Genomic DNA, 227,406 nt, shown 5'->3' with positions numbered 1-227,406 from the left:
GCTCTGCGAGGCAGGTCGGCGACCAGTTCGTCGAGCTCGTACTGGTTCTGCGCGCGCAACGCCTGATCCACCCTGCCGACGAAAGTGTCGTGAGAGATGCGTCCCTCGACTGCGCGGTCACGGAGCTCGTTGATCGCGCGATCACGTTCCCCGTCGGATGCGCGGAACGGGGGATGCGTCGAGCTCATTCCCTGAGTATCGGCCTGAGGAGCGTTCCCTGTCCAGAATACGAGGATCTCTTGCGATACGCATACTGAGTATGCATACTCAGTATCCATGTCGATCAGACACGGAATGCTGGCACTCCTGAGCGCTGGGCCACGTTACGGCTACCAGCTCAAGCAGGAGTTCGAGGCGTCGACGGGGGCGACCTGGCCCCTGAACATCGGCCAGGTCTACACGACGCTCTCGCGCATGGAACGTGACGGACTGGTCGAGCCCGGCGGCGCCGACGACCAGGGGCGATCCGTCTACACGATCACCGAGGCCGGTCGGGAGGACCTGGAGCGATGGTTCAGCACCCCCGTCGCACAGTCCGACCGGCCTCGGGACGAGCTCGTGATCAAACTGGCCATGGCCGTCGCCGCCCGGGACACGGACGTGGCCGCCGTCATCCTCACCCAGCGCACTGCCACCATGCGCGCGCTGCAGGAGCTGACCAGGGCCAAACGGGCCCACACCGGCGGGCTGGCACAGCGGCTCGTCCTCGATTCGACGATCTTCAAGGCCGAGGCGGAACAGCGCTGGCTGGACCATTGCGAGGCCGTTCTCAAGGAGAAGAAGGCATGACCGTGGTGAGTCTGCAGGACGTGGCCCGCGTGCACGAGGGGGTGCACGCGCTCAACGGGGTGAGCCTCGACCTCTCGCCCGGCGAGCTGGTCGCGGTGATGGGCCCGTCGGGCTCCGGCAAGTCGACCCTGCTCAACCTCGCCGGGGGGCTCGACCGGCCCACCTCGGGGCGCGTCGTGATCGAGGGACGCGACCTGGCCGAGGTGGGCGACCTGGCCGCGCTGCGGCGCCGTAGCGTCGGATATGTCTTCCAGGACCTCAACCTCATCCCCGCCCTCACCGCGGCCGAGAACGTGATGCTGCCCCGCGAACTCGACGGCGTGCGCACCCGGCAGGCTCGCCAGGAGGCCCTGGCCGTGCTGGCCGAGGTGGCGCTCGACCACATCGCCGACCGCTTTCCCCAGGAGTTGTCCGGCGGCCAGCGCCAGCGCGTGGCGATCGCCCGCGCCCTGGTGGGGGAGCGCCGCCTGCTGCTGGCCGACGAGCCGACCGGCGCCCTCGACACCGCCACCGGCGACGAGATCCTCCAGTTGCTCCGCGGCCGCTGCGACGCCGGGGCGGCCGTCCTCCTGGTCACCCACGAGCCCCGGTACGCCGGCTGGGCCGACAAGGTGGTCTTCCTGCGCGACGGCGAGATCGCCGACTCGACCGCGGTCCCGCTGGAGAGCGCCCGATGAGCGCCTTCCGCGCCGCGCTGCGCATCTCGCGAAGGGACAGCCTGCGCGCCAAGGGACGCAGCGCGCTGGTCATGGTGATGATCGCGCTGCCGGTCCTCGTCTTCACCGCCCTGCTGACCGGCATCGACACGAGTCACGTGAGCCTCCGCGAGGGCCTGGCCACCCGCCTCGGGTCGGCCGACGCCCAGATCATGACGCAGCACATCCGCCGGCCGGTCGTCCAGAACATCTCCGGAGACGTCGCCTACTCCGCCGACGGCGACGGCGCGGACGCCGAACTCGGCGAATGGAAGATCGAACAGCTCCCGGCGATGGTGCGGGGCCGCCTGATCACCTACGACAGAGGCTCGGTCGACGTCCGCACCGGCGCGACCTACATGAACGTGTCCGCGCTCGAGATCGACCTGCGCGACCCCATGACCCGCGGTATGCGCGAACTGACCTCGGGTCGCTTCCCTGCGGCGCCCGGCGAGGTCGCGGTCTCGGCCGCGCTCGCCGGCAGGGGGATGCGGCTCGGTGAGACCCTCCACGTGAGCAGGCAGTACCGGCCGGTGAAGGTGGTCGGCGTGGTCGCGCACCCGTTCGAGCCCCACAGGACCGAGCTCGTGGCCACGCGCGGCACCATCCTGTTCGACAAGCGCGACGGCCAGGGGACCGGTTTCCTCCTCGACGCCGACGCCCCGGTGCTCTGGCCCGCCGTGGAAAAGCTCAACCAGACCGGCCTGGCCGTGCACTCGCGCGCCGTCATCACCGACCCGCCGCGCGGCACGTCCTACGAGCGCACGTTCAGGGAGGCCGACGACCGCACCGTGATCAACGTCATCAGCCTCGGCGCGGGCGTCGTCATGATCGTGCTGGAGACCGTACTGCTGGCCGGGCCCGCCTTCGCGGTCTCCCTGCGGCGCCGGCGCAGGGAACTGGCCGTGTATGCCGCCCAAGGAGCCTCGCCCGGCCACCTGCGCACGATCGTCCTGGCCGACGGCCTCCTCCTGGGCGGGATCGCGACCGTCGCCGGCCTCGTGCTCGGCCTCGCGGCGGGCGTGGCGGGACCGTCGACCATGCCCTTCGTGTCGACCGCGGGCCCGATCGACATCCCATGGCTGTATGTGGCGGGCATCGCCCTGCTCGGCCTGGCCAGCGGCGTCATCGCCGCCCTCGTGCCGGCCGTCCAGGCCGCCCGGCAGTCCCCCGCCGAGGTGCTCGCCGGACGCGAGGACGTCATGCCGCGCGAGCGTGCCGGCAAGCCCGTGCTCGGGCTGGTGCTCGTGCTCGCCGGTCTGGTCGCCACCTACTTCGCGCTCCGGTCGCTCTTCACGATGATCCTGGCCGCCGCCGTGCTGGTGCAGCTCGGGCTGGTCGCGCTCATGCCCTGGCTGGTCCGCCGCAGCGCGGGCCTGGCAGCGCGGCTGCCGCTCGCGTTGCGCCTGTCCGTCCGCGACGCCACCCGCCATCGCGTCCGTACGGCTTCCGCCGCCGCCGCCGTCATGGGCGTGACCACCACGCTGGTGGCGGTGGGCATCGCCTTCACCAGCCTGGACGCGCACTCACGCGACAGGTACGGCGCCAGGATGCCCCCGGGCACGGTCTCCGTCTCGGCGCTCACCGCGGACGACCGGGGCTGGGCGGAGCTCCGGGCGACGGTGGAGAAGCGGTTCTCGGGGACGACGTTCGTGCCCGGCTACGCCGTACACACCAAGAGGGGGCGGATCGGCAACCTCGGTGTTTCTGAACCGATGAAGGTCTGCGATGAGTGTCACCAGGCTTTCACCCTGCACGAGGTATCGATCGGCGACGCCGACCTGCTCGCCCTCGCCCTGGGCCGCAGAGACGCCAAGGCCGAGGCGGCCCTTGCGGAGGGGAAGGCGATCGTCTTCCGCCCCGAAGAGGTGAAGGACGGCGGGCTGGAGCTCGAGTTCCTCGGCGAGAGCGGCGGGGCGGCGTCGAACATCCGGGTTCCCGCGGTCCTGGTGCGCCCGTCCGACAAGCTGCTCCAAGGGGCGCTGGTCCCGCCCTCTGCCCTGACCAAGGCCGGTTACCAGGTCAGCCCCCGCCGCCTCTACGCCGCCTACACCCCCGCCGACCCGACGGCGTTCCAGAAGGAGATGGAGTCGCTGGCCTGGGGCGTCTTCGCCCGGGTGGAGACCGGGTACCGCAACGACTTCGAGGCGTTGTTCCGGGCCATGGCCGTGGCGGCGCTGGTCCTGGCACTCGGCGGCACCTTCGCCGCCACCGGGCTGGCGGCGGCCGACATGCGTCGCGACCTGGACACCATGTCGGCGGTGGGCGCCCCGCCCGTCACCAGGCGGCTGGTCGTCGCCGCGCAGGCGGCCTACATCACGCTGCTCGGCACCGTGGTGGGCCTCGGGGCGGGGACGGTCACGGGCGTCGCGTTGGCCTGGTCGGAGATCTCCAACGCTGCTGCCGGCGAGGAGCCGGAGCCGACGAGCCTGAGCCACATCGTCTTCCCGTGGCCCCTGCTGGCCGTCACGGTGATCGTCCTGCCGTTGGTGGCGGCGGTGATCGCCGGAGCGTTCACCCGCACCCGGCTCACACTGTCACGCCGCATCGCCTGAGTTATCCACAGAACCCCGTTCTGCCCTTCGGCCCCCTCCGCCCGGCTGTCACAGTCGGTCACCAACCGGTGACACCTGGCGGAGGGGGTTCTAGCATGATGACCATGGCGCAGATCTGGACCATGATCGGCCTCATGGGTGCCGCTCTGGCCACCATGATCGGCCTGTGTTTGCGTACCATCAGGGCCGAGATCAGCGGCCTGGCAGGCGAGACGAGAGCCGAGATCGGCGGCCTCCGCAATGAGATGCGTGCCGAGTTCAGCGGTCTGCGGAACGAGATGCAGGCCGGGATCGGCGGTCTGCGGAACGAGATGCATGCCGAGATCGGCGGCTTGCGTAAGGAGATGCACGCTGAGATCGGTGGCTTGCGTAAGGAGATGGTGGCGGAGTTCGCGGGTGTGCGGAATGAGATGCATGCCGAGGTCGGTGGGTTGCGGCATGAGATGAATGTGCGGTTCGACCATGTGGATCGGCGGCTGGACAAGCTTGAGGGGCTTGACCGTGAAGTCCACGCGCTCACCCTCAAGGTCTCCGGCTGGCAGCCGCCACCGCCCAAGGAGACCGACGAGGACTAGGCCCGGCGGGTCACCCGGATCTTCGACTGCTTGTGCCGGAGGGTCTCCCAGTCGGCCATGAAGACGGCGTCCAGGTCGTGGCGGTCGGCCAGGGCGACGAGTGTCTCGGTGCGGTAGTAGAAGTCCTCCCGCAGCACCTGGTGCTCCTTGCCCTCGGTGCGGTCGAAGGTGAAGTCGAACCACCCCTCGGGCTTCATCACCCGCCCCACGTGCCGGAAGCACTCCTCGATGACCTCCAGCGGCGAGTGTGAGAAGACGCTGTGGGCGTGCACGACGTCGAAGTGCGCGTCGGGCAGGAAACCCAGGCGCAGGTCGCGTACCGGTGTCAGGTGGGGCAGGCGGGACTGCAGCCCGTGTGTCACCAGGGTCTCCTGGGCGGCGACGAGGATGTCGGGGGAGATGTCGAGGCCGTAGTAGTTGCCGGGATCCAGGTAGTCGATGAACAGGCGACCGGCCCGCAGGTTGCCGCAGCCGATCTCCAGCATGCGGTGCTCGGGGCTCAGGCCGTGGCGGACCAGGTAGTCGAACTGCATCTGGCCCAGCCTCATCCAGCGCTCGTGTGACTTGGAGCCCACGGCAGCCTCGGCGCTGCGGGCGGTGTCGGACTTCATGACCGCCCGGTAGTAGGCCACGTGGTCGTCGGTGCGCAGGCGCAGCCAGGTGTCGCGGCTCAGGCGCCGCAGGTGGGGGAAGATCCGGTCCGGATGCCTCAGGGCATAGCGGGCCTGGTGGTAGAGGCTTGATCGGTCCATGGGACGTCCCTCGGCAGGCGGTACTTCAGTGTCATGAAAACAGACAACAGGATGATTACCGAGGGCACCACGGTCTGACCGAGCAAAACTGCGGTAACCGCAGTGTCAGGTTGTGTGACCGGGCGGCTCGGATCCGACTCGATGAAGCCGCCGATCGACAGCACCGTCCCGAAGAACAGCGCGCCGAAGGAGGCGATGCCGCTCTCGATGGCCGTCCACAGCCCGGTGAACACCCCGGCGCGCCGTTTGCCGGTGACCGCGGCGTCCACCGCGACCACGTCGGCCAGCATCGAGAACTGCAACAGCTGGACCCCCGCGATGCCCGCACCGACCAGGAGCAACGTCACATGCGCGAAGACCGGCCCCAGCACGGGCGTGGCGGCGGCCAGCGCCGTCCCGCCCGCGTAGATCATCGCGGCCAGCACCATCGCGCCGCGCTTGTCGAAGCGCTTCGACAGCCAGACCCAGAGCGGCATCGTCAGCAGCATCGGCCCGACCAGCACCGCGAAGAGCGTGGTGGTCGCCTTGGGGTTGCCGACCGTGTACGCGGCGAAGTACGGCGCGGCGGCCAGCATCATGCTGACGGCCAGCATCTGGGTCGAACTCAGGGCCAGCAGCCAGATGAAGGCCCGGTTGCGCCGGACCGCCTTGAACTGCTCCCACAGGCGGCCGCCGTCGGGTTCGGGGGCGCCGGTCATGGGGGCGCGGGCCGTACCGAAGAAGGAGCCGAGCATCGCGGCGAACATGATCACCGCGATCGTCACCGCCATGAGGCGGTAGCTGCCGAGGGTGCCGTTCTCGCCCTGGCTGTTGACGATCGAGGGCGCGAGGATGCCGCTGATGGCGGTGGCGGCGCCGATGAAGACCATGCGCCACTGCAGCAGCGAGGTGCGCTCGTGGTAGTCCTCGGTCATCTCGGCGGGCATCGCCTTGTACGGGACCTCGAACAGCGCGTACGCGGTGGCGGCGAGCAGGAAGCAGGCGCCCACGTAGAGGGCGGCGGGCAGGCCGCGCAACGGCGGACCGGCGAAGACGGCGACGAAGGCCAGCGGCAGCGTGAGCGCGCCGGCCAGCATCCACGGACGGCGCGGCCCGAGGCGCGATCGGGTGCGGTCCGACCAGCGGCCCACCAGCGGGTTGATGACCAGGTCCCAGACTTTGGGCGCGGCCACGATCGCACCGGCCAGCCAGGCGGGCACCGCCAGGAAGTTGGTCATGTAGTACAGCAGCAGCAGGCCGGGGACGGCGGCGAAGGTGGCCGTGCAGAAGGAGCCCACGCCGTAGCCCAGCCGCACGCCGCGCGGGACCGTGGGGGCGTTCGCCGCCGATGCGATCATGCCTCACATTCAAACCTACCGAGCCCTTGCTCGGTAAGGCCCAACGCCCGGAACCGGCGTCCGCCCGGTCCCGGGAGAACGCGCTCAGTCGGTGACGTCCGCGCAGACCACGTGCGCGCCGATCTCCACCATGCGCTGCTCGCTGCGCGCGTCGGCCACGCGGGCCATCAGGATCGGCGCCCCGCTGGCGGCGAACTGCGGCAGCCTGGCCCGAGCGCCCCTGTGGAGGTCGCGCACCACGTCCTCGGCCGCCGACATGTGCACCTTCACGTGCAGCATGATCCCGGTCGCGCCGGACGCGGTGCGGGCCTCGGAGATCCACACGTGGTGCACGAGCGGGTAGTCGCCCAGCAACTGGGCGATCGCCTGGCGCAACGCGGGCAGGATGGGATGGGTGCAGCGCCGGTATCCGGGATCCACCTGCTGCATCGGCCCGGACAGGTGGGGGCGCGGCGCCGGGATCCACGGCTGGGCGGGCGCCTCCGGCATCATGGCGGTCTTGTGCGCGGGCCGGAACATGTCCCCGCCGCGCGAGACCGTCGCCATCGCACCCGTCGCGTAGGCCGCCGGGGCGGCGGCCGACAGCACCGGTGTGGGTCCCGTCCTGGTGGATCGCAGGAAGCGCTGCAGATCGTCGATCGGTACGGCTGCCGCGGCGGGCCCGGCAGCGTCGATCACGATCTCGCGCACCCCGGTGACCCGCTGGATGTCCAGGATGGTGTCGGCGTCGCACGCCGAGAGGGAATGGCTGCCTCGATGCCGGGCGTAGGTCATCGGGCTGGTGTACCCGAGCAGTACTCGGTCACCTGCCTGTGTCGTGCCGAGCACGACTGATCGGTCTGGCCGCACGGCAACGAGGACTCCACCATCACTGAGGGCGCCGAGCAGGCGATGGGGACTGCCATGCTGGGCGAGCACGTCGGCGAGAGCGGGGTTCCCGATGCTCATATGACGAACCATAGGTAGTTGGCCACGGCTTATCAGGCTAATAGCGAATAAATCTCCCGATCAAGACAAAGATGGCCACGGGATGGATGAGATTCCCCGGAGCGGGGTACTCGTCACCCTCGTATCCCCCGTCCCAGCTGCGGTATCAGCGTGCTGTACGTCTCAGATCCCAAGACCCTCGTGAACGCGTTCACAAGCGCGGATACACTCTGAGGGATCCCGAGGGGCCCGCCGCAGTGCCCCTCCACAGCCCGCCGCATGCCCTAAGGATCCACTGTGAACAAGCCCGTCGTCCTGGTCGCCGAGGAGCTGTCCGAAGCAGGCCTCGCCGTGCTCGCCGCGGACTTCGAGGTCCGTCACACCGACGGCGCCGACCGCTCCCAGCTTCTGCCCGCCATCGCCGATGTGGACGCGATCATCGTGAGATCCGCCACGCAGGTGGACGCCGAGGCCATCGCCGCGGCGCCGAAGCTGCGTGTGGTCGCCCGCGCCGGTGTCGGCCTCGACAACGTTGACGTCGATGCGGCCACCAAGGCCGGTGTCATGGTCGTCAACGCGCCGACCTCCAACATCACCAGCGCCGCCGAGCAGACGATCGCGCTCATCCTTGCCTCCGCCCGCAACACCGCCCAGGCCCACTCGGCGCTGAAGAACGGGGAGTGGAAGCGGTCCAAGTACACCGGCGTCGAGCTGGACGAGAAGGTCGTGGCCATCCTCGGCCTGGGCAAGATCGGCCAGCTCGTGGCCCAGCGCCTGCAGCCGTTCGGCGTCGAGCTGATCGCCTACGACCCCTACCTGCCGCCGGCCCGCGCCGCGCAGATGGGCGTGCGGCTGGTGAGCCTGGAGGAGGCCATCAAGCAGGCCGACTTCATCACCGTGCACCTGCCCAAGTCGAAGGAGACCCTCGGTCTCATCGGCGACAAGGAGCTGCACGAGGTCAAGCCGAGCGTACGGATCATCAACGTCGCCCGCGGCGGCATCGTGGACGAGGGTGCGCTCTACTCCGCGATCAAGGAGGGCCGGGTCGCCGGCGCCGGTCTCGACGTGTTCGCGAAGGAGCCCTGCACCGACAGCCCGCTGTTCGAGCTCGACCAGGTCGTCGCCACCCCGCACCTCGGCGCCTCCACGCACGAGGCCCAGGAGAAGGCCGGCACGCAGGTCGCGCGGAGCGTGAAGCTGGCGCTGGCCGGCGAGTTCGTGCCGGACGCGGTCAACGTCCAGGGCGGCGCGGTCGCCGAGGACGTCAAGCCGGGCCTGCCGCTGGCCGAGAAGCTGGGCCGCGTCTTCACCGCGCTGGCCGGCGAGGTCGCCACCAAGCTCGACATCGAGGTGCGCGGCGAGATCGCCTCCCATGACGTGCGCGTGGTCGAGCTGGCGGCGCTCAAGGGCGTCTTCGCCGACGTCATCGAGGAGCAGGTCACCTACGTCAACGCGCCGCTGCTGGCCAAGGACCGCGGCATCCACGTCGAGCTGGTCACCAGCTCCGACAGCCCCGACTGGCGCAATGTCGTCACCGTCCGCGGCGTCCTGGCGGACGGCCGCCAGGTCTCGGTGTCGGGTACGCTCTCCGGCCCCCGCCAGGTGACGAAGATCGTCGAGGTCAACGGCTACGAGATGGAGATCGAGCCGACCGCGCACCTGTCGTTCTTCACCTACACCGACCGCCCCGGCATCGTCGGCGTGGTCGGCCGCCTGCTCGGCGAGCAGGGCATCAACATCGCCTCGATGCAGGTGGCCCGCGACACCAAGGGCGGCAAGGCGCTCATCGCGCTGACCGTCGACTCGGCCATCCCGGCCGACGTCGTGGACCAGATCATCGCCGAGATCGGCGCCGACAGCGGCCGCTCGGTGGACCTGGAGGACTAGCCCGCAGCGAAAGGCGGCCGTCGTGAACGCGGCGGCCGCCTTTCGTGTCTCAGCATGCGAGATGCTAGGACATCCAACGAGATACCGGGGTACGCTGGCGGCAATGCGCCAGGTTCTCGTACTTATTACCTGCCGCGGCGGGGCCTGTTAGGGCAGGCTGACCACTCGCCGCGGTGTGTGGCGTTGCGTCGGCCGTTAAGACCCTTCTCTCCCACCGGATCCGTGACCCGGATCGGTTGGACCAGGCTCGGTCCGACCCGTGACCGGGGTCCGGCCTCCTTCTCGAAGTACGCCCGCGTTATGAGATGAGTCGCATCATGTACGAGATGTATCCCTGGAACCCCGCCGACGAGCACGAGGAAGAGGCGGCCGAAGCCGTCCAGTTCGCCCTGGACCGGCGCGACAACGGCGGCGCCCCCTCCCGCTAGAAGTTCAGGCGGTAGAACGTCGCCATTTTCCTGAGGGTGGGAATCAGCCGCCCCAGGCCCGCCAGCAGGCGGTACTTGAAGCCGAGCGCGGAGTATCCGTCGAGGTCGAGGGCGCTCATCGTGGTCACGCACCGCAGCCTGGGATGAATCGACTCCAGCTCGGCCACGGAGTCGGTTCCCCAGTGGACCTTGGCGCCCGCGGTCTGCATGGCCTTGTTCAGCTTCTGCAGCTTCATGCCCCGGCGGCTGAGCGTCTCGAAGACGAACTGGCCGCGCGGGAAGCGTTCCACGATCGCGTGGAAGAGCGCGCGTCCCTCGTCCTCGCGCAGGTAGTAGACGAGACCTTCGGCGACGACCAGCACCGGCCGGTCGGCGGGCACCTGCTCCAGCCAGGCCAGGTCGGTCACCGACGAGCCGATCGCCGCGTAGTTCTCGCGCCGCGGGTAGAGCTTCTCCCGCAGCTCGATCACGTCCGGATAGTCCACGTCGAACCACCGCACGCCCGGCCCCGGATCCAGCCGCCACGCGCGGCTGTCGAGGCCACAGCCCAGGTGGAGAACGGTCGCCTCCGGGTGCGTGGCCAGCCATTCCTTGGCCCACACGTCGATCTGCCGCGCCCGCAGCGCGACCGTGTACTCCTCGCCGGGCCGCAGCCCCGTCCGGCGGAAGTCGAAGTCGATCTGCCCCACGACCTGGAGGGCCATCGTGTCGTGCAGGATCGAGGCGGACGACCTGGCATCCAGGGCCCGCCCCCACAACGTCGCCAGCAGCGTGGCCCGCTCACCACTGAGCCGTACCTTCGTCGCCATGCCCGCCAGGCTAGATCGCGGCGTGGGCCAGTGCGAGGGCTCCCAGCAAGGGCGCGTCGTCGCTGAAGCGCGCCTGCCGTACCTCCGGCGCGAAGGGTACGGCCCGCCGCACCTCGGCCACCAGCCCTGGCATGATCACGTCAGCCGCCCCCATCATCCCGCCGCCCACCACGAGGCGCTCGGGATCGACCATCACGCACAGGTTGGCCACGCTGACCGCCAGCAGCCGCAACGCCTGCGTCACCAGATCCCCCACCACGTCGTCGGAACCGGCCTGGGAGTAGTGGGTGAGGAGGTGGGCGGTGGTGACCGGACGGCCCAGCAGGGCCGAGGCGCGCCTGGCCAGGCCGCTGCCCGACACCCGCTCCTCCAGCGGCACATGACCGTCGGCGAACGCCGGTTCACCCGGCTCCACCTGGAGGTAGCCGATCTCGCCCGCCGCGCCGTGCGCCCCCGGCACCACGGCGCCGCCGACGATCAGGGCCGCGGCCAGGCCGGTGCCGAGGTTCAGGTAGAGGCCGGTGGAGACGCCGCGCAGCGCGCCCCAGCGCAGTTCGGCGGCGGCCGCGGCGTTCACGTCGTTGTCGATGGCCACGGGGATGTCGCCGAACTCCTCGGCCAGCAGCCTGGGCAGTTCCAGGCCGTCCCAGCCGGGGACGTTCGGCGACAGCCGTACCACGCCGTCGCGGATCACCCCCGTGGTCGAGAAGCCGACCGCGGCCGGATGCCGGTCGAGGCGGCGGGCGGCGGCCAGCGCCCGCGCGAGCGCGTCGGGGCCGGTGTCCAGGCGCTCGCGCGCGGTGACCTCGGGCCCGTCGGCGCCGGAGACCCCCACCGCGATCTTCGTACCGCCGACGTCGATGCCCAGCACCTGGCTCACCTGATAGGACCCTTTCTGGCGAGGGAGTCGATGGCGACCGCCAGTGCGAGCACCGCGGCCGTGACCATGAGGCGGACCGAGGAGTCCACACTGAGCAGGAACATACCGCTGGTGATCGACTGGATGACCAGCACCCCGAGCAGCGCGGCGTAGGCCCGGCCGCGCCCGCCGAACAGCGAGGTGCCGCCGATGACCGCCGCGGCGATCGCCATGAGCAGGACGTCGCTGCCGCCTGACTGCTGGTTGACCGCCGACAGACGGCTGGCCGCCAGGACCCCTCCGGCCGCGGCGAGCGTCGAGCCGAGCATGAACGCCAGGATCCGGATCCTGGTCACGTTGATGCCCGCGCGCCTGGCCGCCTCGGCGTTGCCGCCTACCGCGTAGACGTGCCGGCCGAAGGCGGTGTGCCGCAGCACGAGGTCGAAGCCCACCACCAGCGTGCCGAAGATGACCAGCAGCAACGGCACGCCGCGGTCGGCCGACATGATCAGCACGCCCGCGCCCAGCAGCACCGCCAGCCCCGCCGAACGTGCCCCCAGCCACCACACGGGCGTGACCGGCAGCCCGGCCCGCGACCGGTGGACCCGGTTCAGCAGGCTCACGCCGCCGGAGCCGAGCACCAGCCCCGCCACCACCAGCCACGACAGCCAGCCCGGCAGCCAGGTGTCGCTCAGCTTGGAGATGAAGCCGGTGAACGGCAGGTTGATCGTGCCGCCCTCCCGCAGCAGGTAGAGCAGCAACCCCTGCCAGCCCATCAGCCCGGCCAGCGTGACCACGAACGACGGCATCCGCAGCCGGGTCAGCATCAGCCCGTGCAGCAGCCCGATCGCCGCCCCCGCCACCAGCGCGAGCCCGATCGAGGCCAGCGGATGCCAGCCCTGCTTCACGTTGACGATCGTCATGACCGTCGCGCACAGCCCGCTGACCGATCCGGCCGACAGGTCGATCTCGCCCAGCAGCAGCACCATGATGATGCCGAGCGCGATCGTGCCGGTCGCGGCCATCTGCAGGGCCAGCGTGGTGAGGTTCTGCGCCGAGAGGAACCGGTCGTTGAGCGTGCTGAAGATGATCGCGATCGCGACGAGCGCGCCGACGACCGGCCACGCGCCGATGTCACCGCGCTTCAACACCTTCATGGGGTACGGCGTGCGCAGCGTCGTGTCCGGGTTCATGCTCCCGCTCCTGTGATGGCGGCGACGATCTCCTCCTGGGCGGCGGTAGCCGTACCGAAGACTCCCGCGTTGCGGCCCAGGCGCAGGACGGCCACCCGGTCGCTCACCGCGCGCACGTCGGCCAGGTTGTGTGAGACGACCAGCACCGCGAGCCCGCGCTCGCGCAGCCGTCCGATGAGCGCGAGCACCTGCGCGGTCTGCTCCACGCCGAGCGCGGCGGTCGGCTCGTCCAGGATGACCAGGCGCGGCGAGCCGAGCAGGGCCCGCGCGATGGCCACCGACTGCCGCTGGCCGCCGGAGAGCATCGCGACCGGCACCCGGATGTCGCGGATGCGCACGTCGAGCTGGCCGAGCAGGTCGCGGGTGGCGCGCTCCATCCGGATGTGGCGCAGGAAGCGGTCCTCGGCGCCGAGGAAGAGGTTGCCGACGACGTCGAGGTTCTCGCACAGGGCGAGGTCCTGGTAGACGGTGGCGATGCCGAGGGCCTGGGCGTCGCGCGGGCCGCCGATCCTGACCGGCGCGCCGTCCACGGCCATCGTGCCCGCGTCCGGGATGACCACCCCCGAGATGGTCTTGACCAGGGTGGACTTGCCCGCGCCGTTGTCACCCATGAGCGCGACCACCTCGCCGGGACGCAGGTCCAGGCTCGCCCCGTCGAGGGCCTGGACCGCGCCGTACCGCTTGGTGATCCCCGATGCGGAGATCATCTACTGGATGCCGTTCTTCTCGCAGGCCGCCTTGATCTCGGCGGTGCAGATCTGCTCGACCGTGTAGAACTTGTCCTTCACGATCGTGTCCTTGACCTTGTCGGCGGTGACCGGGATGGGGTCGAGGAGGAAGGCCGGGATGTCCGCGGTGCCGTTGCTGACCTTGGCCGGGGCCTGCGGGGTCTCGCCGTTGGCCAGGGCGACGGCCAGCTCGGCGGACTTCTCCGCCTCGGCCCTGATGTTCAGATAAATGGTCATGTGCTGTTCGCCGGTGAGAATGCGCTGGATCGCGGCGAGTTCGGCGTCCTGGCCGGTGATCGGCGGCAGCGACGCGTACCCCGCGCGCTTCATCGCCGCGATCGCCCCGCCCGCCATGCCGTCGTTCGCGCTCAGCACACCCACGATCTTGTCCCGGCCCAGCGCCGTGATCGCCTGCTCCATCTGCTGCTGCGCCTTGTCCGGGCTCCAGTCCGGCGTGTCGAACTCCCTGCCCACCTTGACCTTGCCGTCCAGAACGCTCTTGGCGCCCTTCTTGTAGTCGGCCGAGCTCGGGTCGGTGGGGGAGCCGTGGATCATCACGATCTCGCCCTTCGCCGCCGTGCCCTTGGCGTTGAGCGCGTCCAGCAGCGCCTGCCCCTGCATCTCGCCCACCCGCACGTTGTTGAACGACACGTAGTACGCGTAGTCGATCCCCGAGATCAGCCGGTCATAGGCGATGACCGGGATCTGCTTCTGCTTGGCCTGATTGACCAGCGGCGCCACGGCGGCGGCGTCCACGGCGTCCAGGACCAGCACGTTCGCGCCCTGGGTGATGGCCGCCTCGACCTGCTGTTGCTGCTTGGCGGCGTCCTGGTCGGCGTTGCTGTAGAGGATCTCGCAGGTCGCGCAGAGCGCCTTGACCTTGGCCTCGAACAGGGGCCGGTCGAAGGCCTCGTACCTGGTCGTCTTGGATTCGGGCAGGAAGAGGGCGATCTTCTTGGCCGCCTGTCCTGTCTGTTCTGTCTGTTCGGCTTGGGAGGGTTGGGCGCTCGCCGTCGTACCCGCGCCGCCGCCGCCGCCGCCACACCCCGCCAGCAGCAGCATCGCCGCTGCGACGGGGACCATCACTCCTCGGTGCATCGCACATCGTTCCTCTCGAGTGCAGCCAGACCCCCGGGTCCACGTACCTTCCAACCAGCCCTTCTCCACCGGCCCACCTGTGCCGGACCTGCCGTCCTTTGGCGGCCGCGCTCGACCTTGCCCTCTTGCCCTGCGCTGTCCTTCCTTGCTTGGGCTCCTCCGTGCCTGGCCTTCTCGCGTCTCGCGGAGTTGTCCCTTGCCCGGCGCGTATCAGGCGGACGTTCCTTTCCGGGGAACGGTGGATCGGGATGGTGGAAGGTGGTTGGTAAGAAAGGTAATTTACTATCCCGGGCGTTGGCTAGAGTCTGCCGTGAAGGGGAGGTCGCGGTGCGAAGCGAGCTGGGAAACCCGCGGTTGCTGCGGGTCATGAACGAGCGGCGCCTACTGGACCAACTCCACCGGGAGGGCCCCGCGTCCAGAGCCGACCTCGCCAAGGTCACCGGCCTGTCCAAGCCCACCGTCTCCGCCGCCCTGGCAGGACTGGAAGAAGACGGACTGGTCCACCTGGTAGGCGAGGTGTCCGGCCGCCCCGGCCCCGTAACCTCCCTCTACGACGTGAACGCCGCCTCGGCCCACGTCGCCGGCATCGACATCGGCCGCGACTGGATCCGGGTGGCGGTGGCCGATCTCCGGGGGACGTTCGCCGGCCGTACCGACGGACGGAACACCGCACGCACGTCGGCCGAACTGGCCGAACTCGTCGCCCGCCTGGCCCGCGCCGCCGCCCACGAGGCCGAACTCGACTGGTCCGCGATCGTCTGCGCCGTCGTAGGCTCCCCGGGCGTCTACGACCAGAACGCCGGCCGCCTGGACCTCGCCCCCAACCTCCCGGGCCCCGACCTGGCCGACCGCCTGCGGGCCGCGCTCAACGTCGACCTGGTCATCGAGAACGACATCAACCTCGCCGCCGTGGGCGAACACGCGTACGGCGAGGGCCGCGGCAAGTCCAACTTCGCCCTGGTCTCCATCGGCACCGGCGTGGGCATGGGCATAGTCGTCAACGGCGAACTGTACGTGGGCGCCAGGGGCGCCGCCGGCGAGGTCTCCTACCTCCCCGCCACCGACGACCTCCCTACCCCTGATGCCGCGCCTGGCCCCAACACCGCGCCTGGCCCCTACACCCGGTCCGCACCCGCCGCGCGGTCTGCGCCGGATGTTCCGCTCGTTCCCGACGCGGGGTCCGTGGGTGAGATGCCGTCCGCACCCGACGTTCGGCGCGCCTCCGAAGCGGGGTTCCCCGACACCCAGCGCCCGCCCGACACCCAGCACCCGCCCGGCACGCGGCCCGCTCCGGATCGGCCGTCCGAGGTTTCGAGTGCCGGATCTGTCACTGGGGCGTCGGCCCAGGCCGCGGGGGAGGTGTTCCCTGGCGTGGACCAGGGGGATGCGAGTGTGCGGGAGCACGGGGCAACCGAGACCGTTGCCGCGGCTCCGGGAGTGGTACGGGCGGCGCGGGCCGCCGGACTGTCCCTGGGAACGGCCAAGGAGATCTTCGCCGCCGCGGAACGGGGTGATCAGGCAGCGCTGTCGGTCGTGGCGGCGGAGGGCCGGCGGATCGGCGGGCTGCTCGTGGCGGTGGCCGCCGTCCTGGACCCGGAGGTGATCGTGCTCTCCGGCGGCGTGGGACACAACCTCGACCTGCTGGGCGACGCCATCCAACGCCGAATCGGCGAACTGGGGCCGCTCCGGCCCACGATCGTGGCCAGCGCTCTGGGTGACAGTGGCGTGTTGCTGGGCGCTGTCGCCCATGCGAGGGGCCGCGCCTGGGACCTGATCTTCTCCACCCGTATGGGCTGAGATCAGCGGGGTACCGCCGGTAAGTGCGCTCGTTGCGGCGGCCGGCCATCCCCGCTGGACGACCGTGTCCGGGGGTGGGCCGCGACAGGGCCCGCGCGACAGAGACCGTGGTCTCTCCCGTGCGTGGATCCTCCCGCGCGTGAGAGAGAAGCCACGCACGGGAGGAACCACGACAGAGCCCGCCGCGACGGGCCGGCGGAATCGGCGTTGTCAGACGACGATCAGGAGACGACGCGCGTCACAGCGTCGCGGTGGGCATGACGGGTGCGGGCGCCTGGCGGAGTTTTTCGAGCCGGGTGGTGAGTTTGACGCCCGCCGGATCCGGACGCACGGCGCCCACGAAGGCGCGGCGGCGCCAGGCGCTCAGCTTTTCCTCCTTGACCACATCACCGGTACGCGGCGAATGCACCATGTGCCCAGGCCGGGAGATCATGCCCACATGCCCCAGCCCCGAGAAGAAGACCAGGTCACCGGGCTTCAGGTTCTTCCAGCTGATCTTTCTGGAGAACGCCGAGTACTGCTGGGCGGCGGTTCGGGGCAGTTCGATGCCCGCGCTTTCGTAGGCGCGGAGCATGAGGCCGGAGCAGTCGTAGCCGCGTTTGGTGGTGCCGCCCCAGACGTACGGGGTGCCGCGCTTGTCCATGGCGTAGGCCAGGGCCTTCTGCCAGCCGGGTTCGGGGGTCCGCTGCTCCTGGATCTCCTTGAGGCCCTGGCTGGTCAGCGTGACGTCATAGGGGTCGACGGTGTTGACGGGAGAAGCGGGAGAAGCGGGGGATGCGGTGGCGGGGGATGCGAGGGTGGCCGCGGTGACACCGGTGACGGTGAAGAGCACAGCGGTCGCGATGATGCGAGACAGGGGAATGTCCTTCCACACGGCCTACCGGGTTAGCTGTCGGGCTCGGGCCTGGAAGTCGCCCTACGACGTGGTAAACGCCGATTCGCCCCAATGGGGGAGGTGGGTCCCCGGCTCCGCACTACGGTGCGCGGATTAGGCTGGTGGGACTCTAACGAAACAGTCAAAAGCGTGCAAATCGGGCAAAATGCAGTGTCCGAGAAATGAGATGGGTTGCTCGGCAGGCGAGACGAACCGGTAAGGTACCGCCCATGGAGTCGCGTAGCATTCGCCTGGCCGTCATCCCCGGAGACGGCATCGGTACCGAGGTCGTGACCGAGGGCCTCAAGGTTCTCGGGGCGGTCGGTCCCAAGTTCGACATCACCGAGTACGACCTCGGCGCGGACCGCTACGCCAGGACCGGCGAGGTCCTGCCCGACTCCGTGCTGCAGGAGCTGCGCGGCTACGACGCGATCCTGCTCGGCGCCGTCGGCGACCCTCGCAAGGTTCCGCCCGGCCTGCTGGAGCGCGACCTGCTCCTGCGCATCCGCTTCGACTTCGACCACTATGTCAACCTGCGCCCGGTCAAGCTGCTGCCCGGCGTCGCGACGCCGCTGGCCGACACACCGGCCGAGAACATCGACATCGTCGTCGTCCGTGAGGGCACCGAGTCGCTCTACGCCGGCACCGGCGGGGCCATGCGCAAGGGCACGCCGTACGAGGTGGCCACGCAGGAGTCCATCAACACCGCCTACGGCGTCGAACGCGTCGTCCGCTACGCCTTCGCCAAGGCGCAGAGCCGCCCGCGCAGGAAGCTCACGCTGGTCCACAAGACCAACGTGCTCACCTTCGCCGGTGACCTGTGGCAGCGCACCTTCGACCGCGTGGCCGGGGAGTACCCCGAGGTCACCACCGACTACGTGCACATCGACGCGGCCACGATGTTCTTCGTCAACCAGCCCGAGCGCTTCGACGTGATCGTCACCGACAACCTGTTCGGCGACATCATCACCGACCTCGGCGCCGCGGTGGCCGGTGGCATCGGCCTCGCGGCCAGCGGCAACATCAACCCCGAAGGCGCCGCGCCGAGCATGTTCGAGCCGGTCCACGGCAGCGCGCCCGACATCGCCGGGCAGAGCAAGGCCGACCCGACCGCCACCATCCTCTCGGTCGCCATGCTCCTGGACCACCTCGGGCTGACCGCCGAGGCCGCCCGCGTCGAGCAGGCCGTCGCCGACGACATCGTCGAGCGCCTCTCGCACACCGCCGCCCGCACCACCAGGGACATCGGCGACGACATCGCCGCCCGAGTATCCGGCGGCGCCTGACGCCGCAGGCCACCGGCCCACGAGCGGCCCGCCGTACCGCGGAACGTGAGATCCCCCACCGTCGGGGCCTCACCACAAGTCTGCGGAGGTACGGCGGGCAGCGCGCGAACCCGCAGCTCGTGAACACCCGGTACCGACCTGACAAGCGGCCCAGGCGCCCCCAGCGCACTCGCGGCCGCCTGACCACCCACGCCCGGTGGCTCGCGAGAGCCTCCGGGCGTTTTCGTTGCGCCCTAACGGTCGTCCTTTTAGATGCAGTAAGTTCCCTCTACCCGATCCGGCGCAGAATGGATGCAGGGTAGTCCTCAGAGAAAGAGAAGGATCTCCGTCATGACCACCTCTCAGAAGCTCAGCTTCGACGTGCAGCTATCCGACCACGCTCGCACCGCGGCAGAGCGCGAGGCGGTACTGGCGAGCCCCGGGTTCGGGAAGGCCTTCACCGACCACATGGTCTCGATCGACTACACCGAGGGCACCGGCTGGCACGACGCCCGCCTCACGCCGTACGGACCGCTCACGCTCGACCCCGCGACCTCCGTCTTCCACTACGCGCAGGAACTCTTCGAGGGCCTCAAGGCCTACCGGCACGCGAACGGCTCCATCGTCACCTTCCGCCCCTACGCCAACGCCGCCCGCTTCAACCACTCCTGCGCGCGCATGGCCATGCCGGAACTGCCGGAAGACACCTTCGTGGAGGCGCTCGAACTCCTCGTCCAGGCCGACCGCGACTGGGTCCCCACGACCGACGGCCACAGCCTCTACCTGCGCCCGTTCATCATCGCCACCCAGGTCGGCCTCGGCGTCAACTACCCGTCAGAGAACTACCGCTTCATGGTCATCGCCTCACCCGCCGCCTCGTACTTCAGCGGCGGCGTCAAGCCCGTCTCCGTGTGGCTCTCGACCGAGTACACCCGCGCCGCCCCCGGCGGCACCGGCGCCGCCAAGTGCGGCGGCAACTACGCCGGAGCCTTCGTCGCCCAGCGCGAGGCCGTCGCCCAGGGCTGCGACCAGGTCGTCTGGCTCGACTCCCACGAGCACCGGTACGTGGAGGAGATGGGCGGCATGAACCTCTTCTTCGTGTACGGCGACCGCCTCCTCACCCCCGCCCTCACCGGCACGCTCCTGCCCGGCATCACCCGCGAGTCCATCCTGAGGCTCGCCGGCGACCTCGGCCTGAAGGCCGAAGAGGGCCGCCTGTCGATCGAGGAGTGGCAGGCCGGCTGCGAGTCGGGCGAACTGACCGAGGTCTTCGCCTGCGGCACCGCCGCCGTGGTGACGCCGGTCGGCTCTGTCAAGGGCGCCGACCGCGCCTGGACCGTGGGCGACGGCACCCCGGGCCCGGTCACGATGCGCATCCGCGACGAACTCGTCGGCATCCAGTACGGCACCCGCCCCGACCCCCACAGCTGGATCCACAAGATCAGCTAACGCCCATGCTGCCCCGCACCCGTGGGGCAGCACCCCTGCGCCCGTACGTCCAGCGCGGTCGGCTGCCCCCTTCACCCCTGACAGGGTGCCGCGACCACGGCACGGCTTGATGGTCGCGCCGGACGCCCACAGGACCGCGTGGGCGTGCTGGATGCCCGGTAACCGAGACATCCGTCGACCGAACGCCTGGTGGGCTGGCCGGAGGAACCCGGATGGACAGGCGTTGACAAGGCGGGGAACCGGTCAATTCTTGCGGATCAGGGTGAGGCCGTCGGAGATCGGGAGGATGGTCGTGGTCACGCGGGGATCCTGCATCACCATGTCGTTGAACTCGCGGATCGCCACCGTGGTCTCGTCGTTTCTCGACGGGTCGGCCACGTAGCCGGTCCACAGGGTGTTGTCCACCATGATCAGTCCGCCGGGCCGCAGGCGTTCCATGAGCAGTTCGTAGTAGGCGGGGTAGCCGGGCTTGTCGGCGTCGATGAAGGCCAGGTCGACGGAGCGCTGGAGGGTGGGCAGGGTTTCGGTGGCGGGGCCGAGGGTCAGGGTGATGCGGTCGGAGACGCCCGCGTCCTCCCAGTAGCGTTTGGCGATCGCGGTCCACTCCTCGCTCACGTCGTAGCAGTAGAGGTGCCCGCCGGACAGGCCACGGGCGAGGCAGAGCGACGAGTAGCCGGTGAACGTACCCACCTCGACCGCCACCGATGGGTCGACGAGCTGGGCGAGCATGGTGAGCAGGCGGCCCTGGGAAGCGGAGATCTGCATGCTGGCCTGGTCGCCGGTGGCCGCGCGGGTCTCGATGGCGAGTTGCTCGAGGAGCGGGTCGGGACGGGTGGTGTGTTCGTGGATGTATTGGGCGATCGGCTGGTCGAGCACGAAGTTCTTCATGGCGTCATTGTCGATCAGCCGGAGGTCTCGGCGTCGTTGAGTCTGGCCGTGTCGAGGATGAGGTTCCATGGGTCGGGCATGGCGAGCGGCGCGCCCATGGTGACTTCGACGAACACGGTGTAGCCGTCGGCGGATGGGCGGGTGAACAGGCTGGCCGTCGACTTGGCCGGGTCAATGCGGAGGAAGGCGGGAACCTTCGCGGCCGCGTAGGCCTTGGGCTTGATGACGTAGTCGTCGTGGACGCTGCTGGGAGAGACGACCTCTACGACCAGTTTCGTGTCGTCGGCGTGCACCTCGTCCTCGCCCCACATGCGCGGGCGCTTGGAGACGATCACGAGGTCGGGGATGAACCTGTCGTTCTGGGTGCCGAGAAACAGCTTGATGTTGGTCCAGGGCCGCCAGTCCTTCTCCACCAGGAAGCCGGTGATCTGGAAGAGCAGCAGCGCGATGATGTTGTTGTGGAGTCCGGTGGGCACGGGGTTCACCACGATCCGGCCGTCGATGAGCTCGACACGATGCTCGGGGAACAGCCTGCATGCCGCCCGGTAGTGCTGGTCAGACGGATGCTCTTCGGCAGTGGGACGCGCGAGAAGCTTGGCCATGGTTCCATCATCCCCTCCTGAGAGATGAACGCAATGTGATTGCCGCGCGACCCAAGGTAATGCCCACGAAAAGACATCGCAAGCTTGTTCGAATAACTGGCCAATATGTCGCAAATGATAGGGTCGCCTGCGATGAACAAGAGGCTGGTGGCGGCATGTGTTGCCGCGTGTGTCGTGCTTGCCGTCGTCGCCGTCCTGGCCTTCGCGGAACCGGGTGGCAAACAGGGCGCCTACCAGCTCACCCGCCAGCCGGACGGCTCGATGGTCCTGGCCAGGCCGGGGGTGACCGCGCCCGTCCTCGATCTGTACGAGGACTTCGACTGCCCGGTCTGCAAGCAGCTCCACGCCGCTGTGGATCCCACGCTCCAGCGCCTGGCCAAGGCGGGCAGCGTGAAGGTGGTCTTCCACCCGGTGACGATCTTCCGGGACGAGCCGATGCGTTCCAACAGTGTCCGCGCGGCCGCCGCCGCCCGTTGCGTGCCCGCGGCCAACTGGCTGGCCTTCCGCGACCAGCTCTACGCCATCCAACCGGCCCCGCACGGCACCGCCAGCGGGTTCACGCCGGACGAGCTGGTGGGCGCCGCGCGCAAGGCGGGCGCCTCGGTGGACGAGTGCGTGGCCACGCAGGCCTTCGCCAAGCAGCACGTCAGCCAGAACGACGGCGTCCGCCTCGACGGGACTCCGACGGTGCTGTTCAACGGCCAGATGCTGGGTGACGTCGCCTTCGACCCGAAGGCTCTGGAGCAGCTCATCACCGGCGGCGACGGCGTCACCGTCTGAGCTCCGTACAAAGAATGTCCCAGAACGTGAGACCAGCGTGCCAGATGGTGAATCCATGTGGCACACTCGGCATCACCATGTTCTACGGTCTGCTCATTATCGGCAGGCGCGCTGGCTGACAAAGGACACCGCCAGCGCGCAGACCTCTCACGTCCGTGAGGGGTCTTTTTCATTTCCTCGGGAGACCAATCAGATGGCCGACGACCGCTTCCACGTGTACGACACCACGCTGCGCGACGGCGCACAGCAAGAAGGCCTCAACCTCACGGTGGCCGACAAGCTGTCGATCGCGCGCCACTTGGACAGCCTGGGCGTCGGTTTCATCGAGGGGGGCTGGCCTGGCGCCAACCCCAAGGACACAGAGTTCTTCAGGCGGGCTCAAACAGAGCTCGACCTGAAGCACGCGCAGCTTGCCGCGTTCGGCGCGACCCGCCGGGCAGGCATGAAGGCAGCCGATGACCCTTTGGTCGCCGCACTGCGCGAATCCGGCGCGCCGGTCGTGACTCTTGTCGCCAAGAGCCACGACCGGCACGTGGAGCTGGCCCTCCGCACCACCCTCAGTGAGAACCTCGCGATGATCCGCGACACCATCTCTCATCTGAAAGCGGAGGGCCAGCGGGTCTTCCTCGACGCCGAGCACTTCTTCGACGGGTACAAGTCGAATCCAGCCTACGCTCTCGAGGTCCTCAGGACCGCGGCCGAGGCCGGGGCCGACGTCGTGGCCCTGTGCGACACCAACGGCGGCATGCTCCCCGACGAGCTCGCCGAGGTGGTGAACGCGGCCGTCCAGACCAGCGCCCGCGTCGGCATCCACTGCCACGACGACACCGGCTGCGCGGTCGCGAACACGCTGGCCGCGGTGAAGGCGGGCGCGACCCACGTGCAGGGCTGCGCCAACGGTTACGGCGAGCGCTCCGGCAACGCGAACCTGTTCACGGTCGTGGCGAACCTCCAGCTCAAGCGCGGCTTCGACCTCGTGCCGCCGGCCGCGCTCCAGGACATGACCCGGATCGCCCACGCGATCACCGAGGTCACCAACGTCACCCCGAACTCGCACGCCCCCTACGTGGGCATGTCCGCCTTCGCGCACAAGGCCGGCCTGCACGCCAGCGCCATCAAGGTGGACCCGAACCTCTACCAGCACATCGACCCCGCCGCCGTCGGCAACGACATGCGCATGCTGGTCTCCGACATGGCCGGGCGGGCCAGCGTCGAGCTGAAGGGCCGCGAGCTGGGCTACCAGCTGTCCGCCGAGACCTCCAAGGAGCTGGTCGACCGGGTCAAGGAACTGGAGTCCCAGGGCTACACGTTCGAGGCCGCCGACGCCTCGTTCGAGCTGCTGCTGCGCGACACCCTGCACGGCGAGCGCAGGCGCCACTTCGAGGTCGAGTCCTGGCGCGTGATCGTCGAGCGCACCAAGGGCGGCGAACTCGTCAGCGAGGCCACCGTAAAACTGCACGCCAAGGGCGAGCGCATCGTGGCCACCGGCGAGGGCAACGGCCCCGTCAACGCCCTCGACAAGGCGGTCCGCCTGGGCCTGGAGAAGCTCTACCCCGAGCTGGCCGCGGTCGAGCTGATCGACTTCAAGGTCCGCATACTCGAAGGCACCCACGGCACCGACGCCATCACCCGCGTCCTCATCACCACCAGCGACGCGACGGGCGAGTGGGCCACGGTCGGCGTGGACGAGAACATCATCGACGCCTCCTGGCAGGCCCTTGAGCAGGCCGTCACCTATGGTCTGCTGCGCGCGGGCCGCGAGTTGTAGCAGGCCGTAAAGGGCCGCGTGTTAAGGACTTTTGGGGGTACGGCGCCGCCGTACCCCCAAAGCCGTTACTTGCTGATCCGGACCGCGTCGGCGATCACGAGGCCGACGCCGGACGTCCAGCGGCTCACCCCGACCACGTTGTAGTCACCGGCGTTGAGCGAGAACGTGCCGATGCTCCGCCACCCGCCCCCGCCGGAACGCTGGTCGACGTAGACCGTCTGGTTGCCGCCCGAGGCGGCCACGATGTACGGGGCCGAACTGTTGTAGCCGGGCAGTGCCGGGTACCAGACCTCGACCTTGTAGGTGCCCGAGGTGGGGATGTTGGCCTTGTACCAGGCCGGGTCGCTGGCGGCGACGGGCTCGGCGTAGCGGTAGTCGGGCCCGTGGCGCTGGGTGGAGTACGTCGAGGTGCCCCAGTTGGCGCTGGAGCTGAACCGGTCGGCGGTCGTGTTGTCCACGATGGTGGACCAGGTGGTGCCACCGCCTCCGGTGACGTACTGCATGTACTTGTTCCAGTCCCAGTGCCGGCCGGGGTCGGTGTGGGTGGCGCCGGGGACCTCGTTGTGCCCGATGATGCCGGTGCGCGTCTTCGGGATGCCGTACTTGTTGCACAGGTAGGCGGTCAGCGCCGCGGAACTGCGGTACATGGCGTCGGTGAACCACGAGGGGTTGTCGACGAAGCCCTCGTGCTCGATGCCGATGGAACGCGTGTTGTAGCTCCAGTTGCCGGCGTGCCAGGCGACGTCCTTGTCACGGACCATCTGGGTGACCGCGCCGTCGGAGGAGCGGATCACGTAGTGGGCGGAGACGTTGGCGCTCGGGTTCTGGAACCAGGAGATGGTGCCGGCGTACGAGCCCTGCGTGACGTGGATGATCACGCGGTCGATGTTGTAGCTGGACTCGCGGCTGGAGGCGGTGTAGTTGCCGGAGTTCGCGGCGACCCACGCGGCCGGCGGGTAGTCGGGGCTGAGGGCGGCCATCGCGGTGAGATCCTGTGCCTGTTCGTACGCGCCGCGCTCGGCGGTGACCATCTGGGCGGGAACGCTGATCTGCTCGGCGCCCGCGGTGCCGGTCAGGCCCTTGCCAAGGAAGTCGTAGACGGTGTCGGCGTACAGGCGGGCGGTGGCCGGGTCGGCGGCGTTGCTGTACTTGGCGACGACCGGGTACCAGGCGCCGAGCGCCGCGTCGGCGGCCAGCCCGAGCTCGTCGGCGTAGGCGCGCAGCACGGCCGCGCCGCCCTTGACGTTGGCCGCGGCGTCGCGCTTGAGCGCCCGCGTGGACAGGCCGGTGAGCTCGGCGGCCTTCTCCAGGACCTTGGCGGTGGGGTTGCTGACCAGGTGCATGACGCCGTAGCCGCCGCTGGCGCTCGGCGCGCCGGCGTGCCCGTCGAAGTGGGTCTCGGCGTAGGCGATGGTGGCCAGCAGGTCGCGGGGCACCTTGTAGGTCTGCGCGGCCTGGGCGAAGGCGTCGCCGAGCGGGGCGGCCTGCGCGCTCGCGCGGGCGGTCGTGGTGGGCAGGACGAGGGTGAGCATGGCGATCATGCTCGTCACGAGCAGCACTAATCGGGGGGTTCGAGTAGCCCTCATGGCCGCAAGATACGACTATCCCTGACAGATGTCGATAATTGACATCACTCCGGGTTTACTTGAAACTTTCCGTCGCCCTCGTGTTCAGAAGACCACGGACACGCCGTTCACCTTCACCTTGCCGCCCGAGCAGGACACCTTCGGCGCGTCGGTGCCCGGCACGACCACCGTCACCAGCTCCTTGGCCGCCGGCGAGACGACCACGCTGGCCGGCTTCTTCGACAGGTACGTCGGCGAGACCCAGCCCCGCTTGCCGCCCCGCTCCACCTTCTGCCCGCCGACCGGCTTGCACCCCGCCAACTGCACCAGCGTGACCCGGTACTTCCCGTCACCCAGCACGACCTTGCCGCCCCCATTGGAGACGACCGTGAGCGAAGGGTCGAAGCGCCACAGGTTGCGCACCTTCTTCCCGCCGCCCGCACTGTCGCGCACCGCCATCACGTCCTCGCCGTGATTGACGAACACACTTCTGGTACGCCCGACGCCGTACGCCTTGTCGGCGACCCGGAAAGTCTGGCGGCCGGAGCCGTACGTCGCCTTGGTGAGCTTCGTGGCGGTACGCGGCCGGAACCGCGCGCCCTCGACCATGGGCACGTTGTGCGCCTCGGGGGAGAGCGTCCAGTAGCGGTAGGCGCTCTTCTCGTAGGAGTGGAACCCCGCGTCGACCAGGATGTCGCGCCCGTCGGCGTAGTAGGTGACGCCCATGTGGTCCTCGTGCCCGTGGAACTTCATCCCCGGCCCGAACCGCAGCGAGTAGTACGCCGCCTCCTTGGTCCAGTCGGTCCGCCCGAAGACGTAACCCGCCCGGTAGACCTTGACCTTCTCCTTGGGCGTGCCGGTCTCCATCTTCGGCTCGGTTTCGGCGCTGCCGTCGCCGATCGGCACCATGTAGCCGCTGGGCTCGGTGGAGTGGGCGACGAACGACTTCAGCGCCTCGGTCCGCTTGGCGATCTCGCCGGGCACCTTGCGGTCGCAGTCGCGCATGTTGGTCATGGCGACCTGGAGCCTGCCGTACACGTAGACGGCGTAGCGCGGCGCCTGCTCCATGAGCGCGCCCTGGGAGTCCACGTCGAGCTTGACCGTGCCGGTCAGCCGCTTGATCGCCAGCGACGCCCAGTCGCGCCGTTCCAGCCGGCAGCCGATCGCCATGAGCGCGATGTCCTGGTCGATGCCGTGGTTGTGCCCCTTCTTGTACAGCCGGGCGTCCGACAGCAGCTTCGCGTGCTCCTTCAGGCTGCCGGTGAGCCAGCCGTCCTTGACGTGCATGCTCAGGCAGACGAGCGCCTGCGTGCGCAGCGACGTGGGGTGGTCCTTCCAGACATACGGCTTGGTACGGCTCGCCCCGCGCTTGTTGCTCGCCACCCAGTCCTTGGTGATCTCCTTGGCGCGCTCCAGGTAACGTGCCTCACCGGTGTTCTCGTAACCGACCATGAGAGTGCCGACCCAGCGCAGCGAGTGGAAGACGAACTCCCACGACCTGTTCCGGTACGGGCTCGCGCCCCAGTTGATCTTCTTGCCGAGCTTGTACGCCGGCTGCCCGACCAGCGAGATCTCCCCGTTCATCACGTCTTCGGCGGTGGGCGTGCCCGGGATCCAGTCGCCCTGGCACTGAGCGGTGCGCTTCACCTTGTCGGCGGCCTGCGCGGGAGCCCCGAGCCCGGTGGTGGCGAGCATGAGGGCAAGAGGGATCGCGAGGCGGCGCACGCCGGTGTCCTTCCGAGGGTGTCTTCACGGGAGCGAGACATGCTCTCGGACCGGCGATCAAGAGGTCAAGCCGGGTGCGCGATCGTTAGCGGCTCGATGCCATGCTGTCTTCGTGAACTACGCAGACATCCTGATCCCGGACACCGCCGCCTGCCGTCTCGCGCTTGAGGTCGCGACCGAGTTTCACACGCCGTCGCTGCTCAACCACTCCGTCCGCGCCTATCTGTTCGCCGCGGCCTACGGTCAGGAGCACGCCATCCCCTTCGACGCCGAACTGCTCTACGTCTCGGCGATGCTGCACGATCTGGGGCTGACGAAGGAGTTCGACAGCCACACGGTGGCCTTCGAGGCGGCGGGCGGAAACGTGGCCTGGGTGTTCGGCGCCGGCGCGGGCTGGCCGGCCGAGCGCAGGAAGCGGGCGGCCGAGGTGATCGTGCGCCACATGTGGGCCGAGGTGGACGTGAACGACGACCCGGAGGGCCACCTTCTGGAGCTCTCCACCGCCATGGACATCTCCGGCCGCCAGACCGACGAGATTCCCGAGCCGGTCAAGCACGAGGTCCTGCGGCTCTACCCGCGCCTGGACCTCGTCGAGGAGTTCACCGCGAGCATGACCGAGCAGGGGACCCGCAAGCCGGACAGCGTGGCCGGGGGCTTCGTCCGCGCCGGGTTCGGTGGCAAACTCGCCGCCAACCCCCTGAATTTCCTGTCCGCGTGATTTAGGTTTGTCCCGTGATCGATAAAACTGTGTCCCATTCGCCGAGAATCTGGAACTACTGGCTCGGGGGCAAGGACAACTACGAGATCGATCGTGAGATCGGCGACCAGTTCGCGCGTGTGTTCCCGGAGATCGTGCCGATCGCCCAGGAGTCGCGGGGCTTCCTGACCCGTGCCGTGACGTTCCTGGCGGGCGAGGCCGGGATCCGGCAGTTCCTGGACATCGGCACCGGCCTGCCCACGGTCAACAACACGCACGAGGTCGCCCAGCGCGTGGCCCCGGAGGCCCGCGTCGTCTACGTGGACAACGACCCGATCGTCCTGGCCCATGCCCGCGCGCTGCTCGTCGGCAGCGAGGAAGGGCTCACCCAGTACATCGAGGCCGACCTGCGCGAGCCCGCGGCGATCCTGGCCGGGGCCAGCGAGACCACGCTCGACCTGTCGCGCCCGGTGGCGCTGATGCTCCTCAACATCCTCGGACACCTGCCCGACTACGACCAGGCCAAGGCCATCGTGGGCACGCTGGTCGACGCGCTGCCCTCGGGCAGTTACGTGGCGATCGCCGACGGCACCAACGTCATCAAGGGCCCCGAGTTCGAGGCGGCCATCGCCATCTGGAACCAGAGCGGCTCCGTCCCGTACCACCTGCGCCATCCGGACCAGATCGCCGGCTTCTTCGAGGGCCTGGAACTGCTGGAGCCCGGCGTCGTCTCCTGCCCCGGCTGGCGTCCCTCCGGCACGCCGGGTCCGGTCGTGGACGAGTTCTGCGGATTGGCCCGCAAGCCGTAGGAGGGGGCGAAGCCCCGCGCGCATAGGGTTGGCACATGGCTGTCGTGAAGATCAACGCTCTGACCGTTCCCGCCGAGATGCGCGAGGACCTGGAGAAGAGGTTCGCCAACCGCGCCGGGATGGTCGACTCGGCCGACGGGTTCGAATGGTTCGAGCTGCTACGGCCGCTCGAAGGGACCGACCAGTACCTCGTGTACACGCGCTGGCGCAGCGAGGAGGACTTCGTGGCCTGGCAGCAGGGCCCCGCCTTCCAGCGCGGCCACGCCCAGGCAGCGGAAGCCGCCAAGTCCCAGGGCGCCCAGGGCCACGGCCACGGCCAGGGCGGCCCCGCGGCGACAGGCTCACAGGTCTGGTCATTCGAGGTAATCCAGAGCGCCGGCCCCAAGAGCTAGCCACACACCACCGCCCCACCGCCCCACCCGACCGCCGCGATGGCGCAGCGCTCGGGTGGCCGGCCAGGGGCCCGGTTGGCGAGACAGCGGGCTCCGGCACGACGGCAGAACCACCGGCACAGCGGCCAAGGGCGGGTGGCTGCGGGATTTCACGAGGCCCGCAGCGACGTCAGGAGACGGCGACAGGCGGCGGGGATTGTGAGGGTTTCCCAGCGCGCTCAGGTGGTGACAGGCGGCGGGGGGTTCTGCGGGCTTCCCAGCGCGCGGAGGCGGGGGCAGGCGGCGAGGGCTGTGAGGGTTTCCCGGGGCGCTGAGGCGGCAGGCGGCGGGGGTTGTGGGGGTTTCGCGGCGCGCGGAGGCGTTGTCAGGCGGCGGGGGTTCTGCGGGTTTTCCCAGGGCGCCGAGACGGCGGGGTGTGTCGCGGTGGTGGGCGGCGCCGGGGGACGGCGGCCGGGGTGGGGCATGGGAACCGGTTCACGTGGGCCGTTGCGGCGGGGACCACGTCCGACGTGAGAAGCGACCCCCACGATCGGCCTGAGCCCGCGACGGCGGGTGGCGGTAGGGAGGCTTGCCGTAACAGAAAAAGAGACAGAAGAACTTTATGAGAGAGTAGTCCCGACCGGATTCGAACCGGCGCTACCGCCTTGAGAGGGCGGCGTCCTGGGCCACTAGACGACGGGACCTTCATGACTTGTGGCAGTGGTAGTCCCGACCGGATTCGAACCGGCGCTACCGCCTTGAGAGGGCGGCGTCCTGGGCCACTAGACGACGGGACCCTGACCACAAGTGATTTCGCCGGGTCTCCCCGGCGACGCAGGTAACTCTACCGCACCCCGAGGAGCACTCCAAACCGCTTAAGAGCCCATGAGATCGGGCCGGTACCGCCGGATCCAGGCCCCCATCGGCCCCCGCTCCCACAACGGATCAAGCTCTCCCAGCGGGATGGCGACCTCGGGCCGCCCGGTCGCCGGATCGACGGGAACGGCGGCCAGTCGCGCGCGCATCCACCCCGGCAGCCGCTCAGGTGTACGGCGGGTGCCCCAGCCGATGAGACCGGTCGCCCGCAACGGCTGCGCGCGCACCCGCAGTCCCCCCACCCGCCCGATCCGGCGCGGATCGGCACTCTGTGTCTCCACCACGCCCACCCGGGTGATGTCGGCCCACAGCAGGCGTACGAAGAAGCCACGCGCGTCGGTCAGCTCCACGCCCGCGTCGGAGAACCGCACGACGGTCCCCGAGACCAGCCTGCGGTGCTTCACCACGAGGACCCCCACCAGCGCCCCCGCGGCGAGCAGTCCCAGCAGCACGCCGCCGACGGTGGACCCGGAGAGGATGGCGCCCAGCAACAGGCAGACGAGGAAGAAGAGCAGCAGCGGTCCGGCGAAGGCCAGCGCGAGGCGGGGGAAGGAACCCGGGCGAATACGAAACTCTTCCATAAGCAGAAAACGGATGCCCCGGTGAGAGGACATCCGTCAAAGCTGGGGTACCAGGACTCGAACCTAGACTAACTGAACCAGAATCAGTCGTGCTGCCAATTACACCATACCCCACCGAAACGAACCCCTTCGGAGCTCGCCTTGGCGACGTCCGAAAGAATAGCCCAGCTTGGCGGTCACCACCAAAACGATTGCCGAACCGGGCGTCGGCGGCACCCGGCAGCCCCCGTGACATGCCAAGCTGAAGGAGGACAAAACCACCGCACGAGGAGCTCGAACGTTGGCAGAGAACCCGTTCTTTTCACCCAGCAGCCTGCCCTATCAGCTGCCTGACTTCGGGGCTATCCGGGAGGAGCACTACCTCCCCGCGTTCGAGCGCGGCATGAGCGAGCACCTGGCCGAGGTCGCGGCGATCGCGAACAGCGAACAGGCGCCCACGTTCGACAACACGATCGCGGCGCTGGAGCGCTCTGGCCGTGTGCTCGGCCGCACGGGCATGGTCTTCTTCAGCATCGTCTCCTCCGACTCCACCGACGGCATCATGGCCATCGAGAAGGAGATCTCGCCGAAGCTGACCAAGCACAGCGACGAGATCCGGCTCGACCGCGCGCTGTGGGCGCGCATCAAGCAGGTCAACACCTCCGACCCGGAGGAGTCGTGGCTGCTGGAGAAGTACCGCGAGGACTTCATCAGGGCCGGCGCCGACCTGTCAGAGGGCGACCAGGAGCGGCTCAAGCGGCTCAACGAGGAGCTCTCCACCCTGTCCACCGACTTCTCGCAGAACCTGCTCAAGGCGGCCAAGGAGTCCGCGCTGGTCGTCGAGGACGCCGCCGAGCTCGACGGCTTCGACGAGGTGCGGCTGAAGGCGCTGGAGAAGGACGGCAAGTACGTCCTGCCGCTGCTCAACTTCACCAACCAGCCCGGCCTGGCGCAGCTGACGAACCGGGAGACCCGCCGCAAGCTGTACACGCTGTCGGTGGAGCGGGCGCCGGCGAACCTGGAGCTGGCCGTCCGGATGGCCACCCTGCGCGCCGAGCGCGCGAAGCTGCTCGGCTTCCCGAGCCATGCCTCCTACAGCGTCGCCGACCAGACGGCCAAGACGGCCGAGGCGGTCGAGGAGATGCTCGGCCAGCTCGTCGGCCCCGCCGTACGCAACGCGAAGAAGGAAGCGGAGGCGCTGGCCGAGCAGGCCGGGTTCGCGATCGAGCCGTGGGACTGGTCGTTCTACACCGAGAAGGTGCGCGAGGCGAGGTACGACTTCGACGCCGACGCGATGCGCCCCTACTTCGAGCTCGACCGGGTCTTCCGCGACGGCATCTTCCACGCGGCCGGCCGCCTGTACGGGCTGCGCTTCACCGAGCGGACCGACCTGAAGGGCTATCACGAGGACGTCTCGGTCTGGGAGGTCGCCAACGAGGACGGCTCGCAGCTCGGCCTGTTCCTGCTCGACCCGTACGCCCGCCCGACCAAGCGCGGCGGCGCGTGGATGAACAACCTGGTCGACCAGTCCTACTTGTTCGGCGAGTTGCCCGTCGTCATGAACAACCTGAACGTCACCAAGCCGGCCGACGGGCCGACGCTGCTGACGTTCGACGAGGTCAACACGGCCTTCCACGAGTTCGGGCACGCGCTGCACGGCCTGTTCTCCGCGGTGCGCTACCCGAGGGTGTCGGGCACCAACGTGCCGCGCGACTTCGTGGAGTACCCGTCGCAGGTCAACGAGATGTGGGCGACCTGGCCGGAGATCCTCGCCAACTACGCCAAGCACCACGAGACGGGCGAGCCGATGCCCGCCGAGCTCGTGGAGAAGATGCAGGCGACGGAGAAGTTCAACCAGGGCTTCCAGACCGTGGAGTACCTGGCCGCGACGCTGCTCGACTGGGCCTGGCACAAGCTGGCCGCGGGCGAGACGGTCGAGGACGCGCGGGCGTTCGAGGCCGCGGCCCTGGAGTCGGCCGGGATCGCCTTCCCGCTGGTGCTCCCGCGCTACCGCACCAACTACTTCGCGCACATCTTCTCCGGCGGCTACAGCGCCGGCTACTACTCCTACATCTGGAGCGAGGTGCTCGACGCCGAGAGCGTGGAGTGGTTCAAGGAGAACGGCGGCCTGAAGCGCGAGAACGGCGACCACTTCCGCCGTGAGCTGCTGTCGAAGGGCGGCAGCCTCGACGCGCTGACCGCCTTCCGCAACTTCCGCGGTCGCGAGCCCAGCATCCGCCCGCTGCTTGAACGTCGCGGATTGGTGTAGAAAGTCCCTTCTGAGGGGGTACGGCGGGGCCTGCCGTACCTCCTCACCTCTTTTCCGCCCCCAGTTCGTTCCTGAGCCACTCCCGCTCGGCGGCGCCCGTGGCCCGCGCGACCAGCAGCATCCCCCGCCGGTAGGGGTCGGTTTCGTCCTCGGCGCGCACCGGCCGCTCGCCGTCGTAGAAGAAGCTGGCCGGGGTCTCCAGGAAGTCGAGCCTGCGCCGTAGCACCCGCGCCCGTTCGGCCGCGTCCGGCAGCGCCGACAGGAACGTCAGCAGCGCGAAGAACCGCGTCTGGTCGCTGATCTCGATGTCGGTGGGCTCGCGCAGGCGGCGCAGCAGTTCCTGCCTGCCCTTGTCCGTCAGCGTCAGCACGAGCCGCCGCGCCGCCGCCGTGCCCTGTTCCTCGTGCCGCTCGACCAGGCCCTTGGCCTCCAGCCGGGCGATGGCCGGGTAGAGCGCACCGTCGCTGACCGGGCGCAGGTGGCCGCTGAGCGCGTTGAGCCTGGCTTTGAGCTCGTAGCCGTGCATCGGCCGCTCGTCGAGGAACCCCAGGATCGTCAGGGTCAGGTCACCGCCGCTTGCCATGGGCGCATCGTATCGCTATACCTCTAAGCGAGTTATAGCGAATCGAGGTATGCATGATCCGGCTGGCGTTCCCCATCTACGTGGAGTTGCTCACCGCGGTCGTCGCGGTCAGCGTGATCGACCTGCTCTGGGTCTCCGGCCTGGGAGAGGGCGCGGTAGCGGCGGTCACCGTGGCCACGACCACCGAGTACCTGGCGCTCGGGCTGTTCCTGGCCGTCCAGACCGGCATCACCGTGCTCGTCGGCCGCCGCGACGGCCGCGCGCCGCTTGCGCCCCTGGTCAGGACCGGCTGGCTGCTCTGGGCCGCGGTCAGCCTGGCCGTGGCCGTCCCCGGCGTCCTGCTGCGCGAACCCCTGGCCGCCCTCCTCGCCGCCGACGCCCCCACCGCCGCGCTGACCGCCGGCTACTACCTGATCTCCCTGGCCGGCCTGCCCGTCTTCTTCGCCCAATGCCTGGTGGACGGCGTGCTCAAGGGCAAGGGCAACACGCGGACCCCGATGCGCAACGCGCTGATCTGCAACGCCCTGGTCATCGTCCTCGACCCGCTGTTCATCTACGGACTCGGCATGGGCGTCCAGGGCGCCGCGCTGGCCACCGTCCTGGCCCGCCTGGCCACCCTCGGCCTCGCCCTGATCTCCCTGGTACGGCAGGCTCCGGCCGACGCCCCGGGCCGCGCTCCCGCGTGGGAGATCGTGCGCACCGGCCTGCCCATGTCCGGCGACTTCCTGGCCCGCGCCCTGGTCGGCATGGTCCTGGTGGACGTGGTCGCCGGGTTCGGAGTGGCCGCTCAGGCCGGTTACGGCATCGGCTCGAAGATCATGCTGGCCGGCGTTATGGTCTTCTACGCGCTGCGCCAGGCCACGATGATCAGGACGGCCCGCTCCGAGCCGGCCGGGCGGCCGCTGCTGCTCGGCCTGGGCGCCGGTGTGGCCGTGGCGGCGGTGCTCAATCTGGTGGCCGCGCCGGTCGCCGGATGGTTCACCGCCGATCCCGGCCCGGCGGTGGAGTTTCTACGCTGGATGACGCTCTACCTGGTGCCGTTCGGCGGGCTGATCGCCGCCGGCGGGGTTCTGCAGGCGAGTGGGAGGGGCGGCCGCCTGCTGGCCGCCACGCTGGCGGGCTTCGCGGTGCAGTTGCCCCTCGCCTACACGCTGAGCTCGTTGCTCGGCGTCACGGGGGTGTGGGTGTCGATGGCCGCCGGGGCTCTGGTGAGCCTCGGCGGCGCCGTACTCACGCCTGGAGCTTGGCCAGGGCGGCGCGCAGGCGGTCCTGGGAGCGCTCGCGGCCGAGAACCTCGATCGACTCGAACAGCGGCAGGCCCACGGTCCGGCCCGTGACGGCCACGCGGACCGGCGCCTGCGCCTTGCCGAGCTTCAGCCCGTGCAGCGCGCCGACCTCCTCCAGCGCGACCTTGAGCGACTCGGGGTCCCAGCTGACGTCCGCCAGGCGCTCCAGGTAGCCGGTGAGGATCTCCACGGGGGAGTTCTTCATCGCCTTGTCCCAGGAGGCCTCGTCGAAGGCGGGCTCGGGCAGGAAGAGGAAGTCGACGTTCTGCCGGATCTCCGACAGCACGGCGATGCGCGTCTGGGCCAGCGGGGCGACCTTGCTGAACGTCTCGCGGTCCCAGCTCGGGTCGAGGTAGGCGGCGCAGCGCTCCTCGAAGGTCTCCAGCGGCAGCGCGCGGATGTACTCGCCGTTGAAGGCCCGCAGCTTCTTCTCGTCGAAGAAGGCGCTGGCGGAGTTGACGTTGTCCAGCTTGAACAGCGGCATCATCTCCGACCACGGCATGATCTCGCGGTCGTCGCCCGGACCCCAGCCCAGCAGCATGAGGTAGTTGACCATCGCCTCGGCCAGGTAGCCCTCGTCGCGGTAGGACTCCAGGGCTACTTTGTCGCGGCGCTTGGACAGCTTCTTGCGCTGCTCGTTGACGATCACCGGCAGGTGCGCCCAGACCGGCGGCCGCTTGCCCAGCGCGGGCCAGAGCATGACCTGCTTGGCCGCGTTGCCCAGGTGCTCCTCGCCGCGGATGACGTGGGTGATGTCCTGGGTGATGTCGTCGACCGCGTTGGCCAGCACGTAGAGCGGCGAGCCGTCGGTGCGGGCGATGACGAAGTCCTCCTGCGCGTCGTTGGGGAACTCCACGCGCCCGCGGATGACGTCGTCCACCACCGTGACGCCCTCGTCGGGAGTGCGAAAGCGCGTCGCGCCCGAGGTCAGGCCGCGCTCGCGGCAGTGCCCGTCGTAGCCCTTGTGCTCGGAGCCGGTGCGGGCCACCAGGTCCTCGCGGGTGCAGTCGCAGTGGTACGCGCGGCCGTCGGCGAGCAGCTTGGCCACGGCCTCGCGGTGCTGCGGCTCGAAGGCCGACTGGAAGTAGGGGCCCTCGAAGGCCGGGTTGGTGCCGTTGACGCCGATCCAGTCGAGCGCGGAGATGATGCCCTCGGTCCACTCCGGCCTGTTGCGCGAGGCGTCGGTGTCCTCGATGCGCAGCACGAACTGGCCGCCCGACTGCTCGGCCAGCGCCCAGTTGAACAGCGCGGTGCGGGCGCCGCCCACGTGGAACATGCCGGTCGGTGAGGGCGCGAAGCGCACCCGCAGGTCAGTCACGGGAAACCACCTTGTTCGTGAGTGTGCCGATGCCCTCGATGCCGACGCTGACCTCGTCGCCGACCTCCAGCGGGCCCACGCCCGCGGGGGTGCCGGTCAGGATCACGTCGCCGGGGATCAGCGTCATGACGGCGCTGACGTAGGCCACCAGCGCGGGGATGTCGTTGATGAGCTGGTTCGTGCGGCCGCTCTGGCGCACCTCGCCGTTGACCGTCGTGGTCAGCGCGAGGTCGCTCGGGTCGAGGTCGGTCTGGATCCACGGCCCCAGCGGGCAGAAGGTGTCGAAGCCCTTGGCCCGGGTGAACTGCACGTCCTTCTTCTGCAGGTCGCGGGCGGTGACGTCGTTGGCGCAGGTGTAGCCGAAGATGACGTCCTTGACCCGCTCGACCGGGACCTCGCGGCACAGGCGGCCGATGACCACGGCCAGCTCACCCTCGTAGTCGACACGGTCGGACAGCGACGTCGGGTAGGCGATGGGCTCGCCGTGGCCGATGACCGAGGTCGACGGCTTGAGGAAGATGAGCGGTTCTTCCGGGACCTCGTTGCCCAGCTCGGCGGCGTGTTCGGCGTAGTTGCGGCCGATGGCGATCACCTTGCTCGGCAGCATCGGGGACAGCAGCTTCACCTGGGCCAGCGGGAAACGCTCGCCGGTGAACTGCACCTGGTTGAAGGGGTGCCCGGCGACCGCGGAGACGACCTCCTCGCCAGGGCCGCCCTCGACCACGCCGAACGAGACGCCTTCGCCTGTGGAGAACCTCGCTATACGCACCAGACAAGGCTATCGCCGACGTGCCGGGGCTCGGCCCACGTTGGTCCGTGGCTCATCCAGTGCAAGTCAGGACTTGTCAATAAATCCAGCTCATGACGCATTTTTCCCGGTATGTCGGAAATTTAGGCTGCATAGCAGTCACTACATGCTGTGATACTTCAATTCTCGGGGGTGACGATCGTGTCGGAAGCCACGGTCAAGGAGACGCCGGCCGTACCGCGGGCACGGACCCAGAACGGCTCCGCCAGCGGCGCGCTCGACAGTGACAATGGCACCACGACCATCGACGACGCGGTCGTGGCCAAGATAGCCGGGCTCGCCGCCCGCGAGGTCAACGGCGTGTTCGACATGGGCGCGGGCGCCGCGCGCGCCATGGGGACGGTGCGGGGCATCGTCGGCGCGGACAAGAGCGTCACACAGGGGGTCTCCGTCGAGGTCGGCGAACGCCAGGCCGCCGTCGACCTGGACCTCGTCGTCGAGTACGGCACCGCCATCCCCGACCTGGCCGGGGCGGTGCGCAAGAACGTCGTCTCGGCGGTCGAGCGCATGTGCGGCCTGGAGGTCACCGAGGTCAACATCAAGGTCGACGACGTGCACGTGCCGGGCCAGAGGTCCGAGGAGACGCCCAAGAAGGAGCCCCGGGTCCAATGACCGACGCGCGGGCGATCGCCGAGAAGGCGCGCGGCGTCCCGGGGGTGGCCGGCCTGTCCGGCGGCCCGTTCGGGACCGTGTCCACCTATCTGCCGGGTGAACGCCTGGTCGGGGTGGCCGTGCGTGACAGCGGCGTCGAGATCTCGATCGTCGCCCGCAACGGGCATCCGCTGCCCCAGCTCGCCGCGAAGGTCCGCCGCGAGGTGGCGGGCCTGGCAGGCGGGCGCCCGGTCAACATCCGCATCGACGACCTGGAGGAGACCTCATGACGAACCACCCGCTGTCCATCATCGGCATGGCCGTGGGCATGGTGCTCGGCCTCGCCGGGGCCTTCGGCGGCATCGGCGCGTTCCTGCTGGTGCTGCTGCTCGGCGCGCTCGGCTTTCTCATCGGCCGCCTCGCCGAGGGCGGCGAGGTGAACGTCGCCCATCTCACCGTGAGACGCAAATGACCGCCACCGAGGCCACCGCGGTCGAGGCGGAGACGCCGGCCGACGTGCTGCTGCCGGCCCAGCGGGTGCCGGCGGAGTCGCGCGGGCGCACCACGATCACCGACCGGGCGGCCACCCGCATCACCTGCGAGCTGGCCGGGACGCTGCCCGGGATACGCGCGGTCGCCGAGCACGACGGGCTGCCGTGGACGCGCACCACGGCCGCCCGGGTGGACGGCGACCAGGTCAGGGTCAGGCTTTTCGTCACCGTCGGCTACCCGGCGCCGCTGCGCTCGACCGCCCGCCGCGTGCGCGAGGAACTGACCGGCGAGCTGGCCCAGATGACCGGGCTGCGCGCGAGCGAGATCGACGTCATCGTCACGCACCTGACGACGGAGGACGAGGGGGCGGCCCCGTGAGCGCCGCGCCGGGGGACCGGGAGGCGCTCAAGGAGTTCCGGCCCCAGCGCACGGTTCCGGCGGTGATCGTGGCGGCGCTGCTGGTCGCGCTGGGCGCGGTCGTGGCCGCCGAGGTGATCTCCTGGCTCTTCGGGCGCCCGCTCGGCTGGCTGCCGGCCCGGAACCTGCTGGAGTGGGGCTCCGCCACGCTCTGGCAGAGCCCGGCCGTGCTGATCGGCGGCATCGTGGTGACGCTGATCGGGCTGGCGCTGCTGGTGCTGGCGTTCGTGCCCGGCCGGCCGAGGATGGTCCCGCTGCACACCAGCGACCCGCAGCTCGTCATCGGGGTCCGGCGGCAGAGCTTCTCCGACACGCTGGCCCACGCCGCGGGGGAGGTGCCCGGTGTGCGCTCGGCCGTCGCGGCGCTGCGCGGGCGTACCGTCGCGGTCACGGCGACCACCAGCGGCTGGAACGACGCCGCCACCGGCGAGCAGGTCCGCGAGGCCGTGCTGGCGAGGATCGAGGGGCTCGCGCCGGTCCAGCGCTACAAGGTGTCCGTCCGGCTCAAGGAGCGATCGTGAACCGCACCACCCGCCGCGGCAACCGTCTCGGCCTGGCCCTGGTCGGGCTGCTGCTGGCCGTACTCGGGGGCGCGGCGGTGGCCAGGAGTCTCGCGCTGATGCCGCAGAACTGGGCGCCGGCCGCGGAGCCGCTGGTGAACGGGCCGGTCAGGGAGTTCTTCGCCTTCTCCTGGGCCTGGTGGCTGCTGGCGCTCGGCGGGATCGTGCTGGTCGTGCTGGGGTTGCGGTGGCTGGCCGTACAGGCGAGGCGGTCGAGGTTGTCGTCGCTGCGCCTCGACAGCGGACCCGACGGCGTCACGGAGATCTCCGCGAGCGGCGTGACCGAGGCAGTCGCGGCGGAGGCCGCGGAGAGCCCCGCCGTGCTCAGCGCCAGCGCCGACCTGGCTGGCTCACCCCGCCGTCCAGAGGTACGGCTGCGCCTGGTCGCCGACGAGCGCGCCCCGATCGACGAGATCAAGGAGCACCTGGCCGGCGTGGCGATCCCGCACATGCGCCAGGCCCTGGAGACGGACCAGCTGCCCGCGGTCGCCCGCGTGAGCCTGAAACCGCCCTCCGCCCGCTGAGTCTTCCGGGGCGGAGGGCGGCCGGGGTCAGGCGGTGGAGCGGGCCTTGAACAGGGCGCGCTTGGCCGCCTTGGCGACCTGCTTGTCCGGGTGGACCTGGGAGATCAGGTCGAGAAGCTCCTCCACGTGCGCGTGGGGGATCTTCCAGATGACCTCCAGGAGGTTGTTCAGGAGCTCGGGCCCGATGTCACGCAGGCTGCTCACGAACTCGGCGCGGCCCAGACCCGCGGAGATGGTCCACATGTCCAGGATGAGCCAGTGGGTGTCGTCCTGGGTGGGCTCGGGGGCGTCCGGGACTTCCAGCTGGCTGAGATGGGTGGCGGCGTAGGGGCGCAGCGCCGGGTGGTTCAGCGCCTCCTGCCAGGCGGGGACGGCGGCCTCGCCCAGCGTGCCGACCACGCTGGCGGCCTGTACGCGGACCAGGGCGTCGTTGTCGTCCTGCGCCGCGGCCGCCAGGAGTTCCTCGGCGGCCCGGCCCGGCTCGCGCAGCTCCATCCACGCGGCGAACTCGGCGTCGGCCTCCTCCTCCGGCAGCTCGGCGCTCAGCGTGAGCAGGTCGAGGGCGCTCATGGACTCGATGGCGGGCCGTGCGTCCACCTCGATGTCGGCGTCGTCGGCCAGGTGCACGACGCCTTCCACGCCGAGCGGGGTCAGCGTGACCTCGGCGGAGACGGTCACCATGCCGTAGCCGACCAGCCAGTCGAGCACGGGGGCGAGCGGGTCGCCGCCGTAGTGGCCGGCGGCCGCCGCCCAGGCCTCGGAGCCGAGCTCGTCGATCTCGGCGGCGGCCTCCTGCAGCTCGCGCCTGAGGCCGTCGAGCTCGCGGGCGCCGCCGGCCAGCAGCAGCCGGATCAGCAGCCCGCGGGTGAGGCCGGCCAGAGCCATGGTGAGATCGTCGTCGTCGAGCTCGGGGTCGCCGTAGTCGACCGAGTGCAGGCCCAGCATCCACGCGTCGAGTACGTCCTCGTCGTCGTCGAAGGGCCAGCTGGCGGTGTCGTCGTCGACGCTGACGGTGTCGTCGCCGGCGGGCTCGATGAACTCCAGGTCGACCGCGAGGTTCCAGATGTTCCACAGCTGCGGGACGTCCTCGCCGGCCTGCGGCTTCGGCAGCCCGACCACGTCGAGTGCCTCGATCACCTCGTCGTCGGACAGCAGCGCCTCGTCGCCGACCCGGCGCCCGGTGCCGACCCAGACCGACAGGTCACGGGCCTTGGCGATCAGCGGTACGGCCCGCACCGCTCCGGCCAGCTCGGAGTCGGGGCTGAGCCGGATCGTGTCGAGCTCGGCGAGGCGGTCGGCGAACGGCTCGAAGTCCCCGAGATCGCCGCCTTCCTCCTCGTCGTCCTCGTCAGCGTCGTCGTCGCCCTCTTCGTCGCCGATGAGGTCCTCCATCAGATCGATGAAATCCTCCTCGACGTCGGCGAGCTCGCCGAGGAGGTCGGCCAGCGCGTCCGAGCGCTCGCTCAGGCGGCCGGACTTCGACAGGAACGTGAGGTAGGCGTCGAGCGCCGGGACCATGCCGTCGGCGGCGGCATCGGGGTCGTCCACCACCTTGGGCATCTGTTCGAGCATGACCCCCCGCACGTTGGCACGCGTCCAGGTGCCGACGTTGGAGGAGAAGGTGATGCGGTGCCAAAGAGCGGCGGGTCCCACCAGTTCGGGGGAGCTGTCGGGGGCGTTGGTGCGCGCCCAGACGATGAACTCTTCGAGCAGGGGTCGCAGCTCAGTGGCGGCTACCTCGATGCGATCTGTCACCCACTCAGGCTAGTGCGCCCGGGACGCGCTCGGCTCCCCAAATAGACGGTTTAGCTGATCATGGCACCTCAGGAGGAACGGCGCATCGACTCGGTGATCCGCTCGGCCGCCGCCATCACCGGCACGGCGTGCAGCCGGCCGGGCGCGCGGGTGAGGCGTTCGATGGGTCCGGAGACGGAGACGGCGGCGATCACCTTGCCGCCGCTGCCCCTGATGGGGGCCGAGACGCTGGCCACGCCCTGCTCGCGTTCGCCCACGCTGTGGGCCCATCCGCGCCGGCGCACGCTGGCCAGGGTGGCGGCGGTGAACTTGGCCCCGCGCAGCCCCCGGTGCAGCCGGTCGGGCTCCTCCCAGGCGAGCAAAATCTGCGCGGCGGACCCGGCGGTCATCGGCAGCGCCGACCCGACGGGCACGGTGTCGCGCAGCCCGCTGGCGCGCTCGGCGGCGGCCACGCACACGCGCTCGTCACCCTGGCGCCGGTAAAGCTGGGCGCTCTCGCCGGTCAAATCACGCAACTGGGTCAGCACCGGCGCCGCGACGGCCAGCAGCCGGTCCTCGCCCGCCGCGGTGGACAACTCCGACAACCGCGGTCCGAGGACGAATCTGCCCTGCGTGTCGCGCGTCACGATGCGGTGGTGCTCCAGCGCCACGGCCAGGCGGTGCGCCGTCGGCCTGGCCAGACCGGTGGCCTGAACCAGCTGCGCGAGCGAGGCCGGTCCGGCCTCCAGGGCATTGAGCACGAGAACGGCCTTGTCCAGTACGCCGACTCCGCTAGAGTTGTCCATACACCGATACTGCCGTCTCGACATATGAGAAAGCAAGTCGGCGCGGAGTCTCAAGGAGGAGATCAATGGGCCGCACACTGGCGGAGAAGGTCTGGGAGCAACACGTCGTACGGCGCGCGGAAGGCGAACCCGACCTGCTCTTCATCGACCTTCACCTCATCCACGAGGTGACCAGCCCGCAGGCGTTCGACGGCCTCCGCATGGCCGGACGCGAGGTGCGCCGGCCCGATCTCACCATCGCCACCGAAGACCACAACGTGCCGACCGTGCTGGGCCCCATCAGCGACCCGGTCTCCAAGACGCAGGTCGAGACCCTGCGCAAGAACGCCGCCGAGTTCGGCGTCCGGCTGCACCCGATGGGCGACGCCGGGCAGGGCGTCGTGCACATCATCGGCCCCCAGTTCGGCCTGACCCAGCCGGGCATGACGATCGTGTGTGGCGATTCTCACACCTCCACCCACGGCGCGTTCGGCGGCATCGCCTTCGGCATCGGCACCTCCGAGGTCGAGCACGTGCTGGCCACCCAGACGCTGCCCGCCTACCGGCCCAAGACGATGGCGATCGAGGTCTCCGGCGAGCTGCCCGTGGGCGTCACGGCCAAGGACCTGATCCTGGCCATCATCGCCAAGATCGGCACCGGCGGCGGCCAGGGCTACATCGTGGAGTACCGGGGCGAGGCCGTCCGCAAGCTCTCGATGGAGGGCCGGATGACCGTCTGCAACATGTCGATCGAGGCCGGCGCCCGCGCGGGCATGATCGCTCCGGACGAGACCACGTTCGCCTACCTCAAGGGCCGTAAACACGCGCCCACCGGTGCCGGCTGGGACACCGCGGTCGAGTACTGGAAGACGCTGAGGACCGACGACGACGCCGAGTTCGACAAGGTCGTGGAGATCGACGCCTCGGTGCTCACACCGTTCGTCACCTGGGGCACCAATCCCGGGCAGGGGCTGCCGCTGGGCGCGGCCGTACCGGATCCGGCGGAGATGGCGGACGCGACCGAGCGGGCGGCGGCCGAGCGGGCGCTGGAGTACATGGGCCTGACCGCGGGCACGCCGCTGAGCGAGATCGAGGTCGACACCGTCTTCGTCGGCTCGTGCACCAACGGCCGCATCGAGGACCTGCGCGCCGCCGCCGAGATCCTGCGCGGACGGCAGGTGAAGACGCGCACGCTGATCGTGCCCGGTTCGATGCTGGTCAAGCTGGAGGCGGAGAAGGAGGGCCTGGACAAGGTCTTCGAGGCCGCCGGGGCCGAGTGGCGGCAGGCCGGCTGCTCGATGTGCCTGGGCATGAACCCCGACACGCTCCAGCCGGGCGAGCGCAGCGCCTCGACCTCCAACCGCAACTTCGAGGGCCGTCAGGGCAAGGGCGGTCGCACCCATCTGGTGTCACCGCAGGTCGCCGCCGCCACCGCCGTAACCGGCCGCCTGACCGCGCCCGCCGACCTGGCCGTCACGGCCTGACCGCAGAGGACCACGCACATGGACGCCTTCACCACCCACACCGGCACGGCGGTGCCGCTGCGCCGCAGCAACGTCGACACCGACCAGATCATCCCGGCCGTCTGGCTCAAGCAGGTCAGCCGCACCGGCTTCGAGAAGGGCCTGTTCTCCGCCTGGCGCGAGGACCCCTCCTTCGTCCTGAACAACCCCGTCCACGACGGCGCCTCCATCCTGCTCGCCGGTCCCGACTTCGGCACGGGCTCCTCGCGCGAGCACGCCGTCTGGGCCATCCAGCAGTACGGCTTCCGCGTGGTGATCGCCGCCCGCTTCGGCGACATCTTCCGCAACAACTCCACCAAGATGGGCCTGCTCCCCGTCATCCTGGACGCCAAGGTCGTCGAGGAACTGCAGGCGGCAGTCGAGGCGGACCCGGCCACCCAGATCGCCGTCGACCTGGTGGAACGCGAGGTGCGCCTCGGCCAGGACGCGTGGAGTTTCGAGATCGACGACTACACGCGCTGGCGGCTGCTGGAGGGCCTCGACGACATCGGGCTGACCCTGCGTCACGCCGATGACATCGCCACGTACGAGAATGGTCGGCAGCCATGGCTGCCGACGACCGTCTAGACGACGACCTGGAAGACGACGAACTGGCGCGGCGGTTGCGCGAGGCGCACCGCCGCGTCCGCATGCTCCCCGCCGACGAGAAAGAGCGTGTCGCCCGCAGATACCTGGCGATCTGCGACCTGGCCAAGCGCGATCCGGAGCGCGCCGCCAGCCGTCTGGAGGCCTTCATCGAAGGGCTCGACGACACGCCACGCGGTCAAGAAAACACGGCCGGTGATTGAGTTCCCCCGGAAAGCCCCTTAATTTCGAGCGCGTAAGGGGTTTCTACGTGAGGCGAGTGTGCTGGAACCCCGAGCCGTAACAGGGGGATAGATGAACAAGCGGGAACTCGTCGACGCCATCGCTGACCGGGTGGGCGACAAGAAGACGGCCACCGAGGCCGTGAACGCGATTATCGACGCCGTCCAGAAGGCTGTGGCGAGCGGAGACAAGGTCTCGATCACGGGCTTCGGCGCGTTCGAGATGGTTCACAAGCCTGCGCGCACGGCCAGGAACCCGTCGACCGGTGCGGAGATCAAGGTGGCCGAGAGCTGGGCGCCTAAGTTCCGTCCCGGCTCCGACTTCAAGGAGCTGGTGAACGCCGGCGGCAAGAAGGCGTCGAAGAAGAAGTAGTCACTTCTGCGTGATGGCCCGGATCCCGCTTCTGAGCGGGGTCCGGGCCCTCGCGTTTCAGGGCATCGGGAAGGTCGAGAGCGTGATGAACGTGACCTCGCCGTCGGCCACGGCCAGGTTCACGCGCTGGCCGGAGCGCAGCAGCAGGAGCGGTCCCGCGTCGAAGGCACGGGTCGGGAAGTCGAGGACCGTGCCGTCGTCGAGAAAGACCGTTCCCGAACGGGTGGCCGGGTCGTAGGTACGCACTGTCGCCTGCACGCGACCAGCGTAAATCGTTTGACCCGGGCGGGCGAGCCCCGGAGGATCGAGACCCATGCGCCTTCGGGGGAATGCCGACTTTTCGCGATTCGCGGTGGCGAACGCCGTGACCCAGGCCGGCACGCAGGTCACGTTCGTCGCCCTCCCGCTGGCCGCGGTGCTCACCCTGGACGCCGGGCCGTTCCAGCTCGGGCTGCTCACCGCCGCCGAGATGATCGCCTTCCTGCTGGTCGGGCTGCCCGCCGGGGTCTGGGTGGACCGGCTGCGCCGCCGTCCCATCCTGGTGTGGACCGACCTGATCCGCGGCTTCGCGCTGCTGAGCATCCCGGTCGCCGCGTGGCTCGGGGTGTTCTCGCTGGTCCAGCTCTACCTGGTCGCGCTGGTCATCGGCTTCTGCACGGTCTTCTTCGACGTCGCGCACATGAGCTTCCTGCCCGCCGTCGTCGGCAAGGACGGGCTCGAACGCGGCAACAGCGTCCTGGAGGCCACCAGCAGGATCTCCATGCTGGCGGGACCCGGCCTCGGCGGCCTGCTCGTGCAGTGGCTCACCGCGCCGTTCGCCCTGCTGGCCGACGCCGTCAGCTATCTCGCCTCAGGGGTACTGCTGTCGCGCGTACGCGTCCGGGAGACACCAGCGCCCAAGCAGGCGGGACGGCGGCTGCGTCGGGAGGTCGCCGAAGGCGTCAGGTACGTCGTCGCCGAGCCCGTCCTCCGTGTCATCGCCCTGCTCGGCGCGCTGGTACAGCTCGGCAACGGCATCTGGTTCGTCGGCCAGCCGCTCTACCTGATCAAGGAACTGGGCGTCGGCGCCGGGCTCTACGGCCTGATGCTGTCCGTCGGCGCCGTCGGCGGGCTGGCCGGAGCGGCCTTCTCCACCCGGATCATCGCGCGCTTCGGCGTCGGACGCACCATCACCGGGACGGCGGCCGTGGTCATGGTGCTCAACCTGCCCCTGACGCTGGTCGCCGACGGGTGGCGGCTGGCGTTGTTCCCGGCGTTCACCCTGCTGGCCGGGGCGATCGGCGTGGTCTTCAACATCACCCAGGTCAGCTACCGCCAGCGCACCACACCCGAGCACCTGCTCGGCCGGGTCAACGCCAGCATGCGCTTCCTCATGTGGAGCGCGGTGCCGATCGGCGGACTGCTCGGCGGGGCGCTGGGGGAGTGGGCCGGCGGGCGCGCGGTGTTCGTAACCGGCGTGCTGCTGGTCGCCGCCGCACACCTGCCCGTGGTCCTGTCCCGCCCGATCCGCCACCTCAACCTGACCCCAACCCCCTAACCTTCACCCCCCGCCTCGCGCCTCGCGCCCGCGCCTCGCGCCCCGCGCTTCTCACCCCGCGCTTCTCACCCCGCGCTTCGCGCCCCGCGCGTCTCGCCCCGCGCGTCTCGCGTCGCCCCGCGCGTCTCGCGTCGCGTCTCGCGTCTCGCGTCGCGTCTCGCGTCTCGCCTTGCGCGTTCCCCCTCGCGCCCCGCTTCGCGTCTCGCGTCTCGCGTTTCGGCCCCCTGACCCCTCACCTCTCGCCGGGGCTAGGCGCCCAAGGCTGGTCTGCTGTCTTGGCTGGTTTCGGGGGTTTGGACCACTTGGCCGGTCATGGTGGGCCGTTGCGGTGGGGACCACGTCCGACGTGAGAAGCGACCCCCACGATCGGCGCCGGCGCACGACGGCGGGTGGGGGTGGGGCGGCTCGCCGTAACCTCAAAAAGGGCCGTAGCCTCAAAAAGCGGGTGGCAGTTTCATCAAACGCACCACGGCGGCAGTGTGGCGGCCCAGGCCGAGCAGGATGGCTGCGCGCAGGTCGTCAGGGGTGTCGACGTCGCGGCGGACCGAGTCGATGCCCGTGAGCTCCAGCTCCTTGGCGCCACCGGCCAGATGCTTGGCCCGCGACTCGCCGCCGAAGCGGGGGGTGAACGGGACGCCGGGCCGTACGCCGTAGAAGGTGGTGCCGACGTCGAGGGCGTCGGGCACGAACGCCTGGTCGTGGTCGGCCGCCGCCGTCAGCACCGCGGCCAGCTCCGTCGGCCGCAGCGTGGGCAGATCGGCCTGAAGGGCGCCGACGGGCTCGTGCGGCGCCAGCCGTACGGCATGGGCGGCGCCCGTGCGCAGTGCGGTGTTGAGGCCGCGGTCGGGATCGTGCACCACCTCGGCGCCGAGGGCGCCGAGCGGACCGGCGGCGGCGGGATCGGCCGTCACCACGACTACCCGCGCCACGAGCGGGCAGGAGAGCGCCGCGGAGACGGTGTCGCAGGCGACCGCGACGGCGAGCCGGGTGCGGTGGGGACCCGTGGCGGCGGCCAGCCGGGTCTTCGCCGCGACCAGCGTCTTCACCGGGATGACCAGTGACCAGCGGATGCTCATAGGCTTAAGTCTCGTGCCTCGACATCCCGTGCGGCCAACCGGGAGACTTGAGACGCATTCCGTACCTGTTGGAGGAGACCATGAGCCGCCCCGTGCGACCATCGCGCTTCTGGGAAACCCTCGCGGTGGTGATCGTGAAGCCGCTGTCGTGGCTCCTGGTCAAGAAGGACTGGCGGCACGGCGAGCGCATCCCGCGCACCGGCGGCATGATCATCGCCACCAACCACCTGTCGTGGGCCGACCCGGTGCTCCTGGCCCACTTCCTCTACAACAACGGCCGCTGGCCGGTCATCCTGGCCAAGGCCGGGCTGTTCAAGGTGCCTGGGCTCGGGGCGGCGGTGCGCGGGCTCCTGGCCATCCCGGTCCAGCGAGGCAGCAGCGACGCGGCCAAGTCGCTCAGCTACTCGGCTGAGCGGCTGCGGGACGGCGCGGTCGTGCTCTTCTACCCGGAGGGCACCGTCACGCGCGATCCCGGCCTGTGGCCGATGGCGGGCAAGACCGGCGCCGCGCGCCTGGCCCTGGAGAGCGGCGCCACGGTCGTCCCGGTGGCGCACTGGGGGGCCCAGGAACTGCTGCCCTATGGGGAGAAGCGGCCCCGGCTGTTCCCGCGCAAGACATTCCGGGTCTCGGTGGGGCCGCCGGTCGACCTGTCCAAGTACGCGGGCCGGCCGGCACACGCCGACGTGCTGCGCGAGGCCACCGCCGACATCATGGCGGCGATCACCGTTCAGCTCGCCGAGCTGCGCGGCGAGAAGGCTCCGGAAACTCCCTTCGACCCCGCCGGGCGGTGAACGCATGACCAAGACCGCTGTGTTCGGCACCGGATCGTGGGGGACCACGTTCGCCATGATCCTGGCCGAGGCGGGCAACGAGACGGTGCTCTGGGGGCGCAGGCCCGAGCTCGTCTGGGCGATCAACTCGACGGGGGAGAACCCCGACTACCTGCCCGGCATCACCCTGCCCGCCTCGCTGCGTGCCACGGACTCGGCGGCCGAGGCGCTGGACGGGGCCGACTTCGTGGTGCTGGCCGTACCGTCGCAGACTTTGCGCGGGAACCTGGCCACCTGGCGCGAGCACATCCCCGACGGCGCGGTGCTGGTCAGCCTGATGAAGGGCATCGAGCTCGGCACCACCAAGCGGATGAGCGAGGTGATCCGCGAGGTCGCCGGCGTGCCGGAGGAGCGCGTGGCGGTCGTCTCAGGGCCCAACCTGGCCAAGGAGATCGCCCAGCGCCAGCCCGCCGCGACCGTCGTGGCCTGCACCGACGAGGCCGTGGCCAAGCGGCTGCAGGACGCCTGCCACCTGCCGCCGTGGTTTCGCCCGTACACCAATCTCGACGTCGTGGGCGTGGAGCTGGGCGGCGCGGTCAAGAACGTGATCGCGCTGGCCGTCGGCGTCGCCGTGGGCATGGGCATGGGCGACAACGTGGCCGCCATGATGATCACCCGAGGGCTGGCCGAGATCTCCCGGCTCGGCGCGGCGCTCGGCGCCGACCCCCACACCTTCTCCGGCCTGGCCGGCATGGGCGACCTGGTGGCCACCTGCACCTCGCCGCTGTCGCGCAACCGCACGTTCGGCGAGAACCTGGGCCGCGGCATGACCCTGGAAGAGGTGATCGCCGCGACGCGCCAGACGGCCGAAGGCGTCAAGTCCTGCGAGTCGGTACTGGAGCTGGCGCGCAAGCACGACGTCGAAATGCCGATCACCGAGGTCGTCGTGGGTGTCGTGCACGACGGCATGTCGCCCAGGGAAGCGGGGATGTTGCTGATGTCGCGCTCGCCCAAACCCGAGCGTTACGGCGTCTGAGCGGCTGTCTCCGGTAGATTCGGACACCATGAGCAAGCCACGCGTCGCCGTCGTATTCGGAGGTCGCAATTCCGAGCACGCCGTCTCCCTCATGGGGGCGGGCAGTGTTCTGGACGCGATCGACAGGACCAAGTACGAGGTGATCCCGATCGGGATCGCCCAGGACGGCAGGTGGGTGCTCGCCACAGGCAGCCAGCGCTTCGCCATCGAGGCGGGCGAACTGCCCGTGGTCGACACCTCGGGGGCCGCGCTCGCCCTGCCCGCCGACGGAGGTTCGCTGGTGGCCTACGACCCCGGCAGCATCCCGGTGGAACTGGGCTCCGTCGACGTGGTCTTCCCGGTGATGCACGGCCCGTTCGCCGAGGACGGCACCATCCAGGGACTGCTGGAGATGGCCGGGGTCCGCTATGTCGGCTCCGGTGTGCTGGCCAGCGCGGTCGGCATGGACAAGGCGTACATGAAGACGGTCATGGCCGCCGCCGGGCTGCCCGTCGGCCGCTACGTCGTCGTACGCGACCGCGACTGGCGGCTCGACCGCGACCGGGTGCTCAAGGAGGCCGAGGAGCTCGGCTGGCCGGTGTTCGTCAAGCCGGCCCGCGCCGGCTCCTCCCAGGGCATCTCCAAGGCGCACGACCGCGCCTCGCTGGAGGCGGCCGTCGAGGCCGCCCGCGCGCACGACCCCAAGGTGCTCATCGAGGCCGCGATCGTCGGCCGCGAGATCGAGTGCGCGGTGCTGGAGTCGCTGGACGACGATCCCCCCGCCGCCTCGCGGCCCGGCGAGGTACAGGTCGAGGGCGGGCAGGCGTTCTTCGACTTCGAGGCCAAGTACTACCCCGACCAGATGTCGCTGACCGTGCCCGCCGACATCCCGGCCGAGGTGGCAGAGGAACTGCGCGCCATGGCGGTGCGCGCGTTCGAGACGCTGGAGTGCGAGGGCCTGGCGCGGGTCGACTTCTTCTACACGGCCGAGGGCAAGCTGATCTTCAACGAGATCAACACGATGCCCGGCTTCACCTCGCTGTCGGTGGCGCCGCAGCTCTGGGCCGCCTCCGGGCTCGACTACCCGGCGCTGGTGGACCGGCTGGTGCGGCTGGCGCTGCGCCGTTCACCCGGTCTTCGCTGAGGTGACCCGGCCGATCGCCCCGGACAGCCGCGCGAGGATCTCCGGGGCGACGTGCCCGGCCGCGATCGTGGTCTCGACATAGGCCACGTCGGTGATCGCGGTGAACAACGTGCTCCGGTCCGGGTCGGCGAACCAGCCGACCCCGTCGATCTCCTGCAACTGGTCGGTCGGCGCCATCCTGGCCGGCCGTCCGACGCCGCAGCGCACCGCGATCTCGCCCTCGCCCCAGACGGCGACGTAGGGCGACTCGGGGCTGGAGGTGGTGCGCTCCTTGCCGCCCAGCGTCTGGGGCAGGAGCGGGCCGAGCTTGGCGCACGCCGTGGCCGCCGCACCCTGCGGCGCGGGCGGTTCCATCTGTACGGCGCCGCCGCATCCGGAGACAACCAGCAGGACGAGGAGGACGGCGGCGGCGCGCATGAGGGAAAGGCTCTCTGGCTCTAGATGTGGACGATCGGGCACGTAAGAGTACGTGTGATTCCCTCCACCGCCTGAATCTGCGCCACGACCAGTTTGCCGAGCTCATCGACGTTGCGGGCCTCCGCGCGCACGATCACGTCGTAGGGGCCGGTCACGTCCTCGGCCTGCGTGACCCCGGCGATGCCGGCGATCTCGCGGGCCACGGTCGCGGCCTTGCCCACTTCGGTCTGAATAAGGATGTAGGCCTGCACCATGACGTCCTCCAGGGCGAATTGGATCAGCGCCGAAGGGCCACCGTACCCTTTCCCGGCCGGTGTGCGGGAGTGTGGCCGGTCGCCCGGGTTCGCACCTGCGTGACCCGGCGTGTCCTGCGTGTGATTCAGCATACGTAGGCACCCTGGCGGGCAGGTGAAGCAGGCCTCCACATACCGTGTTTGCACAGGAGGTGCACCATTAGAGTCGGAAATTTCGGTGAGTTTAGGGTTATATCCCGAATCTCCGGACAGTTGCCCCAGGGGCCCGGCGTACTGCTCGGCCCCGGAGACGACGCGGCCGTCGTCACCGCGCCCGACGGCCGGGTCGTCGTCTCCACGGACCTCCTCGTGGAGGGCCGCCACTTCCGCCGTGACTGGTCCTCCGGCTACGACGTCGGCCGCAAGGCCGCCGCCCAGAACCTCGCCGACATAGCCGCCATGGGCGCCACCCCCACCTCCATGGTCGTCGCCCTGGGCATGCCCGCCGACCTCCCCCTGTCCTGGGTGGACGAACTGACGCTGGGCTTCCGGGACGAGTGCGCCCTGGTCGGCGCGTCGGTAGTCGGCGGCGACCTGGCCCGCTCCGACACAGTGGTCATAGGCGTAACCGCCCTGGGCACCTTGTCCGGCCAGGCCCCGGTAACCCGCTCCGGCGCGAAGCCCGGCCACCTGGTCGCCATATCCGGCCGCCTGGGCCACGCCGCCGCCGGCCTGGCCCTCCTGGAATCCGCCCACCTCCCCACCCCCGCTCCCAAACCCGAGCCCACGACCCCACCTGCTGCCACCCGCGCTCCCACGAGCCCACCCACTCCCGGGTCCACGCCCCCACCCCTCGCCACTCCCGCCCCCGCTCCTGGGTCCGCCAACACATCACCCTCCGCCCCGGACCCCACCGAACCCGCTTCCGAGCTAGCGGGTCCGGCCTCCACCGCCAAGGGCGCCGCCGCCGCGGCCTCGGGCTCCGCCCCCACAGACCCGGCCTCCGCGCCCGCCACCCCCGGCTCCACGTCCACCGCCTCCGCGCCCACGGGTACCGGCTCCTCTGTTCCCGGTGTTGCGGGGTCGGGGCGTGCCGGCGCTTGGTCGGCCGGCTCGGGCTCGCGTGGCGCCGCTTCCCATGCGGTTGTGTCCGGGGAGGCGGGGGCTGGAGCGGTGGGGGTGGAAGGGCTGTTGCTGGAGGCTGTGGAGGGGCATCGGCGGCCTCGCCCGCCGTACCGGAGCGGGCCTGAGGCGGCGCGGCTCGGGGCGAGCGCGATGATGGACGTCAGCGACGGCCTCCTCCAGGACCTGGGGCACATCGCGAAGGCGAGCGGCGTGCGGATCGTGCTGGATCCGGCCGCGTTCGCGGTGGACGAGCCGGTGCTGGCCGCCGCCAAGGAGCTCGGGGCCGACCCGCTCGACTGGGTACTGGCCGGGGGTGAGGATCACGCGCTGGTGGCGGTGTTCCCTCCGGAGGTACGGCTGCCGCCCGAGTGGCGAATCGTGGGCCGGATCGAGGCGGGCGAGGGCGTCACGGTTACGGGGCGTGACGATGGACCACGGGGTTGGGACCACTTCCAGGGATGACTTGTCCCGTTTTACGTAAAATTTTCAGGGAATGAGTAGTGACTCCCGTGAAAGCTGTGACAAAGGCGTAGTAAAGGTGTTATGAAGATTGGCGGCCACTGTAACCGGCAGAAAGGGCAGCCATGGGCCGCCACGGCACAGGTGGATCCGATGACGGCAGTGATTGGGGGATGAGCAGGCCGGACGACTCACAGGAGGAGGACCTCAGGTCCACCACCGATCCAGCCGCCGCCTGGTCAGCAGCCCCGGATCCTTCGGCCACCAGCTCCTTCTTCGCCATCAACGACCAGGAACCGGGCTGGCCGGCACCCCCGGACCAACTAGAGGTCACGGGCCAATGGTCCCCGCAACCGGGCACCCGCCCCGGCCACCCCACGGGCGACCCCACGATGGGCCGCCCCGGCGCGGACCCGATGGCGGGTCACCCTGGCATGGACCCCATGGCGGGTCGCCCCGGCATGGACCCGATGGCAGGCCGACCCGGCCCCGGCCCGATGGACGGACCCGCTCACACGGGCCCGATCCCCGGAGGCGCGGGCATGGGCGCCGCATCAGGTCATCCCGGCACAGGCTCGACACCCGGCTATCCCGCCGGTGACCCCACGATGGGCCACCCTGGCGCGGACCCGATGGCGGGCCACCCTGGCATGGACCCGATGGCGGGTCGCTCTGGCGTGGACCCGATGGCGGGGCGGTCCGGGGGTGGTTCGGTGATCGGGGCCTCTGGGACCGATCCGTTCGAGACCACCGGGGCCTTTACCCGTCCCGACGCCTTCGACGGCTTTCAGGGGGCGGCTCCGGGGCAAGGGCCCGCCGGGCGTACCCCTGAGCCGTTTGAGACCACGGGGGCCTTCGCTCCGCCGCCTCAGCCCTCCGCCCCTGGACCTTTCGATCGGTCGGTAGGTGGCGGGGTCTTTGAGCGGCCGCACGACGAGACCCAGCGCTTCGGCGAGCGGCCCGGGAGCGACGGGAACACGGCGGCCTTCCCGTCGGACCCCTTCGCGGGGCAACCCCCAGCAGCGGGCCAACCGCCTCTCGCTGGCCAACCCCCGGCCGCTGGCCAACCCCCGGCCGCTGGCCAACCGCCGATCGCGGGGCAGCCGCCCTTTGCGGGGCAGGACGGCTCCGGTCCCTTCCCGGGCCAAGGGCGTCCCGCCTCGGACCCGTTCGCGGCGCAACCGCCGGATCCGTTCGCGGCTCAGGACGACGCCACGGCGCAGCACACCGGCCCCCAGCCCTGGGACACCGGCGGCATGCCGCCCGAACCCGGCGACATCAAGGTGGCCGGTTCCCCGACCGTCGTCTCGCCGATGCCCGCCTGGGCCGAGAGCAATGACGGCTTCCTGGGTTCCGGCTGGTCGTCCGAGGGTGACCTGCCCCAGGAACCCCAGGGCAAGAGCAAGCGCGGCCGCCGCAAGCCGCCGCCCCGTGGTGACGACCTGCCCGGCGGGCCGCCGTCCGGTGGCAGGGCGCGGGTGGCGCTGTTGTCGGTGGCGGCCGTGGCCGTGGTGCTCGGCGGTACGGTCGCCGGCGTCAAGATGATGGGCGCCTCCGGCGAATGCAAGCAGGGGAGTTGCGCGGCCGTCCAGCAGTCGGGGAACAACGGCCAGCCCGTTCCGTCGGTCAGCGATCCGGGTCCCGGCGAGGGGGAACCGGATGAGGAGCAGGTGACGGAAGAGCCCGAGGAGGCGACGCCTTCGGAGTCGAAGCGGCCGACGCCGACGTTCAGCGCGCGTGCGCCCCGCCGTACCCCGACTCCCAAGCCCACCCCGACCAAGACGAAGCAGAAGAAGACCACGCAGCCCACCGAGGACGCCGAGCCCACGCCGCAGTCCACGGTGACCGAGGAGCCGACCTCGGAGCCGACCAGTACGGCGGAGCCGAGTTCGGGCACCTTCCCGACCGACGCCGGGGTGCCGAACCCGCAGAACACGCAGTCCTCGGGCCTCAGGCAGGCGCCGGGCGGCAGCGCGGTGAACATGCGGTTCGACGTGACGAAGCAGGGCCTCACCAGCTACCGGGCGAGTGTCGACGTGGTCAACGCCTCCACCGAGACGATGGGCGGCCTCACCGTGTCGCTGCCGGTCTCCGGCCGGGTCACGGACGTGGACGGCGCCGGCTGGACCCAGGACGGCCAGCTGCTGATCATCGACGTCTCCCAGTCGCTGGCGACCGGCGCGACGGCGAGCGTGACGTTCACCGCGATCGGCAAGGGCAAGGCGCCGGAGAGTTGCGGGCTGGTCGGCGGGGAGTGCTCGCTCAGCTGAATGATTGGATGGGGGACATGACGGTTGTGACCCCTCCACGCGTCCTGACCGTCGCCGGATCCGACTCCGGCGGCGGTGCGGGCATCCAGGCCGATCTGAAGACCATGCTCGCCCACGGCGTGCACGGCATGAGCGTCATCGCCGCGGTCACCGCGCAGAACTCCCTGGGTGTCCAGGGCTACTGGGAGCTGCCGCCGGAGGCCGTACGCGCGCAGCTCGACTCCGTGCTGGGCGACATCGGCGCGCAGGCCGTCAAGACCGGCATGCTGGCCTCGCCCGCGCTGGTCGAGCTGGTCGCCGAGGTGCTCGGCGAATACGACGCGCCCACGGTGGTGGACCCGGTCGGGGTCTCCAAGCACGGCGACACGCTGCTCGTGCCCGAGGCCGTGGAGTCGCTCAAGACGCGGCTGCTGCCGGTGGCCACCGTGGTCACGCCCAACCTCTGGGAGGTCGAGCAGCTCACGTCGGTGAAGGTCGAGGACGAGGACGGTCTGCGCCGCGCCGCCGACGCGATCCTGGAGCTGGGGCCCACCTGGGCGCTCATCAAGGGCGGCCACCTGCCGGGCGAACCCGTCGACCTGCTGACCGACGGCACGGCCGAATACCGGTTCCGCGCCGAACGCCACGACAACCGCCACACCCACGGCACCGGCTGCACGCTGGCCTCCGCCATCGCCTCCCACCTGGCCCAGGGCGAGGAGATGCCGGTCGCGGTGGCCAAGGCGAAGGAGTACGTGACCGGCGCCATCGCACGCGGCTTCCCGCTGGGCGACGGCATCGGCCCGGTCGACCACGCATGGGAATGGCGCGCACGGTCCGCTCCAACGCGCTGACGGCCGGACATCACGAAAGCCCGGCGCTCTAGGGGTGCGCCGGGCTTCTGCGAGAAAAGTTGGGTTAGCGGGTGACCTTGCCCGCCTTGATGCACGAGGTGCACACGTTCAGCTTCTTCGGCGTGCCGCCGATGACCGCGCGAACCGTCTGGATGTTGGGGTTCCAACGACGACGGGTGCGGCGGTGCGAGTGGGACACGTTGTTGCCGAAGGTCGGCCCCTTGCGGCAGACATCGCAGACGGAAGCCACGGTATCGCTCCTTAAAACAGTCGATGTAGCCCTGTCCGCTGATGCATTCCGGGCGGAGGGCATGCCGGGACAACCGGCTAGCCAGACGAGAATATCTGATCCGCACCAGTGGGCGCGAACTCAGCACTGGACGCCCCGGCGAACGGGGATATTCTCCTCCATTAACGGTAGCGCATTCACGGAGGTCGGATCGCCCACATGCAGGTCTTGGAGCCGCCCGCGGTGCGGCGTTGGTCACGGCTGGCGGCGGACTCGCTGGGCCGGGCCAGGGCGGAGATCGACGCGCTCAACGTCTTCCCCGTCGCGGACGGTGACACGGGCACCAACCTGTACCTGACCATGCTGTCGGCCGCCGAGGCGGTCGAGTCGCTGCCCGACGACGTGGACGGGGCCGTGGTCTGGCAGACCCTCTCCTACGGCGCGATGGTCGGCGCCCGCGGCAACTCCGGCGTCATCGTCAGCCAGGCGCTGCGCGGGCTGGCCGAGGTGCTGAAGGGCGGCTCCGACCTGCGGACGGCGCTGGTCAGGGCGGCCGAGCTGGCCAGGCAGGCGGTGGCCAGGCCCGTCGAGGGGACCGTGCTCAGCGTGCTGTCGGCCGTGGCGGTAGCCGTACACGATCTGGACGGTGACCTCGAAGAGGTCGCCAGGCGGGCGGCGGGGCAGGCGCGGGCGGCGCTCAGGCGCACCCCCGAGCAGCTCGACGTGCTGGCGCGCAGCGGCGTGGTGGACGCGGGCGGGGCCGGGCTGGCGATCATCCTGGAGTCGCTGGAGGCGGTGATCACCGGCACCCACACGCGGCGCTTCGAGGTACCCGCCCCGACCGGGCGCGTGACGCCGATGGCCGAGGTGGGCGCGGGCTACGAGGTGATGTACCTGCTCGACGCCGAGGACGAGGCGGTGGCCGGGCTGCGCGCCGAGCTCGACGCCATGGGCGACTCGCTGGTCGTGGTCGGCGGCGACGGGCTGTGGAACGTCCACGTGCACGTCGAGGAGGCCGGTCCGGCGATCGAGGCGGCGCTGAAGGCGGGACGCCCGCACCGGATCAGGGTGACCTACCTCGCCGAGCGTACGCACAGAGGCGGCGCCGGCAGAGGCGTGGTGGCGGTCGCGGCGGGCGACGGGATCGCGGCGCTGTTCGAGGAGTGCGGGGCCGTCGTGGTACGCCGCGAGCCCGGCACCAGCCCCTCCCTGCCCGAGATGCTGGCCGCGATCCGCGAGGCGGGCGGCGAGGTCACGGTGCTGCCGAACGACGAGAGCGTGGGCGACGTGGCCGCCGCCGCGGCGGAGATCGCCCGCGAGGACGGCGTCACGGTCAGCGTGCTGCCCACCAAGGCCACCGTGCAGGGGCTGGCGGCGCTGGCCGTCCACGACCCGCTGCGCCGCTTCGACGACGACGTGGTCGCGATGACCGACGCCGCGGGACACACCCGCCACGGCCACATCACCGTCGCCGACCGCGAGGCCGTCACCAGCGCGGGCCTGTGCCGTCCCGGCGACGTGCTCGGCCTGATCGACGGCGACGTCGTGCACATCGGCGCCGCGCTCGACGAGGTCGCCACGCTCGTGGTGGACCGGATGCTGGCGGGCGGCGGCGAGCTCGTGACCCTCGTCACGGGCAAGGATGCTCCGGTACGGCTCGCGCCGCACGTGGAGCGGCACCTGTCCACGTCCCGCCCCGACGCCGACCTGGTCGTTTACCCCGGCGGCCAGGGCGGCTACCCACTGCTCATCGGCGTGGAATGATTCCTGTCGGTCACACGCGGTAGAACATATGACCGTGAGCCGATTCGACGAGCCGTTGACCAAGGCGCTCGACCCGAAGACAGCCAAGCTCCTGCACAGCGTGCTCGGCCTGGAGACGGTGGGCGACCTGCTGCGCCACTATCCGCGCCGCTACGCCGAGCGCGGCGAACTGACCTCGCTCGACATGCTGGAGGTCGACGAGCACGTCACCGTGGTCGGCGAGGTCACCCGCGCCATGCGCAAGCCCATGCGCAACCGCGGCGGCACCTGGCTGGAGGTCGAGGTCGTCGACGGCACCGGCAAGAAGATCTACCTGTCGTTCTTCGGCAAGGGCTCCCACGTGGCCGAGTCCCGCCTGAAGCCGGGCAGACGCGGCATGTTCGCCGGAAAGGTCGGCGCGTTCGGCTCCCGCGCCACCCCGCGCTGGCAGCTGACGCACCCCGAGTTCGAGCTGTTCGACGAGAGCGAGACCAGCGCGGAGGAGTTCTCCACCGCGCCGGTGCCGATCTACCCGGCGGGCAAGGACCTCACCCCCTGGGCGATCAGGCGCGCGATCGGCATCGTGCTCGACACGCTCGGCCCGCTCGACGACCCGCTGCCCGCCGGCCTGCGCGCCCGCCACGGCCTGGCCGACCTCGGCGACGCGCTGGTGGCCATCCACCGGCCGAAGGACTTCGGCGAGGTGCACCGGGCGCGCGACCGGCTGAAGTTCGACGAGGCGTTCGTGCTCCAGGCCGTGCTGCTGCAGCGCAGGCAGGCCGCGACCGCGTGGCCGGCCAAGCCGCGTCCGCGCAGCTCCGGGGGCATGCTCGACGACTTCGACGCCCGCCTGCCGTTCTCCCTGACCGAGGGCCAGGCCGCGGTGGGCGAGGAGATCGCCGCCGACCTCGCCCTGCCCCACCCGATGCACCGCCTGCTCCAGGGCGAGGTCGGCGCGGGCAAGACGGTGGTGGCGCTGCGCGCGATGCTCCAGGTCGTCGACGCGGGCGGCCAGGCCGTCCTGCTCGCCCCCACCGAAGTACTGGCCCAGCAACACCACCGCTCCATCACCGCGATGCTCGGCGACCTCGCCACCGGCGGCATGTTCGGCGGCACCGCGGTCACCCTGCTCACCGGCTCCATGGGCGCGGCGGCCCGCCGCGCGGCCCTCCTCGACGCGGCCTCCGGTACGGCCGGCATCGTCGTCGGCACGCACGCCCTGCTCCAGGAGCACGTGCAGTTCGCCGACCTGGGCCTGGTCGTCGTCGACGAGCAGCACCGCTTCGGCGTCGAACAGCGCGACGCCCTGCGCGAGAAGGCCGGCGGCGGCAGGCCCCACGTCCTGGTGATGACCGCCACCCCGATCCCGCGCACGGTCGCCATGACCGTCTTCGGCGACCTGGAGGTCTCCACGCTGTCGCAGCTCCCCTCGGGCCGCGCCCCGATCACCACCCACGTGGTTCCGGCGGCCGAGAAGCCCCACTTCCTGGAACGCACGTGGCAGCGCGTGCGGGAGGAGGTCGGCCTGGGCCGCCAGGCGTACATCGTCTGCCCGCGCATCGGTGACCTGGAGGGCGACGAGGGCGACCTGGAGTCGGTGCCGCCGTCCGACGAGGAACGCCGGCCCCCGCTGGCGGTCCTGGAGGTGGCCGAGATGCTGGCCGAGGGCCCGCTGCACGGCCTGCGCCTGGAGGTGCTCCACGGCAAACTGCCGCCGGAGGAGAAGGACGCGGTCATGCGCGCCTTCACCCGAGGCGAGGTCGACGTGCTGGTGGCCACGACGGTCATCGAAGTGGGCGTAGACGTGCCCAACTCCTCCGTCATGATCATCATGGACGCCGACCGGTTCGGCGTCTCCCAGCTCCACCAGCTCCGCGGCCGGGTCGGCAGAGGCGGCCTGCCGGGTTTGTGCCTCCTGATCTCGGAGTTCCCCGAGGGCACCCCGGCCAGGGCCCGCCTGGACGCGGTCGCCTCGACCCTGGACGGTTTCGAACTGTCCCGCGTCGACCTGGAACAACGCCGCGAGGGCGACGTCCTGGGCGCGGCCCAGTCCGGCAAGCGCTCATCGCTGAAGATGCTCCAGTTGCTACGCGACGAGGACGTCATCGAAACCGCCCGAGCCGAGGCGGCCGCCTTCCTGGAAAAGGACCCCGCCCTGACGTCCCACGAGGGCCTACGAGCCGAAATAGCCCGCCTCCTGGCCGACGAAAAAGCCACCTATCTAGAAAAGACCTAACCCCCCAACCCCGGCCACCGGGCGCCGTGGGGCGGATCGGGACGGCATGCACGTAGCGCCAGGAAGCCCTGACAGGCGGCACCACGCCCAGAGGGCAGCCAAGCCGCCGGCACGGCCAGAGGAGGCCGTGTGGGCGCTTGGGTCGTGTGCGGTGGTGGAAAGGGGCCTTGAGGGCCGGACGGCGGCCCCGGGGCGTTGAGCGGGCGGTGGTGCACGGTGGGTGGTGCACGTATCGCCGTTGTGGCGGGGACCACGTGCGACGTGAGAAGCGACCCCCACGATCGGCGGAAACCCACGATGGCGGGTGGCGGTAACCCGGCTTGCCGTAACGGCGAAAGGGCGTGAAGAACCGACGAGCACGCCGAAAGCCTGAGAAAGCGAAAAGGCCCAGCGGCGGGGACGGCCTCCCCCCGAATGCCGTCCCCGGCTGGGCCCACCCTCGGGTCAGGTGCCGAGGGATCCGGCGTGCGGAAGGGCTCACGATCACGCCGGTCGGCCTCCATTTGGGTCACCTCGAAGGCCGCAGTCATCATCATGCGGGCCCGCCCGCCCCAAGGGAACGACCCTTGCGCAGTCGAGGCCGACACTTGTCCACTCTTGACCTGCGGTGACATGGGGAACAATGGCCCTCATGACTCGGATCATCGCGGGGAGCGCGGGTGGGCGTCGGCTGGCGGTTCCGCCGGGGCGCGGGACGCGACCTACCAGCGACAGGGCAAGGGAAGGGATCTTCTCTACCCTCGGTTCACTTCACTGGCTGGACGGGGCGCGGGTGATGGATCTGTTCGCGGGTTCCGGGGCGGTCGGGCTGGAGGCTTTGTCGCGTGGGGCCGTCCACGCGCTGCTGGTGGAGTCGGACGCGAAGGCGGTCCGGACGATCAGGGCGAACGTCGCGGCGCTCGGGCTGGACGGCGCTCAGGTGGTGCACGACCGGGTGGAGCGGGTGCTGGCCAAGCCGGGGGAGGAGCCTTATGACGTGGTGTTCGCGGATCCGCCCTATGCGGTGGCGGATGACGAGGTTCTGGAGGTTCTGGCCCGGCTCAGGGACAACGGCTGGCTGGCGGAGGACGCCCTGATCGCGGTTGAACGCGAGAGCAGGGGAAATGCCCTGGTATGGCCGGAAGGCTACGTTGAGGAGAGGGTCCGTCGATATGGTGAAGCGTCCGTTTGGTACGGTCGCGCCGCCAGGGACCCGTAAGCCTGGGAGGGCATCTTGCGGCGCGTTGTCTGCCCGGGGTCGTTCGACCCCATCACCAACGGTCATCTCGACATCATCGGCCGGTCCGCCCGGCTCTACGACGAGGTGACCGTCGCGGTGCTCATCAACATCGAGAAGAGCAGCCTGTTCACGGTCGACGAGCGGATCGACGTCCTGCAGACCGTGACCAAGGAGTATCCGAACGTCAAGGTGCGGAAGTTCCACGGCCTGCTGGTCGACTTCTGCAAGGAGAACGACATCCCCGCGATCGTCAAGGGCATCCGGGTGGTCAGCGACTTCGACTACGAGCTGCAGATGGCGCAGCTCAACTATCGCCTGTCCGGGGTCGAGACGCTGTTCATGCCGACCAACCCCGAGTACTCTTTCCTCTCGTCCAGCAGGGTCAAGGAGATCGCCCGCTACGGCGGGGACGTATCCGGCCTGGTCCCGGATCTGGTGCACAAGCTGCTCATCGAGCGGCTCAGGGGCTGACCAGGGCCTGGTATTCTTTCTATTCGGCCTTGTACGACGGCGATCGTTTCGCCATGCCTAGCGAGAGCAAGGATGACTCAGCACCTCGACCCCCGCTCCCCATGGGTGATCTCTACCCACGACCTGGGCAAGCGACCGGGCACGATGCTGGAGCGCCGGCTCTCGCTCCCGGCACCGGCGGATCTCGGCGTCGACATGATCGGTGTCCCCAAGGACGCCGAAGTCGAGCTGGATCTCCGGTTCGAAGCAGTGATGGAAGGCGTGCTCGTCAGTGGCACGGCGCGGGCCCCGCTGGCCGGGGAGTGCGCCCGCTGTCTCGACCCGATCTCCTCGGGCATCGAGGTGGCGCTGCAGGAGCTGTTCTTCTACTCCGACGAGGACGCCTCGGAGGAGGATTCGCTGCTCGACGGGGAGCTGCTCGACCTCGAGCCGACGTTCCGCGACGCGGCGGTGCTCGCACTGCCGTTGAGCCCCATGTGCGGTGACGACTGCCAGGGGCTCTGCGTGGAGTGCGGGGCCAGGCTGGCTGACGCCGGCCCGGACCACCGGCACGAGAAGATCGACGTCCGCTGGGCGTCGTTGCAAGGTCTGGTTACCGAGAACGATAACGATCAGGAGAAGTGACGTGGCCGTCCCGAAGCGAAAGATGTCGCGGAGCAACACCCGCGCCCGTCGCTCCCAGTGGAAGACGACTGCTGTCGCGCTGGTGAGCTGCCCGCAGTGCCGTTCGCCGAAGCAGCCGCACATCGCCTGCCCGAGCTGCGGTACGTACAACCGCCGTCAGGTCGTCGAGCCGTCTGCCTGATTCGCAGAGTTGACGTGATGCCGACCGGGTGCAATTGTGCCCCGGTCGGCGTTAACGTCTGAGATGCGTGCGGTGGCGGTTCGCCCGCGGCCGTGGTGGACGCCGGGACACCATCCCCGACGCCCACCACGTTTTCGGGCATCTTCCACAGCCATCGCGCCATGTGAAGGTGTCCGAGGAGGAAACACGTGGGCGCAGGTCCCAAGCCGGTGGCCGTGGAGGTCGCCAGAGACGAACTGGAACGAGTCCTTTCCGCACGACTCGCTTCCGACATCCTTGAGCGGGCGCTGACGCACCGCTCCTACGCGTACGAGAACGGCGGCCTGCCCACCAACGAGCGCCTGGAGTTCCTGGGCGACTCGGTGCTGGGCCTGGTCGTCACCGATACGCTCTACCGCAACCACCCCGATCTGCCCGAGGGCCAGCTGGCCAAGCTGCGGGCCGCGGTGGTCAACATGCGCGCGCTGGCCGACGTGGCCAGGTCCCTGGGCCTGGGCCGCTTCCTTCGCCTCGGCAGGGGCGAGGAGGGCACCGGCGGGCGCGACAAGTCGTCCATCCTGGCCGACACGCTGGAGGCGCTGATCGGCGCGATCTACGTGGACAAGGGCCTGGAAGAGGCCTTCCGCGTCGTGCACGTGCTGTTCGATCCGCTGATCGTGCGCTCGGCCTCGCTGGGCGCCGGCCTCGACTGGAAGACCTCGCTGCAGGAGCTGACTGCCTCGGAGGCACTCGGCGTGCCCGAGTACCACGTCGAGGAGAGCGGCCCCGACCACGCCAAGTCGTTCACCGCGGTGGTGCGCGTGGGCGGCGAGTCCTACGGCTCGGGCACCGGTCGCAGCAAGAAGGAGGCCGAGCAGCAGGCGGCCGAGGCGGCCTGGACCCGCATCAGGGCGCGTCGCGAGCAGCGCGAGAGCCAGCCGGCCGGTTAGGGATGCCCGAACTGCCCGAGGTCGAGGTCGTCCGCCGCGGCCTCGCGGAATGGGTCACCGGGCGGGAGATCGCCGACGCCGAGGTGCTGCATCCTCGCGCCGTCCGGCGGCACCTGCCCGGGGCCGACGAGTTCGCCTCGCGGCTGAAGGGCCGCACGATCGTCTCGGCCGAGCGCCGCGGCAAGTACCTGTGGCTGCCGCTCGGCCCCGACGACGCGCTCATGGCCCACCTGGGGATGAGCGGCCAGCTGCTCGTGGTGCGCCCGGACTCGCCGCTGGAGAAGCATCTGCGCGTACGGCTGCGCTTCGCCGACGGCGGCCCCGACCTGCGCTTCGTCGACCAGCGCACGTTCGGCCACGTCATGGTCACGCCGATGTCCGGCGGAGTCCCCGAGCCGATCGCGCACATCGCGCCCGACCCGTTCGAGGACTCCTTCGCCGACGCGGTCTTCGCCCGCAAGCTGAAGGCGAAGAACACCGAGGTCAAGCGGGCGCTGCTCGACCAGTCGCTGATCAGCGGCGTCGGCAACATCTACGCCGACGAGGCGCTGTGGCTGGCCAAGCTCCACTGGGCCCGCTCGACCAGGACCCTCACCCAGCCCAAGATCACCGAGCTGCTCGCCGGGGTGCGCGCGGTCATGAGCTCCGCCCTGGCGCAGGGCGGCACGTCCTTCGACAGCCTCTACGTCAACGTCAACGGCGAGAGCGGCTACTTCGAGCGCTCCCTGGAGGCCTACGGCAGGCGCGACCTGCCCTGCTCGCGGTGCGGCACCCCGATCAGGCGTGACCCGTTCATGAACCGCTCGTCCTACTCCTGCCCGACGTGCCAGCGTAAGCCGCGCTGAGCACGGCCATCACCGTCGCGAACCACAGCACGGCCGGCAGCGAAACGCCGTCCACGATCCGCCCGCCGACCAGCGCGCCGGCGGCGATGGTGGCGTTGAACACCGACGACACCCAGGCCATGCCGGACTCGCCGCCGCCCGCCTTGATCATCCAGAGCTGGCTGGTGACGGAGACGCCGCCGTAGGCCATGCCCCACAGCACGACCAGGAGAAGCGGGTCGCTCGTCAGGGGCAGTGCCGCGGTGGCCACGGCGATGAGCAGGGTCAGCGTGATGATCACCTGCTTGGGCCGCGTGGCGGCGAGCGCGCCCGCGGCGAAGTTGCCGGCCACGCCGGCCAGGCCGTAGGCGAGGAGGGTGAGGCTGATGTTGGCGCCGCTCTGCTCCAGGAACGGCCGGACATAGGTGTACGCGCCGAAGTGGCCGATCACGACCACGCCGATGACGATCAGCACGGCCCGCATGCCGGGGTCGCGCCAGACGCCGCCCAGGCTCACCGTGCTCTCGGCGGGCAGCGATGGAAGCAGGACCAGGAGCGCCGCGGTGACGACCAGGGCGAGCAGCGCCATCACCCCGAACGCCCACCGCCAGTCGGCCATGGAGGCGATCAGCGTGCCCGTGGGGACGCCGAGCACGGAGGCCACGGAGACGCCACCCGCGATCATGGCGGTGGCCCGGCCCACGGAGCCCGGCGGCACCAGCCGTACGGCGAGGCTCGCGGCGAAGGCCCAGTAGCCGCCGATGCTCACGCCGGTCACCACCCGGGCCGCCATCATCACCGTGAAGTTGGGCGCGAGCGCCGCCACCAGGTTCGACAGCACCAGCAGCGCCATGAGCCCGGCCAGCAGCATGCGCCGGTCGAGCCCGCGTACGCTCATGGCCAGCACGGGCGCGGCCACCGCGGCGACCAGGCCGGGCGCCGACATGGTCAGCCCGGCGACGCCGGTGGAAACTCCCATCGCGCCGCTGATCGGCGTCAGCAGCCCGATGGGCATCATCTCGCTGGTCACCACGATGAAAATGCCCACGGCCGTGGCGAGGACGGCGGGCCAATATGCCCGGGATGTGTCAATCGTCGTCATGGTCCAAGCCTGTGAACGAGCGCACGCGGGAACAATGCCGAAGATCGAATCCTTGGTTTAGCTGGACTAAGGAGTGCCGTGGAGTTCAGACAGCTGGAGACGTTCGTCGTGGTGAGCGAGGAGCTCCATTTCGCCAAGGCCGCCGAGCGGCTGTACCTGTCTCCCGGCCGGGTCAGCCAGATCGTCCGCTCGCTGGAGGACTCGATCGGCGCCCGGCTCTTCGAGCGGACGAGCCGCCGGGTGCGGCTGACCCCGCTGGGCGAGCGATTCCTCGCCGACGTACGCCCCGCCTTCGAGGGGCTGCACGGCGCGGTGAACCGCGCCAGATCGGCCGCCAGGAGCGTGTACGGCGTGCTGCGGGTCGGATTCCTCAGCACGCCGGGCGAGGTCGTCACCGGGGCGGTGCGCGCCTTCGAGCACCGTTTCCCCGAGTGCGCGGTCGAGCTGGTCGAGGTCCCGCTGTCCGATCCGTTCGGCAAGGTGCGCGAGGGTGTGGTGGATCTCACGTTCACGCTGCTTCCGGTCGCCGAGCCCGACCTGGAGACGAGCGTGGCGCTGAACCGGGTGCCGATGCAACTGGCCCTGTCGCCGGCGCATCCGCTGGCCCGGCGCGTGTCCATCGACGCAGAGGAGCTGGCCGGAGTGCCGCTGGTCGGGGTGGAGGGCCCGGCGCCGCGCTGCTGGAGGGAGCTGACGGCCCCGGTGACGACGCCCGGCGGCCTGCCCATCCCGTCGGCCGGAGAGGTTTCCACGAGCCAGGAGGGCCTGACCGAGGTCGCGCTGAACCGCGGGAGCATGTTGTTCTGCACCCCGACGGCGGCCTATCTGGGGCGCGACGACGTCACGTTCGTGCCGGTCACGGGCCTGCCGGACTCGGTGCTCGGCCTGGTGTGGCAGCGTACGAGGCGCACGACGGCGATCACCGCGTTCGCCGAGCTGGCTGCCGACCGAAATGCCGGAGAAGTGGCAGTAAATCTACAGAGAGTGACCGGATGAATGGGCGATGACACGCGGCTGACGGCCTGGGTAAGGGGTCGTGTCCAGGGTGTCGGCTTCCGCTGGTGGACCCGCGCGCGGGCGCTTGAGCTGGGGCTGGCCGGGTGGGCGCGCAACATGGACGACGGCCGGGTGGAGGTCGTCGCGGAGGGGTCCAGGGAGTCCTGCGTCAAGCTGCTTGAGCTGCTGCGAGGTTGCGACACGCCGGGCAAGGTGACGGGAGTAGTGGAACGGTGGAGCGAACCCCGAGGTAGTTTGGTTGGGTTTATGGAGAGGTAGACCCTTTCGTTAAACCCCCCAAATAGGGTATATTTGTATGTCGGGAGTGCCCATCGGTGCGTCTCTGCGGTGCGTTCGACTTGACCGCCCACACTGCCGGTGCGACTCTTGTTAGGTACCACGCGCACCCCTCCCGCGGAATAGAAGTGCGCGAACCAGTCTGGTCACTCAGCGTGGAGGACCCTTAACCATGGCGAAGGCTCTACTAGGCCACGTCGGCGGTCCTGACCCTCGGATGGTCTCGGAGATGCGCCGCCTGCAACAGCGTATTCGGGATCTGGAGGCAGAACTCATCCGGCTCCAGGCCCAGAATGACGCTCTTGCGGCGCAGACCCGTGATGAGGCACGGGGCCGTATGCAGGAGCGCGAGCCGGCACTCACCTGAGTGGTCGGAGCGCTACATCTAGGGACGTCTCGGAGAGGCGTCCCTTGCTATTTGTCCACATTTCTGAAGAAGTTCACGTTGGTGGTCCGCGAGTGCGCAGACACGCGCGGATAACCGCCCTCACCCGCCTTGCCGTATCGCACACTGGTTCTTAGCACGAGCCCAAGGGCAGAGACCAGTAGGCTTTCCGGAACGCGGTCGACGGGAGGGGGTCATCAGGTGTACCTGAAGACCCTCACCCTGCGTGGATTCAAGTCGTTCGCCTCGGCCACCGCACTGCGTTTCGAACCGGGGATCACCTGTGTCGTCGGACCCAACGGGTCCGGCAAGTCCAATGTCGTCGACGCCCTCGCCTGGGTCATGGGCGAGCACAGCGCCAAGTCGCTGCGCGGCGGCAAGATGGAGGACGTGATCTTCGCCGGCACCTCCAGCCGGCCGCCGCTCGGCCGTGCCGAGGTCACGCTGACGATCGACAACTCCGACGGCGCGCTGCCGATCGACTACACCGAGGTGACGATCAGCCGCCTGATGTTCAGAAGCGGCCAGTCCGAGTACGCCATCAACGGCGACACGTGCCGCCTGCTCGACATCCAGGAGCTGCTGTCCGACTCGGGCATCGGCAGGGAGATGCACGTCATCGTCGGCCAGGGCCAGCTCGACGCCGTGCTCCACGCGGGCCCCGAGGACCGCCGCGCCTTCATCGAAGAGGCCGCCGGCGTGCTCAAGCACCGCAAGCGCAAGGAAAAGGCGCTGCGCAAGCTCGACGCGATGCAGGCCAACCTCACCCGGGCCCAGGACCTCGCCACCGAGCTGCGCCGCCAGCTCAAGCCATTGGGCCGCCAGGCCGAGATCGCCCGCAAGGCCGCCGTCATCCAGGCCGACCTGCGTGACGCCCGGCTGCGGCTGCTGGCCGACGACGTCGGCATCCTGCGCGACACGCTGCTCAGGGAGGCGGCCGACGAGGCGGCGATCCAGGCCCGCCGTACCCAGGTCGAGACCGAGCTCGCGCAGGGCCAGGAGCGCGAGGCCGCCCTGGAGGAGGCCGAGGCGCAGGCCCAGCCGCGGCTGTCGGCCGCGCAGGAGACCTTCTTCCGGCTGTCCTCCCTGCGCGAGCGCACCTCGGGACTGGAACAGCTCGCCGCGGAACGCCACCGTCACGCCGTCGACGCCGCCGCCATCGAACGGCGCGGCCGCGACCCCGAGGAGCTCGAACGCGAGGCCGCCGAGGCACGCGAGCAGGAGCTCATACTCAACGCCGAGCTGGAGCACGCCCAGGAACTGCTGGAGGAGGCCGTACAGCGCCGGGCCGAGGCCGAGGCCGAGCTGAGCGGCGAGGAGCAGCGCCTGGCCATGGCCGCCCGCGCCCAGGCCGACCGCCGCGAGGGCCTGGCCAGGCTGCGCGGCAAGGTCGACTCGGCGCGCAGCCGCGCCCGCGCCGCCGACGAGGAGATCGGCCGCCTGGCGCAGGGCGTCTTCGACGCCGCCGAGCGCGAGCGCGCCGGCCGGATGGAGCTTGAGGAGCAGCAGCGCGCCGAGCCCGCCGTCGACCCGGCGCTCGCCGAGGAGCTCGACACCGCGCAGACGCTGGTCGAGGAGGCCAAGGCGGTCGCCGACGAGGCCCGCGCCGCCGTGGAGGAGTCCAGGTCGGGTCTCGACGTCCCGCGCGCGGCCCTGCAGGCCGCGAAATCCGCCGTGGGTACGGCCCGCACCGCCGACCAGCAGGCCCAGAAGGCGGTGGCCGGCCTCCAGGCCCGGCGCGAAGCACTCGAACTCGGCCTGAGCAAGGGCGCCGACGGCGGCGCCGCGCTGCTGGAGGCCGACCTGGCGGGAGTCCAGGGCCCGCTGGCCACCGAGCTGACCGTGGCGCCCGGCGCCGAACTGGCCGTCGCCGCCGTTCTGGGCCCGGTGGCCGAGGCGATCGCGGTGAAGTCGCTCGACACGGCGGTGGAGGCCTTCGAGCTCCTGCGCGCCGGTGACGGCGGCCACGCGACCATCCTGATCGCGGGCGAGGGCCGCGCGGGGTCCCGGCCCGCCCTCGACGCGCGGGGTGTCTGGGCCGCCGATCTGGTGATCGTTCCCGACCATCTCAGAGCCGCCGTCGACCACGTGCTGGCCGGTGTCGTCGTGGTCGACGACCTGGCCGGGGCGAAGGAGCTGGTCGAGCGGCGCCCCGAGCTCAGGGCCGTGACCAGGCAGGGCGACCTGGTGGGCGTCCACCTGGCGGGCGGCGGCGCGGTGGGCGGCTCGTCCGTCCTGCAGATGCGCTCCGCCCTCGACCAGGCCACCGCCGACCTCGACGCCGCCCAGATCACCGCCGAGCGTAGCGCCGCCGGCTTCGAGGCGGCAGTCGAGGCGGAGCACGAGGCCCAGGCCCGGCTCGAAGCCGCCCAGGCCCGCGTCACCGAGGCCCAGACCGCCGTCAGCACCGCCCAGTCCGGCCTCAGCGCCGCCCAGGGCACGCTCGACCAGGTCAGGGGCAGGCAGCGCGAGGCCGACCAGCGCAACGCCGCTGCCGCCAAGCGCCTGGCCCAGCTGGAGGCCGCCGCCGAGGCCGCCGCCGCCGAGGCCGCCCGCCTGGCCAAGAGCGTCGCCACCGCCGAGGAGGCGCGGGCCGAGGCGCTGGAAGAGGTGGCCGAGCTGGAGATCCGGCTGGCCGAGGCGGAGTACGCGGGCGAGCTGGAGTCCGAGCCCACCACCGACACCCGCGACGAGCTGGCCGAGGCCACCAACCTCGCCAGGCAGCGCGAGATGGAGACCCGCCTGCAGGTCCGCACGGCGGAGGAGCGGGTCAAGGGCATCGAGGGCCGGGCCGACGGCCTGGTGCGGGCCGCCGAGCGCGAGCGTCAGGAGCGCGCTCAGGCCGCCGCGCAGCGGGCCAGGCGCCGCAGGCAGGCCGTCGTGGCCGAGGCCGTGGCCAAGGGCGCCAAGCGGGTGCTCGGGGCGCTGGCCGGCTCGATCGAGCGGGCCTCGCGCGAGCGTGACGAGGCGGACCTGGCCAGGGTGGCGATCGACGCGGAGCTGAAGCAGGTACGCCTGCGCGTACGCGAGCTGTCGCAGGAGCTCGACAAGCTGGTCAACCGGGTGCACGGCAGCGAGGTGGCCCGTACCGAGCAGCGGCTCCGGCTGGAGCAGATGGAGCAGCGGGCGCTCGACGAGTTCGGGGTGGAGGCCGAGTCGCTGATCTCCGAGTACGGCCCGGCCGTACCGGTCCCCGGGGATCCGCCCGTGCCGTACGTCCGGGAGGAGCAGGAGAAGCGCGCCAGGATCGCCGAGAAGCAGATGAACCAGCTCGGCAAGGTCAACCCGCTGGCGCTGGAGGAGTTCGCCGCGCTGGAGGAGCGCCACGCCTTCCTCAACAGCCAGCTCGAAGACCTCAGGAAGACCAGGCGTGAGCTGATGACGGTCGTCCAGGAGGTCGACAACCGGGTCGAGGCGATGTTCTCCTCCGCCTACGAGGACGTCGCCCGCGAGTTCGAGCAGATCTTCACCCGCGTGTTCCCTGGCGGCGACGGGCGGCTCGTGCTGACCGACCCCGCCGACATGCTGACGACCGGCATCGAGGTCGAGGCCAGGCCGCCGGGCAAGAAGGTCAAGCGGCTGTCGCTGCTGTCGGGCGGTGAGCGGTCGCTGACGGCGGTGGCGTTCCTGATCTCCATCTTCAAGGCGCGGCCGTCGCCGTTCTATGTGATGGACGAGGTCGAGGCGGCGCTCGACGACACCAACACGCAGCGGCTGCTGACGCTTTTCGAGGAATTGCGGCAGAGTTCGCAGCTGATCGTCATCACGCACAACAAGCGCACGATGGAGATCGCCGACGCCCTGTACGGCGTGTCCATGCGTGGTGACGGCGTCACCCAGGTCGTCAGCCAGCGCCTGCGGGAGCGCGAACCGGCCTGACGCGCACGCTCCCCGGGCGCGAGCATGCGGGCTGATCTGGAAAACTGACTTGTTGTGGATGGTTACCTGGGCATCATCGTGATCGTGGTCGTCGTCGCCCTGCTGGCGGCCGGCGGCCTCTTCCTGCTGTTCAGGCCGGGTGGCAAGGGCGCGCCGCCGGTCGAGCCGCCGGCGACGATCCCGCTTCCCGAGGAGAAGGAGAAGCGGCCGGCCGGGGGTGGTGAGGAGTCCGAGGGCGCCACGACCACCGTTCCGCCGCCCGCTCCCGCGGTCGTGGTCAAGCCCGAGGTCGAGGTGCCGCCGCCGTCGGCCGGCCGGATGGTGCGGCTGCGCTCGCGGCTGGCCCGCTCGCAGAGCGCGTTCGGCCGCGGCCTGCTGGAGCTGCTGTCCCGCGACCGTCTCGACGACGAGGTGTGGGACGAGATCGAGGAGAGCCTGATCACCGCCGACGTCGGCGTCGCGCCGACGCAGGTGATGGTCGAGGAGCTGAAGACCAAGGTCAAGGTGCTCGGCAGCCGGACGCCGCACGAGGTGCGCGGTCTGCTGCGCGAGCAGTTGCTGACGCAGGTCAACCCCGACCTGGACCGCACGCTGCACATCGCCAAGCACGGCGAACGGCCCGCGGTGGTGCTCGTGGTCGGCGTCAACGGCACCGGCAAGACCACCACGACCGGCAAGCTGGCCCGCTCGCTGGTGGGCGACGGCAAGAAGGTCGTGCTCGGCGCCGCCGACACCTTCCGCGCCGCCGCCGCCGACCAGTTGCAGACCTGGGGCGACCGGGTGGGCGCCGAGGTCGTGCGCGGCCCCGAGGGTGGCGACCCGGCGTCGGTCGCCTTCGACGCGACGGCCAAGGGCATGGCGGAGAAGGCGGACGTCGTGATCGTCGACACCGCGGGCCGCCTGCACACCAAGACCGGCCTCATGGACGAGCTGGGCAAGGTCAAGCGCGTCATCGAGAAGAAGGCCACGGTCGACGAGGTCCTGCTCGTGCTCGACGCCACGACCGGCCAGAACGGCATGCGGCAGGCCCAGGTGTTCGCCGAGGTGGTCAACATCACGGGCATCGCGCTGACCAAGCTCGACGGCACGGCCAAGGGCGGCATCGTGATCTCGGTGCAGCGCGAGCTGGGCGTGCCGGTCAAGCTGGTGGGCCTGGGCGAGGGGGCGGACGACCTGGCGCCGTTCGATCCGGAGGTCTTCGTCGACGCGATCTTGGGTGACGACTGAGGCTTTTGGTGGGTTTTCGGACGCTCCATGGGGTTCCGTGGAGCGTCTCCTTATTTGGTGGGTAATGACCCTTACCCCGCAGGTCTTGATCTCCGACTCGGCCGTGTGTTCACATGAGTCGGTCACCTAGAGATCGCGGTCGTATTCGGAACGTTCGCGTCATGAGGTGTGTGCGGAGTGGAAGGGCAAGAATGAAAAAGGTCGTGGTTCACAAGCCGGGAACAGTCAAGCCTGCAGGCGTCGACGCGCCGCGGCACAAGAACTGATCTCAAAAGGGCGGTCCGTCTCCTTCTCCTGGGAGATGCGGGCCGCCCTTCGGCTTGGAAAAGGACCTGGTGAACCTTCCGACCATCGACGCCGACCGGCGTCCCCGCGGCCCCTACACGTTCGGTGCGGCGCTCCTGGACGCCCTCGTGCCCGCGGCGCTCGTGTACGGGCCCGAGCTGGTGGCCGCCCACGACATCGAGATCAGGGCCGCGGCGCCGCACCTCGCGCCGCGGGTCCCGCGCGGCAGGGGGTCGCTGGCCGACGACCTGCCCCGTGAGCAGCGCATCCTGATCCCGGGCGCTGGGCGTACGCTGCGGATCGCCAACGGGCTGGCCGAGTTCGTCCGTGACCACCTGGCCAGGACCGGGCCGCTGGTCGTCGCCGTGGCGAACCTGGCCGCGGCCGACCCGACCGACGTCCAGCTGGTGGAGGTGCTGCGGCGGCGCGTGCCCGAGCTGGTGATCACCGAGGTGGAGGGCCGGCCCGGCGGCGGGCCGTTCGCCGCCGACTACGACCGCTTCCGCGACGAGGGCTTCCACCACGCCATGGCCGAGGCCGGGCTGGCCGAGCTGGAGGTGCTCACCCACGACGACGACCCCGAACGATGGTGGACGCTGCTGCACCGCACCACCGCCGCGCTGGAGGCGATCGGCCGCGAGCCCGCCGCCCGGGACCTGTACGAGCGGGCCAGGCGCGTCACCACCGATCCCGGCCACCGCGCCACCTTGGCCTGCTCGATCGCGATGCTGTTCGTCCGCCACCACGATCCCGGCCGGCGCGACCCCGAGGAGGCGCTGGCCTGGATCAACGAGGCGATCACCATCACCTCGCTGCTGCCCGACCGCCGCGAGCGCGCCTTCCACCTCGGCTTCGACCTCAACGGCAAAGCCCTCATCGAGGTACGGCGAGGCCGCCTGACCGCCGCCCTCACCCTGGTCGAACAGGCCATCGAGCTGGCCGACCGCGACCTGCCGCCGGACGCGCACCCGATCCACCGGCTGGTGCTGCGGGCCAATCGCGGTCAGCTCCTCGGCGTGCTGGGCCGTACCGGGGAGGCGCTGGCCGACTACGCCGCCGCGATCGCCGCCGACCCCGGCTATCCCGACTACTACCTCGACCGCGGGACACTCCTCCACAAGCTGGGGCGTCTCGACGAGGCGGTCGCCGACTACGAGAGCGCGATGCGGGTCAGCCCGCCTTTCCCCGAGCCGTACTACAACCGCGCCGAGGTCCGCTACGCGCGCGGCGACCTGGCCGGAGCGCTGGCCGATCTCGACTACGCGCTGGAGCTCGATCCGGGTTTCGCGCCCGGCTACGTCAACCGGGCCGGGCTGCGGGCCGCCCTGGGTGATCAGGGCGGGGCGCGGGCCGACGTGGAGGCGGGGTTGCGGCTGACGCCGCGGGAGCCGTACCTGCTGTGTGTGCTGGGGCAGGTCGAGCAGGCGGCGGGCCGGCGCGCGGCGGCCAGGGCGGCCTACGACGGCGCGCTGGCGCTGGACGGCGGGTTGGCGGCGGCGTGGGCGGGGCGTGGCGGGCTGGCGTTCGAGGAGGGCGCGCACGAGGCGGCGGTCGCGGACCTGACCCGCGCGCTGGAGCTGGGGGAACGCGCGGATCTGCTGTTCAACCGGGCGCTGGCGCTGCGCGCGGCGGGACGGGAACGGGAGGCGCGGGCGGATCTGGAGCGGGCGGCGCGGCTGGACCCGGACGACCCCGACGTCCGGCGCGAGCTGGCCCGATAGCCGGTTGAGCGACAGCAGGCGAAGCGATCAGCCGGTGAAGCGGCCAGCCGGCGGAGCGTCAGCGGTGCGAGCCGATGGGCACGACCAGCGGGGTGCCGGCCACAGGGTCGGTGATGACCTTGGAGTCCAGGTCGAAGACCTCCCGGATGAGCTCCTCGGTCAGCACCTCGTGCGGCGTGCCCGCCGCCACCACGCTGCCGTCGCGCATCGCCACGAGCCGGTCGGCGTAGCGGGCGGCCAGGTTGAGGTCGTGCAGGACCATCACGATGGTACGGCCCGCCTGCGCGTGCAGATCCCGCACCAGCTCCAGCACCTCCACCTGATGGGCCAGGTCGAGGAAGGTCGTCGGCTCGTCCAGCAACAGCAGGTCGGTGCCCTGGGCCAGCGCCATGGAGATCCACGCCCGCTGCCGCTGCCCACCGGACAGCTCGTCCAGAGGCCGCTCGGCGAGGTCGGACAGGCCGGTCATGTTCAGCGCGACGCCCACGGCCTTCTCGTCGTCGGAGGACCACTGGCGGTACCAGGTCTGGTGCGGGTGCCGTCCCCTGGCCACGAGGTCGGCGACGGTGAGCCCTTCTGGGGCCGAGGGCGACTGGGGCAGCACGGTGAGGATCCGCGCCACCTCCTTGGTGGCGATCGTGGAGATCTTCTTGCCGTCCAGCAGCACCTCGCCGCCCGACGGCTTGAGCAGGCGGCCGAGCGCGCGCAGCAGCGTGGACTTGCCGCAACCGTTGGGACCGATGATCGTGGTCACGGTTCCGGCCTCGACTCCGAGGTCGAGCCCGTCCACGATGACGCGGTCGCCGTACCCGAGTTTGACGTCTACGGCCTGCAGTCTCATGTGCGCCCCTTACGGATGCGGATCAGAAGGTAGATCAGATACGGTGCGCCGAGCACGGCCGTGACGACACCGACCGGCAGTTCGATGGGGGAGAAGGCGGTGCGGGCGAGCAGGTCGGCGCCGGCGGTGAGCACGGCGCCGACGATCGCCGACGACAGCAGCGGCGGCTGGGCCGAGCGGATCAGCCGCAGCGCGATCTGCGGGGAAGCCAGCGCGACGAAGGCCACGGGGCCGGCCGAGGCGGTGGCCACGGCCGCCAGCAGCACCGCGGCCAGGATCATCAGGGCCCTGGACAGGTTCATGCGCACGCCGAGCGCGGTGACGGTGTCGTCGGAGAAGCGCAGGGCGTTGAGCGAGCGGGTGCCGAGCAGGGTCAGCGGGATCAGTACGGCCAGCGCCAGCGCGACCGGGATCACGTGCTCCCAGCCGCGGCCGTTGAGCGAGCCGCTGATCCACACCATCGCCTGGGCGGTGTCGTTGACATCGCCGATGGTCATCAGCCAGTACTTGACGTTGGTGAAGACCGCGGCCACGCCGATGCCGACCAGGACGAGGCGGTAGCCGTCGAGGCCGCGCCGCCAGGCCAGGCCGTAGACGATCACGGCGCCGATCAGGCCGCCCAGCAGGGCGAGCACCGGCATGCCCACGCTGGACAGCAGCCCGCTGACCCCGCCGTGAACGCCGCCGCTGACCACCACTCCGGCGACCACGGTGACCGAGGCGCCGGTGGTGACGCCGAGGATCTCGGGGCTGGCCAGCGGGTTGCGGGCGATCGACTGGATGATCGCGCCGGACAGGGCCAGGGCCGCACCGACCAGCGCGCCGGTCAGCGCCCTGGGCAGGCGCAGTTCCATGATGACGAAGTGGGCGGGGCTGGAGGCGTCGAAGGTGTCCCTGAACACCTCCTGCACGGTCATGGGCAGATCGCCGATGCGCATGTTCAGCGCCATCAGCAGCACCAGGAGGATCAGGCCGCCGAACGTGACGACGACGCCGCGCAGCCGTACCTGCCAGGACAGGCCCGCGAGTCTCAGCGCGTAGGAGGTCACAGCCGCACCGGCTTCCTGCGGCGGACCAGCGCCACGAAGAAGGGCGCGCCGAGCAGCGCGAGCACCACGCCGACCTCGAGCTCGCCGGGCGGTGCGACGACGCGGCCGATCACGTCGCCGAGCAGCAGGAGCGCGGCGCCGATCAGCCCGGAGTACGGCAGCAGCCACCGATGGTCGGTCCCGGACACGCGGCGGGCCAGGTGCGGCACGATCAGGCCGATGAACGACAGCGAGCCGCACGCGGCGACGGCGGCGCCGGTCAGCAGCGTGACCGAGGCGACGCCGACGGCCCGGGTGAGGGCGATGTTCTGGCCGAGGCTGCGGGCCACGTCCTCGCCGAGTGACAGGGCGTTGAGGCCGGAGGCGTTGAACAGGGCCAGGAGCAGCCCGGCCGCGACGAACGGCAGCACCTGCCAGATCACCTCGGTGCCCCGGGCGGCGATGGAGCCGGACTGCCAGAAGCGGAAGACGTCCATGGCCTGCTCGTCGAGCAGGACCATCGCCGAGGTGAGCGCGTAGAGGAAGGCGCTGACGGCGGTGCCGGCCAGGGCCAGGGTGACCGGGGTGGGGCCGCCGCGCCCGCCGACCATGCCGAGGGCGAAGACGCCGACGCTGGCGACGAGCGCGCCGGCCAGGCCGAACCAGATGAAGCCGAGCAGGCTGGTGGCGCCCAGGAAGATGATCGAGGCGACCATGGCGAAGGCGGCGCCCTGGGTGACGCCGAGCAGGCCGGGATCGGCGAGCGGGTTGCGGGTGTGGCCCTGCATGAGCGCCCCGGCGACGCCGAGCGCGATCCCGGCCAGGATGCCGAGGGCGGTGCGGGGCAGGCGCAGCGAGCGGATGATGATGTCGCTCTCGGTGCCGGTGGGCGAGGTCAGCGCGTGCCAGGCGTCGGTGAGCGGCACCGCCTTGGCGCCGATGGTAATGCTCAGGACGATCGCGAGCACGAGTACCCCCGTGAGCCCGATCAGCCAGGTCAGGCGGCGGTGACGGAGTTGGGGAAGCTTCACGGCGGTGGTTGCCACCATGCCTTCCTCCTACTCATTTGCCCGATCCTGGTGAAGTATGCCAGCTTAGGCAGGGCTAACCTAATTTAGGGTTGCCTTATTGGGAGAGGGACAACATGAGAGCGTTCCGTGCGGTCGCGGTAGCCGTACTCGCGATGGGACTGGCGGCGTGCGGTGGCCAGGCCGCGGCCCCCAAGGCCGCCGAGAGCGCGCAGGCGCCCTTCCGCGTCATCAAGCACGCCATGGGCGAGACGAAGATCCCCACGCAGCCGAAGCGCGTGGTCGCCCTCGACCAGAGCTTCGTCGACGCGGTCCTCACGTTGCAGACGCCGGTCGTCGGCTACACGAGCTACCGGGCGATCGAGGACAAGCTGCCCGACTACCTGGGCGCCGTATCGGCCGAGTACGGCAAGGAGGCCACCTCGGTCGGCACGCTGGAGCAGCCCAGCCTCGAGAAGATCATGGCGCTCAAGCCCGACCTGATCGTCTCGGCGAAGGTCCGGCACAAGGACCTGTACGACAAGCTCGCCAAGATCGCCCCGACCGTCTTCAGCGAGACCACCGGCGCGATCTGGAAGCAGAACCTCGTCCTCATGGGCCAGGCCCTGGGCAAGGAGGCGCTGGCCGAGGAGACGCTCAAGAAGTTCGAGGAGCGCGCGGGCAAGATCGGCGCGGGGATCAAGGAGAAGGAGGGCAAGCTGCCCACCGTCGCCGTGGTCCGCTTCGCCGGCGAGCCCACGGTCCGGCTCTACGTGGAGAACTCCTACTCCGGTGTCGTGCTGAAGGACGTGGGCTTCCCGCGTCCCACCGACCAGCCGAAGGACCCGAACCAGATCATGGTCCCGATCAGCCAGGAGCGCATCGCCGAGCTGGACGCCGACCACATCTTCGTCTCCACCTACGCCGACCCGACGGCCGACGCGCCGAAGCAGAAGTTCGTCACCAACCCGCTGTGGAACAAGCTCAAGGGCGCCAAGCACGACGTCGCCGACCTCACGTGGATGAGCGCCGTCGGCATCCAGGGCGCGCACGCGATCCTGGACGACCTGGCGAAGTTCTTCTCCGTGGACCCCGCGAAGGGCGCCTAAACGCCGAGGAAGGCGCGCAGGCCGGACAGATGCGGCTGGATGTCCAGGCCCTGGGCCTCCAGCCAGGCGTCGTCGCCGTAGGTGCCGGCGTAGCGCTCGGCGCCGTCGCAGATCAGCGTCACCACGCTGCCCTGGTCGCCCTCGGCGCGCATCTCCTCGATGAGATCGACGCAGGCGGCGATGTTGGTGCCGGTGGAGGCGCCGACCGGACGGCCGGTGACCTCCCGCACCCACCGCATCCCTGCGACCGAGCGGGCGTCGGGCACGTGGATCATGCGGTCGATCACGTCCGGCTGGAACGACGGTTCCACCCGCGGACGGCCGATGCCCTCGATGCGCGAGCCGCTCGCGGTGGTCGTCCAGTCGCGCTCGGCCCAGGCCGGGTAGAAGGCCGAGCCCTCCGGGTCGGCGACGGCCAGGCGGGTGTGGTGACGGCGGTAGCGGATGTAGCGGCCGATCGTGGCCGAGGTGCCGCCGGTGCCCGCGCCGACCACGATCCAGGTGGGCTCGGGATGCGGCTCCAGGGCGAGCTGGCCGAAGATCGACTCGGCGATGTTGTTGTTGCCGCGCCAGTCGGTGGCCCGCTCGGCGTAGGTGAACTGGTCCATGAAGTGACCGCCGGTCTCGGCGGCCAGGCGGCGCGACTCCTCGTAGATCGCCGACGGCTGGTCGACCAGGTGGCACTTGCCGCCGTAGAACTCGATGAGGGCGATCTTCTCCGGGGAGGTGGCCGCCGGCATCACGGCGATGAACGGCAGGCCGATCAGGCGGGCGAAGTAGGCCTCGCTGACCGCGGTGGAGCCGCTGGAGGCCTCCACGATGGTGGTCCCGGGGCCGATCCAGCCGTTGGCGAGGCCGTACAGGAACAAGGAACGAGCGAGCCGGTGTTTGAGTGAACCTGTAGGGTGCACCGACTCGTCTTTCATATAAAGGTTTACGCCCCAGCGCGCGGGCAGCGGAAAGACGTGGAGATGGGTGTCACTGCTGCGATTGGTATCGGCTTCGACTCTCCGGACGGCCTCGGCAACCCAATGCCGGGCGCCGGAGTCGTGGCGGTCGACGAAGTCCATGGTCCATACGCTATCTCATGTGACTCTGGCCACTTTATCTGCGGAAATGGGTGGATAGTGTTACGATAATGAGACTAGTCCGGCCGTGGACGTGACTACGCACGCCGCGAGCAGTAGGACTGTTCACCTCCCTGACCAGGCAGAACCGGTTAACGCGGCCCTTACGGGGGTTTTGCGAGCATGGAGCTGCTGTCTGGCGGCTCGTGCCGAGACGGGGGATAGCAAGGGGGAATGATTTGATCACGATGACCGAAGAGCAGCGTCAGGATTGGTTCGAGCGCGATGTCGTGCCCGTGACCTCGCAGCTGTTCGCCTCCGCGATGCGCCTCACGCGCAACACCGCCGACGCGGAGGACCTCGTCCAGGAGACCGTGGCGAAGGCGTACACGTCCTACCACCAGTTCCGCGAGGGCACCAACCTCAAGGCGTGGCTGCACCGCATCCTCACCAACAACTTCATCAACGACTACCGCAAGAAGCAGCGTTCGCCCAAGCTCTCGGCCGCCGAGGAGGTCGAGGACTGGCAGCTGCACGCGGCGGAGTCGCACAGCTCCACCGGCCTGAAGTCCGCCGAGACCGAGGCCCTGGAGCGCCTGCCCGACAGCAGCGTGATGAACGCGCTGCGCGCACTGCCCGAGGACTTCCGCGTCGCCGTCTACCTGGCCGACGTCGAGGGCTTCGCCTACAAGGAGATCGCCGACCGGATGGGCACCCCCATCGGCACCGTGATGTCCCGGCTGCACCGCGGCCGCAAGCAGCTGCGCACCATGCTGGAGGAGTACGCGGTCGAGGAAGGCGCCGTGCGCCTACCCGCCCAGCGGGCCGCCTAGGCCCAGGTGGAGGCGGACCCGGAGCGTTCCGGCATCGTCCCGCATCTCCACCAGATCGCAGAGCTGACGACTGATCCAGAGCCCGTATCCCCGAGGGGATTCGGGCTCAGGTGGTATATAGCCGGGTAACGGGTCGTCCAGGACGCCGCCCGGGTCGGCGATCTCGCAGACCAGTTCCCTGCCCGTCACCCACATCCTGATCATGCCGTGGCCCGCGCCGTGCTCGACGCAGTTGGCCGCGATCTCCGAGACGCTGAGCACGAGCGAGGAGACCAGGTTGCGCTCCATCCCCGCCGCCCTGGCGTAGTCGGCCACGGCCTGCCTGAAGCGTTTGAGCTCGTGGGCGGTGAAGCCGACCGAGGTGACCTGGCCCGTGGGGTCGGGCAGCGGGTGGCGGTCGCCGTCCAGGATCAGGTCGTGGGGCTCGACGAAGGCCTCGCTGACGGCCTCGCCGTTCAGTCCGGCCAGGAACGGGTGGGTGACGGCGCGGTAGTCGAGCGCGGCGGTGGGCGTGGTGCGCAGGTCGTAGAGGCAGACGACGATCGCGGGCGCGGCGCCGAGCGCGGCGTTGAGCACCGATTCGTAGCGGATCCACTCGCGGATCTCCCGCTCGGTCCTGCCCTGCCAGCTGGGCTCGCCGACGATCAGTGTCGGGAGGTCTCTGGCGTACTCGTGGTAGGCGGCCAGCGTCCGCTGCGGATGCGCGTACCAGGAGGCGGCGATCCTTCTGTCGATCCGGCCGGCGTCGCGGTCCAGCGCGTCGGCCAGGAGCTGCAGCTTGCGCGAGCAGGTGACCGCGAGCACCCGGCGGCCCTCGTGGAGTGCGGCGCGTACGCGGGGCAGGACGAGGCGGAGGAAGCCCTCATCGGAGTCGTAGGGCATCCCTATGTGCCGTAGCGACTCGTGGTCGGTCTGTGCCCGCGCGGGGTGCACGGCCGAAACGTAGCAAGCGGCCGGTGGGCTACGCAACGGCTATGAGCGCGACCGCCCCGAGCGCGCAGGCGACGCCCGCCACCTGGATGGTGTGCAGCCGCTCGCCCAGCACGTATCTGGCCAGCAGGAGCGTGCTGGCCGGGTAGAGCGAGACCAGCACGGCGACCAGGCTGAGCATGCCCTCCTGCTTGGCCAGCAGGAACAGCACGTTGGCCGCCATGTCGAGCAGGCCGGCCAGCGCGATGATGCGCAGCGAGCCGCCGGTGGGCCTGAGCGAGCGCCGCGCGACGACGGCCAGCAGCACGACCAGCGTCACCGAGGAGATTCTGGCGCCGACCAGCGGCCACAGCCCGGTGCCGTCGGGGGACAGGTCGAGCAGGATGAAGAAGCCGCCGAAGCCCGCCCCGGCGGCCAGGGCGATCAGCACCGATCCGAGCGAGCCGCGCTTGTCCGCCGTCGGGTCCTGGCTGACCAGCATCACCGCGGCTAGTGCCAGGACGATGCCGATCAGGGCCTGCGGCGCCGGCCGCTCGCCGGTCACCAGGCCGAAGACCACCGGCAGGGTGGCGGAGGTGACCGCCGTGGTCGGCGCGACCACCGACATCGTCCCGGTGGCCAGCGCGCGGTAGAACAGCACCAGCCCGGCCGCGCCCGCGACGCCCGCGCCCATGCCCCACCACAGCGCCCTCTGGTCGAACAGGCCGGGCAGCAGCGGGAGCAGGGCGAGGATCAGGACCAGGCCGGCGATCTGTGAGAGCGCCACCACCGACAGCACGCGCGATCGTCGCGTGGCCAGCCCGCCGCAGAAGTCGGCCGTGCCGTACACCACCGCGCAGACGGTCGCGAGGATCACCGCAGTCACGTCACACTCTCCAGTTCACTTGGTTGAACTATTAGTACAGTACACGGAGTGCGACAGACTAGACATTTTGTTCACTAGACTGCACCGCATGGAAGATCCGGAGACGATCACCGCGGCCATCGCGAACAACGTGCGGGCGCAGCGGGCCCACCGGGGCCTGACGCTCGACGCGCTGGCCGCCCGCTCGGGTGTGAGCAGAGGCATGCTGGTCCAGGTCGAACAGGCCAGGACCAATCCCAGCGTCTCCACGCTCACCCGGATCGCCTCCGCGCTCGGCGTCACCGTGGCGCGGCTGGTCGAGGTGGCCGACGTCCCGGTCGTGCGCATCATCGACAAGGCCGACGTGGTCAACTTCGAGATGGGCGCCTCGCGCGCCATGCTGCTGGTCGGCGCCGACGAGCCGATGATCCTGGAGCTGTGGGACTGGCGGCTGGCCCCCGGCGAGCACCACGACGGCGACGCCCACCCGCCGGGCACCCGCGAGATGATCACCGTCCTGCGGGGCGAGCTGACCCTCACCGTGTACGGCAGGAGCCACCGCGTGGGCACCGACGACGCCGCCCTGTTCACCGCCGACCGGCCCCACCGCTATGCCAACGACGGCACGGAAGAGGTCAGAATGATCATGGTCGTGGCCGAGCCGCGAGTCGTTCACGACCAATAACGGCGAACACCTTCCGGATGACGGCCCGGAGTTCCATGATTACTCCGAGGGGCGGTGGGTCAACAGGAGGTATGCGTGAGTGAGGCCCGTGCTGCCACTGAGAAGCTCCGCGGGGAACTGCAAAGTCTCGGTGTGACCACGGCGTACGACGTGGGCGACGACGCGACCCTGTCGGTATGGATCGGCTTGGTCGTGCGATTCAGGGATGGTTTTTACCGCTGGCAGGAAGGAGCGGTGAAACGTCGGCATTTGGGTACGGATCTGGTTGGATGTGCCATAAGAGTGGCGCGTCGCTATGCGGAACTGCAGGCCGATGTCCCAGCCTGGTGGGAAGAACTGGCCAAGGAATTGCGGGGGGACTCGGCCGGCGATTACCCATAGCGCCCCCGTCGCGATTCCGGGGGGAATATGCGCTGGTGGGGGTGGCCGTTGGCGCTGATGCTGACGGCAGGGTGCGCGCACGTCCAACCGATGGCCGGGGTCGCGTCGGTGCTGCCGATGCGGCCGCCGGACCCTGACCCCGTCGACCCGGGCGTCCTGGCCAGGCAGCTGACCTCCATGCAGCTCGACTGGCCGGGCAGACGCCGGATCGACTGCAAGAAGGCCAAGTGCGTCGCGCTGACCTTCGACGACGGGCCGGGCGACCACACCGCCCGGCTGCTCGGCATGCTGCGCAGGCACGCCGCCAAGGCGACCTTCTTCGTCGTCGGCCAGATGGTCGCCGCCGACAGGCAGGGCAACCTGCGCCGCATGGTCGACGACGGGCACGAGCTCGGCAACCACTCCTGGAGCCACGAGCAGCTCACCACGCTGTCGGAGTCCGGGCTGCGCTATCAGCTCAAGCACACCCAGGACGTGGTCGAGCGGGAGACCGGGGTGCGGATGACGCTCATGCGGCCGCCGTACGGGTCGACCGACGCCTCGGTGGCCGCCGCGACCCGGCGCGAGGGACTGGCCCAGATCCTCTGGAACGTCGACACGCTCGACTGGCGCGACCGCAGTGCCTCGATCGTGGCCAGGCGCGCCGTCCAGGCGAAACCCGGATCGATCATCCTCATGCACGACATCCACCGCACCACCGTCGACGCCATGCCCAAGATCCTCGACGTGTTCGCGGGCAGGGGCTTCGCGTTCGTCACCGTGTCCGAGCTGTACGGCAAGCCGCCGGCACCAGGCAGGAAGTACACCGAACGATGATCGACGACATCATCAGGGGCTACACCTTCGACGAGCCCACCATCGACCTCGGCGCCCTGGTCGTGGACGGCGCCGGCCGCCCCGACGCCCAGGTACGCCTGCCGCTGCGCATGCTCAACCGCCACGGCCTGGTCGCCGGCGCCACCGGCACGGGCAAGACCAAGACGCTGCAGGTCATCGCCGAGCAGTTGTCGGCCGCCGGCGTACCGGTGTTCCTGGCCGACATCAAGGGCGACCTGTCCGGCATGGCCCAGCCCGGCGACCCGTCCGACAAGCTCATGGAACGCACCGCCGGCATCGGCCAGATCTGGTCGCCGCAGGCCTGCCCCACCGAGTTCTACGCGCTCGGCGGCATCGGCGAGGGCATCCCGCTGCGCGCCACCATGACCGCCTTCGGGCCCACCCTGCTGTCGAAGGTGCTCGGGCTCAACGACACCCAGGAGTCCTCGCTCGGGCTCATCTTCCACTTCGCCGACCAGGCCGGGCTGCCGCTACTCGACCTCAAGGACCTGCGGGCGGTCATCCAGTACCTGCTCGACAACCCCGACGCGCTCAAGGGCGTGGGCGGGCTGTCCAAGCAGACCGCAGGGGTGATCCTGCGGGCGCTGGTGAACTTCGCCGCCGAAGGGGCCGACCAGTTCTTCGGCGAGCCCGAGTTCGACACCGCCGACCTGCTGCGGGTGATGCCGGACGGGCGGGGGATGGTGTCGATCCTGGAGCTGCCGGCCGTACAGGATCGTCCGGCGATGTTCTCGACCTTCCTGATGTGGCTGCTGGCCGACCTGTTCAGCGGCATGCCCGAGGTGGGCGACCCGGACAAGCCGCGCCTGGTCTTCTTCTTCGACGAGGCGCACCTGCTGTTCAGCGACGCCTCCAAGGCGTTCCTGCGCTCGATCACGCAGACCGTGCGGCTGATCCGCTCCAAGGGGATCGGCGTGTTCTTCGTCACGCAGACGCCCAAGGACGTGCCGGCCGACGTGCTCGCGCAGCTCGGCGCCCGGGTCCAGCACGCGCTGCGGGCCTTCACCCCGCAGGACGCCAAGGCGCTGAAGGCGACCGTGTCCACCTTCCCCAACTCCTCCTACGACCTGGAGGAGGTGCTCACGCAGCTCGGGATCGGCGAGGCGGTCGTGACCGTCCTGTCGGAGAAGGGCATCCCGACGCCGGTGGCCTGGACCCGGATGCGGGCCCCGCGCTCGCGCATGGCGCCCGCCGACGCGGCCGTGGTGCAGGGCGTGATCGCCGCCTCGCCGCTGCGTCCCAAGTACGCGCAGGCCATCGACCGCGACTCGGCCTACGAGATCCTGGCCGCGAAAGTGATCCCCCCACCTGAGGCTCCGCCCGAGGTCGAGCGGCCGGTGGAGCCTCCGCGCTCCGCCGAACCCACGCTGCTGGAAAGCGTGCTTGGTTCGTCCGTCTTCAAGTCGTTCGCCCGCTCCGCCGCCAGCTCGCTCGGGCGCGAGATCAGCAGATCCATCTTCGGTACGGCCCGCCGCCGCCGCTGACTGTCGGTCAGGTCTGGCACCCTGGTCGGCATGGGTTTCACCGGCTTCCCCGACGAGGCGTTCATCTTTTTCGAGGGCCTTGAGGCGGACAACTCCAAGGCGTACTTCACCCGCCACAAGCACCTCTACGAAGACGCGGTCAGGGCGCCGATGCTCGCCCTGACCGACGCGCTGGGCCCGGAGTTCGGGGCGGCCCAGCTGTTCCGGCCCTATCGCGACGTGCGCTTCGCCAAGGACAAGTCCCCTTACAAGACCCACCAGGGCGCCTTCATCGACACCCAGCCGGGCATCGGCCTCTATGTCGAGGTCAGCGCCGCCGGGCTGTTCCTGGCGGGTGGCATCTACACCCAGGCCGCCGACCAGGTGGCCCGCTACCGCGAGGCCGTCTCCGCCGACCTGTCCGGCAAGCCCCTGACCAGGATCGTCGCGGACCTCCAGGCCCGGGGCTACGAGATCCGCGGCGACCGTCTGAAGACCCGCCCGCGCGGCGTCCCCGAGGACCATCCGCGCCTCGACCTGCTGCGCCACCGCTCCATCTACGCCGGCGTGCGGGCCGAGCCGGAGCCGTGGGTCCACACGCCGGAGGTCGAGTCCCGGGTCCGCGCGGCCTGGCGGGAGTTCGGGCCGCTGGTGGAGTGGCTGTCCACGCACGTACGCGGCTCCGAGCTACCTCGCCGCTGAGAGCTTTGGGCCGCTCCGTCCCGGCCGGGGTTGCGGCACCGGTACCGTTGCAGCGTGTTCGGCGACGTTCCCGGGGCCTCCAGGCGGGAGTGGCTGTGGATCTGGGGGATCGCCGGGGTGGCCGCGGTGGTCTACTCGGTGCTGTCGTTCGTACGGGTCCACGCGCTCAAGGCCGGCACCTACGATCTGGTGATCTTCGATCAGGCGGTGCGGTCCTACTCCGAGTTCCGGCTGCCGATCGCCATCGTCAAGGGCGTGCACAACGACTTCGGGGCCGGCTTCTCCGTGCTCGGGGACCACTGGTCGCCGATCCTCGCCCTGCTGGCGCCGCTCTACTGGCTGCATGACGGGCCGGAGACGCTGCTGATCGCGCAGTCGGTGCTGCTGGCGGCGGCGGCCGTGCCGCTCTGGGTGTTCGCCCGGCGGGCGCTCGGGACGGGAGCCGCCTACGGGGTGGCGATCGCCTACACGCTGTCGTGGCCGGTGGCCGAGGCGGTGGCCTTCGACTTCCACGAGGTGGCGTTCGTGCCGCTGCTCACCGCGGTCATGCTCGAACGCCGGCAGGCCGGGCGCAAGGTCGCCGTCGTGGTGGCCGCGCTCGGGCTGCTGTGCGTCAAGGAGGACATGGGGCTGCTGGTCGCCGGGTTCGGGCTGGTGCTGCTGACCCAGGCCGGGTGGCGGGTGCTCGGTGGCGGGTTCGTGCTGGGCGGGGTGGCGTTCACGGGGCTGGCCTCGCAGGTGCTCATCCCGGCCTTCGGCGGGCGGCCCGACTACTACTGGGCCTACGGGGCGCTCGGCGACGGGGTGTCCAGCGCGGTGCGGACGATCGTGACCGACCCGCTCACCGCCTTCGGGTTGCTGGGGACGCCGCCGGTCAAGCTGGTGACCCTGCTGCTCCTGCTGGGGGTCTCGGCGCTGGCGGCGCTGGGCTCGCCGCTGGTGCTGATGGCGGTGCCGTTGCTGGCGGAGCGGATGCTGGCCAGCTCGTTCCCCAACTGGTGGGTGCCCGAGTACCACTACAACGCGTTCCTGGTCGTGGTGATCTTCGCGGCCGGGGTCGACACGGTGCGGCGGTTCGGGCGGCTGCGGAAGGTCTGGGTGGCGGGGATCGTGGTGTTCGCGCTGGCCGCTGTGCCGTTCTTCTCGCTGGCGCAGCTCGCCGACCCCGGCTCGTACCGGCGTGAGCCGCGGGAGGTGGCCGCCGCCGGGGCTGTGGCCACGGTGCCCGACGGGGCGCTGGTGGAGGTGGCCAACAACCTGGGGCCGCTGCTGACCGGACGGGCGCGCGTGCTGCTGCTCGACCGTACGCCCCGGTGGGCGCCCTGGGTGGTGGTGGAGGTCGGGCGGCGCGTGTTCCCGTTCAAGAACGCGGCGGAGCAGGCCGACCGGCTCGACGCGCTGGTGGCGGCGGGGTACCAGATCCGGTTCCGGCAGGACGCCTATGTCGTGCTGCACCGGCCTGGTCCGGATCCGAAGCTCTAGGGGCCGCCGGTCTGCACCTGGTCGCCGCGCAGGATCCGGTCGACGGACTGGCTGGCGGCCGAGGTGGCGGCGGTGGTGACCACGGCGATCAGGACCGCGACCAGCGGCGTGGCCAGGCTGCGCAGGCTGCGGACGTTTCTGACCCGGCCCCACGGCTCCCCGGCCAGGTGCATGAGCCGCCACTCCCAGAAGAGCCCGAGGCCGATGTAGACCAGCGCGACCTGCCCGACCACGATCGCCAGTAACTGGAGCTTGTCGAAGGCGGAGACGTCCGGCTCGGCGAAGGCGGGCAGGTACGCCGACAGCTCCGTGACCAGGGCGGCGGCCATCAGGTGCAGCACCTTCGTCATTGGCTGCGTGCCCCTGATGCGCGGGTAGAAGTAGCCGAACAGGAAGCCGAACGCGGGCAGTGTCAGCAGGTAACGGGCGTCGAAGAGGTAGCTGGCCAGGTCGGGGCCGGTGGGCAGGCCGTACATGAACAGGAACGGCAGGCTCAGCAGCAGGCAGATCACGAAGGCGTGCACGCCGTTGTGCCAGGGCGTGCAGGCGGCGCTGGTGGCGAAGGCGGTCTCGGGGTGGCGGCCGTGCCCGTCCAGGGCGGTTTCGAGCTCGTCGCGCTGCTGCTCGAAGTCGCCCATCGACAGCTCTCCGGCGCCGATCCTGCCGCGGCCGACGCGGTAGAGCTCCTGCTCGGAGACGAGCAGCAGCCGCTTGTGCAGGGCGCGGCGCACCACCGCGCGGTGCTCCTCGGGGGTACGCGGCTCGTCCAGCCCCTCCGGTACGGGCCCGAGCAGCCACCACGCGGAGATCCACGCGAAGACCGAGGTGACCGAGAGCAGGGGCACGGTGACGTCGAGGTCGGGCAGGCTGCCGGTGCCTCTGGGCGACAGGTGGAGCACCATCAGGCAGACGGTCACGCTGGCCACGGCGGCGCGGTGGTGCACGGCGCCCAGCTCGCCGCCCAGGCGGCGCAGCCGCAGGATCAGCAGGACGAAGCCGAGCAGGAGCAGCCCGAGCACGCCGCGGATCAGCGGGGTGAGCTCCAGCGTGCCGAGCATGGGCTCGGGATGGTCGACGGGCGTGCTCCAGGACCCGTCGTCGAGCCATTCGGTGGGCCAGCCCTGCATGAGCAGGCTGAGGATCACCGCGGCCACGACGGCGCCGCGCGACCAGGTTCTGGTGACGACGGCGACGGCGCCGATCGGGATCAGCGACCAGAACAGGCCCAGTACCAGGTGGACGCTGTCGGGCGGGTAGACGTCGTAGAAGAGCGCCTTGAACCACAGGGCGAGCGCCAGGGTGCCGATGGCGGTTCCGGCGGCCACGGCGGCCAGCCGTACCACCACGAAACGGATGCCGAGGTCGGCGCTGAAGGCGATCGCGGCGCCCGCCGCGGCCAGCGCGGCGACGGCGACGCCGGTGATCAGCTGGGGCGGGTGGAGCTGGATGTGGCGGGCCGACCACAGGAACATGGCGAAGGCCACCAACACGCCGAGCGCGGTCACCGCGAGCGCGTCGCGGCTGGTCCAGGGCGCGGGCGTGGGCACCATGCGGCTGGCGTGGCGCACCGCGATCGCGGGCAGCACGCCGAACATCACGACGTACGCGATGCCCTGCAGGCCCTTGGCGTAGAACGGGCTGGCCAGCACGGGCGCGGCCAGCATCAGGCCGATGAACAGCTCCCGGTTGTGGAGCCGCTGCCACCACGGGCGGCCGAGCGAGCGCAGCAGGAAGGCGACCAGCAGCAGCGCGGTGACGATCGCCAGCTCGCTGCCCCAGGAGAAGGCCTCGTCCTCCTCATGGTCGACGAAGCCGTGGGAGTCGTGAACGAGGGTGACGGTGACCTGGTAGTTCACCGTGAACTGCAGCCGCTCGGCCTCCTCCCGCTCCGGTTCGAGACCCGAGGTGCGCAGCACGCTCCACTCGGTGGGGAACAGCGTGATCGTGCGCTGGTTGATCAGCGAGGGCTGGACGCCGGGCGCCTGGAACTCCAGCGTCAGCTCCTCGCCCCTGGCCAACTGGCGCAGCACGATCACGCGGAACTCGGCGGTGGACTTGCCGCCGGAGGTGGTGAGCTCGGCCGGGTACCTGACGGTGGGCGCGAGCCAGCCGCCGCCCACCTTGAGCGCGCCGAGGCCCTTGTCGGTGATCGCCCGCAGGTCCGGGGGCACGCTGCCCCTGATCCAGCCGGCGAGCGGGTCGTCCTCGTCCATGCGGAACGTGTGGGTGATCGTCACCCTGACCTGATGCCGGCGCTCGTCGATGCGGGCCGGCGGCACCTGGCGAAGGTCGGCGGCGGTGGCCCTGGCGATGGTGACGTCGGTGGTTGCCCTGCGCTCGTCGGCCGCGCCGGAGGGCAGCGGCCGCGACCCGTCGGGCTGTCCCCGCGACAGCGGCCGATCCACCGGCATCGCCGTGAGCGTGCACCAGATGATCGCCGCAGCCGAAAGGGCGGCGAGCCCGTACGCGACGACCCTCCGGATCAAGCCCACACCTTGGATGATTCATGTGAGACCGCTGATGTTCCACGGACCTAGGTAACGGTGTGATTACACCGGTCCGCGAACTGGGAGATCGGGCTAATCTGCCCCCTTTGTGCCCGATGAGCAGAGAGGGGACTGCGAAATCGTGTGGATCACCCGGCGGCTTCGCCGCGACAAGCAGAAGGGACAGGCCGACGACGGCCGCTTCCCGGTCGAGCGGAAGTGGGGCTGGCAGCTACAACTGAGCGCCCAGGCGGAGACCGCCTTCATGACCGGTCTGCGCGCCTACGAAGAAGGGGGCGGCAAGCTCACCATCCACGGGGAACACGGGATTCTGACGCTCGCGGACCCGCCGCGGGCGATCTCGCTCTACGTGCTGGCCGCGCGCTTCGCGGCCCTGAGCCACAACGCGCTGCGCGACCCGGAAGGCGCGGTCGAAGGGCTCATGAAGGTCTGCGTCGAGGTCGCGCAGCCCGGGGTCCTGCACCTGCGCGGGACGGCCTCCACCGAGGTCCTCGCCGCCGTGCGCGAGGTCACCGAGAACCTCGGCAGCTGGTACGGCGACGCCGAACTCGGCTACGTGTCGGTGATCGCCCCGGGCGAGGACGAGAACACGCTGATGATCGATCTGGCCAAGGCGGCCGGACGCCACGCCGCCGGTGCCGCCATGCGGGAGGTGGTCCAGGGGCTCATCGACGACGGTGAGGTGACCTGGGCCCGGCCCCCGGTGGGGGAGCAGCGGCGGCTGTCGCTGCAATAGAACGCCGAAGGGGTACGGCAGACGCCCGCCGTACCCCTTTGACGTGGTGTGTCAGTTGTTGCGCTTGGCCCGCGCGACGGTGCGGGCGCGGGTGGAGGCGTCCAGCACGACCTTGCGGATGCGGACCGTCTCCGGCGTGATCTCCACGCACTCGTCGTCCCGGATGAACTCCAGCGCCTGCTCCAGCGACAGCACCCGCGGCGGCGTCAGCGTCTCGGTGACGTCGGCCGTGGAGGAGCGCATGTTGGTGAGCTTCTTCTCCTTGGTGATGTTGACGTCCATGTCGTCGGAGCGCGAGTTCTCGCCGACGATCATGCCCTCGTACACCTCGGTGGTGGGGCTGACGAAGAGCGTGCCGCGCTCCTGGAGGTTGAGCATGGCGAACGCGGTCACCGGACCGGAGCGGTCGGCCACCAGCGAGCCGTTGTTGCGGGTGCGCAGCTCGCCGAACCACGGCTCGTAGGCCTCGAAGACGTGGTGCACCAGGCCGGTGCCGCGCGTCTCGGTGAGGAACTCGGTGCGGAAGCCGATCAGGCCGCGCGCCGGGACCACGAACTCCATGCGGATCCAGCCGGTGCCGTGGTTGGTCATGTGCTCCATGCGGCCCTTGCGGACGGCGAGGAGCTGGGTGACGGCGCCGAGGTACTCCTCGGGGCAGTCGACCGTGAGGCGCTCGACCGGCTCGTGGAGCTTGCCGTCGACCTCCTTGGTGACGACCTGCGGCTTGCCGACGGTCAGCTCGTAGCCCTCGCGGCGCATCTGCTCGACCAGGATGGCCAGCGCCAGCTCGCCACGGCCCTGGACCTCCCACGCGTCGGGACGCTCGGTCGGCAGCACGCGCAGCGAGACGTTGCCGACGAGCTCCTTGTCGAGGCGGTCCTTGACCATGCGGGCGGTGACCTTGGAACCCTTGGCCTTGCCGACCAGCGGCGAGGTGTTGGTGCCGATGGTCATCGAGATGGCCGGCTCGTCGACCGTGATGAGCGGCAGCGGGCGCGGGTCCTCGGGGTCGGCCAGCGTCTCACCGATCATGATCTCGGGAATGCCCGCGATCGCGATGATGTCGCCGGGACCGGCCTCCTCGGCGGGCTTGCGCTCCAGCGCGTCGGTCATGAGCAGCTCAGTGATCTTGACGCGCTGGATCGTGCCATCGGTACGGCACCACGCGACCTGCTGACCCTTGCGGATCTTGCCCTGGTGGATACGGCACAGCGCGATCCGGCCCAGGTAGGAGGAGGCGTCGAGGTTGGTGACGTGCGCCTGCAGCGGGGCGCTCGGGTCGTAGGTCGGCGCCGGGATCGTCGACTTGATGATGTCGAACAGCGGCTCGAGGTCCTCGGAGTCGGGCATGCCGCCGTCGTCGGGCCGCGCCAGCGCGGCGCGCCCGGCCTTGGCCGAGGCGTAGACGATCGGGAAGTCGATCTGGTCGTCGGTCGCGTCGAGGTCCATGAACAGTGCGTAAACTTCGTCGACGACCTCCGCGATGCGGGAGTCGGGACGGTCGACCTTGTTGATGCACAGGATGACCGGCATCTTCGCCGACAGCGCCTTGCGCAGCACGAAGCGCGTCTGGGGCAGCGGGCCCTCGGAGGCGTCCACCAGCAGCACGACGCCGTCGACCATCGACAACCCGCGCTCGACCTCGCCGCCGAAGTCGGCGTGGCCGGGGGTGTCGATGATGTTGATGGTCATGTCGCCGTGCTTGACGGCGGTGTTCTTCGCGAGAATGGTGATGCCCTTCTCGCGCTCTAGGTCGTTGGAGTCCATGACGCGGTCGTCGACGTCCTGGTTGGCGCGGAAGGCCCCGGACTGCCAGAGCATGGCGTCGACCAGCGTGGTCTTGCCATGGTCGACGTGCGCGATGATCGCGATGTTCCGCAGGTCGTCGCGGCTGTTCAAAGGCATGATGACGTCTCGCTCTGTGTTCGTGGAGGCAGACCGCGCGAACCGCGGCCTATTAAGTCTAGTTGATCCCGCTCATGGCAGGAGCGGCACGAGGTGCCGGGCGGCGAACGCCCTGGCCTCCTCATCGCTGCTCAGGGGTACGACACTGTCCGGGGTGAGCAGGAACGACAGGGTCACCCTTATGAACACCTCGGCGACCGCTTCTGATTCCGGGCTGCGCAGATGCCCGGCCAGATGTTCCCTCGCCACCCTAAGGTACGGCCCCGCCTCCAGCGTCAGGTGCGGCAGGATCGTCTCCGGCTCCCCGGCCAGGAGCCTGCCGAGCAGCGCGTGCCCGCGCACTCCCCGCAGGGTGACCGCGAACCCCTCCGCCACCTGGTCGGCCAGCGTCGGCAGCGGCCCCACCGCCGCCTCGAACTCCTTCAGGAACCGGTGGAGCTCTCGCATGATCAACGCCTGGATGAGGTCGCCCTTGCGGGAGTAGCGGCGGTAGACGGTCACCCGCGACAGGCCCGCCGCGCGGGCGACGTCGTCCATGGTGGTCCGGCGCAGGCCGTGCTCCACGATCCGCGCGAAAGCGGCATCGAGGATGCGATCGGCCGTCTCGTCCATGGCGCAAGCGTAGAGATACATAGCCGCTTGCACATTCATGATGATGCCGGGGCGGGCGTTGCTCCCTACATTGACGGCATGACCTGGACAGAGTTGGTCATGAACGCGGCTCCGGCCGGCGGCGACCGTCCCGCGGTCACCGACGTACGGACCGGCGAGGTCATGACCTATGCCACTCTCGTCCGCCGAGTCACTCACGCGGCGGCCGGGTTGCGCCGTCACGGCTTGAGGTACGGCGACCACGCGCTGGTCGACCTGCCTCCGGGCGCGGCACTGCCGTGCGCGGTGCATGCCGTCGCCTGGGCGGGCGGGGTGGCGCTGCTCAATCCGGGCGGCGTCGCGCGGCTGGCCGTCGTCCACCGGATGCGCGAGACGCGGGCGGAGAAGGTGTTCACCTTCGAGCCGGGCCAGGGACCGGACCGGTTCTCCTCGCTGATCGGCGAGGAGCGCGTGGACTTCGGCCCGCTGGCAGGACCGGCGCTGACCCTCGACGGCCGGCGGGTGCTGAGCCACGAGGAGCTCGCCGGCGACCTGCGCAGGCTCGCCGCCCGGCTGCTCATCGACAAGGACGACGTGGTGCTGGTGGCCGTCACCGACGTGTTCAAGGCGCTGCGCGCGCTGGACCTCGCGCTCATGTGCGGCGCGCACGTGGTCGTGGCGCACGAGCCGACGCTGATCGGCTGCAGGGTGCTGGCCAGCGAGCACGCGGCCACGCTGGTCGTGGCGCCGTACGAGCTGGCCAGGCGGCTGCTGGGCGATCCGCTGCTGCGGGTGGTCGACGACCGGGCGGTCACGAGCTCACTCGCGCTGTGAGAAAACGGTGACAGAGCGCGCCAAGTGCGCCACTGTGAAGTCATGGCGGATGCCCCGCGGCACAACCTGCCGGCCGAGCCCAACCGGTTCGTCGGCCGTGAGCGCGACATCGGCGACCTGTGCGCGATGTTCGACGAGACGCGCGCGGTGACCTTGTGCGGAGTCGGCGGCATCGGCAAGACGCGGCTGGCGTTACGCGTGGCCCACCGGCTGCTCGACGACTTCGCCGACGGCGTGTGGGCGGTCGAGCTGGCCAAGATCTCCCGGCCCGAGCTCGTCATGCAGGAGATCGCCGAGGTGTTCGGGCTGGAGAGCGAGCGCGGCCGCGACCTCACCGACGCCGTCGTCACCCGGCTGGCCGGGTCGAGCTGCCTGGTCCTGCTGGACAACTGCGAGCACCTCGTCGAGGCCACCGCGCACGCGGCGGCGGCGCTGATGGCCGGCTGCCCGGGTATACGGGTGCTGGCCACGAGCCGGGAGGCGCTGCGCATCTCCGGCGAGCTGATCTGGCACGTGCCGCCGCTCGACCTGCCCGGCGCCGACCCGTCGGCGGCCGAGTCGGTGCAGTTGTTCCTCAACCGGGCGCGGGCCGCCGGAACCCAGCTCGGCGAGGAGAGCCTGCCCGACGTGGCCAGGCTCTGCCGCGCGCTCGACGGGCTCCCGCTGGCCATCGAACTGGCCGCCGCCCGCACCCGCATGCTGAGTCCGGGCCAGATCGCCGACCGGATCGACGACCGGTTCGCACTTCTCACCTCCGGCGACCGTACGGCTCCCGCCCGGCAGCGGACGCTGGCCGCGGCGGTCGAGTGGAGCCACGATCTGCTGTCGGAGGCGGAGAAGACGCTGCTGCGCCGGCTGTCGGTGCTGGCCGGCGGCTTCGACCTCGACCTGGTCGAGCGGGTGTGCGCCGAGCCGCCGCTGTCGGAGTCGCGCATGGTCACGCTGCTGGGCGCGCTGGTCGACAAGTCGCTGGTGGTCTGCGACGAGGACCGCGGGCGCTTCCGGCTGCTCGACACCATCCGGCAGTTCGCCGCCGAGCGGCTGGCCGACTCCGACGAGGAGCGGATGGTACGCGACCTGCACCTGAGGGTGCTGTGCAAGCTTCAGGAGCGGGCCTTCGACGCGGAGTTCCTCACGCCCGGCGTCACCTGGCGCGAACGGCTGGCCGCCCACACCGGCAGCCGCGACCGGCTCGCCGACCAGCGGGCCGCGCTGGAGTGGGCGCTGCGCTCCGGCAACGTCACCATGGGCCTGCGGTTGTGCATGCGCAGCAGCGGCCTGCTCTCGCTGGGCGGCAGCGCCGCCGAGGTCGTCGGCTGGGTCGAGCGGCTGCTGCGGCAGGACCTCAGCCTGGTGGCGCCGGAGCAGATCGGGCTGGCGAAGGGCTACCTGGCGTACGGGCTGCTGACCCGCGACGACCTCGACAGCGGCCTGGCCGCCGCCCGCGAGGGACTGGCCGGCATGGCCGGGGACCCGTTCGTCCTGGCCACGGCCCACACGGTGGCCGGCGGAGCACTGCTGCGCATGGGCAGGGGCGACGAGGCGACCGCCCACATCGACAGCGCGCTGGCGGTGGCCAGGGACAACGGCGACCGGTTCAACGAGGCCGGGGCGCTCATCGAGGGGTCCATCTACTCGCTGCAGCGCGGCCGCCAGCGCGAGGCCCAGCGCGGCGCCGAGGAGGCCTACGCCGTGGCGAGCGCGCACGGTCATCCGTGGATTCTCGCCATGGCCGCCTCCCACCTGGGTCTTGCCGCCGAGACCCGCGGCGACCTGGAGTCGGCGGCCGAGCACTACGACGCGGCCATCTCCTGGCTGCGCGAGCTCGGCAACCGCGGCGACCTGGCCCAGAACCTCGCCAGGAGCGGCCGCGTCTGCGCGCACCTCGGCGACCTGGCCGCCGCCCGCGAACGGCTGGCCGAGGCGGTCGCAATGGCCCGCGAGTGCGGCCTGCGCCAGGCCATGAACCGCTGCCTGGTGTCGCTGTCCGCGCTGGCGCGGGCCGAGGGCGACCTGGAGAGCGCGGTGCTGGCCTCGTCCGCGGTGGCCGCCCTGCGCGAGTCGATGGGCCAGCGGACCGGCTCGGTCAAGGTCGACGAACTGCTGTCGGCCGCCCGCGCCAAGCTGGGCGAGGGCCGTACCACGTCGTTGTGGTCGAGGGGGCGCTCGCGGCCGGCGTACGAGGTGGCGACGCAGGTGCTTGAGGGGCGCAGGCCGGAACCGGCCGCGGGCCCGGTCCAGGTGGAGCCGGTACGCGCCTCACTGCTGACCACCCGCGAACAGGAGATCGCCGGCATGCTCACCCGCGGCCTGTCCAACAAGGCCATCGCCGAGGAGCTGGTGATCAGCCCCGCCACGGTGGCCCGGCACATCGCCAACATCATGGACAAGCTCGGCTACACCTCGCGCGCGCAGATCGCCGTGTGGGCCGCCGACCATGGTGTTCCTTCTGCATAATCATCTGCATAATCCGCCCCATGCGCGCGGAACCCGGCGTCCCTACCGTGGTCGCATGGACCAGCGGATCGTCATGATCGACCCCGGGACGGGGCAGACGCTCACCGAAGAACAGCACGATGAGCGGCTGGCCACGGCGGCCGCGCTGCTCCGGCGGCGAGGGGTGCGGGCGGGTGACACGGTGCTGATCTGCCTGCCGGTCGGATCCGACCTGCTGGTGGCGGCGGACGCGGTGATGGCGGCGGGAGCGGCCGTCTCGCCGCTGGCGCCCGACGGCGACGGCCTCTGGGAGCGGGTCGTGACCAGCTCCGCCCGGCTGATGATCTCCGACGATCCGCGGGCGCTCGCGGCGGCCCAGGACTCCAGGATCAGGGTGGTGATGAGCGCCGCTGAGCTGGGTGCCTAAGCTCGGATTCATGCCGCTTGCGAAGAATTTTCCCGTCATGCTCAGGACCTCGGACGGCATCCGCCTGGAAGGGGTCCACACGCCCTCCGCCTCCGCCTCTGATGCCGGGATCGTGCTGGCCCACGGGTTCACCGGGTCGTGGCGGTGCGCGGACACGCGCCGGATCACGCACGTGCTCAGCCGGTTCGGCGGCGTGGTGTCCTTCGACTTCCGCGGGCACGGGCACTCGGGCGGCGAGAGCACCGTGGGCGACCTTGAGGTCCACGACGTGGAGGCCGCGGTACGGCACGCGCGGGTCATCGGATACCGCAAGATCGCCGTGGTGGGTTTCTCCATGGGGGCGGCGGTCGCCGTACGGCATGCGGGATTGCACGGGGGGATCGACGCGGTGGTCGCGGTGAGCGGCCCCGCGCGGTGGTACTACCGGGGCACCAAGCCGATGCGCCAGGTCCACTGGGCGATCGAGAAGCCGATCGGCCGGATCGCCGCGCGCGTGGTCAAGCGGACCCGGATCGCGCGCGGCCAGTGGGACCCGGTGCCGATGCCGCCGCACGAGGCCGCCGCCCTGATCTCGCCCACGCCCTTGCTGATCGTGCATGGGGACGCGGACACGTTCTTTCCCCTGGAGCACGCCCGTCAGCTCTACGACGGCGCCCGGGAGCCGAAGGAGCTGTGGATCGAGCCGGGGTACGGCCACGCCGAGTCGGCGGCCAGGCCCGATCTGGTTCTCCGGATCGGAAAGTGGATTGATTCGAACCTTTCCTGAGTAATAGGCGTCTACCTAGGGCGGATGGAAGAAAACCGCCGGGAGAAAGTCCTTGGGGAAGGAAACCGCCCCGGGTGGAGACCGTAGGACATACTTCATGTAGTCAGGCGGTCGCCCAGCGTTGCGGGGGCGCGCTGGGTGCCATCTAGACGTGCGAAGGGGCCCGCGGGATCGCGGGCCCCTCTCGTACCTCCGCACTTTCCCCAGGTCAGCCCAGGTCCACCCGCTTCCGGACCCACCGCTTCCGGGTCCACCCGGGTTCCGGGCCCACCCGGGTTCCGGGCCCACCCCGCCTTCCGGGGTTCACCCGCTTCCCGGCCCACCCGCATCCGGGCCCACCCCGCCTTTCGGGGTTCACCCGCTTCCGGGTCCACCCGCCGCCGGGGTGATCCGGCGCCGGGTTTGGCTTGTCGGGGGTTCGGGTTTTTGGTGGGTCAGCCCAGGCGGGCGATGGTCTTGTACTCCAGGTAGGCGCTCAGGCCTTCGGGGCCGAGTTCGCGGCCGAGGCCGCTGGCCTTGTAGCCGCCGAACGGGACGTTGGCCTCCAGCATGAGGCAGTTGACGCCGTAGGTGCCGGTGCGGACCTGGCGGGCGATGTCCATGCCGTGGTCGGTGTCCGCGGTCCAGACGGTGCCGCACAGGCCGTACTCGCTGTCGTTGGCGATGCGCAGCGCGTCCGCCTCGTCCTCGTAGGGGATGACGGCGAGCACGGGGCCGAAGATCTCCTCGCGGGCGATCCGCATGTCGTTGGTGGCGCCGGCGAAGACGGTCGGGGCCACGTACCAGCCGCGGTCCATCGGGCGGGTCAGGCCGCCGACGACGACCTTGGCGCCCTCGTCCATGCCGATCTTGATGTACCCCTCCACCCGCTCCTGCTGCCGCTTGGCGACCAGGGGGCCGATGCCGGTCGCCGGGTCGGCCGGGTCGCCGACGGGCTGGGAGCTGACCATGGCGGCGACGGCCTCGACGACCTCGTCGTACCTGTTGCGAGAGGCGAGGATGCGCGTCTGGGCCACGCAGGCCTGGCCGTTGTTCATGAGCGAGGCGATGGCGAGCATGCCCATGCTGGCGGGCAGGTCGGCGTCGTCGAGGATGATGGCGGCGGACTTGCCACCCAGTTCGAGGCTGACCCGCTTGAGCTGCTCGCCGCAGATGGCGGCGATGCGCCGGCCGGCGGCGGTGGAGCCGGTGAAGGCGACCTTGTCGACGTCCGGGTGGGAGACGAGGTGCTCGCCGGCCTCGCGGCCCGCGGGGACGATGTTGAGCACGCCCGCCGGGATGCCGGCCTCGGTGATCATGTCCGCGAACATGTAGGAGTCGAGCGGGGTCTCCGGCGCGGGCTTGAGCACGATCGTGCATCCGGCGAGCAGCGCCGGTGCGATCTTGGTCATCGAGACGAACTGCGGGACGTTCCACGGCACGATCGCGGCCACCACGCCGACGGGCTCGCGCCGGACGGTGGTGGGGCCGAACAGGCCGGGACGCTCCTCCTCCTGCTCGAACGTCTTGCCGTACTCGGCGTAGAACTGCAGCATGCCGAGCGGCTGAGGTGTCTGGGCGAGGTTGGAGAACGTGATCGGCGAGCCCATCTCCTCGGTGATGAGCGCGGCCATCTCGCCCTGCTTGGCGGCGTAGATGTCGGCCAGCCTGCCGATGGCCGCGGCGCGTTCCGCGAAGGTCATGCGGGGCCAGGGGCCGTGGTCGAAGGCCGCGCGGGCGGCGGCGACCGCGCGGTCCATGTCGGCCGGGGTGCCGTCGGGTACCCGGCCCACGACCTCCTCGGTGTGCGGGGAGATGACGTCGATCACACCGGTGCCCGCGGGGGCCACCCATTCGCCCCCGATGAACAGCGTGTCGTGCTGGCGCATGTCGTGAGCCTCCTACCGACCGAATGCTTGCTTGGTTCAGTCTTCCTCTGGCGAAGAGCCGTGTCCAGGGAAACCGAACCATGTTCTGTCCAGAACGGCAAGGGCACGAGGAGCCTCAGCACCCCGTCGCGCCACTCGGGAAGCCTACGGGCCCGGGTCGCTGGCCACGGGCCCGGGAGGGGACACGGCCTGGGAGGGGCCTGGCCCCGGGGGTGGGGCTCAGGAAGGGGTGGGGTGCGGCGTGGGAGGGGGCGCAGGCCTGGGGCTGCGGCCGGGGGAGGGGCCGCGGAGGGAGGAGGCGGTGGTGGGAGGGGATGCGGGTTCGGGGGTGGGCGGCTGCCGGAGCGGGGTGGGGCCTCGTGATGGTGCCCGGTGTTTACTCCGCTTGGCAGCCGCCCGCCTGAGTGGCTAGCCGATCAGGTGTTTCATCGCCCTCCTCACCAGATCGGTCCGGATGGCCTGCGTGGTCAGGCTCTCCGCGCCGAACCCGAGGTAGACCGTGTCACGGGTGACGATGCCGCCGCCCTCCTCGAAGAGCTGGTCGGTGCGGAACCAGTTGTTGGCCGAAGGCGCCGACCCCGCCGGCGGGTCGGCCGCGGTCCAGCCGCCCAGGTCCGACTCGAACGAGGTCTGCTCGGCGCTCGCGCCGTCCAGGGTGACCGTGAAGTCGTCGAGGAAGACGCCGGCGCCCTGGGTGGCCCAGTCGCTGATGTAGGAGATCGACAGCTCGACCTGCTTGCCCGCGTACGGGGTCAGGTCGATCTTCCACTGCTGCCAGCCGCCCGAGTTGCCCGAGGCGGCGTGCCAGGCGCCGGAGGTGCCGGTGGGCTCGCAGTTGACGCCCTGGTAGCGCTGGGTGAAGGGGTGGATGTCGCGCCAGCCGCCGGAGTTCTCGGTCTTGCAACTCTCCCCGGTGTCCTGGGTGGTGTGGCCGTTGGCGTCGGGCAGGGTGGTCCAGTCGTCCTGCCCGGCGGTGCGGGCCTCGACGGTCAGGAAGTCCCAGGCGCCCTCGGTGTCGTAGGAGGTCCAGAACGACAGGTCGCCGCTGCTCTTGCCGGTCAGGTTGACGGTCTTGGTCAGGCGTTTCCAGGAGACGTCGGCGATGCCGCTGTAGACGTCCCAGGCGCCGGTGTGCGGGTCGAAGGGGCCGCCGGGCCGTACCCACTTGATCTGGGCGGAGCTGGCGAACCGCGGGAACTGCGCGGCGGGCAGGATCGCCGAGGTGGCCACGTAGGAGTTGGTGTGGGTGGGTTCGAGCGTGCCGTTGAAGCCCTCGAACCTGCCGCCCTTGCCCTGGAGGGCGAAGGGGTTGCCGGTGCCGTGGTCGGTGCCGGCGTCGTCGAAGAAGACGTAGGCGCCGAGCCAGTACTGCTGGAAGTCGTTGAAGATCGGGATGCACGGCGGGTCGGACGGTGTCGTGCACTCGGGCTGCGTGGGCTGGTTGGGCTGGTAGAAGTAGGCGCCGTTGTTGTTGGCGGCGTAGGACGGGTATTTGCCGGCGTGCAGCAGCTTGCCGCCCTCGTTGAGGTAGTCGCGCACCGCGAGTTCGGTGTCCACGCCCAGCTTGGACGTGGTGCCGGGGGCCTGGCCGACGCTTCTCGGGATGATGTCGTCGCCGGTCTCCCAGACGATCGCCTTGTAGTGGCTCAGCGTGCCGAGCGGGTGCGGGGCCTTGCGTCCGGCCTTGTCCACGTCGTAGACGTCGGAGCTGTAGCCGGCCTCGTCGAGCGACTTGACGTACTCGTCGGCGTACTTCGCCTCGGTGACGCCCTGGACGGGGCTGATGCCGGTGACGTCCTCGGCGGCCAGGACGAGAACCTTGCCCCCGATGTCGCTGTTGACCTTGTAGGTGAAGGAGTCGCTCTTCTTGGCGATCGAGCTGAACCAGACCTTCACCGTGTCGCCTGGCCGGGTGCCGGTGATCTTGCCGCGCATCCAGTGGTAGTAGCGGTTGTAGCCGTCGCCGTAGCGCTCGCCGCCGCGCCACTCGCCGGTCAGCACGGTCTTGGTACGCCCGCCGTTGACCTGGTACTGCAGCCAGATCGGACCCAGCTTGCGCTTGGCGTTGACCTGGACGACCTGGTCGCGGCCGTTGCTGGTCTCGAAGGTGTCCAGGACGAAGTCCGGTGTCGTGTTGCCCAGGTGGCTGACGGGCTCGACCGGGTTGCGCGCCGACTTGGCCACGTCGAGTGCGAAGGGGATGTTCTTCTCGAACTCCGCCTGGACCAGCGCCTCGTCGTCGGGGAAGACGAAGCCGCAGCCTTCGCAGCCCTCGTTCAGCTCGGGAGTCCAGGACAGCGTGCCGTACTGGGAGTGCGCGCGGTCGTTGGTGTCGCCGTTGGTGATGTACAGCTCGGCGCCGAGGTCGGGGTCGAAGCCGGGGATCGCCGGGTTGGCGTCGTCGCCCGACAGCGCCTCGTAGATCGGGTTGTCGGCGGTCTCCGTGGCGATCTGCACACCCAGCGGGTAGAGCAGCAGCGGGCCGAAGGAGTGGTAGTTCACGTTGAACGCGAACCGGATGCGCTTCATCAGGCCGTCGAACGCCTTGGTCTCCGGCTCGCTGGCCGGGCCGGCGCCCCGGTAGGTGTCGCTGCTCGGGATCGAGGAGGAGCCCTCCTCGTCGTAGTGGAAGTTCGTGGGGAAGTTCCGGTTCGGGTCGACGCCGTCGCCGCGGGTGATGGTCCCGTCGCCGTTCACGTCGCGCAGGTTCTTACGCCAGAGGCGGTTGCCCTCGGTGAAGCTGAAGTCGTAGCCGTCGGGGTTGGCCACCGGCAGGAACCAGAGCTCGGTGGTGCCCAGCAGACTGCGCAGCGACGCCTTGTTGGCGACCACGTGCTTGAGCAGCCGCATGTTGACCTCGGTCGCGATCCACTCGCGGGCGTGCTGCGTGGCGGAGTAGAAGACCGCGGGTTTGGCGCCGTCCGGCAGGATGCGGGCCAGTGAGGTGACCTTGGCGGCGAGGATGTCCTTGCCCTGGATGGTCTTGCCGATGGACATCAGCTTGACCACGTCTTTGTTGGCGTTGGCGATGGACCTGAGCTGGTCGGCGATGCCGCCCGGCTCCGTGTAGGACTTCCAGACGGTGTAGCCGCCGGCGGCCTGGGCCTTGGCCGCCTCCAGTTGTGTCTGGCCCTGCTGGTTGCGTACGGGCTCCGGCTTGTGGCCGAGCTTGGCGAGCCCCGCGAGCCCCGCCTGGTCGGCGGTCAGCTCGATGTGCTCCTTACCGCCGTTGACCTGCTGTTGTACGACGTCGAAGCCTGCCTCCCTGAGCCTCTCGCCGGTGCCGAGCGGGCTGTCGAGCTGGTAGAGCTCGATACGATCGCTGGGCGGCAGTGGATCCACGACCGACGCCTGGGCCTCGACGGAGACCAGGGAGCTGCCTAAGCCGATTAAGACGGCTGTGAGGAGCGTTAGAGAACGTGACACGGTCTGCCCCTTCGCAGAGACGATTCGCTCGCAATTTCGCTCCGCGGGGTGTCCTCGGCAAGACCCAAAGTTCGGGGCTACCTCACAAAGTGGTAGATACTTCGCCAATGGTGCATGGGTTAGTCGGTTCCGGTGGCAACGACCAAGATCATCTTCTATAGTCACCACGTCTAGGAGGGGAGGGACGAGCGTGGGAGTCAGGCGTTTCGCCGCCATCGCCACCGTGCTCGTCGGCCTGCTCGCAGCGCCCCTTCCGCAGGCCGCCACCGCCGATCCCGGCAGCCCCGCGCAGCTGCGCAAGCTGACGAAGCAGGCCGCCCAGCTCAACAAGCTCTTCCGTGGCCAGATCGAGTTCCTGGAGGACGCGCGCATCCAGGCCAAGAAGGCCACCGAGAACGCCGACAAGCTCAGGGGCCAGCTCGGCGCGGCGCGCGGCGAGGTCGCCAACATCGCCCAGAGCACCTACATGAGCGGGCCGCTCGACGGCACCCAGCTCCTGGCCATCGCCGACCCCGCCATGCTGCTCGGCCAGGCCGCGAACATGCAGTACATGTCCGACGAGCGCACCAGCCGGGTCCAGCGCATCGAGCAGCTGATCAAGAGCGCCAACACCGCGAAGAAGGCGGCCGACGCCAAGATCAAGGAACTCGAGAAGAAGATCAAGGAGATGCGCGACAAGCGGCGCGACGTCGAGAAACTCCTGGCCAAGTACGGCTTCCAGACCCCGACCGGCGGCGCGGGCCTCACCCAGCGCATGACCAGCGTGAAGATCGAGGTCATGCAGAACTTCCCCATGCCCTACGGCGTGGGCTGCCTGCGCCCCGGCGACCCCGGCGAGCACGGAAAGGGCCGGGCCTGCGACTTCATGATCTCGCGCGGCTACGCCTCCGGCGCCGACGCCGACCGCGGCGACGCCCTGGCCGAGTTCCTGATCAAGAACGGCTCCCGCCTCGGCGTGATGTACATCATCTGGAAGCAGCGCTACTACGACATCCGCTCGGGCGGCGGCTGGGACCCCATGTCCGACCGGGGCAGCGTCACCGCCAACCACTACGACCACGTCCACGTCTCCGTCTTCTGATGGACTTCGAGGAGCACCGCAGCCACCTGTGGGCCGTGGCCTACCGGCTGCTGGGCAGCGTCGCCGACGCCGACGACGCCGTGCAGGAGACCTGGCTGCGCTGGCGGCAGGCCGACCAGGCCGCCGTCACCGCGCCCCGGGCCTACCTGACCACCGTCGTGAGCCGGATCTGCTACGACCAGCTCGGCTCCGCCCGCGCCAAGCGCGAGTCCTACATCGGGCCGTGGCTGCCCGAGCCGGTGGTCGAGGAGCCGGGGCCGGAGGACCGGGCGACCATGGACGAGTCCGTGGGCATGGCGCTGCTGGCCGTCCAGGAACGGCTGAGCCCGGCCGAGCGGACGTCGCTGGTGCTGCATGACGTGTTCGCGATGCCGTACGAGGAGATCGCCGGCATCCTGGGCAGGAGTCCCGGCGCGGTCCGGCAGCTCGCGGCGCGAGGGCGGCTGCGCGTGCGGGACTACGCGCCGCGGCGCTCGCTCGACCGCGACGAGCAGGCGGCGGCGGTGCGGGCCTTCGCCGCGGCGGCCACCACCGGCGACCTCCGGGCGCTCGTGGCGGTGCTCGACCCGGACGTGGTCTGGCGCTCCGACGGCGGCGGCGTGGTGGGCGCGGCGCTGGTGCCGGTCGTCGGCGCCGAGAAGGTGGCCAGGGTCGTGATGGGGCTGGTCGAGCGCTGGTTCACCGGCATGGCCGCGCACTTCCGGGAGGTCAACGGCGGTCCGGGCGTCGTGATCGTGAACGAGGGTGCCGCCGTGGACACGGTCATGTCCTTCACCGTCTCCGACGGGCGGATCACCGAGATTGATGTGGTGAGAAATCCCGACAAGCTGGGCCATGTGAGGTAGTTCACTCAGACGTTTTCCTCAACCGTCCTGTCTCCCCTGCAGAAGCGAAGGACAGGAGACGGACATGGGCATCATGGACATCGTGGTCATCGGAGCCGGCTACGCGGGCATGACGGCGGCGCTCCGCCTCGACAGGCGCCACCGGATCACCCTGATCAGCGCCGGCGACAGCTTCACCGAGCGGATCAGGCTGCACGAATTGGCGGCGGGGCGGCCGTCGGTGAGCACGCCGCTGGCCGAGCTGACCCGGGGGACCGGCATCAGGACCGTCGAGGGCCGGGTCACCGGCATCGACGCCGAAGCCAGGACCATCACGCTGGGAGACGGGCGCGAGTTCCGCTATGACACGCTCGTGTACGCGCTGGGCAGCTTCACCGACACGAGCGTCCCGGGCGTGGCCGAGCACGCCTACGCCGCCGAGAACGCGGCCGAGCTGGGAGAACGGCTGCGCCGGGGCGGTGGCCACCTGGCCGTGGTGGGCGGCGGGCTGACCGGGATCGAGCTGGCCACGGAACTGGCCGAGTCGTACCCGCGCTGGCAGGTCAAGCTGGTCACCGGCGCCCACCCGGCCGCCGGGCTGTCGCGCCGTGGCCGCGCGCATGTCGCCAAGGTGCTGTCCAGGCTGGGGGTGAGCGTCCACGCGGACACGCGGGTCGAGGCGGTGACCTCCGGCGGGCTCAGCACGGCGCAGGGCCCGATCGAGGCCGACGTCGTGGTGTGGGCGGGTTCGTTCGCCGTGCCGGAACTGGCGGCCAAGGCCGGGCTGGCGGTGGACGGGCGCGGCAGGACGCTGGTCGACGCCACCCTGCGCTCGGTCTCCCACTCCGACGTCTACGTGGTCGGCGACGCCGCCGCCGTGGACCTGCCGAGGGCCGGGGTCTCGCGCATGTCGTGCGCGGTCGGGATGCCGATCGCCGCGCACGCGGCCGATGCCGTCAACGCCCGCGCCCGCGGCCGCGCGGCCCGGCCCTTCCGCTTCCGTTACATGATCCAGTGCGTCAGCCTCGGCCGCCGCGACGGCGTCATCCAGGTCGTGCGCCGCGACGACTCGCCGATCGAGCTGATCGTGCCCGGCCGCCCGGGCGCGTGGGTCAAGGAGCTGATCTGCCGGTACGCGGCCGGCTCGCTGCGCGTCGCCCGCCTGCTGCCGCGCTCCTACTGGTGGCCCAAGTAGTCCTTCAGCCAGTGGTAGGAGCTCTTGGGCGTACGGCGCAGCGTCTCGAAGTCCACGTGGACCAGTCCGAAGCGCTGGTTGTAGCCCTCCGCCCACTCGAAGTTGTCCAGCAGCGACCAGACGAAGTAGCCGCGCACGTCCACGCCGTCCCGCCGGGCCCGCTGGAGCGCGGCGAGGTGGCCGTCGAGGAAGGCGATGCGCTCCGGGTCGTCGACGGTGCCGTCGGGGGAGAGGCTGTCGGGCTGGGAGCAGCCGTTCTCGGTGACGTAGACGGGCGGGAGCCGCTGGCCGTACCGCTGCTTGAGGCCCGTCAGCAGCTCGTGCAGGCCGTCGGGGACGACGGGCCAGCCGAAGGCGGTGGTGGGGTAACCGGTGATGCCGGCGTCGTCGAAGGGGAAGCCGTCCTGCCGCGGCGCGGCGATGCGGGTGGGGTTGTAGTAGTTGACGCCGAGGCCGTCGATGGGGGTGGAGATCACGTCCAGGCCGTCCTGCGGGGCGTCCTTGCCGAAGGCCGACAGGTCCGGGTACGCGCCGGTGAGGATGGGATCGTTGAACAGCCGGTTGTGCAGCGTGTCGTAGGCCTCGGCGGCGGCGAGGTCCTCGGGGCGGTCGGAGGCGGGCCAGACCGGGGTGCAGTTGTTGGAGATGAGGATCTCGCGGGCGCCGGCCGCGCGGAGCGCCTGGGTGGCCAGGCCGTGGGCCAGGAGCTGGTGGTGGGCGGTGGGCAGGGCGTCGAGCAGCAGGCTCTGGCCGGGGGCGTGCACGCCGAGGGCGTAGCCGAAGGCCATGTGGACGAAGGGCTCGTTGAGGGTGATCCACGTCTCGACCCGGTCGGCCAGGCGGTGGGCCACGATGGCGGCGTAATCAGCGAATTTTTCGGAAATATCGCGGTTCATCCAGCCGCCCTCGTCCTGGAGCTCCTGCGGCAGGTCCCAGTGGAACAGGGTGGGCACCGGCGTGATGCCCTCGGCCAGCAGGTCGTCCACGAGGCGGTCGTAGAAGGCCAGACCCTTGTCGTTGGTACGGCCGCCAGGCTGAACTCTCGGCCAGGAGATGGAGAAGCGGTAGGCGTTGACGCCGAGACCGGACATGAGCGCGATGTCCTCGGCGGTGCGGTGGTAATGGTCGCAGGCCACGTCGCCGGTGTGGCCGTCGCGTACGCGGCCGGGCTCATGGGTGAAGGTGTCCCAGATCGAGGGGCCCCGGCCGTCTTCCGCGACGGCGCCCTCGATCTGGTAGGCGGCGGTAGCCGTACCCCACAAGAAGGTGCTCATAAGAGGTGAGTATCACTCATGTAATTGCCGGGCCGAAAGAGCAAGACTGTACTTGCTGGTAATGCGCCAGGATGGAGAACATGACGAGTACCTTGCGCCGCCGCCCCGCCCAGCGCCGCAGCGTGGAGAGGGTTGAGCGGATGCTCGACGAGTGCGCGCTGCTTCTCGACCAGGTGGGGTACGACGCGCTGACCACCAAGGAGGTCGCGCGCCGAGCCGAGGTTCCGATCGGCACGTTCTATCAGTTCTTCCCCGACAAGCAGGGGCTGGTCCGCGCCCTGGCCATGCGCAACCTGGAGGCGTTCCTCCAGCGGGTGACCGAGCGGATCGCCGGAGCCGACCTTGAGCACTGGACCGACCTCGTCGACCTGGCCATCGACGAGTTCGTCGCGATGAAGCGCACGACGCCGGGGTTCGCCGTGGTGGACTTCGGGGAGGTGCTGCCGACGCCCGGCGGACCCGCGGTCGAGGGCACCAACCGGACGCTGGACGCGGCGCTGGAGAACAACGTCATCGTGGCCGACCGGCTGCGGGCGCTGACCGTCGACCTGCTCCACGCCCCCGCGGGGTCGGGGCTGGACCGGGCGCTGCTGGTGGCGGTGGAGGCCACGGACGCGGTGCTGAAGCTGGCGTTCCGCATGCACCCCGACGGCGACCCCGAACTGATCGCCGAATGCAAGCAACTGGTCCGCCGCTACCTGGCCGACCACCTTCCCTAGGGGAGCGCCGAGCGGAGGACGGCCTGGGCGATCGGCGCGGCCGTCTCGCCACCGGAACCGCCGTTCTCCACGACCACGCCCACCGCCACCTCCGGCGCGTCGGCCGGGGCGAAGGCGGTGATGACGGCGTGCGCCGCCGCCCCCTGGGCGTGCTCGGCCGTCCCGGTCTTGGCCGCCACCGCCACGCCGGGGATCGCCGCGGCGGCGCCCGTACCACCGGGCTGGGTGACGGAGACCATCATCGCGGTGAGGTCGGCCGCCACCGTCTCGGGCATCGTGGTGCGGTACTCGGTGGGCCAGGCGCGGTTGATGACCGAGCCGTCGGGCAGGCGGGCCTCCTCCACCAGGTACGGGCGCATGAGCGTGCCCCGGTTGGCGACCGCTGCCGACATCATGGCGATCATCAACGGCGTCGCCCGGTCCTCGTACTGGCCGATCGCCGACAGGGCGGTCTGCGCCTGGTCCAAGCCCTTCGGGTAACCGCTCTCCGCCACCGGGAGCGGCACGGTCAGCTCGTCGGTGTCGAACCCGAACGCCTGCGCCCCCTCCCGCAGCGTGTCCGGCCCCAGGTCGAGGCCGATGTTGGCGAACGCGGTGTTGCAGGACACCTGGAAGGCGTAGCCCAGCGGCGGATGCCCGTCGCCGCACGGCGTCCCGCCGGAGTTGCCCAGGGAGGTGGTCGTGCCGGGAAGCTGCAGCTGGACGGGCGCGTCCACCTGCGAGGACGGCGTGTACGCGCCGGAGGCCAGCGCCGCCGCCGCGGTCACGACCTTGAACGTCGAGCCGGGCGGATAGTTCTGGCCAAGCGCGCGGTTCAGCAGCGGCCTGCCGGGGTCGGCGCGCAGCCGCCGGTCGGTCTCGGCGAGCTCGCGGGCGTCGAACCCGGCGAAGGCGTTCGGATCGTAGGACGGATACGAGGCCATCGCCAGGATCGCCCCGGTCACCGGGTTGATCGCCACGGCGGCGCCGGGCCGCCCGGTCGCCTTCAAGGCGTCGTAGGCGGCCCGCTGCACCCGGTCCACGATCGTCAGCCGGACGTCGGCCCCCGCCGCGCTCCCGTCCTTCACCAGCGCGCGTACCTTGACCTTGGCGTCGGACCCCGACAACACGCCGTCCTCCGCGTGCTCGACGCCGGTCTCGCGGTAGAGGGACAGGTAGCCGGTCGCGGGCGCGTAGAGCTTCCCTTCTGGATAGACCCGCCGATAGAGGTACGGCCCGCCGTACGCGCGCTCGCTGTAGGCGATCACCGAACCGTCATAGGTGGCGATGTCCCCCCGGGCATGGTCGAACCTGGCGATGATCGTGCGCTGGTTGCGCGGATCGGCGTTCAGGCTGTACGCCTCGAACGTCTGCAGATAGGTGACGTTGGCCAGCAGCGCGAACAACATCGCCGAGCAGACCAGCGCCACTCGGCGCAGGGGGATGTTGATCCGTTTCGCCCTGGGTCCGGCCATGCTCCTCGGTCTAACAGCCGGAAACCCAAGCCAGGGCTAGAGGACGCTGCGGTAGTAGGAAATCTTGTGGTGGATGTACTTCTGCCGCTCGGCGAGGTTGGCGATCTGCTCCTTGACCCGCCGGTCGTGCTCTTCGAGGAGCTCGATGCGCTCGGCGACGGTGTGCTCGCCCTGGCGGACCAGGTCGGCGAAGCGCAGCATCCCGGCGATGGGCATGCCGGTGTCGCGCAGGCAGCGGATCAGGTTCAGCCAGCCGAGGTCTTGCTGGGTGAAGCGGCGCTGGCCTGCGGAGTTGCGCTCGATGCCGGACAGCAGCCCGATCTTCTCGTAGTAACGCAGGGTGTCGAGGCTGAAGCCGGTCTCCTCGACGACCTCCGACGGTGTGTAGACGCTCACGCGACCCATCGTCCCACCTGGAGTGGGCTCCAGGTCAAACTTGACCTGGAGTGGGCTCCAGGACCCACAGTCATCGCCATGAAACTCGCACTGGGCACGATCGGCTTCGGCACCGCCGTCACCATGGACGACACCTTCGCACTGCTCGACCGGTTCGCCGAGGCCGGCGGCACGATGATCGACACGGCCAACAACTATCCCTTCTGGGTGGAGGGGTGCACCGGGGACGAGAGCGAGACGGCCATCGGGGCGTGGCTGGCCGCGCGGGGCAACCGGGACCGGGTGGTGCTGAGCACCAAGGCCGGCGCCCGGCCGACGGTCGCCGGTGACCGTACGCTCGACTCGATGGAAGGGCTGTCGGCGAAGGCGATCGCGAAGGCGGCCGAGGGCAGCCTCACGAGATTGCGGACCGACTACATCGATGTGTATTGGTCGCACATTGATGATGCTTCCGTCACGCTTGAGGAGTCTTTGGGGGCGTTCAACGCGCTGGCCGAGGACGGCAAGATCCGCGCTCTCGGGGCCAGCAACATGCGCGCCTGGCGGCTGGAGCGGGCCAGGAACCTGTCGGCGGGGCGCGGCTGGATGCCGTACACCCACCTGCAGCTGCGCCATACCTACCTACGGCCGCGCCCGCAGACCCTGCAGGCCGAGAGCGCGCACGTGCTGGTGACCGAGGAGACGCTGGAACACGCGGCCGACACCGGGATCTCGCTGTGGGCCTACAACACGCTCATGTCCGGCTCCTACACCGGGCGGGCCGACCGGCCGCTGCCGGAGTCCTACGACCACCCCGGCACCACCCGCCGCCTGGCGGTCCTGCGCGAGGTGGCCGCCGAGCTGGGCGCCACCCCGAACCAGGTCGTGCTGGCCTGGCTGCTGGCCGACGGGCACGTGCCGATCGTGGGCGCCACCCGGCTCGCCCAGCTGGAGGAGGCCATCGGCGCCACCGCGCTGAGCCTCGACCCGGCCCAGAAGGACCGCCTCGACGCCGCCGTCTAGTCGCGGTAGGCCGACGACTGCAGGGTGTAGAGGTCGGCGTACAGGCCGTTCAGCGACATCAGGGCGGCGTGGGTGCCGGCCTCGACGACCTTGCCGTGGTCGAGGACGTAGATGCGGTCGGCGTAGCGGACGCTGGCCAGCCGGTGGGTGATCAGCAGGACCGTGCGGCCGTCGGCGTGGTCGCGGATACGTTCGAACAGGGCGTGCTCGGCACGGGCGTCGAGGGCGGCGGTGGGCTCGTCGCAGATCAGCAGCGGGGCGTCGCGGTGGAAGCCGCGGGCCACGGCGATGCGCTGCCACTGGCCGCCGGACAACTCCTGGCCGTCCTTGAACCGGCGGTCGAGCAGGGTGCGGTAGCCGTGGGGGAGGTCGGCGATGACCTCGTCGGCCCCGGCCACCCGGGCGGCGGCGTCAAGCGCCTCCTCGCCCTTGCCGGTGCCCATGGTGATGTTGTAGCGGGCGGTCAGGGGCCAGCGGGTGTGGTCCTGGGCGATGACCGCGGTGCGCAGCCGCAGCGCCTCGGGCTCGACGTCGCGCAGGTCGACGTCGTCCCAGGTCACGCTGCCCGAGTCGGGTTCGTAGAGGCCGGAAAGGATCTTGGCGAGCGTGGTCTTGCCCGAGCCGTTCTCACCCACGAACGCGATGACCTCGCCCTCGTTGACCTCGATGGAGACGCCGCGCAGCGCCGGGTCGCCGGAGCCCGGGTAGGCGAAGGTGACGTCCTGGGCGGAGATCCGGGCGAAGGACGCCGGAGCCTCCACCGGGCGCGGCTTGGCCAGGCGGCGCTCGGCGTCGTCGCAGAAGTCGAGGAAGTCGGTGAAGTAGAGGCCCTCCTCGTAGAGGCGGTTGGTGGCGTACATGAGATTGCCCAGCGACGACTGGCCCTGGCGGATGGCCAGGACCGCGGTGCCGGCCACGGCCAGCGGGATGGAGCCGAGCGCGAGCAGGACGCCGAGCGCCACGTAGACCAGGCCGCTGCCGAGGCCGCCCAGGGACTCGCCCACGACGCGGGTGAGCGTCTGGCGCTTGGCCAGGCGCAGCAGAACCTCCTGCTCGGCGCGGGCGACCGCGTCGTACATGCGCAGAAGGAAGCCGCGCATCGTGAACGAGCGGACCTCAGCGGCGGGCTGCCGGTTGGCCAGTAGCTCGGCGATGATCCATTTGCGGCGGTTGGCCGGGATGAGGGTGTAGAGGGTGGTGTAGCGCATGCGGGCGCTGCGCACCGCCGCCCACGCGTCGGGCAGTACGGCCAGCAGCAGCAACGGCAGCAGCACCGGATGCAGCACGCCCAGCACGCCGGCCACCGCCAGCAGCCCCACCGCGGCGGTGACCACGTCGATGGCCGAGGTGACCACCGAGTCGGCCATGGCCACGCCGCGCAGCCTGGCCCGCTGCAGCGCGTCGTGGAAGTCTGGGTCGTCGTAGGCGGCGAGCTCGACCCTGCTGGTCAGGCCGTAGAGGCGCTCCTCGGTCAGCCGGCTCACCTGCGGGTCGAGCCGCGACTGCGCCCACCCGGCCCCCGCCTGTACGGCGGTGCGCATCGCCGCCGCCCCCGCCACCAGGGCCAGGCTCGGCAGCGCGGCCACCACCCGGTCGGGCGTCGGACCGTCGCTGAACAGCGCCGTCAGCACCCCGGTCGTGGCCAGCAGCCCGAACGCGGTGAACACCCCGCCGAGCAGGTTGAGCGAGACGGTGGCGACGGTGTCGCGCGGGCTGGCCCGCCACGCCAGCCGCATGGCCTGCCCGATGAGCGAGGGCAGCCGCCTGGCGATGGTGAGGAATCCGGCCTCGGCCATCTTGTCGGTGTGGGCGTGCCAGTCGGAGATGGTGATCTCGCCGATTTCCAGCGCGTCGTCGGCCATGTATGAAGTGTGCGGCAGGGCACTGACAATCCGATCTGGCCCGCGGTCAGATAAGCCTGGTCTGGCTGGCCCCAAATTCTGCGTGACGGGTGTAACACTGTCGGTAGTGCTGTTGCCCGCCCCCCGCGAGGAGTAACGACGGTGCCCACGAACCTTCCGACGGTTCCCAACGCGTTCATCGGCAGGGAGTCCGACCTGGATGAGCTGTTGCGCCTGCTGATGGCGGTGCGTGTCGTGACCTTGTGCGGCACCGGCGGCATCGGCAAGACGCGGTTGTGCCTGAGTGTGGCGCACGAGGCGGTCGAGGTGTTCAGCGACGGCGTCTGGCTGGTGGAGCTGGCCGACCTCGACTGCGGTGACCTGCTGGCGCAGCGCGTCGCCGCGGTGCTGGGCGTGCAGGTGCCGCCCGACGGCGACCCCGCGCAGGCGGTGGCCACGGCGGTCGGCGGCGGCAAGCAACTGCTCGTGCTGGACAACTGCGAGCACCTCATCGAGGACTGCGCCGAACTGTGCACCTACCTGCTGGGCGCCTGCCCCGACCTGCGGGTGATGGCCACGAGCCGCGAGCCGCTGCGGGTGCTGGGCGAGACGGTCTGGCGGGTGCCGCCGCTTTCTCTGCTGCCGGTGGCCGGCGGCGGCAGCGACGCGGTCCGGCTGTTCGTCGACCGGTCGGTGGCCGGCGGCGGGCTGACCTGGACGGCCCAGGACGACGCCGCGGTCAGCGCGCTCTGCGCGGAGCTGGAGGGCATCCCGCTGGCGATCGAGCTGGCGGCGGCGATGACCAGGGTGCTGTCGGTGGAGCAGATCAGGTCGCGGCTGTCCGACCGGTTCAAGCTGCTGACCAGCGGTTCGCGCTCGGCGCCCGCCCGTCAGCGCACGCTGCTCGCCACGGTCGAGTGGAGCTACCGGATGCTGAGCGCCCCGGCCCAGCTGCTGCTGCAGCGCCTGACCGCCTTCCGCGGCGGCTGGACGCTGGAGCTGGCCGAGCTGACCTGCCCGTGCCCGGGACTGGCCGCCGACGAGGTGCTGGCGACGATGGCCGAGCTGGTCGACAAGTCGCTGGTGCTGGCCGACGGCGAGGCGGGCGGCGAGATCCGCTACCGCATGCTCGACACGGTACGCGACTACGGCAGGCAGCGGCTGCAGGAGTCGGGCGACGAGGAGGAGCTGAGGCAGCGGCACCTGGAGTGCGTGTTCCTGGTCTCGAAGCGGCTGGGCGACCTGATCGCGACCTGCGACCGGCGCCACTGGCCGGAGATCACCCGGCGGGCGCTGGTCATCGACGCCATGCAGCCCAACCTGTACGCCGGGCTGGGGTACGCCCGCCGTACCGGCCAGGTGGAGCGGGGCCTGCGCATGTGCACGGACCTGCAGTGGGTGATCATCGCGGGCGGCCGGTTCGACGAGGCGGCCAGGCACATCGACGAGCTGCTGCAGGACGCCGACACGGTCATGCCCGGCCAGGTGGCGCACGCGCTGGCGATCAGGTCGGTGGTCTGCTTCTTCGGCGGTGACGCGGTCGGCGTGGTACGCCACGGCCGCGAGGCGGTGCGCCTGGGCCGGGCCAGCGGCCATCTGATCAGCGAGGCGCTCGCGATCATCATGATGTGCGCGGTGGGCGCCGGCGACGAGGAGATCACCCTCGACCGGGCCGCCGAGCTGGCGGGCAAGGCCGGCGACGAGTACGTACGCTCGCTCGTGACCTACATCAGGGCGCTGCACGCGCAGGTCGCCGGGCAGCTGAGGGAGTCGGCCAGGCTGTACGAGCAGATGATCGACAGCCACCGCGACGCCAACGACTGGGGGATGGCGCTGGCGGTGATCGGCCTGGCCCAGATCGCCCACTCCCGCGGCGACCTGGAGGCGGCGGCCCGCCACTACCAGTACGCGCAGGAGCTGCTCGACCCGATCGACCACCGGGGCGAGCGCATCCGCTGCCTGACCGGGCTCGGCCGGATCGCCACGGAGCTGGGCGACTTCGACACCGCGCGGCGCCGGCTGGCCGAGAGCCTGGCGCTCAGCTCGGGCCTGGGCCAGCGGGCGGTCGCGGTCGAGCTGGTCGACGGCTTCGCCGACCTGGCGCTGCGCGAGGGCGAGCACGTGCGGGCCGTACGTCTGATGGCGGCGGCCTCGGCGCTGCGCGAGCGGATGGGCGGCGCGCTGCTGCTCAGCATGAGCGGCGCGCGGATCCAGGAGCTCCTCGCGCCCGCCAGGCGCGCGCTGGGGGAGACGATGGTGGCGCAGTTGTGGGCGGAGGGCCGCACGCTGCCCTGGCACCAGGCCATCGAGTACGCCGTGCGCGGCGAGCCCCCCGTGCGCCCCCTCCTGGGCATCCCGGTCCCGGTGGCGCCCGACGGCACCCTGACCGAGCGCGAACGCGAGATCGCCGGCCTCATCGCCCGGGGCCTGTCGAACAGGAAACTGGCCGAGGAACTGGTCATCAGCCCGGCCACGGTGGCCAGGCACGTCAGCAACATCCTGGCGAAGCTCGGCTTCACCTCCAGGACCCAGGTGGCCACCTGGGCGATCGAGCATGGTATGAACGAGTAGTCGATGTCACACTCAGAGTGATGATTACCGCGTGGAACCTCCCCGCCGAGCCCAACCTTTTCGTCGGCCGCGAGTCGGACGTCGACGAGCTGGCCCAACTGCTCGACGTGGCGCGCGTCGTGACGCTGTGCGGCGCGGGTGGCATCGGCAAGACGCGTCTGGCGATCCGGCTGGCGGCCCGGCTCGCGCCGCGCTTCTCCGGCGGCGCCCGGCTGGTCGACCTGTCGGACCTGGGCGCCGACGCGAGCGTGGCCGACCACGTGGCGGCAGCGCTGGGGCTGGCCGCCGACCCGGGCACGCCCCTGCCCGAGCGGATCGGCGAGCGCCGCGTGCTGGTGGTGCTCGACAACTGCGAGCAACTGGTGGGCGAGTGCGCCGAGCTCTCGCGCGACCTGGTCGGCGCCTGCCCGGGGGTGACCGTGCTGGCCACCAGCAGGGAGCCGCTGCGGGTGCCCGGCGAGACGGTCTGGCGGGTCCCGCCGCTGTCGCTGGCCGGCGATCCGCGGCGTTCGGAGGCGGTGCGGCTCTTCCACGCCAGGGCGGCCGCGGTCCGCCCCGGATTCGAGCTGAGTGACGAGGTGCTGCCGCAGGTGGTAGGGCTGTGCCGGGCGCTGGACGGGCTGCCGCTGGCGATCGAGCTGGCCGCGGCCATGGTCAGGGCGCTGTCGCTGCGGCAACTGGTCGAGCGGCTCGACGACCGCTTCCGCCTGCTGTCGGCCGGAGCCCGTACGGCCCCCGCGCGCCAGCGCACGCTGCGGGCGGCGGTCGACTGGAGCTACCGGCTGCTGTCGGAGCAGGAGCGCCTGCTGCTGCGCCGCCTGGCGGTCTTCCGTTCCTGCTGGACCCTCGACGTGGCCGAGTGGGTCTGCCAGGGCGAGGGCCTGCCCGAGGAGGACGTGCTCGCCCGGCTGTGCGACCTGGTGGACAAGTCGCTGGTCGTGGTCGACGGCGAGATCGCCGGCGAGGCGCGCTACCGGCTGCTGGAGACCGTCAGGGAGTACGCGGTCGAGCAGTTGTCCCAGACGGACGAGGAGATCGACCTGCGCCGGGCGCACCTGGCGGCGATGGCCCGGCTGGCGGTGGAGTTCAAGCAGGCGGTGGCGCCGGGGGCGCGGACGTCCTGGGCGGTGATGGAGCGCTTCGGCAACCTCTTCGACGGCCTCAAGACCGAGATCGGCGCGGCGCTGGACTGGTCGATCGCGATCGGCCGCCAGGAGGTCGCGCTCAGGATGCTCACCGACATGCGCTACATGCTGGTGGCGAGCGGCCGCAATCTCGGCCTGGCCGGGCCTCTGGACCGCCTCCTGGCGACCGAGACCGGCGACCTCGGGCTCCTCGGGCAGGCGACCGTGCTCCGCGGCGAGCTGGCCGTACAGAGCGGCGACCTCGCCACCGCGGCGCGGTGCGCGCGTACCGGACTCGGGATGTGCAGGTCCGCCGGCGACAGCTACGGCGAGGCCGTCGGCATGATCCTGCGCGCCCAGACCTCCGGCGAGCAGGAACCGCTGCGGCAGGCGCTGGAAGTGGCGGCCAAGAGCGGCGACGCGATCCTGGCCTCGATCGCGCAGGGCGCCAGGGCGGGCCTGGCCCTGCACGACGGCCGGCTGCACGAGGCGCGGCGCGCCTTCGAGGAGGTGCTGGCGCTGTGCGAGCGGCTCGACAACCACTGGGGCCTGTCCAACGGCCACATCGGCCTGGCCCAGGTCGCGCGCCGGGTGGGCGACAGCGCGACCGCCAAGCGCCACTACGAGAGCGGCCTGCGCCTGGTACGCCACGTCGACGCCCGCCAGCAGACCATCAGCTGCCTGGCCGGGCTCGGCAGGGTGGCGCTGGAGCAGGGTGACCTGCGCGAGGCGCGGGCGCGGCTGACCGAGGCGTTGGAGCTCAGCCGGGACGCCGGCCTGCGCACGGGCATCGCCCGCAGGCTGGAGGCGTGGGCCGGGCTGCTCGTGGCCGAGGGCGACGAACGGCGGGCGGTGCTGCTGATGTCGGCATCGGTGGCGCTGCGCGAGCGCCGTCCCGAGGCGCGGGAGGAGGAGATCCTCGCGCCCGCGCGCCGCAGCCTGGGTGAGGCGCTGGTGGCGCAGCTGTGGGCGGAGGGGGCGGCGATGAGCGCGGACGACGCGGTGCGGTGCGCGCTCGACGGCACCCTGCCCGAGCGTTCCGACGTGCCGGTGGTGCCGATGGGCCAGGACAGCAAGCTGACGGCCAGGGAGCTGGAAGTGGCCGAGCTGGTCTCACGGGGGCTGAGCAACAAGGGGATCGCCGACGAGCTGGTCATCAGCCCGGCGACGGCGGCGCGGCACGTGGCGAACATCCTGGCCAAGCTGGGGTTCGGGACGCGTACACAGATCGCCGCCTGGGTCATCGAGCAGCGCTGAGCGCAACCTCTCTACACATCTTTCCGCACCGGCGGATACATCCTCGAATGGCCATCTCAGTGCATGTGCCGCGCTCCCGGTCGGCCTAGCGTTTGCCATGTGATCGGCCGACCGGCGCCAACCTCCGAACCCCGGTGCTCCGGGGTGCCCACACCGGAGGCGCGCCCGGCCGGTCCGCCGGGAGCGTCGCGTGCCCATCACGGATCAGGGCCTCCTCGGAGGGGTGGGGGTTTTGGTCTGGGGCACGCGACAGCGGGCTCGAGCCGCGCAGGGCTCGAGCCCGCCCCGCAACGGATTCGGTTGACGAACTGTCGAGGAACCCGGTGAATGCACATCGGTATACATACATCGGTGGATGCTGCGGTACGCATGCCCGCCGTACCGTCCTAAGCATGAAGCCGATCGTCTCGTCTGCGGGCACCGTGACCAACGAGGTGTTCGGCCGGGCCTACGAACGAGGGGACCGGCCGGCGCTCGTGGATCTCCACGGCGGCCTCGTGTACAGCTATCGCAGGCTGGTCACCGAGGTGACCAGGGCGGCGTCCGGGATGGTACGCAGGGGCGCCAGGCGTGAGCAGGTCGTGGGCGTCCACGTGAGCACGGCCTGCGCCCAGACGCTGGCCGTCCACACGGTGCTCGCGGCCGGAGGCGTCGCCGCGCCGCTCGACCCGCGCCTGTCGGGGGCGGAACTGGCCGAGCGGCTTTCCGAGTGTGACGCGCGGACGCTGATCACCACGCCGGACCTGGCGCCGCTGTCGCTGCGGGCGGTGGAGGAGTCACGGGTACGGCAGGTGATCGCCTTCGGTTCCGTGGTCGACACGATCGACTTCGAGGACCTGCTGAACCTGGAGCCGACGCCCTTACCGTCGATCGACGCCCGGCTGCAGGACGCGCTGGTGCTGTCCGGCGGACGCCGGATGGGCCAGCCGGAGCTGCTGGCGCGGATGGCGGAGCTGGACGAGCGGGTGAAGCTGACCGAGTCCGACGTGGTTCTGGCCACCTGGAAGCCCGATGACGGGTGCGATCTGATCGCGCTGGTCGGGCTGGCGGTGCTGAGCGGCGCGCTGGTGGTGGCGGCGGCCATGTCGGACGCCGCGGATCTGCCCGGCACCAAGCACGACTTCGGCGTCACGGTCGTGACCGGACCGGGCGGCGGGTTCGAACGTCTCTGAGCTGTTATCGCGCATGCCTTGACGTCGCCGCGGGCGAAGTGGGTTGATGGCCCTACTGACAACGTTGTCAACCTGAGTTCGTTCGGGGGTCTCGAAGGGACGGTGTGCGATGCGACGACGGTGGTTGGCAGCCGTCGCGATCACGATGGCTGGCCTGCTCGGAGTGACCGCCTGTGGCGGTGGGAACACACCCGCAGGCCAGGCCACCGATGGCGCTACGAAGGCTGCGTCGAGCGACGTCGAGGTCTTCTCCTGGTGGACCGGGCCCGGTGAGGCCGACGGTCTGGCGGCGATGCGGAAGATATTTGAAACCCAGAACCCCAACCTGAAGTTCCTGGACGCCGCGGTCGCGGGCGGTTCGGGGGACAAGGCGAAGGCTCTGCTCCAGACCAAGCTGCAGGGCGGTGAGCCGCCGGACTCCTTCCAGGGTCACGCGGGCGCCGAGTTGCAGGGCTACATCAAGGCCGGGCAGCTGGAGGACCTCACCTCGCTGTATGACGAGCTGAAGCTCAAGGACGTCTACCCGGCCCAGCTGGTCGAGCAGATCAGCGTGGACGGCAAGATCTACTCGGTGCCGGTGAACATCCACCGCTCCAACGTGCTGTGGTTCAACCCGGCGGTCCTGAAGGAGGCCGGGGTCGCGGGCGCGCCGAAGACGATCGAGGACTTCATCGCCGCGCTGGGCAAGGTCAAGGCCAAGGGCAAGATCCCGCTCTCGATCGGTTCGGAGTGGACGGTCACCCACCTGCTGGAGAACGTCATGCTCGGCTCGCTGGGCACCGACGGCTACAACGCGCTCTTCAAGCCGGGCGCCAACTGGGCCGCCCCCGAGGTGACCAAGGCGCTGGAGAACTTCAAGACGATCATGTCGTTCGCCGGTGACCCGCAGGACGACTGGCAGCCCGCCGCCAAGCAGGTGGCCGACGGCCAGGCGGCGTTCAACATCATGGGCGACTGGGCCTACGGCTACTTCCACAACCCGCCGGACGGCGGCCTCGGCAAGACGTCGAAGACCGACTTCGACTGGGCGCCCGCGCCCGGTACCGAGGGCACCTACCTGTGGTTGTCGGACAGCTTCACCCTGCCCAAGGGCGCCAAGAACCGTGAGGGCGCGCTCGCGTGGCTGAAGGTGGCGGCCAGCAAGGAGGGCCAGGACGCCTTCAACCCGAAGAAGGGCTCCATCCCGGCCCGCAAGGACGCCGACGCCGCCTTGTACACCGACTACCTCGGTGACGCGCTGAAGGACTGGTCGGGCAACAAGCTGGCCGGCTCCGTCCAGCACGGCGTGGCGGTCAGCCAGCCGTGGCTCACGGCGATCAACGAGCAGGTCGGCCTCTACCTGGGCAAGCAGGACGTGGCAGCGCTGCAGAAGGGTCTGGCCGACGCGGCCATGGCCAACGCGCAGTGACATCAGAGGGGGTACGGCCGGGCCGTACCCCCTTTGGAAAGGACTGGTTGTGAGACGGGCACGCACCTGGCTGCCTGGGCTCCTCCTCGTGGCGCCGTCCATCGTGGCGATCGGCGTCTTCGTGTACGGCATGCTCGGCTGGAACGTCCAGCTGGCCATGACGGACAAGCACAGCGAGGTGGCCGAGGGGAACTTCGTCGGGCTGAAGAACTTCATCGACATCTGGGACCTGGAGAGGTGGCACCTCTCGGTCAACCACGCGATCCTGTTCACGGTCGTGTTCGTGCTGGGCGCGCTGCTGCTCGGCTGGTTCCTGGCCTTCCTCATGGAGAAGGGGATCAGGGGCGAGGGCACGTTCCGGGCGATCTACCTGTTCCCGATGGCGATCTCGTTCGTGGCGACCGGCATCGTGTGGCGGTGGCTCATGAACTCGGGCACCGGGGAGCGGGCGGTCGGCCTGAACCGGTTGTTCGACACGATCGGGTTGCCGCAGTGGGCGTGGTTCCGTGACCCGGACTGGGGGATGGCCGCGATGGCGATCCCCGCCATCTGGCAGATGTCCGGATATGTCATGGCACTCTTCCTGGCGGGCTTCCGCGGCGTGCCCGAGGAACTGCGCGAGGCCGCCCGGGTGGACGGCTGCACCGAGTGGGGCGTCTACCGGCACATCGTGCTGCCGCTGCTGCGCCCCGTCACGCTGTCGGCGCTGATCATCCTCGGGCACATCTCGCTCAAGGTCTTCGACCTGATCGTGGCGGTGTCCGGCAAGCAGATCATCACCGACGTGCCCGCGGTCTTCATGTGGGTGGCGGTCTTCGACTCCCAGGACCCGGCCAAGGGCGCCACCATCGCCACGTACATCGTGCTCAGCGTTGCGATCTTCGTGATCCCCTACCTCATCTGGACCGTACGGAAGGACAGGCGTTCATGAAGGCCGTGCGCCTGACCCTTCTGCTCGCCTTCGTGGTGGTCTTCCTCATCCCGATCTACGTCCTGCTGGCGACCAGCTTCAAGCCGCTCACCGAGGCGGACCCGTCACAGGCGTGGGCCCTGCCCCAGACCTGGACGCTGGAGCCCTGGCGGGTGGCGTGGGAGAAGCTGGCCCCCGGCATCTGGAACAGCGTGCTCCTCGCGGTGCCCGGCTCGCTGCTGTCGTGCGCGCTGGGCTCCATGAACGGCTACGTGCTGTCCAAGTGGCGCTTCCCCGGCGCGGACCTGCTGTTCACGCTGTTCCTGTTCGGCATGTTCATCCCCTACCAGGGTGTGATGATCCCGCTGGTCGAGCTGCTGGTGGGTCTCAACGACCTCTTCGGCGTCCAGGGCGTCTTCTACGGCGGCCTGCCGGGGCTGATCCTCGCCCACGTGGTCTACGGCATCCCGATCTGCACGCTGATCTTCCGCAACTACTACGTCACCATCCCCGACGAGCTCATCGAGGCCTCCCGGGTGGACGGCGCGGGCATGCTGCGCACCTACTGGTCGGTCGTGCTGCCCGTCTCGGGCCCGGCCATCGCCGTGGTGATCATCTGGCAGTTCACCTCGTTGTGGAACGACTTCCTGTTCGCCGTGTTCATCACCGGGCCCAGGAGCTGGCCGACGACCGTCATGCTCAACAACATCGCCGGGGCGCAGGCCACGCCGTACAGCCAGCAGATGGCGGCGGCGATCCTGGCCTCGATCCCGACGATGATCATCTATGTCCTGCTCGGCCGCTTCTTCATGCGCGGGCTGATGGCGGGCGCGCTCAAGGGCTGAGCAGCTCCGGGTTGGCCAGGTGGGCCAGCGGCTCGCCGCGCGTGTAGCGGCCGACCTCCTCGGCGGCGATGCGCGCGGCGTTGGCCGCCGTCTGCTTGCTGCCGCCGGCCAGGTGCGGGGTCATCACCAGGTTGGGCGTGGTGAGCAGGCGCGAGCCGGCCGGGATGGGCTCCTCGGGGAAGACGTCCAGCGCCGCGCCGAACAGGTGGCCGGACTCCAGCGCGTCGCACAGCGCGTCGTAGTCCAGCAGGGAGCCGCGGGCGGAGTTGACCACGACCGAGCCGCGCGGCAGGGCGGCCAGCTCGGCGGCGCCGATCATCGCGTCGGTCTCGGGGGTGGCGCGGGCGTGCAGCGACAGGAACCGCGAGCGGGCCAGCAGCTCGGGCAGCTCCACCGACTCCTCCAGCTCCACGTACGGGTCGTGCACCAGCACCTCGGCCCCGAACCCGCGCAGCATGCGGGCCACGCGGCTGCCGATCGCGCCGTACCCGACCAGGCCGACCGTGCTGCCCTCCAGCTCGGGGCCGACGTTGTCGTAGACGTAGTAGTCGCCGCGCCAGACGCCCGCGGCCAGGTCGGCGTGCGTCTGCGGGATGCGGCGGGTGGCCGCGAGCAGCAGCGCCACCGTGTGCTCGGCGGTGGCCACCGCGTTGCGGCCGGGCGCGAACGTCACCGCGACGCCCGCCTTCGTGGCGGCGGCCAGGTTGGCGTTGACCGGACCGCCGCGGGTGACGCAGAACAGCCTGAGGTCCTTGGCCTCGGCCAGCACCCGTTCGGTCAGCGGCGCCATCTGCGTGACGCAGACCTCGACCCCGCGCAGCGCCTCGATCAGCGAGTCCTCGACGTCGGAGGCCTCCCGCACCTCGCCCACGGGGCCGAACGGCACCACCGGCCAGGGCAGCGTCAGCTCCCCGACCGCCAGTCCCGAGGGCACCTCGCGGCGCATGGCCGCCACGAGCAGGCGGTTGAGTACGAAGTGATCGCCGGCGGCGAGCACACGGACAGTCACGTGCGGCTCCAGGAAGTAGGTGCGTTATAGCGGAGGATCGCGCCCTTGAGGTCGATCTCCGTGATCGCGCAGTTGTCCAGCCTCGGAAAGGCCCTTCTGTAGGCGCCCAGCGGCAGGCCGACCAGCGCGCACAGCGCCAGCCTGATCGCGGTGGTGTGGGCGACGACCAGCACCCGGCCGGGCGGGATCTCCCGCAGGCAGGCGAGGAAACGCCTGGCCGCCGCGGCCGGATCCTCCCCGCCGGGCAGCGGGTTGGCGGCCGGGTCGGCCTCGAAGGCCGCGCGGGCCTCGGGAAAGCGCTCCCGCATCTCGGCCGCGGTCAGGCCGTCGCCCTGGCCGAAGTCGAGCTCGCGCAGCCGTTCGTCCACGTGCAGCGGCACCCCGGCGGCCGTCGCGCTCGCCGCGGCGGTGATCTTCGCGCGGCTGAGCGTGGACGCCCACACGGCGCTCAGGTCCGCGTCCTTCGCCCAGGCGGCCAGCTCGCGCGCCTGCTCCTCGCCGCGCGGGGTCAGCGCGACGTCGCTGAGCCCCGCGTAGCGGTTGCCGTCGTGCCAGATGGTCTCGCCGTGCCTGGCCAGCAGCAGGGTCATGCTCGTGTCCTCTCCGTCGCGTGGCGGGCCACCCGCTCGTCGAGCCAGCCCCGGGCGCGCAGCTCCTCCACGAATCGCAGGTACGGCTCCGCGTCGCGGGGCCGCGGCTCGACGATCTCCCTGGTCCTGGCCAGATCGGCGGAGGCGGCCAGGGCGGCCATGCCGAGGGCGGGCTCGGCGGTCTCGCGCAGCGTCACCGGGCGGCCGAGCACGTCGGCGCGCAACTGGTTGCCGTAGGCGCTCCTGGTGGCGCCGCCGGTCAGGATGATCTCGCCGTCCACGGGGGCGCCGAGCAGGTCGAGGTAGTCGAAGCAGAGCCGTTCGACGTAGGCCGCGCCGCGCAGGATCGCCATGTAGGTCTCGACGTCGTCGGCGGGAGTGCCGAGGGTGAAGGAGCGGGCGTCCGCGGCGGCGAAGGGGAAGCGCTCTCCCGGCGAGACCAACGGGTAGATCACCGACGGAACCGACCGTCCCGCACGCCCCTGGTTCCCGCTCCACCGGCCCGAGCCCTCCAGGCCGGAGCCCTCGCGGTCCGCGCTCCCGCGGCCCGCGCGTGCGTGGTCCCCGCTCTTGCGGCCCGTGCGCTCCCGGTCCGTGCTCCTGCGGGTGGCATGGTCGCGGATGGTGGCCTCGCGGCTGAGGGCGGTGAGGTCGCGGCCGGGCAGCGCCGCGGACAGGACGCCGGTGCCGGTGCTGGAGGCGCCGCCGGGCAGCCAGGAGCCGTCCGGGGCCCGGTGGGAGTAGACGACGCCGAGCGGGTCGTGGATCAGGTCGCGGGTGACGCCCTTGAGCACGAGCGTGGTGCCGAGCACCGAGTTCCAGGAGCCCACCCGGATCGCGCCCGCGCCGAGCTGGGCCGCGCAGCCGTCGGTGGTACCGGCCAGGATCGGGGTGCCTTCCGGCAGGCCGGTCTCGCGTGCGGCCCGCGCGCACACGCTCCCGATCCGCGCCCCCGGCCGCACCACCGGGGGCAGCACGTCCGGCGGCACCCCGAGCGCGTCCATGACCGCCGTCGGCCAGTCCTCGGCGATGAGGTCCACGCCGGTCTTCAGCGCGTTGCTCAGGTCGGTGGCCACCGGCTCGCCCGCCAGGCGGCGGGTGACGAAGTCGCTCTGGTGCGCCAGCCGGACGCCGGGCCCGGCCGAGCGCAGCAGCCACAGCAGCTTGGGCAGCGCCCAGTTGGCCTGCATCCGCTGATACCCCAGCCGCGCCCACACCTGCCCGCCCACGTCGTTGACCCGGTCGAGCTCCGCGGCCGCGCGCCGGTCGTCGTACATGAGCGCCGGTGTGACCGGTGCGCCGTCCTTGGTGGTGAGCAGGATCGTTCCAGAGGTGGCGTCCACGGCCACGCCCGCGACCCGCGCGGGCTCCACGTTCGCGAGCGCCTCGGCGCAGGCGGCGGCGAGCTGATCCCACCACCGCTCGGGGTCCTGCTCGTGCCGGTCCCCGTCGCGGCGGCTGGTCAGCGGGCGCGCGGCCGTGCCGAGCACCTCGCCGTCACCGGTGACGGCCATGGCGCGCACGCTCTGCGTCCCGAGATCGATCCCGACCCAGACACTCATGTACGGCTCCGCAACTCCGCCAGCAACGGCCATGTGGACGAGGCGGCCTCCCGCAAGGCCATGAAGTCCTGAAATTTCATGATTGAGCCGGTTGGGTGAACGGGGCGGCCGGGCCGTACATGCTGGGCCGCGGCGTGTGCCGTCGACGGCGCGGCACCCGTGGCGACCAGCCCGACCAGGAACGCGCCCCGCGCGCCCGCCTCCGCGTCGGCGGAGCGGAGCACGGGCAGCCCGGTCGTGTCCGCGATCAGCCGCACCCACAGCGCGCTGGCCGCCCCGCCCCCGCAGACCCGCAGCTCGTGCGGCGAGCCACCGGCGGCGGCCAGGCAGTCGGCGATGACCAGGGCCAGTCCTTCGAGCACGGCTCTGGCGACGTGTTCGCGGCCGTGTTCCAGCGACAGGCCGAGGAAGGAGCCCCGGGCCTGCGGGTCGACGAAGGGAGAGCGCTCACCGGCGGGCGAGAGGTAGGGCAGGAACGCCAGCCCGCCCGCGCCGGGCGCGCCGCGGGCGGCGAGGTCGGCCAGCTCGGCGGGACCGCTGAGGCCCAGCAGGCGGCAGGCCCAGTGGATCACCTCGGTGCCGGCGAACGTGGGCATCGCCCGCAGGTAGGAGGAGCCGAGCGCGACGGTGATGCCTGCTGGCTCACCGCCCAGCGAGGGACGGTCCACGACGATCTCGGTGCACAGGGTGGTGCCCAGGATCGCGCAGGCCTGCCCGTCGGCCACCGCGCCCGCGCCGAGCGCGGTGGCGGCGATGTCGTAGGGCGCGAGGACGACCGGGGTGCCCTTGGGCAGGCCGACCTGCTCGGCGGCGGCGCGGGTGAGCGGCTCGGCCCGGTCGGTCAGGCGCAGTTCGGGCAGCAGCCGTCCGGCGTGCTCTAGGCCGTACAGCGTGAGGAGCTCGGCGGAGTAGCTCCCGGCGAGCAGGTCGGTGAAGGCGGAGTAGTCGGTGGCCAGGTGCCCGGTGAGCTTGGCGAACAGCCAGCCGCCGCAGTTGAGCACCGACGAGGAGCGGGCCAGGCGGTCCGGGTCGTGGGCGGAGAGCCAGGCGAGGATCGCGCTCGGCAGCCCGGAGGCCGGGGCGGAGCCGTTGACGCGGAAGGCCCGCTCGGAGACGCCGCTACGGTTCCATTCGCCGACGATCCCGGCGGCCCTGGCGTCGTTCCACAGGATGGCCGGGCCCGTGGGGGCGCCGTCCCGGCCGACCGGCCAGCAGCCGTCGCCCTGGGCGGTGAGCGCCAGGAAGTCCACCGGGCCGAGTTCGGCCGCAACCTCGGCGACCACGGCGGCGACCGCCGTCCAGACCGCGTCCATGTCCTGCTCGGCGTGGCCGGGGGCGGGTCGGGAGACGGCCACGGAACGGCGGGCCACGGCGGACTCGGTCCCGTCGGAGGTGTAGCCGACCGCCTTGATCACCGTGGTCCCGGCGTCGACGCAGATGGCCGCCATCACGCCCTGCCGTGGGAGGTACGCGACCTGCGCGCGACCGAGTCCACGATCACGGCGAGCAGGAGGACGGCCCCGGTGACCATGAAGCGGATCGAGGAGTCGAGGTTCAGCAGGGTCAGGCCGCTGGAGATGGACTGGATGACGACGATGCCGAGCAGCGCGCCGAAGGCGGTGCCGCGTCCGCCGAACAGGCTGGTGCCGCCGATCACCGCGGCGGCGATCGCGTTGAGGTTGACGTCGCCGGTGCCGCTGCTCTGGTTGGCGGCGGCGAGCCTGGAGGCCATGAGGATGCCGCCGACCGCGGCGAACGTGCTGCACAGCACGAACACCGAGGTGTAGGTGGCCTTCACGTTGATCGCGGCGCGCCGGGCGGCCTCGACGTTGCCGCCGACCGCGTAGACGGACTTGCCCCACTTCGTCCGGGCGAGCAGGTAGTGCATGACCAGCACCATCGCCACGAACAGGACGAACATCCAGCCGACGCCGCGGGCCTGGTTGAGGTACCAGACCACGGCGCCGAGGCCGATCAGCAGCGCTCCGCTGCGCACCAGCAGCCCGGTCAGGCCCCGGGCGGGCAGCCCGGCGTCGCGCCTGGCGCGGGCGTGCAGGAAGCCCGAGACGAACAGCCACCCGGCGGCCACGGCCACGAGCACGTAGGCCAGCCACGGCGGCACGAAGCTGAGCTGGGCGAAGTTCACCAGTCCCGACTCGAAGGGCAGGTTGATCGCGCCCTTGCCGCGCAGCACCCACAGTTGCAGCCCGAGGAAGGCCAGCAGCCCGGCGAGCGTGATGACGAAGCTCGGGACGCCGAAGCGGTTGAACAACTGGGCGTACAGGTAACCGATGAGCGCGCCCAGCGCCATCGCGGCCAGGATCGCGACCACGACCGGCAGGCCGCGGTCGACGAAGAGCACCGCGAGCACCGCGCCGGACAGGCCGCTGACCGAGCCGACGGACAGGTCGATCTGCCCCACCAGCAGGACGCACACGATGCCCAGCGCCATGATCCCGACCGGGGCCGAGTCCATGGCCAGGTCGACCAGGTTGCGGCTGGACAGGAAGACCGGGTTGAGGATCTGGAAGACCGTCCAGATCACCACCAGCCCGACGACGACCGGGATCACGCCCAGGTCGCCGCCGCGTACGTTCTCCACGGTGCCTTTGAGCCGCTGCTTCCGCAGGGTTGTGGTCATGAGCGCGCCGCCCTTCTGCTCACCACGTTGTCGCTCGCTCCGGTGATGGCGGCGACGATCTCCTCGGCCGAGACCTCGGCGGCGTCGAACACGCCGTTGTTGCGCCCGAGTCTCAGCACCGCGACCGTGTCGGCCACCGCCTTCACGTCGGCCATGTTGTGGCTGATCATGATGACGCCCAGGTCGTTCTCCCTGAGCCGCTCGACGAGGTTGAGCACCTCGGCGGTCTGGGCCACGCCCAGCGCGGCGGTCGGCTCGTCCAGGATGATGACCTTCGGCTCGCCGAGCAGCGAGCGGGCGATGGCCACGGTCTGGCGCTGGCCGCCGGAGAGCCCGGCGACCGGCGCGCGCAGGTTGGGGATCTTCGCCGACAGCTGCTTGAGCAGGTCGTGCGAGCGGGTCTCCATGGCCACGTCGTCGAGCCGGAGCGGGCGGATCTCCTGGCCGAGGAAGAGGTTCTCGATCACGTTGAGGTTCTCGCAGAGCGCCAGGTCCTGGAAGACGGTGGCGATGCCGAGCCGCTGGGCCGCGGCGGGGGTGGGGATCGCCGTCTGCCCGCCGTCGAAGGTGATCGTCCCGCCGTCCTGCGGGTGGACGCCCGACAGGACCTTGACCAGGGTGGACTTGCCCGCGCCGTTGTCGCCGACCACCGCGACGACCTCGCCGGCGCGCACGTCCAGGTCGACGTCGGTGAGCGCGGCGACCGCGCCGAAGGTCTTGGTGATCCCGCGCAGGGAGAGGATCGGGGGCATGGTTACTTGATGCCCAGCTCGGCGCAGCCCGCCGCGTACTCGCCCTTGCAGGCGTCGGCCGCCTTCATCAGCCCGCTGTCGAAGAGCACTTCCTTGATGTTCTCCTTGGTGACCACGGTCGGTACGAACAGCTCCGACGGCGTGTTGTAGAGCGTGGCCTTGCCCGCGGGCTTCTTGCCCTGCATGAACTCCCACGCCACCACGGCGGACGCCTCGGCGACGATCTTGATGGGCTTGGAGATCGTGTTGTACTGGTCGCCGGCGATGATGCGCTGGGCGGCGGCGAGTTCGGCGTCGTTGCCGGTGATCGGCGGCACCTTCACCCCGGCGGCCTTGAACGCGGCGATCGCACCGCCGCCGGTGCCGTCGTTGGCGGCCACCACGCCGGCGATGTCGTCGCGGAACTGGCTGATCTGACCGGCCACCCACTGCTGGGCCTTCTCCGGCTGCCAGTCGGGGGTGTCGTACTCGGCCAGCAGCTTGAAGCCGCTCGGGTCGATCGCGCTGTGGATGCCCTTCTTGATCAGGCCCGCCGCGGCGTCCGTGGGGGAGCCGTTGACCTGGAGCAGGCCGCCCTTCGCGTTCTCCTTCTTGAGGTGGTCGACGAGCGACTGCGCGATCATCGAGCCGATCTTCTCGTTGTCGAAGGAGATGTAGTAGTCGGCGGGGGTGGCCGGGATGGGCCGGTCGTAGGCGATGACCGCGATCTGCTGCGACTGCGCGGACTTCACGATGGAGGCCGCGGCGGCCGAGTCGACCGGGTCGAGCACGATGGCCTTGACCCCCTGGGCCATGGCCGAGTTGGCCTGTTGCTGCTGCTTGGAGGCGTCGGAGTCGGCGTTCTGGTAAATCACCTCGCAGCTCGGGCAGAGCTGCTTCATCTTGGCCTTGAACAGCGGGGAGTCGGCCTGCTCGTACCTGGTCGAAGCCAGGTCGGGCATGAGGAAGGCGACCTTCGCGCCTTCCGTGGAGCCCGTGCCCCCGGTGGTTGTGGCACTCCCGCACCCGGCGAGCAACGCCACCGCCAATGCGGCCGTCAGGGTTGTCTTCACGGCGACCTCCGTCCTGTGGTGCGCATCACGCTAACGCGACCACAGAACAGATGTCCAGAGCAAAATTTCTACGAGATGGTAAGGATGCTCTCCGCGGTCGTCGCGTCGGTGACCAGCCGGTTGAAGTAGCCGCCCTTGGCCGCGGCCACGATCGCGGCCGCTTTCTCGGTGCCGACGGCCACCGCGATCGAGTGGGGGATGCGCCGCAGTTCCTCGGCGCTCGTGGCCACCAGCCGCTCGCTGCCGGAGTAGCCCACGGGCTCGCCGTCGCGGTCGTAGAAGCGCGAGCACACGTCGCCGACGGCCTGGTTCAGGCTGGGCGCCTCACGCGGGACGAACGCGGGCACGACCTGGCGCATCAGCGGCGCCGAGCCGACGCCCATGATGGCGCACTTGGCCCGCGCCCACAGGTCCATGACCCGGCGCACGGACGGCTCGTGCTGCAGCGAGTAGAACAGTTCCGGTCCCGGCAGCGCGGGCGCGTACAGGTAGCTGGGCACCCCGCCAAGGCCCTCGGCCAGGATGCGGGTGGTCTCGTTGGTCTGGAACCAGGGCTGCGGCTCCTCCTGCCCGCCGACGGCCGGCGCGACCGTGACGCCGGGGAACCGGCCCAGCCCCTCGCGGGCACACTCGTAGACGGTGCTGCCCGAGGAGACGAGCACCACGTCGCCCGGCTCCAGCCCCGTGTCGGCCAGCGCGCGGGCCAGGCCCGGCGCCAGCCACGGCCCGAGCTTCGGCCCGCTCACCTTGGGCACCAGGTAGACGCGCTGGATGCCCAGGAAGCCGGCCAGTTCGGCGGCCAGGCGCCCGTCCTCCAGCGTCTCCGGCCGGTGCACGCGGATCTCGACGATGCCCTGCTTGCGGGCCTCGGTCAGTAAACGGCTGACGGTGGCCCTGCTCACGCCCAGGCTGGCGGCGATCTCGGCCTGGGTGGCGTCCTCCAGGTAGTACTGCTTGGCCGCGGTGTACATCAGCTGGTGCGGGAAACGCGCTTCGGTCTCGGGATTCATGCGCGTGCTCCCTTGAACACTTGTGCTGAACGGATGATCTCGACTATACCTGTCCCTGCACCAGGGCGTCGCCGAGCGCGGTGCGAGTGTAAAGGACCTTGCGTCCGGTTCGTGTGCCCGACACCAGCCCGGCCCGGCGCAGCGCCGCCAGGTGCCCGCCCGTCGTGCCCGCGCTGTGCCCGAACAACGCCGCCAGGTGCGTCGTCGTCGCCGGCGCCGCCAGCTCGGTCAGGATGCGGGCGCGGGTGCGCCCGACGAGCCCGGCCAGCCCGCCCGGCGTGACGGCCGTGCCCGCCATGATCCCGCGCGCGGGATAGGTCAGCGCGTACGGCCACGCCTCCTCCAGATACAACCCCAGCCCCGTCGTGAACACCGACGGCAGGAACAGCAGCCCCTTGCCGCCCAGCCGGTGATCCCCGCCCACGGTGTCGCGCAGCCGTACCTCGATGTGCCCGGCGGGGTCCCAGCGCACCTGCGAGCTGAGGTCCTCCAGCGCCGCCGCCCAGCCGTAGGCGGCCAGCCGCCCCGCCCGCTGCACGACGTCCCGCTCCAGCACCGCGTGGAAGAACGGCCAGCTCTTGGAGACGATCTCCGCCCACAGCGCCTCGTACGCGTCGGCCAGCAGCGTGACCACGTCCGGGCCGAAGAGCATCTCGCGGACGGCCCCGGGAACCGCCGGCCGGTGCGCCGAGCGCCGCCCGGCCAGCGCCCGGTCGATCTCCGCGTGCGCCTGGGCGACCGGGGTGGCCCGCATGGCCGTCAGTTCCCGCTCGAACGGCACGTTCACGCCGGTCGGCGGCGGGGCCAGGAAGTCCACGTTGTCCGAGCCCCTGTTGCCGGAGATCACCGCCGCCGCGCGCAGCGCCGGGTGCCGCCTTTCCAGCTCCCGGTAGTGCTCGCGCCAGCGCCGCGTCCAGTTGACGTGCACCCCCGCCTCGGTACGGCCGTCGAGCACCCACTGCGCGTGCATGGTCTCGACCAGCGGCGAGATCGCGAACCTGCTGGCCACCACGTCCTGCGGGGTGACTTCGACCCTGAACACCTTTCGGTTATATCCGAAAGTTTGGCCTTCGCGGGAGACCGCGGCCCAGCATCGTGACGACCGGCGGCTCCGAACCTCCCTCCGGAGCCGCCCTTCCTCTTTCCGCAAGGACGCAAGGAGTTGAGTTGTCCCAGACGAGTGAGCGCGGCGCCACCTTCGGCGAGGTCTTCGCCGTGCGGGAGTTCCGGGTGCTGTTCGGCAGCTTCGCGCTGCTGATCGCCGGTGACTCGATCAAGATGCTGGCGTTGTCGGTGCTCGTCTACGCCCAGAGCGGCTCGCCCGGCCTGTCGGCGGCGGCCTACATGGCGGGCTGGCTGCCCTACATCTTCGGCGGCATGTTCCTGCTGTCGCTGGCCGACCGGCTGCCGCCGCGGGCGCTGATGATCGCCGGCGAGCTGGTCAGGATGGTCGTCTGCCTCCTGCTGGCCTTCGCCGGGCTGCCGGTGTGGGCGATGCTCGCGCTGGTGCTGGTGACCGGGCTGTTCTCACCGGTGTTCGGGGCGGCGCGCAGCGCGATGCTGCCCGACGTGCTGCCTGGTGACGCGTTCGTGCTGGCCAGGTCGCTGATGGGAGTGACCTCCGCCGGGGCCCAGGTCGGCGGGCTGGCGCTGGGCGGGGCGTTCCTCGCCTGGACCGGGGCGCACGGGGCGCTGGCGGTGACCGCCGTCCTCTCGCTGGCGGCCGCGCTGGTGCTGCGGTTCGGCCTGCCGTACCGGGAGGCCCGGCGGGACGGGGAGCGGGGAGCGGTGCGCACCACGCTGCGGGTGAACAGGGAACTGCTCGCCGACCGGCGCGTACGCGGGCTGCTGCTGGCCGGATGGCTGCCGGTGCTGTGCCTGGCCGGGCCGGAGGCGATGATCGTGCCGTACATGGGCGGGCAGGGGGAGGCGGGCGTGGTGCTCGCCGCGGCGGCGGTGGGCATGGCGGTGGGGGAGTTCACCGTGGGGCGCTTCGCCGCGCCGTCCCTGCGTGAACGGCTGTCGCTGCCGCTCGCGGTGCTGCTCGGCGTGCCCTGGTTGTTCTTCGCCCTGGAGCCGGGAATGGTGTGGGCGGCGGTGCTGTCGGCGTGCGCGGCGGCCGGGCTGGCCTACCAGCTCGGGCTGCAGCGGCGCTTCCTGGAGGCGGTGCCCGAGCACGTGCGCGGGCAGGCGTTCGGCCTGCAGTCGGCGGGGCTGATGACCGGGCAGGCGGCGGGGGCGGCGATCGTGGGCGGCGTGGGCGAGCTGACCGGCCCGCCGGCGGCCATGGTCATCGGTGGCGCGGCCGGGGTCGTGGTGGCGCTGGTCCTGTTCAGGCAGCTGAGGGGGCCTGCTCGCCCGATCCGCGGGCGATGAGCCGTACCGGGAGCTGGAGATGCTGCGCGGGGCCGCGATCACCGGCCAGGCGGCGGAACAGCAGCTCGGAGGCCACCCGGCCGAGCCCTGCCGGGTCCTGGGCGACCACGGTGACGCCCGGCGTGAGCAGGTCGGCCAGTTCGAAGTCGTCGAAGCCGACCAGCGCGAGCGGCCGCCCGCGCAGCGCCCTGAGCGTGGTGACGGTCAGCCGGCCGTTGCCGGTGAACAGCGCGGTCGGCGGGTCGGGCAGGCCGAGCATGCGCTCCAGGTCGGCGACGGTGCCGGCCAGGTCGGGGGCGCGCATCGAGACCAGCGCCGGGTCGGACGACCCGCCCAGCGCCGCGCGGTAGCCCTTCAACCGCTCGGCCGCGGTGAAGATGGACGGGCTGTCGCCGAGGAAGGCGATCCGCCGGTGCCCCGCCTTCCGCAGGTGCGCGACGGCCAGCCGGGCGCCGCCCTCGTTGTCGCACAGCACGGTGTCCACGTCGATCTCGGGGCCGGGCGGCCGGTCCACGAAGACCGCGGGCGTGCCGGCGTCGAGCTCGGGCCGCAGGTACGAATGGTCGTCACCGGCCGGGACCACGATCAGCCCGTCCACGCGGCGCGCGCAGAACGTGCGGACCAGTTCCCGCTCGCGCTCCGGGTTCTCGCCGGAGGAGCCGCTCAGCAGCAGGCAGCCGTGGGCGATCGCGACCTGCTCGACGGCGCGGCCGAGACCCGAGTAGAAGGGGTCGGAGATGTCCTCGATGACCAGGCCGACCGTGGAGGTGCGGCCCTGGCGCAGGACTCTGGCGCTCTCGTTGCGGCTGTAGCCGAGCGCGTCGATGGCCGCGCGCACCCGCTCGGCGGTGGCCGGGTTCACGCCGGGTTCGCCGTTGACCACCCGCGATACAGTCTTCAGCGCGACTCCGGCGGCCGAGGCGACGTCCTTCATCGTCGGTCTCACGATGCGATCATTTCTCAAGCGACACCCCTAGACAACGTTGTCAGGAGGTTATGCGAGAGTAGATCCCCTATGTCGTTCAGGTTCGCACTGCTCGTCGCCGGATTCGTGCTCGCCGCGCTGAACCTGCGCCCGGCCATCGCGGGTGTCTCGCCACTGCTGGACGAGATCATGACCGACGTCGGCCTCACCCCCGCGGGCGGCGGCGCGATCACCACCGTCATGATCGTCTGCCTGGGCGTCTTCGGGCCGCTCGCGCCGGTGCTGGCCCGCCGGATCGGCCTCGACCGCACGCTGCTCGCCGGGCTGCTCGTGCTCGCGCTCGGCGTGGTCCTGCGCACCCTCGACGGCGCGCCCGCCCTGTACGCGGGCGCCGCGATCGCCGCCACCGCCATCGCGGTCATGAACGTCGTCATGCCCGGCATCGTCAAACAGCACTTCCCCGGTCGCGTCAACCTCTTCACCGGTATCTACAGCTCCGCCGCGAGCGCGGGCGCGGCGACCGCCTCCGCGCTCATGATCCCCCTGGAGAGATCCACAGGGTACGGCTGGCGCGGCGTCTCCGCCATGATCGCGTTGCCCGCGCTGGCCGGTGCGCTGCTCTGGCTGCCGCAGGCGCTGGGCAAGCAGGCCGCCGTCCAGAACGGCCCCCGCCCCTTCCACGCGGTCATCCGCAGCCGGATCACCTGGTACGTCACCGGCCTCATGGGCCTGCAGTCGCTCACCTTCTACGTGATCCTGGCCTGGCTGCCGACCGTCTTCCTGGAGGCCGGGCTCCCGGCCGACCAGTCCGGATACCTGCTCAGCATGACGACGCTCGTGCAGGTGGGTGCCACCTTCGCGGTGCCGGTGCTGGCGGGGCGGCGGCGCTCGCAGTCGGGGTACGTGGCCGCCGCCGTCCTGCTCACCATGGCCGGGTACCTCGGGCTGCTGGTGGCGCCGGTCACCGTGCCCTGGTTGTGGATGATCGTGCTGGGCGTGGGGCAGGGGGCGGCGTTCGGGCTGGCGCTGCTGCTGATCACGCTGCGGGCGCCCGATCCGACGGCCGTGACGGCGTTGTCGGCGGTCGCGCAGTCGGCCGGGTACGTGCTGGCCGCGGTGGGTCCGGTGCTGTTCGGGGCGCTGCGGCAGACCTCGGGCGGGTGGACGGCTCCGCTGGCCGTGGGCATGGCGATCCTGGTCGTGCAGCTCATCGTGGGATGGCTCGCGGGACGGCCTGCTACTTTAGGTAAGGCTAACCTATAAGGCGTGGAGGGTTCGGTGCTGACGGAGGTGCTCCAGCGGGTCGCCGCGGGTCGTGACGGCGTGCTCGGGGTGGATCCCGGGCTGGAGATCGAACCCGACGGGAGCTGGACCGCCGTCTCCGAGCTGGTGCGGGAGCCGTACACGCTGATGGGGGAGCTTGTGGAGCAGACGGCGGGGCGCTGGAACGCGCCGCGCCACGTCGGCGCGGCGCTGTTGTGGAAGACCTACGGGTATTGGCACATGTTCCCGATGGCGCTGGGGTGGGCGCTGGACGGGCGGGTGCCGGTCATGAAATTTCGGGACACGTATTTCAAGGTGTCCGAGGCCGGCGTGACCATCGGGGCCTCGCGGATCACGTGGGAGAGCGGCGCGGCGGCGATCGCGGGCGCGCTGGCCGAATCCCAGGCGCCGCTGGTCAAGGTGCTCAGCCGCATGGCCAGGGTTGGCGAGCGCACGCTCTGGGGCTCCACCGCGGAGGCCGTCGCGCACCCGCTCACCCAGGTCGTCAAGGGCGACTACATGACGTTGCTGCACGAGATCGGCAAGCCCGTGGACGGGCTGCTCACCCCCTCGGGCGACGGCTACTTCCGCAAGACCTGCTGCCTGTGGATCACGCTCCCGGATGTTGAGCCGTGTTCCACCTGCTGTGTTCTCGCGCGTCACTGAGCGGGTCTACTCTGCGCGGCATGACGCAGCGAAGATTATGGGGCAAGGTGCTGGCCGGTGTTACGGTCGCCGTCGTGCTGATCTCATCGGAGCCCGTCGCGGCTCACTCGCCCAAGGAGCCGGTCGTCATCGGGCACCGGGGCGCCAGCGCCCACCGCCCCGAGCACACCCTCCTGTCCTACGAGGCCGCGATCGCGATGGGCGCCGACTACATCGAGCCCGACCTCGTGTCCACCAAGGACCACGTGCTCGTCGCCCGGCACGAGAACGAGATCTCCGGCACCACCGACGTCGCCGCCCGCCCCGAGTTCGCCGGCCGCCGCACCACCAAGACCATCGACGGCCGTCCCGTGACCGGCTGGTTCACCGAGGACTTCACGCTGGCCGAGCTCAAGACCCTGCGCGCCAAGGAACGCATCCCGGACCTGCGGCCCGACAACACCGCCTTCGACGGCCTGGCCGAGATCCCCACGTTCGAAGAGGTCGTCCAGCTCGCCCAGCGCCACCGTGTGGGCGTCTACCCCGAGACCAAGCACCCGACCTACTTCGACTCCGTCGGCCTGTCCCTGGAGGAGCCCCTCCTGGAGATTCTCGGCCGCTACCGGGTACGCAAGGCGTTCATCCAGTCCTTCGAGACCGCGAACCTGCGCGAGATGCGCTCCAAGACCCGGCTGCCGCTGATCCAGCTGATCACCTTCGGCGGCAAGCCCTACGACTGGACGGCCTCCGGCGACCCGCGCACCTACGACGACATGGTGAAGCCGCAGGGCCTGCGCGAGGTGGCCGCCTACGCCAACGGCGTCGGCGTGGACACGCGCCGCATCCTCCCGGTGGGCGCCGACGGCCGCCTGCTGCCGCCGACCACGCTGGTGAAGGACGCGCACCGGGCTCGCCTGGACGTGCACATCTGGACGATCCGCAACGAGAACTCCCAGCTCCCCCTGGACCACCGCCTCGGCAACCCGGCCAGCCCCGTCTACGCGCGGGCGACCGGTGACGTGATGGGCTTCCTGGCCCGGCTGGTGTCCCTGGGCATCGACGGCGCGTTCTGCGACGACCCGGCCATGGGCCGGGCCGTCATCAGCGGGCGCGGCTGAGCCGGGGTCAGGCCACCTCGGCGGCGGAGTCGAGCGGGCGCAGTTCGTCGGCGTAGCTCACCGACGTGCGGCGCATCACGCCGCCGTCGTCGATCGAGTACTGGCCGAGCCGCCACAGCGGCGGCGAGTAGGCGTGGATCGAGACGCTGTGCGAGGTGGCGCCGTTGAGACGGTGGATGTGGTCGGGGCCGAACGAGAACGACTGGCCCTCGCCCACCACCGTCTCCAGGTGTTCTCCGCCGATGCGCGGGTTGCACTCCAGCAGCGCGCCCCGCACCACGTGCACGGCGCCGGAGCTGATGTCGTGGTCGTGCCAGCCGGTGTCGTCCTCGGGCCGCCAGCACAGGAGCCACACGTCCACGTAGGCGTCGCGGTGGAGCGAGGCGTAGTGGCGGCCGCCGTCCTGCGGGAACTCGACGAGTTCCTGCCATCCGTCCGGGTTGGCGGCGAGGCCGTTGACCAGTTCGCGCAGTTCGCGCCGGTCGAGGGCGCGCTCGGGAAGGCCGGCGCAGATGTCCCCGTCCTGTGTCTGGGGTGCCTCGCTGAGGAGCTCAGCTGTTCGCTTGCTCATGTGCGGTTCTCCTTTCTGCCGAGTAGACGACGGGGGTTGGTCACGCGGATGGCGTGCGCCGCCGCGTTGCCGAGGCCCGGGTCGGGGGCCGTGGCGTAGGGGGCGTCGGAGCCGTTGACGACGACGTCGATGCCGAGCTCGCGCACGATCGCGTCGATCGCGCGCGGGCCGTAGCTGGAGGTCTCCACGTAGAAGCCGGGGTCGACCAGGCCGCGGTTCTGGCCGCCTCTGGCGATGAGGCGCTCGGAGTGCAGCGGGGCCAGGCCCGCGAGCAGGGTGAAGCAGACGCGCAGCTTCGGGTGGCGCGGGCGCACCACGGCGTGGAAGTGGTACCAGGCCGCGTGCATCTGCTGGACGTACGGCACGACGGCCGGCCACCAGGACGGGCGCCCCGGGCCGCCCGCGGCGGGGCCGGGGTGGACCAGCAGGGGCAGGTCCCGCTCCACGAGCACGTCGAGCAGCTCGTCGAGCGGCTCGGCGGTGGCCGGGATCTGCAGCCCGGCGAAGCCGCGGTCGAGGTCCTTGGCCAGGCGGGCGGGATCGGGTTCGCTGTGGCAGGTGGCGGCCCAGGCGCCGAAGCGCTCGGGCAGCTCCAGCGCGCCGTCGTGGTAGGCCTCGATGAGCGGCCAGGACTCCTCGGGCGGCAGCGACTCGATGCCGAGCGGGCTGGACAGCGAGACGAGCGCGAGCTCACCGGTCTCGCGGGTGGCGGGGTCGTGGTCGGCCGGGTTCACCTCGTACGGCGGCTCGCCGTCCAGGAAGAGCGTCCACCCGTCGAGGTACGGCGCGGCCGTACGCGCACGCAGCGCCTCCACGAAGGAACGCGTCCACAGGTGCTGATGCACATCGATGCTCACCGCCACACCTCCCTGTATTTCCTACTGATAATATAGGTAAACGTCGCCGCCTCGGAAGACACAAACGTGAAGCGATTCACTGATACGGTTCAGTGAACCGCTTCACCTACCGTCCTGTCAACGCTGCGCCCTTCTGTCGGCCACACGCAATAGGCTGGCTTGATGCCCCGCAAGAGAGCGACCATCAAGGAAGTGGCCCAGGCCACAGGCCTGTCACCGGCCGCCGTCTCCTATGCGCTGCGTGGCATGCAGGTCTCCGAGGAGACCATGGAGCGGGTGCGGGCCGCCGCCGCCGAACTCGGCTACGAGGCCGACCCCATCGCCCGTGCCCTCGCCAGCGGCCGTACCGGCATGATCGGTGTGCTCTGCGGCTCCCTCGAAGACCTGTGGCAGCAGTCGCTGGCCGTCGGCATCAGCAGGGGCCTGCGGGAGAAGGACCGCTACGCGCTGATCCTCGACGCGGTCGGCGACCCCGACCGTGAGCGCGCGCTCGCCCAGCAGTTGCGCGACCAGCGCGTCGACGGGCTCATCGTGCAGCCGGTCGACCCCGCCGCGGCCTTCTGGCCCGAGCTGTGCGAGTCACTGCCCGTGGTCTCGATCGGCGACTCGCTGGCGGGCACCGCGGGCGAGGTCGTCTTCGACAACCGGCGCGGCGTGACGCTGGCTTTGGAACATCTCAAGGGGCTGGGCCACCGCCGGGTGGCCGTTCTCACCCCGACCCGCCCCAGCACCCCCGACCGGCCCGCCGACGTCCACGTCAGCGCCGAGGCCGAGCGGCTGGGGCTCGACCTGGAGGTTGCCACCGCCCCCTACGAGCTGGCCGGCGCCACCGCCGCGGCCCGCCGCATCCTGGAGGAGGACCGGCCGAGCGCCGTCTTCTGCTTCTCCGACTCCATCGCCTACGGCGTCTACGCGGCGGCGGCCGAGCTGGGCCTGTCGATCCCGGACGACGTGTCGGTGATGGGCTACGACGACCATCCGATGTCCGGCCTGCTCACGCCCGGCCTCACCACCGTCGACTGGACCATCGCCGGCATCGTCAGAGCCGCGGTCCGCCTGGCGGTCGCGGCGGTTGACGGCGGGCCGAAGCGCCGCCGGGTCGTCCAGCAGCCCACGCTGCGCGAGCGCGGCTCGATCAGAGACCTCGCCTGAGCCCAACCCGTCTACAGCGCGTCGCGCAGGACGGCGGGCGGCGGCGGGCAGGGCGCCCCGCCCGTGAGCGTGTCCCCGTCACGCAGCGGCACGTTCGCCTCACGCACGTAGAAGAGCGGACGCCGCGGCGCGATCCGGTGCACGTAGCGGCCGACCACCGCCAGCCCGGCCAGCGTCACCGCCGACAGCGCGAGATGCGCCCCGGTGAGACCCAGCGCCGCGACCACGAGCCCGAGCGCCGCCAGCAGATAGAGCAGGTTGAGCGGCCGCCACGAGAACCCGAAGAACAGCTCGAACGCGTGCCCGGCCAGCCGGCCGAGACGCAGCTTCGACCGTCCCGCGCTGCGCTCGCGGTGCGTGACGCTCACCGCCGCGTACCGCGCCCCCACCAGGGGTACGGCCGGCATGAACCACGGCAGGCGCAGGTCGCTGATCGTCCTGGCCACCGGCGTGCGGACGAGCCGGAAGGTGGAGGCGCCCCGCGGCATGCCGATCTTGAACACGGCGCGGGCCGACCAGTGCAGCCCGAGCGAGCCGAGCTTGCGCACGAGCGGGTCGTGCCGGTTGACCCGGTGGCCGAAGACCACGTCGTACCCCTCGGCGGCCTTGGCGAGCAGTGTCCAGATCTGCGAGGGCGGCACCTGTAGGTCGGCGTCGCACTGGACCGTCCACGGCTGGGCGGCGTAGGAGAACCCGGCCGCCATGACCGCGTCGATGCCGAAGTTGCGGGTGAACGACAGATAGCGCACCCGGGGATCGGCCTCGGCCAGAGCCTGTATCCGGGCCGGCGAGTCGTCGGAGCTGCCGTCGTCCACGAAGAGGATCTCCAGGTCCTCGATCGCGGACAGTTCGGTGACGAGCTCGCGGTAGGCCACGTCCACCTGGGCTCCCTCGTTGAAGCACGGCACCAGCACCGTCAGGCCCGTCGTCACTGCGATCTCCTCAGCGCCAGGCCGAGGACGAGCGGGTTCGCCCCCAGCGCGTACACGGCCCCGGCCGCCCCGGCCAGGGGAATGGCCACCGCGCCCAGCACGGCGACCGCGGCCAGCGCGGCCACGACGGCCCTGGCGTTGGCCCGGGGGTCGGTGTGCTCGACGACGAACGTGGCGCCGCTGGCCAGCGCCTGCACGGGAAGCAGGGTGAGCGCGAGCACGCCGAGCGCGATCGGGCCGTGGATGTGCTGGGCCAGGGCGACCCCGGCCAGCACCAGCCAGAGCGTTCCGGCCACGGCGGCCAGCCCGGCCATGCGCCGTCCCAGCACCCGTGCCCCCGCCGCGCCGCCTCCCGCCACCCTGAGCGACAGCTGCGGCTGGTAGATCCGCTGCAGCGTGTAGAGCACCGAGAGGGCGAAGCCCCAGGCGAGCGTGACGAAGTAGAGCTCGCCGCTCTGGCCGGCGTGGGCGCTGAGCGAGAGCTCGACGAAGAGCGTGCCGATCATGGCGTTGTTCATGACGTCGGCCGCGCCCATCAGCACGATCGTGCCCGCCAGCACACGGCGCAGCCCGGGACGCGGGCGTCCGGCGCGGGGCAGGCCGGGCAGCAGCGAGAGGTTGAGCGCGGTGACCAGCGCCAGCAGCCCGGTCAGGTAGCCGGTCGGGCCGACCCCGGCGAAGAAGGCGAGCGCCGCCATCGCGCCCATGCCCAGGCCGAGCACGGCGAAGTGGACGGTGTCGCGGGCATAGCGGCCGAGCGCGCGGTGGAGGGCGACGCCGAGCATGCCGCAGCCGAGCGCCACGTAGTACGCGATGCCCAGCAGGTAGAGCGTGACCGGGTGGCCGGGGGCCAGGACGAGCGCGACGACCGCGGCGGCGGTGGCCGGAAGCGGTACGTACGCCACCAGGGCGCGGAGCATGCCGGCGAGCTGGTCGCGGGTACGGCGGGCGCGCGGGATCAGCTTGAGCGCGGCCTTCTCGGTGCCCGACTGGACGACCATGCAGAGCCAGCCGACGGCGCCCATGACCGCGGCGTAGGCGGCGAAGTCCGCGCGGCTCCAGGCCAGGGCGAGCAGGGCGGCGGAGCCGTACAGCATCACGCGGAAGGTCGCGCGGCCGGCGATCAGCGTCGTCAGCCGCGTCAGCCCGATGCGGTGGGTGGCGGTGGCGGTCATCCTGCGTCCAGGTCGGCGAGGACGCGCGCGCGCAGCGGGCGGCTGCCGTCGTGCAGGTAGGCGCGCAGGGCCGACTCCACCTGTTCGCGGCCGAACCGGTCGAGGACGCCGGTCAGCGACGGGCCCTTCTCCATGCCGAACAGCGCGGTGAAGAAGGTCCTGACCTGCGCGGCCTCGAACGTGTCCGGCAGCGGCAGGAGGGCTTCGACGTGTTCGCGGGCGGGTGGTCGCGAGGGCGGCGCCGCGGTCCAGGTCGCCGGGCGGCCGGGGCCCGCCAGCCAGGCGCGGACATGGGCCAGGCGCTCGGCGGCCGAGGGGTCGAGGCGGCCTTGGGCGAGGGCCAGGTCGTAGCAGGTGGCGTGCAGGGCCGCGCACACCTTGGAGAAGGCCGGCGGCTTGGCGGGCAGCTGGTCGAGGGGGATCTCGCTGATCTCCTCGACGTGGGCGCGGACCGCCTCGTCGGTCCTGGCCTTGGCGATCAGCGCGTCGAACTCCTTGTACCAGCGCGCCAGCGTCTCCCGGTCGAGCGGCGAGCGGTCGTCGTGGTCGCGGATCCAGCGGATCATGCGCGCGGGCAGGTACGGCACGAGCGGATCGCCCGCCACGGGCCGGGGCGCCGAGGGAACGGCCCGGTAGACGGCGCCGCACGCCCGGCACGAGTACCGCTGCCGGCCCAGATCGGAGGGGTGCGGATCACCGCACTGCAGGCACCTCACAACGGCACCGCCACCGCCGACGAGGGCACCAGCTCCGCGCCGAGCCCGCTCTTGACCTCGGCCTGCCCCTTGCCGAGCACCAGGCCGCGCTTGCCGGCCCCGATCGCCCACTCGACCATCCGGACGTAGCCGTCGAAGTACAGGTGCTTGCGCCCGCCGCTCTCCGGCGGGAGCGCGCCCCAGCTCAGGCAGATGGGCCAGGCCGGGTGGTCCAGGATCAGGGACAGGCCGAGCAGGCGCCGGTCGTGCCGGTAGGTGAGGGCGATGCTCTCCCCGCCGCCGATCAGCGCCTCCAGGTAGGGCAGTGGCAGTGGCGCGAGGGGGAGGAACCTGCCGCGGTGCTTGAGGTCGTTCTCGGCGCGCAGCCGGGCCGCCTCCTCCGCGCCGACCAGCTCGGCGGCGGGGCCGATCCGGACGGTCAGCTCCGCGGAGAACGTCCTGGCCCGCCTGCGCAGGGAGTCGCGGCGGCGGGGGTCGAGCTGGGCGTACCAGTCGTCCAGGCCGGACCAGGGCAGGGCGAGCTTGGCCAGGGGAGCGGTGGGCAGGTTCACCTTGATCGGCCCGGGGAGCAGGGCGCGCTCGTCGGGCGAGACCTCGCGCCAGACCATGCTCCGCCAGCCGGGGCCCAGCTCCCGCCGCAGCCCGCGCGCGTAGGCGCGCAGCAGGCCGGGGTCCGGTTCGTCGCGGAACCACCAGCCTTTCTGGGAGCGGTTGCCCGGCGCGTGGACGTCCAGGACGCCTGCCGGGCCGCGTGCCGCGGTGTACACGCCGCGCCGTAGCCGGGGGGTGCGCAGCGAGGCCGAGGCGGCGCCGACCGCCTTGCCGTCCTGCCGCAGGACCGCCAGCACCACGGGCGCCTGGGCGCCCCAGGCGTAGGCGCGCAGCAGGTCATAGCGCCAGGTCACCCACTGGCCGGCGGCGAGGCGTAATTCCTCCCAGCCGGCGGGCTCCGGGTCGTGCCGGGGATCCAGGAACTCCAGGCTCATCCGATCGCCCACCTGGGTACCGCCACGACCTTCATGGGGAGGTATTCGAACCCCAGCGAGCGCTTCACGTCAACGAAGCCCCGGCCGGCGAACAGGCGTTTGGCGCCCGCGGCCGTCGCGTGGGCGACGATCCGGGCGTAGCTGTCGAAGTAAAGGTCCTTGCGGCCGCCCTGTTCCGGTGGCAGCGCGGCCCACGGGCCGTACATGGGGGCGACGGGGTGGTCGTAGACCATGGCGAAGGCCAGCAGCTTCTCGCCGTGGTGGTAGCTGAGCGTCCACACGTCCTCGCGGCCCAGCAGCGCGGCGAAGTACGCGGGCGACAGCGGCAGGCGCGGATCGAGGGAGGAACTCAGCCGGGCGGCGTGACGTTCGTCGAGCGTCGCCAGTTCGGCCGGGTCGAGGTCGCGGCGGGCGCTGCCCTCGCGCACGAGCAACTCGCCGTCCTGGGCGATGCGCTTGATCTGGCGGCGCAGCGTGGAGCGGCGGTTACGGCTGAGTGTGCCGATCCACCCGTCTGCGGAGGACCAGCCCAGGCGCATCTGCGTGGTGCCGGGGGACTGCCTGACGAGGGCGCCGCGCCGGGCGACCAGCGGCAGCGCGGGCTCGGTGACCATGCGGTAGACCACACCGGCCAGGCCCCAGCCGAACTCGGCGGCGGCGGCCCGCTCGAAGCTCCTGATGAGCTCGCGGCCGTCGGCGCCCTCGGGCAGGAACCAGGTGGGAGCGTTGGAGTGAGCCGGTAATCGCACGTCGAGAAGGAGCGGCGGGCGGGAGGTCCGGGTCGGCCACAGGCCACGGCAGACTGCCCCGATGGCGCCGGCGACGCGGTCGCCGTCGCGGAAGACGCCCAGCAGCGGCCGGGCCCACGAGGCGGCGAAGGAGCTACGGATCACGTCATAGGACCATATAGCCGTTAACCCCTGACGAATCCGGAGATCTTCCCAGCCTTCAGGCTCTGGGTCAATATCCGGGTAAGACAGTTCAATCTTCACTTAGGTCCCTGATTCACCCGAAAAATTACGAAATCGCAACGAAATGACTGACAGTCATAGTTAGGAGTATATGTCTGATTTGATCATGGCCGCGCGCCACACCTGGACGCGTGTACCTACTGCCCGCGCACAACCAGCGCGGCGTTTGATCAGGGGAATGCCATGAAAGTTGGGGTGACGGGTGGTAATGGCTTCATCGGCCGTTACGTCTGTGAGGAGTTAGCCGCCAGAGGTCATACTCCGATCGTCTTCGACCATCAGGATCGCGGCTCCAGCCCGTTCGAGGTCATGCTCGGCGACATCAGGGACGCCACGGCCATGACCGAACTGGCCGCCCACGCCGATGCGATCATCCACCTGGCCGCCGTCCTCGGCACCCAGGAGACGATCACCAATCCGCGGCCCGCAGCGGAGACCAACCTCATGGGCGGTCTCAACTTCCTCGAAGCGGTCGCCCAGTACGACCTCCCCGGTGTCTACATCTGCGTGGGCAACCACTGGATGGACAACAGCTACTCGATCTCCAAGACCGCCGTCGAGCGCTTCGCGCGCATGTTCAACGCCCACCGCGGCACCAGGGTCAACCTGGTCAGAGTGGTCAACGCCTACGGACCCCGGCAGATGGCGGCACCGCCGTTCGCCGCCGGAAAGGTACGCAAGATCACCCCCGCCGTGATCTGCCGCGCACTGTCGGGCATGCCGGTCGAGTTGTACGGCGGCGGCACCCAGATCTCCGACATGGTGTGGGTCGGCGACGTGGCCAGGGGACTGGTCGCCGCGCTGGAGACCGCCGCGGTCAAGCCGCCGCTCGGCCACGTGGTCGAGGTCGGCCCGACCGAGTCGACGAGCATCCGCGCGGTCGCCGAGATGATCATCGATATGTGCGAGGAGCGCGGCTACGAGCGCGCGCCGATCGTGGACCTGCCCATGCGTCCCGGCGAGACCCCGGAGACCGCCGTCACCGCCGACCCCGAGACGCTGCGCCCGGTCGGCATCGACCCCGCCTCGCTGGTCACCCTGCAGGAGGGCATGGCCAAGACGGTCGACTGGTTCATCGAGAACCGCGGCACCCACTGGAACACCCCGAGGTGAAGCACCTCGTGATCCTCGGCGGCTCGGACGGCACGGTCAGTGCCTTCCGGGCCGCCCGGCGGCTGGGCCTGTCCACGATCTGCGTGGACATGCGCGCCGACGCACCGGGCGTGGCGGAGGCCGACGAGTTCCTGCACCTCAGCACCCGCGACGTCCCGGCGATCGCGGCCGCGCTGCGCGAGCGCCACGGCCTGGCCGGGCTGCTCGCCCCCGGCAGCGACATCAACCTCCCGTCGCTGGCCGAGCTGGCCCGCCTGCTCGGCCTGCCCCGCGCGCTCACCGAGGAGACCCTGCGGGTCTCGACGGACAAGGCCGCCTTCCGCGAGACGTGCCTGCGCCTCGGCCTGCCGAGCCCGCCCTACTCCACCGATCCCGAGGTACGGCCGGCACTGCCGGTCATCGTCAAACCGGTCGACTCCGGCAGCTCGCGCGGCATCACGATCGTGCGCGAGCAGGAGGATCTCGCGCGGGCGGTCGAGCACGCGCGGGCCGTCTCCCCGACCGGCCGCATCATCATCGAACAGCTCCTGACCGGCCAGGACCTCTGCGGCGAGGCCATGCTCCAGGACGGCAGGATCGCCCTGCTCGGCCTGAGCCGGCGCGTCACCGAACCTCCCGAGGTGGTCGCGGTCGGGCACGACATGGAACCGGGCGACGGCGTCCTCGACAAGGAGGTCACCCGGCAGCTGGAGCTGGTCTGCGCCGAGATCGGCTACCGCGACGGCCCGCTCAACGTGGACCTGTTCGTCGAGGACGGCGTGGTCACGCTGATCGAGATGGGCGCGCGCATCGGCGGCAACGGGCTGGGCGAGGCGCTCGGCCTGATGTACGGCGTGGACACGGTCGAGGCCACGGTCCGCCTGGCCGTCGGAGAGCGGCCCGACCTCACGCCCACCCGCCGGGGTCCCGCCTCGGTGCGGGTGCTGCGCGCTCCTTTCGAAGGCATCCTGCTCGGGATCGACGGCCTGGAGACGCTGCCGGACAGCGCCGAGATCGTGGTGGTCGCCTTCCCCGGCGACCACGTCTTCCCCTACACCGAGTGCCGGGCCAAGCTCGGCTACGTCGTCGACCACACGCCCCCGGACCTGGACGCGCTGGTCAAGGTCGATGTCCGTTAGGTTCTCCGCCACGGCGTGGGAGAGGTCCTACCGGCGCACGGTCCGGCTGGCCTTCTCCCGCGTGCCCTTCTACCGCGACCAGTGGGTACGCGCGGGCCGGGCGCTCGACGAGCCCCTGCCCACGCCCACCGGGGAGCTGGCCGGCCAGCTGCACCGGCTGTGCCCGTTCGCCGAGCCGTACGATCCGGGGGCCGAGCCGAGCCTGTGGATCGGCCCGGCGGGCGGGCTGCGGGCGGCGCTGGCGGTGGCGCTCGGGGCGGCGGGCGTGCGCGGGCGGGTTCCGGTGCTGGAGGTGCGCCGGGCCGTGCTGGATCGGCGGCGGCTGGGGCTGGGCGGCCCGCCGTATGGTGTGCTGCTGGAGCCGGACGCCACGGTCGTGCACGAGCGCCGGCGGCGTGAGCTCAACGCGCCCGCGCTCAAGCTCGCCGCCGACGCCGGCCGCGCGGTCGTGGTCGGCGAGCGGGCGGCGGTGGCCTCGTTCCTGCCCGAGCTGGCGGGCGTCGAGGTGAACGTGCTGGAGCGGGTGACGCTCGCCGGCGCCGCCGAGGGCGCGCTGGTGCACGACCCGCATCTCGGCTACTACGCGGCCCGCGCCCGCTGCGGCCGGGTCCATCTGCTGTGGCGGCGCTTCCACGCCCGGCCGGAGGGCGGCGGTCTGGCCGTCTCCGCGCTGGGCAGGCGCCGTCCGGTGCTCGTCGCCGTGGTCCCGGACGGCGGTGGCGAGCTCGGCCGCTGCCCCGGCCACGGCACCCCGATCCTTGGAGTCGCATCGTGATCAGAGCCAACCGGGTGACGCTGCTCGCGGGCGCCCTTGCGGTGGCGCTGGCGGGAGTCGTCCGTTTCGTCCTGCCGTACGAGCAGGAGATCACCTCGCTGTGGGGCTTCCTCGTCAAGCTCACGCCGCAGCTGGCCGCCATCGTGGCGATCGCCTGGCTGGACGTCGAGTGGGCGCGGCGGCTCAAGCTGCACCTGCTGGCCATTCCGGCCGTGTTCCTGGTCTTCCTGCTGTACTTCGTGCCGAAGACCTTCATGGCCGCCATGGACATCGGCGACAAGTCCGGCACCTTCGAGGACCTCTACCTGCACGTCGTGGTCTTCGTGCCGTTCCTGATCGTGGCGCTTCTGCTGGCCTACCGGCTCGGCGGCGGCTCGCGGGAGGGCGTGCTGCGTACCGGCCTGGCGATGTCGATCCTGCACGTGTCGGGTCTTGAGGACCTCGTGGCGGTCTCCATGAACCGCCGCCTCGACGCCATCCCCGAGGTGTGGGACTGGGCCGACCACATCACCGTGCGGATCGGCCACCCGGCCACCAAGTACGAGGCGTACGCCTTCATCGCCGCGCACGTCGTCGTGGCGCTGCTGGTGTTGTTCGTGCCGCGCCGGTGGCTACGGCGTCGCTCCGCCCGGTCGCAGGAGTAGGCGGGCCGCGTCGAGGTCGCCGTCCAGCGGGCGGTCCGGCTCGGCGCCGCGGCGGGCCCGTACGGCGGCCACCCGCTCGCAGGCCAGCACGATCTCCAGTGGCTCCACGCAGCGCAGCGCGTAGCGGGCCGCCTGGGTGGCGAAGCCGGCGTGGTCCTCGGTGCCGCGGGAGATCACCGCGGTGCCGGTGGTGACCGGCGTCGCCAGGTGGCGCAGCTCGGCCAGCGCGTCCTGGGCCACGTACTCCAGGATCATCAGGCCGGAGGCGCCCGGACGGTCGGCGAGGAAGGGCAGGGCGCCGGTGTAGCCCGGCTCCATCAGCGTGGCCAGCCGGGCGGTGCTCAGCTGCGCCGTCTGCACCAGCGCCGCGCGCAGCGTGTCCAGGGCCAGCGCCACGGGCGCCGAGTGGAAGTTGCCGTTGTGCCAGGCCAGCGAGCGGTCGATGAGCGGGTTCTCGGCGGCGGCGTTGAGGTCGATCTCGACGGTCGTGGCGGCCCGCTCCAGCGCGTCGAGCGCGCCGCCGTGCACCTGGGCGAAGGCGCGGTAGCCGTACGGGTCCTGCACGCGCGTGGCGAGCTCCCCGTTGAGCAGGCCGCGCAGCCGCGCGGCCACCACCGCCTGCCCCTGATGCGGTCTCGCTTCCTGTACGGCTGCCGCCAGCGGCTCCGCCGAAGCCCCGACCGCGGTGAAGGAGAAGGCGGCCACGTCGATCGCGGCGTCCAGCAGCCCGCGCAGCCGATGACAGGCCAGCGCCGCGTCGGCCAGCGTCAGCGCGCCCGAGCTGATGAACGGCAGCCCGTCCGAGCTCGCCAGCGCGAAGCGGGGACCGTCGCCGCCGTGCCACGCCCGCTCGCCCAGCAGGCACAGGGCGGTGCTCGCCAGCGCCGTCAGGTCGCCGGTACCGATGGCCCCGTAGGCGCGTACCGGGGGAGTGACGCCCGCGTTGATCGCCTCGGCGAGGACCGGCAGCACCGCCGGGTCGATCCCGGAGCCGCCCGCGAGCAGTTGGTTCAGGCGTACGGCCAGCATCCCCCTGGCCCGTTCCGCCTCGATCAGGGGCCCGGCGCCACCCGCGTGACTGCGCAGCAGGTCGAGCCCGGACGCGGCCACCTCGACGTCCTTGTTCGCCCCGACGCCCGTGCTCTGCCCGTAGACCGGGCCGGTCAGCGCCTGGGCGGTGGCCCACGCGGCCCGAGCGCGATCGGTGGAGCCGATCGTCACCCGGGCCTGGCCGGTGGCCACGGCCGCGACCCGCGAGCAGGTCAGGCCGGCGCCGTGGAGTTCCATGGGCGTGATCAGTCGCCGTCGGGGATGACCAGGCTGAGCAGCCAGCTCACGATGCTGATGATGACCGAGCCGATGAGCGCGGTGACGAAGCCGTCCACGTGGAACGGCACGTCGAGCTGTCCGGCGATCCAGCTCGTGAGCAGCAGCATCGCCGCGTTGATCACCAGGAGGAAGAGCCCCAGCGTCAGCACGATCACCGCGCAGCCCAGCATCTTGACGATGGGCTTCACGATCGCGTTGATCAGGCCGAAGATGAGGGCGACCACGACGAGCGTGCCCCAGTACTTCGCCGTGGTGTCGGTGTCGACCGTGATGCCGGGGAGCAGTTGTGTGGCGACCCACAGGGCGACCGCGGCCGCCAGGGTTCTCAAGATGAATATCACGCTGATAGATCCTCGCACTCCTTGAGGGCCGATCGGTAGAGGCGCAGCGCCACCAGGGGATAGATCATGACGCTGAGCACGCCGGCGGTGACCATCGCCGCGGCGTGCGCCGAGCTGATCGCGCCCTGCTGCACGCCGGTGTTGGTGATCACCACGATCAGGGGCAGACCGGCCGCGGCGAACAGCGCCAGCGCCTTGTGCTCGCCGGGCCGCAGGTCGGGGTCGCGCCGGTGCAGCAGGTACGTGGGCAGCCCGCGTACCAGCAGGAACGCGAGCAGGAAGATCGGGATCAGCAGCAGGCTGCGCGGGTCGGTGAACAACGCCTTCAGGTCCAGGTTGGCGCCGCTGACCACGAAGAAGAACGGGATGAGGAAGCCGAAGCCGATCGCGTCGAGTTTGGAGGAGATCACGTGCTCCTCGGCCTCCGGGCCCGAGGCGACCGCCAGCCGTACCACGATGCCCGCCGCGAACGCGCCGAGCAGCACGTCCAGGCCGAACGCCGACGCGGCGGCGATCATCGCGATCAGCACGAACATGACGATGCGCACCGCGAGCTGGCCAGTGCTGCCCATCGTGCCGGCGACCAGCCGCGCCAGCAGCGGGTGCCGCGGCCGGGCGGCCATCGCCGCCGCGACGATCGCGATGGCGGTGAACAGCGCGATGAGCGCGATCGTGTGCCAGCGCTCGTCCTCGGAGAAGACGAAGGCCATGGCCACGATCGGGCCGAACTCCCCGAGCGCCCCGATCCCCAGCACCCGGCTGCCGAACGGCGTGGGCAGCGCGCCCGCGTCCCGCACCATCGGCAGGATCGTGCCGAGCGCGGTCGTGCACAGGGCGAGCCCGATCACCTGGGCGGCCAGCGTGAACCCGTTCGTCGCCACCGCCACGAGCAGCCCGAGCGCCAGCGAGGCGAACCAGCCGTAGATCGCCAGCCTGATCGGCCGGCCCTTGATCCGGGCGAACTCGATCTCGTAGCCGGCCATGAACATCAGCATGGAGAGCCCGAACTGCGAGATCGTCTCGATGACGCCGTCGGTCTTGATCCAGCCGAGCACCACCGGGCCGCACAGCACGCCGAGCAGGATCTCCAGCACCACGTTCGGCACCCGGACGAACCGGCCGAGCGCATGGGCGACGATCGGCGAGATCGCGGCGGCCAGGACGATGATCAGGACAGTGATCATGCACGCTATGTGCCCACCCGTCACTCCATGTAGTCACTCGCCGGACTGTTGGCGTTATTCAGGCCCAGGATGGGGAAGAGCGGTGCAAGGGGGGAAGGGAGCGAGATGGACGCGAAGGAACTGGAGTCGTTGCCGGCCAGCGAACTGCACGAGCGTGCGGTGCGCTATGCGGTACGCCATGGAGACCTGGGCTTTCTCTGGAACCTGCTCAAGGTGATCCCGGCGGCCGAGGCGGCCAGCGGTCACGACGGGGAGACCGCCAACGACCTCAGCCGCGTCTCGGCCTTGCTCAGCGACGCCCTCGCCGCGGGTGAGGGGGAACTGGGCGAAGCGCTCAAACCAGTCTATATCGATTACCTCACCCAACATCCGGAGGCATAGAGCTTCAGCCGGCGAGTTCAGACGGCGTGCCGTACAGGGCGAAGCCGGGCGTGCTCACCGAGCGTCCGCCGCGCGTGACGATCATCACCTCGTACGGCTCGGCCGCCGCGAGATCGAGGGCGAAGCGGCGGGCGCGGACCGGGCCCATCGCGTACATGGCGGTGGCGAAGGCGTCGGCCGTACTCAGATCCGGGCCGATCACCGTCACCGAGCCGAGCGCGTGCTGGGCCTCGCCCGTGCGGGGATCGACCACGCGGGTCTTGCCCGAGGTGGAGATGGCCAGGTCGTTGGCGAAGACCATGCGGCGCACCGCGTTGGTGCGCGGGTCACGGATGCCCACGCGCCACGGCCGCCCCGGCAGCGAGGAGCCGCGTACCCGGATGTCCCTGCCCGCGGTGATCCGGTGGTCCACCGCTCCGGCCCCGGCCAGCGCCCGCGAGAGCCGTTCGACCGCCCAGCCCTTGATGTAACCCGAGACGTCCAGGACCCCGCCGATCCGCGAGTCGAACCACCCGTCCGTCGCCTCGGCCATCTCGTCACACCGGTGCAGTACCTCGATCAACTCCGGCACCTGCTCGATCGTCCTGCCCGCGTTGAGCCGGGCGATCTGGCTCTCCTCGTCGAAGGGGTCGAACGTCCGGTCCACCCAGCGCAGCCAGGCGAAGGCGTTGTCCAGCATGGGAACCAGCTCACGCTGGGGCAATGCCGTGCGGATGTCCACATTGACGGAGGTGTTCAGTACCGTCTCCGTGCGTGCGGATCCAGGGAACGTCATGTGGGGCTCCTCTCTCGGGAGGACACATTTTCATAACGGGCGTATGGCGGACCTAAGCGCTTTGCCGGTGCCCTGGCTCCAGGTGCGCGTGAGTAGGGTCTGATGCATGGCAAACGTGCGTGTTGAGCGGACAGATGACGGCGGGTTCCGGGCGACCAACGCCCGCGGGGCCGAGGTGCGGATCGGCGGCGGTGACGAGGACGGCGTCTTCAGCCCCGTGGAGCTCCTGCTGGCGGCGGTGGGCGGCTGCAACATCGTCACCGTCGAGCCGCTCACGGCTCAGCGGGGGCAGCGGCTCATCCGGCTGGCGATGACCGTCGAGGCGGAGAAGGTGCAGCCCAATCTGCTCGGGCCGGTGACCGTCACCTACGACGTGGAGGTGCCGTCGGAGAAGGCCGACGAGGTGTACCGCGCGGTGGCCCATCGGGTGCACGAGAAGTACTGCACGGTGAGCCGGTCGCTGTCTGAAGGTACTGAGGTCCGTTTGGAGCTTCCGTAGCCCTTTTGGGGAGACATTCGACCCCTATATGACGCGTCCGTTGCATTCGCCGCTGTAGTGTCGAAGCAGGTCAAGAGTCCTGCGACTGACTTGCAGACTTTTACCGATGCGGACGCGGAGGGGGACCGTCGTCTGCAGTGCGGGACCGCCGGTGCTTCGGGGGAAGGTACCGGCCTGGACCGCCATATATCGGGGCCGGGGTAGCTTTGGGGGAAGCTGCTCCGGCCCCGATTCACGTCTTGAGCCCTGTGTGGCGATTTTTGCCGACAAACACCCATACGCTGGGTTTTTGTGACAGTTTCCATGCTGATTGACTGCGACCCCGGCATAGACGACGCCCTCGCGCTCGCTCTGGCGGCCGGATCCGCCCTCGACCTCCGCGGCATCACCACCGTGGGCGGCAACGTCGGCCTGGACCTGACCACCGCCAACGCCCTCGCCCTGCGCGAGTTCCTGGACCTCGGCGACGTCCCCGTGGTCCCCGGCTGCTCCGGCGCCCTGGTCAGAGGTCCCATGGACGCCGCGCACGTGCACGGCGCCGGTGGGCTGGGCGACGCCGTACTCCCTCCGGCGGTCCGCGCCGTGGCCGACGGCCACGCGGTCGACTTCATCATCTCCACCCTCCGCGACAACCCCGGCGAGATCACCCTTGTGGCCACCGGCCCGCTGACCAACATCGCCCTGGCCGTCCGCAGAGAACCCAGAATCGTGGACTGGGTACGGGACTTCGTGGTCATGGGCGGTTCGTACACCCGCGGCAACCACAACCCCGCCGCCGAGTTCAACATCCTCACCGACCCCGAGGCCGCCGCCATCGCCTTCAACGCCGGCTGGACCGTCACCCAGGTGGGCCTGGACGTCACCCTGACCGCCCGCGTCACCACCCGGGTCCTCGACCGGATGCGCGACCTGGGCCGGCTGTCCTCGCTCATCCTCCCCAGCGTCCAGTACTACGCGCCGGTCACCGCCGACACCGGCCCCGCCCTCCACGACGCGGTCGCCGTGGCCCACGTCATCGACCCCACCCTCCTCACGCTGACCCCCGCCGAGGTACGCGTGGAGACCGCCGGTCACTACACCACCGGCATGACCGTCACCGACTTCGACTCGCCCACTCCCAACGCGCGCGTGGCCACCCACCTGGATGCCGACCGGTTCTGGGACCTGATGATCACCTCTTATGGAGGGTTGGCGGCGCGGCTTGGGTGATGTGCGTGGTGGTCTTGGTGGCTGCTACAGTTACCTGTGTCGCAAGCGCCGCTAGCTCAGTTGGTTAGAGCAGCTGACTCTTAATCAGCGGGTCCGGGGTTCGAGTCCCTGGCGGCGCACCGACCGAAACCCCAGTTCACTGTGCTGAACTGGGGTTTCTTGGTTTCCGAGAAACCCCTGGTGTCAGGCCGCGAGGCTGTGCCGGCGCATCGGTGCCGTGGTTACGCAACAGGTATTTACCGGTTGCGTGCAATGCCCCAGCAGCCTCAGAAGACGGAATAGGCTCGTGCGGGTAGTGGGCGGAGCGCAAGGCAAGGGGACCAGGTGAGCGACTCGTTCGTGCATCTTCACGTACACACTGAGTATTCGATGCTGGATGGCGCGGCGAAGGTCAAGCCGCTGGTCGCCGAGGCTGCTCGGCTGGAGATGCCGGCGATCGCGATGTCGGATCACGGCAACATGTTCGGCGCGTACGAGTTCTACCAGTCGGCCAAGGGCGGCCCGGTCAAGCCGATCATCGGCATCGAGGCGTACGTGGCGCCGGACAACCGGTTCGTGAAGAAACCCGTGTTCTGGGGGGCGCGAGCCGAGACCGGTGTCGCCGACGCCGAGGGCGGCAAGGACGTCTCCGGCGGTGGCCGGTTCACCCACATGACCATGTGGGCCAAGGACGCTCAGGGGCTGCGGAACCTGTTCCGGCTGTCGTCGCTGGCGTCCTTCGAGGGCTACTACTCCAAGCCGCGCATGGACCGTGAGCTGATCTCGAACCACGCCGAGGGCATCATCGCCACCACCGGCTGCCCCTCCGGCGCCGTGCAGACCCGGATCAGGCTCGGCCAGTACGAGGAAGCGGTCAAGGTCGCCGCGGACTACCAGGACATGTTCGGCAAGGAGAACTACTTCCTGGAGCTGATGGACCACGGCATCGACATCGAACGGGACGTCCGCGAGGACCTGCTGCGGCTGGCCAAACAGCTCGCCATCCCGCTGCTGGTGACCAACGACAGCCACTACGTCACCGAGGACCAGGCCGACGCCCACGACAGCCTCCTGTGCGTCGGCGTGGGCAAGAACAAGGACGACCCGAACCGCTTCCGGTTCAACGGTTCCGGCTACTACCTGAAGTCCGCGTCCGAGATGCGCAGCCTGTTCTCCGAACTGCCGGAAGGCTGCGACAACACGCTGCTGGTCGCCGAGATGGTCGGCGACTACGGCGACGTGTTCACCTACGTCGACCGGATGCCGCAGTTCCCGGACGTGCCCGAGGGCGAGACCCAGGAGTCGTGGCTGCGCAAGGACGTCGAGCGCGGCCTGGAGATGCGCTACGGCGCCCCGATCCCCGCGGAGGTGATGGAGCGCTACGAGACCGAGATGAAGATCATCGGCCCGCTGGGGTTCTCCAGCTACTTCCTCGTCGTCGCCGACATCTGTAAGTACGCGCGCGACAACGGCATCGCCGTGGGCCCGGGACGTGGTAGCGCCACCGGCTCGATCGTGGCCTACGCCACCCGCATCACCGAGCTGTGCCCGCTGGAGCACGGCCTGCTGTTCGAGCGCTTCCTCAACCCCGAGCGCATCAGCCCGCCCGACATCGACCTGGACTTCGACGACCGCCAGCGCGACCGCATGGTGCGCTACGTCACCGAGAAGTACGGCACGGAGATGACCGCCCAGGTCAACACCTTCGGCACCATCAAGGCGAAGGCCGCGGTCAAGGACGCCTCACGCATCCTGGGCTATCCGTTCGCGGTCGGCGACAAGATCACCAAGGCGATGCCGCCGGACGTCATGGGCAAGGGCGTTCCGCTGGCCAAGCTGTTCGACGAGGATCACCCGCGGTACGCCGAGGGCACGGAGATCCGCGCGCTGTACGAGACCGATCCGGACGTGAAGAAGGTCGTCGACACCGGCCTGGGCATCGAGGGCCTGATCCGGGGCACGGGCGTGCACGCCGCCGCGGTCATCCTGTCGTCGGCGCCGCTGCTCGACCTCATTCCGATGCACATGCGGGACAAGGACAAGGTGGTCATCACCGGGTTCGACTATCCCTCGTGCGAGGAAATGGGCCTGATCAAGATGGACTTCCTGGGTCTTCGGAACCTGGGCATCATCGATCACGCCATCAAGATCATCGAACAGAACCGGGGTGTGAAGCTCGACACCCTGAGCATGCCGCTGGACGACGCCACCACGTACAAGCTGATGGCACGAGGCGACACCCTCGGCGTCTTCCAGCTCGACGGCGGGCCCATGCGCCAGCTCCTGAAGCTGATGGAGCCGACCCGGTTCGAGGACATCGCCGCGGTGCTCGCGCTGTACCGGCCGGGCCCGATGGCGGCCAACGCCCACACCAACTACGCCCACCGCAAGAACGGCCGCCAGGACATCGAGCCGATCCACCCCGAGCTCAAGGAAGCGCTGGAGCCGATCCTCGGTACGACCTTCCACCTGCTGGTCTACCAAGAGCAGATCATGGCCATCGCCCGGGAACTGGCCGGCTACACCCTTGGCGGCGCCGACCTGCTGCGCCGCGCCATGGGCAAGAAGAAGAAGGAGATCCTGGACGCGGAGTTCGTCAACTTCCAGTCCGGCATGCGCGACAACAAGTTCTCCGACGATGCGATCCAGGCGCTGTGGGACGTCATGCTCCCGTTCTCCGGCTACGCCTTCAACAAGTCCCACACCGCCGGTTACGGGCTGGTCGCGTACTGGACCGCCTATCTCAAGGCGAACTACCCGGCCGAGTACATGGCCGCGCTGCTCACCTCGGTCGGTGACGACAAGGACAAGGCGGCGGTCTATCTGGCCGAGTGCCGCAAGATGGGCATCCAGGTCCTGGCCCCCGACGTCAACGACTCCATGCAGGACTTCGTCGCCGTCGGCGAGGACAAGGTCCGCTTCGGTCTGGGCGCCGTCCGCAACGTGGGAGAGAACGTCGTCGAGGGCATCGTCAAGGGCCGCAAGAAGGCCACCTACGGCGACTTCAACGACTTCCTCGACAAGGTGCCGCTGGTCGTCTGCAACAAGCGCGTCGTCGAATCCCTGATCAAGGCCGGGGCGTTCGACTCCCTCGAACATCCCCGTAAGGGCCTGCTGCTGGTGCACGAACAGGCCGTCGACTCCGTCATCGACATCAAGAAGAACGAGGCCCACGGCCAGGACTCGCTGTTCGGCTCCTTCGCGGAAAGCGGCGACGAGGAGAGTTCGTTCTCCATCGCGGTTCCCGACATGGAATGGGACAAGAAGACCAAGCTCGACTTCGAACGAGAGATGCTCGGCCTGTACGTCTCCGACCATCCCCTGGCCGGCACGGAACGGCTGCTGTCGCGCAACCGCGACACCACCATCGCCGAACTGCTGGAAAGCGGCCGGGAAGACCGCGGTGACGTGCGCGTGTGCGGTCTGATCACCAAGGTGGAGAAGCGGGTCAACAAGGCCGGGAACCTGTGGGCGATCGTCACGGTCGAGGACATGGACGCCGCGATCGAGTGCCTGTTCTTCCCCAAGAACTACGAGCTGTACGCGCCGGAGCTGCGCGGCGACGTCGTGGTGTCGGTGGGCGGTCAGATCAACAACCGCGACGGCGCGATCAGCATCTTCGCCAATGACCTGACCCCGCTCGACATCTCCGGGATCGCCAGCGACAGCGGGCACCCCGTCACGCTGCAACTGCGTGAGGAGCGGCTGAACCAGCACCACGTCGAGGAACTGCGGCACGTGCTGAAGGCGCACCAGGGCAAGGTGCCGGTCAGGATCCATCTGGAGCGCCTGTCGGGCAAGACGGTGCTGCTGTCGCTGCCGGAGTTCTCCGTCAACCCGGAGGCGTCGTTCGCCGCCGACATCAAGACGTTGTTCGGGCCGGAGGCGATCAGCCTGTGACCGAGCCGGGTGGAGCTCGCGGTGAGGCGATGGCGGCGGGCCGTACCTGATGGAGCATTGAGGTTGTTTTGCGGGCGGGGATGCGAGAAATTCCCTGTGTGTCAGAACTCGTCATCCAGGTGGATGATCCCTCGATCGATCCGTTACAGCTGGCCGATCTCACCGATGAGCTCCGGCGGAGCCTGCTCGATCTCGACGTCGACGACGTACGGTTCGCCGAATCCCCGGCGCCTCCGGGAACACGCGGCACGGAGGCGCTGGAGCTGGCGGTCGTCGTCGTGCAGTTCGTGGCGGAGAGCGGCCTGATCGCGAGCGTCATCCAGACGGTCTCAGGCTGGCTCGCGCGCTCGCGGGTCCACCAGGTGGAGATCACCTTGGGCGAGGACAAGCTCGTGCTGTCGAACGCGTCGGCCGATGAGCAGCAGCGGCTCGTGGAGCACTTCATCAAGGCGACGGGCAAGGGCACCGCAGCGGAGGCGTGATCCGTCGTGCGCAAGAAAGCACTGATCATCGCGAACCAGGAGTACGGGGACGAGCGCTTCGGCGACCTTCCCGGTGCCGCCCAGGACGCGAGCCAGCTCGCCGACGTGCTCGCCGAGCGCGCGGTCGGCGAGTTCGTGGTCGAGGTGGTCGCGGAGGGCAGCGCCCGCACGGTCATGAAGCGGATCGCCGCCTTCTTCGGCTCGGCCGCGCGTGGCGACCTCCTGCTCCTGCACATGTCGTGCCACGGCCGTACCCACGACCGCAGCCGCGAGCTGTACTTCGTCGCCGCCGACACCGAGCTCGACGCGCTGGCGGCCACCGGCGTGCCCGCGTCGTTCATCAACGAGCAGGCGGAGCACTGCCGTTCGACGAGCATCGTGCTGCTCCTCGACTGCTGCTACAGCGGCACCTTCGCGCGCGGCATCCGCTCCAGAGGCGAAGGCGTGCCCCGCGTCCCGGTGGACCGGCACTTCGCCGGCAGCGGCATGGCGGTGATCACCGCCTGCTCGGCGCTGCAGTTCGCCTACGAGAACGAGGCGCAGAGCACCGCCCGCGCGGAGCCCTCGATCTTCACCTCGGCGGTCGTGGAGGGTCTGCGCACCGGCAAGGCCGACGTGGACGGCGACGGTTACATCAGCGTGCACGACCTCTACCAGTACGCCAGGGAGCACGTCGTCAACCGGGTGCCCAACCAGACCCCGGAGTTCTCCGTCAACCGGCTCAGCGGCGCGCTCTACCTCGCCAGGAACGTGCAGTCGCTCTACCTCGGCGAGGCCGCCGCGCCGCTGCTCACCCCGGCCCTGTACCGGGCGGTGACACAGGGCGAGGAATGGGAGCGGTTCGGCGCCACGCTGGCCCTGGACCGCATGCTGCGGTCGGGCGAGCAGGCCTCCAGGGTGGCGGCCAGGGAGGCGCTGATTCCGCTGACCAGGGACGCCGACCCAGAGGTCCGCGAGCGGGCCACGTCGATCTGGACGCGTGTCGTCTCGCGGACCCTGCCCATCGCCACCGATCCCCTGACGCGCTTCGAGGGTGAGGCCGACGAGCGGCGCACCTCCCAGCACATCATCGGCATCGACTTCGGCACCACGAACTCCACCGTGGCCGTCGTCGAAGGCGGCGCGCCCCAGGTCATCTCCAACCTGTTCTACTCGACGGTCACCCCGAGCGTGGTGGGCTTCTCCACCAATGGCCAGGTCCTCGTCGGCGACCTGGCCAAACGGCAGGCCACGCTCTATCCCCACCGCACCGTGCAGTCCGTCAAGCGCGAGCTCGGCACCGACTGGAGCATCACCATCGGGGAGCACACCTACACGGCCGTCGACATCGCGGCGTACGTGCTGGAACGGCTGCGCCTCGACGCGGAGGCCCACCTCGGCGAGCCGGTGGGAGGGGCGGTCATCACGGTGCCCGCCACGTACGGCCTGGCCGAGAAGGAGGCGCTCCAGGAGGCGGCGTGGATCGCCGGGCTGCGCGCGTTCCGCTTCGTCAACGAGCCCACGGCCGCCGCGGTAGCGTACGGCCTGGGCAGGCAGGGCGACGAGGACATCCTGGTCTTCGATCTGGGCGGCGGCACCCTGGACGTCTCCCTCCTGGCCATCGGGGCGGACACCGACCACGGCTTCGTCCAGGTCCACGCCACCTGCGGATACCGCGACCTGGGCGGCGACGACTGGGACGAGCGGCTGGTAAAGCACCTGGCCGCCACCTTCGCCGACCTCCACGGGGTCGACCTCACCGAGGACCGGGCGGCGGCGCAGAAGCTGCGGGAGGCGGCGGAGCAGGCGAAGATCGAGCTTTCCACGGCGGACCGGACCACGGTCAGCCTGCCGTACATCGCCGCAAAGGACGGCAGGCCGCTCCACCTGGACATCGAGATCAGTCGAGAGGAATTCGAGGCGCTCACGGCGGACCTGATTGAGCGTTGCCGCCAGCCGGTCGAGCAGGCGCTCAGGGACGGATTCCTCACGAGCTCCGACATCGCGCACGTGGTGCTGGTGGGCGGCTCCACCCGGATGCCGGCCGTCGCCAGGCTCGCCAGGGAACTCCTCGGTGGCAAGGACCACGCAGAAGGGGTGGACCCGAGCGCGGCCATCGCCCTGGGCGCCGCCGTACAGGCCGGGATCCTCTCCGGGCAGATCAAGGACGTGCTGCTTCTGGACGTGATCTCCTACTCGGTCGGGGTGGAGACCAAGGGCGGCATCTTCACGAAGCTCATCGAGCGCAACACCACGATCCCGACCAGGCGCTCGAGATCTTCACCACGGACCGGGACAACCAGCCATCGGTGTTGATCCAGATCTATCAGGGCGAGCGCGAGATCGCCGCCTACAACCGGAAGCTGACCGCCTTCGACCTGACCGGCATCCGCGCGGCCCCCCGTGGCGTGCCCCAGATCGAGCTCACCCTCGACGTGGACACCAACGGCATCATCCACGCCACGGCCCGAGATCTGGGCGTGGGCGTCGAGCGCACGGTCACGGTCTCGCGCAAGGAAACACCGTCGTGCGCCCCCGAGTCCTGGCGCGAGACCATCTCACTGGCCGAGATTCCCGAGCCCGCGACCACCGAGTCGGTACGCCCCGCGGCGGTGCCGCCGCCCACGTATGAGCCCGCCCGGCGCGAATGGCTCGGCGGGCCCGGGGCGCAGCCATAGGGCGCACCCGAGGAGACTGGAGATCATCGTGGCGCGGGTGGCGAGGGCGGAGCGAAATGCCGGATGACGGCCTCCGCGTGCCGTCGGGTGCGCGTGATGATGTGAAGATCCCAGCGCCGGACGGTCTCGGGATCGATGTCACGTTCGATCGCGGTCCACAGCCACTCCATGCTCTGCGCCGGATCCAGGCCACCGCGTCCGGCGCCGAAGAGCGGCAGCGCCATCGATCGCAGGTGCGGCTGGAAACGGGAGCGTTCCTCCTCGGCCAGGCGGAAGATGCTGTGGATCGCGCGCGTCATGGCCGCAGGGGAGAACTCGTAGTCGTTTCCGTCCGCGCGGGGAACCGCCACCGCCGCGTGATAGACGCGCCGGACCCCGGCGCGGCGCAGACGACCCGCCTCTGTCACGGCGACGCTTCCGGGAGCCACGGGCAGCCCCAGGCGTCCCCTCTTGTGCAGCCATTGGGTGAGTTCGCGGCGGATGACGTCGTCCACGAGTTCGCCGGTCTCGTCGACCTCGGCGCAGGCCCGCCGTAACGCGGCAGACAGCGAGTTGCGGAAGATCTTGGACGCTTCCAGGTAGACGTTCTCGGAGGAGACGACGATGTCGATCCCGCTGATCAGCTCCACGGGGGTGAAGTCCAGCGTGACGGGGCCCAGCGGGAGCACGGCGGGATGCCGGAGACCGTACGGTGAGAAGTCCGTGGCGCCGGAGGCCAGGCACAGGCGCAGGATCGCCTCGGCCGTCTCCTTGACGATGAGCTGCTCATGGTGTTTCCGGAATCGCTCGACGCTGACCCCGTAGACAGAGGCGGCGCTCTTGCGGCGTTCGCCGATCGGCCAGTCGCGGGTGCCGGGGGCCAGACCGAAGGTGTACTCGGCCGCGCCGGTGAGATTGCCGCCGCCCAGTTCCGCCATCGCGCGGCGGAGGAGTTCCTCCAGGGCCGCCGGGCGGTACGTCTCGGCCGGTGGCCGGCCCTTGGCGTCCTCGCCCGCGATGCCGCAGAGCGCCACCGCGGTGTCGAGGGCCGGCAGTCTCGTGTCGCGAAGGCGCGTGGGGCCCCGTTCCCGAAGCGACCTGAGGTCGGCGATGAGTTCGTGGTGGAGCGGCGGCTGCATGGCTCCAGTGTGGGCGGAATGTGGTTGCGTACGGGCTGAATTCAGGTCAATCGGCCCGTTCCACCGGGAAGGGGGTGTTCAATGTGAAACCCCCGGCGGAATCGCTCCCGGGTGTCCAAAAGCGCTAAATATCGACAGAAGCCGCACATGGCCTGAAATCCAGCATGGAGAATCACCGGACAGGAGTGAGACCCCGCCACGGTCCTTGGTGAGCATCCGTAAATTGTTTTGATGAATGCCCGATTATCGCGCAATAAGCATCATTCCAGCTATCTCCGGAGATGGTGAATTCCGGCGTAGTACGGTCTGTTCGTTCGCATCGGGCAGGGCACAGGAGCGGCCACGATGACAGCAGGTCCAGGGGACGAGTTGACCGCCGAGGAGCTGATCGAAGCGCTCCGGGCCGTGGCGGCCGAGGAGACGAGCTTCGAGCTTTTCGCCGAGCTCGGCTCACTTCTGGCGGCACGATATGCGGCAGATGGCGCCCCTGAGGACCTCGATGAGGCCATCGCGTCCTTGCGCTCGGCCATGGACACGCCTGTCCCACCGGAGGTCGAACCCGCGTGGATCGAGATGGAGACCGCCCGGCTCCTGGTCCTGCGCGGAGAGACCGCCCAGAGCCTCGCCGACGTGGAAGCCGCGATCACGTACGCGGGACGCGCCCTGGCCGTACTGGCGCCACCCGCCGACGATCCCGACCCGGATCTCGCCCTGGCCTGTTACGTCCTCGGCGCCGGTCACCTCCTCCGAGCCTCCTACGCCCCGGCCGGAGCCCGGACCGACTGGCGTCTGGCCGCCGACGCGCTCCAGCGATGCGTCGCACTCCTGCCTCCCGCCCACTCCAGCCTGGGCGAGGTCACCGCCAGGCTCGGAGCTGCCCTCACCGCCGAGATCCAGCACGAGATGGACGAACTCGACGACTCCGCGAGGGAGGAATGGACCGCGCTGGGCGAGCGGGTCGACGCGGCGCTCAGGACGATGGGGACCGTACGGAAGGACATCCGAGACGACGATCCGTACCGGCCGATCGCCCGCTACTGGCATGGCACCCTCCGGACCATCCGTTTCCTCGCGTTCGGCGGCGACACCGAGGACCGCGAGAACGCGCTGACCGACCTCGAGTCGTACGCGGAACACCCCGGCGGCGACGGCCACACCGCGAACATCTGCCACCTCTTCGCCGCGGCCCTTCACCTGTCCGGCTCGGCGCCCGAGACACTGCGGACCAGCGGCAAGATGCCGCACTTCGATGGCTTCGCCCAGATCTTGGCCACCGGGAACACCGCCTCTCCTGAGGCCGCGCGACTCGCCCTGGATCACCTGGACCGGGTCGCCGAGCCCGATCCCGCCGGCTCGCCGTACGGCAGCATGTCGCTCGCCCTGCGGCTGTCGGCGGAGATCGCGTCGAACGGCCAGGGTCCGGTCGGCGACCGCCTGGCGGCGGTGCTCCACGAGCACGGGAACCTTCCGCAGGCCGCGGCGGACGATGACTTCGGCCGGTTGATCGGTTTGCTCGGCGACCTCCAGGCGTTGCGGGCCGGGTCGGCCGAGCTGGGCGAGACGATCGAGTCGTTCAGCCGGTTCATCGACGAACTCGGTGACGCCCACCCCCTGCGCCACGTGTTCAAGGCCGTACTCGGGCAGGTACTCGACGCTTCGGCCGGCAGCGGGAACGCCCCGAGGCCGCCCTCGTGGGAAGAACGCGATGCCGCGTTCCAGCTGCTGGAACACATTCTGCGGGAACTCCCCGCCGACCACCCCGATCGCGCCTCCACCCTGGTACGGCTGGCCGGCCTGCTGGTACGCGGACTGGACACCAGGTACAACCTGGAACGCCTGGCCAGAGTGCGGGAACTCCTCCAGGAGGCGACCGAACGTCCCGCGGCCGACCGGGAGAACGAGGCCGTCCAGCACTTCCTGCTCGTGATCGTGGAATCATGCCTGGCCCTCGGCGGATCCGACGGCGCGCCCGGACTGCGCGACACCACCGAAAGGCTCAAGCGGGCCGTGGAGCTGGCTCCTCCGGGCCACCAGATCCACACCCTGAGCCGGGCGCTGCTGCCGTCCATCCTCGCTCAGCGGTTCAGGCTGGAGGGAGATCTGGAACACCTGGACGCGGCCATGTACTACGCCCGCACCATGTCCCGGGCCGGCCGGACCGCCGACGCCCCTGACAGCGAATACCCCGTCCTGATGGACTGGCTCCTCGCCGTCATGCCGCTGATGAGAGATTACGACCACGGCCGGCTGGCCGAGATCACCGCACACCTGCGTGAACAGGTCGACCGGTTGCCTGATGACCGGACGCGCCGCCTGATCGAGCATGATCTGTACACGCTGGACTTCGCGCGGACCATCGCCGGGCATTACCTGGACCCGCGGAACGTCCAGTCCTCACCGGAAGACCTCACGACGATGGTCGGCACCCTCGCGGCCAGGGCCCGGGAGCTGGACAGGAACAGCCCGTACTACCCCCAAGAGGCGGGCATCGCCGGACACGCGAAGATCGGCTTGGCCTTCCTCCGCCGCGACGTGCGGATGCTCGACGAGGGACTCGCCACGGTGAGCGAGGCCTACCGGGCCGCCTCCGACCTGGGCGACGCCCGGCTGTGGTTGCTGAGCATGATCGGTGGAGCCCTGGTGATGCGGTACGAGCTCACTCATGATCGCGCCGACCTGAGCAACGCCATCGAGAAGATGGAGGAGGTACGGCGCGCGACCGAGGGCGAGGCGCCCAACCACCTGATGGCACTGAACCTGAACAGCCTGGCCGGCGCCTACCACCTGCGCGCCGACGAGCGCCTGCGCGACCAGGACCGCATGGGCCGGACGGGCCTCGCCTCCCTGCGCGCCCGTGCCTGGAGCGTGATGCTCCAGACCAGTACGGAGCGCGCCTTCGACGCCGCCGTGGCCGGCGGAGGCGAGGCCGCGGAGGTGGCGCTCTGGTGCGCAGCCTCCGGGCTCACCGAGACGGCGATCGAGGCTCTCGAATCGGGCAGGGCCCTGGTGCTGCACGCCGCGACCACGGCGACCGGAATCCCCGAGCTCCTGGGCGCGGACCATCCCGACCTGGTCGCCGAGTGGGAGGCGGCCGCGTCCCGGGAGGACGACGCACCCTGGCAGCCGCGCGCGGACGTACCCGACGAACTCACGGGTACGCCGCAGCGCCACGCCCAGTTCATGGAGAACCTGCCGGAGATCCACGTGCCCAGCGCCCTGCGGCAGCGCGTCATGGCGGCGATCGAGGGGACGGATGCCGAGCGCCGGCTGTTCAACCCCGCGACCGTCGCCGAGATCGCCGGGGCGCTGCGCGGGTCCGGCGCGGCGGCGTTGGTCTACCTGGTCTCCCACCCCGGCTGGCGCGGCGGGGTCGCCCTCGTGGTCGGCCCTGACGAGCGAGTACACCGGGTGGATCTGCCCCGGCTGAGCGGCGGGCAGGGCAGCAAGGTGGCCGCCTTTGTCCAGGCCCAGCGTGAACGCGCGGACCAGGACGAGAGCAGCAGGACCGCATGGGGGCAAGCGCTGGGCGAGCTGTGCGACTGGGCCTGGAGCGCGGCCATGGAGCCCCTCCTGGACTCCCTGGCCGGCCACTCACCGGACCCCTCCAGGACCAATCGCCTGATCCTGGTCCCGGTGGGTGAGCTGGGGGCCGTTCCCTGGCACGCCGCCCGCCGTACCGTCGGAAAAGGCGGGAAACGGTACGCCTGCCAGGACGCCGTGATCTCCTACGCGGCCTCGGCCCGCCAGTTCGTCGACGCCAGGCGACGCGAGCCCCGCCCCTGGGCGGAGGAGCCCGCGCTGGTGAACGTCCGGGACAGCAACCTGTACTGGACCTCGAAGGAGATCGAGCAGATCCACGAACACCACTACCCGCGGGCCCGCCTGCTGGGCGGCCGCACCCGCGGCGCGAACGCTCCCCCCTTCCGCCGCGCCACCGGCCAGAACGTCCTCGCCCTGCTGCCCGGCCCGGAATCGGGCGGCGCGACGCTGCTGCACCTGGGCTGTCACGCCAGCCCGCGGCCCCGGCCGGTCGACTCCCACCTCACGCTGGCCCTCCTCGAGAGCCTCGGGATGACGGACATCCTGCGCCAGGGACTGGCCGGGACCGGCGAGGTTCCCGGCGGGCTGGTCGTGCTGGCCGCCTGCGGCAGCGACCTGACCAGCAGCCACCACGACGAGGCGCTGACGCTGGCGACGGCCTTCGTCGCCGGCGGGGCGGTGGGAGCGGTCGGCGCCCGATGGCCCGTGGACGACTTTCCCACCGCGGTGCTCATGAGCATGTTCCACCACTACCTGAACTCCGGATACGACGACCCGGCGGTCGCGCTGCGCGCGGCGCAGCTGTGGATGATCGACCCGCGCCGCCGCGTTCCCGCCCGGCTGGCCGCCGACGTGATCGCGCGCCTGGCGGAGACGCCGCTCCACGAGCCCGAGTCCTGGGCCGCCTTCACCTATCAAGGCCGATGAGGAGACCGTTGACAGCATTTGGGATCGACCTCGGCACCACGAACTCCTGCATCGCGTACGTCGACGAATCCGGCGAGACGGTGATCGTCCCCAGCGCGATCGGGGACACGACCACGCCCTCGGTCGTCTACTTCGACCGCCGGGAGAAGGTCATGGTCGGCCAGGCCGCCAAGAACTCCGCGCAACTGGCCCCGGACCTGTCGGTCGAGCACGTCAAGCGCCAGATGGGGCAGGAGGGGGTCGAATACACCTTTCACGGCGTCCGCTACACCCCTGAGTCGATCTCCGCGCTGATACTCAAGGAGCTCACCTCCGCCGCCCAGCGCCACCTGACCAAGCCGGTCGGCGATGTGGTGATCACCATCCCGGCGCACTTCGGAGTGGCCGAGCGCGAAGCCACCCGCCGGGCGGGCGAGATCGCCGGGCTCAACGTGCTGGACCTGCTGGAGGAGCCGGTCGCCGCCGCCCTCTCCTACCGCGGGCGCGCACCGGTCCGGGGCACCCGTCATCTGCTCGTCTACGACCTCGGCGGCGGCACGTTCGACACCGCCGTCGTACGGCTGGACGGCGACCACGTCGAGGTGATCTGCAAAGGGGGCGACCCCTGCCTCGGTGGCGCAGACTGGGACAGCAGGATCCGGGAGTTCCTGGTCGACGCCTTCACCGAGCAGTACCCGCGGCTGGATCCCACCGCCGACCCCGTGTTCAGGCAGGAGGTGTGGATCTGGGCGGAGCAGTTCAAGGAGCAGTTGAGCAGTACCCGCGCCCGGCGCAGGAACTTCGTCTTCGGCCGGGCCACGGCCCGCGTGGAGCTGAGCCGGGAACGGCTGGAGGAGCTCACGGCCGACCTGCTGGAGCGCACCTTCACCGGCACCGAGGAAACCATCGCCGTGGCGCGCGACAGGGGCGTACCGGAGCTGGACGAGATCGTCCTGGTGGGCGGCATGACCCGGATGCCGGCGATCCGGGCCCGCCTGGAGAAGCTCCTCGGCAAACCGCCCAGACGGCACGAACCCGACCTCGCGGTGGTGCGGGGAGCGGCGATGTTCGCCAAGCTCGGACAGACGGAACAACGCCCCGGCCGGCTGCCCGGCAGTACCCCGCAGACGGAGAAGCTCCGCTCCCAGCAGGTGACGACCGTCCTGCCGCGCGGCGTCGGGGTCAAGGTCCCGGACATCAACGATCCGCGCATGCGCACCAACCCGCTGCAGGCGCGCCAGTACGTGGTGCACCTGATCCCGGCCGGCACCCCGCTGCCCGCCGACTCCGGCCCGGTGACCTTCCAGACATGGGGGGAGAACCAGCCGGGCGTCGAGATCGAGATCTGGGAACAGACCTCGCGGGAGACCTCGGAGGAACTCGCCGACAACGCGCTGGTCGGCCGCGGCAAGTTGCTCAACCTGCACAAACTCCCGCAGGGGTCGCCGATCGAGGTCACTCTCTTCGTGAACGAGCGCGGACTGCTCACGGTGCGGGCCGTGGAGCCGGCATCGGGCCGGCAGGTCACGTTCGAGCTGCGCGTGGGCGGGATGAACCAGAACGACGTCGACCGGGCCAGGCAGTCGGTCGCGCGGCATGACACCGGTTCGTGACCGGAGGGGAGGCGAGCCATGGGACTGCGGAGCGCGCTGACGGTGCTGGCCGAGCAGTGGGAGGAGATCCGCGGCCGGCTGCCGGCCGCGGAGTTCGCGGAGATCTCGGACCTGGTCGACGAGTTCACCAGGGAGGGCGACCAGGAGGTCTCCGAGGAGATAGTCGAGGAGATAGCGGATCTGCTCCGGGTCCGGCTGCCGCACGACCATCCGTTCCTGGTGGCGCTGACCGACCGGTCCGAACGGCTGGCACCCGACCCGGAGCGGCGCGCGGAGAACCTGGCGGAGTGGCTCCGGCTGTCCGAGCCCTTACGGGTCCGGCTCGGGCGGCAGGGGCCGACCGCCGCCGAGGTGGAGCGCGGGATCATGGCCAGGATGCGGGCGGTGCCGGCGCTGCGCGCGGACGAGCTGATCGCCAACGGGCAGGATCCGGCCGATCCCGGCCTGATCCGGCTGACGACGGCCGACGGCACGCCCAGCTGGCCGGCCTTCCAGTTCGCCGAGGACGGTTCCTCCCTGCCGATCGTACGCTCGATCAACCAGGTGCTGGAGGCCGCCGGCGACCCGCTCGGCGCGGCCGACTGGTGGCTCGGCGACAACGGCAGACTCGGCGACGCGCCGGTCCGGCTGCTCGGGAGAATCCCCGACGGGCAGCTGATCGCCGCGGCGCGCAACGAGAAGCCGGAGGTGTGAGATGCCCTTCGGTGCACCTCCGGCCTCCTTCCGCGCGACCCCGAAGCTGCGTGAACTGCCCGCCGGCAGCCGGCTGTGGCGGGTGCACGACCGGATGTACAAGGCGACGTCCTTCAATCCCGAGCAGGCCGACGCCAACTTCAACGGCGGCCGGTTCGACGGCACCGACCGGGACCCCTACCCGTACTTCTACGCCGGTCTCGAAGCGGCCACCGCACTGCTGGAGACGCTGCTGCGCGACGTGCCCTTCAACGACCGGGGCAAGCGGGTGATCAGGCGCCGTGACGTGGCCGGCCGGCGCGCGAGTGTCGTGGAGACCACGCGGGTGCTGACCCTGGTGGACCTGTGCTCGGGGGAGGCCCTGGCGGCGGTGGCCCAGGACACCTGGCTCGTCCAGACCGTCAGCGCCGAGTACCACGCCACCCGTCGCTGGGCGAGCTGGATGAGGAAGCAGGCGACGGCGGCGCACGGCCTCATCTGGCCGTCCAAACGGGAGGGCTCCAGCCCGGCGCTCGTCCTGTTCGGGGACCGCTGCCCGGACGGTTGCCTCGCCACCGATCCGGCGGCGGGACGTGATCTCGACGATCTGGAAGGAGCCATATGGATCAACCATCACCTGGGCCCGTACGAGGCGATGATCGCCAGGCCGCCCAGGAAGCGGCGGAACCCGACGTGACGGAGAGTCCCACGATCGCGACGGTCCTGGAGGAACTGGGCAGGCTGCAGCGAGCCTTCGAGGCCAAGATCCGATACGACAGCGGACGGGAGCGCGTCATCGAGACGATGAGCGCGGAACTCGAGAAGCACCGCGCGGGCTTCCAGCAAGCACTGCTGCGTCCCGTGCTGCTCGATCTCGTCTCGCTGCACGACGACCTGACCCGGGCCGTCGAGGACGGCGGCGCCCCCGCAGAAACGACCGGCGGTCTCGCGTACGTCCGCGACACCGTCGAGCAGATCCTGGCCAGGAACGATGTGCACCGGTTCGCCGTCGAGGGCGACTCCGTTGACCGTACCCGCCAGAAGGTCGTGAGCACGCTCGCCACCCCGGACCCCGCGTTGGGCCGCCAGGTCGCCCTGCGGCTCAGGGCGGGGTTCACGTGGGGTGAGAAGGTCCTCCGCCCCGAATGGGTGACCGCCTACCGCCATGTGGCGGCAGATTCCGTGGAAGAAGTCGAAGAAGGAGCTCCCCGTTGAGCGACAACCGGGTTTATGGCATCGACCTGGGAACGACCTACACGTGCATCGCGCACGTTGACGAGGCCAGCGGCAAACCGACCGTCGTGTCGAACTTCGAAGGCGAGTCCATCACTCCCTCCGTCGTGCTGTTCGAGGACGCGGAGACCCGGGTCGTGGGGCGGGAGGCCAAGAACGCGGCCGTCCTGGAGCCGGGCAACGTCGTCGAGATGATCAAGCGGGAGATGGGGACGCCGTGGCGCCGGGAGTTCCACGGCAAGGAGGTCTCCCCGGAGGAGATCTCCTCCTTCATCGTGCGCAAGGTCGTCGACGACGCCGCGCAGCTCGGCGGCACGCGGCCGCGGCAGGTGGTCATCACCTGCCCGGCCTACTTCGACTCCACGCAGCGCGAGGCCACCGCGAACGCGGGGAAGATCGCCGGCCTGGAGGTGCTGGAGGTGCTCAACGAGCCGACGGCCGCCGCGATCACGTACGGCGTGCAGGACAAGGGCGACCAGACCGTGCTCGTCTACGACCTCGGCGGCGGCACCTTCGACATCACCGTCATCGAGATCAAGGGCAACGTCATCCGGGTGGTCGCCACGGGCGGCAACGACCAGCTCGGCGGCCGGGACTGGGACGAGGAGATCGTCAAGTACTGTGCCGACCAGTGGCGGGCCGAGCACCCGGGCGCGGAGAGCGACATTCTGGACTCACCCGACTCGCTGCAGGACCTGTGGGGGCGGGCCGAGAGCGGCAAGCGCTCCCTCAGCAATCTCCCGCAGACCAGGATCCCGGTGAGTCACGACGGCAAGCAGGCCGCGGTGACGCTGCAGAGGGAGAAGTTCGAGGAGCTCACGGCGCACCTGCTGGAGAACACCGTCACCTTCACCAAGGCGGTGCTGGAGGACGCCGGACGGCGCGGGCACCAGACGGTCGACCGCCTGCTCCTGGTCGGCGGCTCGACCAAGATGCCGCAGGTCAAGGCCCGCCTGGAGAAGGACTTCGGGTTCGAGATCGAGTCCTTCGAGCCGGACTTCGCGGTGGCCAAGGGCGCCGCGATCTACGGACAGAAGCTGGCGATCAGCGAGCGCATCCGGCACGAGATCGCGCAGCAGACCGACCAGAAGCCCGAGGAGGTCGACATCGCGGCCACGCCGCAGGACGTGCGCGAGGCGGCGGAGGAGGCCGTGGCCGACACGATGAACCTGCGGCTCGGCACGGTGCGGAAGTTCAGCACGATGAAGGTGACGAACGTCGCCAGCCACAGCTTCGGCGTGCTCGCCTACACCGACGACGACACCGAGGTCATCTCCAACCTCGTGCTGGCCCAGCAGGCTCTGCCGGCCGAGGTCACGAGGGTGTTCGGCACCCGCGACGACAACGCGTCGCTGATCGAGATCAAGATCTTCGAGAACACGGCCGACGAGCGGATCGTCACGGACCTCGGCATGGGCGAGGAAGTGGGCGACGCGACGCTGGAGATGCGGTCCGGGCTCCCGGCCGGCTCGCCCATCGAGATCACCTTCCAGCTCAACCTCCAGGGACGCCTGCACATCACCGGCAAGGACCTGGCCGAGGGCGGCAAGACCGTGACCGCCGTCATCGAGACGGACCGCGTGCTCTCCCTCGAAGAGGTGGAGGAGGCCATCGAGCGCTCGCGCGGCATTCGCGTCGTCGGATAGCGAACCCAGGAAGGCACGGACAACGTGGACACAGCCGTCGGCATCGACCTCGGGACCACCTACTCGGCGGTGGCCTGGGTCAACCGGGAGGGCGACCCGGAGATCATCCCCAACGCCCAGGGGGAGCCGCTGACCGCGTCGGTGGTCACGCTCGACGCCGGCGGCCGTCCCGTGGTGGGGGCGGAGGCCAAGGCGGATCAGGCGGGCGGCAAGGCGGAGGTCGCCCACCTGTTCAAGCGGTTCATGGGCAACCCGGCGTTCCGGCTGGCGCTCGGCGACCGCGAATGGTCGCCGGCGGAGCTGTCGGCGCTGGTCCTGGCGCACCTGAAGGCCCAGGCCGAGGCGGCGCTGGGGGTGCCGGTCACGCACGCGGTGGTGACCGTGCCGGAGTACTTCACCCACCCGGAACGCGCGGCGACGCTGGAGGCCGGCCGGCGCGCGGGGCTGGAGGTGCTGCGGCTGATGAGCGAGCCGACCGCGGCCGTCCTCGCCTACGGGCTGCGGCCGGGGCCGGACACGCGGCGCCTGCTGGTGTACGACCTCGGGGGCGGCACCTTCGACATCTCGCTGGTGGAGGTGGGCCCGGACGAGATCACCGTCATCGCCGCCGAGGGCGACCACGAACTCGGCGGCCGGGACTGGGACGACCGGCTGACCGGCGAGATGCTGAGCGGTCTGTCCCCGGAAGACGCCGAGCTGCTCGCGGCGCATCCCGGCGTCCTGCTGGTCGAGGCGGAACGGCTGAAGCAGACGCTGTCGGCGCGCCGGGCGGCGGAGGCGCGTCTCACGCTGGGCGGCCGCACGATCAAGGCGGCGGTGACCAGGCAGGCGTTCGAGGCGGCCTGCGCCGATCTGCTGGAGCAGACCGGGCAGCTCACCGCCAAGCTGCTGGAGGAGACCGGGCTCACCTGGGCGGACATCCACGGGGTGCTCCCGGTCGGCGGCTCCACTCGGATGCCGATGGTCGCCCGGTGGATCGAGCACATGTCCGGCCGGCCGCCGATGGGCGGAATCCATGCCGACCACGCCGTGGCGCTCGGAGCCGCCGCCCAGGCGGCGATCCTCCTGGAAGCCGAAGCGGCCGAGGGACCGTTGCGTCTGCCCGGCTCGGACCCGGGCGAGGCCAGGCCCATCCTCCGGCTGGACGCGCCGCGCCAGATCAAGAACGTCGTCGCGCACAGCCTCGGCATGATCGCCGAGGACGCCGCGGGGGAGAGGTACGTCAACAGCGTCCTGCTCCCGCGCAACCAGCGCATTCCCTCGAACGCGACCCGTCCCTACCAGTTCCGGCTCAAGGGCGACGGCGGGGACACGATGGAGGTCTTCCTCACCCAGGGCGAGACCGACGACGTCCAGGACTGCGTCTATCTCGGCCGGTACGTCGTCACCGGCTTTCCCGCCGCCCTGGGCCCGCGGGACGCCGTGATCGACGTCTCCTACGCCTACGACGACAGCGCCCTGGTCCAGGTGACCGCGGCGGAGCGGGCGTCGGGCGCTCCCCTGGTCGTCAGCGTTGAGGAGTTGCCGGCCGACGTTCCCGAGCGCTTCCTCCAGCCGCCCCAGCGCGGCGGCTCACGTGAGGCGATGACGGTCTACCTGGCCTTCGACCTGTCGGGCAGCATGTCCGGCAGCCCACTGGCCGGGGCGCAGCAGGCCGCCAGGGCGTTCGTGAGCCAGCTTGACCTGACCACGGTCGCGGTCGGCCTCATCGGCTTCTCCGACCGGGTCGACGTCTCCCTGCCCGCGACCAACAACGCCGCGGACATCGAACGCGCCATCCGCCGCCTCACCGTCGGCAGCACCGGGTACGGCAACGCCACGCATCCCTTCGACGACATCCGCCGGCTGCTGGCCGACACCCGGCACCGGAGGTTCAGCGTCGTGCTCGCCGACGGAGTCTGGGATGAGCAGGGCCACGCGAAGAGCCGGGCCCGGCGGTGTCACAAAGCCGGAATCGAGATCATCGCCGTCGGTTTCGGCAGCGCCGACCAGGCGTTCCTGCGCGCCATCGCCTCCTCCACCGAGCAGGCGCTGTTCACCCAGCTCGGTTCGCTGAGCCAGGTCTTCGGCACGATCGCCCGGGAGATCACCGAAGGAGGCAGGCGTTGACGGAGGACCGCCCGAACTTCTTCATCCTGCTGGGGCTCGACCCGGACGCCGCGTGGGACGAGCAGGCCTATCAGCGTGCGCTGGCCCAGGCGCGCAACCAGTGGTCGATGGCTGTCACGGGGCCGCGGGGCCCCTCGGCCATCGCGGCCAAGCGCAACCAGCAGCTCTACGCCACCGGGGTCATCCAGGAGGTCATGGAGGACGAGACCAAGCGCGCCGAGGAGAAAGAGCGGGCCAGCGGGAGCAAGAAGGCCGCGCTGGCGGCCAAGGGCAAGGAGTTCCAGGCCAGGCTCCGGCTTCTCGCCAAGCGCGGTCACCTGCTGCCGCCGGAGGTGGAGTCGCTCCGCCGGGAGTTCGCCGACGTCCTGGCCGCGGACCGGGAACTGGCCGGCCGGCTGGACGCCACACCGGTCGGGCCGGTCCAGGACGATCTCTCCGCCGCCCGGCTGGACGCGTCCACCGTGGCCCGGCTGCGCGACATGCTCGACGGCGCGCGGCTCCACTCGCTCTACGACGCGCTCAAGACGGTGGCTCCGACGGTCACCCCCCACAGCCCCAGGAAGCTGCTGCTCGAAGCCGCCGACGAGCTCTACCGCAAGGAACACAGGCGCAAGAACAAATCCGATCCGGCGATCAAGGCGCGGGAACTGCTCAGCGGCCTGGCCAAGACCCTCTTCGCCACCGACGAGCAGCGCGAACGCCACGACACGTCGATGCGGCTGACCACGCTCGACGAGCTGATCGCGTGGGTGGTCAAGGTACTCGCCGCGGCGAAGGCGATCAGCAGCGAGCAGGTTCTGGCCTTCCTGGAGGAGGCCAGACGCCGGGGCATCGACGACCTGGATCTCGCGCTGCGGCACCTCAGAGAGACGTTCCAGCAGCGCGGCTGGGCACTCGAACTTCCGGCTGCCGAGGCCGAGAAGACGCTGCGCCACCAGGTGCAGTGCCCCCGGTGCACCATGCTCAACGGACCTCTGGCCGAGGTCTGCGTGATGTGCGCGTTCGGGCTGCGCGAACCCTGCCCGGCGTGCGGCGCCGTCGATCCCCGGTACGGCGGCTGCGGCTGCGGCTTCCCGATCGGGCAGCGCGACACCGTGCGGGATCTCATCACCCAGGCCGTCGAGGCGCTGGAGGCCGGCCGGATGCCGATCGCGGAGAGCCTGCTGGATCGGGCGGAGGGCATCTGGCGGCTCCCGCCCGGACGCACCGACCCGGTCTCGGCCACGCTCGAGAACGCGCGGTCGCGCTGGAAGAGCGCCGCCGAGCACGTCGATCAGATCCGGGCCACGATCGCCGACCTGATGAGCGCCAGGAAGCACATCCAGGCGGCCGACCTGCTGCGGACGGCGCCGCCCGGTTTCCCCGAGTCCGAGGCGCTGCTCGAACGGGCGGAGGCGATGATCGGACAGGCGCGGGAACTCTACGACCGCTCCCGGCAGCCCCGCACCTCCACGACCCGGCGGGTCGAGCTCCTCACCGAGGCGCTCCAAAGGTGCGCGGATCTGGAGGTCGCCAGGGCCGAGCTCGAACGCATCCCGCCGGAACGGCCCCGCGGCGTGCGCGCCACCGTCCCGGACCCGGCCGCCGGCGTGCTGGTCAGCTGGTCGGGCAGCGCGGACCCCGGTGTCTCCTATGTCGTGGTACGGCGGACCGGCCCGGACGCGCCGGAGTCCGCCGAGAGCCGGCCCGGCCAGCGGCGCCTGGGCGAGACCACCGACTCGTCCTGGCACGACGGCACGGCCGGCGAGGTCGCGGGGGTGCCGCTGACCTACGCGGTGATCGCCGCGCGGGCCGGCACACATTCCGCGCCCGGAGTGGCCGAGCCCGTCGTGGTCCTGCCCGACCCGGACCTGCAGTGCCAGAGCGGCCACGGCCAGGTGAAACTCACCTGGACGCTGCCGGAGCGCGCGGAACGGGTCGAGATCTCCCGGCGGGTGGTGGGCGGTTCCGGGGCGCCGGTGGAACTGCCGGTCACGCAGGAGCCGCACCTGGTCGACCGGGACGTCGTCAACGGGGTGCGCTACCAGTACACGGCGCGCGCGTCGTACTCCGTCCCCGGAATGGGTACGCGCTGGTCGGCCGGTCAGGTTCAGCAGGCCATGCCGTACGAGCCGCTGTCCCCGCCCGGTCCGCTGGTCCTGACCAGCTCCAGCGCGCAGTACAACCTGTACAGGCTGAAGGTGGAGATCCGCTATCCGCCTCCGGAGCGGGGCGAGGTCTGGATCGTCCGTCAGGACGGCTCCGGATCGCTGCGCGAGGGCGACCAGGGGCGGGAAGGCGTCCTGAAGGTGGACGGGGATGTGCGGACCGATCCCTCACCGGTGCGCGACATCCTCTTCGACACCGGATGCTTTTCCTACGTGCCGGTCCTGCGGGCGAACGGCATGCTGTACGTCGGCGGGCCGCGGCGCTTCGCCGTTCACGAAGAGGTGTCCGAGCTGCAGGGGGAGTTCGAGGACGGGACCCTCCGCCTCGCCTGGACCTGGGCGCCCGGCGGAACGCGGGCGCTGGTCGGCCACCACCCCACCGCCGAACTGCTCGACCCGACCACCGCCGCGCGCCCGCTGTCGGTGACCAGGGAACCGGGGGAGGAGGTGGGCGGCTGCTCGGTCACCGTACGGCCGGACGACACCGCCGCTCACGTCGTCGTCGCCATCGTCGTCGAGCGGGACGGGACGGACTTCGTCACCGCGGGCGTGCGCCGCCACCTCGTCAGGCCGCCCGTCCGCGTCGAGTACCAGGTGCAAGGGGCGGATGCCCGGCGGCCGCAACTGATGCTGAGGACCGACGGCCAGGTCAGGCTCCCCGCCCTCGCCCTGTACGGCCGGCGGGAGCGGCCACCGCGAACCCGCGAGGACGGCATCCGGTGCGCCCTCGTCGATCCGATCACCGTCAACGGCACGCGGACGGTGGAGTTGCCGCGGTTCACCGATCGACGGCTCCGGTACCGCCTGTTCACCGCCTCGTCCGGCGAGGCGTCCGCCGTGGAACTCGTGCCGCTGTGATCACTTCTTGAGCAGGTAGATGTCCAGGACCAGGGTGCTGACCGCCCGGTGGCTCAGAAAGGGCCGGAACACGGCGCCCTGGAACACGTAACCGGACTTGCCGAGGTCCTTGAGCACCGCGTTCGCCTTCCTGGCGATGTTCAGGGCGCGGCCGGGGTCCGTGTCTCCCGCGCCGCCGAAGGCCAGCACCAGGCCGGCCCGCCGGCCGTGCAGCTTCTCGACCTCGCGGACCTTCCGCCGTATCCCCGCCTCGGCCTTCTCGTCGCCGGCCAGCAGTCCCGCCCAGTCGACCTTCATCGTCACCTCGACCGGTCGCTGTTCGAGCCCCGGCTCGGGCGTCCGGCTCGGCGTGGGTGCGGGCGTGGGCGTGGGGGGCGGCTCGGGCGGCTCCGGCACGCCCACCGTCGTCGCCACCAGGAACGCCATCGCCAGCGCCACCATGAGATCGGCGAACAGCCAGCCGATGGTGCCGAACACGAGGTTCCCCGGCTCTCTCCGGCCGCGACGGCTCCCGGTCCCCCGGCGGACGCGGGTCATCAACGACCGCCGAACAGCCGTGACCAGAAGCCGCGGCCGGACACCCCGGCGCCGGCACTGATCGCCTTGGCCGCCTTCTCCACCGACGCGGCGGCGCGGGCGAGGTCAGCGGCGGTGCTCCCCATGGCTCGTGTCGCGGCTTCGAGCGATCCGGTGGTCGCGGACAGGTTGCGTTCGGTGGCGGCCAGGCTCCGGCCGGCCTTCACGACGTTCTGCGTGAGCGTCTCGATATCGCGCTTCAGATCGCCGGTGACCAGCGTGGCGACCTCGTTCAACGAGGTGGCCGCGGAGGTGATGCTCGCCGAGTGGGTCGCGATGCGCCCGGAGAACTCCGACTGTGAGGCGCCGATCGTCGCCAGCTTCTCGTCGATGGACCGGGCGATCGTGGTGTACGCGCCGACGCTACTGGCCAGCCCGGCCGCCGCGCCCGCCAGATCGCTCGCGGCCCCGGCCACCGCGGCGGCGCTGGTGCTGTAGGTCTTCTGGTCGCGCCGGTAGTCGGCCAGCGACTGCGCGAACCCCTCGAACAGCGGCTTCATCTGCTGCTCGACCAGTTGCCGGTTGGCCTCGCCCGCCTGCTGCAGGACCCGGGTGGCCTCCTGGCCCACGAGGGTGGTGGTCTGCTCGGCCTTCCTCTGCAGGGCGAGCATCACCTCCCGGGTCTCCTCGCCGACGCCCTTCAGCAGTTCCTCGCCGCGTAGCTGCAACTGGGTCAGTTGCTCGCTCGCCGATTGGGTGATCTCGGCGTTCTTCCTGGCGACCAGTTCGGTGTCGCGGACCGCCGCCTTGATCATCTGCTGGGTTTCGGAAAGGATCAGGCTCGCCGCCTCTGCCCATTCCTTGGCGTTGTCGGGGGCCCGTACGCCGTTGCTCTCGACCGCCCGGTCGAGGGCGTGCAACGCTTTGTCCGCCTGTAGGCCGACATCGGCGATCGTCCTATTCGCGGCACTTTCCGCACTGCGCGCCCAAATGGTAAGTGTCAATACAGCCAAAAGCAGGACAAATGCCGCCATTGCCGTTTCTGCGAAGGTCGGGATAGACAAATCGCCGAAACGGCCCTGCCATAACACCAGGAAGGGTTGTGTCACCAGGTCCGTTTTCGTGGTGACCTGTTGGTAATAGGCCCAGCTGGCCACCGCGAGCGCCAGCCACGTGAGCATCAGGGGCAGTACCGCGCTGGCGTTGCGCCAGCCGATGATGCGCCCGACCCGGGCGTGCTGCCTCTCGGCGAGATCGTCCAGCGGAATGCCGGCGGCGATGAACCGCTTGAGCGCGTCGAAATCCCGCCGCCCGGCCGCGGCGTCGGCGATCTTCAGCTGTTCGGCGTCAGCGGGCGCGCGATGCTTCTGCAACGTGCCGTACAGCTCCCGCAGCTCTCGCGCCGCTGCCTCTCCATCGGGTTCCAAGGCCGCGACAAGCGCGAAAGTGTGAATCTGTGGCTTCGCACCCATAAATCCCCCAAAAGAGGTATCTCGGCTAGCTCTTCTACTCTAGTGATAACTGCCGAGCATCGTGTATGGGAATGGCGGGAAAGCATCTCTGATTTCCGCTATTGGGCAGCCTGGTGGCCAGATGGGTAAGCGTCCGTTCCCGTTCGCCGGGCAAAGGGCGGCGCGCCATTTTCGGGCATCGTGAAACGGGTATTTCTGAACGTGCTACGCGCGGACGTTGTCGAGTTCTCCGGCGGGGAAGGCCAGGGCCATGGCGATCGCCGGCCACTGCTCCAGCGTGCGCTCGACCACGGGGTCGGTGGTGCGCAGGAAGGCGAGGTGCTGGATGGCGTGGGCGGCCACGTTCGCGTTCTCGATCTGGTCCGGGCTCGGGGCGGCGGGGGCGGAGCCTCGGGCTATGGTCAGGTCGTTCAGGGGGGTGCGGGTGCTTTCCGGTTCGGGGTCGGGGCATACCGCGTAGGTGAGGACGATCTGGTCCAGCTCCGGCAGGTGGCGCCAGCTGGTCGAGTGCACGACGTGGGCGGGGTCGTCGGCCCGGACGCCGCTGATCCGCCGGGCGGTCTCGTCGGGCGCCTCGCCGGGCAACGGCGTGGCGGCGGCTCGCCGGTACGACCACGCACCCTGCTGGTCGGCCAGCAGCATCAGCACCTCAACCGAGACAGTCACGTTGCTCCCCGTCGTCCGACCATCTGCGACAAGTATGCAGGAGCGTCCATACAGCAGGTGTGGACTTGCTGCAGGGGCTCGCCCGTGCGTCGCTGGAAGTGCGGCACATGAGGAGGGACGCGATGCACGGAGTATTGCTGCTGATGGGCTCGGGTGAGACCAGCCCGACCATGGTCGAGGTCCATCGCGCCGCGATCGGGGAACTGGGGCCCAAGCCCCGGGCTGTGCTGCTCGACACGCCCTATGCCTTCCAGGAGAACGCCGCGGAGATCTCCGCGCGGGCCTGCCAGTACTTCGCCCGGAGCGTCGGCCTGGACGTCGAGGTCAACGGTGTCGTCGCGGGCGCGGACTGGGTGTTCTGCGGTCCGGGGAGCCCGACGTACGCGCTGGACCGGTGGGCGGGTGGCTCGGCGATGGCGGACCTGGTCGCGCGGGTGCGGGCCCGGAGGGGGGTCACGGTGTTCGCCTCCGCCGCCGCGTGCACGGCCGGGGTGGCGACCGTTCCGGTGTATGAGATCTACAAGGTGGGAGCGGAGCCGTACTGGCGGGAAGGGCTTGATCTTCTGGGGCCCGTCGCGCTGAACGCCGTCGTCATCCCGCACTATGACAACGCCGAGGGCGGCACGCACGACACGCGCTTCTGTTATCTGGGGGAGCGGCGGTTGTCGCGGATGGAGCGCGAGCTTCCCGCCGGGACGGGGATCTTGGGGATCGACGAGCATACGGCGCTGGTCGTCGATCTCGTGGATGAGCGGGTACGCGTGGCCGGCCGGGGCGGGGTCACGGTGCGGACCAGGGGCGGGCAGAGCGTCCTGCCCGCCGGCGCGACGGCCACGCTGGCCGAGCTGCGGGAACTGCTGCGCGGGGAGGGACGGTTCGCCGGGCCGGCGGGTCCGGAGGCGGTCGCCGCTCAGCGGACTCTGGGGGAGATCGTCGAGGCGTGCGAGGAGTCGTTCGCCGCGGCCCTGGGCGCGGACGACGTCTCGGCGGCGACCCGGACGGTGTTGCGCCTGGAGGAGGACATCGCCGGCTGGTCGGCCGACACCGAACAGGACGACGGCGGGCCGCTGCAGGCCAGGGACGTGCTGCGGCGGCTGATCGCCTCGCTCGCCGCGCACACCGGACAGCAGGTGGTGGCGAGGATCGTGCCGCCGCTGCTGGCCGTACGGGAGAAGTTCCGATGTGAGGGCGCCTTCGAGGTCGCCGACGCGGTGCGCGGTGCGCTCGCCGAGGGTGGGGTACGCGTGGAGGACACCGCCGACGGCCCCCGCTGGAGCCTGCTTCCATAGGAAGATGCCGAGAACTCAAGCCGCCACTTCGGGGAAAAGAGGGTGACGACACCGAGGAACGGAGCGCAGGCTTGGCAGCCGATGTGAGCCTGGCGGACGCGGAGCTGATCCAGCGGTCCAGGCGCGACCCCGCCGCCTTCGCGGCCCTGTTCGACCGGCACGCACCCGCCTTACACCGCTATGTGACGCGGCGGCTGGGTGACTCGCTGGCCGACGACGTGGTCGCGGAGACGTTCCTGACCGCCTTCCGGCGTCGCGCCCGCTACGACGTCAGTCACCCCGAAGCCCGCCCCTGGCTGTACGGCATCGCGGCCAACCTGATCGGCAAGCACCGCCGTAAAGAACAACGCTTCTACCAGGCGCTGGCGCGGACCGGCGTCGACGAGGTGGCGGAGAGCTACGCCGACCGGGTCGAGGCGCGGGTGTCGGCGTCGGCGGCGCAGCGCGATCTCGCGGGGGCGCTCGCGGTGTTGTCGCCGGAGGACCGCGAGGTCCTGCTGATGATCGCCTGGGCCGATCTCAGCTACGAGGAAGTGGCGCTCGCGCTCGGCATCCCCATCGGCACGGTCCGCTCGCGGTTGCATCGCGCCAGGAAGAAGACGCGTGCGGCGCTGGGCGGCGTCGATCCGTCGGCCCTCGTCGTGGATGCGGAGGCAGATCATGGATGACCTGAGGATCCTCGCCGAACTGCGCGCGGACGCGCCGACGCCCGACGCCGACCGGCTGCGCGGGCTCCGCCGCCGGGCGACGCGGCGCAGCCCGCGCGGGTTCCTGGTGCTGCCGTCCCTGCTGGCCGCCGCGGCGCTGGCGGTCGCGGTCGTCGTGGTCACGCTGCCCCGGGACGCCCCCGACATCCGGCCGGTGCCGTTCACCGAGGCGATCACGCTGGATTCCGGGACCGTGCTGGAGCAGGCGGCGCAGACCATCGAGAAGCGGCCCGTGGCGCCGGAGCCCCGGCCCGATCAGTGGCAGTACACCAAGATCTTCAATGTTCAGCCCGCGGGCGGCCGGTCCTCGACGTACGAGGACTGGCTGCGCTACGACGGCAAGCAGACCGCGGGGCGGGACATGGAGGGGAAGTTCCGGGTACAGGATGTTCCGCCGGATCCGGGGGACGACGACCTCTCGCCCCAGGCGTACCGGAAGAAGCTGCTCAAGCTCCCCACCGATCCGGATGAGCTGTTCGCCCATGTCGCGGGTGACCGGCACTGGATCGACAATCCCCGGGAAGAGGGGGTGCCCAAGCGGGTCGAGGCGCCGGACGTGCGCGCGTACCGGATCCTCACGCTGTATCTGAAGCAGCAGGCGGTCATGCCGCCCAAGCTTGAGGCGGCCATCTTCCGCGCGCTGGCGAAGATCCCGGGGGTGCGGATCGAGCAGAACGTCAAGGACGCGACCGGCAGGACGGGGCTCGGCCTGTTCCGGTCGGCGGAGGGCCCGCGCCGCTACCTCATCCTCGATCCGGGCACCTATCGGGTCATGGCCGATCAGACGGTCTGGCTGCAGGACGAGGTGCGCGACGGGAAGGTGCTCGTCAAGAAGGGCGCGATCTTCGCCGACGTGGTGCTGGCGACGGGGATCGTGGACCGGCCCGGCCTTGCGAGGTAGTGACCGAACATGCAATTCTGGTCACTATGCCGCGCCCACTCGTTCCGGACCGGCGGGGGCGCATTCTCGCCGCCGCCCGGCAGCTCATCCTTGACCAGGGCTGGCCCGACACCACCGTCGCCGGCCTCGCCGCCCGCGCCGGGATCGGCAAGGGCGCCGTCTACCTGGAGTTCGCCGACAAGGCCGCGATCCTCGCCGCCGTGCTCAACCGGGACATGCGCGAGCTGACCGCCCAGGTGCACCAGCGGGTGCTGAGCGCGCCCGGCCTGGTCGACCTCCCGGCCGTCTACCGGTTCGCGGTGGAGGCGACGCTCGCGAACCCCCTCATGAGCGCGCTCTACCTGGGGGACGAGGCGGTGCTGGGCGAGCATGTACGCGGCGTGGGCGACGAGCGCTATCTCGACCGGTTCCAATGGCTGGGCGACTACGTCGGCCAGTTGCAGCGGGCCGGGGTCATCGATCCCGCGCTCTCCACGGAGAGCATCGTCCGCGTCCTGGGCATCTTCACGCTGGGCCTGCTCCACGCGCCCGGCGTCCTCGGCGCCATGACCGCCGGGGAGCTGTCGGAGACCGTCGGCCTGTTCGCCGACATGACCGGCCGCGGGCTGGCGAGCGGCCTGCCCGCCGATCCGGCGGCCGCGCGGGCGGCGCAGCTGTCCCTGCTGGCCCGTCTCGACGACCAACTCGGCCGGCTGGAGGAGCCCGCATGACCGGCGTTTTCGACACCTACACCGACCTGACCGTCCTCGGCGGCCCCGTACGGCTGTACCGGGCCGGCGGGTCGGGCCCGCCCGTACTGCTGCTGCACGGCGGGATGCTGGACACCGCGCAGGGGGTGTGGCGGCACGTCGTCCCCGACCTGGCGCCCGACCACCGGGTGTACCTCATCGACCTGCCCCGCCACGGCGGCAGCCGTCCGTGGCGAGGCGTCCTGGACGAGGCGTTCTACACCCGCTTCCTCGACGACCTGCTCGACGTGCTCAACCTGCCGCGGGTCTCCGTCATCGGGATCTCGCTGGGCGCCGGAATCGCGATCGGGTACGCGCTGAAGCACCCGGACCGCATCGACGCCCTGATCGCCATCGCACCCGGCGGGCTGGGAGCCAGGCGGAAGGCCCAGTTCCTCACCTGGATGGTCACCCGCACGCCCGGCGCGATGCGGCTGAGCAGCCGCTACCTGGCCCGCCGCCCCCGGACGGTACGCGAGTCGATGATCGCCAACCTCACGGCCGGGGCCGCCACCCGCGACTTCGACACCATCCTCGCCCTGGCCACCGAGGAGGCGGCGGCCAAGGCCGAGTACGGCGAGCCCGCGCTGGACGACTGGATGGTACGCGCCTACGGCCCCTTCGCCATGCGCGTGAACTACCTGCCCGACCTGCCGGGACTGACCACGCCCACCCTCTGGGTACGCGGCGACCGGGACCCGCTCGTCGGCCACGCCGAGATGGCCGAGGCCGCCGCGGCGACCCCGGGCAGCCGCCTGGTCACGTTGCCCGGTGCCGGGCACATCGTCACCTACGACCGGCCGGAGGAGTTCAGCCGCCTGGCCCGCGACTTCCTGGCGACCGCGACGAGGTGACGTCGAGGTCGGCGAAGACCAGGGTGATGACCTGGACGTTGGTTCCGACGCGGATCTCGTGGAAGTCTCTGCCGAGCGCCGCCGACCACTCGCGGGCCGTGCTCGAATCGGGAACGATCTCCGCGCCGGGATAGAGGCCCTGCGAGCGTACGCCCCAGATGTGCCCGTCCTCGTAGGTGGGCGAGGGCCATTCCAGGAGCGAGTCGTCCAGGGAGACCTGCCAGATGTGCGGGGCGAGCGCGCTCGACACACGCGCCTCCACGCAGTACTTGAACAGGTAGCGAAGACGCACCGGTTCGGTGACCGGGAGAGCGATCAGCATCTCGTAGTCGCGCGCGTAGTCGGTGTAGGCGTGGCGCATGAGCTCGGCGTCGAAGATCTCGTCCAGGGCTTCCTGGAGCTTGGTGAGGTCCAAGTCGAGCTCCCGGTTCAGGCGTGGTGGTCCTCCTCCACCAGTTCGAGGTCCGTCGGAACCAGGGTCGTGGAGTCGACCAGGCCTCTCAGCAGGTTGTGCAGGAGGTTGTTGTCACAGGGCCGGCCCGTCGCCATGTCGTGGATCAGCGGGAAGGGGAATCCGCTCGCGTCCAGGCGACGGCGTACGGTCTCGACTCTAGCCTCGATCTTGCGCTCGCCCCAGGCCTCGTCCCTGCGGATGTCGGCCAGGTAGTCGGCGGCCTGCCGGTACGTCAGCGGACGCGGATTCTCCTCGTAGAGCAGGTACCGGCGGCCGAGGATGACGAGCAGGAGGCGTTCGACGTCGTCGAGCGGCCAGATCTTGGGCGGCAGCGTGTCGGCCCGGCGGCGGGGGATCAGGCCCTCGTCGTCGTGGCCGCTCACGTAGAGCTCCACCAGGTGCTCGCGATGGCCGCACCCCTTCACGAACAGCGGCGTGTAGCCGGTGGCGAGCGGGATGGGATCGGTCGTGGCGTGCAGGAACCGCCCGCGCGGCAGCCGGACGAGCTGCTGGCCGGTGTTGCGCAGCCACCACTGCCGCCTGCGGTAGGTGAGCTCGCCGTGCTGGCGGCTCACGTGCAGGTCGTCCTCGCCGACGCCCAGGTCGACCTCCGGCTTGCCGGCCCTGCCGAACCTGACGACCGCGCCGCTCTGCGGGGCGGCCTTCACGCCGCCGGTGACCGTACGGGCGTGCAGCGTGCCGGGACGAACGGGCGCGACGCCACGGGCAAGGCTGTCGGGGAAATGCATCGCTCGTCTCCTTCGGACATCACGGGCACTGGATGTCAGGATCCACCGCCCGCTTCGGGACCGGTCCCGAGCCGCGTTCAGGCCGGGTGCGGCAGCCGGGCGGCGGCGGACGCGGTGAGCCGCCTGGCGAGCTGGCAGAGCTGGTCGGCCGAGCGTGATCCGGTGACGAGGAGGTTGACGGTCTCCGCCGCCCGCCCGTCCTGGTCGTGGTACGTGCGGTAGACCAGCTGGGCCAGGCACGATTCGTCGCCGTCGGCCTCGGGGCGCAGGATCGTGCGGTAGCCGTTCACGATGGTGGCGGAGCCGTTCGCGCTGTTCGGGGGTGGTCCCTGGTCGAAGCGGACGTCGAGCCAGAGCTCGCTGGTCGTGCTCTCCCATCCGCACTGCCAGCTGCCGAACCCGATGTCCGGGTCGTTGGCGTCGATGCCGGGGATGACCTCCAGCGCGGCGGCCGGCAGCAGCGCGCAGGCGTCCTGGTGCGCCAGCGATCGCGCCGGCAGGGTACGGCGGGGCAGCGGCCCGTTGTTCAGCACGGTGACGGCGTTGCCGGTGGCGACGTCGGCGATGGCGCACAGCGGCGCCTTACCCGGATCGTCGCGTTTGGCGGTGATGGTGATGTTGATGTCGCTCTCCCCGGCCGGCAGCAGGGTCCGCAGGCACGAGTCGCGCTCGGGGGGTTGTTCCACGATGCCGATCCGGCCCACGGTCCTGGCCTGACCCGGCTGCTCGGCGGCCGGGTCGTGGTTGAAGTCCACCCTGACGTCGACGACGCTGTCGCCGTCCGGGCGCACCAGCACGTCGCATCGGTCGAAGTTGCCGTAGGCCCGGTCGAGCTGGGTGGCGCCGAACCGGCCGAGCGCGACGGGCTCGGTCAGCGCGCACGGATCGACCGTCCGCTGGTCGCCGATCAGGGGCGCGGGCCCGATCGCCTGCGCGCTGCCGTCCCGCTCCGACGGCGGCAGGAGGAAGGACGCGATCCCCGCCAGGGCCGCGACAAGGGCGGCGGCCGCGCCGGTCAGGTACGGGTGGTTTCTGACCGCGCCCAGGATGACGCTGTCGGCGCGCGGGTCCGAAGAGAAGCCGGCGGCGCCGTTCACGCCGGGAGGGAGGACGGCGTCGCCCGCGATCTCCGTGAGCCGGCGCATCACCTCCGCGGCGTCAGGACGGCGGCCGGGCTCCCTGGCGAGCATCGCGCGCAGCACCTCGTCCAGCACCCCGAGGTCGGCCTTCAGCAGGACGCGCCCGCTCGGGCCGCGCTCCGGCGGCGAGCCGGTGACGAGCGCGTGGAGCATCGCGCCGAGGGAGAACACGTCCGAGCCCCGCTCCAGCCGGCCGAGGACGACCTCGGGGGCGGCGTAGTCGGGCGTGTAGCTGATGGCGCTGTTCGGGCTGATCGTCTCGTTCCCGCCGACGCGGTAGGCGGCGCCGAAGTCGGCGAGCTTGACCGTGCCGTCGCCGGTCACCACGACGTTGCCCGGCTTGATGTCGCCGTGGACGATGCCCTCGGCGTGCAGGCACACCAGCGCGTCGGCGACCTGCGCGCCGACGCTCGCGGCGACCTCCGGCGCCACGGCCTGCCGCCCGTTCAGGCTCCCGCCCGACACGTGCTCCATGACCAGCCAGGACGTGGCCCGCCGCCCCCGGCCGACCTGGACCGCGTCGAAGAGCGTGACGATGCGCGGGTGGTTGAAGCGCGCCAGCGCCCGCGCCTCGGCCCGCAGCCGGCTGAACCCGCGCACGCTGTCGTGCCCGCTCAGCATCCGCTTGAGTACGACGTCCCGCCCGAGCTGCTCGTCGCGGGCCAGCCAGACCTCGCTGGTCCTGCTGCGGATGGGACCGTTGGTGAGCCGATACCGACGGCCGACCGACCTGCCCAGACGCACCGTGGTTCCCTTCGGAGGGGACGGAACACTGCGCACTTTACCGAGCGATGGGCCTGGAGTCAGCGCCTTCGCTCAGGAGATCGGCCCGGCGGCCTCTTTCCACCAGTTCAGCAGCACCGCGCGTTCGAGCGTGTTGAAGGCGAACCCCTGGATCTTCAGCTTCTCGTTGGTCCACGAGAGGTAGGGCCGGCCCGCCCTGCTCTCGCCGCACAGCAGCCGGCCCGCGGTCCTGCCGCCGACCGAGTACGCGTTCTCGCCGACGAAGGTACGCGACTCGACGTCGCACGAGCCTTTGGCCGGGGCGATCGCCTGGTAGTTCCGCCGCATCGAGGCGGTGTCGGGGAACTGGTAGTAGAAGACGACGCCCGCGCCCGAGGTGGGGCCGCACGCCACCGCCGTCACCTGCGCGCCGGGCACGTTGCTCTTGATCTGCTCCGCCGCCGGCCGCAGGCAGTTGACGCGGGAGGCGGCCGGAACGCGGTCGAGCAGCGCCTTCTCCCGCGCGGTCGGGAAGGGCGGCTTGGCCTGCGTGTTGACCGCCGCGATCACCGTGTCGATGGTGGGGGACCGCGACTCCTCCCACCAGGTGATCAGGGCCTGCGCGTCCTTGCCGGTGGCCCGGCCCATCAGGAGCAGCGGCTCGACGGTCCACTCGACCGTGGGCGTCTCGCCCTTGTAGCAGAGGATCTCGCCGAGGTGGGCGCTCTTGTTGTCGTAGGTGGAGTTGCTCAGGAACTTCGCGGGCTTCTCGTCCGGGCAGAAGGCGTCCGGCGCCTTGGTCCTGCCGACCTGGCCGGTGTGGCTGCGGCGCAGGCCGTCCAGGCTGGCGAAACGGTAGTAGGAGACGTCGTCGGCGCCCTTCTCGTCCGAGGAGCAGTCCACGCCGGTGACGACGTCGCGGAACTGGTCGAGCGTCCCGGCCTCCGCCCGCTCGCAGTCCGTCTGGCCGATCAGGCGCATCACCTCCTTCTCCGGCGGGGCGGGGAAGGCCGGTGCCTGCGTCCAGGTGCTCCAGGTCTGCTGGAGTTTGAGCTCGTCGGCGGCGCGGCTCTCCATCGTCGCCATCGTCCGGTGCTTGTCGTCGGTCCACACCAGCCAGGTCACCGCGTTCCGCTCGAAGCACAGCAGCCGGCCCCGGGGAGCGCCGATGCCGGGGTAGCGGTGCTCGGCGCCCGACGCCTTCGAGCAGTCGCCCTGCGCACGGGGTACGCCCGCCTGCCGCAGGGTCTGGTCGTAGGCCTGGCCCAGGGCGGAGTCGGAGGCGTACAACCCGATCTGCACGGTCTGTCCCGACGCCCGGCACGACAGCGACGCGGCAGACAGCGGCAGGCCCGCGCCGTCGCCGGCCCGCTCGCACGTCCCGCGCAGCGCGGCGGGCACGCGGGCGAGCGCCGCGGGATCGTCGGACCACGGGCGGATGATCAGCGTGACCACCGTGACGACCACGACGGCGAGAGCGAGCGCCGCCCAGACCAACCTTCGCGGGCGCGCGCGGACGGGGCGGGGAGTATCGGGGCTGGTCAGAGCCGTGGCCAGGGCGCCGCAGGTGTCGTAGCGGGCCCGCGGCTCCTTGGCCATGGCCTTCTGGACCACGCCGTCGACGCCGGGGCCGAGGTCGGGGCGGTGGTCGGTGACCTTCGGCGGCGTCTTGTACAGGTGCGCCCACAGCACCGCCGACGGCTCGCGGTGCGGGAACGGCTTCTCGCCCGTCAGGCATTGGTACAGCACCGCGCCCAGGGCGTAGACGTCGGTGCGCCGGTCGATCGGGCCGGACCTGAACTGCTCCGGCGCCGCGTAGTCCATCGTGCCGAGGAACTGCCCCTCGGTCGTGAGGGTGGTGGCCGATTCCATCTTCGCGATGCCGAAGTCGCACAGATAGACGTGGTCGGCGGTGTCGATGAGGATGTTGCCCGGCTTGATGTCGCGGTGGATCAGGCCGACCTGGTGGGCGGCGTCCAGCGCCGAGGCGACCTGGCCGACGATGTGCCTCGCGCGCGCGAGGTCGAGCCGGCCGCCGGTGCGGATCAGCTCGCCGAGATCGCCGCCGTTGACGTGCCTGAGCACGACGTAGACCGCGCCGTTGACGTCGCCGCTCGCGTACACGGGGACGATGTGCGGATGGTCCAGGCGGGCGGCGGTGGCCACCTCGCGGGTGAACCGCAGGCGGAAGCTCGGGTCCTTCCTGGCCAGGTGCGGGTTCATCACCTTCAGCACCACGTGGCGCGGGAGCGTGAGGTCTTCGGCCAGGTAGACCGAGCTCATCGCGGTCTGGGAGATGATCCGGACAATCCGGTAGCCGGGTAGCTGCCGCATCACCTCGTGCGGTGATGAGAACCAGTCGACCGTGGAGTCCACGCCTGTCCCTCCGAACGCCGGAATCGTGCCGCCCGCGGCCCGCGCCGGCGTGGTGTGGTCTTAGCATCGCGCGTCCGGGACCGGTCCCCGGGCGGTTTCGTCACACCGGGGACCCGTCCCGGCACGCAGGGTGCATCCTGGCCTCGCCGAACCGATGAAAGGGGCTTCCATGCACCGGACGACCATCACCGCCCTGTCCCTCGCCGCCGTCATGGCCGCGGCGTCGTTCGCCACCCCGGCGAGCGCCGCGGCGAAGCCGAACCTGCGCGCCTGCTACGACGGAAAGTGCAAGATCACGATCACGAAGCCGGTGAGCTTCCGCGTGGCCGCCCGCTACCGCCTGTCCCGGGTGTGGGTCTCCAAGGTGTACGCCTTCAACCAGGACATGGTGCGGGTGGAGGGACCCGGTGTCGCCACGACCCTCGGCGAAGGCGGCAGCGGGAGCATCAACAGCCTGAACGTCCGCATCCTGTCCATCACCGGCAGGGGAGCGACGGTCCGCTTCGAAGGCTGACGACCCGGCGGATCAGTCCCGCTTGTACATCTTAATGATCTTTCCCTTGGCGTCGGCGGCCAGGTACGCGCCGCCGTAGTCGTCGCTGAGGTAGACGAGGATCGCCGGCTGGGGCGGGCCGTTGAACGGCCAGCCCGGCTGGACGATCACGTAACGGGAGGTCGGCTTGTCGATGCCGAGCCGCTTCTCGGCCGTCTTGAACAGGGACGGCAGCGCCTCCCAGTTGAGCGAGCTGAGCCGGACGGTCTTGTCGAGGCTGGACATGGTGCCGCCCGAGCCCTTGTTGACCTCGCCGTCGCGGTAGTCCCAGGTGTCGTAGAGGGACTTCTTCCCGCGCACCGGCGCCTTGGCCGAGGCGAACTGCTCGTGGACCGAGAAGTCGCTGAACACCTTGCTGCCCGAGGCCTTCTCCATGGCGGCGATCACCTGGCGGATGCGGGCGGGGGTGAGCAGGGGGCTGGTGTCGGGGACGGGTGCCTCGGTGACCGGGGGATCGTCGTCGTCGCCGACCATGGCCGAGGCGGACGGCTTGCCGCTCGCCGCGGTGTTCGGCCGGGTGGGGTCGTCCGACGGGCCGGGGGCCAGCCACTGGGGCACCAGGATGACGCCCGCCACCGCGAGCGCCGCCAGGACGACCGCTCCGGCCACGAGCGGTCCCGAGCCGCGCCGGCGCCGGGTGGACTGGGTGGACCAGCCGTGCACGTTCGGGCCGGTGGGCAGGCCGTGGACGGGCTGCTGCGGCGGCGGGTAACCAGGCTGGGGCGGGACGTGCTGGGGCGGGGCGTTCAGGGGCGGGGCGTACGCGGGCGGCGGCGACGTGTACATGGGCGGGGCCATGGCGGCGTCGGCGAGCATCGCGTCGAGCCGGGCCGGGTCGGGGCGCGTGGCCGGGTCCGGGTTGAGCAGGGCGGTGAGCACCGGGGTCAGCGGCCCGGACCGGCGCGGTGGCGGGACCCGGCCGTCCAGGACGGCGGCGAGCGTCGCCAGCGGCGTGTCCCGGCGCATCGGGTGGGTGCCCTCGACCGCCACGTACAGCAGCATGCCGAGCGACCACAGGTCGGAGGCCGGGTTGCCCTCCTGGCCGCGCAGCCGCTCCGGCGCGATGTACTCGGGCGAGCCCACCAGCTCACCCGTGGCCGTCAGGCCGGGCGAGTCGTACAGGGCGGCGATGCCGAAGTCGGTCAGGACCGGGCTGCCGTCGGTGCGCAGCAGCACGTTGGCGGGCTTGACGTCGCGGTGCAGGATGCCGGCGGTGTGCGCGGCGTGCAGCGCGGCCAGGATCCCGCGGCCCAGCATCGCGGCCTCGGCCGGCGGCATGAGCTCCTTGGCGATGCGGTCCTGGAGCGAGCGGCCGGGCACCAGCTCCATGACGATCCACGGGTGCGGCGTCTCCGGGGTGTCCACGATGTGGTGGATGGTGACCACGTTCGGGTGGTGGAGCCTGGCCAGCGCGCGCGCTTCCAGCAGGATCCTGTCGCGCATCATCCGGGCGCGGCCGGGGTCGTCGTCCAGCGGGCCGCTCGGACGGACCTCCTTGAGCGCGACTTCTCGGTGGAGCGCCAGGTCGCGGGCACGCCAGACCGTGCCCATGCCGCCGCTGCCGAGCCGGTCAAGCAGCTCGAAACGACCGTCGATCACCTTTTGTCCGGGGGTCACGCGCCAAAGCTTAGAGCCCGTGGCGGTTGTCGCGCGCGGTGACTTCGCCCACCGGGATCGCCGGTGCCGAGAGGAGGCCGCCCGGCGTGGCCGAGGAGTTCGATCGCGCCGCCGGACAGCACTCTGACCAGGGCGCCGGTGGCGAAGAGACGCTCGCCGCGGCCGTACGGGTCGGGGACGAACCGGGTGGCGGTCAGGGCCGGGTCGTCGTGGTAGCCGCGGGCCAGGCCGGGGCCGCCGGCGTACAGGTGGCCGGTCGTGGCGGGGTTCAGGTTCTCGTCGAGTACGCGGACGCGGGTGCCGTCGATCGGCCGGCCGATCAGGATGGTCGCGGCGGCGCCCTGCGAGACCAGGTGGCTGGTGACGAAGGCGGTCATCTCGGCGGCGCCGTACAGGTTGATCAGGGCCGCTCGCGGGTGGGCGCGCACGAACGTACGCGCGTGCGCGGGCGAGAGGACGCCGCCGCGGGTCAGCACCTGGCGCAGCCCGGCCAGGTCGGGCAGGCGCTCCTCCACCATCCTGTGGAACGACCACGTGGACAGGAACGCCGTCGTCACCCGTTCCTCGCGCAGCAGCGCGCCCAGCTCGCCCGGCGACGTACACCCCGGCGGCGCGACGACCAGCCGGGCGCCGTTGGCCAGCGCGCCCCAGATCTCGAACGCGGCCGTGTCGCGGGTGACCGGCGAGGCGTGCAGGACGCTCTCGCCGGCGTTCAGGCTGACGTACGCCGGATCGTGCACGAGCCGCGTGATCCCCGCGTGCGGCACCGACACCCGCGGCGCCAGCACGCAGGCCAGGTTGCCGGGCCGGACCGTCGGCAGCGGTCCCGGCGTCACGGGTCCGTCGCCGTCCAGCGTCCGCGCGGTGATCACCAGCTCGGTGCACATCAGCCCGCAGGGCACGTACGCGCCCGCCGCCTTGAGCACCGCCAGCGCGGCCAGCACGAACTCCGCCGACCGGTCCAGCAGCACCCCGACCGGCGCCTCCGGCCGCACGCCCCGCGCGATCAGCCGCCTGGCCAGGCGCTGCGCCCGGCTGTTCAGCTCGCCGTAGGTGAGCGCGGCGCCGTCGCCGACGACCGCGACCCGGTCCGGCCCCGCCAGGGCATGAGCGGCGACGAGCTCGTGGACGGGTGTGTACATGTCGGGACTCCATGAGGTCGGCCGGACCTCACGAAAGCACCGCCCGGCCGCCCTGTCCTTGTCAAAGTACGCGCCCCGCCGGAGATGATGTGCCTCATGCGTACTCAAGTAGGGATCATCGGCGCGGGGCCCGCCGGGCTGTTGTTGTCCCATCTGCTCCACCTGCGCGGCATCTCCTCGGTGGTGCTGGAGCGCCGCTCGCGCGAGTACGTCGAGCGCCGCGTCCGCGCCGGCGTCCTGGAGCAGGGCACGGTCGACACGCTGGTCGCGGCCGGGGTGGGCGAGCGGCTGCTGCGCGAGGGCCTGCCGCACGAGGGCATCGAGCTGAGGTACGGCGGCGCCGCCCACCGCATCCCCTTCGAGAAGCTGGTCCCGGGCCGGCGGATCACCGTCTACGGCCAGCAGGAGGTGGTCAAGGACCTGATCGCGGCCAGGCTCGAAGCGGGCGGCGACCTGCGCTTCGAGGTGGACGACGTGGAACTGCACGACCTGGCGGGCGCGCCGTACGTGACGTTCGGCGGCGAGCGGCTCGACTGCGAGGTGATCGCCGGCTGCGACGGCTTCCATGGGGTGTCCAGGCCGTCGATCCCGGAGGGCGTGCTGACGGTGTTCGAGCGCGAGTACCCCTTCGCCTGGCTCGGCGTGCTGGCCCGGGTACGCCCCTCGGCCGAAGAGCTGATCTACGCCAGGAACGAGCGCGGCTTCGCCCTGCACAGCATGCGCTCGCCCGAGGTCAGCCGCTTCTACCTCCAGGTGCCGCCCGACGCCGACCTCGCCGACTGGCCGGACGAGCGCGTCTGGGCCGAGCTGAAGGCCCGCCTGGAGACGGTCCCCGGCTTCACGCTGGAGACGGGCGAGATCCTGGAGAAGGGCGTCACGCCCATGCGCGGCTTCGTCGCCGAGCCCATGCAGTACGGCCGGCTGTACCTGGCCGGCGACTCCGCCCACATCGTCCCGCCCACCGGCGCCAAGGGACTCAACCTGGCCGTGGCCGACGTCAACGCCCTCACCGAGGCGCTGGCCGCCTTCTTCGCCACCGGCTCCGCCGAACCGCTCGACGGCTACTCGGCGGCGTGCCTGCGGCGGGTGTGGCGGGCGCAGCACTTCTCCTGGTGGATGACGACGCTGCTGCACACCTTCGACGACGAGGACGCCTACGCCCGCCGCCTGCAGCTGTCCTACCTGGACTACGTGACCTCGTCGGCGGCCGCCGCGACGACGCTGGCCGAGAACTACGTGGGACTCAGCTGAACAGCCCGTGACAGTGGTGGGCCAGGAACGAGGTCAGGCCGGGCACGGCCACCAGCGCGGCGGGGCCCGCCAGCAGCCCGGCGACCGCCAGCAGCCCGGACAGGCGCTCACGGCGTTCCAGCGGTTTGTGCGGGTGGAGCATGCGGCGGACCCTGGTCAGGGCCGTCTCGCCGCCGGCGGCCAGCGCGAAGGCGGGCACGCGGCCGGTCGCCAGGCCCACCAGCGCGGCGGCGATGTGGATGCGGTGGTGCCGCCTGGCCGCCATGTCGTCGGCCAGCAGCTCGACCAGCCTGGCCAGCTCCGCCCGCGCCCGCTCGAACAGCGGCACCCGCGGGAAGGCCCGGGTGAGGATCTCGGCCCCGGCCAGCACGAGGTGGTGGCGCCCGCGCAGGTGGGCGTGCTCGTGGGCGAGGACGGCGGCCACCTGGTCGGGGGTCAGCGACTCCAGGGCGCCGGTGGTGATGACGGTCTGGGCGCGGCGGCCGGGCAGGCAGTAGGCGACGCGCTCGGCGTGCTCGACCACGACCGCGCCGAGGTCGCCGTCGGGCCGGCCGAGCAGGGCGAGCATCTCGGCATGGCGGCGGCGCTCGCGGCGGGTGCGCAGCACCACGTCGGCGACCGAGTAGGCGAGCCTGGCCACGATGAGGGCGGCGCCGGCCAGCCCGGCGCGCACCCCGGTCAGCGAGAGGTCGGGCAGTTCCGTACAGGCCTCGAAGAAGCGGGCCAGGCCGTGGCCGATCAGGTCGGTGGGCACCGCCAGGGAGATCGCGGCCAGCAGCGCGGCGGCGACGGCGGAGAAGCCGGCCGCCTGCCACATGCCGATCGCCAGCCGGGGCGCCCTGGACGTCCACGACGCCCGGCCGAGCAGGCGCGGCAGCAGCACGGCCGCCACGACCGCGTAAAGAGCGAGGAAGAGCGGGACGATCACTGCTTGCGGCCTCCGGGCGGGAAGACCTGCAGCGCCGCCTCCAGCGCGGTGGCCTCCTCGGGGGTCAGCCGCTCCAGGAAGTGCACCAGCGTCGCGGCCTGGTTGCCGCTCGCGGCCAGGGAGTCGCGCATCAGCTCGGCGGTGTAGGCCTCCTTGGAGGCGACCGGCTCGTAGACGTAGGCGCGGCCGACCGGCTTGCGCTTGAGCAGGCCCTTGGTGTGGAGCTTGTCCATCACCGTCATCACCGTGGTGTAGGCGATCTCCCTGTCCTTGCGGAGGTCTTCGAGCACGTCACGCACCGCCGCGGGCTTGTGGTAAGCCCACATCCTGTCCATGATCGTGGACTCGAGTTCTCCCAGGCCGCGCTTCATGGGCTCATGCTACCGAGTTCAGTGGGGCACGACCCCGGCCGCCAGGACCCTGCGGTAGGCGGCCACGCGGTCCTCGACGCTGTCCAGGCAGCAGCTTGAGCACTTCACCGCCTCGGCCGAGGTGTAGTAGAGACAGCATGTGCGCCGGAGGTAGAACAGGCCTTCGCGCTCGCCCTCGCGCAGCCGTACCACCTCGCCGAGGGGGTCCAGCACCGGTGCCGCGGCGAGGAAGCGCAGGTAGGCGGCGTGCAGGACGTCCACGTCGGCCCCGAGGCGGCTGGCGATGCAGAAGGCGGCGGCGCAGCCGTGCGCCACGCCGCCGTTGAGCTGGCGCAGCCCGGCCCTGGTCCGTGTCCGCATGGCGCGGGCCAGCGGCAGCAGGTGCTCGTTCAGCACCCACGAGACGAGCGTGTCCAGCGAACCCGGGCGCACCTCCGGCTCGCGCAGCGCCACCGCCTCGAAGCCGTGGTGCGGCGACAGGCGGATCGCCACGTTCGGCGGGCGCATGTCCACCAGCACGTCCTCCAGGGCCCAGGCCAGCAGCGCGGAGGCGGTGACGGTGCCGGAGTAGACGGCCATGACGGTCAGCGCGGTCGCGTGCTCCGACACCTGCCCGCTGGCCGTCCGCTCGGCCTCCAGGACCTGGCCGAGCTCGTCGGAGCCGGGATCGAGGAGGCGGTCGCAGGCCAGCCAGCCCTCCCCGGTCAGCCCGGTCTCCAGCCGGTACCTGTCTCCGAAGGACGCCAGGCGGTCGAACACGTCTCTCACCGCACACCTACTGTCTGGAGGGCCCGTCCTTCAGGGAAGCCGGAACGGTCGGACACGGTGGTCTCCCGGTTTTGCCGACGGTGGTCACGTGGGTGGGAAGGTGTCTTCCAGGCCGGGGAGGACCTCAATGGAGCAACTCCTGCGTGTAGGGGTGGGCGGGTGCGGCGGCCAGTTCCGCCGCCGGGCCGTGCTCGACGATCTCGCCGGAGCGCAGCACGACGATCCTGTCGCACGCCTGGACGGCCTCGCCCAGGTCGTGCGTGACGAAGACGACGGCGAGGCCGCGTCCCGAGGCCAGGGAGCGCAGCGTCGTCGCGATCCCGGCCCTGGTCGAGACGTCGAGCATCGAGGTGGCCTCGTCGGCGATGAGCAGTACGGGCTCGCCGGCCAGCGCGCGGGCGATGGAGACGCGCTGGCGCTGGCCGCCGGAGAGCTGACCGGGGAAGCGGCGCAGGAACTCCCGGTCGCACGGCAGCCCGGCCGCCTCCAGCGCGGCCAGCACCTTCTTCTCCCGGTCGCCCGGCGTGCCCGAGACCACGAGGGGCTCGGCCACCAGGGCGCCCACCCGCATGCCGGGGTGCAGGGAGTCGTAGGGGTCCTGGTGCACGAAGCCGATGCGCCGCTGCAGGAGCCGCAGCGCCTTGCCGCGCCGGCCGGTCAGCTCCTCGCCGTCCACCACGACCCGGCCCGCCGTCGGCTTGATCAGGCCGAGGGCGATCCTGGCCAGCGTGGACTTGCCAGAGCCGCTCTCCCCGACCAGGCCGACGATCTCGCCTGAGCGCACCTCCAGATCCACGCCCTTGAGCGCCTGGACGCCGCGGCGCCGGTAGACATGGCTGATGCCGGTGAGGGTGGCGGCGGCCGTACCGGCTGAGGGGGTGGAACGCGGCACGGCGGGATAGACGGGCGAGCCGGGGTGGTGGCAGGCGAGGCCGTCCACGAGCGGCGGTTCCACGTCGTGGCAGGGGTCGAGCGCGAGCGGGCAGCGCGGCGCGAACCGGCAGCCCGCCTGGGCCTGGCCGAGCGGGGGCGCGGAACCGGGCACGCTGCCCCAGGGGATCGAGCGGTCGGTGGCGGGGGTGGCCGTGAGCAGGCCGAGCGTGTAGGGGTGGCGCGACGGCGCGCCTTTGGGACGGATCTCGGCCAGACGGCCCGCGTACATGACCGCCACCCGGTCGGCGTGCGGAGCCAGCGCGGCCAGGTCGTGCGAGACGATCAGCATGCCGATGCCGAGCGAGGCCAGCAGTGCGAGCACCTGGCGTTGCACGATCGCGTCGAGCCCGGTGGTGGGCTCGTCGGCGACCAGCAGCGACGGCTCGCCGGCCAGCGCCAGCGCGATCGCCACCCGCTGCCGCTGCCCGCCGGACAGCTCGTGCGGGTGGCAGGTGAGGTGCTCGGCGCCGAGCCCGACGCGGTCGAGCAGCTCGCCCGGCCGCGCGCGGCCGCCGTGCAGCGCGAGCATCTCCTCGATCTGCGCGCCGACCCTGTGGACCGGGCTGAGCCCGGTCATCGCGCCCTGGGGCACGATCGCGATCTTCCGCCCCCGCACCCCCGCCCAGTCGGTACGGCGGGCGAGGTCGTCCTCCCCGAGCATGGCGGAGCCGGTCACCTCCGCCGAGCCGGGCAGCAGCCCGAGCAGCGCTCTGGCCAGCGAGGTCTTGCCGCAGCCGCTCTCACCCACGAGCGCCACGATCTCGCCGTCGCCGATGTCCAGGCTGACCCGGTCGACCGCGGGCAGCCCGTCGTAGTGGACCGACATCCCGGTGATGGAGAGCATCAGGCGGGCACCTCCTTCAACGCCGGGTTGAGCCGTTCTTCGACCGCGGTGCCGATCAGCGCCAGCGCCAGCACGCTCAGCGTGATCGCCAGGCCGGGCGGCAGCGCCCACCACACCCACGCCTCGGACAGGAAGACGCCGTTGACCTGCACCCAGTACAGGGTGGTGCCCCAGCTCGGCGCGGTGGGGTCGCCCAGGCCGAGGAAGGACAGCGTGGCGTCGTAGAGGATGGCCCGCATGGCGGCGCGGACGAACACCGGGATGAGCAGCGGCCCGATCAGGTAGGAGCCGTGCCGCAGCAGCAGCCACCAGCGTGGCGCGCCCATCGCCCGCGCGACCTCCAGGTGGCCGCGCGACCACGCGGTCAGCATCCCGGCGCGCAGCACCCGGGCCGGAACCGGCCACATGAGCACGACCAGGATGGCCACCCTGATCCCGAACGACTGCCCGAGGAAGGCGGCGGCCAGGATGAACAGGATCAGCTCCGGCAGGATGAGCATCACGTCGATCGAGCGCATGATCAGCGAGGACAGCCATCTGGGCCCGATGGCGGCGGCGCCGCCGATGACCGCGGCCAGCGCGGTGACCACGAGCGCCACCAGGAAGCCGAGGCCGAGCGAGGTCGCCGCGCCGACGAGCAACTGGTCGAGGAGGCTGCGGCCGAGGTCGTCGGCGCCCAGCGGCAGCCCGGGGCCGGGCGGGGCGTAGGGCTCGCCGATCCGGGCGGTGCCCGCGGAATCGGGCAGGAGCAGGCCGTAGACGGCGGCGGCGGTGATGACGGCCAGCAGCGCGAGGCCGACGCGCCCCTGCCCGCCGAGCGCCCTCATTGCCGGGCCCGCGGGTCGAGCAGCGGGTAGGTGGCGTCGGCGATCGCGTTCATCGCCACCACCATGAGCGTCAGCACGAGGAAGGCGCCCTGCATCAGCGGGTAGTCGCGGGCCGAGATCGCGCCGAACGTGAGCCGCCCGAGCCCGGGGTAGGCGAAGACGGTCTCGATGACGATCGAGCCGCCGGCCAGGAAGCCGATCTCCATGAGCACGATGGTGTGCACGGGCAGCAGCGCCGGCCGCAGCGCGTGCCTGCGCACCAGCCTGCCGTACGGCACGCCGCGCGCGTGGGCGTGCTGGACCGGCTCGCTGGTCAGCACGGCCAGCATCGAGGAGCGGGTGTAGAGGAAGAAGTAGCCGAGTCCGGTCACCACCAGCGTGGTCACCGGCAGCACCAGGTGGGCCAGGGTGCCGGCGCCGTAGGTGGGCAGCACGTTCAGCTGGACTCCGAACACGACGATGAGCAGCATGCCGAGCCAGAACGCCGGCAGCGAGTCGAGCACGATCGCGGTGCCGAGCAGCCCGGCGCCGCCGCCCCTGCGCCTGCGCAGCGCGCCGAGCACGCCGAGCGCGACGCCCAGGACGCAGGTGATGACGATGCTGGTGCCGACCAGCAGCAGCGTCCAGGGCAGGGCCTCGCCGATGGCCTCGGCCACCGGCCGGCCGTCCGAGAGGGAGGTGCCGAGGTCCAGGGTGAAGACGCCGGTCACGTAGTCGGCGAACTGCTCGGGGAGGGGGCGGCCGAAGCCGTACTCCTGGGCGATCTGGGCGCGTTCCGCCTCGGTCAGCCTGGACAGCGCCTCGGGGCTGCCGAAGAGCTTCATCGGCCCGCCCGGCAGCGCCCTCGGCAGCAGGAAGTTGAGCAGCAGCGCGATCACGACGACCGCGCCGTACTCCAGGAGCCGCCTCATCCGACGAACGAGCCGCTGTGCAGGACGCCAAGGCCGTTCTGCCAGGTCCAGCCGGCGTAGGCGTCCTTGCGGTAGGCGTAGGCGCCGTTGCGGTAGTAGAGGGTGAGGAAGGGGAGCTGCTCGGCGATCTTCTGTTGGAGCCCGGCCGCGGCGGCGGCCCGCTTCTCCGGCGTGGTCGTGGCCTTCAGCTCGTCGATGGCCTTGTCGACCCCGGCGTCGGAGAAGCCGCCGATGTTGAGGTTGCCGTCCTCCGGGTCGCTGTCGAAGAGCGAGACGATCTGGCTGCTGGTCTGCATGACCGGCGCCGACCAGCCCCACATGGTCAGGTCGTAGTTGCGGCCCTTCTTGACGTCGTAGTCGGGCCAGACCTTGGTGTCGAGCGAGTCCGGGTCGAGCGAGGTCACCTTGATCTCGACGCCGACGTTCTTGAGCATGTCGCGGATCAGCTCGGCGCTGCGCAGCCGGTCGGTGGAGGTGCTCTGGACGAGCAGTTCGTAGCTCATGGGCTTGCCGTCCAGGGTCCTGACGCCGCCGGGGCCCGGCTTCGCGCCCAGGGCGTCGAGTTCGCGCTTGGCGGCCTCGACGTCGAACAGCGGGGGCAGGGCCGGGCCGCCGACCGGGGACTCGGGGTGGACGAAGCCGGGGTTGCCCGGTGTGCCCTGGCCGAGGAGCGCGGTCTTGACCAGGTCGCGCACGTCGACGGCCTTGGCGAGGGCGCGCCGTACCTCGGCCCGGTCGAAGGGCGGGCGGGTGGTGTTGAACTGCAGCATCGTGGAGGCGAACTCGGTGCCCTCGGCGATGCCGATGTTCGGCTGGCTCTGCAGGGCGGCGCGCTGCTGCGGTGGCACGTTCCTGACCGACAGGGCGACCTCGCCGGTGCGCAGGGCGGCGAACTGGGTGGTCTCCTGCGGGATCACGTTGACCTTGACGGTGTCGACCTTGGGCTTGCCGCCGAAGTAGCCGGGGTTGGCGGTGAGCGTGTAGCCGCGTTCCTTGTCGTAGGCGGTCAGCCGGAACGGGCCGGTGCCGATCGCCTTGTCGGTGCCCGCCTCGTTGACCTTGGTCACCGACTCCCACAGGTGCTGGGGGAGCACGGCCATGTCGGAAAGGATGCGCAGGGGGAACTCGGGGTCGGCGGCGTCGAGCGTCATCGTGACCGCGTCGCCGTCCGCCTTGACCGTGCGGATCGGGCGCACGTCGATCGCGGAGTCGCCGGAGAGGTTCTTGCGGTAGAACTCCACGCTGAACACCACGTCGGCGGCGGTGAACGGCCGGCCGTCCTGCCAGGTGACGCCGGTGCGCAGCGGCAGCCTGAACACCTTGTTGTCGGTGGTCTCGACCGCGGTGGCCAGGGAGGGCGCCACGGTCTCGCCCTTCTGGACCAGCAGGGTGTCGAAGATGAGCTTGACCAGGTTGTCGCCCGGGTAGCCGCTCTCGTTGGTGAAGGGGGTGAGGGTGCCCTCGTCGGAGGAGATCGCGATGGTCACGGTCTTGGCCGCCTGGGCGGCGGGTCGTTGGGCCGGTGCGCCGCTGCACGCGGCCAGCGTCGCTACCAGGGCGAACACGAGAACGGCAGAGTATTTCACGGAACCTCCGGGGGGTATGCGAGGTCGTGGGGAGCACTCTAGCCAGGAAATCCGATGATGAGTAGTAGTGACCGGCTTCTTTCCCGCTCAGCGGCTGACACCCTCCGACGTCGGCCGGAGGAGGTCGAGGTCGGCGCGGCGGGGCAGCGACTCCCAGTCGCCCTGCGAGGTCACCGCGAAGGCGCCCGCGGCGCAGGCGGTGCGCAGCCGCCGGTCCGGGTCGGCCCCGGCCAGCCAGTCGGCCAGCCAGCCGGCCGCGAAGGCGTCGCCCGCCCCCACGGGGTCGACCTCGGTCACCTTGTACGGCTCCGCGTGCCGTACCTGGTCGTCGGACAGCTCCATCGCCCCCCGCGCCCCGAACTTGAGCAGCACGTGGCGCGGCCCCAGGGCCTTGGCCAGCGCGACGGGATCGGCGGGATCGTGGGTGTCGGCGATCAGCCGCGCCTCGTCCTCGGTCGCGAACACCACGTCCACGTCGGCGATCACCGAGCGCAGCCACGCGCCGGCCTCCTCGCGCGTCCACAGCGCCCTGCGGTAGTTGACGTCGAGCGAGACGAGGACGCCGGCCGCGCGGGCGGCGTCGATGGCGTGCCGCACCGCCGCCCTGGCCGAGGGGGAGAGGGCGGGGGTGATGGCGGAGACGTGCAGGACACGGGCGCCGGCGATGAGCGCGGGGTCGAGGTCGGCGGGGGACAGGCGGGAGCCGGCGCTGTCCTTGCGGTAGTAGCGCACGTCGATGAGGTCGGCGGTGCGCCTGCCCTTGATCATCAGGCCGGTGGGCGCGTCCGGGTCGGGGATCGCGCGGACGTCCACGCGCTCGGCGCGCAGCGTCGAGGCGATCAGCTCGCCGAACTCGTCGTCGCCGACCCGGCCGACCCAGGTGACGTCGTGGCCGAGCCGGCTGACGCCGATGGCCACGTTCGACTCGGCGCCGCCCAGGCCGAGGTCGAAGTCGCGGGCGAAACGCAGGGGGCCGGTCCGCCTGGCGGCGAACAGGGCCATGGTCTCGCCGAACGTCACCAGGTCGGTCATCGTGTGGACCCCAGCTTTCTCGAGATGCGCGCGGCGGCCTCGGCCACCATCGGGCCCAGTTCCCGCACCCGCGCGGCGGTGATGCGCGAGGTGAGGCCGGAGACCGAGATGGCGGCGCTGACCGTATCGGTGTGGTTGAAGATGGGCGCGCCGACGCAGCGCACCTCGGGTTCGTTCTCGCGGTCGTCGACGGCGTAGCCGCGCTGCCTGACGCGGGTGAGCTCGCGGCGCAGCCGTTCGTGGTCGGTGATCGTGTGCTTGGTCATCGCGGGCAGGTCGTCGGGGATGGCCGATTCCGGCTGCCAGGCGAGGATGGCCTTGCCGACGGCCGTGGAGTGCAGCGGGCCGCGGCTGCCGATGCGCGAGGCCATGCGGACGGTGGCCTGGTTCTCGACCTTGTCGATGTAGACGACGTGGGGCGGGTCGTAGACGACCAGGTGGACGGTCTCGCGTACCTCGGCGACCAGGCGGTGCGACTCCTCGGCGGCGACCGCGCGCAGGTCGAGGGTGGCCAGGTAGGCCTGGCCGAGCTGGAGCGTGCCGTGGCCGAGCCGGTAGGCGCCGGTCTTCCTGTCGCGTTCCAGGAGCCGGGCCTCGATGAGCGGCGTGGCCAGCCGTAGCACGGTGCTCTTGGACAGGCCGACCGCCTCGGCGAGCTGAGTGAGCGTCAGTCCGCTGTGGGCGCGCACGTGGTCGAGGACCAGGAGCGCGCGGCGCAGGGAGGCGGACTGGTTGCGGTCGGGCACGATCGCCAAATTACGGCGAAGCATGTGTTGATGTCACATTCTGCAGCACCTCGTTGTGCATTGCACAACAAGTCGTGACAAGTCTTTTCGACTTAGGGCGAGCTTCCTAGTGTCGGCGCCAAGGAGGCAATAGTGAAGTTTCTTTACTGTGCCGCGGCCCTCTTGGCGCTTGCGGCCTGCGCGCCCTCCACCGCCCCGACCACGGGCGGCGGCGACGAGAAGACCGGAACGCTGAACGTGTGGCTCTACGACGAGCCCAACCGCGCTCCGAAGGACAAGGTCATCCAGGAGGCGATCAAGGAGTTCACCGCGTCACACGCCGACGTCAAGGTCCAGGTCAGCTGGGTCCCGACCACCCCCGCGCGCCACGAGAAGTTCAAGGGCGCCTTCAACGACCCGGCCAGCGCCCCCGACGTGGCCGAGTACGGCAACACCGACCTGGCCGAGTACGCCGCCGCCGGCGGCTTCGCCGAACTCGACCTGACCGGCGAGGACCTGGGCGCCGACCTGGTGAAGTCCGCGACGGTCGACGGCAAGGCGTACGGGCTGCCGTGGTTCATCGGCATCCGCGCCCTCTACTACCGCACCGACGTCTTCGACGAGCTGAAGCTCAAGCCGCCGACGACGATCGCGGAGCTCACCGAGACCGCGCGCACGATCCGGGCCAAGAAGCCCGACCTGTACGGCATAGCCGTCGGCGGCGAGTACACCTTCGGCGCCCTGCCCTTCGTCTGGGACGCCGGCGGCGACATCACCACGCTCGACAGCCCCGAGTCCCGCAAGGGCGTCAAGGCCTACACCGACCTGCTGTCCGACGACATCTGCCCGGCCCAGGCCTGCGCCTCGCTGACCGGCGGCAAGACCGTCGAGCTGTTCGCCAGCGGCAAGGCCGCCATGGGCATCCTGGGCAACTTCAGCCGCTCGGCCGTGGACGCGGGCGCGGCGGCGGGCAAGTACAAGGTCATCCCGCTGCCCGGCGCGGCCCCCGGCTCGATCGCCCCGGCCTTCGCCGGCGGCAACAACCTGGGCGTGATGAAGAACGCCAAGCACCGCACGCTGGCCAACGACTTCGTCAAGCTGCTCGGCGGCAAGGCGTACCAGGCCAAGATGTACGAGGCCATGGGCAACCTGCCCACGCTGACCGGCGTACGGGAGGAGCTGGCGGCCAAGGACCCGTTCCTGAAGCCGTTCCTCGACACGGTGGCCAAGGGCACCAAGTTCGTGCCGATCGACCCGGCCTGGGTGAAGATCGACAACGGCAAGGTCATCCCGACGATGCTGCAGAAGGTCGCCACCAAGCAGGCGACCGTCGAGGAGGCGACCACCGAGGCCGCCGCCGCGGTGAAGGCCGCCTTCGGGTGACGCGCGTCTCACGAGCCAGGCCGTGGGTGTACCTGCTGCCCACGGCGGCCGTGCTCGGGCCGATGTTCGGCTACCCGTTGTACATGCTGGGCCTGCTGTCGGTCTTCGACTACCGGCAGGCCCAGGTCAGCGGCGGGGAGCCGACCCGGTTCCTGGGGTTCGGGAACTACGCGAGGCTTCTGTCGGACGAGCGCTTCTGGAGTGTGCTCGTCCAGACGGTGGTCTTCGCGGCGGCGCTGGTGCTGGCGACGCTCGTCGTCGGCGCCGCGCTCGCGATCGTCATGGACAAGGCCGCGCCGTGGGCGCGCACCACGCTGTCGCTGGCGGCGCTCGGCGCGTGGGCGGCCCCGGCGATCACCGGCTCGACCGTGTGGATGTTCCTGTTCGACGCCGACCTGGGCCTGGTCAACCAGGTGCTCGGGCTCGACGGCTACAACTGGTTCTACGACAAGTGGGTGACGTTCGGCGTGGTCGGGGCCACGGTCGTGTGGCACTCGTTCCCGTTCGTGATGGTGACCCTGTACGCCGGGATGAAGGCGATCCCCGGCGAGGTCCTGGAGGCCGCGGCCCTGGACGGCGCCTCCGCGGTGGGCACCTTCTGGCGCGTGACGATGCCGATGCTCAGGCCGCTGGTGACGATCGTGGTGATCCAGTCGATCATCTGGGACTTCAAGATCTTCACGCAGATCTACGTCATGACCAACGGAGGCGGGATCGCGGGCCAGAACACCGTGCTCAACGTCTACGCCTACCAGACGGCCTTCGGCTCGTCGGAGTACGGCCTCGGGGCCGCGATCGGGGTGGTGATGGCGCTGATCCTGCTGGCGGTGACGCTGGTCTACATCCGCGCGCTCTACCGGACGGGGGAGAAGCTGTGAGGGGCCGCTGGATCGCCAACGCGGTGGCGCTGGTGGTCGCGCTGCTCACGGCCTTCCCGCTCTACTGGATGGCGCTGTCGGCGCTGAAGCCGGCCGGTGAGATCCAGTCGCTGGACGTACGCCCGTGGACGGCCCATCCGACCCTGGAGAACTTCGCCCGGGTCCTGACCGGCGAGGGCTTCGCCCGCTACCTCCTCAACAGCGCGCTGGTGGCGCTGGCCGTGGTGGTGCTGTCGGCCCTGATCGCCTTCCTCGCGGCGGTGGCGGTGACGCGCTTCAACTTCCGCTTCAGGACCACCGTGCTGATCATGTTCCTGATCGCGCAGATGGTGCCGGTGGAGGCGCTCACGATCCCGCTGTTCTTCGTGGTGCGCGACCTTCAGCTGCTCAACACGCTGGGCGCGCTGGTGCTGGTGCAGCTCGCGTTCTCGCTGCCGTTCGCGATCTGGATGATGCGCGGGTTCGTGGCGGCGGTGCCGGAGGCGCTGGAGGAGGCGGCCATGATCGACGGGGCCGGCCGGGCCACGGTGCTCTGGCGCATCCTGTTCCCGCTGGTCGCGCCGGGGCTCGTGGCGACCAGCGTGTTCTCCTTCATCACCGCGTGGAACGACTTCATCTTCGCCAGGACCTTCATCATCTCCGCCAAGGAGAACCAGACCCTGCCCTCGGCGCTGCTCGTCTTCTTCAAGCCCGACGAGAACGACTGGGGCGGGATCATGGCCGCCTCGACGCTGATGACGATCCCCGTGCTGATCTTCTTCGTGGTGGTCCAGCGCAGGCTCGTCTCGGGCTTGGGCGGTGCGGTGAAGAGCTGATCGCGTGAAGAGCTGATTGCGTGAAGAGCTAGGAGCGTGACGCGCCGAGCACGGTGGCGATCTCGTGCCGGTCGCCGGGGGCGAGGAACTCCAGCAGCCTCGCCCCTTCCTCCTCGGCCGCCCGCAGGTCGGCGGGGGCGAACGGCTTCCACTGGTGGATCGTGAGCGTCGAGGCGCCCTTCTCGGTGCTCACCGTCCAGTCGCCCGCGGTGAACCCGTCCACGAGGATGAGCCGCCACTGGACGTTGGCCTTGACGAACGCGCCGCCCACCTCAAGGGCCCGCGGGGTGATGAACCTCGTCCGGTCGGCGTATCCGAGGAAGACGTTGTCGAAGTCATACATGAGCCGCACGGGCACCGAAATATCGGCGGACGGCAGGGTCATGTCCGGCAGGTCGTACAGGACGCGATCGTCCTCGGCGCGGTAACGCACCAGATCCATGCCCTTGACCACGTCGGCCAGCCGGGTCAGCCCCGACCAGGTCTGCACGTCCTTCACCGAGGCCGGACCGAACGCCCGCAGATACCGCCGCACCATCTCCTCGGCGGACATCGGCGGCTCGGAGTTCCCCAGCCACGACTCGGCGGAGGTGTGCGCGATCGGCCCGCTACGCCCCCACAGGCCGCGCGGCGGCACCTGCACCAGCGGCACCAGCCAGCGCACGACCTGGCTCAGCGCGTGCGGGTCGTTGCCCGGCCAGCGCTCCGCCAGCGCCTTGCCCAGCTCGGCGAAGCTCAGCGCCCGCTCCTCCACGAGCGCGCGACCGGCCACCGCCAGCTCGTCGAGGTCGACGCCGGACAGCCGCCTGACGAAGGTCGTCCTGGTGCCCCGCTCGGCCACCGGGTCCAGCAGGGGCCGCAGCGCCAGGCAGTCGCGGGCCGTGACCAGGTGGATGGTCGAGCGTTGCAGCGCGATCCTGACCAGCTCACGGTTGTCCAGCAGCGCGGAGGCGGCCAGCGGGTCGAACCCCTCGATCCGGTTCCACAGCCCGGCGTACCAGGTGTGCGGGGTCTGCGCCTGCAGGCCGAACAGGTGCTCGACCACCTCGACCACCGACAGGTCCGTACGGCGCAGCAGCAGTTGCCGCTCCATCGCGGCCCGGTTGAGCGCCCGGAGGCTGAGGACGGGATCCATGGCCCTACCGTAGAGGCAATCGCGGCATGTCCGCTTCCGCGATTCTGGGTACGGTGGCGGTGTTGTGCTGACCTTCCAGGTACTCGGCCCGCTCACCGTCCACGTCGACGATGAGCCCTTGGTGCTGGGGCGGCCGCGGCAGCGCTCGGTCCTGGCCAGGCTGCTGGCCGCCGGCGGCCAGGTGGTGCCCGTGGACCGGCTCATCGACGACCTCTACGCCGACGAGGCGCCGCCCAAGGCGCTGGCCGCCGTCCAGAGCTACATCTCCAACCTGCGCCGGGCGCTCGAACCCGGCCGCTCGCCACGCTCCACCGGCGGGGTGCTGGTGACCGTTCCGCCCGGCTACGCGGTACGGCTGCCCGCCGGCGCCGTGGACGCCTGGCGGTTCGAGAGCCTGGTGCGTGACCCGTCGGCCGATGCCACGGCGCTGGCCGAGGCGCTCGCGCTGTGGCGCGGGCCCGCCTACCAGGAGTTCGCCGGTCTGGCGTGGGCCGACGCCGAGGCGGCCAGGCTGGACGAGCTGCGCGCCTCGGCCGTCGAACGGCACGCGGGGGAGCTGATCGGGCAGGGCGGGGCGGCGCGGGCCGTACCGGATCTGGAGGGGCTCGTCGGCGCGTACCCCCTGCGCGAGGGGGCGTGGGCCCTGCTGGCGCGGGCCCTGTACCGATGCGGGCGGCAGGGAGAGGCGCTGGGGGCGCTGCGGCGGGCCCGCGCCCACCTGGTGGAGGAGCTCGGCGTCGATCCCGGGCCCGAGCTGCGGCGGCTGGAGGAGGACATCCTCGCCCAGGCCGCCCATCTCAGCGACCGGCCCGCCCCCGCCGCGCCGCCCGAGCGGCCGGTCGTGCCGGTGCGGCCGTACGTGGGCAGGCGCGGGGAGCTGGCCGGCGTGCTCGCGCTGCCCGCGGGGGTCGTGCTGGTCAGCGGGGAGCCCGGCGCGGGCAAGACGGCCTTCATCGAGCAGGTCAGGACCCGGCTCGTGGCGGAGGGATGGGCGGCCGGCTGGGGACGCTGCCCCGAGCACGAGGGCGCGCCGCCCGGCTGGGCCTGGGCCGAGCTGCTGCGGGAGCTGGCCGCCAGGGTGCCGCCCGACGACCCCGAGGCGCTGGCTCCCTTGCTGCGCGACGCCGCGGTCCGGGGCGACGCGGCCACCGCGCGCTTCCGGCTGCACCGCGCGGTCGCCGCCTTCGCGGGCGCGGCGGCGGCCAGGCAGCCGCTCCTGATCGTCCTGGACGACCTGCACCGCGCCGACGCCGAGACGCTCGCCCTGCTCACCCACGTCATCGCCGAGAACACCGCCGCCCGCCTCCTGGTGATCGGCTCCTACCGCCACACCGAGCCCAGCGAACGCCTGGCCGACGCCCTGGCCGCGATCGCCGCCCACGGACCGCTGCGCGTCGAGCTGGGCGGGTTGTCGCGGGACGAGGTGGCCGAACTGGTCCGGGTCACCTGCGCCCGCCCGGCCCCGCCCGAGGCGGTCGCCGAGATCGCCGAACGCACCGGCGGCAACCCGTTCTTCGTCAGGGAGACCGCGCGGCTGCTCGACTCCGAGGGCACGGTCGCCGTCCCCGCGGGCGTGCGGGACGTGCTGCGCCGCCGCCTGGCCCGCCTGCCCGCGCAGGCGCGGACCATCCTGCGGCACGGCGCGGTCATCGGCAGGGAGAGCGGCGTCGCCGTCCTCACCGCCGTCAGCGGCGGCGACGAGGAGGCGGTGCTGGAGGCGATCGAGTCCGGCCTGGTCACCGGGCTGCTGACCGAGCCGGAGGCGGGCCGGCTGCGCTTCGCCCACGTGCTCATCCGCGACACGCTCTACGACGACCTGTCACGCATCCGCCGGGCGCGGCTGCACGGCCAGGTCGCCCGCGCGATCGAGGAACACGAGCCCGACGACGTGGCCGCCCTGGCCCACCACTACCTCGCCGCCGCGGAGCGGGCGAAAGCCGTTCACTATGCCAGGCTCGCCGCGCGGCAGGCCGAGCGGCGCTTCGCCTTCGCGCAGGCGGCCGAGCTGTGGCAGCACGCGCTCGACGGCTTCGACGGCACCGCCCGCGAGCGCCTGGAGCTCACGCTGGCGAAGGTCTCCGCCCTGGCCAACGACGGACGGCTGGTCGAGGCCCGCACCCACCGCACCAGGGCGGTGCGCGAGGCGCTGCCGCTCGGCGATCCCGAGCTGCTGGCGCGGGTGATCGTCTCCTTCGACGTGCCGATGTTCTGGAGCAGCAGGGAGTACGGCGGGCTCGACACGGATCTGCTCGCCGCGGTCGAGTCGGCGCTGGAGTCGCTGCCTTCCGGCGACGGCAGGGCCCGCTGCCAGTTGCTGACCACGCTCGCCTTCGAGCTGGAGGGCGAACCCACCGAACGCGGTTACCTGGCCTCCCGGGAGGCCGTCGCCATGGCCCGCCGCCTGGGCGACCCCGGCCTGCTGACCCTGGCGCTGAACGGCCGCCACCACGAGAGCTTCCGCTACGACGGCCTGGCCGAGCGCGAGGAGATCGGTCGCGAACTGCTCACCATCGCCGAGGCCGACGGCACCCTGGAGGTGCTGGCCCACCTGATGCTCATGCAGAGCGCCACCGGGCGCGCCGACTTCGCCGCCGCCGACCACCACGCCGCGCGGGCCACCCGCCACGGCCTCGCGCTGCCCGAGGCCGTGGCCGGCTTCTACCGCGGCCTGCGCGCGGCCCTGGCCGAGGACTACACCGAGGCGGAGCGCCGCTACCGCGCCGCCGCCAGGCAGGCCGGCCGCCTCGGCATGTGGCAGCACGAGGCCGGCGTGCTCCTGCTGGCCCTGTACGGCATGCACCTGATGCGCGGCGACGTCTCCCCGCTGCTGCCCGAGATCGAGCCCTGGACCGGCTACGAACCCTGGCGGGACCAGGTCACCGAGCTCCACGCGCTGGCCCTGTGCCACGCGGGCCGCGCGGACGAGGCGCGGGCCGGGCTGTCCGGCCCGCCGAAGCCGATCAGGCGCGACTACTTCTGGCACTTCCTCACCGCCGTCCGCGCCCTGCTCGGCATCGCGCTCGACGACCGGCCGCGCATGGAGTCGGCCTACACCGACCTGCTGCCCGTGGAGGCCCAGCCCGTGGGCGGCACCGGCTACCTGGCCGTCTGGCCCACGGCTCAGGTCCTCGGTGACGTGGCCGCCCACCTGGGCCGTCCCGCGGACCGGCACTATCAGCACGCCCTGGAGATAGCGGAGCGGGCGGGCGTGGCCCCCTGGATCGCCGCCGCCCGCGCCCGCCTCGGCGGTCAGCCGAACAGCAGCCGCTCGCGCCGGGCGTAGCGGCCCCGGGTGAGGGCCAGCAGCACGCGGAACGGCGCGCCCGCGTCGGCCAGCAGCCCGTCCATCTCCTGCTTGGTGGCGTAGCGGGCCAGCCACGGCACGGTGAAGGTCAGCTCCTTGAGCGTGGCCCGCTTGGCCACCTGCTTCTCCACCCACGCGTACGCGTGGTGCGGCACGAACCGGGAGACGATCGGGAACAGGTCGGACTCCTCCTCGGCGATGTGCTCGTCGAGCAGCGCGAGCAGTTCCGCCAGCTCGCTCCCGAGCGTGGCCGGGTCGCCGTGCACGGCCCCGCGGCAGCGGTTCAGCAGCGGCTCCAGCATCTGGTGATCGTCGGTGAACGGGTTGAGGTCCACGGCCCGCCCGGCGGTGCTCTCGATGATCGGCCACAGCAGGTCGTCCTCGTTGGCGTGATGGTGGTCGATCTCGACGAGCAGGCTGGAGACGTACTCGCGCAGGACCGCCACCCGCGCGACGCCCAGCGACCCGGGCCGGGCGAGCAGGGCGGTCAGCCGTCGCAGGTCGGCGAGCATGGCCCGGTGGATGACGTACATCGAGGTCAGGTTGGGCTCGGGCTCCTGCCCGCCGCCGCGGCGAGGCGTGAACGTGGGGATCTGTACGGTGCTCATGCGGTCAGCATGAGCCCCCGCTCTTTCCGTCCTCTGGTGGCGTACTTGTCGCCGGATCAGCAACTGCTGCGGTAGGAGGCCTCGGGGATGAGCTTCGCCCACTCGGCCTCGCTGAGCGCGCCGCCCGCCCGCGCGCACACCTGCTCGGCCGCGAGCAGCGGGTCGATCGGCGACTGCTGCACCTCACCGCCGGGCTGCACGACGAACAGCCGCCGCCCGTCGTCGCTGAAGGCCATGTCGGCGGGGTAGGCGTCCACCGGCGCCTGGCCGACCTCGCGCAGCGAGTCCGCCTCCCAGAGCTCCACCCGCTCGCCGCCGACGGCCAGCAGCCTTCCGTCGGGGGAGAAGCGCAGGTGCAGGGCGCCGGAGGAGACGGGCGCCGTCCGGCCCTTGCGGGCCGTCAGGTCCCACAGGAGCATACGGCCGTCCTCGCCGAGCACGTAGCCGAGCGTGCGGCCGTCGGGGCTGAAGGCGACGGCGTCGGGCGCCAGGTTGCGCACCCCGGCGGGGTCGCGGGTGACCCGGCCGCTGCTCAGCTCGACCAGGTCGGCGCCGGCGGCCAGGGTCCTGCCGTCGGGGCTGAAGGCCAGCGCGGAGCTGCCCACGCCGGACAGCGTGCGGGTCTTGCGGCCGTCGCGCACGCTCCACAGGTCGATGTCCGGCCCGCGCACGACCGCGAGCGTGCCGCCGTCGGGCGACAGCCGTACGGCGGAGGGCTCGTGGCCGGTGTCGATGGCGTTGACGCGGCGGCCGGCGGCCACGTCCCAGATCACGACCGGGTCGGCGGCGACGGCCAGCAGCGTGCCGCCGTCGTCGAAGGCGAGGTCGCCGGTGCCCTGGATGCGGCCGATCGGCTGCTTCTTGAGCGCGTCGGTGAGCTTGATCGCGCCGGAGACCTGCAGCGCGGTCACCCTGCCGCCGGGGGAGAGCCGGGCCATGCCCATGCTGACGGCCTCCTCGTCGGGCGTCAGCTCGACCGCGCTGGAGACGTCGACGGAGACGACCGAGCCCGAGCCCTTCACGTAGCGCAGCGCGCGGCCGTCGCCGGAGAAGGCGAGCGCGGCATCGGCCTGCCTGACGGGGTACTGGCCGAGGATGCCGGCGTCGGCCACCCGCCAGAGCTGGGCCTGGTCCTCCAGCCGCTCGGCCAGGAACCTGCCGTCCGGGCTGAAGACCACGGGCAGCAGCGAGCCGCCCCTGCTCGGCAGCAGGCGGCGCCCGCCGGTGGCGGTGTCGACGAGCGTGATCCCCGTGGAGCCGGTGACGGCCAGTTGGGAGCCGTCCGGGCTGAAGGCCAGTGGCAGCTCCGCCCCGCTCTTGGCGACCGGCACGTCCACCTGCACGGTGGCGGTGCGCTTGCGGGAGCGCAGGTCCCACAGCTCGGCCCGGCCGCCGTCCTCGGCGGAGCCCAGCGCGGCCCAGCGGCCGTCGCGGGAGACGGCGTAGGTCCGGCCCGTCAGATCGAGCGGCAGCGGCGCGCCGTCGGCGGGGTAGAGCTCGGTCCTGCCCCCGGCGGACAGGGCCAGCAAGCGGCCACCGGCCAGCAGTTCCACCGCGTCGCCCTGCGGGCGGGCGGCGCCGACCTGCCTGCCCGTGGCCAGCTCGACCGTGCGTACCGTCGAGCCGTCGGAGACTGCCGCCCTGGCGCCGTCGTCGCTGATCGCCTCGACCTGCCCGCCCGGCACCCTGGCCCTGCCGGTCGCCCTGCCGGTGGCGATGTCCCAGGTGACGACCTGGTCGCCGGCCCGCTTGAGCAGGCTCTTGCCGTCGAAGGCCAGGTGGTAGGCGGCCGACGGCACGATCTCCGGATCGGTGAACACGCTCACCTCCGGCTGGGCCAGCGAATGCTGCAGCGCGGTCCTGGCCTCGAAGACCGGCGACAGGCTCCAGGCCGCCACGCTCAGCCGCATCGCCGCCCGCGGGTCCGTCGCGCGCATCGCCTCCGCCCTGGCCGCCACCGCCCGCGCGTTGGCCTGCGCGAGCTGCTCGCTGAGGTCCTGGCTCTGCCGTACGGCCAGCACCGACGCCGAGACGGCGACCGCCAGCAGCGCCGCCATCGCGGCCAGGGCCAGCCCGCGCCGGCGCCCGCGCCGCCTGGCCTGCGCGGCGCTGCGGTCGAGGAAGTCGCGTTCGAGGGCGTTGAGGTCCAGGTGGCGGCGGGTGGTGGCGGCCCAGCCGAGCGCGGTGTCCAGGGCGCTGCCGTGGTAGAGGTCGGCGGCGCGGCGGCGGTGGGCCTGCCAGTGGAGGGCGGCGCCGCGCAGCCTGCCGTGCACGGCCAGGCCGTCGCGGTCGTCGGCCACCCAGGAGCGCAGCCTGGGCCAGGCGTGGTAGAGCGCGGCGCTGGCCGGGGCGACCAGGTCGTCGGAGACGGCCACGAGCCTGCCGGTCTCGGTGTCCTCGGGGGCGACCTTGAGGCTGCGCCGTACCAGGAGACCGGCCTCCGCGAAGTGGGCCAGCACGCCGAGGTCCTCGGCCTCGTCGCGCGGGATGCGGCGGAGCGTCTCGCCGTCGAGCATCCGCAGCAGCAGGCCGGGCACGGCGCGCTGCTGCTCGGGGGTGAGCGCGGCGTAGACCTCCTCGGCGACCTCGCCCAGCGGCCGCTCGCCGCCGAGGCCGTCCGGCGGCTTGACCTCGGCCGCCAGCTCCGCGCCGGCGCTCGGCTCCGCGCTGCCCAGCAGCCCGAGCAGCAGTTCGGGGGCGGTCGGGCGCGCGGCGGGGTCCTTGGCCAGCGCGCGGGCGACCAGCGAGCGCAGCGGCTCGGCCACGTCGCCGGGGTCGGGGTCGACCGTGAGCACCCGGTGCATGACGCCGCCGAGGCTCTCGGCCTGGAACGGGTCCTCGCCGGTGGCGGCGAACAGCACCACCCCGCCCCAGGCGAACACGTCGGCGGGCGGCCCGGCGCGGCGGCCGGTGAAGACCTCGGGCGCCATGTAGGTGGGGGTGCCGCCGATGAAGCTCGTGCTCGCCCCGTCGGTGGTACGCGCGACGCCGAAGTCGATCACCCGCGGCCCGTCCGGACCGAGCAGCACGTTCTCCGGCTTGAGGTCGCGGTGCACCACGCCCGAGCTGTGGACGGCGGCCAGCGCGGTGGCCAGCGCGACGGCCAGCCTGAGCAGGGAGTCGCCGGAGTAGGGGCCGTGGCGTTCGAGCGCCTGGCGCAGGTTGGGGCCCTCGACGAACTCACTGACGATGTACGGCCGCTCGGCGTCCAGCCTGGCCTCGACCACGCGGGCGGTGCAGAAGGAGGCCACCCGGCCGGTCGCCGCCGCCTCCTTGGCCAGTTGCCCGCTCAGCCCGCCGTGCAGGACCTTCACCGCGAAGCGGCGGCCCTCGGCGTCGTAGGCGTCGTAGACGACGCCCTGGCCGCCCGCGCCGAGCCGGCCGGCCAGCCAGTAGCCGCCAAGCCGTTCGGGGTCACCGGGCACCAAGCGCATCGTCACTGCCCCTTAGATGCGCACAACGCGGAATTGGTTGGCAGCGGCAACGCCACAGGTCCCTCGCGCGCCTCGAGGGACCCGTGCGTCATGATCATTATGACAGGGGTTTCCACTCCGTCCGCAGCACGGACATCGTCACCGAGTCGTACCACTGTCCCTCCCACAGCAGCGCGTCACGCTGCACGCCCTCCCGCACGAAGCCGACCTTCTCGTAGACGTGCTTGGCGCGGTCGTTGAAATCGTATACGCCCAGCTCGATGCGGTGCAGAGGGGTCGTGGCGAAGGCGTGGCCGAGCACCAGGCGGATGGCCTCGGTGCCGTAACCCTTGCCGAACGCCCGCGCGCCGACCAGCGCGATGCGCAGGTTGCACGACAGGTTGTCCTTGTCGAGCTCGTTGAGCACGACCTCGCCGACGTACCCGTCCGCGGCCATGATGGCCAGGTCGAGCCGGTCCTCGTGGTCGCGTCGCGTGGTGTACCACTCCAGGGCCGCCTTGGGGGAGATCCCGTCGTGGGTGTGGGAGCCCGTGAGCCGGGCGACCTCGGGGTCGTCGCACAGCTCGATCAGGCCCTCGACGTGCTCGGGCCCGACGGGTACGAGGGTCACCCGGTCACCGGCGAGGGTGGGTTTGTTCGCGAACATTTCCCTAATTTATAGAGCCTCGTAAATGGTTGTCGCCGTGTTTTCCGGGGTGGCCGTGGAGACGTCGAGCCGCAGGTCGGCGAGCTGCAGGAAGTACGGCCCGCGCCGCGCCCGCATGGCGGAGGGCGAGAACTCCGGGCGGTGGTCGGACGAGCGCATCCGCTGGGCCAGGATCTCGTCGGGGGCGTCCAGCCAGACCACGAAGGCCGCGCGCAGCGCCTCGCGTACCCGCGGGTCCTCCACGGTGCTGGCCGCCGCCGCGATCACCTGGGGCGGCTCGGTCAGCGCGTGGAGCACGTGCTCGGCCTCCCTCCGGTGCAGCACGTCCGCGCCCTCCGCCTTCGCGATCTCGGCGGCGCTGGCGCCGTAGCGTCCGCGCAGGTACGGGTCGCTGTCGCTGAGCGGCACGCCCAGCTCGCGGGCCAGCAGTTTGCCGACGGTCGTCTTGCCCGAGCCCATGAGCCCGATCACGACGACAGGTTTGTTCTTCGACATGGGGATAGGTGTTTCCTCTGGAGGTGCATTATGACAATCGCCGGAGGCATCATCCTCATCATGCTCGGCGCGATCCTGACCTGGGCGGTCGAGTTCGACCTCGCCGGTCTTGACATCAATGTGATCGGCGTCGTCCTCATGATCGGTGGTCTGGCCGGGTTGCTGTTCGGTCTGTACCGGATGCACGTTACCCGCAGGGTGATCGAGGAGCCGATCTACGAGGACCCGCACGCGCGCCGTACGACGACGGTCTACGAGGAGAGGCGGCGGATCGACGAGCCGCCGCTGTAAAGGGTCTTGTGCGTACCCCGGGTCGCCGGGGTACGGTGGCGCGGTCCGAACGCGGGAGCCCGGTGCAACGGGCTGAGAGGACGGCTGGAGCAGCCGCCGACCGCCAGAACCTGATCCGGGTAATGCCGGCGAAGGGAGTTTGCGCGATGAGTGACGCGCGCTTTTCCAAGATCCATCTCGGTGATCTGCGGGTCCCCATGCGGCGGGTGCACCTGTCGAACGGGACGTCGGTGGAGCTGTACGACACCTCCGGGCCGGACAACCCCGACATCACGCGGGGCCTGCCGCGGTCGCGGGAGGTGTGGGTGCTCGAACGCGGCGACGTCGCCCGCTACGGCGGCCGCCAGGTGCGGCCCATCGACGACGGCTTCAAGGAGCAGCAGGCCTGGGCCCGCGCGAACACCGAGGTCTTCCCCGGCGACGGGCGCAAGCCGCTGCGGGCCACCGGGGCGCCGGTGACCCAGCTCGCCTACGCGCGGCGGGGCGTGGTCACCAAGGAGATGGAGTTCGTCGCGGTCAGGGAAGGAGTGAGCGGCGAGTTCGTGCGCAAGGAGGTGGCGGCCGGTCGGGCGATCATCCCGGCCAACGTCAACCATCCGGAGAGCGAGCCGATGGTCATCGGCCGCAACTTCCACGTGAAGATCAACGCCAACATCGGCAACTCCGCGGTCGCCTCCTCGATCTCCGAGGAGGTGGAGAAGATGACCTGGGCCACCCGGTGGGGCGCCGACACCGTGATGGACCTGTCCACCGGCCGCAACATTCACACCACCCGCGAGTGGATCATCAGGAACGCGCCGGTGCCGATCGGGACCGTCCCGATCTACCAGGCGCTGGAGAAGGTCGGCGGCGTGGCGGCCGACCTGTCGTGGGAGGTCTACCGGGACACGCTGGTCGAGCAGTGCGAGCAGGGCGTCGACTACATGACCGTGCACGCGGGGGTACGGCTGGCGTACGTGCCGCTGACCGCGCGGCGCAAGACCGGCATCGTCTCGCGCGGCGGCTCGATCATGGCGGCGTGGTGCCTGGCCCACCACCGGGAGAGCTTCCTCTACGAGCACTTCGAGGAGATGTGCGAGCTGCTGGCGAGCTACGACGTGGCCTTCTCGCTCGGGGACGGCCTGCGGCCCGGCTCGATCGCCGACGCCAACGACGAGGCGCAGTTCGCTGAGCTGCGCACGCTGGGCGAGCTGACGAAGATCGCCCGCGCGCACGACGTGCAGGTCATGATCGAGGGGCCCGGCCACGTGCCCATGCACAAGATCAAGGAGAACGTGGACCTGCAGCGCGAGATCTGCGACGACGCCCCGTTCTACACGCTGGGCCCGCTGGTGACCGACGTCGCGCCGGGCTACGACCACATCACCTCGGGCATCGGCGCCGCGATGATCGGCTGGTACGGCACCGCCATGCTCTGCTACGTCACCCCCAAGGAGCATCTGGGCCTGCCGGACAAGGACGATGTCAAGACCGGCGTCATCACCTACAAGATCGCGGCCCATGCCGCCGACCTCGCCAAGGGGCACCCCCGGGCGCAGGAGTGGGACGACGCGCTGTCGGACGCCCGCTTCGAGTTCCGCTGGGAGGACCAGTTCAACCTGTCGCTGGACCCGGTGACGGCCCGGTCGTTCCACGACGCGACGCTCCCGGCCGAGCCCGCCAAGACCGCGCATTTCTGCAGTATGTGCGGGCCGAAGTTCTGTTCGATGAAGATCACCCACGATGTCCGGAAATATGCGGAGGAACATGGATTGACGGACTCCGCGGCCATTCAGGCGGGCATGGCGGAGAAGGCGGTGGAGTTCACTGAGAGGGGTGGCGAGGTCTATCTGGATCCGGCGGACCCAAAATAGCGAGTAGGACTCACATTGGGTCTTGACTGGCGTCTGTAAGGAGCCCACGCTGAGGGCGTGATCAGCCGCATACTCGCCGTCCTGGTCGCCATCGCCCTGCTCGCGTTACCCGCCCCCGCGTCATCCCGCAGCGAGCAGCCCGTGAGCGGCTTCATCGACGCGCACAGCCATCTGATGTCCTACGAAGCGTTCGGCGGCAAGCTGCTCTGCGGCAAGCCGTTCGATCCGGGCGGCATCGCCAGGGCTCTGGTCGACTGCCTCGACCACTTCCCGAACGGCGAAGCCGCCTGGTTCGAGAACTTCACCCGCACCGGACAGCCGACCGGCACCCACGACCCGGTCGGCTGGCCCACGTTCAAGAGCTGGCCGGCGCACGACTCGCTGACCCACCAGCAGGCCTACTACACCTGGATCGAGCGCGCCTGGCGCGGCGGGCTGCGGATCATGGTGAACGACCTCGTGGCCAACCGCCAGCTCTGCGAGATCTACCCGCTGAAGACCAACCCCTGTGACGAGATGGGCTCCATCCGCCTGGAGGCCCGCCGTACGTTCGAGATGCAGGACTACATCGACCAGCAGAGCGGCGGCCCCGGCCAGGGCTGGTTCCGCGTGGTCAGGAGCCCGGCCGAGGCCCGCTCTGTCATCGCCGCCGGGAAGCTCGCCGTGGTGCTCGGCATCGAGACCTCCGAGCCGTTCGGCTGCCGGCAGACGCTCGGCATCCCCCACTGCACCAAGGCCCAGATCGACCGGGGCCTGGATGAGATGTACCAGCTCGGCGTCCGCTCCATGTTCGTCTGCCACAAGTACGACAACGCCCTGTGCGGCGTCCGCTTCGACTCCGGCACCCAGGGCGTCATCGTCAACCTGGGCAACTTCCTGTCGTCGGGCCGCTTCTGGCAGACGGAGGCGTGCACGGGACCGCAGCGCGACAACACGATCTCGCCCGCGGTGCTCCCGCCCGAACTGGCCCGCTGGCTGCCGCCCGGCGTCAGCCTGCCCGTCTACCCGCCGGGGCCGCACTGCAACAGACGCGGGCTCACCTCACTCGGTGAGCACATGGTCAAGGGCATGATGAGCCGCGGCATGCTCATCGAGGTGGACCACATGAGCGTCAAGGCCGCCGACCGGACGCTCACCCTCCTGGAGCAGGCCGGCTACGCGGGCGTGATCTCCTCGCACAGCTGGACCGACGCCCTCAACTACCAGCGGATCTACCGGCTCGGCGGCATGGTCACCTCATACGGCCACGGGGCCGAGGGGTTCGCCGACGCCTGGCGCGAGACCAAGCCCCTGCGCGACGCGGCGGGCCGCCCCGGGTTCGGGTACGGCCTCGACGCCAACGGGCTGGGCAAGCTGCCGGGTCCCCGGGCCGGCAGCGCGGTGGCGTACCCCTTCCACTCCCACGACGGCTCGGTCAGCTTCGACCGGCACAGCACGGGACAGCGGACATGGGACTACAACGTGGACGGCGTCGCCAACTACGGCCTGGTGCCCGACTGGATCGAGGACATCAGGTCGCTGGCCGGCGACGCGTTCGTCCAGGACATGGCTCAGGGGGCCGAGGCCTACCTGAGGACCTGGGAAGCGGCTGAAACGGTTGTGAGGTGAGGGTAGGCGGGCCGGTTCTGTCCGGCCCGCCTACCTCACACATTGAAGATGCTGACTCCGCCGGGACCCACGAGGAATCCCAGCACGATGAGGACGATGCCCCACAGGATGTCCCGCCGGGCCAGGATGACGTAGATCCCGGCGACGACGAGGATGACGGCGATGATCCAGAGCAATGTAGCCATGGACCTGCTGCTGCCCTCAGGACTTCTCCTCTAACGTGCCCTTGGTGCGATAGATGTCCGTGATGGGCTGGATGAGCCAGAACCACCCGGCGGTGAGTGCCACCGCGCCGCCGAACAAGGTGGCCGGCCAGGCGTTCAGCACCACTTCGGCCACCATGGCCACGGCCGCGGTCATGGCGACCAGCAGAAACGCCGCTCCCGCGATGCCCAGCGAGTTGGCGCGTTTGATCATGCGCTCCTTGAGCCCGGTGCGGAAGAACACCCGGTGCTGCGCCGCGGGCGTGATGAAGCACACCGACGCCATCGCGGCGCCCATGAGCGCGATGAAGAACAGCCACAGGCCTACGGTGTCCACTTTGCCGAAGCCTTGCTGAAAGGGAACCGTCAGCAGGAAGGCGAAGAGCACCTGAACCCCGGTGACCGCGACGCGCAGGCCCTGCAGCAACTCGGTCAGCTCGCGATCCACCCGTTCTTTGTGGGACTCGCCGTGAGAAGTGTCCGTCATGCTCGGGCGCTACCCCGCAGAGGCGCTGACATACCGGCCGGAGTCTGGATACGATCCGCGGCAACGGAACTTCGGCGGAGCCGCCCATGATCAACGAATGGATTCCACCCGGGGTCGATGCCACCCGGCCGAGCGTGGCTCGTGTATACGACGCGCTGCTGGGCGGCACCGAGAACTTCACCGTGGACCGGGCCGTGGCGGAACGCCTGACCGCCGCGGTCCCCGAGGTGGTCAGCCTCGTCTGGTGCAACCGCTCCTTCGTCGGCCGGGTCACCGACCATCTGGTGCGCGACGCCGGCGTCACCCAGCTCATCGACCTGGGCGCGGGCCTGCCGACGATCGAGAACACCCACGAGGTCGCCCAGTTCGCCAACCCCGAGGCCCGCGTCGTCTACGTGGACCTCGACCCGATGGTGGAGCCGCACGCCCGCTCGATCCTGCGTACCAACCTGCGCGCCACGGCCATCACCGCGGACGCCACGGACGTGGACGCCGTGCTCGGCGACCCCGACCTGCTCGACCTGATCGACTTCTCCCGGCCGGTGGGCCTGCTCATGATGAGCCTGCTGCACCTGTTCCCCGACGAGGACGACCCGCACGGGCTGGTCAAGCAGTACATGGAGGCGCTGCCGCGCGGCAGCTACCTGGCCGCGTCCAACATGATGACCTCCTACAACCCCAAGGCGAAGGCGCTGGAGGCGATGCTGCACGCCACGATGGGGACCGGCCGCTTCCGCACCGCCGAGTCGATCAACCGCTTCTACGACGGGCTGGACATGGTCAGCCCCGGCCTCGTCCACCTTCCCCACTGGCGTCCCGAGGGCAGTCCCGGGCCGCTGGAGACCTGGGAGGAACTCCTGCTGGGCGGCGTGGCCCGTAAGCCCTAAGGGTGGGCCGTCCAGCCGGTCTCGTCCGCCCACGCCTCGGCGACCACGATGACCAGGTCCACGACCGGATCCTTGACGTCGGCGTACTCGCCCGTCTCACGCACCGCCCCGGCCAGCCGCCGCTTGAAGTCCGCATAAGCCGGTACGGCCGCCGGATGCGCCCGGAACCAGTCGCGAAACAGCAGCGCCAGGCGGTCGTTGGGCGCGTCGAGCACCCGCACGTGCAGGTTGACCTCGTCACCGGGGCGCCCCCGCCGGGTCCAGAGCCGCTTGGCCCACCTGGCGGGGTCGTCCTCCAGCCCGGCGGGCACGTGGTCGCGCCGGTACGGCGACATCGTGAACCCCAGCGCCTCCAGGGGCCCGCCGAAGACCCGCTCGGCCTCGTCCAGGTCGAGGACGCTGACCTGGAGATCGAACAGCGGCTTGGCCGCCATGCCGGGGATCGAGGTGCTGCCGATGTGCTCCACGTGTATGGCCACCGGCCCGAGCGCGCGCCGGAGGTCGGCGCACAGGCGCGCCGCCTCCCCTTGCCAGGCGGGATCATGGGGCACGACGACAGGGCGTTCGGTCATCGGGCCAGGGTCTCAGAGGCGGCCGTTGCGCCGCAAAACGTCCACGGCGTTGACGGTGGCGACGCCGCGCCACTCCAGGGCTCCGGCGGGCGAGATCTTCGCGTACTCGACGGTCCAGCCGCCGTCCGCCTTCTGCGCGGCGGCCAGCCGGTCGAGGTCGGCCTCGATCTGGGCCGGCGTGAACAGGGCACGCGCCGGGCGATCGGGGTACGGGGCCAGGTCGAGCGGGGTGAGCTTCTCGTCGGCAGTCCCGCCCTCCACGGGGATCTCGCCGCTGTCCGGGATCAGCTTGGCCAGGCCGTCCAGGAGGGCGGCGGCCTCGGGCTCGCGGTCGTGGACGGCGTCCAGGAAGCGGATGGCGAAGGACAGCACGTAGGCGTGAGGGCGGGAGTCCAGCGCGCGGACGGCGTCCAGGCAGTAGCGGATCGCGCGGGCCGGCCACGGATGCCCCGCCACCGACGGGACGCGCAGGGCCGCCGCCGCGCTCACGGCGGTGATCTGCAGCGAGGAGGTCGTGGCGTCGCCGCCGCCCCACCACGGGGCGGTGCCCGCCCGCACGGTCAGCGGCAGCGAGAACGGCAGGCCGCCGTCGGGCAGCGTCACCGTCTCCAGCCAGTCGCACAGCTGCTCCGCCTGGACGGCGACGATCGGGGCGATCTCGGCGAACACCTCGAAGGCGTGCAGGGCGGCGCCCGGCTGGCTCTCCGGGGAACGCAGGTCGGGCTCCAGGCCCCAGCCGTAGCCGCCGTCCGGGTTGCGGTAGGCGTCCACCGCGGACAGAAGGCCGGCGGGGTCGCCGGAGCCGAGCAGGACATCGAAGCGCCGCCGGTCCAGGACACGCGCGTGCGTGGCCATGAAGTCGGCGGCGGCGGTCAGGTCAACGGTCATGACCCCATCCTTCCCGCCCGCCGCCGGACCGGTCTTGCAAGTTTCCGCCGTGTCTAGCCGCGGCGGGCGGCGGAGGTGACGCGCTTGAGAATGCGGTCCCACTCGGTGCCGAACGGGTTGTCCTGCACCAGGTAGGTCCAGGTGGCGGAGGGGCGCTTCAGGTCGGGCTCCGGCGACTCGAACGCCTCCAGCGAGCGCCGCTCGATCTCGGCCTGCAGCGACTTGTACTCCGCGACCGCCTCGCGGTGGAACTCGTCGATCGGGCTCATCCGGCCGAGCGCCCGCAGGTGGATGCCCTCGCGCAGGTCGGTGAGGAAGGCCAGGTGCTCGGTCCAGCAGGTGTCGATCGCGTGCAGGACGATCTGGCGCGCGGTCTCCTCGCGGGTGTCCTCGGGCAGCGAGTCCCAGCGCTCGGCGTCGGCCTCGGCCAGCGCCTTGGCGGCGGAGTCGGTGTGGAGGACCTTGTCGCGCCACTCCAGGATCAGCTCGCGCTGGTGTTCAAGCAGCCGGGTGTAGCGCCAGGTGTTGCGGTGGATCTCCAGGTTGACGCCTTCGGCCACCCGCTGGGCGTGGCCGACCAGGTAGGCGCCGCGGCGGTGGCGTACCAGGCCGTCGGGGTCGGCGGCGGGCGGGCGCTCGTCCGGGACGAACTGGGTGATCAGGTCGTCCTGCATGCTGACGAAGAAGACCGAGCCGCCCGGGTCGCCCTGGCGGCCGGCCCGGCCGCGCAACTGGTCGTCCAGGCGGCTGCTGACGTGGCGGCCGGAGCCGATCAGGTACAGGCCGCCGAGCTCGGCCACGCCGTCGCCCAGGCGGATGTCGGTGCCGCGGCCGGCCATCTGGGTGGAGACCGTGATGGCGCCGCGCTCGCCGGCCCTGGCGATGATCGCCGCCTCTTCCGCGTCGTTCTTGGCGTTGAGGACGACGGGCTCCAGGTTACGGCGCTGCAGGAGCTTGGCGAGGTTCTCCGACTCGGCCACGTCAAGGGTGCCGATGAGGATCGGGCGGCCGGTGGCGTGCGCCTCCTGGATCTCCTCGACCAGCGCCGCGTCCTTGTCGGGCACGGTCGGGTAGATCCGGTCGGGCTCGTCCTCGCGGATGGCGGGGGTGTTGGGGGGGATGACGGCGACCTTCAGGCCGTAGAACTCGCCGAGCTGCTCGCTGACCGCGACCGCCGTGCCGGTCATGCCGGAAATCTTGGGATAACGCTTGATCAGGCCCTGGATGGTGAGCGAGTCGAGGATCTCGCCCTTCTCGCTGGGCGGCAGCGCCTCCTTGGCCTCCACAGCCGCCTGAAGACCGTCCGGCCAGCGCTGCAGCAGCGCCACCCGGCCGCGCGAGGGGTTGATCAGCTGGACCTTGCCGTCGCGCACGATGTAGTCGACGTCCTTGGCCAGCAGCGCGTGGGCGTGCAGGGCCAGGTTCAGCTCGATGAGCGTGCCCGGCTCGTTCTCGTCGTAGAGCTCGACGTCGAGGATGTTCTCCACGCTGTCGGCGCCCTTCGGCGTCAGGTAGACGTTGCGCGCGCCCTCGTCGATCTCGTAGTGGTAGCCGCGCACCAGCGTGCGCACGAGCGCCGCCATCTCCGGTACGGCGCTGCCCTCGTCGGCCGCCCCCGCCATCACGAGCGGCACCCGGGCCTCGTCCACGAGCACCGAGTCCGCCTCGTCGATCAGCGCCACCTCGGGCTCCGGCACCACGATCGCCGCCGCGTCGGTACGCAGCCGGTCGCGCAGCACGTCGAAGCCGATCTCGCTGACCGGGCCGTAGGTGACGTCGCGGGAGTAGGCGGCGCGGCGCTCCTCGGGAGTGGAGTTCTGCCCGATCCAGCCGACGCTGACGCCCATGGCCTCGTAGAAGGGCGCCATCCACTCGGCGTCACGCCTGGCCAGATAGTCGTTGACCGACATCACGTGCACGCGCTTGCCCTGCAGGGCGTACCCGGCCGCCGCCATCGCGCCGGACAGGGTCTTGCCCTCGCCGGTCGCCATCTCGGCGACGTGACCGTGGAGGAGCGCGAGCGTGCCGAGCAACTGCACGTCGTACGGCCGCAGGCCGAGCGTCCGGTCGGCGGCCTCGCGGGCGACGGCGCAGAACTCGGCCAGATCGTCCATGGACGGCTCGGGCAGCTCGTCGAGCTTGCCGATCCGGTCGGCGCGGGTGTTCGCCGTCTTGACGATCTTCATGTACGGGCTCAGGTTCACCCCTCCTGGACGGTCCAGGAGATTCCTGATCATTCCGGTAATCGAGGCCACGGTTCCTCCAACGCGCGCTCCCTCGGCACCGTTCCCCCTGATTCCCCCGATAAGGGGTCCGGTACGGCAGGCACCGCCGTACCGGACCCTAACTCACCTTTGCCCGTGCACGGTCAGAACCACGACAGCGGCCAGCAGCAGAACGCATCCTGACCAGGCCAGAAGCGTCAGCCTTTCGCCGAACAGCACCACTCCTATCATCGCCGCTCCGACGGCCTCGCCGAGCGAGATGACCGAGACGGTCGCGGCCGGGAGCGCGGTGAGGGAGCGGAAGAACAGCGCGTAGGCCAGGGCCGTCGGGACCGCGCCCAGGAACAGCAGGGTGGCGGCCGAGGCCGGCGTGAACTCCGGCAGGATGCCCCCCGCCAGCGCGAACGGCGCCAGGCACACGGCGCCCACCACGAACCCGCCCACGGCGGTGGTCTCCGGGTCGCTGTTGTGGCGGCGGGAGTAGAGGGTGACGGCGGCGTAGCCGAGCGCGGACAGCAGCGACCACGCCACGCCCGCCGCGGCCCCTTCCGCCGGGCCGCCGCCCGTGAGCAGGGTCAGGCCCGCGAGCGCGGCGGCCAGCGCGATGAGGCCGACGCGGCTGAGGCGCTCGTTCAGCAGGAACCTTCCGCCCAGGGCGGTGAGGACGGGAGTGGCGCCCATCGTGACGACGGTGGCCAGGGCGATGCCGGACTCGGCGATGGCCGCGAAGTAGGCCGCCTGGTACACGGCCATCCCCACCCCGACCACGCAGATCCGCCACACCTTCGCCGGCCTCTTGGCCATCGCCCGGTAACCCGCCGAACCCGCGGCATCGGTGCGCCCGTCGCCCGCTGTAACAGTGCGCCGGTCTGCGCCGTCGTCCCTTCTCGCCGATGCGGCGCCGAAAAGCGTGGGGAGCGTGCGGCCTCGGGTCTGCCCGGTGGGCCCTTCCGCTCCAGAGCGCCCCGCTGTCCCGGTGAGGCCCACCGGCCTGGTGTGCCCCGCGGCGCCAGTCTGCCGGTCGCCCGCCGTAACGGTGCGCCGGTTTCCGCCGTCGTCTCTGCCCGCCGACGCGGCGCTGAAAAGCCGGGGAGTGCGGGAGTGGCCGAGGTGGCGTGACGGGGCGGAGCGGGTGGGGCGGAGGAGGAGGGGGAGGAGGAAGGCGGCGCCCAGGAGGTGGCGCCAGAACGAGACGGAGACCGGGTCCAAGGTGGTGAACAGGAGCGAGCCGGCGGCGCCGCCGGTGCCCCAGGCGGCTGCGGCGACGGCGGCGTACACCACGCCGCGGCGCGCGGAAATCGGGGTCATGACTGATCTTTCCGGATGAGGTGGATGAGGCCCGCGCGCGGGCAGCGCTCACCACCGGGGCCCAGCCTTGGGGTATCCGGGGAAGGAGGTCAGCCGCCCGCTAGAGGGCGGGCGGCGGGGAGCAGATCAGTCGTCCGTGCATGTCGCCCACCCTAATGGGCCAGGTCCCGGTACTTCATCTGGAATTCGCCCACGCGTCCGTGATCAGGCGGAAGTCGTCCAGGGAGGCCGGACGGCCGTCGATCTGGGTGCCGACCACGTGCTCGCGGAAGAGGGCGTGCAGCCGTACCACCGCGCCGGAGGCGTTGCGGAAGCCGTGCGGCGTCCCCGGCGGGACGAAGATGACGGTGCCGGGCCCCACGAGGCGGGTCTCGTCGCCGAGGAAGGCCTCGGCCTCGCCCTCGTCGATGATGAGCACCTCCTCCCCGGTGTGCCGGTGCAGGGGGATGCCCTCGCCGTCGGCCAGGTGCTCGAAGTTGAGCACGATGTCCTTGACGTAGTCGCCGTCGGCGCGGACCGGGTCCATGACGGGCCAGGTGAGGGAACGCGGCTTGGCGGGGTCGGGGAAGGGCCGGTAGTCGGGCCTGTCGATGATCGTCATGCCTCCGATCGTGGACCCACCCGAAATTTCGCGGAAGACCGCACTTTTTCCTGCTCAAGGCACTTCCACATACCTGACAGAAGATGGCAGGTACGGCGGGCAGAGTAGCCCCCATGACAACCAAGGCCAAACTTCTCGCGTTCACCCTCGACTGCGCCGAGCCCAAGCGGCTCGCCGAGTTCTACCATCAGATCACCGGCTACGAGATCCAGTACTCAGAAGACGAGTACGCCGCCGTCGGCGACGGTACGGTGTCCATCTACTTCGGCCGCGTGCCGGATCGCAAGCCGGTCACCTGGCCGAGTCCCGACAAGCAGTTCCACTTCGACTTCCGGGTTCCGGACGTGGAGAAGGCGGTCGCCGAGTACGTGGAGCTCGGAGCCACGAAGCCCGAGTTTCAACCGGGTGTGACCGAGGAAGGCACCCAATGGGTGGTGCTCCAGGATCCCGAAGGACATCTCTTCTGTGTATGCCCTTCCTCCTAAAGGCTGATCCGGGAGCGGACACCGAGCCATAAGCTGGGTCAATGCTCTTGAAAGGTTCCTTGCCCCTCTGCGGGCGCCCATGACGTGGGTCGGTCTGGCGATTGCTCTGGCAGGGGCACTGGGATACGCGCTCGGCGCGGCGCTGCAACAGTACGAGGCGGTCGCTCAGGGGGCGACGCTCAAGCTCGTCAAACGCCCGCGCTGGTGGATCGGGGGCGTCATCGGGTTCACCGGCGCCAGCCTGCACGCGGTGGCGCTGAGCTTCGCGCCGCTCGTCGTGGTGCAGCCGATCAGCGTGGCCACGCTGGTGTTCGCGGTGCCGCTGGCGGCGTTCATGTATGGGCGCAAGCCGTACAAGGCGGAGATCTTTGGTTCTGTCGCGGTCGCGGTGGGGTTGCTGTGGCTGATGCTGCTTGTTCCGCAGCAGCACGTGACGCCGCGGCTGGGGACGCCGGCGGCGCTCGCGTTCCTGGCGGTGATCGGCGTCGTCGTGCTGATCACGCAGGTGGCGGCGCGGCGGGTCGAGGGGGCGAACAAGGCGCTGCTGCTCTCGGTGGGGGCGGGCGCGGTCACGGCCAGTGTGTCCACGTTCGTACGCGTGGTCGGGGGCGGGCTTGAGGGCGATCTGAGCAGGCTGCTGCACTGGTTCACGCTGGCGGTGCCGGTCCTGCTGATCTGCGCGGTGGTGCTGCTGCAGAAGTCCTACGCGGTGGGATATTTCGGTATCGCCTACGCCGGGGTGCAGGTGATCGACCCGATCACCTCGGTACTGGCCGGCGCGATCCTGCTCGGTGAGCCGCTGCCGACCAGCCCGTCGACCGCCGTGCCCGCGATCATCGCCGCGGCGCTGACCGTCGGCGGCACGATCACGCTCGGCCGGTTGACGCCCGACCACTCGAAGGACCGGCCGGCGAAGGTGGCCGCCAGCCCAGAACCGAGTCCATTGCCCGCAACATCAGATCTGAGCTGAACCGG

At 70.8% G+C, this 227,406-nt stretch carries 203 protein-coding genes, 4 tRNA genes, 1 pseudogene and 2 riboswitches (2 of these 210 cut by a window edge); of the genes and pseudogenes, 111 read left to right on the top strand and 97 right to left on the bottom strand.

Annotation, left to right across the window (positions count from 1 at the left end):
• Positions 1–188 carry the beginning of an FHA domain-containing protein gene (locus ACFWY5_RS02525; protein ID WP_379612009.1) on the bottom strand. 364 nt of this gene lie to the left of the window's left edge, so 188 of the gene's 552 nt are visible here — the first part of the coding sequence; it begins with the start codon at positions 186–188; its stop codon lies beyond the left edge, outside the window.
• A gap of 88 nt (positions 189–276) precedes the next feature.
• Between ACFWY5_RS02525 and ACFWY5_RS02520 the strand changes: the two genes are divergently transcribed.
• The 4 genes from ACFWY5_RS02520 to ACFWY5_RS02505 all read left to right on the top strand — a co-directional run bounded on the left by ACFWY5_RS02520 (position 277) and on the right by ACFWY5_RS02505 (position 4,614).
• Positions 277–789: a PadR family transcriptional regulator gene (locus ACFWY5_RS02520; RefSeq protein ID WP_379630350.1), complete on the top strand. Its 513-nt coding sequence runs from the start codon at positions 277–279 to the stop codon at positions 787–789.
• Complete coding sequence (locus ACFWY5_RS02515) at positions 786–1,466, top strand: ABC transporter ATP-binding protein (RefSeq protein WP_379630349.1); 681 nt, start codon at positions 786–788, stop codon at positions 1,464–1,466. Before ACFWY5_RS02520 ends, ACFWY5_RS02515 begins: the two co-directional genes overlap by 4 nt.
• On the top strand, positions 1,463–4,039 hold the full coding sequence (locus ACFWY5_RS02510; RefSeq protein ID WP_379630348.1) for an FtsX-like permease family protein: 2,577 nt from the start codon (positions 1,463–1,465) through the stop codon (positions 4,037–4,039). Before ACFWY5_RS02515 ends, ACFWY5_RS02510 begins: the two co-directional genes overlap by 4 nt.
• 104 nt (positions 4,040–4,143) lie before the next feature.
• Positions 4,144–4,614, top strand: coding sequence for a hypothetical protein (locus ACFWY5_RS02505; protein ID WP_379630347.1), 471 nt, complete (start codon positions 4,144–4,146; stop codon positions 4,612–4,614).
• Here ACFWY5_RS02505 and ACFWY5_RS02500 read toward each other — a convergent pair.
• The 3 genes from ACFWY5_RS02500 to ACFWY5_RS02490 all read right to left on the bottom strand — a co-directional run bounded on the left by ACFWY5_RS02500 (position 4,611) and on the right by ACFWY5_RS02490 (position 7,651).
• On the bottom strand, positions 4,611–5,366 hold the full coding sequence (locus ACFWY5_RS02500; protein ID WP_379612004.1) for a class I SAM-dependent methyltransferase: 756 nt from the start codon (positions 5,364–5,366) through the stop codon (positions 4,611–4,613). The two genes, ACFWY5_RS02505 and ACFWY5_RS02500, sit on opposite strands and share 4 nt — an antisense overlap.
• On the bottom strand, positions 5,324–6,703 hold the full coding sequence (locus ACFWY5_RS02495) for an MFS transporter (protein ID WP_379612003.1): 1,380 nt from the start codon (positions 6,701–6,703) through the stop codon (positions 5,324–5,326). The genes ACFWY5_RS02500 and ACFWY5_RS02495 overlap by 43 nt, the downstream gene beginning before the upstream one ends.
• A gap of 84 nt (positions 6,704–6,787) precedes the next feature.
• Complete coding sequence (locus ACFWY5_RS02490; protein WP_184960434.1) at positions 6,788–7,651, bottom strand: hypothetical protein; 864 nt, start codon at positions 7,649–7,651, stop codon at positions 6,788–6,790.
• 276 nt (positions 7,652–7,927) lie between these two features.
• Here ACFWY5_RS02490 and serA point away from each other — a divergent pair, with 276 nt between their 5' ends.
• Positions 7,928–9,517 (top strand): phosphoglycerate dehydrogenase, encoded by a 1,590-nt coding sequence (gene serA, locus ACFWY5_RS02485; RefSeq protein ID WP_379630346.1) that lies wholly within the window; start codon positions 7,928–7,930, stop codon positions 9,515–9,517.
• Positions 9,518–9,941: 424 nt separating this feature from the next.
• Here serA and ACFWY5_RS02480 read toward each other — a convergent pair whose 3' ends face one another.
• Genes ACFWY5_RS02480 through ACFWY5_RS02460 form a run of 5 tightly spaced genes read right to left on the bottom strand, consistent with a single transcriptional unit; the run spans position 9,942 to position 14,617 of the window.
• A complete protein-coding gene (locus ACFWY5_RS02480) occupies positions 9,942–10,754 on the bottom strand; it encodes a class I SAM-dependent methyltransferase (RefSeq protein WP_379630345.1) in 813 nt (270 codons plus the stop codon).
• 10 nt (positions 10,755–10,764) lie between these two features.
• A complete protein-coding gene (locus ACFWY5_RS02475; RefSeq protein WP_379612521.1) occupies positions 10,765–11,634 on the bottom strand; it encodes an ROK family protein in 870 nt (289 codons plus the stop codon).
• On the bottom strand, positions 11,631–12,806 hold the full coding sequence (locus tag ACFWY5_RS02470; protein WP_379612520.1) for a sugar ABC transporter permease: 1,176 nt from the start codon (positions 12,804–12,806) through the stop codon (positions 11,631–11,633). Before ACFWY5_RS02470 ends, ACFWY5_RS02475 begins: the two co-directional genes overlap by 4 nt.
• The gene (locus ACFWY5_RS02465) at positions 12,803–13,513 is read right to left on the bottom strand and encodes an ATP-binding cassette domain-containing protein (protein WP_379630344.1); all 711 of its coding nucleotides are present in this window, start codon (positions 13,511–13,513) and stop codon (positions 12,803–12,805) included. The genes ACFWY5_RS02470 and ACFWY5_RS02465 overlap by 4 nt, the downstream gene beginning before the upstream one ends.
• The gene (locus ACFWY5_RS02460; protein ID WP_379630343.1) at positions 13,514–14,617 is read right to left on the bottom strand and encodes a sugar ABC transporter substrate-binding protein; all 1,104 of its coding nucleotides are present in this window, start codon (positions 14,615–14,617) and stop codon (positions 13,514–13,516) included.
• A gap of 342 nt (positions 14,618–14,959) precedes the next feature.
• On the opposite strand from ACFWY5_RS02460, the gene ACFWY5_RS02455 reads away from it, so the two are divergent.
• Positions 14,960–16,429, top strand: a complete 1,470-nt coding sequence (locus ACFWY5_RS02455; protein ID WP_379630342.1) for an ROK family protein — start codon at positions 14,960–14,962, stop codon at positions 16,427–16,429.
• A gap of 238 nt (positions 16,430–16,667) precedes the next feature.
• Here the strand turns inward: ACFWY5_RS02455 and ACFWY5_RS02450 are convergent, their stop codons facing one another.
• Positions 16,668–17,261 (bottom strand): C40 family peptidase, encoded by a 594-nt coding sequence (locus ACFWY5_RS02450; RefSeq protein WP_379630341.1) that lies wholly within the window; start codon positions 17,259–17,261, stop codon positions 16,668–16,670.
• 27 nt (positions 17,262–17,288) lie between these two features.
• Positions 17,289–17,434, bottom strand: a riboswitch (cyclic di-AMP (ydaO/yuaA leader).
• Between the two features lie 99 nt (positions 17,435–17,533).
• Between ACFWY5_RS02450 and ACFWY5_RS02445 the strand changes: the two genes are divergently transcribed.
• On the top strand, positions 17,534–18,589 hold the full coding sequence (locus ACFWY5_RS02445) for a 3-isopropylmalate dehydrogenase (protein ID WP_379630340.1): 1,056 nt from the start codon (positions 17,534–17,536) through the stop codon (positions 18,587–18,589).
• A gap of 330 nt (positions 18,590–18,919) precedes the next feature.
• On the top strand, positions 18,920–20,017 hold the full coding sequence (locus ACFWY5_RS02440; RefSeq protein WP_379630339.1) for a branched-chain amino acid aminotransferase: 1,098 nt from the start codon (positions 18,920–18,922) through the stop codon (positions 20,015–20,017).
• A gap of 243 nt (positions 20,018–20,260) precedes the next feature.
• On the opposite strand, the gene ACFWY5_RS02435 is transcribed toward ACFWY5_RS02440, so the two are convergent.
• Both ACFWY5_RS02435 and ACFWY5_RS02430 read right to left on the bottom strand, forming a co-directional pair.
• Entirely contained in the window at positions 20,261–20,905 is a 645-nt protein-coding gene (locus ACFWY5_RS02435; RefSeq protein WP_379612513.1) for an O-methyltransferase, read from the bottom strand.
• A 14-nt stretch (positions 20,906–20,919) separates the two neighbouring features.
• Positions 20,920–21,507 carry a Uma2 family endonuclease gene (locus tag ACFWY5_RS02430; RefSeq protein ID WP_379630338.1) on the bottom strand — a complete coding sequence of 196 codons (588 nt, stop codon included), beginning with the start codon at positions 21,505–21,507 and terminating at the stop codon, positions 20,920–20,922.
• A gap of 132 nt (positions 21,508–21,639) precedes the next feature.
• Between ACFWY5_RS02430 and ACFWY5_RS02425 the strand changes: the two genes are divergently transcribed.
• Both ACFWY5_RS02425 and cimA read left to right on the top strand, forming a co-directional pair.
• The gene (locus ACFWY5_RS02425; RefSeq protein ID WP_379612511.1) at positions 21,640–22,287 is read left to right on the top strand and encodes a DsbA family protein; all 648 of its coding nucleotides are present in this window, start codon (positions 21,640–21,642) and stop codon (positions 22,285–22,287) included.
• A 193-nt stretch (positions 22,288–22,480) separates the two neighbouring features.
• Complete coding sequence (gene cimA, locus ACFWY5_RS02420) at positions 22,481–24,055, top strand: citramalate synthase (protein ID WP_379612510.1); 1,575 nt, start codon at positions 22,481–22,483, stop codon at positions 24,053–24,055.
• A gap of 65 nt (positions 24,056–24,120) precedes the next feature.
• Here the strand turns inward: cimA and ACFWY5_RS02415 are convergent, their stop codons facing one another.
• Both ACFWY5_RS02415 and ACFWY5_RS02410 read right to left on the bottom strand, forming a co-directional pair.
• Positions 24,121–25,641 (bottom strand): N-acetylmuramoyl-L-alanine amidase, encoded by a 1,521-nt coding sequence (locus ACFWY5_RS02415; RefSeq protein WP_379630337.1) that lies wholly within the window; start codon positions 25,639–25,641, stop codon positions 24,121–24,123.
• A gap of 84 nt (positions 25,642–25,725) precedes the next feature.
• The gene (locus ACFWY5_RS02410) at positions 25,726–27,345 is read right to left on the bottom strand and encodes a heparinase II/III family protein (RefSeq protein WP_379630336.1); all 1,620 of its coding nucleotides are present in this window, start codon (positions 27,343–27,345) and stop codon (positions 25,726–25,728) included.
• Positions 27,346–27,457: 112 nt separating this feature from the next.
• Between ACFWY5_RS02410 and ACFWY5_RS02405 the strand changes: the two genes are divergently transcribed.
• Genes ACFWY5_RS02405 through ACFWY5_RS02395 form a run of 3 tightly spaced genes read left to right on the top strand, consistent with a single transcriptional unit; the run spans position 27,458 to position 29,243 of the window.
• Entirely contained in the window at positions 27,458–28,063 is a 606-nt protein-coding gene (locus ACFWY5_RS02405) for an HD domain-containing protein (RefSeq protein ID WP_379630335.1), read from the top strand.
• A 14-nt stretch (positions 28,064–28,077) separates the two neighbouring features.
• The gene (locus ACFWY5_RS02400) at positions 28,078–28,851 is read left to right on the top strand and encodes an SAM-dependent methyltransferase (protein WP_379630334.1); all 774 of its coding nucleotides are present in this window, start codon (positions 28,078–28,080) and stop codon (positions 28,849–28,851) included.
• Positions 28,852–28,886: 35 nt separating this feature from the next.
• A complete protein-coding gene (locus tag ACFWY5_RS02395; RefSeq protein WP_379612505.1) occupies positions 28,887–29,243 on the top strand; it encodes an antibiotic biosynthesis monooxygenase family protein in 357 nt (118 codons plus the stop codon).
• A 610-nt stretch (positions 29,244–29,853) separates the two neighbouring features.
• Here ACFWY5_RS02395 and ACFWY5_RS02390 read toward each other — a convergent pair.
• From ACFWY5_RS02390 to ACFWY5_RS02375, 4 genes are all read right to left on the bottom strand, one after another.
• A tRNA-Glu gene (locus ACFWY5_RS02390) sits at positions 29,854–29,926 on the bottom strand.
• 17 nt (positions 29,927–29,943) lie between these two features.
• Positions 29,944–30,019, bottom strand: a tRNA-Glu gene (locus ACFWY5_RS02385).
• A gap of 78 nt (positions 30,020–30,097) precedes the next feature.
• On the bottom strand, positions 30,098–30,679 hold the full coding sequence (locus tag ACFWY5_RS02380) for a hypothetical protein (protein ID WP_379630333.1): 582 nt from the start codon (positions 30,677–30,679) through the stop codon (positions 30,098–30,100).
• Positions 30,680–30,721: 42 nt separating this feature from the next.
• A tRNA-Gln gene (locus ACFWY5_RS02375) sits at positions 30,722–30,793 on the bottom strand.
• Positions 30,794–30,959: 166 nt separating this feature from the next.
• On the opposite strand from ACFWY5_RS02375, the gene ACFWY5_RS02370 reads away from it, so the two are divergent.
• Positions 30,960–32,927: a M3 family metallopeptidase gene (locus ACFWY5_RS02370; protein ID WP_379612503.1), complete on the top strand. Its 1,968-nt coding sequence runs from the start codon at positions 30,960–30,962 to the stop codon at positions 32,925–32,927.
• 43 nt (positions 32,928–32,970) lie between these two features.
• Here ACFWY5_RS02370 and ACFWY5_RS02365 read toward each other — a convergent pair whose 3' ends face one another.
• Positions 32,971–33,510: a PadR family transcriptional regulator gene (locus tag ACFWY5_RS02365; protein WP_379630332.1), complete on the bottom strand. Its 540-nt coding sequence runs from the start codon at positions 33,508–33,510 to the stop codon at positions 32,971–32,973.
• A 53-nt stretch (positions 33,511–33,563) separates the two neighbouring features.
• Between ACFWY5_RS02365 and ACFWY5_RS02360 the strand changes: the two genes are divergently transcribed.
• Complete coding sequence (locus ACFWY5_RS02360; protein ID WP_379630331.1) at positions 33,564–34,847, top strand: MATE family efflux transporter; 1,284 nt, start codon at positions 33,564–33,566, stop codon at positions 34,845–34,847.
• Here the strand turns inward: ACFWY5_RS02360 and gltX are convergent.
• Positions 34,741–36,114: a glutamate--tRNA ligase gene (gene gltX / locus ACFWY5_RS02355; protein WP_379630330.1), complete on the bottom strand. Its 1,374-nt coding sequence runs from the start codon at positions 36,112–36,114 to the stop codon at positions 34,741–34,743. The genes ACFWY5_RS02360 and gltX overlap by 107 nt on opposite strands.
• A complete protein-coding gene (locus ACFWY5_RS02350; RefSeq protein ID WP_379612499.1) occupies positions 36,107–36,883 on the bottom strand; it encodes a fumarylacetoacetate hydrolase family protein in 777 nt (258 codons plus the stop codon). Before ACFWY5_RS02350 ends, gltX begins: the two co-directional genes overlap by 8 nt.
• Before the next feature lie 180 nt (positions 36,884–37,063).
• Here ACFWY5_RS02350 and ACFWY5_RS02345 point away from each other — a divergent pair, with 180 nt between their 5' ends.
• From ACFWY5_RS02345 to ACFWY5_RS02320, 6 genes are read left to right on the top strand one after another with little or no spacing between them, the layout of a single operon-like run.
• Positions 37,064–37,534 carry an Asp23/Gls24 family envelope stress response protein gene (locus ACFWY5_RS02345; RefSeq protein WP_379612498.1) on the top strand — a complete coding sequence of 157 codons (471 nt, stop codon included), beginning with the start codon at positions 37,064–37,066 and terminating at the stop codon, positions 37,532–37,534.
• Positions 37,531–37,803 carry a hypothetical protein gene (locus ACFWY5_RS02340; protein WP_379612497.1) on the top strand — a complete coding sequence of 91 codons (273 nt, stop codon included), beginning with the start codon at positions 37,531–37,533 and terminating at the stop codon, positions 37,801–37,803. Before ACFWY5_RS02345 ends, ACFWY5_RS02340 begins: the two co-directional genes overlap by 4 nt.
• Positions 37,800–37,985, top strand: a complete 186-nt coding sequence (locus tag ACFWY5_RS02335; protein ID WP_379612496.1) for a DUF2273 domain-containing protein — start codon at positions 37,800–37,802, stop codon at positions 37,983–37,985. Before ACFWY5_RS02340 ends, ACFWY5_RS02335 begins: the two co-directional genes overlap by 4 nt.
• Complete coding sequence (locus ACFWY5_RS02330) at positions 37,982–38,383, top strand: Asp23/Gls24 family envelope stress response protein (RefSeq protein ID WP_379612495.1); 402 nt, start codon at positions 37,982–37,984, stop codon at positions 38,381–38,383. The genes ACFWY5_RS02335 and ACFWY5_RS02330 overlap by 4 nt, the downstream gene beginning before the upstream one ends.
• On the top strand, positions 38,380–38,943 hold the full coding sequence (locus ACFWY5_RS02325) for a DUF6286 domain-containing protein (RefSeq protein WP_379612494.1): 564 nt from the start codon (positions 38,380–38,382) through the stop codon (positions 38,941–38,943). The genes ACFWY5_RS02330 and ACFWY5_RS02325 overlap by 4 nt, the downstream gene beginning before the upstream one ends.
• Positions 38,940–39,506, top strand: a complete 567-nt coding sequence (locus tag ACFWY5_RS02320; RefSeq protein WP_379612493.1) for a hypothetical protein — start codon at positions 38,940–38,942, stop codon at positions 39,504–39,506. The genes ACFWY5_RS02325 and ACFWY5_RS02320 overlap by 4 nt, the downstream gene beginning before the upstream one ends.
• A gap of 27 nt (positions 39,507–39,533) precedes the next feature.
• On the opposite strand, the gene ACFWY5_RS02315 is transcribed toward ACFWY5_RS02320, so the two are convergent.
• Both ACFWY5_RS02315 and ACFWY5_RS02310 read right to left on the bottom strand, forming a co-directional pair.
• The gene (locus ACFWY5_RS02315; RefSeq protein ID WP_379630329.1) at positions 39,534–41,261 is read right to left on the bottom strand and encodes a hypothetical protein; all 1,728 of its coding nucleotides are present in this window, start codon (positions 41,259–41,261) and stop codon (positions 39,534–39,536) included.
• A 68-nt stretch (positions 41,262–41,329) separates the two neighbouring features.
• Positions 41,330–42,046 carry an IclR family transcriptional regulator gene (locus tag ACFWY5_RS02310; RefSeq protein ID WP_157250884.1) on the bottom strand — a complete coding sequence of 239 codons (717 nt, stop codon included), beginning with the start codon at positions 42,044–42,046 and terminating at the stop codon, positions 41,330–41,332.
• Between the two features lie 65 nt (positions 42,047–42,111).
• Here ACFWY5_RS02310 and leuC point away from each other — a divergent pair, with 65 nt between their 5' ends.
• The 4 genes from leuC to ACFWY5_RS02290 all read left to right on the top strand — a co-directional run bounded on the left by leuC (position 42,112) and on the right by ACFWY5_RS02290 (position 44,727).
• On the top strand, positions 42,112–43,509 hold the full coding sequence (gene leuC, locus ACFWY5_RS02305) for a 3-isopropylmalate dehydratase large subunit (RefSeq protein ID WP_379630328.1): 1,398 nt from the start codon (positions 42,112–42,114) through the stop codon (positions 43,507–43,509).
• Between the two features lie 18 nt (positions 43,510–43,527).
• Positions 43,528–44,115 carry a 3-isopropylmalate dehydratase small subunit gene (gene leuD / locus ACFWY5_RS02300; protein WP_379630327.1) on the top strand — a complete coding sequence of 196 codons (588 nt, stop codon included), beginning with the start codon at positions 43,528–43,530 and terminating at the stop codon, positions 44,113–44,115.
• Positions 44,094–44,336, top strand: coding sequence for a hypothetical protein (locus ACFWY5_RS02295; protein WP_379630326.1), 243 nt, complete (start codon positions 44,094–44,096; stop codon positions 44,334–44,336). Before leuD ends, ACFWY5_RS02295 begins: the two co-directional genes overlap by 22 nt.
• A gap of 91 nt (positions 44,337–44,427) precedes the next feature.
• The gene (locus ACFWY5_RS02290) at positions 44,428–44,727 is read left to right on the top strand and encodes an HU family DNA-binding protein (RefSeq protein WP_157250888.1); all 300 of its coding nucleotides are present in this window, start codon (positions 44,428–44,430) and stop codon (positions 44,725–44,727) included.
• A 57-nt stretch (positions 44,728–44,784) separates the two neighbouring features.
• On the opposite strand, the gene ACFWY5_RS02285 is transcribed toward ACFWY5_RS02290, so the two are convergent.
• Positions 44,785–44,985, bottom strand: a complete 201-nt coding sequence (locus tag ACFWY5_RS02285) for a hypothetical protein (RefSeq protein WP_184960401.1) — start codon at positions 44,983–44,985, stop codon at positions 44,785–44,787.
• Between the two features lie 55 nt (positions 44,986–45,040).
• Here ACFWY5_RS02285 and ACFWY5_RS02280 point away from each other — a divergent pair, with 55 nt between their 5' ends.
• A complete protein-coding gene (locus ACFWY5_RS02280; protein ID WP_379612489.1) occupies positions 45,041–46,264 on the top strand; it encodes an MFS transporter in 1,224 nt (407 codons plus the stop codon).
• 434 nt (positions 46,265–46,698) lie between these two features.
• Here ACFWY5_RS02280 and cofC read toward each other — a convergent pair whose 3' ends face one another.
• Complete coding sequence (gene cofC, locus ACFWY5_RS02275) at positions 46,699–47,340, bottom strand: 2-phospho-L-lactate guanylyltransferase (protein ID WP_379612488.1); 642 nt, start codon at positions 47,338–47,340, stop codon at positions 46,699–46,701.
• Positions 47,341–47,420: 80 nt separating this feature from the next.
• Between cofC and ACFWY5_RS02270 the strand changes: the two genes are divergently transcribed.
• From ACFWY5_RS02270 to ACFWY5_RS02260, 3 genes are read left to right on the top strand one after another with little or no spacing between them, the layout of a single operon-like run.
• Positions 47,421–48,131: a lysophospholipid acyltransferase family protein gene (locus tag ACFWY5_RS02270; RefSeq protein ID WP_379612487.1), complete on the top strand. Its 711-nt coding sequence runs from the start codon at positions 47,421–47,423 to the stop codon at positions 48,129–48,131.
• A 4-nt stretch (positions 48,132–48,135) separates the two neighbouring features.
• Positions 48,136–49,146 (top strand): NAD(P)H-dependent glycerol-3-phosphate dehydrogenase, encoded by a 1,011-nt coding sequence (locus ACFWY5_RS02265; protein WP_379612486.1) that lies wholly within the window; start codon positions 48,136–48,138, stop codon positions 49,144–49,146.
• A gap of 28 nt (positions 49,147–49,174) precedes the next feature.
• On the top strand, positions 49,175–50,269 hold the full coding sequence (locus tag ACFWY5_RS02260) for a D-alanine--D-alanine ligase family protein (protein WP_379630325.1): 1,095 nt from the start codon (positions 49,175–49,177) through the stop codon (positions 50,267–50,269).
• Here the strand turns inward: ACFWY5_RS02260 and ACFWY5_RS02255 are convergent.
• Together ACFWY5_RS02255 and ACFWY5_RS02250 are read right to left on the bottom strand one after the other, a co-directional pair.
• Entirely contained in the window at positions 50,252–50,686 is a 435-nt protein-coding gene (locus ACFWY5_RS02255) for a DUF3515 domain-containing protein (protein WP_379612484.1), read from the bottom strand. The genes ACFWY5_RS02260 and ACFWY5_RS02255 overlap by 18 nt on opposite strands.
• A gap of 20 nt (positions 50,687–50,706) precedes the next feature.
• Positions 50,707–50,940, bottom strand: a complete 234-nt coding sequence (locus ACFWY5_RS02250) for an Lrp/AsnC family transcriptional regulator (RefSeq protein ID WP_379612527.1) — start codon at positions 50,938–50,940, stop codon at positions 50,707–50,709.
• A 252-nt stretch (positions 50,941–51,192) separates the two neighbouring features.
• Here ACFWY5_RS02250 and ACFWY5_RS02245 point away from each other — a divergent pair, with 252 nt between their 5' ends.
• The 3 genes from ACFWY5_RS02245 to thiD all read left to right on the top strand — a co-directional run bounded on the left by ACFWY5_RS02245 (position 51,193) and on the right by thiD (position 55,606).
• Positions 51,193–52,506, top strand: coding sequence for an AIR synthase related protein (locus ACFWY5_RS02245; protein ID WP_379630324.1), 1,314 nt, complete (start codon positions 51,193–51,195; stop codon positions 52,504–52,506).
• 1,253 nt (positions 52,507–53,759) lie between these two features.
• Entirely contained in the window at positions 53,760–54,773 is a 1,014-nt protein-coding gene (locus ACFWY5_RS02240) for a hypothetical protein (protein ID WP_379612482.1), read from the top strand.
• 8 nt (positions 54,774–54,781) lie between these two features.
• Positions 54,782–55,606, top strand: a complete 825-nt coding sequence (gene thiD, locus ACFWY5_RS02235) for a bifunctional hydroxymethylpyrimidine kinase/phosphomethylpyrimidine kinase (protein ID WP_379630323.1) — start codon at positions 54,782–54,784, stop codon at positions 55,604–55,606.
• Positions 55,607–55,670: 64 nt separating this feature from the next.
• On the opposite strand, the gene rpmB is transcribed toward thiD, so the two are convergent.
• The gene (rpmB, locus tag ACFWY5_RS02230; protein WP_049556934.1) at positions 55,671–55,856 is read right to left on the bottom strand and encodes a 50S ribosomal protein L28; all 186 of its coding nucleotides are present in this window, start codon (positions 55,854–55,856) and stop codon (positions 55,671–55,673) included.
• 198 nt (positions 55,857–56,054) lie between these two features.
• Between rpmB and ACFWY5_RS02225 the strand changes: the two genes are divergently transcribed.
• The 8 genes from ACFWY5_RS02225 to mutM all read left to right on the top strand — a co-directional run bounded on the left by ACFWY5_RS02225 (position 56,055) and on the right by mutM (position 64,083).
• Positions 56,055–57,599 (top strand): DAK2 domain-containing protein, encoded by a 1,545-nt coding sequence (locus ACFWY5_RS02225; protein WP_379612480.1) that lies wholly within the window; start codon positions 56,055–56,057, stop codon positions 57,597–57,599.
• 34 nt (positions 57,600–57,633) lie between these two features.
• Positions 57,634–59,814, top strand: coding sequence for an ATP-dependent DNA helicase RecG (gene recG / locus ACFWY5_RS02220; protein WP_379612479.1), 2,181 nt, complete (start codon positions 57,634–57,636; stop codon positions 59,812–59,814).
• A gap of 631 nt (positions 59,815–60,445) precedes the next feature.
• Positions 60,446–61,012, top strand: a complete 567-nt coding sequence (gene rsmD, locus ACFWY5_RS02215; protein ID WP_379630322.1) for a 16S rRNA (guanine(966)-N(2))-methyltransferase RsmD — start codon at positions 60,446–60,448, stop codon at positions 61,010–61,012.
• A gap of 15 nt (positions 61,013–61,027) precedes the next feature.
• Entirely contained in the window at positions 61,028–61,504 is a 477-nt protein-coding gene (coaD, locus tag ACFWY5_RS02210) for a pantetheine-phosphate adenylyltransferase (protein ID WP_379612477.1), read from the top strand.
• Between the two features lie 72 nt (positions 61,505–61,576).
• A complete protein-coding gene (locus ACFWY5_RS02205; protein WP_379612476.1) occupies positions 61,577–62,128 on the top strand; it encodes a YceD family protein in 552 nt (183 codons plus the stop codon).
• A gap of 1 nt (position 62,129) precedes the next feature.
• The gene (gene rpmF, locus ACFWY5_RS02200) at positions 62,130–62,309 is read left to right on the top strand and encodes a 50S ribosomal protein L32 (RefSeq protein ID WP_184960388.1); all 180 of its coding nucleotides are present in this window, start codon (positions 62,130–62,132) and stop codon (positions 62,307–62,309) included.
• 209 nt (positions 62,310–62,518) lie between these two features.
• A complete protein-coding gene (rnc, locus tag ACFWY5_RS02195) occupies positions 62,519–63,238 on the top strand; it encodes a ribonuclease III (protein ID WP_379612526.1) in 720 nt (239 codons plus the stop codon).
• A gap of 2 nt (positions 63,239–63,240) precedes the next feature.
• Entirely contained in the window at positions 63,241–64,083 is an 843-nt protein-coding gene (gene mutM, locus ACFWY5_RS02190) for a bifunctional DNA-formamidopyrimidine glycosylase/DNA-(apurinic or apyrimidinic site) lyase (RefSeq protein ID WP_379612475.1), read from the top strand.
• Here the strand turns inward: mutM and ACFWY5_RS02185 are convergent.
• On the bottom strand, positions 64,031–65,164 hold the full coding sequence (locus ACFWY5_RS02185; protein ID WP_379630321.1) for an MFS transporter: 1,134 nt from the start codon (positions 65,162–65,164) through the stop codon (positions 64,031–64,033). The two genes, mutM and ACFWY5_RS02185, sit on opposite strands and share 53 nt — an antisense overlap.
• A gap of 78 nt (positions 65,165–65,242) precedes the next feature.
• Here ACFWY5_RS02185 and ACFWY5_RS02180 point away from each other — a divergent pair, with 78 nt between their 5' ends.
• The 6 genes from ACFWY5_RS02180 (at position 65,243) to ACFWY5_RS02155 (ending at position 73,954) form a co-directional block, all read left to right on the top strand.
• On the top strand, positions 65,243–66,160 hold the full coding sequence (locus tag ACFWY5_RS02180; RefSeq protein ID WP_379630320.1) for a LysR substrate-binding domain-containing protein: 918 nt from the start codon (positions 65,243–65,245) through the stop codon (positions 66,158–66,160).
• Positions 66,161–66,439, top strand: coding sequence for an acylphosphatase (locus ACFWY5_RS02175; RefSeq protein WP_184960384.1), 279 nt, complete (start codon positions 66,161–66,163; stop codon positions 66,437–66,439).
• A 190-nt stretch (positions 66,440–66,629) separates the two neighbouring features.
• Complete coding sequence (locus ACFWY5_RS02170; RefSeq protein ID WP_157250910.1) at positions 66,630–66,824, top strand: hypothetical protein; 195 nt, start codon at positions 66,630–66,632, stop codon at positions 66,822–66,824.
• Between the two features lie 219 nt (positions 66,825–67,043).
• A complete protein-coding gene (gene smc / locus ACFWY5_RS02165; RefSeq protein ID WP_379630319.1) occupies positions 67,044–70,721 on the top strand; it encodes a chromosome segregation protein SMC in 3,678 nt (1,225 codons plus the stop codon).
• Positions 70,722–70,775: 54 nt separating this feature from the next.
• Positions 70,776–71,948, top strand: coding sequence for a signal recognition particle-docking protein FtsY (gene ftsY, locus ACFWY5_RS02160; RefSeq protein ID WP_379630318.1), 1,173 nt, complete (start codon positions 70,776–70,778; stop codon positions 71,946–71,948).
• 335 nt (positions 71,949–72,283) lie between these two features.
• Positions 72,284–73,954 (top strand): tetratricopeptide repeat protein, encoded by a 1,671-nt coding sequence (locus ACFWY5_RS02155; RefSeq protein ID WP_379630317.1) that lies wholly within the window; start codon positions 72,284–72,286, stop codon positions 73,952–73,954.
• A 58-nt stretch (positions 73,955–74,012) separates the two neighbouring features.
• On the opposite strand, the gene ACFWY5_RS02150 is transcribed toward ACFWY5_RS02155, so the two are convergent.
• Genes ACFWY5_RS02150 through ACFWY5_RS02140 form a run of 3 tightly spaced genes read right to left on the bottom strand, consistent with a single transcriptional unit; the run spans position 74,013 to position 76,872 of the window.
• Positions 74,013–74,795, bottom strand: coding sequence for an ABC transporter ATP-binding protein (locus tag ACFWY5_RS02150; protein WP_379612469.1), 783 nt, complete (start codon positions 74,793–74,795; stop codon positions 74,013–74,015).
• Positions 74,792–75,844, bottom strand: coding sequence for a FecCD family ABC transporter permease (locus ACFWY5_RS02145; protein WP_379630316.1), 1,053 nt, complete (start codon positions 75,842–75,844; stop codon positions 74,792–74,794). Before ACFWY5_RS02145 ends, ACFWY5_RS02150 begins: the two co-directional genes overlap by 4 nt.
• The gene (locus tag ACFWY5_RS02140; RefSeq protein ID WP_379612467.1) at positions 75,841–76,872 is read right to left on the bottom strand and encodes a FecCD family ABC transporter permease; all 1,032 of its coding nucleotides are present in this window, start codon (positions 76,870–76,872) and stop codon (positions 75,841–75,843) included. The genes ACFWY5_RS02145 and ACFWY5_RS02140 overlap by 4 nt, the downstream gene beginning before the upstream one ends.
• A 95-nt stretch (positions 76,873–76,967) precedes the next feature.
• On the opposite strand from ACFWY5_RS02140, the gene ACFWY5_RS02135 reads away from it, so the two are divergent.
• Complete coding sequence (locus ACFWY5_RS02135) at positions 76,968–77,939, top strand: ABC transporter substrate-binding protein (protein ID WP_379612466.1); 972 nt, start codon at positions 76,968–76,970, stop codon at positions 77,937–77,939.
• On the opposite strand, the gene ACFWY5_RS02130 is transcribed toward ACFWY5_RS02135, so the two are convergent.
• Positions 77,936–79,009: a PLP-dependent cysteine synthase family protein gene (locus ACFWY5_RS02130; protein ID WP_379630315.1), complete on the bottom strand. Its 1,074-nt coding sequence runs from the start codon at positions 79,007–79,009 to the stop codon at positions 77,936–77,938. The two genes, ACFWY5_RS02135 and ACFWY5_RS02130, sit on opposite strands and share 4 nt — an antisense overlap.
• A gap of 245 nt (positions 79,010–79,254) precedes the next feature.
• On the opposite strand from ACFWY5_RS02130, the gene ACFWY5_RS02125 reads away from it, so the two are divergent.
• A complete protein-coding gene (locus tag ACFWY5_RS02125; protein WP_379612464.1) occupies positions 79,255–79,839 on the top strand; it encodes a sigma-70 family RNA polymerase sigma factor in 585 nt (194 codons plus the stop codon).
• Here ACFWY5_RS02125 and ACFWY5_RS02120 read toward each other — a convergent pair.
• Positions 79,816–80,772, bottom strand: a complete 957-nt coding sequence (locus ACFWY5_RS02120) for an anti-sigma factor RsbA family regulatory protein (RefSeq protein ID WP_379630314.1) — start codon at positions 80,770–80,772, stop codon at positions 79,816–79,818. The genes ACFWY5_RS02125 and ACFWY5_RS02120 overlap by 24 nt on opposite strands.
• A gap of 28 nt (positions 80,773–80,800) precedes the next feature.
• Entirely contained in the window at positions 80,801–81,634 is an 834-nt protein-coding gene (locus ACFWY5_RS02115) for an EamA family transporter (protein WP_379612462.1), read from the bottom strand.
• An 88-nt stretch (positions 81,635–81,722) separates the two neighbouring features.
• Here ACFWY5_RS02115 and ACFWY5_RS02110 point away from each other — a divergent pair, with 88 nt between their 5' ends.
• From ACFWY5_RS02110 to ACFWY5_RS02085, 6 genes are all read left to right on the top strand, one after another.
• A complete protein-coding gene (locus ACFWY5_RS02110) occupies positions 81,723–82,298 on the top strand; it encodes a helix-turn-helix domain-containing protein (RefSeq protein WP_379630313.1) in 576 nt (191 codons plus the stop codon).
• Between the two features lie 75 nt (positions 82,299–82,373).
• Entirely contained in the window at positions 82,374–82,679 is a 306-nt protein-coding gene (locus tag ACFWY5_RS02105) for a hypothetical protein (RefSeq protein ID WP_379630312.1), read from the top strand.
• Positions 82,680–82,736: 57 nt separating this feature from the next.
• Positions 82,737–83,495 carry a polysaccharide deacetylase family protein gene (locus ACFWY5_RS02100; RefSeq protein ID WP_379612459.1) on the top strand — a complete coding sequence of 253 codons (759 nt, stop codon included), beginning with the start codon at positions 82,737–82,739 and terminating at the stop codon, positions 83,493–83,495.
• Positions 83,492–85,000, top strand: a complete 1,509-nt coding sequence (locus tag ACFWY5_RS02095) for a helicase HerA-like domain-containing protein (protein WP_379630311.1) — start codon at positions 83,492–83,494, stop codon at positions 84,998–85,000. Before ACFWY5_RS02100 ends, ACFWY5_RS02095 begins: the two co-directional genes overlap by 4 nt.
• Positions 85,001–85,030: 30 nt before the next feature.
• Positions 85,031–85,681: a DUF2461 domain-containing protein gene (locus ACFWY5_RS02090; RefSeq protein WP_379612457.1), complete on the top strand. Its 651-nt coding sequence runs from the start codon at positions 85,031–85,033 to the stop codon at positions 85,679–85,681.
• A 54-nt stretch (positions 85,682–85,735) separates the two neighbouring features.
• Positions 85,736–87,163 carry a DUF2079 domain-containing protein gene (locus ACFWY5_RS02085; protein WP_379612456.1) on the top strand — a complete coding sequence of 476 codons (1,428 nt, stop codon included), beginning with the start codon at positions 85,736–85,738 and terminating at the stop codon, positions 87,161–87,163.
• Here the strand turns inward: ACFWY5_RS02085 and ACFWY5_RS02080 are convergent.
• Positions 87,160–89,649: a hypothetical protein gene (locus ACFWY5_RS02080; protein WP_379630310.1), complete on the bottom strand. Its 2,490-nt coding sequence runs from the start codon at positions 89,647–89,649 to the stop codon at positions 87,160–87,162. The two genes, ACFWY5_RS02085 and ACFWY5_RS02080, sit on opposite strands and share 4 nt — an antisense overlap.
• 142 nt (positions 89,650–89,791) lie before the next feature.
• On the opposite strand from ACFWY5_RS02080, the gene ACFWY5_RS02075 reads away from it, so the two are divergent.
• Positions 89,792–90,406, top strand: a complete 615-nt coding sequence (locus ACFWY5_RS02075; protein ID WP_379612454.1) for a hypothetical protein — start codon at positions 89,792–89,794, stop codon at positions 90,404–90,406.
• Positions 90,407–90,457: 51 nt separating this feature from the next.
• Here ACFWY5_RS02075 and typA read toward each other — a convergent pair whose 3' ends face one another.
• Both typA and ACFWY5_RS02065 read right to left on the bottom strand, forming a co-directional pair.
• On the bottom strand, positions 90,458–92,311 hold the full coding sequence (gene typA, locus ACFWY5_RS02070) for a translational GTPase TypA (RefSeq protein WP_379612453.1): 1,854 nt from the start codon (positions 92,309–92,311) through the stop codon (positions 90,458–90,460).
• Positions 92,312–92,383: 72 nt separating this feature from the next.
• Positions 92,384–92,923 carry a TetR/AcrR family transcriptional regulator gene (locus ACFWY5_RS02065; RefSeq protein ID WP_379630309.1) on the bottom strand — a complete coding sequence of 180 codons (540 nt, stop codon included), beginning with the start codon at positions 92,921–92,923 and terminating at the stop codon, positions 92,384–92,386.
• 78 nt (positions 92,924–93,001) lie between these two features.
• Here ACFWY5_RS02065 and ACFWY5_RS02060 point away from each other — a divergent pair, with 78 nt between their 5' ends.
• From ACFWY5_RS02060 to ACFWY5_RS02045, 4 genes are read left to right on the top strand one after another with little or no spacing between them, the layout of a single operon-like run.
• Positions 93,002–93,736 carry an AMP-binding protein gene (locus ACFWY5_RS02060; protein WP_379612451.1) on the top strand — a complete coding sequence of 245 codons (735 nt, stop codon included), beginning with the start codon at positions 93,002–93,004 and terminating at the stop codon, positions 93,734–93,736.
• A gap of 42 nt (positions 93,737–93,778) precedes the next feature.
• Complete coding sequence (locus ACFWY5_RS02055; RefSeq protein ID WP_379630308.1) at positions 93,779–96,193, top strand: LuxR C-terminal-related transcriptional regulator; 2,415 nt, start codon at positions 93,779–93,781, stop codon at positions 96,191–96,193.
• A 55-nt stretch (positions 96,194–96,248) separates the two neighbouring features.
• Complete coding sequence (locus tag ACFWY5_RS02050; RefSeq protein WP_184960361.1) at positions 96,249–96,599, top strand: AMP-binding protein; 351 nt, start codon at positions 96,249–96,251, stop codon at positions 96,597–96,599.
• Between the two features lie 10 nt (positions 96,600–96,609).
• A complete protein-coding gene (locus ACFWY5_RS02045; RefSeq protein WP_379612449.1) occupies positions 96,610–97,365 on the top strand; it encodes an alpha/beta hydrolase in 756 nt (251 codons plus the stop codon).
• Positions 97,366–97,799: 434 nt separating this feature from the next.
• On the opposite strand, the gene ACFWY5_RS02040 is transcribed toward ACFWY5_RS02045, so the two are convergent.
• Positions 97,800–99,233: an aldehyde dehydrogenase gene (locus ACFWY5_RS02040; protein ID WP_379630307.1), complete on the bottom strand. Its 1,434-nt coding sequence runs from the start codon at positions 99,231–99,233 to the stop codon at positions 97,800–97,802.
• 408 nt (positions 99,234–99,641) lie between these two features.
• Positions 99,642–102,659, bottom strand: coding sequence for a M14 family zinc carboxypeptidase (locus tag ACFWY5_RS02035; RefSeq protein WP_379630306.1), 3,018 nt, complete (start codon positions 102,657–102,659; stop codon positions 99,642–99,644).
• Positions 102,660–102,849: 190 nt separating this feature from the next.
• Here ACFWY5_RS02035 and ACFWY5_RS02030 point away from each other — a divergent pair, with 190 nt between their 5' ends.
• The 3 genes from ACFWY5_RS02030 to ACFWY5_RS02020 all read left to right on the top strand — a co-directional run bounded on the left by ACFWY5_RS02030 (position 102,850) and on the right by ACFWY5_RS02020 (position 105,759).
• Positions 102,850–103,740, top strand: coding sequence for a coiled-coil domain-containing protein (locus tag ACFWY5_RS02030; protein ID WP_379612446.1), 891 nt, complete (start codon positions 102,850–102,852; stop codon positions 103,738–103,740).
• Complete coding sequence (gene sigJ, locus ACFWY5_RS02025) at positions 103,740–104,585, top strand: RNA polymerase sigma factor SigJ (RefSeq protein WP_379612445.1); 846 nt, start codon at positions 103,740–103,742, stop codon at positions 104,583–104,585. Before ACFWY5_RS02030 ends, sigJ begins: the two co-directional genes overlap by 1 nt.
• 64 nt (positions 104,586–104,649) lie before the next feature.
• Positions 104,650–105,759: an NAD(P)/FAD-dependent oxidoreductase gene (locus ACFWY5_RS02020; protein WP_379612444.1), complete on the top strand. Its 1,110-nt coding sequence runs from the start codon at positions 104,650–104,652 to the stop codon at positions 105,757–105,759.
• On the opposite strand, the gene ACFWY5_RS02015 is transcribed toward ACFWY5_RS02020, so the two are convergent.
• Complete coding sequence (locus ACFWY5_RS02015; RefSeq protein ID WP_379630305.1) at positions 105,741–107,033, bottom strand: GH1 family beta-glucosidase; 1,293 nt, start codon at positions 107,031–107,033, stop codon at positions 105,741–105,743. The two genes, ACFWY5_RS02020 and ACFWY5_RS02015, sit on opposite strands and share 19 nt — an antisense overlap.
• A 71-nt stretch (positions 107,034–107,104) precedes the next feature.
• Here ACFWY5_RS02015 and ACFWY5_RS02010 point away from each other — a divergent pair, with 71 nt between their 5' ends.
• Positions 107,105–107,752: a TetR family transcriptional regulator gene (locus ACFWY5_RS02010; RefSeq protein ID WP_379612442.1), complete on the top strand. Its 648-nt coding sequence runs from the start codon at positions 107,105–107,107 to the stop codon at positions 107,750–107,752.
• On the opposite strand, the gene ACFWY5_RS02005 is transcribed toward ACFWY5_RS02010, so the two are convergent.
• Positions 107,749–109,206: a peptidoglycan D,D-transpeptidase FtsI family protein gene (locus tag ACFWY5_RS02005; RefSeq protein ID WP_379612441.1), complete on the bottom strand. Its 1,458-nt coding sequence runs from the start codon at positions 109,204–109,206 to the stop codon at positions 107,749–107,751. The genes ACFWY5_RS02010 and ACFWY5_RS02005 overlap by 4 nt on opposite strands.
• A 36-nt stretch (positions 109,207–109,242) precedes the next feature.
• The gene (locus ACFWY5_RS02000) at positions 109,243–109,611 is read right to left on the bottom strand and encodes a MerR family transcriptional regulator (RefSeq protein ID WP_379612440.1); all 369 of its coding nucleotides are present in this window, start codon (positions 109,609–109,611) and stop codon (positions 109,243–109,245) included.
• 69 nt (positions 109,612–109,680) lie between these two features.
• Between ACFWY5_RS02000 and ACFWY5_RS01995 the strand changes: the two genes are divergently transcribed.
• The gene (locus tag ACFWY5_RS01995) at positions 109,681–110,604 is read left to right on the top strand and encodes an aldo/keto reductase (protein WP_379612439.1); all 924 of its coding nucleotides are present in this window, start codon (positions 109,681–109,683) and stop codon (positions 110,602–110,604) included.
• Here ACFWY5_RS01995 and ACFWY5_RS01990 read toward each other — a convergent pair.
• Positions 110,601–112,466 carry an ABC transporter ATP-binding protein gene (locus ACFWY5_RS01990; protein ID WP_379612438.1) on the bottom strand — a complete coding sequence of 622 codons (1,866 nt, stop codon included), beginning with the start codon at positions 112,464–112,466 and terminating at the stop codon, positions 110,601–110,603. The genes ACFWY5_RS01995 and ACFWY5_RS01990 overlap by 4 nt on opposite strands.
• Positions 112,467–112,607: 141 nt before the next feature.
• Between ACFWY5_RS01990 and ACFWY5_RS01985 the strand changes: the two genes are divergently transcribed.
• From ACFWY5_RS01985 to ACFWY5_RS01960, 6 genes are all read left to right on the top strand, one after another.
• The gene (locus tag ACFWY5_RS01985; protein ID WP_379630304.1) at positions 112,608–115,016 is read left to right on the top strand and encodes a LuxR C-terminal-related transcriptional regulator; all 2,409 of its coding nucleotides are present in this window, start codon (positions 112,608–112,610) and stop codon (positions 115,014–115,016) included.
• Between the two features lie 20 nt (positions 115,017–115,036).
• Complete coding sequence (locus ACFWY5_RS01980) at positions 115,037–117,397, top strand: tetratricopeptide repeat protein (RefSeq protein WP_379612436.1); 2,361 nt, start codon at positions 115,037–115,039, stop codon at positions 117,395–117,397.
• Between the two features lie 392 nt (positions 117,398–117,789).
• The gene (locus ACFWY5_RS01975) at positions 117,790–118,569 is read left to right on the top strand and encodes an AMP-binding protein (RefSeq protein WP_379630303.1); all 780 of its coding nucleotides are present in this window, start codon (positions 117,790–117,792) and stop codon (positions 118,567–118,569) included.
• A gap of 109 nt (positions 118,570–118,678) precedes the next feature.
• A complete protein-coding gene (locus ACFWY5_RS01970) occupies positions 118,679–119,977 on the top strand; it encodes an ABC transporter substrate-binding protein (protein ID WP_379612434.1) in 1,299 nt (432 codons plus the stop codon).
• 49 nt (positions 119,978–120,026) lie between these two features.
• Positions 120,027–120,908 carry a carbohydrate ABC transporter permease gene (locus ACFWY5_RS01965; protein ID WP_379612433.1) on the top strand — a complete coding sequence of 294 codons (882 nt, stop codon included), beginning with the start codon at positions 120,027–120,029 and terminating at the stop codon, positions 120,906–120,908.
• Positions 120,905–121,732 carry a carbohydrate ABC transporter permease gene (locus ACFWY5_RS01960; protein ID WP_184960344.1) on the top strand — a complete coding sequence of 276 codons (828 nt, stop codon included), beginning with the start codon at positions 120,905–120,907 and terminating at the stop codon, positions 121,730–121,732. Before ACFWY5_RS01965 ends, ACFWY5_RS01960 begins: the two co-directional genes overlap by 4 nt.
• Here the strand turns inward: ACFWY5_RS01960 and ACFWY5_RS01955 are convergent.
• The 9 genes from ACFWY5_RS01955 to ACFWY5_RS01915 form a co-directional block, all read right to left on the bottom strand.
• On the bottom strand, positions 121,722–122,741 hold the full coding sequence (locus tag ACFWY5_RS01955; protein ID WP_379612432.1) for a 2-hydroxyacid dehydrogenase: 1,020 nt from the start codon (positions 122,739–122,741) through the stop codon (positions 121,722–121,724). The two genes, ACFWY5_RS01960 and ACFWY5_RS01955, sit on opposite strands and share 11 nt — an antisense overlap.
• Positions 122,738–123,331 (bottom strand): histidine phosphatase family protein, encoded by a 594-nt coding sequence (locus ACFWY5_RS01950; protein ID WP_379630302.1) that lies wholly within the window; start codon positions 123,329–123,331, stop codon positions 122,738–122,740. Before ACFWY5_RS01950 ends, ACFWY5_RS01955 begins: the two co-directional genes overlap by 4 nt.
• Positions 123,328–124,893: an FGGY-family carbohydrate kinase gene (locus tag ACFWY5_RS01945; RefSeq protein WP_379630301.1), complete on the bottom strand. Its 1,566-nt coding sequence runs from the start codon at positions 124,891–124,893 to the stop codon at positions 123,328–123,330. The genes ACFWY5_RS01950 and ACFWY5_RS01945 overlap by 4 nt, the downstream gene beginning before the upstream one ends.
• Positions 124,890–126,341, bottom strand: a complete 1,452-nt coding sequence (locus ACFWY5_RS01940) for an FGGY family carbohydrate kinase (RefSeq protein WP_379630300.1) — start codon at positions 126,339–126,341, stop codon at positions 124,890–124,892. The genes ACFWY5_RS01945 and ACFWY5_RS01940 overlap by 4 nt, the downstream gene beginning before the upstream one ends.
• Positions 126,341–127,534: a sugar ABC transporter permease gene (locus ACFWY5_RS01935; RefSeq protein WP_379612428.1), complete on the bottom strand. Its 1,194-nt coding sequence runs from the start codon at positions 127,532–127,534 to the stop codon at positions 126,341–126,343. The genes ACFWY5_RS01940 and ACFWY5_RS01935 overlap by 1 nt, the downstream gene beginning before the upstream one ends.
• Entirely contained in the window at positions 127,531–128,286 is a 756-nt protein-coding gene (locus ACFWY5_RS01930) for an ATP-binding cassette domain-containing protein (protein ID WP_379612427.1), read from the bottom strand. The genes ACFWY5_RS01935 and ACFWY5_RS01930 overlap by 4 nt, the downstream gene beginning before the upstream one ends.
• Positions 128,287–128,288: 2 nt before the next feature.
• Positions 128,289–129,338, bottom strand: coding sequence for a sugar ABC transporter substrate-binding protein (locus tag ACFWY5_RS01925; protein WP_379612425.1), 1,050 nt, complete (start codon positions 129,336–129,338; stop codon positions 128,289–128,291).
• A gap of 68 nt (positions 129,339–129,406) precedes the next feature.
• Complete coding sequence (locus ACFWY5_RS01920) at positions 129,407–130,348, bottom strand: sugar-binding transcriptional regulator (RefSeq protein ID WP_379612423.1); 942 nt, start codon at positions 130,346–130,348, stop codon at positions 129,407–129,409.
• A gap of 43 nt (positions 130,349–130,391) precedes the next feature.
• Positions 130,392–131,390 (bottom strand): ArsR family transcriptional regulator, encoded by a 999-nt coding sequence (locus tag ACFWY5_RS01915; RefSeq protein ID WP_379630299.1) that lies wholly within the window; start codon positions 131,388–131,390, stop codon positions 130,392–130,394.
• 125 nt (positions 131,391–131,515) lie between these two features.
• Here ACFWY5_RS01915 and ACFWY5_RS01910 point away from each other — a divergent pair, with 125 nt between their 5' ends.
• Positions 131,516–132,724, top strand: a complete 1,209-nt coding sequence (locus ACFWY5_RS01910) for an MFS transporter (protein WP_379630298.1) — start codon at positions 131,516–131,518, stop codon at positions 132,722–132,724.
• On the opposite strand, the gene ACFWY5_RS01905 is transcribed toward ACFWY5_RS01910, so the two are convergent.
• Complete coding sequence (locus ACFWY5_RS01905) at positions 132,681–133,670, bottom strand: LacI family DNA-binding transcriptional regulator (protein ID WP_379630297.1); 990 nt, start codon at positions 133,668–133,670, stop codon at positions 132,681–132,683. The two genes, ACFWY5_RS01910 and ACFWY5_RS01905, sit on opposite strands and share 44 nt — an antisense overlap.
• A 69-nt stretch (positions 133,671–133,739) precedes the next feature.
• Between ACFWY5_RS01905 and ACFWY5_RS01900 the strand changes: the two genes are divergently transcribed.
• The 3 genes from ACFWY5_RS01900 to ACFWY5_RS01890 are packed head-to-tail and all read left to right on the top strand — an operon-like array spanning position 133,740 to position 136,675.
• Positions 133,740–134,912, top strand: a complete 1,173-nt coding sequence (locus tag ACFWY5_RS01900; RefSeq protein WP_379612415.1) for an MFS transporter — start codon at positions 133,740–133,742, stop codon at positions 134,910–134,912.
• Positions 134,913–134,915: 3 nt separating this feature from the next.
• Complete coding sequence (locus ACFWY5_RS01895) at positions 134,916–135,578, top strand: hypothetical protein (RefSeq protein ID WP_379612413.1); 663 nt, start codon at positions 134,916–134,918, stop codon at positions 135,576–135,578.
• Positions 135,579–135,598: 20 nt separating this feature from the next.
• On the top strand, positions 135,599–136,675 hold the full coding sequence (locus ACFWY5_RS01890) for a glycerophosphodiester phosphodiesterase (RefSeq protein ID WP_379630296.1): 1,077 nt from the start codon (positions 135,599–135,601) through the stop codon (positions 136,673–136,675).
• Between the two features lie 7 nt (positions 136,676–136,682).
• Here the strand turns inward: ACFWY5_RS01890 and ACFWY5_RS01885 are convergent, their stop codons facing one another.
• The gene (locus ACFWY5_RS01885) at positions 136,683–137,246 is read right to left on the bottom strand and encodes a cysteine dioxygenase (RefSeq protein WP_379612409.1); all 564 of its coding nucleotides are present in this window, start codon (positions 137,244–137,246) and stop codon (positions 136,683–136,685) included.
• The gene (locus tag ACFWY5_RS01880) at positions 137,243–138,103 is read right to left on the bottom strand and encodes an amidohydrolase family protein (protein WP_379630295.1); all 861 of its coding nucleotides are present in this window, start codon (positions 138,101–138,103) and stop codon (positions 137,243–137,245) included. The genes ACFWY5_RS01885 and ACFWY5_RS01880 overlap by 4 nt, the downstream gene beginning before the upstream one ends.
• A gap of 162 nt (positions 138,104–138,265) precedes the next feature.
• Here ACFWY5_RS01880 and ACFWY5_RS01875 point away from each other — a divergent pair, with 162 nt between their 5' ends.
• Positions 138,266–139,255, top strand: a complete 990-nt coding sequence (locus ACFWY5_RS01875; protein WP_379630294.1) for a LacI family DNA-binding transcriptional regulator — start codon at positions 138,266–138,268, stop codon at positions 139,253–139,255.
• Between the two features lie 11 nt (positions 139,256–139,266).
• Here ACFWY5_RS01875 and ACFWY5_RS01870 read toward each other — a convergent pair whose 3' ends face one another.
• From ACFWY5_RS01870 to ACFWY5_RS01850, 5 genes are read right to left on the bottom strand one after another with little or no spacing between them, the layout of a single operon-like run.
• Entirely contained in the window at positions 139,267–140,187 is a 921-nt protein-coding gene (locus ACFWY5_RS01870; protein ID WP_379630293.1) for a glycosyltransferase family 2 protein, read from the bottom strand.
• Complete coding sequence (locus ACFWY5_RS01865) at positions 140,184–141,362, bottom strand: hypothetical protein (protein ID WP_379612399.1); 1,179 nt, start codon at positions 141,360–141,362, stop codon at positions 140,184–140,186. The genes ACFWY5_RS01870 and ACFWY5_RS01865 overlap by 4 nt, the downstream gene beginning before the upstream one ends.
• Positions 141,359–142,078 (bottom strand): hypothetical protein, encoded by a 720-nt coding sequence (locus tag ACFWY5_RS01860; protein WP_379630292.1) that lies wholly within the window; start codon positions 142,076–142,078, stop codon positions 141,359–141,361. Before ACFWY5_RS01860 ends, ACFWY5_RS01865 begins: the two co-directional genes overlap by 4 nt.
• Positions 142,075–143,064 carry a hypothetical protein gene (locus tag ACFWY5_RS01855; RefSeq protein WP_379630291.1) on the bottom strand — a complete coding sequence of 330 codons (990 nt, stop codon included), beginning with the start codon at positions 143,062–143,064 and terminating at the stop codon, positions 142,075–142,077. The genes ACFWY5_RS01860 and ACFWY5_RS01855 overlap by 4 nt, the downstream gene beginning before the upstream one ends.
• On the bottom strand, positions 143,061–143,957 hold the full coding sequence (locus ACFWY5_RS01850) for a hypothetical protein (protein ID WP_379630290.1): 897 nt from the start codon (positions 143,955–143,957) through the stop codon (positions 143,061–143,063). The genes ACFWY5_RS01855 and ACFWY5_RS01850 overlap by 4 nt, the downstream gene beginning before the upstream one ends.
• Before the next feature lie 261 nt (positions 143,958–144,218).
• On the opposite strand from ACFWY5_RS01850, the gene ACFWY5_RS01845 reads away from it, so the two are divergent.
• The 4 genes from ACFWY5_RS01845 to ACFWY5_RS01830 are packed head-to-tail and all read left to right on the top strand — an operon-like array spanning position 144,219 to position 147,685.
• Positions 144,219–145,148, top strand: coding sequence for an NAD-dependent epimerase/dehydratase family protein (locus tag ACFWY5_RS01845; RefSeq protein ID WP_379630289.1), 930 nt, complete (start codon positions 144,219–144,221; stop codon positions 145,146–145,148).
• Positions 145,145–146,266: an ATP-grasp domain-containing protein gene (locus ACFWY5_RS01840; protein ID WP_379630288.1), complete on the top strand. Its 1,122-nt coding sequence runs from the start codon at positions 145,145–145,147 to the stop codon at positions 146,264–146,266. The genes ACFWY5_RS01845 and ACFWY5_RS01840 overlap by 4 nt, the downstream gene beginning before the upstream one ends.
• Positions 146,256–147,041 carry a hypothetical protein gene (locus ACFWY5_RS01835; RefSeq protein WP_379630287.1) on the top strand — a complete coding sequence of 262 codons (786 nt, stop codon included), beginning with the start codon at positions 146,256–146,258 and terminating at the stop codon, positions 147,039–147,041. Before ACFWY5_RS01840 ends, ACFWY5_RS01835 begins: the two co-directional genes overlap by 11 nt.
• Entirely contained in the window at positions 147,038–147,685 is a 648-nt protein-coding gene (locus tag ACFWY5_RS01830; protein ID WP_379630286.1) for a hypothetical protein, read from the top strand. Before ACFWY5_RS01835 ends, ACFWY5_RS01830 begins: the two co-directional genes overlap by 4 nt.
• Here ACFWY5_RS01830 and ACFWY5_RS01825 read toward each other — a convergent pair.
• The 3 genes from ACFWY5_RS01825 to ACFWY5_RS01815 are packed head-to-tail and all read right to left on the bottom strand — an operon-like array spanning position 147,653 to position 150,539.
• A complete protein-coding gene (locus ACFWY5_RS01825) occupies positions 147,653–148,972 on the bottom strand; it encodes an aromatic amino acid ammonia-lyase (RefSeq protein ID WP_379630285.1) in 1,320 nt (439 codons plus the stop codon). The genes ACFWY5_RS01830 and ACFWY5_RS01825 overlap by 33 nt on opposite strands.
• Positions 148,973–148,980: 8 nt before the next feature.
• Positions 148,981–149,355, bottom strand: a complete 375-nt coding sequence (locus tag ACFWY5_RS01820; protein ID WP_379612382.1) for a phage holin family protein — start codon at positions 149,353–149,355, stop codon at positions 148,981–148,983.
• Positions 149,352–150,539 carry a cation:proton antiporter gene (locus ACFWY5_RS01815; protein WP_379630284.1) on the bottom strand — a complete coding sequence of 396 codons (1,188 nt, stop codon included), beginning with the start codon at positions 150,537–150,539 and terminating at the stop codon, positions 149,352–149,354. Before ACFWY5_RS01815 ends, ACFWY5_RS01820 begins: the two co-directional genes overlap by 4 nt.
• Positions 150,540–150,644: 105 nt before the next feature.
• Between ACFWY5_RS01815 and ACFWY5_RS01810 the strand changes: the two genes are divergently transcribed.
• Positions 150,645–150,920 (top strand): hypothetical protein, encoded by a 276-nt coding sequence (locus ACFWY5_RS01810; RefSeq protein ID WP_379612380.1) that lies wholly within the window; start codon positions 150,645–150,647, stop codon positions 150,918–150,920.
• A 4-nt stretch (positions 150,921–150,924) separates the two neighbouring features.
• Here the strand turns inward: ACFWY5_RS01810 and ACFWY5_RS01805 are convergent, their stop codons facing one another.
• Positions 150,925–151,695, bottom strand: coding sequence for an FAD:protein FMN transferase (locus ACFWY5_RS01805; RefSeq protein ID WP_379612378.1), 771 nt, complete (start codon positions 151,693–151,695; stop codon positions 150,925–150,927).
• A gap of 106 nt (positions 151,696–151,801) precedes the next feature.
• Here ACFWY5_RS01805 and ACFWY5_RS01800 point away from each other — a divergent pair, with 106 nt between their 5' ends.
• From ACFWY5_RS01800 to ACFWY5_RS01775, 6 genes and pseudogenes are all read left to right on the top strand, one after another.
• Positions 151,802–152,194 (top strand): OsmC family protein, encoded by a 393-nt coding sequence (locus tag ACFWY5_RS01800; protein WP_379612377.1) that lies wholly within the window; start codon positions 151,802–151,804, stop codon positions 152,192–152,194.
• Between the two features lie 291 nt (positions 152,195–152,485).
• Complete coding sequence (locus ACFWY5_RS01795; protein WP_379630283.1) at positions 152,486–153,403, top strand: nucleoside hydrolase; 918 nt, start codon at positions 152,486–152,488, stop codon at positions 153,401–153,403.
• A 45-nt stretch (positions 153,404–153,448) separates the two neighbouring features.
• Positions 153,449–153,522: transfer RNA gene (locus ACFWY5_RS01790), tRNA-Lys, on the top strand.
• Between the two features lie 205 nt (positions 153,523–153,727).
• Entirely contained in the window at positions 153,728–157,282 is a 3,555-nt protein-coding gene (dnaE, locus tag ACFWY5_RS01785) for a DNA polymerase III subunit alpha (RefSeq protein ID WP_379630282.1), read from the top strand.
• 98 nt (positions 157,283–157,380) lie between these two features.
• Positions 157,381–157,764 (top strand): hypothetical protein, encoded by a 384-nt coding sequence (locus ACFWY5_RS01780; protein WP_379612373.1) that lies wholly within the window; start codon positions 157,381–157,383, stop codon positions 157,762–157,764.
• 6 nt (positions 157,765–157,770) lie between these two features.
• A pseudogene (locus tag ACFWY5_RS01775) lies at positions 157,771–160,421 on the top strand (Hsp70 family protein).
• A 23-nt stretch (positions 160,422–160,444) separates the two neighbouring features.
• Here ACFWY5_RS01775 and ACFWY5_RS01770 read toward each other — a convergent pair.
• A complete protein-coding gene (locus tag ACFWY5_RS01770) occupies positions 160,445–161,539 on the bottom strand; it encodes a macro domain-containing protein (RefSeq protein WP_379612370.1) in 1,095 nt (364 codons plus the stop codon).
• A gap of 345 nt (positions 161,540–161,884) precedes the next feature.
• Between ACFWY5_RS01770 and ACFWY5_RS01765 the strand changes: the two genes are divergently transcribed.
• The 8 genes from ACFWY5_RS01765 to ACFWY5_RS01730 are packed head-to-tail and all read left to right on the top strand — an operon-like array spanning position 161,885 to position 176,263.
• Positions 161,885–166,006, top strand: coding sequence for a CHAT domain-containing protein (locus ACFWY5_RS01765; protein WP_379630281.1), 4,122 nt, complete (start codon positions 161,885–161,887; stop codon positions 166,004–166,006).
• A gap of 8 nt (positions 166,007–166,014) precedes the next feature.
• Entirely contained in the window at positions 166,015–167,598 is a 1,584-nt protein-coding gene (locus ACFWY5_RS01760) for an Hsp70 family protein (protein ID WP_379630280.1), read from the top strand.
• Positions 167,599–167,616: 18 nt separating this feature from the next.
• Positions 167,617–168,291 (top strand): hypothetical protein, encoded by a 675-nt coding sequence (locus ACFWY5_RS01755; RefSeq protein WP_379612365.1) that lies wholly within the window; start codon positions 167,617–167,619, stop codon positions 168,289–168,291.
• A 1-nt stretch (position 168,292) separates the two neighbouring features.
• Complete coding sequence (locus tag ACFWY5_RS01750) at positions 168,293–168,967, top strand: RES family NAD+ phosphorylase (protein WP_379630279.1); 675 nt, start codon at positions 168,293–168,295, stop codon at positions 168,965–168,967.
• Positions 168,964–169,485 carry a nucleotide exchange factor GrpE gene (locus tag ACFWY5_RS01745; protein WP_379630278.1) on the top strand — a complete coding sequence of 174 codons (522 nt, stop codon included), beginning with the start codon at positions 168,964–168,966 and terminating at the stop codon, positions 169,483–169,485. The genes ACFWY5_RS01750 and ACFWY5_RS01745 overlap by 4 nt, the downstream gene beginning before the upstream one ends.
• Positions 169,482–171,149, top strand: coding sequence for an Hsp70 family protein (locus ACFWY5_RS01740; RefSeq protein ID WP_379630277.1), 1,668 nt, complete (start codon positions 169,482–169,484; stop codon positions 171,147–171,149). The genes ACFWY5_RS01745 and ACFWY5_RS01740 overlap by 4 nt, the downstream gene beginning before the upstream one ends.
• Positions 171,150–171,173: 24 nt before the next feature.
• On the top strand, positions 171,174–173,258 hold the full coding sequence (locus tag ACFWY5_RS01735; RefSeq protein WP_379630276.1) for an Hsp70 family protein: 2,085 nt from the start codon (positions 171,174–171,176) through the stop codon (positions 173,256–173,258).
• The gene (locus ACFWY5_RS01730; RefSeq protein WP_379630275.1) at positions 173,255–176,263 is read left to right on the top strand and encodes a hypothetical protein; all 3,009 of its coding nucleotides are present in this window, start codon (positions 173,255–173,257) and stop codon (positions 176,261–176,263) included. Before ACFWY5_RS01735 ends, ACFWY5_RS01730 begins: the two co-directional genes overlap by 4 nt.
• On the opposite strand, the gene ACFWY5_RS01725 is transcribed toward ACFWY5_RS01730, so the two are convergent.
• The 3 genes from ACFWY5_RS01725 to ACFWY5_RS01715 all read right to left on the bottom strand — a co-directional run bounded on the left by ACFWY5_RS01725 (position 176,264) and on the right by ACFWY5_RS01715 (position 178,917).
• On the bottom strand, positions 176,264–176,740 hold the full coding sequence (locus tag ACFWY5_RS01725; protein ID WP_379612357.1) for a hypothetical protein: 477 nt from the start codon (positions 176,738–176,740) through the stop codon (positions 176,264–176,266).
• A 59-nt stretch (positions 176,741–176,799) separates the two neighbouring features.
• Positions 176,800–178,251: a hypothetical protein gene (locus ACFWY5_RS01720; RefSeq protein ID WP_379630274.1), complete on the bottom strand. Its 1,452-nt coding sequence runs from the start codon at positions 178,249–178,251 to the stop codon at positions 176,800–176,802.
• Positions 178,252–178,455: 204 nt separating this feature from the next.
• Positions 178,456–178,917: a hypothetical protein gene (locus tag ACFWY5_RS01715; protein ID WP_379612355.1), complete on the bottom strand. Its 462-nt coding sequence runs from the start codon at positions 178,915–178,917 to the stop codon at positions 178,456–178,458.
• Between the two features lie 122 nt (positions 178,918–179,039).
• Between ACFWY5_RS01715 and ACFWY5_RS01710 the strand changes: the two genes are divergently transcribed.
• The 5 genes from ACFWY5_RS01710 (at position 179,040) to ACFWY5_RS01690 (ending at position 183,396) form a co-directional block, all read left to right on the top strand.
• Positions 179,040–180,206 carry a hypothetical protein gene (locus ACFWY5_RS01710; protein ID WP_379630273.1) on the top strand — a complete coding sequence of 389 codons (1,167 nt, stop codon included), beginning with the start codon at positions 179,040–179,042 and terminating at the stop codon, positions 180,204–180,206.
• 71 nt (positions 180,207–180,277) lie between these two features.
• Entirely contained in the window at positions 180,278–180,874 is a 597-nt protein-coding gene (locus ACFWY5_RS01705) for an RNA polymerase sigma factor (RefSeq protein WP_379612353.1), read from the top strand.
• A complete protein-coding gene (locus tag ACFWY5_RS01700; protein ID WP_379630272.1) occupies positions 180,867–181,814 on the top strand; it encodes a CU044_5270 family protein in 948 nt (315 codons plus the stop codon). Before ACFWY5_RS01705 ends, ACFWY5_RS01700 begins: the two co-directional genes overlap by 8 nt.
• Before the next feature lie 26 nt (positions 181,815–181,840).
• Complete coding sequence (locus ACFWY5_RS01695) at positions 181,841–182,524, top strand: TetR/AcrR family transcriptional regulator (RefSeq protein WP_379612351.1); 684 nt, start codon at positions 181,841–181,843, stop codon at positions 182,522–182,524.
• Entirely contained in the window at positions 182,521–183,396 is an 876-nt protein-coding gene (locus tag ACFWY5_RS01690) for an alpha/beta fold hydrolase (RefSeq protein WP_379630271.1), read from the top strand. Before ACFWY5_RS01695 ends, ACFWY5_RS01690 begins: the two co-directional genes overlap by 4 nt.
• Here ACFWY5_RS01690 and ACFWY5_RS01685 read toward each other — a convergent pair.
• The 4 genes from ACFWY5_RS01685 to ACFWY5_RS01670 all read right to left on the bottom strand — a co-directional run bounded on the left by ACFWY5_RS01685 (position 183,353) and on the right by ACFWY5_RS01670 (position 188,837).
• Positions 183,353–183,811, bottom strand: coding sequence for a hypothetical protein (locus ACFWY5_RS01685; protein ID WP_379630270.1), 459 nt, complete (start codon positions 183,809–183,811; stop codon positions 183,353–183,355). The genes ACFWY5_RS01690 and ACFWY5_RS01685 overlap by 44 nt on opposite strands.
• Positions 183,812–183,825: 14 nt before the next feature.
• Complete coding sequence (locus ACFWY5_RS01680) at positions 183,826–184,599, bottom strand: hypothetical protein (protein ID WP_379612348.1); 774 nt, start codon at positions 184,597–184,599, stop codon at positions 183,826–183,828.
• Between the two features lie 77 nt (positions 184,600–184,676).
• The gene (locus ACFWY5_RS01675; RefSeq protein WP_379630269.1) at positions 184,677–186,482 is read right to left on the bottom strand and encodes a serine/threonine-protein kinase; all 1,806 of its coding nucleotides are present in this window, start codon (positions 186,480–186,482) and stop codon (positions 184,677–184,679) included.
• A gap of 72 nt (positions 186,483–186,554) precedes the next feature.
• Positions 186,555–188,837 carry a serine/threonine-protein kinase gene (locus tag ACFWY5_RS01670; protein WP_379630268.1) on the bottom strand — a complete coding sequence of 761 codons (2,283 nt, stop codon included), beginning with the start codon at positions 188,835–188,837 and terminating at the stop codon, positions 186,555–186,557.
• A 169-nt stretch (positions 188,838–189,006) separates the two neighbouring features.
• Between ACFWY5_RS01670 and ACFWY5_RS01665 the strand changes: the two genes are divergently transcribed.
• A complete protein-coding gene (locus tag ACFWY5_RS01665) occupies positions 189,007–189,351 on the top strand; it encodes a hypothetical protein (RefSeq protein ID WP_379612344.1) in 345 nt (114 codons plus the stop codon).
• A 12-nt stretch (positions 189,352–189,363) separates the two neighbouring features.
• Here ACFWY5_RS01665 and ACFWY5_RS01660 read toward each other — a convergent pair whose 3' ends face one another.
• Both ACFWY5_RS01660 and ACFWY5_RS01655 read right to left on the bottom strand, forming a co-directional pair.
• Complete coding sequence (locus ACFWY5_RS01660; protein ID WP_379612342.1) at positions 189,364–191,007, bottom strand: serine/threonine-protein kinase; 1,644 nt, start codon at positions 191,005–191,007, stop codon at positions 189,364–189,366.
• On the bottom strand, positions 191,004–192,149 hold the full coding sequence (locus ACFWY5_RS01655) for an AMP-binding protein (RefSeq protein ID WP_379612341.1): 1,146 nt from the start codon (positions 192,147–192,149) through the stop codon (positions 191,004–191,006). Before ACFWY5_RS01655 ends, ACFWY5_RS01660 begins: the two co-directional genes overlap by 4 nt.
• Before the next feature lie 96 nt (positions 192,150–192,245).
• Here ACFWY5_RS01655 and ACFWY5_RS01650 point away from each other — a divergent pair, with 96 nt between their 5' ends.
• Positions 192,246–193,400: a 4-hydroxybenzoate 3-monooxygenase gene (locus tag ACFWY5_RS01650; RefSeq protein ID WP_379630267.1), complete on the top strand. Its 1,155-nt coding sequence runs from the start codon at positions 192,246–192,248 to the stop codon at positions 193,398–193,400.
• Here ACFWY5_RS01650 and ACFWY5_RS01645 read toward each other — a convergent pair.
• The 9 genes from ACFWY5_RS01645 to ACFWY5_RS01605 form a co-directional block, all read right to left on the bottom strand.
• Positions 193,393–194,328 carry a M56 family metallopeptidase gene (locus tag ACFWY5_RS01645; RefSeq protein ID WP_379612339.1) on the bottom strand — a complete coding sequence of 312 codons (936 nt, stop codon included), beginning with the start codon at positions 194,326–194,328 and terminating at the stop codon, positions 193,393–193,395. The two genes, ACFWY5_RS01650 and ACFWY5_RS01645, sit on opposite strands and share 8 nt — an antisense overlap.
• Positions 194,325–194,699, bottom strand: coding sequence for a BlaI/MecI/CopY family transcriptional regulator (locus tag ACFWY5_RS01640; RefSeq protein WP_379612338.1), 375 nt, complete (start codon positions 194,697–194,699; stop codon positions 194,325–194,327). The genes ACFWY5_RS01645 and ACFWY5_RS01640 overlap by 4 nt, the downstream gene beginning before the upstream one ends.
• Positions 194,700–194,717: 18 nt before the next feature.
• Entirely contained in the window at positions 194,718–195,467 is a 750-nt protein-coding gene (locus tag ACFWY5_RS01635) for a (2Fe-2S)-binding protein (RefSeq protein WP_379612335.1), read from the bottom strand.
• 124 nt (positions 195,468–195,591) lie between these two features.
• Entirely contained in the window at positions 195,592–197,244 is a 1,653-nt protein-coding gene (locus ACFWY5_RS01630; RefSeq protein ID WP_379630266.1) for an ABC transporter ATP-binding protein, read from the bottom strand.
• Positions 197,244–198,071, bottom strand: a complete 828-nt coding sequence (locus ACFWY5_RS01625) for an ABC transporter permease (protein WP_379612333.1) — start codon at positions 198,069–198,071, stop codon at positions 197,244–197,246. The genes ACFWY5_RS01630 and ACFWY5_RS01625 overlap by 1 nt, the downstream gene beginning before the upstream one ends.
• Positions 198,068–198,982 (bottom strand): ABC transporter permease, encoded by a 915-nt coding sequence (locus ACFWY5_RS01620; RefSeq protein ID WP_379612332.1) that lies wholly within the window; start codon positions 198,980–198,982, stop codon positions 198,068–198,070. Before ACFWY5_RS01620 ends, ACFWY5_RS01625 begins: the two co-directional genes overlap by 4 nt.
• Positions 198,979–200,568, bottom strand: a complete 1,590-nt coding sequence (locus ACFWY5_RS01615) for an ABC transporter substrate-binding protein (protein WP_379612330.1) — start codon at positions 200,566–200,568, stop codon at positions 198,979–198,981. Before ACFWY5_RS01615 ends, ACFWY5_RS01620 begins: the two co-directional genes overlap by 4 nt.
• Before the next feature lie 87 nt (positions 200,569–200,655).
• Complete coding sequence (locus ACFWY5_RS01610; RefSeq protein WP_379612329.1) at positions 200,656–201,600, bottom strand: sugar kinase; 945 nt, start codon at positions 201,598–201,600, stop codon at positions 200,656–200,658.
• Complete coding sequence (locus tag ACFWY5_RS01605) at positions 201,597–202,370, bottom strand: IclR family transcriptional regulator (protein ID WP_379612328.1); 774 nt, start codon at positions 202,368–202,370, stop codon at positions 201,597–201,599. Before ACFWY5_RS01605 ends, ACFWY5_RS01610 begins: the two co-directional genes overlap by 4 nt.
• Before the next feature lie 108 nt (positions 202,371–202,478).
• Here ACFWY5_RS01605 and ACFWY5_RS01600 point away from each other — a divergent pair, with 108 nt between their 5' ends.
• Genes ACFWY5_RS01600 through ACFWY5_RS01590 form a run of 3 tightly spaced genes read left to right on the top strand, consistent with a single transcriptional unit; the run spans position 202,479 to position 205,401 of the window.
• Positions 202,479–203,708, top strand: a complete 1,230-nt coding sequence (locus ACFWY5_RS01600; RefSeq protein WP_379612327.1) for an extracellular solute-binding protein — start codon at positions 202,479–202,481, stop codon at positions 203,706–203,708.
• Positions 203,705–204,586 (top strand): carbohydrate ABC transporter permease, encoded by an 882-nt coding sequence (locus ACFWY5_RS01595; protein WP_379612326.1) that lies wholly within the window; start codon positions 203,705–203,707, stop codon positions 204,584–204,586. The genes ACFWY5_RS01600 and ACFWY5_RS01595 overlap by 4 nt, the downstream gene beginning before the upstream one ends.
• Entirely contained in the window at positions 204,583–205,401 is an 819-nt protein-coding gene (locus tag ACFWY5_RS01590) for a carbohydrate ABC transporter permease (RefSeq protein ID WP_379612325.1), read from the top strand. The genes ACFWY5_RS01595 and ACFWY5_RS01590 overlap by 4 nt, the downstream gene beginning before the upstream one ends.
• Before the next feature lie 28 nt (positions 205,402–205,429).
• On the opposite strand, the gene ACFWY5_RS01585 is transcribed toward ACFWY5_RS01590, so the two are convergent.
• Positions 205,430–206,536 (bottom strand): winged helix DNA-binding domain-containing protein, encoded by a 1,107-nt coding sequence (locus ACFWY5_RS01585; protein ID WP_379630265.1) that lies wholly within the window; start codon positions 206,534–206,536, stop codon positions 205,430–205,432.
• A 64-nt stretch (positions 206,537–206,600) separates the two neighbouring features.
• On the opposite strand from ACFWY5_RS01585, the gene ACFWY5_RS01580 reads away from it, so the two are divergent.
• Positions 206,601–209,819 carry a BTAD domain-containing putative transcriptional regulator gene (locus ACFWY5_RS01580; protein WP_379630264.1) on the top strand — a complete coding sequence of 1,073 codons (3,219 nt, stop codon included), beginning with the start codon at positions 206,601–206,603 and terminating at the stop codon, positions 209,817–209,819.
• On the opposite strand, the gene ACFWY5_RS01575 is transcribed toward ACFWY5_RS01580, so the two are convergent.
• The 4 genes from ACFWY5_RS01575 to ACFWY5_RS01560 form a co-directional block, all read right to left on the bottom strand.
• Positions 209,786–210,448 (bottom strand): hemerythrin domain-containing protein, encoded by a 663-nt coding sequence (locus tag ACFWY5_RS01575; RefSeq protein ID WP_379612321.1) that lies wholly within the window; start codon positions 210,446–210,448, stop codon positions 209,786–209,788. The genes ACFWY5_RS01580 and ACFWY5_RS01575 overlap by 34 nt on opposite strands.
• A 56-nt stretch (positions 210,449–210,504) precedes the next feature.
• The gene (locus ACFWY5_RS01570) at positions 210,505–213,882 is read right to left on the bottom strand and encodes a protein kinase (RefSeq protein ID WP_379630359.1); all 3,378 of its coding nucleotides are present in this window, start codon (positions 213,880–213,882) and stop codon (positions 210,505–210,507) included.
• A gap of 97 nt (positions 213,883–213,979) precedes the next feature.
• Positions 213,980–214,528, bottom strand: a complete 549-nt coding sequence (locus ACFWY5_RS01565) for a GNAT family N-acetyltransferase (RefSeq protein WP_379612319.1) — start codon at positions 214,526–214,528, stop codon at positions 213,980–213,982.
• A gap of 9 nt (positions 214,529–214,537) precedes the next feature.
• Positions 214,538–215,023, bottom strand: coding sequence for a shikimate kinase (locus tag ACFWY5_RS01560; RefSeq protein ID WP_379612318.1), 486 nt, complete (start codon positions 215,021–215,023; stop codon positions 214,538–214,540).
• Between the two features lie 30 nt (positions 215,024–215,053).
• Here ACFWY5_RS01560 and ACFWY5_RS01555 point away from each other — a divergent pair, with 30 nt between their 5' ends.
• From ACFWY5_RS01555 to ACFWY5_RS01545, 3 genes are all read left to right on the top strand, one after another.
• Positions 215,054–215,314 (top strand): DUF6458 family protein, encoded by a 261-nt coding sequence (locus ACFWY5_RS01555; protein ID WP_379612317.1) that lies wholly within the window; start codon positions 215,054–215,056, stop codon positions 215,312–215,314.
• A 41-nt stretch (positions 215,315–215,355) separates the two neighbouring features.
• Positions 215,356–215,468: riboswitch (TPP riboswitch) on the top strand.
• Positions 215,461–217,167 (top strand): phosphomethylpyrimidine synthase ThiC, encoded by a 1,707-nt coding sequence (gene thiC, locus ACFWY5_RS01550; RefSeq protein WP_379612315.1) that lies wholly within the window; start codon positions 215,461–215,463, stop codon positions 217,165–217,167. It overlaps the preceding riboswitch by 8 nt.
• A 57-nt stretch (positions 217,168–217,224) precedes the next feature.
• Positions 217,225–218,775 carry a Coagulation factor 5/8 type domain-containing protein gene (locus ACFWY5_RS01545; protein ID WP_379612314.1) on the top strand — a complete coding sequence of 517 codons (1,551 nt, stop codon included), beginning with the start codon at positions 217,225–217,227 and terminating at the stop codon, positions 218,773–218,775.
• 35 nt (positions 218,776–218,810) lie between these two features.
• Here the strand turns inward: ACFWY5_RS01545 and ACFWY5_RS01540 are convergent, their stop codons facing one another.
• Both ACFWY5_RS01540 and ACFWY5_RS01535 read right to left on the bottom strand, forming a co-directional pair.
• A complete protein-coding gene (locus ACFWY5_RS01540; protein ID WP_181019798.1) occupies positions 218,811–218,960 on the bottom strand; it encodes a GPGG-motif small membrane protein in 150 nt (49 codons plus the stop codon).
• Positions 218,961–218,976: 16 nt separating this feature from the next.
• A complete protein-coding gene (locus ACFWY5_RS01535; protein ID WP_379612313.1) occupies positions 218,977–219,465 on the bottom strand; it encodes a DUF6328 family protein in 489 nt (162 codons plus the stop codon).
• A gap of 86 nt (positions 219,466–219,551) precedes the next feature.
• Here ACFWY5_RS01535 and ACFWY5_RS01530 point away from each other — a divergent pair, with 86 nt between their 5' ends.
• Positions 219,552–220,352 (top strand): SAM-dependent methyltransferase, encoded by an 801-nt coding sequence (locus ACFWY5_RS01530; protein ID WP_379612312.1) that lies wholly within the window; start codon positions 219,552–219,554, stop codon positions 220,350–220,352.
• On the opposite strand, the gene ACFWY5_RS01525 is transcribed toward ACFWY5_RS01530, so the two are convergent.
• The 5 genes from ACFWY5_RS01525 to ACFWY5_RS01505 all read right to left on the bottom strand — a co-directional run bounded on the left by ACFWY5_RS01525 (position 220,349) and on the right by ACFWY5_RS01505 (position 225,946).
• Positions 220,349–220,924: a GrpB family protein gene (locus ACFWY5_RS01525; RefSeq protein ID WP_379612311.1), complete on the bottom strand. Its 576-nt coding sequence runs from the start codon at positions 220,922–220,924 to the stop codon at positions 220,349–220,351. The genes ACFWY5_RS01530 and ACFWY5_RS01525 overlap by 4 nt on opposite strands.
• A gap of 12 nt (positions 220,925–220,936) precedes the next feature.
• Positions 220,937–221,812 carry a hypothetical protein gene (locus ACFWY5_RS01520; protein ID WP_379612310.1) on the bottom strand — a complete coding sequence of 292 codons (876 nt, stop codon included), beginning with the start codon at positions 221,810–221,812 and terminating at the stop codon, positions 220,937–220,939.
• A 53-nt stretch (positions 221,813–221,865) separates the two neighbouring features.
• Positions 221,866–224,049, bottom strand: a complete 2,184-nt coding sequence (gene secA2, locus ACFWY5_RS01515) for an accessory Sec system translocase SecA2 (RefSeq protein WP_379612309.1) — start codon at positions 224,047–224,049, stop codon at positions 221,866–221,868.
• Between the two features lie 111 nt (positions 224,050–224,160).
• On the bottom strand, positions 224,161–225,345 hold the full coding sequence (locus ACFWY5_RS01510; RefSeq protein ID WP_379630263.1) for a DMT family transporter: 1,185 nt from the start codon (positions 225,343–225,345) through the stop codon (positions 224,161–224,163).
• Positions 225,346–225,520: 175 nt separating this feature from the next.
• Complete coding sequence (locus tag ACFWY5_RS01505) at positions 225,521–225,946, bottom strand: cupin domain-containing protein (protein WP_379612307.1); 426 nt, start codon at positions 225,944–225,946, stop codon at positions 225,521–225,523.
• 113 nt (positions 225,947–226,059) lie between these two features.
• Between ACFWY5_RS01505 and ACFWY5_RS01500 the strand changes: the two genes are divergently transcribed.
• Together ACFWY5_RS01500 and ACFWY5_RS01495 are read left to right on the top strand one after the other, a co-directional pair.
• Positions 226,060–226,431 (top strand): VOC family protein, encoded by a 372-nt coding sequence (locus tag ACFWY5_RS01500; RefSeq protein ID WP_379612306.1) that lies wholly within the window; start codon positions 226,060–226,062, stop codon positions 226,429–226,431.
• Positions 226,432–226,510: 79 nt separating this feature from the next.
• On the top strand, positions 226,511–227,401 hold the full coding sequence (locus ACFWY5_RS01495) for a DMT family transporter (RefSeq protein ID WP_379612305.1): 891 nt from the start codon (positions 226,511–226,513) through the stop codon (positions 227,399–227,401).
• On the opposite strand, the gene ACFWY5_RS01490 is transcribed toward ACFWY5_RS01495, so the two are convergent.
• A protein-coding gene (locus ACFWY5_RS01490; RefSeq protein WP_379630262.1) for an FAD-dependent monooxygenase crosses the window boundary here: on the bottom strand, positions 227,298–227,406 show its final stretch. The gene runs 1,061 nt beyond the window's last position; only the last 109 of its 1,170 coding nucleotides appear in the window; its start codon lies beyond the right edge, outside the window — the gene reads right to left on this strand; its stop codon occupies positions 227,298–227,300. The genes ACFWY5_RS01495 and ACFWY5_RS01490 overlap by 104 nt on opposite strands.

This window comes from Nonomuraea sp. NPDC059007 (genome assembly GCF_042740555.1).
Classification (GTDB): domain Bacteria; phylum Actinomycetota; class Actinomycetes; order Streptosporangiales; family Streptosporangiaceae; genus Nonomuraea.
Note: the sequence above shows the minus strand (reverse complement) of the source record. Positions and strands in the feature narration are given on the sequence as shown.

Excerpts from the sequence above, each read along its gene's own strand:
- ACFWY5_RS02520 (WP_379630350.1), top strand. The coding sequence starts at position 277 with ATGTCGATCAGACACGGAATGCTGGCACTCCTGAGCGCTGGGCCACGT.
- ACFWY5_RS02515 (WP_379630349.1), top strand. The coding sequence starts at position 786 with ATGACCGTGGTGAGTCTGCAGGACGTGGCCCGCGTGCACGAGGGGGTG.
- ACFWY5_RS02510 (WP_379630348.1), top strand. The coding sequence starts at position 1,463 with ATGAGCGCCTTCCGCGCCGCGCTGCGCATCTCGCGAAGGGACAGCCTG.
- ACFWY5_RS02505 (WP_379630347.1), top strand. The coding sequence starts at position 4,144 with ATGGCGCAGATCTGGACCATGATCGGCCTCATGGGTGCCGCTCTGGCC.
- ACFWY5_RS02500 (WP_379612004.1), bottom strand. The coding sequence starts at position 5,366 with ATGGACCGATCAAGCCTCTACCACCAGGCCCGCTATGCCCTGAGGCAT.
- ACFWY5_RS02495 (WP_379612003.1), bottom strand. The coding sequence starts at position 6,703 with ATGATCGCATCGGCGGCGAACGCCCCCACGGTCCCGCGCGGCGTGCGG.
- ACFWY5_RS02490 (WP_184960434.1), bottom strand. The coding sequence starts at position 7,651 with ATGAGCATCGGGAACCCCGCTCTCGCCGACGTGCTCGCCCAGCATGGC.
- ACFWY5_RS02480 (WP_379630345.1), bottom strand. The coding sequence starts at position 10,754 with ATGGCGACGAAGGTACGGCTCAGTGGTGAGCGGGCCACGCTGCTGGCG.
- ACFWY5_RS02470 (WP_379612520.1), bottom strand. The coding sequence starts at position 12,806 with ATGAACCCGGACACGACGCTGCGCACGCCGTACCCCATGAAGGTGTTG.
- ACFWY5_RS02465 (WP_379630344.1), bottom strand. The coding sequence starts at position 13,513 with ATGATCTCCGCATCGGGGATCACCAAGCGGTACGGCGCGGTCCAGGCC.
- ACFWY5_RS02460 (WP_379630343.1), bottom strand. The coding sequence starts at position 14,617 with ATGGTCCCCGTCGCAGCGGCGATGCTGCTGCTGGCGGGGTGTGGCGGC.
- ACFWY5_RS02445 (WP_379630340.1), top strand. The coding sequence starts at position 17,534 with ATGGAGTCGCGTAGCATTCGCCTGGCCGTCATCCCCGGAGACGGCATC.
- ACFWY5_RS02440 (WP_379630339.1), top strand. The coding sequence starts at position 18,920 with ATGACCACCTCTCAGAAGCTCAGCTTCGACGTGCAGCTATCCGACCAC.
- ACFWY5_RS02435 (WP_379612513.1), bottom strand. The coding sequence starts at position 20,905 with ATGAAGAACTTCGTGCTCGACCAGCCGATCGCCCAATACATCCACGAA.
- ACFWY5_RS02430 (WP_379630338.1), bottom strand. The coding sequence starts at position 21,507 with ATGGCCAAGCTTCTCGCGCGTCCCACTGCCGAAGAGCATCCGTCTGAC.
- ACFWY5_RS02425 (WP_379612511.1), top strand. The coding sequence starts at position 21,640 with ATGAACAAGAGGCTGGTGGCGGCATGTGTTGCCGCGTGTGTCGTGCTT.
- cimA (WP_379612510.1), top strand. The coding sequence starts at position 22,481 with ATGGCCGACGACCGCTTCCACGTGTACGACACCACGCTGCGCGACGGC.
- ACFWY5_RS02415 (WP_379630337.1), bottom strand. The coding sequence starts at position 25,641 with ATGAGGGCTACTCGAACCCCCCGATTAGTGCTGCTCGTGACGAGCATG.
- ACFWY5_RS02395 (WP_379612505.1), top strand. The coding sequence starts at position 28,887 with ATGGCTGTCGTGAAGATCAACGCTCTGACCGTTCCCGCCGAGATGCGC.
- ACFWY5_RS02380 (WP_379630333.1), bottom strand. The coding sequence starts at position 30,679 with ATGGAAGAGTTTCGTATTCGCCCGGGTTCCTTCCCCCGCCTCGCGCTG.
- ACFWY5_RS02365 (WP_379630332.1), bottom strand. The coding sequence starts at position 33,510 with ATGGCAAGCGGCGGTGACCTGACCCTGACGATCCTGGGGTTCCTCGAC.
- ACFWY5_RS02360 (WP_379630331.1), top strand. The coding sequence starts at position 33,564 with ATGATCCGGCTGGCGTTCCCCATCTACGTGGAGTTGCTCACCGCGGTC.
- ACFWY5_RS02340 (WP_379612497.1), top strand. The coding sequence starts at position 37,531 with ATGACCGACGCGCGGGCGATCGCCGAGAAGGCGCGCGGCGTCCCGGGG.
- ACFWY5_RS02335 (WP_379612496.1), top strand. The coding sequence starts at position 37,800 with ATGACGAACCACCCGCTGTCCATCATCGGCATGGCCGTGGGCATGGTG.
- ACFWY5_RS02330 (WP_379612495.1), top strand. The coding sequence starts at position 37,982 with ATGACCGCCACCGAGGCCACCGCGGTCGAGGCGGAGACGCCGGCCGAC.
- ACFWY5_RS02310 (WP_157250884.1), bottom strand. The coding sequence starts at position 42,046 with ATGGACAACTCTAGCGGAGTCGGCGTACTGGACAAGGCCGTTCTCGTG.
- leuC (WP_379630328.1), top strand. The coding sequence starts at position 42,112 with ATGGGCCGCACACTGGCGGAGAAGGTCTGGGAGCAACACGTCGTACGG.
- leuD (WP_379630327.1), top strand. The coding sequence starts at position 43,528 with ATGGACGCCTTCACCACCCACACCGGCACGGCGGTGCCGCTGCGCCGC.
- ACFWY5_RS02295 (WP_379630326.1), top strand. The coding sequence starts at position 44,094 with ATGGCTGCCGACGACCGTCTAGACGACGACCTGGAAGACGACGAACTG.
- ACFWY5_RS02290 (WP_157250888.1), top strand. The coding sequence starts at position 44,428 with ATGAACAAGCGGGAACTCGTCGACGCCATCGCTGACCGGGTGGGCGAC.
- ACFWY5_RS02280 (WP_379612489.1), top strand. The coding sequence starts at position 45,041 with ATGCGCCTTCGGGGGAATGCCGACTTTTCGCGATTCGCGGTGGCGAAC.
- cofC (WP_379612488.1), bottom strand. The coding sequence starts at position 47,340 with ATGAGCATCCGCTGGTCACTGGTCATCCCGGTGAAGACGCTGGTCGCG.
- ACFWY5_RS02270 (WP_379612487.1), top strand. The coding sequence starts at position 47,421 with ATGAGCCGCCCCGTGCGACCATCGCGCTTCTGGGAAACCCTCGCGGTG.
- ACFWY5_RS02265 (WP_379612486.1), top strand. The coding sequence starts at position 48,136 with ATGACCAAGACCGCTGTGTTCGGCACCGGATCGTGGGGGACCACGTTC.
- ACFWY5_RS02260 (WP_379630325.1), top strand. The coding sequence starts at position 49,175 with ATGAGCAAGCCACGCGTCGCCGTCGTATTCGGAGGTCGCAATTCCGAG.
- ACFWY5_RS02255 (WP_379612484.1), bottom strand. The coding sequence starts at position 50,686 with ATGCGCGCCGCCGCCGTCCTCCTCGTCCTGCTGGTTGTCTCCGGATGC.
- ACFWY5_RS02250 (WP_379612527.1), bottom strand. The coding sequence starts at position 50,940 with ATGGTGCAGGCCTACATCCTTATTCAGACCGAAGTGGGCAAGGCCGCG.
- ACFWY5_RS02240 (WP_379612482.1), top strand. The coding sequence starts at position 53,760 with ATGCCGCCCGAACCCGGCGACATCAAGGTGGCCGGTTCCCCGACCGTC.
- thiD (WP_379630323.1), top strand. The coding sequence starts at position 54,782 with ATGGGGGACATGACGGTTGTGACCCCTCCACGCGTCCTGACCGTCGCC.
- ACFWY5_RS02225 (WP_379612480.1), top strand. The coding sequence starts at position 56,055 with ATGCAGGTCTTGGAGCCGCCCGCGGTGCGGCGTTGGTCACGGCTGGCG.
- rsmD (WP_379630322.1), top strand. The coding sequence starts at position 60,446 with ATGACTCGGATCATCGCGGGGAGCGCGGGTGGGCGTCGGCTGGCGGTT.
- ACFWY5_RS02205 (WP_379612476.1), top strand. The coding sequence starts at position 61,577 with ATGACTCAGCACCTCGACCCCCGCTCCCCATGGGTGATCTCTACCCAC.
- mutM (WP_379612475.1), top strand. The coding sequence starts at position 63,241 with ATGCCCGAACTGCCCGAGGTCGAGGTCGTCCGCCGCGGCCTCGCGGAA.
- ACFWY5_RS02185 (WP_379630321.1), bottom strand. The coding sequence starts at position 65,164 with ATGACGACGATTGACACATCCCGGGCATATTGGCCCGCCGTCCTCGCC.
- ACFWY5_RS02175 (WP_184960384.1), top strand. The coding sequence starts at position 66,161 with ATGGGCGATGACACGCGGCTGACGGCCTGGGTAAGGGGTCGTGTCCAG.
- ACFWY5_RS02170 (WP_157250910.1), top strand. The coding sequence starts at position 66,630 with ATGGCGAAGGCTCTACTAGGCCACGTCGGCGGTCCTGACCCTCGGATG.
- ACFWY5_RS02150 (WP_379612469.1), bottom strand. The coding sequence starts at position 74,795 with ATGAGACTGCAGGCCGTAGACGTCAAACTCGGGTACGGCGACCGCGTC.
- ACFWY5_RS02140 (WP_379612467.1), bottom strand. The coding sequence starts at position 76,872 with ATGGTGGCAACCACCGCCGTGAAGCTTCCCCAACTCCGTCACCGCCGC.
- ACFWY5_RS02135 (WP_379612466.1), top strand. The coding sequence starts at position 76,968 with ATGAGAGCGTTCCGTGCGGTCGCGGTAGCCGTACTCGCGATGGGACTG.
- ACFWY5_RS02130 (WP_379630315.1), bottom strand. The coding sequence starts at position 79,009 with ATGGACTTCGTCGACCGCCACGACTCCGGCGCCCGGCATTGGGTTGCC.
- ACFWY5_RS02125 (WP_379612464.1), top strand. The coding sequence starts at position 79,255 with ATGACCGAAGAGCAGCGTCAGGATTGGTTCGAGCGCGATGTCGTGCCC.
- ACFWY5_RS02110 (WP_379630313.1), top strand. The coding sequence starts at position 81,723 with ATGGAAGATCCGGAGACGATCACCGCGGCCATCGCGAACAACGTGCGG.
- ACFWY5_RS02100 (WP_379612459.1), top strand. The coding sequence starts at position 82,737 with ATGCTGACGGCAGGGTGCGCGCACGTCCAACCGATGGCCGGGGTCGCG.
- ACFWY5_RS02095 (WP_379630311.1), top strand. The coding sequence starts at position 83,492 with ATGATCGACGACATCATCAGGGGCTACACCTTCGACGAGCCCACCATC.
- ACFWY5_RS02090 (WP_379612457.1), top strand. The coding sequence starts at position 85,031 with ATGGGTTTCACCGGCTTCCCCGACGAGGCGTTCATCTTTTTCGAGGGC.
- typA (WP_379612453.1), bottom strand. The coding sequence starts at position 92,311 with ATGCCTTTGAACAGCCGCGACGACCTGCGGAACATCGCGATCATCGCG.
- ACFWY5_RS02065 (WP_379630309.1), bottom strand. The coding sequence starts at position 92,923 with ATGGACGAGACGGCCGATCGCATCCTCGATGCCGCTTTCGCGCGGATC.
- ACFWY5_RS02060 (WP_379612451.1), top strand. The coding sequence starts at position 93,002 with ATGACCTGGACAGAGTTGGTCATGAACGCGGCTCCGGCCGGCGGCGAC.
- ACFWY5_RS02055 (WP_379630308.1), top strand. The coding sequence starts at position 93,779 with ATGGCGGATGCCCCGCGGCACAACCTGCCGGCCGAGCCCAACCGGTTC.
- ACFWY5_RS02050 (WP_184960361.1), top strand. The coding sequence starts at position 96,249 with ATGGACCAGCGGATCGTCATGATCGACCCCGGGACGGGGCAGACGCTC.
- ACFWY5_RS02045 (WP_379612449.1), top strand. The coding sequence starts at position 96,610 with ATGCCGCTTGCGAAGAATTTTCCCGTCATGCTCAGGACCTCGGACGGC.
- ACFWY5_RS02040 (WP_379630307.1), bottom strand. The coding sequence starts at position 99,233 with ATGCGCCAGCACGACACGCTGTTCATCGGGGGCGAATGGGTGGCCCCC.
- sigJ (WP_379612445.1), top strand. The coding sequence starts at position 103,740 with ATGGACTTCGAGGAGCACCGCAGCCACCTGTGGGCCGTGGCCTACCGG.
- ACFWY5_RS02020 (WP_379612444.1), top strand. The coding sequence starts at position 104,650 with ATGGGCATCATGGACATCGTGGTCATCGGAGCCGGCTACGCGGGCATG.
- ACFWY5_RS02015 (WP_379630305.1), bottom strand. The coding sequence starts at position 107,033 with ATGAGCACCTTCTTGTGGGGTACGGCTACCGCCGCCTACCAGATCGAG.
- ACFWY5_RS02010 (WP_379612442.1), top strand. The coding sequence starts at position 107,105 with ATGGAGAACATGACGAGTACCTTGCGCCGCCGCCCCGCCCAGCGCCGC.
- ACFWY5_RS02005 (WP_379612441.1), bottom strand. The coding sequence starts at position 109,206 with ATGGCCGGACCCAGGGCGAAACGGATCAACATCCCCCTGCGCCGAGTG.
- ACFWY5_RS02000 (WP_379612440.1), bottom strand. The coding sequence starts at position 109,611 with ATGGGTCGCGTGAGCGTCTACACACCGTCGGAGGTCGTCGAGGAGACC.
- ACFWY5_RS01995 (WP_379612439.1), top strand. The coding sequence starts at position 109,681 with ATGAAACTCGCACTGGGCACGATCGGCTTCGGCACCGCCGTCACCATG.
- ACFWY5_RS01990 (WP_379612438.1), bottom strand. The coding sequence starts at position 112,466 with ATGGCCGACGACGCGCTGGAAATCGGCGAGATCACCATCTCCGACTGG.
- ACFWY5_RS01980 (WP_379612436.1), top strand. The coding sequence starts at position 115,037 with ATGATTACCGCGTGGAACCTCCCCGCCGAGCCCAACCTTTTCGTCGGC.
- ACFWY5_RS01975 (WP_379630303.1), top strand. The coding sequence starts at position 117,790 with ATGAAGCCGATCGTCTCGTCTGCGGGCACCGTGACCAACGAGGTGTTC.
- ACFWY5_RS01970 (WP_379612434.1), top strand. The coding sequence starts at position 118,679 with ATGCGACGACGGTGGTTGGCAGCCGTCGCGATCACGATGGCTGGCCTG.
- ACFWY5_RS01960 (WP_184960344.1), top strand. The coding sequence starts at position 120,905 with ATGAAGGCCGTGCGCCTGACCCTTCTGCTCGCCTTCGTGGTGGTCTTC.
- ACFWY5_RS01950 (WP_379630302.1), bottom strand. The coding sequence starts at position 123,331 with ATGACCCTGCTGCTGGCCAGGCACGGCGAGACCATCTGGCACGACGGC.
- ACFWY5_RS01945 (WP_379630301.1), bottom strand. The coding sequence starts at position 124,893 with ATGAGTGTCTGGGTCGGGATCGATCTCGGGACGCAGAGCGTGCGCGCC.
- ACFWY5_RS01940 (WP_379630300.1), bottom strand. The coding sequence starts at position 126,341 with ATGGCGGCCATCTGCGTCGACGCCGGGACCACGGTGATCAAGGCGGTC.
- ACFWY5_RS01935 (WP_379612428.1), bottom strand. The coding sequence starts at position 127,534 with ATGACCACAACCCTGCGGAAGCAGCGGCTCAAAGGCACCGTGGAGAAC.
- ACFWY5_RS01930 (WP_379612427.1), bottom strand. The coding sequence starts at position 128,286 with ATGCCCCCGATCCTCTCCCTGCGCGGGATCACCAAGACCTTCGGCGCG.
- ACFWY5_RS01920 (WP_379612423.1), bottom strand. The coding sequence starts at position 130,348 with ATGAATCCCGAGACCGAAGCGCGTTTCCCGCACCAGCTGATGTACACC.
- ACFWY5_RS01900 (WP_379612415.1), top strand. The coding sequence starts at position 133,740 with ATGTCGTTCAGGTTCGCACTGCTCGTCGCCGGATTCGTGCTCGCCGCG.
- ACFWY5_RS01890 (WP_379630296.1), top strand. The coding sequence starts at position 135,599 with ATGACGCAGCGAAGATTATGGGGCAAGGTGCTGGCCGGTGTTACGGTC.
- ACFWY5_RS01885 (WP_379612409.1), bottom strand. The coding sequence starts at position 137,246 with ATGAGCAAGCGAACAGCTGAGCTCCTCAGCGAGGCACCCCAGACACAG.
- ACFWY5_RS01875 (WP_379630294.1), top strand. The coding sequence starts at position 138,266 with ATGCCCCGCAAGAGAGCGACCATCAAGGAAGTGGCCCAGGCCACAGGC.
- ACFWY5_RS01865 (WP_379612399.1), bottom strand. The coding sequence starts at position 141,362 with ATGACCGCCACCGCCACCCACCGCATCGGGCTGACGCGGCTGACGACG.
- ACFWY5_RS01855 (WP_379630291.1), bottom strand. The coding sequence starts at position 143,064 with ATGAGCCTGGAGTTCCTGGATCCCCGGCACGACCCGGAGCCCGCCGGC.
- ACFWY5_RS01845 (WP_379630289.1), top strand. The coding sequence starts at position 144,219 with ATGAAAGTTGGGGTGACGGGTGGTAATGGCTTCATCGGCCGTTACGTC.
- ACFWY5_RS01835 (WP_379630287.1), top strand. The coding sequence starts at position 146,256 with ATGTCCGTTAGGTTCTCCGCCACGGCGTGGGAGAGGTCCTACCGGCGC.
- ACFWY5_RS01825 (WP_379630285.1), bottom strand. The coding sequence starts at position 148,972 with ATGGAACTCCACGGCGCCGGCCTGACCTGCTCGCGGGTCGCGGCCGTG.
- ACFWY5_RS01815 (WP_379630284.1), bottom strand. The coding sequence starts at position 150,539 with ATGATCACTGTCCTGATCATCGTCCTGGCCGCCGCGATCTCGCCGATC.
- ACFWY5_RS01810 (WP_379612380.1), top strand. The coding sequence starts at position 150,645 with ATGGACGCGAAGGAACTGGAGTCGTTGCCGGCCAGCGAACTGCACGAG.
- ACFWY5_RS01805 (WP_379612378.1), bottom strand. The coding sequence starts at position 151,695 with ATGACGTTCCCTGGATCCGCACGCACGGAGACGGTACTGAACACCTCC.
- ACFWY5_RS01800 (WP_379612377.1), top strand. The coding sequence starts at position 151,802 with ATGGCAAACGTGCGTGTTGAGCGGACAGATGACGGCGGGTTCCGGGCG.
- ACFWY5_RS01770 (WP_379612370.1), bottom strand. The coding sequence starts at position 161,539 with ATGCAGCCGCCGCTCCACCACGAACTCATCGCCGACCTCAGGTCGCTT.
- ACFWY5_RS01765 (WP_379630281.1), top strand. The coding sequence starts at position 161,885 with ATGACAGCAGGTCCAGGGGACGAGTTGACCGCCGAGGAGCTGATCGAA.
- ACFWY5_RS01755 (WP_379612365.1), top strand. The coding sequence starts at position 167,617 with ATGGGACTGCGGAGCGCGCTGACGGTGCTGGCCGAGCAGTGGGAGGAG.
- ACFWY5_RS01750 (WP_379630279.1), top strand. The coding sequence starts at position 168,293 with ATGCCCTTCGGTGCACCTCCGGCCTCCTTCCGCGCGACCCCGAAGCTG.
- ACFWY5_RS01720 (WP_379630274.1), bottom strand. The coding sequence starts at position 178,251 with ATGGGTGCGAAGCCACAGATTCACACTTTCGCGCTTGTCGCGGCCTTG.
- ACFWY5_RS01710 (WP_379630273.1), top strand. The coding sequence starts at position 179,040 with ATGCACGGAGTATTGCTGCTGATGGGCTCGGGTGAGACCAGCCCGACC.
- ACFWY5_RS01700 (WP_379630272.1), top strand. The coding sequence starts at position 180,867 with ATGGATGACCTGAGGATCCTCGCCGAACTGCGCGCGGACGCGCCGACG.
- ACFWY5_RS01695 (WP_379612351.1), top strand. The coding sequence starts at position 181,841 with ATGCCGCGCCCACTCGTTCCGGACCGGCGGGGGCGCATTCTCGCCGCC.
- ACFWY5_RS01690 (WP_379630271.1), top strand. The coding sequence starts at position 182,521 with ATGACCGGCGTTTTCGACACCTACACCGACCTGACCGTCCTCGGCGGC.
- ACFWY5_RS01680 (WP_379612348.1), bottom strand. The coding sequence starts at position 184,599 with ATGCATTTCCCCGACAGCCTTGCCCGTGGCGTCGCGCCCGTTCGTCCC.
- ACFWY5_RS01665 (WP_379612344.1), top strand. The coding sequence starts at position 189,007 with ATGCACCGGACGACCATCACCGCCCTGTCCCTCGCCGCCGTCATGGCC.
- ACFWY5_RS01655 (WP_379612341.1), bottom strand. The coding sequence starts at position 192,149 with ATGTACACACCCGTCCACGAGCTCGTCGCCGCTCATGCCCTGGCGGGG.
- ACFWY5_RS01650 (WP_379630267.1), top strand. The coding sequence starts at position 192,246 with ATGCGTACTCAAGTAGGGATCATCGGCGCGGGGCCCGCCGGGCTGTTG.
- ACFWY5_RS01640 (WP_379612338.1), bottom strand. The coding sequence starts at position 194,699 with ATGAAGCGCGGCCTGGGAGAACTCGAGTCCACGATCATGGACAGGATG.
- ACFWY5_RS01630 (WP_379630266.1), bottom strand. The coding sequence starts at position 197,244 with ATGCTCTCCATCACCGGGATGTCGGTCCACTACGACGGGCTGCCCGCG.
- ACFWY5_RS01625 (WP_379612333.1), bottom strand. The coding sequence starts at position 198,071 with ATGAGGGCGCTCGGCGGGCAGGGGCGCGTCGGCCTCGCGCTGCTGGCC.
- ACFWY5_RS01620 (WP_379612332.1), bottom strand. The coding sequence starts at position 198,982 with ATGAGGCGGCTCCTGGAGTACGGCGCGGTCGTCGTGATCGCGCTGCTG.
- ACFWY5_RS01610 (WP_379612329.1), bottom strand. The coding sequence starts at position 201,600 with ATGACCGACCTGGTGACGTTCGGCGAGACCATGGCCCTGTTCGCCGCC.
- ACFWY5_RS01605 (WP_379612328.1), bottom strand. The coding sequence starts at position 202,370 with ATGCTTCGCCGTAATTTGGCGATCGTGCCCGACCGCAACCAGTCCGCC.
- ACFWY5_RS01585 (WP_379630265.1), bottom strand. The coding sequence starts at position 206,536 with ATGGATCCCGTCCTCAGCCTCCGGGCGCTCAACCGGGCCGCGATGGAG.
- ACFWY5_RS01575 (WP_379612321.1), bottom strand. The coding sequence starts at position 210,448 with ATGAGCACCGTACAGATCCCCACGTTCACGCCTCGCCGCGGCGGCGGG.
- ACFWY5_RS01570 (WP_379630359.1), bottom strand. The coding sequence starts at position 213,882 with ATGCGCTTGGTGCCCGGTGACCCCGAACGGCTTGGCGGCTACTGGCTG.
- ACFWY5_RS01565 (WP_379612319.1), bottom strand. The coding sequence starts at position 214,528 with ATGTTCGCGAACAAACCCACCCTCGCCGGTGACCGGGTGACCCTCGTA.
- ACFWY5_RS01560 (WP_379612318.1), bottom strand. The coding sequence starts at position 215,023 with ATGTCGAAGAACAAACCTGTCGTCGTGATCGGGCTCATGGGCTCGGGC.
- ACFWY5_RS01555 (WP_379612317.1), top strand. The coding sequence starts at position 215,054 with ATGACAATCGCCGGAGGCATCATCCTCATCATGCTCGGCGCGATCCTG.
- thiC (WP_379612315.1), top strand. The coding sequence starts at position 215,461 with ATGAGTGACGCGCGCTTTTCCAAGATCCATCTCGGTGATCTGCGGGTC.
- ACFWY5_RS01540 (WP_181019798.1), bottom strand. The coding sequence starts at position 218,960 with ATGGCTACATTGCTCTGGATCATCGCCGTCATCCTCGTCGTCGCCGGG.
- ACFWY5_RS01535 (WP_379612313.1), bottom strand. The coding sequence starts at position 219,465 with ATGACGGACACTTCTCACGGCGAGTCCCACAAAGAACGGGTGGATCGC.
- ACFWY5_RS01530 (WP_379612312.1), top strand. The coding sequence starts at position 219,552 with ATGATCAACGAATGGATTCCACCCGGGGTCGATGCCACCCGGCCGAGC.
- ACFWY5_RS01525 (WP_379612311.1), bottom strand. The coding sequence starts at position 220,924 with ATGACCGAACGCCCTGTCGTCGTGCCCCATGATCCCGCCTGGCAAGGG.
- ACFWY5_RS01520 (WP_379612310.1), bottom strand. The coding sequence starts at position 221,812 with ATGACCGTTGACCTGACCGCCGCCGCCGACTTCATGGCCACGCACGCG.
- secA2 (WP_379612309.1), bottom strand. The coding sequence starts at position 224,049 with ATGATCAGGAATCTCCTGGACCGTCCAGGAGGGGTGAACCTGAGCCCG.
- ACFWY5_RS01510 (WP_379630263.1), bottom strand. The coding sequence starts at position 225,345 with ATGACCCCGATTTCCGCGCGCCGCGGCGTGGTGTACGCCGCCGTCGCC.
- ACFWY5_RS01505 (WP_379612307.1), bottom strand. The coding sequence starts at position 225,946 with ATGACGATCATCGACAGGCCCGACTACCGGCCCTTCCCCGACCCCGCC.
- ACFWY5_RS01500 (WP_379612306.1), top strand. The coding sequence starts at position 226,060 with ATGACAACCAAGGCCAAACTTCTCGCGTTCACCCTCGACTGCGCCGAG.
- ACFWY5_RS01495 (WP_379612305.1), top strand. The coding sequence starts at position 226,511 with ATGACGTGGGTCGGTCTGGCGATTGCTCTGGCAGGGGCACTGGGATAC.